Here is a 230,686-nt window from a genome sequence, read left to right on the forward strand (position 1 = left end):
GGTGGAAAAAAAGCCAAAGCTAAAATAGAGGATAATTCACCAGAGGGTGTCCTGAAATATACGATTCGTTTTACGATCAGATCAAAAATTACAGGTGAAACACGCACATTTGAACTTGATCCGAAGATCAGGGTAATTGGTAGGCAATAGCCAATTTTTCTTCAGATTCAATCAAAAGAATTTTGATTCTTTTTTCAACAAACCTCAACTCTAAATTTTTATATCATGAAAGATACCATAATCACCTTGTATGTGGATACTTGTAAAATCTGGCAGTATTCAAATAAGAAAAAAGACAAGGAGAAAGTACTTGGATGTGTGTTGATTTGTGACAATCATTATGACCCACCAGGAACGGTTGATTTCACAAGTAATATTTCCTCCAACTCCAAACTAGCATGGGTAGGTGCGGTGATAAATATTCTAAGTAATCCGGAGGATTTTGTGATCATCGACGAGATCAAACCTAAAAAAGGTAAAGACTCATTTATCAAAATTCTTGATGGTGATGCTGGAGCCGGTACAACTCACAAAGATGGCTTCGTTGGAGATCCTGGAGACTGTGACCCAGAGGAATATAAAATCAAATTTTCTGTCTACTCGGGCGGAAAACGCAAAAAATATTCAATCGATCCAAAAATAAGATTAATCAAAACGACCTAACTAGGTAATAGTTGAACTTGAAAAATCTAATTTTCCTTGCCTTATACTTTTCTTTAGCAAATCTTGCTCTTAGTCAGTCTATAGATGAATCTAGTCAGATTCGATCTAAGGCAGATAGTGTAAAGGAGCTTTTCTATGCCAGTGGTGAGGAAAATCTAGAGTATTTGGCTGACCTAATGGAATATGAGGCCAACCCTGATAGCCTGCTGAAGTATGGGGAAATCTACCTTACCAAAGCTGAAAAAGATTCCTCAGATAGTTATATTTCAAGTGCTTATTTAATGCTTGGATATGGCTACAAATTCAAAGGGGACTTATCCAAAGCCCTAGAGTCATTTTTTGAATCTTTGAAATACGCCGAAAAAACTGGGTCAATAGAGGCTCAAGGTAGATCGATCCTCACGATAGCTGACACTTATTCAGCCAGTGAAAACAGTCAAAATGCCACAATCTATTATAGAAAAAGCATTGAAATGTTAGAGCAGGAAGGAGATTCTATATCGCTTGGTTCAGCTATCTTTAATGCAGGGGATGAGTATTTAAAAATGGAAAAGCTAGACTCAGCCCTGCTTTTCATTGAGCGAGCTCAACAAATTTTTCAAGGGGTAAATTTTGAAGTTGGTGAGGCCTATTGTCTTGGTAATCTCGGGATGATTTTCGCAGAATATGGAGACAAAATAACTGCTGAAAGCCGGATCAATCAGGCCATCGAAATTCTAGAAAAGTACGAGGACTATTATCCCGTCTCAGTCTATTTGAATTATATGTCCAATATTTATCTTGAGCAAAATGACATAGAATCTGCTTTAACATATGCCCAAAGAAGTCTAGATCTTGCAGGTAAATACGGGTTAAAAGATCAAATGAGTGAGGCTAATTTATTATTGTCAGCGATCTATGAAGACTTAAATAATTCCTCCAAAGCCCTCGAATACTATAAAAAGCACATTCAATATCGTGACAGCGTAAATAATATCCAGGCTGTTCAGGAAATGGCCAACCTCCGAACAGATTACGAGGTTTCTCAAAAGCAAGCCGAAGTAGATCTTCTGGAAAGTGCTGCTACCATAGCTACACTTAGGGCAAAGCGTCAAACCTTGCTATTGTATGGAGTTTTGGTAATGCTCTTGCTGGTTGCCTTACTTGCAATTGGAACATTTAGACGCTTTAAGTTTGAAAAAGAAACCAAGAAAATAATAGAGGAAGAGAAGAATCGCTCAGAGGAACTTTTGCTCAATATCCTGCCAGAAGAAATTGCTGATGAGCTGAAGATTTTTGGAAAAGTAAAAGCACATCGTTTTAATTCAGCTACAGTTCTTTTTACTGATTTCAAGAGCTTTTCAACAATGGCAGAACAAATCTCCCCGGAACAACTGGTTGAAAGCATTGATTACTATTTCAAGGAGTTTGATGTGATTACAGACAAATATGGACTGGAAAAGATCAAAACCATAGGTGATTCATATATGTGTGCAGGTGGACTTCCTACGGAAACAGCAAGACATGCCTTTGATGTGGTAAATGCTGGTCGTGAGATGATGGAGTTCACTAAAAAGCCCAAACCAGAAGGGATTGTACAATTTGAAATGCGGATAGGTATTCATACAGGTCCGATCGTTGCCGGTATTGTAGGAGTGAAGAAGTGGCAGTACGATATTTGGGGTGATACCGTAAATATCGCTTCACGAATGGAGAGCAACTCCGAAGAGGGCAGAATCAATATCTCTGGTACCACCTATGAGATTATTAAAGAGGAATTTGAATGCGAATACAGAGGTAGTATCGATATCAAGAATCGAGGTATCTGGGAAATGTATTATTTGAAATCCTGAATTAAAAGGGTCTCAATAGGGAATAGCTCTAAATTTTCAACCTTCAAACTTCAGTCAATTTTTCAACTTTTTCACTTCATCCTTCTGCCTCTCCTAGGCATTTCTCATCTGGCCCCTCAAATTCCATTGTGATATGATTTATGAATTCATGAGCCAGTATTTTCCTGAACTTTGACTTAAGTAGGGCTTGACTATCAAGAGAATAGTTTTGATTGAGCTTAACATGGATGGTTAGGACATTATAAGCTCCATCCATAGACCAGATATGGCAATCATGTATCTCCTTCACTTCGGGAAAAGCTTCTAACTTGGCATGAATCTCCTTTATATTCACATCCTCAGGAATACCTTGAAGTAATACCAAAAGACTCTTTCGGAGATTCTTTACCACATTCCAAAGTACCCAAAGGGATATCAAAACTGAGAGCAATGGATCGATAATAGGAACATCAAAAAATTGCATCACAATAGCCCCAAATAATACGGCTACCCAACCTAATACATCTTCTAGGAGGTGGAGAGAAACCACTTTTTCATTGAGGGTTTCTCCTTTTCTCACTTTAAAAACTGCTGCTCCGTTCACGATCACACCAAGTATCGCGAGATACATCATTCCCTTGGCATCAGTGTGGCTTGGATTGAAAAGCTCTGGTATAGCATGAGTTAAAATAAGGATAGAGCCAACGATCAAAACTATGGTGTTGATTAGGGCTCCTAGGAGTGAGAAACGTCTATATCCATAAGAAAAAGTGTCTGTTCTCCCTTTTTTAGAAAGCTTCTGAAAGTACCAAGAAAGCCCGAGGCTTAGACTATCACCTAAATCATGAACCGCATCAGAAAGGATCGCTAGACTATTGGTATAGAGTCCGCCAATGATCTCAATGATGGTAAATGCTAAATTGAGAAAGAAGGCAGCCTTAATATTCCCCTCGGCGTGATGATGATGTCCATGATCGTGATGATGCCCCATAGGGTGAATGTAAAGAAAAGTGCCGAAAAATTATAGTTGCAAAAGATCGAGTGTACTCAAGAATCGAAAGGCCTTGAGAAGGCTAAATTTTCTTGATAAAAGTGGGAAAGGAGCGATGTAAACGAAGAATTGGGCATGTTTGGCTTAGTATGAAATTGATTTCCTATTGTTCCTTCATCTAGCTTAAGATAGTTCCCAAAGTTTAATACATTGGGAACTTCCTTTGTTGATCAACAAATCTTCCTTAATCACCCTCACTTAAGGAAAAACTACCGTCGCCCTTGAAATCATTAAGGTTAATGGTAACTGACCAGGTTCCTGCTACACCGAGGGAAGTTACTCCAGAAAAACTATCTGGTTCCATATCTCCGTCAAGTGCTCTATCCAGAACAATGGTCCCAACCGCATCTCTCACTATCATTTGAAATCTACCATTAGCAGATGCTGTAATGTCTGCATTATATTCGGCCGTAGGTAATCGGTTTTTGTATTCAAAAGTTTGAGTTGTACTTCCTCCATTTCCTATAAAATCACCACCAATGTCGCCGATAGGCCCTTCATTAATGAGGACATTTGCGAATAAGTTATTATCATCAAAACTGTCGCATCCAGAAATTAATGTCAAAAGAAAAAAGAATATCAACAAAAGGAGCGATTGATTTTTCATGGCGTTTAAAGTTTTACTCTTAATGAAATGGTAATGTATTGTTTTAGAAAAAGTCAACAAACCCCCTGCCAATATTTGAAATATATCTACAAAAAATCTCTTTATTAGTCCAAATAGTGTCGATCTAAAACTGCTTTGAAGGCTCGAAATTAACAAGTCAGAGTTGAAGGATTTTTGTGAAGAACAATCGGAATTCTGTAGGGTAGGGACAAAAGGGAAGGATCAACCTTCGTATCTATTTCTACTTATCCAGCTCCTCTCTTAACCGGGGCAATATATACTCCAAATGCGCTTCACAATTAATCATTGAAATTTTGACCGCAGTGGAGACAAAATATATTTTGCGGCATTCTTTGCTCAGTAACTCGTACTGATTTATGAAATCTTCGGAATGAATTTCTGGAGTGCCATTAATAAACCAATGAGCAATATCTCCAAAAAAATTTCTTACCAATTCTTCCTGCGCTGCACGTTCTAGGGAATTATCCAGGTCTTTGTACTCCCAATATTGCACTTCGTAAAGATCGATAATATCCTTCTGAAGCTCTATGGATTGGATTAGATCGATTTCTCGATTTTGGACGATTTTGTTATAGACTGACAAGTTTGGGACGAAAGAGTTGCTTGTATTTCCCACTTTTTGGAGCAAATCAAAAAACTCTTCATCGCTAATTTTGGCTTTTACTTCTTCCAGAGAATGGGTTATAAACAATTCTTGTCCAATGATGGCACTATCGATTTTTCTTCGTTTGAGCCTTACGTCTTCCAAATCGATTTCAAGGCTCTCAATTAGTGTTTTGTATAGTTCCTTCTCAGCATTTCTATCCTTTCGCTGATCATTCCAAGTATTTAGCGATAGTGCGATTAATATCCCAAGCACCACCAGCACAATTTCACCAACTGCATAAAGTAGATATTTACCGAATTTGCTTTCGGTAAGAAGTCCTTGTCTGATTTTTCTAAAAAATTTGATCATCTAATTGTAAGTTTCCTTACCGAAGGATTTTTTCCATTTTCCGTCCTTTTGCCAATTCATCCACCAACTTGTCCAAATATCTTGTTTGCCTGGTCAAGGGATAGTCAATTTCTTCAATTCTATAGCCACAAATCATTCCTGTAATCAATGAAGCATTCGGATTGAGGTTTGCCTGCTTGAAAAATTCCTCAAAAGTCACCTGATCTTCAATAAGCTTTTGAAGTTTACTTTCATCAAAGCCAGTTAGCCATTCGATGACTTGGTGTAATTCGGCTTTTGTCCGTCCTTTTTTTTCAACTTTTGTTACGTAATGCGGATACACCGATGAAAACTTCATCTTGGCTATTCTCTCATTATGCTCTTCAGTTACTTTCATTTTTGTATTGGTTAACTGGATCAAGTGTGTTGAACGAGAAATTACATAACATTTTTGGAAAATCCTTTACTGAACAACACGCTAACAACGCATGAGGAGTGCTTTAGCTAATCTCTAAAGTAACATAAACCCCGCTTTTTAAGGTAATTATGCTTCCACCCAGTTCATTTCTGGTTTGGCTTTTGTTTAGCCCAATTCGCTACTGTTTTATCCGCTCAATGGTTTTATTTTCAATAAGTTATAAGTTCAAATTATACTTACTTTTCATTGTTTACAATTAGACTTTTATGATCCAAGCAAATTAGGGCTAGCCTATTTTTGGTAAGACCTATAAATGGCGCTGAAATTTTAAAGGATATTGTTCAATCTTATGTATTGAAGCAACATGATGGTTTTTCCGTCTTTGATTTCCCCACATTCTATCATTCTCATCGCTTCTAAAATATCGAGTTCTAGGACTTCTATATTTTCCTCTTCGTGCTCAACGACCTCCATCACCTACTTTCATCTCCTTGGAGTATTCTGCGATAAAGAAATAAACAATTTCTGTTACCGAACCAGGGGAAATATAGGCCTCAAAAATCTTTCTAACATCGGTGATTTTATACCCCGTTTCTTCTTCGGTTTCTCTGCGGATACAATCTTCCGCATTGTTCTTGTCCAACAGTCCAGCACAAGCTTCGATGAGCATTCCTGTTTCATTGCCATTTACAAATGTTGGAAGTCGGAATTGGCGGGTGAGAATCACCGTTTTTTGCTCTTTGTTGGACAGCAAAATTGTCGCACCATTTCCTCGGTCGTAGGCCTCTCTGCTTTGTGTAAGTTTTGTCCCATCCTTTTTGGAGTATTCGTACGTAATCTTTCTCAGTACATACCAATTATCAGATAGGATTTCAGAGTCTATAATTTTTAATGTTGTCTATCATTTTTTAAGGTTGAATTAAAATAATTCAAAGGTCACTTTTAGTATTAGGACTTTTTCAAACCGGTTGTGAGAAAGCCATTTACATTTAACCAATGAATAAAGGCATCAAACCAGCGGTTGCTGGTACGATTGGGGTTTCCTAATCCAAAACCGTGTCCCCCGTTTTGATAAAGATGAAATTCGACTGGTATACCTGCCTTGTACCAGGAATCGATAACGCCAAACTGTCCTCTAAATAGAAAATCATCGGTAGCAATAACATTAAACATAGGAGGGGCATCCTCTGGGACTTCTATTGGTCCCATGCCTCCATAAATGGGTCCGATAAAAGCGAGCTCCATAGTTTGGGAGTTTAGTGTTGAATGCATAGTGAGACCAGCACCTGCCGAAAAGCCAATCATACCTATTCTTTCCGTATCAACTCCCCACTCCTCAGCACGTTCAATAATCATGGCATAAGCAGCCTCAGCATCCTCAAGCTGATTAGAAAGGTCAATCTGAGGAAGGCTAGCGGGCTCTTTACTTTGTGAGCTATCTGGGGAAGGAGCTATGCGTGGCCGATTCATCCAATCTGAAAAGTCGTCTAGTGATTCTGGTGTCGGGAAAAGTCTGTACTTCAACACGAATGCAGCGATTCCTTGCTCTGCCAATGCGGCTGCCACTTCCCATCCTTCATTTCCCATGGAAAGCCATCTGTAGCCACCTCCTGGAGCGACAATGATGGCAGCTCCGTTTGCTTTGCCTGGTTCTGGCAGAAAAGGGGTGAGTGTCGCTGAAGTTATGTTTCGGGCCATAGGATCACCCCATTGGCGAAACCAGCTCTCTGACGCAGGTTGGTCTTCAACACTACCTGTTCCCAACAGAATAGCATTTGGTTCAGTAGGAGCATCAAGCGGGTAGATTGTTCCATCCTGAGCCATCGCAGAGAAAGCATAAAAAAGAAAGCAAATACAAATAAATGTTTTGGTGAAGTTGGTGGGTCTGTTTAACATAATACGCTGATTTTTTGATGTTAAGTTAAAATTTGGAAGGCTATTAAAAATACATGGAAATTTTCCATTGAGTACCATGTGGCCAATAGTAATCTCAAAAAAGGTCTTAAAAATGCGGTACATGTGAGCCAGATAAATTCCTTTTGAATTCCGACCACTTGTCAACCCTATATCAGATGTAGAGGAGTTAAGAGATTGTCAAGAGTTGATCGATTGGCAAAAAAACCTTGTTTTTCAATTCTGCTATGACGAATCTACTATATTGGATTTATCTTTTTACTTGTCCCAATCTCTTAGTCATATATTCTGATAAGGAGAAGATTAATGATGACAAAGCGATCAAAAAAGTCCCAAAAAAGGCTAAATATTCATTTACTGAACCAATCAGTGCAGTTAAAGCTTTAGCTTGATTCGCTTCTGTGATGAGATAGTTGATGTATCCATTGATAAAGAAGAGCGCCGTCACTAAAAGCCATGGCCAGCCTGACCGCCTTTGAACAAAGAATAAAATCATCCCAAAGAATGCGCTTATGTATGTTGCTGTAATTCCGGCATCTTCAAAGCGATATAAAGTTTCTGGTCCAGTAATTTGATACTGGGGAACAAAACTGATTAGAGTAAAGAACAGGGCAATTCCAAAAAAGAAAAGCGTTGTGCTTACCAGTAGTTGGCCATGCAATATCCGATTCCTTCTAAATATAAATCCTAATATCAGTAGGAGACCTACTTCCAGTGCTGGGAAAATATTCTGAATCACCAGCATATCAGCCTCGCCTTGGCCAGCAGCTCTAGCCGCAGAATGAACGGATAGTAATACTAAAGTTGCGATAAGCGAGGGGCCTAGTATTAAAATGGAAGCCCCTAACTTTATATGCATTAAAAAATTTGCTTTGGCGATAAATATCAATTGAGTCATGAGGAGAAATAACCATGCAAAGGTGGTTAACACATGGATGTTTTGGTAAAATGTAGGTGCTGAATTTGGTCCAAAATAAATGTTCCAGAAGCCAGAAATACTCACCAATATAGCTATCGATAAAAAGATTGTATTGGATACGATGATTCTAGAAAAAGGCTTCAATTTTACCAAGGATTTATGGATGATTTTCGATAAAGGCTTTAGGAGGGTTGTAAAACAGCTTATTGCGTGCTCAATGCTTTTAGTTTTCTCCTTAATCGAAAAGCAATAATTGTTGGAATAAGCGCAATCAATAAACCAGTGAGCACGCCTTTCATGGTGAACTGCAAGGTCTGTGGCGTATCTATATCGTGACGGTGATTCCATATTTCAACAATCTTACCTTCATCATTAATTCTAAAAACATTTATAATTGGTAAAGTGCCGGAACCTATGGCCATTTTTCCCAATAGACTCGAAGGGCTGTAAGTAGCCTCCCAACGGGTAGCAACCAAATCCCCTTCAGCTATCTGGTAATTGATTTTAGAGTTCCATGAACCGTTTTCCCAAAAGAAGTCAGCAATATTTTTTTGTTCAATTGCAGGTTCTGTAACGCCCTTCCTTTCTCCAATATCATGCACCACATATTCATCCGCTACATAGTCTACATACTTATCGGTGTTATTCGTAAACCACAGGTCTTGATAAAAATTTCGGGCAATCTCTTTATTTCGTTCTTCTATGCTTTTAGAGAATTGTTCCTCATTTTGAGCATATAGATTAAAAGTAAATCCTAATAGGATTAGAGTTAGTATCCTTGATTTCATGATTACTAAATTTATGTTGGTTAAACGGTTAATTATTCTTGTCCAGAACCGCTAAGCAGGGTCAAATTTTTAGTTTGGTTTACACATAGTATCGGTTTAATCAAATTTTATTTTAAGCCCGTAATACGCGTTAATGAGGTATAGTATATTTGCCAATGGCGCAGCTATCATCGATTGTTTCCATGTGATCACCTCTGTGAAAACGAGTAGGAATACAATCACTTCTATACCTGATAAAATGATAGCTGTATTCTTTAACCAGGGTCTCAACAAATCATCTTTTAGGTAAAGCACAAGCAAACCGCCTAAGAAAATGAGGTTTCCAAAAATGAATGTGACAGTCGCGATTTGGTTGATCATTTCCGCCAGTTCTACAGGCGTATTTTTGTAACCACCCAACATCAATGGGTAAGTAGATAAGTTGATGAGCTGGCCTACCGTTATTAATGACCAACTTATTTTTTTGCTTTTAGCGGCAAAATAAAAAGCCCCGATAGCCACCATCGTCATCAGCAAGAATTCAGCTTTCCAGTGAATAGCATAGGCATTCCAATTTTCGTTGATGTACGCAAACCTTGCTTCTATATCTGCAGGTGCTTTGCTTGAAAGTATGATGTAAACGATGATGGTTCCATTAACAAGTAAAGAACCCAAGGACCAAAGTGCTTTAGCTAATTTCATTATTTATTCATTTAAAGATCACATGGTAAATACTTAGTTGTAATAGGTTTATAAGACCCATGGCACTGTTGGTTTCATAATTTTTGTAATTAATTCCTGATACCATTCTTGCTCACCAATAGTGATGGTGAATACCATGAGGAAAACCAATAGTAGAGATAGAATTATGGCGGGATGCGTTAATTTTTTAAGCCGATATCCGATGTAGAGAATTACAATGAGGAATGTTGAAATGCCAATGTTTAAAGTAGTTTGAAGGGTTAGCCATTCTACCTCACCTCCCGTGAAGAGAACTGGGAAAAAAATTAGCCTAGCCCATCCAGGCATTAATCCAAAGAATACGGTTGCAGTCATCCAGATAGCATGGTCATCGTGTTTCTTGGAATTTATAATTGCCATGATTACAGCAATGCCAAATCCTAAAACCTGTATTGATTCAGTAAAGGCGAGTCCGTAGAAAAAAGAGGCTGGGATAATGGGCGGAAATCCTCCTTTTGCACCAAAGTACACGTTTGTGGGTACTATGGAAAGTGCCGAGAAAACTACTGCTCCCGCGATGAAAATGCCTATTATTCCCCAAAATCGATGCTGCTTCAGTTTTCCATGCGTTGCCAAATAGGGTTGAATGATGATGAGAGCGTACCAAGCTAATGCTGAAATAGCATGCAAGTGATAAGCCCAAGGTTCTGACAACCATGTCATGAAATATTGAGGAGTAAATCCTATGATGATAACAATCCATGGGAGTAGCATCCATTTATGAGCATTCTTATATTGATCGAAAACATCAGACATCACCTAAATTTAATTTTGTACAAGGGTCTATTGGCTAAGAGGATGTGGGTTACTAGCAAGGACTATAGATTCCAAGGAATGGTTGGTTTCATTATTCTAGTCACTAGCTCTCTGTACCATTCTATATCTCCAATGGGAATTGTGAAAAGCATAATGAAAACGAATAGGATTGACAGCAGTATCGCTGGGTGTCTGAGTTTTTTTAGTTTGTAGCCAACAAAAACTACGACTAGTATAAACAAGGGAATCCCAATATTAAGGCAGGTTTGAGCATCCATCCATTGTGTTTGTTCATCGAGAAATAAAAGTGGGAACATAACAAATCTTGCCCATGCAGGCATAAACCCGAAAAACAATGATGAGATCATCCAGATAGCATGTTCATCCGACTTTTTCGAGTTTATAGCACCCATAATCACTGCCAAGCCAAAACCTAGCACCTGAATAGTTTCAGTAAAAACTAGACCATAGAAAAAAGAACTAGGGAAGAATGGTTGCCCCCCATCAACAGCGCCTATAAAGACATTTGTTGGTACGATCGAAAGAGCAGAAAAAACTACAGCACCCGCAAGGAATAACCCAATCATACCCCACTTCCGGTGTTGTTTTAATTTTCCATGAGTAGCTAGGTAAGGTTGATAAAGAAGTAAAGCAAACCACGCCATTGCAGATAGTGCATGCAAATGATAAGGCCATGGTTCTGTAGACCATGTCATGAAATATTGAGGAGTAAATGCTATGATGATAATAATCCATGGAATAGCCATCCATTTATGAGCATTCTTATATTGATCGAAAACGCTAGACATTACTTAAACTTAATTTGCTACAATTAGCGAATATTCAGTATTTACCAAATATTATAACTGTTTTAAATTAAAAATAGTAATTTTATCCTGAATAAACAGATTTTTTCATCTTTTTTGAATGCATGGGACTCCTAGGTAATAAGGAAGCTTTTGGGGATGAAAATCTTTAAAGACTTTAGCTATGAAAGATTCTCCAGCTCCTCTTGCATTTCCTTGAGTACTTTGAGCATGTGGCTGATCTTCAGCTCTTTTTCTTCAAAATCACTCATATTGATGCTGCAGCTAAACTCCCAGAGCTCAAGTACTTCCTCCAGTTTGACGGTATAGGGCGCGTAGTCCTTATTATCGGAGTGCAGTAGGAGGCTTTCCGCGTCTTTTCGATACACCCGCTTATACACGATGCCTTCCTGCGCAGTGAGCAGCACATAGGTCTTACCCTCATGGAGTTCCTGTATACTCTCCAGAAAGCGAGCAATCACAAAGGACCCATCCTTTAGCGGGAGCATGGAGTCTCCCTTGATTGGAAAGGCTCTATGCTTGCCAGAAGGCAAAAAGGGAAGACGAATTTTTTCGAGTTGTTCGATAAACTCGGGATCAGAGTAGCCATTGAGGTAGCCCGCAGAGGCCTTTGCGGATATTACCTCAATCAGATCCTTTTCTTCTCCATCCATGATGATGGGGAAAAGCACCCGCTGACTGCCTATGTCTATAAAGGACTTGTTTTTAGACAGGGAGAGGTCATGTCGCACCAAGGCGTCGATTGGCAATTGAAAATACCCGGATATCAGGATCAAGATATCAATCGATGGCTCAGATCGGCCTTCTTCATAGGAGCCTATTCTTGATCGAGTGATGCCCAATTCCTCCGCTAGCTGCTCCTGAGTAAGCCCTTTCTTTTTTCGTAAAAAACTGATGTTTGTCGCTATTCGTCGCATTTGCTACAAATATAAGCAATTAGTGATTGATTATGTAGCTAATTTTGAAATGTCGGTTATCGGTTGTCCGTGGACTGCAAACTGCGACTGCGACTGGAAACTATCGTCCGTGGACCGTCGACTGCAAGCCGCTTCGGTCTTCGGTCATCCGTCTTCAAACACCGGGCACCCAACATCAAAACAAGTCAATTATGTACCTCAATACACACTCTTATTTCAGTCTTCGGTACGGTGTCTTTTCTACAGAACAATTACTAGAGACAGCAAAGCAAAAGAAACTGAAAACGATGACTTTAACGGACATCAACAATACGAGTGCCTGTATGGATTTTCTACGGCTTGCGCCAAAGTATGACATTAAACCTGTGCTGGGAGTGGACTTCCGAAATAGCGCGACTCAGGAGTTTATTTTGCTGGCTCAAAGTGCTGAAGGCTTCGCCCAAATCAATCATTTCCTGTCTCGGCTACTCATGAAAAGTGAGCCTGTGATTCCGGCAAAAGCACCCAAATTCCCGGATACTTTCATTATTTATCCTTTCAAAAAAATACTCCAAAAAGGCTGGACACTTGGCGAAAATGAGTTGATCGGAATTACCCACCTCGAACTCAATCAACTTCGATTTTCTCCGCTAAAAGCCCAAATTCATCGCTTTGTTGTCCTGCATCCGGTTACCTTCTCGGGCAAGGTAAGCTTCAATATGCACCGACTACTCCGCTCCATCGATAAAAATATGCTGCTTAGCAAGCTACCCAAAGACGAGCAAGGGGAGGAGTGGCATCAGATGCTAAGCTTAAAGGAACTAGAGGAGAAGTTCCGGGACTTTCCAGAAATTCTTCAGAATACAGAGCTTTTGCTGGAAAGCTGCCAAATAGAACTGGATATCGATGGCTCGGTGCCCAAAAATCAGCGCTGCTATTCCGAAAACGAGAATCTGGATTTCCGTCTACTGCGCAAACTGAGCTACGATGGCATTCCATACCGCTATCCCGAAGCCACGGACAAGGTGTACCGGAGAATCGAACAAGAACTGGAAATTATCCGTCAAAAGGGCTTTGTATCCTACTTTCTTATCAACTGGAAGATTCTAAAGTATGCCCGCAGCAAAGGATACTACTATGTGGGTAGAGGCAGCGGAGCCAATAGTATCATTGCATACCTGCTCAAGATCACCAATGTAGATCCTGTGGAGCTGGATCTTTACTTTGAGCGATTTATCAATCTCTATCGCAAGAATCCGCCGGATTTTGATATTGATTTTTCCTGGACAGATCGGGACGATGTGATCGAGTACATCTTTGATCGCTTTCCACACACTGCGCTGGTGGCCGTGTACAATACCTTTCAGTACAGAGCTGCTATTCGCGAGCTCGGTAAGGTCATGGGACTACCCAAGCACGAAATCGACGTACTAACCCGTGCCAAGGGAAAATTTGATTATCACAGTCTGGATAAGCTTTCGCAGCTGGTGATTCGCTATGCTAGCTATTTGCAGGATTTTCCCAATTATTTGGGCATACATGCCGGAGGGATCATCATCTCCGAAAAGCCCATTCAGAGTTATTGCGCTACTTTTTTGCCTCCAAAAGGCTTTCCCACCGCACAAATCGATATGGTGGTGGCGGAGGATTTGGGACTGTATAAGTTTGACATACTCAGCCAACGTGGCCTGGGTAAAATCCGGGATGCGGTAAACATCGTCGAGAAAAATCAAGGGGTGAAACTGGATATCAATGACTTTCGCAGATTCAAAGAAGACGAGCGGATCAAAGACATTCTGCGAAATGCCAAAGCCATAGGCTGCTTCTATGTAGAGTCGCCTGCCATGCGCATGTTACTCAAGAAGCTCCGAGTAGATCATTACTTGGGCTTGGTGGCAGCGAGCTCCATCATCCGCCCCGGAGTGGCCAAGTCGGGTATGATGCGGGAGTATATTCTTCGCTATCGCAAACCTGAACGGAGACAAGACGCCCATCCGGTGATGCTGGACATCATGCCGGAGACTTTTGGGGTGATGGTCTATCAGGAGGATGTGATTAAAGTAGCGCATTTCTTTGCCGGCTTGGACCTGGGTGAGGCGGATATGCTCAGACGCGGCATGTCTGGAAAATTTCGATCCAAAGAAGAGTTCACCAAGGTAAAGGAGAAGTTTTTTTCCAATTGCAAGGAAAAAGGCTATTCAGACGAACTAACAGCTGAAATCTGGAGACAGACGGAGAGCTTTGCCGGCTATGCCTTTGCCAAAGGTCACTCAGCATCCTATGCCGTGGAGAGCTATCAGAGCCTCTTTTTGAAAGCTTATTACCCACTGGAGTACATGGTAGCCACGATCAATAATGGGGGAGGATTTTACAGCCGAGAACTCTACGTGCACGAAGCCCGAATGAATGGAGGGATTATCCATGCGCCCTGTGTAAATCGTAGTTGGCTGGAAACGGTGATCCGAGGAAAGGATATCTACTTGGGCTTTCACACTATACAGTCTCTAGAAAGTAATTTTGCCCAGAAAATCATCCGTGAACGCACCAAAAACGGCCCTTTCGAATCTCTAGACGATTTGATTGATCGGGTGTCGGTAACCTTGGATCAGCTGATCATCCTGATCAAAATAGATGGACTCCGAAGTATGGGAAAGGACAAGCGTAGCCTGCTTTGGGAGGCACATATGAAAATCAACGGAGTATCTTTCGAGGAGCATATGCCCTTGCTATTCAAAACTCCCGGGATGGATTTTGACTTGCCACCATTGCCCACGACGGATAGTGAGCAGGCTTTTGATCAGCTAGAACATCTGGGGTTTACGCTGGAGTCGCCCTTTGACCTGATCAAAGACCATGAACCTAGCCTGCTTTTGGCAGATGATCTGTCGAATATGATCGGGAAAATCGTGACCATAGACGGCTATCTGGTTACGATCAAAAATACCGGCACCTCCAGTGGCAAGCGAATGTACTTTGGGACCTTTTTGGATGCGCGGGGAGATTTTTTAGACACCGTACACTTTCCGCCGGTGGCAGAGCGATATCCCTTTTCCGGCCCTGGAGTGTACAAAATCACCGGAAAGGTGATGGAAGAATTTGAATGTATCAGTATAGAAGTGACGGCGATGACCCGTCTACCAATCATCGAAGACCCTAGATATGCAGCGTGATGGAAGATAAGAGATCAATAGCACACATGGACTTGGACACGTTTTTCGTGTCCTGTGAACGGCTGATAGACAGTCGGTTAGTGGGGAAGCCTGTGCTGGTCGGAGGAACTAGCGACAGAGGAGTGGTGGCGGCCTGCAGCTACGAAGCCAGACGTTTTGGGGTGCACTCGGCCATGCCTATGAAGCTGGCCAAGCAGCTTTGTCCGGAAGCGGTGGTCCTGAGAGGAAATAGCGGAATCTATACCAACTATTCCAATATGGTCACTGACATCATCAAAGAGTCTGTGCCGCTCTATGAGAAGTCCTCCGTGGACGAATTTTACATCGATCTCACAGGAATGGATCGCTTTTTTGGCTGCTATAAGCTGGTATCCGAATTGCGGGATCGCATCATCAAAGAGACTGGTTTGCCGATTTCTTTTGGCCTATCGATCAATAAAACCGTATCCAAAATTGCTACAGGAGAAGCCAAGCCAAACAATAAAATTCAGATAGAGCGGGGAATGGAAAAGGGGTTTCTCTCTCCGCTTTCTGTACGCAAAATCCCCATGGTGGGCAATAAAACCTATCAGTCGCTCTGCGACTTTGGAATGAAGCGGATCCAGAATGTGCAGCAAATGCCCGTAAAGGTGATGGAAAAGGTTTTTGGGAAAAATGGCGTGGGGATCTGGAAAAAAGCCAATGGTATAGATCTTTCTCCAGTGATCGCCTATCAAGAGCGAAAGTCCATCTCCACAGAACGGAGCTTTGACCAAGATACCACAGACGTGGTCAGGCTAAAAAGTATCATCACCGCCATGGCGGAAAACCTGATTTTCCAACTTCGGCGGGGAAATAAACTGACGGCTTGCGTCACGGTAAAAATTCGCTATTCGGATTTCACTACCTATACTCAACAGCGGAAAGTGCCCTACAGCGCTTCGGATCACCTCCTTTTGCCTGTGGTGATGGATCTGTATGACAAACTCTACAATCGTCGCCTACTGGTACGAATGGTGGGCGTTCGCTTCAGCCATCTCGTTGAGGGTGGACATCAAATCAACCTTTTCGAAGATAGACCTGAGCTCATCCAACTCTACAATGCCATGGATTATCTGCGGGATAAATTTGGTGATCGAGCTGTTTTACGGGCGTCTGGTTTCGGCGCCAAAACCATTGGTCGTTTTAATCCATTCAGCGGAGAAGCACCGCCGCTATTGGCGAATCGAAGAGAATAAAGTGAAGTCAGAAAGGTAAAGTAAGAAGGAAGAAAGAATGACTGATATTGGGAGTACTTGTTCACGGCCTTTGCGACTTTGCAGGATGCTAATAAAAAAAGGAGCCAATTTTCAAAAAAGGCTCCGTCTCTATCTGATAGTCGTAATTCTTAAAGAATCGCTTTCGCTTCGCTACTTAGAAGCTCATTCGAATCATCGGCACCGGCCTGAAGAAAAGCATTAATCTCTGCATTCCGCTCTTGTCCTTTGCCTAGCAAAACACCCAAAGCTATGGTCACTCCAATCCGTGTTCCTACCTTCTTAGCCGCCGTATTGAAAAGAGGTTCTAATTCTTCATAACTCACCTCTTCCGCTAGCTTAGCGATATCCGCTCGAGCAGCTGCAAGCTTATCTCCCGATAGATTGGTATACTTCTTTGCGATCTTTTGAATCTCGTTCAAAGCACTTCTTTGCCCTTGATTTTGATTCGTATTCTTCTGCTGATTTTGCGGTTCTACAGGCTTAGGCGCTTGCTTTGCCCAAGAGTCTCTCAAGCCAACAGTTTTATTAAATACCAAATGATCCGAAGTCGAATCGGTATCTAGGGTGAAGTAACCCAAGCGCTGAAACTGAAACTTATCATCCAAAGTAGCACCTGCCAAAAATGGCTCCAAATACGCTTCTTTGATCACACGAAGGGAATTTGGATTGATAAACTCCATAAAATCCTTGTCCTCATGGGCATCAGGTGCTTCTTCCAAAAACAATCGGTCATACTCTCGTACTTCTGCCTTTATCGCATGCGCAATGGACACCCAATGAAGCGTTCCTTTCACTCTTCGCTGACTTGCTTCAGTACCGCTACCGGATCTGGAATCTAATTCCGCGGTACAATGGATTTCTGTAATTTTTCCCGAGGCATCTTTCACCATGGATTCACCTTTGATGATGTAGGCACTTTTAAGTCGTACTTCATTTCCCAAAGTCAATCTGAAGAACTTATTTCCAGCCTCTTCTTTGAAATCCTCTCGCTCAATATACAATTCCCTAGAAAATGGCACCTCATGTGTCCCTGAATTTGGGTCCTCAGGATTATTTTCCATGGCAAGCATTTCCACTTTATCCGCAGGATAGTTGCTAATAACCAACTTTACCGGATCCAGCACACCCATGACTCGAGTAGCTGTTTTATTCAAATCTTCACGAATACAGAACTCAAGTAAGGAAACGTCAGTGACTGAATCTCTTTTGGATATCCCTGACACTTCTGAGAATTTTCGAATGGACTCTGGTGTATATCCTCTTCTTCTTAAGCCCGAGATGGTTGGCATTCTAGGATCATTCCATCCGGAAACTACCTTATCCTGAACCAGCTGAAGTAGCTTACGCTTACTCATGACAGTATAGCTCATATTTCTCCGAGCAAACTCACGTTGCTTTGGACGTAGAAGGGAAGGGTCATAGATTTGATCTAAAAACCAATCGTACAACTCCCTGTGCATTTTAAATTCAAGCGTACACAAAGAATGGGAAACTTGCTCGATGTAGTCTGACTCACCATGCGCCCAGTCATACATGGGATAAATACACCAATCATTACCTGTTCGGTGATGTGCTTTGTTTAAGATTCGATATAAAATCGGATCACGCATCAGCATGTTGGAGGAGGCCATATCGATTTTTGCCCGCAGGACATACTTTCCTGGCTCAAACTCCCCATTTTTCATCCGCTCAAAAAGGTCCAGATTCATCTCTACAGACTGATCTCGATGCGGACTGGCAACCCCTGGAGTAGTTGGTGTTCCCTTTTGCTCAGCCATAGCAGCTGCAGATTGCCCATCCACATAGGCTTTATCATTCTTGATCAATTGCACAGCCCAGTCGTAGAGTTGCTGAAAATAATCCGAAGAATAGCATTCTTCAGCCCACTGAAAGCCGAGCCAAGAAATATCGTGTTTGATGGCATCTACGTATTCCTGCTCCTCTTTAGCCGGATTAGTATCGTCAAATCGAAGATTTACCGGAGCCTTATATTTTTCACCCAGTCCAAAATTCAAACAGATCGATGCTGCATGACCAATATGCAGATATCCGTTTGGCTCCGGAGGAAAACGAAATCGTAGTTTTTCTTTGGGTAGACCTGCGGCCAAATCTTCTTCTATAATTTGCTCTAAGAAATTCAGAGACTCTGATGCTTCTTTCATGATGGAAATTTGAAAATCAAAATTAAGGCAAAATTGAGAATAATGGTCTTTTAAGTCAGGAATTCGATCTAAAGTCATTATTGAGATTTCGAACTCCTATTTCCCGCTTAATTTTTCCTATTTTAATCACATGAATAAAGCGCCAATGCAGGGATCTGAAATAAGGGATGTAATCATCGTGGGAGCAGGTATTTCCGGCATCGGAACAGCATATTGGCTAAAGGAAAAGTGTCCCCAGAAAGATGTACTCATTCTTGAAGCCCGAGATTCAATAGGCGGGACCTGGTCTCTATTCAAATATCCTGGCATTCGATCTGATTCGGACATGTTTACTTTCGGATATCGATTTAAGCCATGGAACGACCCTCAATCGCTTTCCAGTGGGGATAAGATTCTAAATTATTTGAAGCAAACAGTCGACGAAAACAAGTTAGACCGATTGATTTCTTTCAATCATAAAATGCTAAGCGCCAACTGGTCGGATGAAGAAAAATGCTGGAGCTTGGAGGTGAAATCAGCCGAAGGAATCAAAGTACTTAAAAGCCGATTTTTGAGCATCTGCACAGGATATTACAATTATCAGGAGGCTTATCGTCCCGAATTTGAAGGAGAAGGGGATTTTCAAGGAAAGATCATTTTGCCTCAATTTTGGCCTAAAGATCTAGACTTTTCTAATCAGAAAATAGCCGTTATAGGAAGTGGTGCCACAGCCATATCCCTTGTGCCTAGTCTTGCTAATCAAGGGGCTGCACAAGTGACAATGATACAGCGATCGCCCACCTATGTGATGAATCTCCCCAATCGCAATGGGCAATTTGCTTTTCTCAGTAAAATCTTGCCAAACAGTTGGGCTTACCGATTAACCCGAAGTACAAATATTCTACTATCAATGGCCTCTTTTGGGATTTCGAAGGCCTTTCCAAAGTTCATGAAGAACTTGATCATGAAGGGCGCAGCTAAGCAACTTCCTAAAGGATATCCAGTTGAAAAGCACTTTAATCCAAGTTATAATCCATGGGAACAGCGGCTATGTGTGGTTCCTGATGGGGACTTTTTCACCAGTATCAACTCAGGTCAGGCAAGCGTAGTCACAGGGACTATTTCACATTTTTCTGAAAAGGGGATACATATGAAAGATGGTGAATTCGTCGAAGCAGATCTTATTGTGATGGCCACTGGTCTTAAGATTCAATTGCTCGGAGGCGCAAAGATATCGGTGAATAATCAGCTGGCAAAAATCAGTGAATCATACATTTATAAAGGTATGATGGTAAGTAATTTACCTAACTTTGTTTATTGTTTTGGTTATACCAATGCGTCTTGGACTTTGAAGGTAGATCTCACAGCAAACTACCTTTGCAAACTTTTGAATTATATGGATCAAAATGAGCTCGAAGTGGTGACCCCGAAGCCCAAGCATCTCGAGAGTGAAGAAAATTTTCTAAACCTTAGTTCTGGATATATAACCCGGGCCGAAAAGGACCTCCCAAAGCAGGGTTCAAAACGTCCTTGGCGCGTCTATCAAAACTATCTGATGGATATGCTAGCTACTCGATTTGGTGGAGTAAATGATGAGGTATTACATTTTACCAAGAGGGGCTAAAGGAATTTTTCATATTTTCCGTTCTTGGAAAAGTTCAAATTGAGAAAACGCAAAATCTAAAAAGCCATGAATAAGTCAAATTATACAACTTTAATTGCACTTATTGTAGCCTTGGGAGGCTTACTAATGGGTTTTGATGCCTCAGTTATTTCCGGAGTGGTGAAATTTATTGAACCGGAGTTTAATCTTACCAAGCTAGAATTAGGCTGGTCAGTAAGTTCGCTGACCTTGACTGCGACAGCGGCGATGCTGATGGCTGGTCCCCTCAGTGATAAATATGGTCGAAGACTAGTTTTGAGATATGCGGCAGTTTTATATGCAGTTTCGGCGATCGCATCAGCACTTGCGCCCACCTTTTGGTTTTTAGTCGTCGCCAGAATGATCGGTGGATTTGGAGTGGGGGCTTCTTTGATTTTGGCTCCTATGTATATTGCAGAAATCGCCCCTCCGAATTTACGTGGCCGAATGGTTTCATTCAATCAATTGAATATCGTAATCGGTATTTCTTTAGCATTTTTCACCAATTACCTTATCCTAAAGTATGGGGCGTCTGGAGCCTCTTGGGCCATAAACTTGGGTCTAGATGAGTATCAGTGGAGATGGATGCTAGGTTTAGAAACACTTCCTGCGGTACTCTACTTTTTAGGTTTATTTTTTGTTCCCAGAAGTCCAAGGTGGCTGATTATGCAAGGAGAATTAGAACAAGCTATGAAAATCATGGTACAATTCACCTCTCAAGAGCAAGTGGTTAAGGATGTTACTGCAATTCGGAAAAGTATTGAATCCGAAAAGTCGAGAAAAAAACAATCTTTTGCAGAATTGATGGATCCTTCATTGAAGCTAGTTATCACCATTGGAATCGTTGTCGCTATCCTTCAGCAAATCACAGGTATTAATTCCGTGTTTTTCTATGCTCCCATGATTTTTGAGCAGTCTGGAATAGGAACGGACGCATCTTTTGTTCAAGCTATTTTGGTCGGTCTTGTCAATCTAGGTTTTACCGTTTTAGCCATCCTTTTTATTGACAAATTGGGACGCAAGCCCTTGCTGACTTTTGGTGTGGCAGGAATAGTCATTTGTATGTTTACCCTTGCTTATGGCTTTAGCTCAGCGACCTATACGCTACCTGAAGAAAAGGCAATATCCATAGTAGACGCAGAAAATCAGGTAAAGTTAAAGGCGATGTATGAGGTAACTTTTGAAGATGATGTCAGCTTTAAAAGGGCAATTGCAGAAGCTATTGGAGAGGAAAAAGCGACAGAATATGAATCTGCATTAATCACAGCATCAATTAAAATGAATCCAACTTTAATTTTGGCTGGGATTCTTGGTTTTGTTGCATCATTCGCTATTTCTATTGGTCCAGTGATGTGGGTGCTCTTTAGCGAGCTATTTCCTAATTGGATTCGAGGGATCGCAATCTCCTTTGTGGGATTAATTAATTCAGCGGTTAGCTTCCTTGTACAATTAGCTTTTCCCGTGCAACTAGAGGTTTTTGGAAGCACCACCACTTTTATGATTTACGGGGTTTTCGCATTCTTAGGGCTTATTTTCATTATTAGGAAAGTACCTGAAACTAAAGGGAAATCACTGGAAGAATTGGAAGACCTGCTGGCTTCCAAGTAATTCGCTAGAAACCTGTAGATAACAAACCACAAGCAAGCTTGTTGCATGGGTATGTCAATTAAGCCCATCAAACCCAAACCTGGCCAAGAATCCGTTTGGGACTATCCGAGACCGCCAAGACTGGAAGCATGTAGCAAGCATCTTCGAATGGTTTTTAATGGTGAAATCATATTAGACACCAATATGTCCTTTCGAATGTTGGAAACTAGCCATCCGCCAACCTACTATTTCCCAATCGAGGCAATGAAAGCGGGTGTTTTGATTCCTGCGGAAGGCACTTCATTTTGCGAATGGAAAGGTGTGGCTAATTATTATGATATTCGAGTAGGGGATAAGAAAGTCACTAAAGCTGCCTGGGGTTACTTAAATCCAAATAAATCCTATCCACAACTTAAGAACACCATCTCAGTCTACGCCCATCATATGGACGTCTGTTATGTAAATGATGAAAAAGTACAAGCTCAAGAAGGTGATTTTTATGGAGGTTGGATTACGCAGGACATTGTGGGACCATTCAAAGGCGCGCCAGGAACATGGGGTTGGTGAAAAGATTTAAGACTTAATATAATAGCTAAGCGATGGTAGATATTTAGATTCAGATTCAAGCTCAAATTGGATAGATTCTAAAGCCATTGACATAGAATTATTCTCATCTAAATTCAGTATGTGGACACCCAAAAAGGATGTCCAATACTTTCCAAGTTTCATTTTCACCAAAGAACTTCTCTCCCTTAGAGAGTCATTCCCAATCGGCGTATCCAAAAGCCTATATCAGCTATTCAACAATAATAGGGTTAGTTAGTTGTGCATTTAATTCTTTTAAATCATTTGAAATCAACTGATTTAGCTTTGCCATATGTCCCTTTAATTCATTTGAAAGCTCCTCAAACACCACATAGGCAGCATCCGTAGGCCTCGCTTGTCCATTCTCGACACTTCGCTGTAATGAGGCAAGCCTATTGTTTAGCTTAATTGGAAAGTTCAATGGATCCTGTGGACTTTGATTTTGGACTTGATAAAGATCCATTTCAATGACAGCCATTTTGTCTAGGAGTTCATCAAGTTTCTTTGCTTCTGAGCTACTTTCTTCCAAGTTCATTTTTTCAGCCTGAGTACGGATGGCCCGAATTTGAATTACAGCTTCGTTTGCTTCAGAAACTTTGTCTCGTATTTGAATCGCTAAATCAAATTGCTTTTGAAGATCTTCAGCAGTGATTCCTTCAAGGTTGGGATCCATCTCGAGTTCAAAATTGGTAGTCTTCTCAACTCCACCAGTTTTTAACCGAACCTGATATTCGCCTAAAGGTGCCAATGGGCCACGCTGAGGACGCGCAGACCAAATAATCATGCCATCAAAGACAGTAGCTCCAGGATAGCGCATGTCCCAATTGAAAGTGTTTAAGCCAGCATTTACGGGCGGGATACTTCTTCTACCTGTTTCTCCCTTCTTACCTGTGTAGGAGGTAATCAATTCACCATTTGAATCCAATAACTCAATGGTGAGTGATTCTGCTTCCTCGGGTAAGTAATATTGAATCGCTGCATTATAAATCCCTCTTATTGGGTTTGCTGGCTTGAAAAGAGTCACCTCGTTTTGCTTGCTAACTGTGGCAGCCTCCCTTAGCGGACGAATATCATCCAAGATCCAAAAGCCTCTGCCATGAGACCCTAGCACCACATCATCATTTTTCAAAACCAAATCTCGAACCGGAGTATCAGGTAAGTTCAATTGAAGGGATTGCCATTGAGCTCCATCATTAAAAGAAATATATACCCCATGTTCAGTCGCCAAATACAACAAACCAGGCTTAACCAAGTCTTCTCGAATGGCTCGCGCAAAATGGCCATCTTGAATTCCTGAAATGATCTTTGTCCAGCTTTTACCATAATCCGTCGTCTTGAAAACATAAGGCTGACGATCGTCTACTTGATATCTATTTGCTGCTAAATAAAGCGTTCCAGGATTGAATTTACCCTCATCGATGATGCTAATTCGAGAGAACTTAGGAAGATCTTTTGGTGTAATATCAACCCATTTTTTCCCCCCATCTCTGGTGATATGAACTTTGCCATCATCTGAACCGGCCCAAATGGTATTTACATCATGCACGGAAGGCGCAAGTGCAAAAACGGTTGCATAGATCTCTGGACCATTCATGTCCTTGGTTATGATTCCTCCGGTTTCTCCCAAGGTTTCAGGATCAGCATAAGTCAAATCTGGACTAATCTTTTCCCAAGTTTGTCCGTCATTCGTTGTCTTCCAGACATGCTGTGAAGTGGTATACATGATGGACGGATCCAAAGGAGAAAACATGATTGGGAAAGTCCATTGCCAACGCTCAGGAAGGGCGGAGGCAGGTTCTCCAGAGAAGAATCTCGGGTAAACTTGAATATCTCGAATCTGACCCGTTTTCCGATTATATCGAGTCAGTAAAGCCCCCTGACTGCCCGCATAAAATACATCAGGATCCGTGGGGCTCTGGGTGATCCATCCACTTTCTCCTCCTCCCACAGCATAGTGCCAGCCATGACCAGGACCTCTTCCCATCATGTGGTCCCAGCCATCCGATGGCATTGCAAGAGTACTATTATCTTGCTGAGCACCAGCTACATGGTAAGGAACATCTGAAGTTGTCATTACATGATAAAACTGAGTTGTGGGATAATCCTCTTCTGTCCAAGTCTTCCCACCATTGATGCTGACTACACCGCCTCCATCATTAGAGCTTATCATTCTCATGGGATCATTGGGGTCGATCCACAAGTCATGATTATCTCCATGGGGCACTTCAATTTCTACATCGAAGGTTTTTCCACCATCCGTAGATTTCCAAAAATCTACATTAAGACAATAGACCGTTTCCTTATCTAGTGGATCTGCATAAATTCTGGAGTAGTAGAATGCTCGTTGTCTAAGTTTTCTTTCTTCATTCACTTTTTCCCAAGTCCAACCAGCATCATCAGAGCGAAATACACCACCTTCATTTGCCTCAACAATCGCCCAAAGACGATTAGGGTCCGCAGGGGAGACAGTGATTCCTATTTTACCAATTGGGCCTTCAGGCATACCTGGGTTTTCAGTCAAATCAATCCAAGTGTCGCCACCGTCCAATGATTTAAAAAGCTTACTGTCTGGACCTCCTCCCCACATTTTCCAGGCTTTTCTATAAACTTGCCAAGTAGACGCATACAGCACGTTTGGATTGGTCCGATCTATGATTAAGTCGGCTGCACCTGCCTTATCACTGACATAAAGTACCTTTTCCCAAGTATTTCCTCCATCTTTTGAGCGGAATACTCCACGCTCCTCATTTTCACCATAAGGATGTCCTAAAGCCGCCACATAGACAATGTTTGGATTGGTAGGATGAACTCGTATTCTAGAAATAGCCTGGGTTTCTTCCAACCCCAAATTCCGCCATGTTTTTCCTCCATCGCTTGATTTATAGACTCCATCTCCTTGAGTAATACTTCCACGTAGCTGGGTTTCACCACCACCAATGTAGACGATATCAGGATTGGTCTCAGCTACTGCAACTGCACCAATACTAGAAGAAGAAATTTGTCCATCTGTCACCGGAAACCATTCATTTCCCCCATCCACAGTCTTCCAAAGTCCACCTCCTGTAGCTCCAAAATAATATTCATTTGGACGGCCTGGACTTCCTGTGGAACCAAGAGATCGACCTCCTCGATTTGGTCCGATATTCCTCCAACTGTAGCTTTCATAAAAAGTAGGATCTACCGGTGGTGCTTGCTGCTGGGCAAAAATTGATTCGGAAGAAAAGAGTAAAGGAAGGACCATAAAGAGCCCTCTCAGGGAAATAGTTTGAATTTTCATAACTAGGGATAAGGTTGGTCATTCAAAGTACGAAATCTCAACAAGTTGACAAGACAGATAAAACTCAAAATCTTATTCGCTTGGGTTTATCCTTCAACATGTTTAAAGCTAAGAGTTTTTAGTGCCCAAAACTTTTTTCTCATTTCTTATCTCCTAGTTGTAAAGCCCTGTTTTACCGATACCTGCGTTATAGGTTTATTTTACAAGACTTTTCTTTTTCAAGATTTAATTTGGAACATAAATGAAAGTTCAAAGAATAGTTTTGCAGAATACCGCAGCTAGGACTTTGAACCAAAATGAAGAATGTATTAAAATTGATAATTAAATACCTCGGATTGTCCAATTAGATGAAGATAGGGGCTTAATCACCAAGATATTTATGTATATTGAAAAAAGCGATGTTTTAGAAAGTTTCAATTCGTTACCCTAGGCTAATACTCTTATTCCTCTAAGCTATTTCTTTAGCCAGAGTGGATTCGAATAAAGAACATTATCCCATCTTACATCAATTACCACCTTATTCCATGGACTTATTCCATTGAGTTTAGCTTACTCAAGTCCATTTTTTAAGCATGTAATAGTCAGTAGCTTCTTTTGACCCATTTGTTTTGTTCACTCTCAAAAGAAGAATCAAGGTACTTTCCCTGAAAAGCATTCAGTAAAATAACTTAGGCCCAATGGTCATGATGATTAAATAGTGAAAACATTAAACACTTTATATGGAAAAAACAAGTTCCCTAGAATTACTAGAAAGGAGAAAAAAATCAGTTGCCAACGGTGTTGGCGTTTACAATACCGCCACCGTTCGAGAAGCCAAGGGTGCGATTATTATTGATGAAGATGGGAACGAACTGCTGGACTTTGCTGGCGGTATAGGTGTGGTCAATGCAGGACACTGTCCTGAACCTGTCGTCAAAGCCATTCAGGAGCAAGCGGCTAAATACATCCATACCAGCTTTAATGTTGTGACTTATGAGCCTTATATAGAACTGTGCGAGGTTCTTTGCGAGATACTACCACATGGCGACCAAACCAAGGCTATGCTAGTAAGCACTGGGGCTGAAGCTGTGGAAAATGCAATAAAGATTGCAAGGCAAGCCACAGGTAGACAGGGAATTTTGGGGTTTTCAGATGCTTATCACGGGCGAACCATGATGGCAATGACCTTAACTAGCAGAATTGATTACAAGTACAATTGTGGTCCATTTGCCCCTGAGGTGTATCGAATTCCTTTTCCAAACTTCTTTAGATATAACGAAGGGAAATCATTGGATGAATTTGTAGACTGGAAGCTAAAAAGCCTTGAGGAAAGCACAAAAAATCTTGTAGATCCTAAAAGTTTGGCAGCAATAATAATTGAGCCCATACAGGGTGAGGGCGGATTTAACTTAGTTCCTCAGAGATACTTTGAAGGTTTGCGATCTTTTTGTGATGAACATGGGATTTTGCTAATAGCTGATGAAGTACAAAGCGGGTTTGGGAGAACTGGTCATTGGGCCAGCTGGCAGCACTATAATGTACAGCCTGACCTTAGTACTTATGCTAAATCCATGGGTTCAGGACTTCCAATTGCTGCCGTTGTTGGCAAAGCAAAAATCATGGATGCAGCACAACCTGGCACTATTGGGGGCACTTACATTGGAAGCCCTATTTCTTGCGCTGCGTCTTTGGCTACCATTCAATACATGAAGGATATTGACTTGAATTCTAAAGCACTGCAGATCGGAAAAGTCATAACTCACAAGTTCGAGCAGTTGAAAAGTGAATTTACTGAGATTGGTGATGTACGAGGGCTTGGTGCCATGATTGCAATGGAATTTGTAAAAAATAAAGACCCAAGACAGCCTGACGGAGGGCTGTGTAAGCAAATTGTAAAAGATTGCGCCGTTAAGGGGCTTATTATCCTTAGTGCTGGAGCTCACAAAAATGTGATTAGAATACTTTGCCCATTGGTCATCACTGAAGAACAATTGAACAAAGGGCTTGAAATTATTGAAAGCGTAATCTATAACCTCATAAAAAAATGAAACCATTCGCAATAGCGGGAGTCCAAATGAAAGTATCAGCAATTCATTCCAATGTGGAAATGATGAAGCTGAAATTAGACATCACTATGAATCTTTACCCATGGGTAGAGATGGTGGTCTTTAGTGAATTATGTGGTTACGGTCCGCTTCTACACACAGCCCAAGAAGTTCCTGGGGAATTTGAAAAGGAAATGCAGCACATGGCAAAGAAATATGGTATTTGGTTATTGCCAGGTTCCATTTTTGAAAAAAGAGACGGATTGATTTACAATACTGCCACGGTCATCAACCCACAAGGCGAGGTGGTAAAGCGATATAGCAAAATGTTCCCTTTCTATCCTTATGAAGTAGGAGTGACCCCAGGAGAAGAGTTCTGTGTCTTCGATGTGCCTAATGTGGGTCGTTTTGGAGTTTCGATATGCTACGACATGTGGTTTCCCGAAACTATCCGTACTCTGGCCGTAATGGGAGCAGAGGTTATTTTACACCCAACCCTCACAGGTACCATTGATCGCGAGATAGAACTCTCTATTGCTCGTGCCATGGCAAGTGTCAACCAATGTTTCTTGTTTGATGTAAATGGATTGGATACAGGTGGAAGTGGCTGTTCTATCGTTTGTGGGCCTGACGGAAGAGTACTCTATCAAGCTGGAAGTACCGAGGAAATTATTCCTATTGAACTAGACATCGAACGGGTAAAACGAAGTAGGGAGCTGGGAATTTTAAGGCTGGGACAGCCATTAAAAAGCTTCAGAGACCATATTGGAAATTTCGGAATTTATAAGCCCGGCGTACCTCTTCCGTATTTAGACTCTCTTGGCCCATTGATTAAGCCAACCAAATTGGAAAAGCTCACTGAGCTTCGGAAGAAGGAAAGTGAGATTTCTCAAAACGAGCCCACTTTGGGCTATAAAGGATTAAAATAATTTTAAACTTAAAAGACTAAACAAGTTATGGGATTACCGTCCACAGGAAGGAAAAAAGTAAAAATTAAGAACTATGTAAGTTGGTTTGAAATACCAGCACTCAATCTCGATCGAGCCGTGAGTTTTTATAATCATATCTACGGAATCGAAATGAAAATTATGAATGCTGGCGGCTATTCTATGGCCCTTTTTCCTGCTGATAATGGTATAGGTGGTGCTATAGTACTGGGAGAGGGGAGTATTCCCAGCGAAACAGGAACTTTAGTCTATCTCAATGCAGGCCGTGATCTAGCACCTGTCTTGGGCAGAGTAGAAGCAGCTGGTGGTAGGATAATTATGGGTAAAACCCTGATCAGTCCTGATGATGGACACTTTGCTTTGTTCATCGATTCAGAAGGAAACAAACTTGCCCTTCATTCTAACTCTTAACCCATGACGAGCCCAAAAAAAACAGTAAGTGCACCCTATTATAGCATCGGTCAGCTTCGGCTGGATCATTGGAATGAGTTAAAATGCCAATCTGAAGAATTAGCCCTCTGTAAAAAAGGGTCTTCCAATGAAGAAAAGCAGAAGGTGAGAGTGAAAAAACTACTCGAAGATTTATCTGCGGTAGAGCAATATTTCGCTATTCCCGGCAAAGCACTAGTACAAAAGCTTGAGAGAAGTCTAGAACGCGCAGAATACATGTTTCTGGCCAAATCTATCGGCACTACAACTCGTAAACTCATAAGTGATGTATACAGTGGTAACCCCTATTTCCCAAAGGAGGATGATAGTGAAGAATTAGAACAAGATACGGTCAAGGATTTGAACATGACCTCCAAAAACTATTTCGAAGTACTATTCCTAGAGAATTTGGATAATTCAGATGAAACCGTTCTTCATGAGAAACTAAGAGAGTTACAAGACCCAAAAGATCAATTCATCTACAATGTGATCATTCAGCATTCCTTTCAAGACGCTTTGGTTGCACTTTTTTTCAATCCAAATATCCAAGCTGTAGTGATCAGATATGCTCCTCCATTCAGGTCGAGTAATATCACTGAACTTATCAAACCATACATTCAAAATTTACTCAACATAAATCTTGATGATACTCCTGAAGCGCAAATTGGGCCTATCCTGGGTAAATTGATTGCAAGGTTTAGACCAGAACTGGATGTTTATTATGTGACTGATACTGCTCTTGGAAACCTAGAAGACGCTACACTAAATACCTTTCGAAGAATTTATTATCGAAAGGAAGATTTGCAAGAATTGCACCTAGCGATAATCAGGGGAATAGCCGAGCGGTTTCATACTCCATTTTTCTCAGCATTGAAAAAATATAGTCAGCGACCGACTGGAGTTTTTCACGCTATGCCTATATCTCGTGGAAACTCCGTATTCAAATCTAAATGGATTAAAGATTTTGGAGATTTCTACGGAAGGAATTTGTTTTTAGCGGAGACCTCATCCACTACAGGAGGCATGGATTCTTTATTGCAACCAACCGGTCCGCTGAAAAAAGCTCAAGAGATGGCTGCAGATGCATATGGGGCCCAAAAGACCTTTTTTGTTACTAATGGTACCTCAACGGCAAACAAAATTGTACTGCAAGCCTTGGTGGAGCCAGGTGACCTAGTCCTTATTGATAGAGATTGTCATAAATCTCACCATTATGGTTTGGTGCTATCGGGTGCATTTCCGGTTTATCTGGACTCTTACCCAATCGAAAAATATTCAATTTACGGAGCGGTTCCTCTGGAGCAAATAGAAAAAAAGCTACTTACATTAAAGGATGCTGGTAGGTTGGATAAGGTAAAAATGCTTCTATTGACCAATTGCACCTTCGACGGAATGGTGTACAATGTGCAACGGGTCATGGAGCGAGTGTTGGCCATCAAGCCAGATATGATTTTTCTTTGGGATGAAGCCTGGTTTGCTTTTGCAAGCTTTACTTACACGTTCAAGCAGCGTACAGGCATGTTTAGTGCGAATAAACTGTATGAGAAATATCAGTCTGAAGATTATCGCAAGGCTTACAAATCACATATTAGCTCCTTGAAAGATGGAGAAACTCCGACGCTACCTGATCCTGATCAAGTTAAAATCAGAGTGTACTCCACCCAAAGTACACACAAGACCCTCTCTAGTTTTCGTCAAGGATCCATGATCCATATTTGGGATGAAGACTTTCGAAGAAAATCAGAAAACACGTTTTGGGAAGCTTACATGACTCATATGTCCACTTCACCCAACTATCAAATTCTAGCCTCTTTGGATGCTGGAAGAAGACAAGTGCAATTTGAAGGATATGAGATGGTTGAGAGGTGTGTAGAGTTGGCAATGGTGCTAAGGGCCAAGATGGTAGATAATCCATTACTGAGAAAGTACTTCGATGTACTGACGGTGAAAAACTTTATCCCCGACAAGTATCGAGAAAGTGGCTTGAATGAATATTATGATTCCTCGACGGGATGGAATCGAATGGAAGAGGCTTGGGAAAACGATGAGTTTATGCTTGATCCAACGAAGATTACCCTTTTCATTGGTCGAACGGGTATAGACGGGGACACCTTCAAAAACAAGTATTTGATGGATCAATATCATATCCAGATCAATAAAACCTCCAGAAATACTGTCCTTTTCATGACCAATATCGGGACCACACGGGGAAGCGTTGCCTATTTGACCAAGGTATTGCTTGATATTGCTAAGGAACTTGATCAAGAATTTGATTCTCTGAATGTGCGGGAAAAAGAACTCGCGGATTCCAAAATACAATCACTTACGCAGGATGTTCCACCTTTGCCGGATTTCAGTCGTTTTCATTCTTCATTTTTGGCCGTCCCAGGTGTTCCTGGTGGAAATCTCCGTGCTGCTTACTTTCTCGCCTATTACGAGGAAAATTGCGAATATATCAATCTCACAGATTGCAGGGATACGCTAGAAGAAGGTAAAGAAATCGTAGCATCTTCTTTTGTGATTCCATACCCACCAGGCTTTCCCGTACTTGTGCCAGGACAGATGGTTAGTAAAGAGATCATTCGTTTTATGCTAGCATTGGATGTCTCAGAAATCCATGGCTACAGAGCAGACCTAGGACTTCGGATTTTCCAAGACTCTGTCTTGAATAGGCAAAAAACATCCACCGCCATGGGGGCCAGAAGTCTAAAGTAATTTCATTTCTCCAGCTTTTGCCCTAAGGAGGGCAGAACACATTTTAAACATTAATTACAAAAACATAAAAATGAGTAAAGTAACTAAAGCAAAATCGACAAGTAAAACTGCCTTAAAGGGCATTTCAGATATCAGAAGATTTTTTTACAAAAATGAAGTTCCACTTTATTTTATTAGTGCCACCAATTTCAATCTACTCGGGGCAGATGAGTGGATTAAGGGCTTCAAATTTATTTGTAACATAGAGTGCTTCGATGGGCTACACCCCAATGTTTTTGCCCCAAAAGAAGAAATGCCACATGATGACTTCGAAAGTATAGAGGATATCAATAATTACTTGCTGCAGCACCCAGAGGTGAAGGCTTTTATTCATTCCAGAAAAAAGAAAGGCAAGGCAGGCAAAGCTATGTTCTTAATGTTTGATGAAAAGACGGAAAAACTAGCTAAAAAACTTGGACTTGAAGTCATTTTCCCCTCCGCAAAAATGCGTAATGACATGGACAATAAGGTTAATACTAACCGAATCGCTGAAAGAGCTGGTGTTCCTTGTGTTCCATATGTTCTTTCGAAGGTCAAAAACTATCAACACCTTCAGGAAGTGTCAAAAAAAGAACTGGGTACGGATTTAGTGATCCAGACCCCTTTTGGAGATTCTGGACATACCACTTTCTTCATTTCCAATGAAAAGGAATATTTAAAATATGCACCTGAAATTGAGCAAGAGGGTGAAGTGAAAATCATGAAGCGTATCAATTGCCGAGGTTCAGCTATTGAGGCATGTGTCACCAAAAATGGTACAATCGTGGCTCCGCTCATGACCGAATTGGTAGGTTTTAAAGAACTAACGCCTTACAAAGGGGGCTGGTGTGGTAATGAAATTTATCCCGATGCGTTTACTCCTTCCATTCGACAAAAAGCCAGGAAATACACCCAGCTATTTGGAGATCAACTGAGAAAGGATGGATACAAGGGATATTTTGAATTAGACTTCTTGATTGATCAGGATAATGGTGCAATTTATCTTGGCGAATTAAACCCAAGAGTCACTGGAGCTAGTTCCATTACAAATCACGCAGTTTTTGCTCTTGCAGATGCGCCACTTTATCTTTTCCATATCCTTGAATGGATGGACCTCGATTATGACTTCAGTGTCAAAGCTTTAAATGAGCGTTGGGGAAAACAAGAAAATATCGATGACTGGAGTCAAATGGTGGTAAAGCATACTGAGGACACGGTGGAATACATACACTCGGCCCCTAATTCCGGGATCTGGAGAATGTTTGATAATGGCCATATTCAATTTGATCGTATGGACACGCACAGAAGAGCTGTAGAATCTGAGCAGGAAGCATTTTTCCTACGAATAAGCAAGAAAGGAGATTATCTCTACGAAGGCGCTGATATGGGTATTTTGGTTTCCAGAGGAAGAATGATGACCAATGATTTTAAGCTCACAGCCAGAGCAAAAAGTTGGATCAAGGCCATCAAGGGGCAGTACCATTCCGAAATGGTGGAAGACAAACGAAATAACCTCACTTTGATCGGTAGTCTTACCAAATAGTGTGATTTAAGTGTTTTCCAGAAGTTTTTAAGTGAAGTTTCGATTTAATCCGAACTACTGATTTATATTATACAAATCAGTGAAAACTATGCAGCGTGTCTTTACCTCCATCGATGAATCCAAACAGGATTCCAAATGGAAAAATTTATTCAATCAGCGTTGGCCAGCTTACAGAGCTTGGCTTGAAAGTAATAATAGCATCTATGATTCACGAGCCGCACACGAGGCGCTCAAAAGCTATATGCCTGAAATGGTGACTATGCATGAGCGGCTTTGCCATCTCGTGAATGCTGATGAAGCTGCTTTTTGCTTTCTTTCGGGATTTCAGCCACCCGTTTACTCGAGTGCCTGCTCCCAAGCGGTTTCAGCTCGTGGTGCTGTTCAGTTGGTACGCAACTATGATTATCATCTGGACCGGTTTGAGGGAGTCTTATTGAAATCTGCCTGGAATGGAAAGCAAGTTATAGCAAGTAGTGATTGCTTGGTCGGAGTTTTGGACGGAATGAATGAGGAGGGACTTACACTTTCACTGACCTTTGGCGGACGCCATGTCGTTGGTTTTGGTTTTGGTCTACCCTTTATTCTTCGATATGTTCTAGAATTTTGTAGCGAGGTCCACGAAGCCGTGGAAGTCTTGGGAAGAGTTCCTTCCCATATGTCTTACAATGTGACATTAACGGATCAAACTGGCATTGTTAGAACTATACAGGTTTCTCCTGATAGACCATTAATCATTACTGACGCACCTTACAGCACCAATCATCAAGGTCCAATTGAATGGACTGAGCATGGGGTTTTTAGCGATACTGGTCAAAGAGCTTCACATTTGGACGACTTGCTGGCTAGAGGACTTAGCGGAGATTCTTTGGTTCGCGCCTTTATGCATCCACCGCTGTTCAAAAGTAACCATTCCAAAGGTCAGGGAACACTTTATACCGCGGTTTACAAACCAACAGAAGGTAGCATGCAGCTCTTGTGGCCAAATGCCAGCCTTAATCAATCCTTCGAATCATTTTCAGAGGTTCAAATACCTATTACTTACCAACATTCTGAAAATTCGCATGCCTAAACACGAGTTATCAGATCCAAAAATCAAAGAATACCATGGAATTTAAAAGCATCAACCCCTATAACGGACAGGAGGTAGGTCACTATACTTCTCATTCTCAATCAGAACTTACTTCCAAGCTAGACAAGGCGGGAAAAGTTTTCCATTCTTGGAGAAATGTCTCTCTTTCAGAGCGAGCCAATCTTATGATGAAAGCCGGAAAAGTTCTCAAAGATAATGTAGAAGAATATGCGAAGATGATCACCTTGGAAATGGGTAAACCCATTAAGGAGTCAAGAGCAGAAGTAAATAAATGCGCCTGGGTTTGTGAGTATTATGCAACCAATGCCGAGCAATTTTTAAAAGATGAGATTATAGAAACTGATGCTCAGAAAAGCTTGGTAAAGCATGAGCCAATTGGTTGTGTTTTCGCTGTCATGCCTTGGAATTTCCCCTTTTGGCAGGTCTTCCGATATGCAGCTCCAACCTTAATGGCAGGAAATACCGGGGTTTTAAAACATGCTGCCAACGTATTTGGATGTGCCGAAAAAATCGAAGAAGTTTTTACAAAAGCAGGATTCCCTGAAGGGGTCTTTCAAAACTTGATTGTACACCATGATCAATCTGAAAAAATAATTTCTCATCCCAGCGTCAAGGCCGTAACACTTACGGGGAGTGAAAGAGCTGGATCAGCCGTTGCAGCATTAGCAGGAAAGTATCTTAAGAAGTCCCTGCTTGAGCTGGGAGGGTCTAATGCTTTTATCGTTTGGGAGGATGCTGATCTCGATCAAGCGGTAAAAACAGCAGTTTCCGCCAGGATGATGAACTGTGGTCAAAGTTGTATTGCTGCCAAGCGATTTATCCTCATAGAAAGTATTTATGATGAGTTTGTATCAAAGTTTACCAAAGCGATTACAGAACTCAAATCTGCTGATCCCATGAACGAAGAGACGGAAATTGGGACTCTGGCTAGAAAAGATCTAGCTGATGAATTGCATGAACAAATACAAAAATCATTGGATTTAGGGGCTAAACTCATTCATGGAGGAAAACAGAAAGAATGCTATCACGAACCAACAATTCTGGGAGATGTGAAACCGGGAATGCCAGCTTTCGACGAAGAGACATTTGGGCCACTAGCTGCCATGATCAAAGCAAAGGATGAAATAGATGCCTTTAGACTTTCTGAACTTTCTGCCTATGGCCTAGGCGTGACCGTCTGCACAACGAATATCGAGAAAGCGTTAAGCATGTCAAATCAAGTCTCTGATGGAGCTTATTTTATCAATGAATTCGTGAAATCAGACCCGAGACTTCCATTTGGAGGAACAAAGAAATCAGGCTATGGCCGAGAGCTGGCCAAAGACGGAATGATGGAATTTATCAATAGGAAAACCATCTATATTAAATGAGTTCTAAATTCAATCGTGTCTTAGGGAAATGGGATATTTTCACCCTTTCTTTTGGTGCTATGATTGGTTGGGGATGGGTTGTTCTTACTAATGAATGGATTCTTACTGCTGGCGTGCTAGGGGCGATCTTAGCATTTTGCATAGGAGGATTTGTTGTCGCTTTAGTTGGACTTACGTATGCTGAATTGACGTCGGCCATGCCAAAGGTAGGAGGGGAGCACGTCTTCAGTTATCGTGGCCTCGGTCTGGATGCTTCCTTTTTTTGTACCTGGTTTATTATTCTTGGCTATGTATCTGTTTGCGCTTTTGAAGCAGTGGCTTTGCCAGTGGTTTTGGATACAATTCTACCCCTCTCGGAAGGTGAACCGATCTGGTCTTTTCAAGGCAGTCCCATATATCTAGATTGGGTGCTGATTGGAGTTTTGGGATCAGTTCTGATCGGTGTGATCAACTTTTTTGGAGTAAAATCGGCTGCTTTTATCCAAACTTTATTCACACTCTTTATTTTGATTGCTGGACTTATGCTCATATTTGGAAGCTTCTTTTCTTCCGAGCAAGCTAATGCTCCAATTGAAGTTTGGGAAACTGGAAAACTTTCATCTGGTCTGCTCGCGGTAATTGTGATGACGCCTTTTATGTTTGTGGGCTTTGACGTAATCCCACAAGCTGCTGAGGAAATTAACCTCCCCTTTAAGCAAATCGGTAAGATTTTAATCCTTTCAGTCCTTTTGGCCATTTGCTGGTATACAGCAATCATTTATAGTGTAGGTTCTACTTTGTCAACAAGAGAATTGGAAGTAAGTTCTCTGGCTCCAGCAGATGCGATGCAAAAAATCTACTCAGGAGTATGGGCCAAAAATCTTTTGATTTTGGCCGGTTTGGCAGGTATAATCACAAGTTGGAATAGCTTCTTTGTTGGCGCTACTAGGGCTATTTATGCCATGGGACATTCCGGAATGCTCCCGAAAGCTTTTGCCATTTTACACCCAAAATTCAAATCTCCAATTACTGCTATTGCCTTTGTGACGTTTACCTCGATTCTCGCCACACTTTTTGGTGAGGAGGCCATGGGCTGGCTAGTAAATGCCGGTGGACTCGGCATTGTCACTTCCTGGACTTTGGTCGCTTTATCTTTTTATAAGCTACGAAAAAAGGAACCCATGTTGCCCAGACCCTTTAAAGTTTCCTATGGAAAATGGGTGGGAGTATCCGCCTTTATTTGCAGCTTAGGTTTGTTTTATCTGTATTTGCCAGGAAATCCATCCGCCTTAAATAGCATAGAATGGACCATTGTCGCCTCATGGTTATTTATCGGCCTGCTGCTTTATTTCTGGGCTAGTAAGGTGTATTCCAGACAGGGAATGCGAGATAAAATGGATGATCACTTGAGTTGAAAAATTCAAAGAAGACTCCTTGTTTTAAATAAGTACTTAAAGAGTCAGATAAACAACCTTTAAGATTGAATTTTTCGAAAATATGAGATTCTCGATTACAATAAATTATTTTGTAAATGAGTCATTTTCCAGTATTTACCTACAATAAATACATATATTAGGTATAAATTTTTAGTATAATAGCAAAAACCAAAGTTCTTCTTTTATCCAAAGAGACAGGTTTACGAAAATTCCTTAGCCTTTGCACAAAGACAAAAACAACCCAGATAAAGAACGCTCAACTCTTCAAGTGGAGCGTAGAAATTTAATTAAAATGATACCTATAGGGGCTCTTTTACCTTGGCAGGCCCTGAATACTTTCGCTGGTGAATTAAAGAGGAGGGAGGCCGGAACTCTAGAACAAGAACTGGCAATAGATAAAGTTTATAGGGAGGCAATCGTCTATGACGGATTACTGATTCCAAGAGGTTGGAATGAGACTTCGTTTCAAGCCTTGACTCAATCAGGTTATACAGGATTTAATGCTTCCCTAGATTCCCAAAATCTTGAAGTAGCCCTGAAATCCATGGCAGAATGGACTCAAAGAATAGCGGATCATCCTGATAAACTTATTCATGCAAAAACCGCAGACGATATTCTCCAAGCAAAAAAAGAGAATAAAGTTGGGGTAATGTACGGCTTCCAAAATGCGACGATGGTAGAGAATTCGGTCGAAAATCTGGAAACCTTATACGATGCAGGGACTCGCTGGATCCAATTGACTTATAATGAGCGCAATTTGCTTGGTGATGGCTGTACCGAACGGACTAATGCAGGTTTATCAGATTTCGGTATTGCTGTGGTTGAACGAATGAACGAACTGGGAATCATAGTTGATTTGTCGCACTCAGGAAGACAAACAACAAACGATGCGATAACCTTCAGTACGGCAGGGGTTTCCTTTAATCACTCCATGTGCGAGGCCTTGTACAAAGATCATCCAAGAGCAAAAACAGATGAACAAATCCGAGCAATGGCCGAGAAAGGGGGTATGATGGGGATCATCTGCTTGGGTTATATGATTGGGCCTGATCCTGGAGGAGAAACGACACTTGAAACCTATGTTGATCACATCGAACATGCCATCAAAATAGCAGGAATTGACCATGTAGGTGTTGCAGCCGATTTTGCAATTGAAGGACTAGAAGCCAATGGAGCTACCCGAGAAAATTGGTATGTCCCTCGATTGACACGATTTAAACCTTCCTATCAAGTTCGATGGCCTCCCTGGATTCCTGAGCTAGACAAACCTGAGCGCTATTTACATGTTGCTAGACTTCTCGATAAAAGAGGTCATAGTACTGGTGCCATTGAAAAAATCCTAGGTGGCAATTGGATGCGATATTTCCAAGAAACACTGAAATCTTAAACGCCTATTTCGGGCTTTTACACCTTACATAAAACCTTCTTTTTATAAATACTTTATCATGAAACATAGCCTCATCCTTCTATTTTTTGTAATCGGATTATTTACCAGTTGTAGTAATTCCTCTCCTTCAGAAAAAACCGTTTACGATGTGGTGTTTAGAGAGAATGTGGCTGGGACTTATGAAAAATGGCAAATCTCGGAAAGTAGTTTCGGTTACTATTACACCTTTACCGATAGAGGTAGAGGCCCAAAGTACTCGGAAGAAATTTCACTGAATAAGGAAAATTTCATTTCCTCACAAAGTATCAAAGGGGTCAATTATTTAAATGTGGCCATCGAAGAGAGTTTTTCTGGTAAGGATAAAATCGGCATCAGTAAAAATTTGATGGGAACGACCGAAAGCCCATTTGATGGGAATAAACTCTACTTCAGATACGATGGCTCACCAGCAGTTTATGAAGTTTTAGCGCAGCTTTTATTAAAATCTGAAGAAGGTAAAGTTGATCTCTATCCAGAAGGCAGCGCTGAGCTAATCAAAAATATTCCCCTTAAACTTTCCAATGGTACAGCTGTACAGCTTTTGGTGATAAATGGCTTAGAACTAGATCCCACCTATATCTGGATGTTGGGAGACCAGATGATCTGCAAGATTTCTGGAAATCTCCATGTCGTGAGACAAGATTACAGTGAGCTTCGCTTGAAAATGAAGGCCTTACAAGTGGAAATTGAAGATAAAAGTTTACTTGAAGTAGCTGAGAAATTAAGTCACAAAGTAGATAAAGTGCTAGTTCAAAATGTCAACGTATTCACTGTCGAAGGCGCCTTACTTCCCAATCAAGATGTATTTGTAGAGGGCCAGACCATTAGCACGATTCAGCCGACAGGCCAGGCCTTTAGCGATTCTGAGACTATGATAATTGATGGAACGGGAAAAACATTGATGCCAGGGATGTTCGATATGCATGTCCACAACTCTAAATTCAGAGGCCTATTGTATTTAGCCGGTGGCGTCACTTCCGTAAGGGATTTGGCTAATGATAAGCAGTTGAAAAACTTAGCTGCGCAATTTGATAGCAATGAAATTATCGGTCCACGAATCGTTATTTTTTGTGGAATAATTGATGGACCTGGACCTTTTGCTAATCAACGAAATGCGATTGAAACTCTTGAAGAAGGCCTAGCAGAGATTCAAGATTACAAAGACCTTGGCTATCAGCAAATAAAGTTATATAGCTCGATCAAGCCTGAGTGGGTGCTCCCTTTGACAGAAAAAGCCCATGAACTTGGTATGCGTGTCAGTGGCCATATTCCAGCATACATGACGGCAACACAAGCGATTAATCAAGGCTATAATGAGATTCAGCATATCAATATGTTGTTTCTAAATTTCATGTCGGACACTATTGACACCCGTTCCCCATTACGATTCACCATGCCAGCACAATATGGTGCTGACCTTGATCTTCAATCTCAGGAATACTTGGATTTTGTGGAGCTCCTTAAATCCAAAAATATCCTAGTTGATCCCACAGTGGCAATTTTTGAGAATATGTTCGTATCACAACTGGGTGAATTAAGCCCCACCTATGCGCCTATGGCAAGTAGATTTCCGGTTATTGAGCAGCGGGGTTTTTATACTGGAGGGATTCCAAAAGAGGGTGAACAAGTGGCGAGGTATCAGGAAAGTTTTGACAAGATGCTTGCTGTAGTGGCTGATTTATTTCAAAAGGGAGTTGCTATTGTTCCTGGCACAGACGGCTTACCTGGATTTTTATATCACAGAGAACTTGAACTTTATGTGCAAGCTGGTATCCCAACGGCTGAAGTGTTGAAAATGGCAACTATTAAATCAGCGGAGATCACTGGGGTTTCATCAGTTGCTGGGTCTATTGAAGTAGGAAAACAAGCCGATCTTATCTTAGTGGATGGAAATCCCTTAGAAGATATCAGCGATATTCGAAAAATCGAATGGACTATGAAAGGGGATTTTCTCTTCTACAGTAAGGAGCTTTACAACTCATTGGGAGTTCAATATTACAAATAAGACTCTTTGGGGACCATTCCTCATCTTGCTTAAAAGCTCTGCCTTTTTGCCTTGAATTAAATTCAAAACACTTTCATTATGCGAAACACCCATAAACTTCTAGTACTACTTTTTGGCATTAGCTCAATTCTAGCTTGTTGTAATCAAAAGGATCAACCCGAAGCAGAATACGACCCAGAAGCAAGACTTAAAGAACTCAATATCATACTTCCCGATCCACCACAACCAGTGGCAAATTATGTGAATGGAGTACAGGCGGGTAATCTCATATTTTTGGCAGGAAAAGGCCCGAGATATGCAGATGGTACAGAAATTACCGGAAAGCTGGGACAGGATGTGAGTATTGAGCAAGGCTATGAAGGAGCCCGATTGACAGCGATCAATCAGCTGGCTGTCTTAAAAGCAATGCTAGGTGATTTAAAAAGGGTTAAGCGAATCGTAAAAGTATTAGGAATGGTTAATTCGGATCCAAATTTTATTGATCAGCCTAAAGTAATCAATGGCTTTTCAGATCTGATGGTGGAAGTGTTTGGGGAGCGAGGCAAACATGCCAGAGCTGCCGTAGGAATGGCTTCCTTGCCGCGTGGAGAAGCAGTGGAAATTGAATTAATCGTAGAGGTGTATGAATAGTTTTAAAATGTTTTCGGTCTAGATTTCTACTAAACTGAAAACCTACCATTCTATGAATAAACCTATCCAACCCAGAAGGACTAAAATACCTAAAGGAACACTTCAGCGATTAAAGCTGGATGGACTTCCTCGATGGGTGCATTTGATAGGACTAGGGGGCACAGGGATGGTGTTTGTGATCTTCTTATTCTTGTTTTTGATATTTAAGGAGACTCCCGTTTGGGATGGCTGGGTTCCAGCTGATGAACTCCTCAATCCCGAGTATGGTGAAAGAATCTATGCCGACAGCTTCTTTCGCACCCGGATGAATACGTGGTCAAATCTGGTTTATATCTGCTTTGGCTTTTATGCCATAGCGATCGCTATTCTCGATTGGAAGCGTGCCTATCCCTTGAATCGCGGTTATCTTAGCGCCACGCCTGTTCTGGGGCTTCTTTTTGGACTTGCGGGAATCTATCTTGGGCTAGGAAGTGGCTTTTTCCATGCCTCACTGACTCGCTATGGACAGCAATGCGATGTAGGGGCCATGTATGCCCTGATGATTTGTATGGTCGCTATCGCAGTGGGGAGTTGGCTGCCGAAAATCCAAATGGGACGGAATCGCAAAATCTATCCTAGCTGGCCCATTTTGACGGTTTTGGTGGTTTTTGGATCAATTTATTTTAGCTATTACAAATGGGAGTACTCATTCACGGAAATCTCAGGCTATCTCACGCTGGTACTATTTTTATTTGCCATAGTGAGTTTGATTGAGCCGGGCAAATACTTGCAAATCGGTTGGTTTATTGCTGGGGTGGTGGCAATACTTACAGGTTCCAAAATTCGTGATCTAGATATCGCCCGTCAATTCACCGGACCGGATTCCATATTTCAAGGCCATTCCATCTGGCATTTCTTGTCCTGCCTGCTGTTTGTGTTTTTGTATTTGTATTTCCGCTCGGAGGAGCGAACTCTGATCAAAAATTGACTAAATTCAGCCATGAAGGCTAAACTTATTCTCTCCTTGATTTTTCCAATTATCACTTTTTCTTTTTCGGGCTTTGCCCAAAGCGGAGATGCGATTTTAAAAAATTCAGCAAGTACCTTTTTAAACTTGCAGGATTTGTCAGCAGATATACTTTATGAAATCAAGAACCCAAATGCTTCTCAACCCATCATATCTCAAAGAGGACGATTCCTCCAAGCTCAAGAAAAGTACGTCATTCAGCTTCCAGATCAAGAAGTCTACTGTGATGGGCAGACACTTTGGATCTTAATCCCTGCTCAACCAAAAGAAAATAGCGAAGTAACCATTCTAAATGTTGACCCAGAAGAGCGGCCCATGCTTCTTGACTTTTTCTCCAAAATCTATTTATCTGAAAATACCGCGATACTCAAAGGAAATCAGGTCATTGAGGGCAGGGTGTTTGATGAAATTGACGTGTTAATAAAAGATTCAAATACGGACTTTGCCAGAGCAAATCTTTGGATTAATGAATCTACCGGATTTCCAGAGCGTATAATTATTTGGGATAAACGGCAAACATCTACGCTTTTTCAGTTCAGTAATATCCAATTAAATCAAGGGCTACCTGCAAGTACTTTTGTATTTGATACGAGCAACTTTCAAGGAGAAATTTTTGAAGAACGAGAATAGTCTTCACCCTTGGAGCTTACTCCACATCAGCTAGTTTGTGGCTCCGTTTCTCCCACACCAATATGCATAATTGCATCACCCTGATGAAGGATTGGGTTGTTGTTTAAGCCAATTATAAATCCCGAGACTGGCGCTTTAATAGGACTTTTGAATTCCCCAAAGGGGTCAGTAATAAAACCGACTACTTGGTTTTTCTTGACGAATTGCCCGCTTTTTAGTTTGGTCTGGAGCAGGCCTGAGACCTTTGCTCGAATCCAAGACGATTTTTTGATAAAGTGGGAGGGATGATTTGGAATAGGATTCAAATGTGTCATCCCTAGATGATGCATGAGTCTTAGCGCTCCATCTATCCCATTTTGGATTGCAAACTCATCAAATCTTGCCGATTCACCGCCTTCATATACAATGATTCGCTTGTCTCGCTTTCCGGCCGCCTGACGAAGTGATTTAGGTCTGTACTTTGAATGTAGAGTGAATGGAGCATGAAAGGCTTTTGCCAATACTTCATTCTGAGAATCATTCAGCATGGCACGTACCTGAGGATAGTTGGTGCGATCTGCTCCACCCGTATGAAAATCTATGCCATAGTCAATCTTAGGAATGATTTCATTCATCAAAAAATAAGCGACTCGAGCCGCCAAAGAACCATTTTTATTCCCTGGAAAAGATCGGTTAACGTCTTTTCCGTCAGGCACATATCTAGAAAAATGAATGAAACCGTAGACATTAATAATGGGAATACAAATGGTTGTTCCCTTTTTAGGCACATTAAGCCCTTTTTCTATAATTCTACGAACAATCTCCACTCCATTAATCTCATCCCCATGCAGGCCTCCGGAAAGTAAAAGTACCGGACCTTCCTCTATGGCTCGACTGATCGTGATCGAGACGTCAATACTTGAGTGGGAGGGAAGCTTGGCGATATTGACCGTCAGTGATTTGGTCTCTCCTGGTAAAATTTCCACTCCATGAATAGCAAATCGCTTTCGGGCTGGTTTCTTTATAGGATCTGACGGATTGTGTTCATCCATGTTTTTTGGATTTGGCAAGATGTAGCGTGTTTGGGAAGCTTGTGTACAGGAGCTTGAATACAAAGATTAGATCAACCTAGACAGGTTAATCCATATCATCCTCGTAATTGTCATTCTCGCCGAGATAGTCGGCATCTGCGTGATCGTCTTCGTATTGTTCTCGGACATCTTCCTTCAATACTCCATCATCATCGTAATCATCATCTTTCTCCACCAAAAGCACCGCCTTTGCTGCAGTCATTCTCACCATGTAGATTTTTTCAAATGTTTCAAAAGGTAGCGCACTGACGCGTTCTCCTTTTGCATTGGTAAAGCTGATCAAATGATCACGATACCCGTTTGGGTAGACTAATTTTATTTGTTCTTGAAGATCCGAGCTCAATTTTTCATAATCTTGGATCACACGAAGTTTTTGTTGACTCATTGATTTTTTATTTTTGTTCGAGTGGAATAAATATGCGAAAAAACTTGACCAGTGAAAAAATACCAAAGAAATTCTATTGATTTCTTTTAAAATTTTTTGTCAGCTTGAGGTCAAAGCTATCTTGTTCGATACAGCGCAAAAGCTAAACCAATTTCATTCAGTAGTCAAATGTATTTTCATTGACGATAGGATACTATTCGTTCATCTTGGAAAATACACTTATTCAAAAGCCATCTCTGACCAAATAGGGCGAGCTTGATTCTATGACTTCAAACTTTTGCTCCATCATCACATCATCCGAAGTGATCTGCACCCTATAGTTTCCAGCATTAATAAATCGTTCGTAATGGATAAAATACGGCGCATCACTGCTTACCTTTCTCACCACCAAATCCCATCTGTACTGGTTAAATCCTTGGGTCCCTTCAAGGTCTTCTCGCCAAATTTCTCGATCTGATTCATCAAAAATTGAAATCCTTATTGGTCTTGCCTGACTCAACCAGTAGGAAAAATTCGCTTTTTCCAAGGTGCGATAATCGGGTTCGCCGCTGGAGGAATTATACCAGGGCCTAGGGGTTTTCTTGATTTCAAAAAAGTGATTCGTCTCAGCCAACAGATTTTGATTGACCATTTCATAAATAGGAGCAAGGCTTATTTTGTAAATCCCTCGTCCATGGGTTCCCACTACTAAATCCTGACTTTCTAAATGAAATTCAAGATCTGCTACTGCTGTCGCTGGTAAATTTTTCCCTAGAAAGGACCAAGATAATCCACGATCCAATGAAACATAGACTCCGCGCATACTACCAGCATAAAGGATATCTTCATTCTTTGGATCCTCTCTGATCACATTCATGGGCTCATTTGGAAGTCCTGCTTTAATGGACCGCCCAGTTTTTCCAAAATCATCAGAAGTATAGACATAGGCATTCAAATCATCATAATTAATGCCCGTCATTGCCATATATACTCTTGATTTTTGGTGCTGGGATGGCGCGATGCTCCGGATGTAATTATTGGCAATTCCTGTGGAATTTTCTTCCCAAGAAGTACCACCGTCTTTTGACACCCAAAATGCCCCATGATCTGTACCTGCATACAGCAGTTCCTTATCTAGAGAAGATTGGGCTATATCGCCAGTAGCAAACGATCGCTTTTCAGGATTGGAAGAAATAGCCAGATTGGGACTTATCGCCTTCCAAGTGTCTCCGCGATCGGTACTTTTCATCATGAAATTACCTCCATGATATAAGGTCTTGCTATCATATTGAGAGAGGAAATAAGGAGTCATGTAATTAAAGACCAAGGTGTCTTTGGAATCCTTAGGAAGCCGTGGCATAATGGATACTGCCAGATCCTTGGATTTATCCAATCGCATGGCATCGCCATGTTGACGGCTGTAATAAATGATTGATTTATCCTCAGGGTCGATTTGAGTCACGCATCCATCGCCACCATCCCAAGGATCAATCCATACATACTTCCAATGGTCAGGAAATCGGGTATTTAACTCCTTAGCAGGTCCATAGACCGTAGCATCATCTTGGGTGCCCCCGTAGATCGTATAATCTTCCTGATCTATGGTAATGTCGTAAAATTCTCCAGTGGGAATGTTATTGTAATGCATCCATGTCAAGCCCTTGTCATAGCTTACATAAAAACCACCATCATTTCCCAAGGCAAGATGATTGGGATTGCTAGGGTTGATCCACAATTCGCATTGATCCAAGTGGAGCCCTTGAGCTAGGCTAGGAGTCATTCTACTCACTTGACCTCCGATATAAGAGAATGTTTTTCCGCCATCTAAACTATGGGCTAGGCGAACGCCCAAACAAAAAACCTCCTCGTCATTTTCTGGATTCACGTACACATCGGTAAAATACCATCCGATTCCAGGAAAGATTTTAAATGGTCCAGCATGGGTTTTCGTCCAGTTTAAGCCTCCATCTTCAGTTTTATATAATTCTGCGGCTTCATTTCGTGAATTATTCAGATTATCGATCAAGGCATAGGCCTTATCAGGATTTGTACTGGAAACAGTAAGACCTATTCGGCCTATCTTCGGTCCACTCGGCAAGCCATTTGTACAGTGCTCCCAAGTCGTACCACCATCTCGGCTTCGGTACACCCCACTATTTTCACCACTGATGCCAGGATATACTTCCCAAAGCGAAGCATACATAATCTGAGGATCGCTAGGGGAGATCTGGACTTCATTTGCCCCAGTAACATCATTCTTGTATAATACCTGCTCCCAAGATTTGCCTCCATCCAGGGTGCGATAAAGACCACGATTTTGATTTTTGGTCCAAAGATGACCTAGCACGGTGACAAAAACGATATCCGGATCATTGGGGTGAATTTCTATCTCAGAAATAGCCCAAGAATCATTTAGCCCAATATGGCGCCAGGTTTCTCCGGCATCATCCGAACGAAACATCCCTGTGCCGGGTAGGGTAAAGTTTCTTGGCTTCTTTAGATTTTCACCAGTTCCCAAATACAGAATATTCGGATCAGAAGGAGCTAATTCCATATCTCCAATCCCAATGGAGGACTGCTCTTCAAAGATGGATTTCCAGCTCACTCCATGATTGATGGTTTTCCATATACCTCCAGAACCAAAACCCACATACATGGTACCCGGATTAGTTTCATCCACTTGCACAATATCGGCTCGAGCGGAATTAACAGTGGGGCCTAGAGCTACCCAGTCCAATTTGAAAGGAGTTTCTTCCTTCATCTTGCGATAAGTTTCGAAGGAAGCTACCAATGGAGATTCAGGCTGCTGCGCAATAACGCCAGAGGAAAGAAAGACAAAAAATATAAAGATTAAGCTCGCTGCTTTTACGCTCGTTTTACAATTTAAATAATCAAGATATTTCATATGGAGATTCTTTGGGTAGCTTGAGTGTGATTTCAAAAGAAAAATTAGATCACTGTCAATTTACTAAGAAACTTGTTTCTTATTCTTACTAAATGGCCCAAAGTAAGTTTGTTCGTACCGCTTCTAGGAAAGTGGCACGTTTAAATTCAGTAAAAACATTATAGGCTGATTCCGCTCCTTTGGCCAAGTCTTGCTACGTATGGTAAATTGAACTTGTGACAACGCCTAAAAAATAATAGCGCAAAAATGACCTGAACTACTTTCTGTAAAACCTACTTTTGATACTCTATTTTAAGAATTTTCCATACAAAATCACCCAACTTGGTTTCAACGATTACTTCATCTCCAACCTTCTTATTAAGAAGAGATTTAGCCATAGGGGAGTCCATAGAGATATAACCTTTATTCCCGATTAACTCTTCGTAACCAACAATCCGAAGACGGTTTTGAAGACCCTTCGCCTCATTTTTAATTTCTACCCAAGCACCAAAATTCACTTTTCCTTCTTGGTTGGGGTGATAGTGAATAACTTTAAAGTCATCAATACACTTACGCAAATAGCGAAGGCGATTATCAATTTCTCGAAGACGTTTTTTGTTGTAATGGTAATCGGCGTTTTCTGAACGATCTCCCAAACTTGCAGCCCATGCAACCTTTGCGGTCACATCTGGACGCTCCACTCGCCACAACGTATCATGTTCATCCTTTAATTTTTGTAAGCCTTCGGGAGTAATCATTTGTGAGCGATTGAGTTTTGGTAAAGTTGATTCTGGGATTTTTCGCCTCATAATAAATGATCTTGTTTAGAAATTTTTCGCAAGATAATATAATGATGGATTCGCTTGCTCGAGGGGCAGAATCAATACATGTTATAAGCTACCTTCTTGCATGGCATTGTCCTCCGTTATAGCCTGTCTCTAACTTGATTCGGGCTTTTGTAATATTTTGAGATCTACGTGAGGTGATATTCCTTCTTCAAAAGAGGAAAGAAACCTTCCTTTATCCCAAATCACTTATCCTTTTTCAAGCGAATAAAATCCTGATTATCAATTAAAAACAAAAGGAATTGTGGGTAATTCTTAATACCTTATGTATCAACCAAACAACAGGATTATGGCAAAAGTAATTATTACCGCAAAAGTGGAAGATTCCAAGAAGTGGGAAGAAGGTTTTAGAACCCATGGAGAATTGTTTAAGCGCCAAACCTGCGCAAGTCCGGTGCATATTTCCATAAATGAGGGAAACGAGGTTGCACTAATTTTTGAACCATCAAACGTAGAAACATTCTTCAAAATCCTGGATACCGAAGGCCCAGCTGCAATGTCGAATGACGGTGTCATCAGAGAGACAGTGAAGATATTCGTGATGGATAATGAATTTCATCTTTGATTTATCAAAGGTTCTTAACTGTATTTAAATGAAAGACGGGCGTAATTTATAATTACGCCTTTTTTATTTCCTCACGGACTCTAACACAAGAAAAGCCAGGAAGAAGGAGTAGGGTTAATTGTTAAAGGTTTGAAGGTTAAAAATTAAATTCTCTCCATACTCGTTCTGAACCTCTCAATACTCGTTCCGAACCTCATAATAGTCGTTCCGAACCTCATAATAGTCGTTCTGAACCTCTAGATAGTCGTTCTGAACCTCGAGATAGTCGTTCTGAACCTCGAGATAGTCGTTCCGAACCTCTAAATACCCGTTCCGAACCTCGAGATAGTCGTTCCAAACCTCGAAATACTCGTTCTGAACCTCTAAATACCCGTTCTGAAGCTCAAAATACTCGTTCTGAAGCTTTAAATACCCGTTCTGAACCTCTAAATAGTCGTTCTGAAGCATTTGATTCAAAGGGAATAGGTTGAATTAGTGTTATCAAGCCAAAAAAAGATGCAAAAGCTTCGAAAGGATCAGATTGGGATATTTGGATTAGAATAAAAGTGACATAATTTATATTATGTTAAATAAACCAAAAAACCATTCAATCTAACCCTTCCATTCCTTAAGCTCGATCTCCAACTCGGATGAATCCCCTACCACTGCCAAACCAAAATTGGAAACCGAATCAAGGTAGCATACAGTGTCAATCACTTTTGATGGTTTATTCTTTTGTCGCAAGATTTCTAGCCAAGGATTTTTACTTACAGAACGAACCAAAACTTGATCCAGCGGATATGTAAGACCTTTGCCAATGAATTTGATATAGGCTTCTTTAATACACCAATGCCTGAAAAAGACATTGGCTCTGTCCAAACCTTTGGCAGCTTGTATGGCTGAGATTTCATCAGAGCCAAAAAAATGAGTTGAAATCAATTCTGCTTCAATCTCAGGGTCTAGGAATTCCAGATCTACGCCCAGTTGCCCGTCACGTGAAAATCCAATGGCTACATGATCTTTAGAATGTGAGGAATTGAAATAAAGCTTTTCTTTTGAAAAGGCGATAAATGGTTTACCCAAGCTGCTGTAACCAAAGCGTATGGATTTGGGATGAATACCAAGGTATTCTCCAGACAATTTGCGCAGCATGCTTCTACGCTTAATAAATAGATCTCTATGCTTGGGATAGATAAACTTCTCCAGACGCTGTAATTCATCTTTAGAAAGATGGCTCGGGTCCACATCTTGGATTTCGGAAAGATTTGCAGTCCAGAGCTCTACTTTCATTTTTTGCTCTTTTGATCCCAGCGACGCAAACTACGCGTGATGGCTGTATTCATCTGACTGGAATACGGTTCCCGCATCAGTTTCAAATGTGGTCCGTCTATATGCTCCCGGTCCACCAAGTTCACCAATGGATCCCAATCGTACGTATGCTTAAACTCTCTCGGAGTCGTGATCAGCAGGGCTTCACAATCGATTTTAGCGATTTTATACTTCAAGATATACTTCTTCAGTAGCCCTGTTTCCTGGATCAAAATTCCTTGATTTCCGTCCTTATTGACCTTTTTGCGCACTTTTTCGAGCAATTCTGCCGGTCTATTCCATAGATCCAGATAAGTCAAATATTTGCGGTATTCATTTTTACCAAAGGTCCTGGATTTATCAAAAAACAGCGGCGGATCAATCAAAATCAACTGTACCTCCTCTCCTGCTTCTTTGAGCTGTCTGGCGATCTCAAAAGCCACAACATTTCCAATGGAGTACGATAAAATGCGTATGGGGCCTTCAGGTTGAATAACCTTAATCTCCTCACGGCAAAGCTGGGCGATCTCCTCAATACTCTTGGGAACGTAATCTTTCACCAGTTCCGGACTAACCGAAAGCACCCCATAAATGGGATAATCTCCAGGTAAATGACGTGTAAGCTGGGCATAAACTGTCTCGTAGTAAAACTCGCTGTGAATGCAAAAAAGCGGCAATTCATCCCCTGTAGTACTGATAGGAATAATTCTTTTTAACTCTTTAGGTAAATACTTGGCTTCATTTACTTTTACCTTAGTCGCGAGTGTCCGAATGGAATCATTTAGGCTGATTTCTTCCGCGAAATCAAATCGGGCATAAAGCTTTTCTTCTACTCCTTTCCATTCGGCTGCCGCTCCCCCATTTTTCTGAAAACTATCAAGAACCCCAATTAGCTTTTGAGAAAGTCCTTGTTCCCAAATACCCAAAATTTCCAATTCAAGGGTGTTTTTTGGTCGCTCGTAAGGCTCGGTATTCAAAGAATTCACCAAGGACTCAACCGTTGAATAGCGCAAGAACTGTTCGGGAGTCACCTTAATTCCGATCTCTCGAAGTCGGGCCAGAATACGGATGCTTTGTAGGGAATTCCCTCCCAGTTCATTAAAATCCTTATTGACGGGCAAATCCTCAGGGCCAAGCACATCTGACCAAACCTGGGCGATTTGTCTTTCCAGATATGTACTTGGCAATTTGGGAAGGCTGCTGCTTTGGCTACTTTGGTTTTGAGCCTCAATACTCAGTTTCCTGAGATCTACTTTGCCATTCGGTAAAAGAGGAAATTGAGCGAGCACCAGATACTGTTCCGGTACCATGTACTTGGGCAGATTTTCCGTTAAAAAGGCTCTCAACTTATCTGAATCGACGAATTTGGAATCCTTCACTAAATAGGCCAGCACCAATTTTCGAGCTCCGGAATCAGCTACAAAAGCGATGGCGGACTTCACATCTTCGAACTTCTGAGCTAAACTTTGAATTTCATTCAATTCTACTCGATGACCTCGGATTTTTACCTGATTATCGATCCTTCCCAGGTACTCGAGCAGTCCATCTTTTTGAATCCGAACCAGATCACCTGTACGATAAAGTGTCTCCCATTCCTCTGAATAAGGATTTTTTACAAATTTTTGATCTGAATTCTCTGATTTTAAATAACCATTCACGACACCAGGACCTGCGATGCAGAGTTCTCCCGGCAAACCGATGGGCGTTAAACTTTGATCTGGCTCCAGCACATAACTCAGGGTATTGTTGGTGGCAAGCCCTATGGGAACTTTAGGGTAGTTTACTTTCGGAAGCAATTCTTGCGCAGTACACCAGACTGTGCCTTCACTGGGGCCATATTCATTGAAAAGTTGGGTGTTTTTGAGTTTTTCAAAATGCAGCCCAATCAAATCAGCGGGGCACTCCTCTCCTGCCACCAGCACCGCTTGGAGTGCAGAAAGCTCTTCCTGGCTATTTTCCAGAATGGCTTTGTGTAGCGAAGGCAGCATCAAGGTATGGCTAATCTCCTCCCGCTGAATAATCTGCCCAAGTGCGAAAGCATCCAAGGCTTCTTGATTTTGGCTAATGACCAATTTTCCTCCCGTACAAAGGGACCAAAAAATCCCCGCAATCGAACTGTCAAATGAGAACGAAGACACGAGCAAAAAAGCTGACATTGGCGCCGAATAATAGGCCTTTCTCGCTTGGTTGGAAGAGTAGAGATTTTGATGACTTACGCGAACACCCTTGGGTTTGTTGGTACTTCCAGAAGTGAAAATCAAGTAAGCATACTCTCCTATTTTATATTCTTTATTGATATGATTATCAATGCTTTGAGATAATTCATTTGAATTGATTTCAATAACTTGAATTTCAGTGCTGATTGGATTTTCTTTTGGCCAAAGGGAGCTTGTTGAAATCACAAATTCAGCTCCTGATTCCTCGATATATTGGCTGATTCGCTGTTCTGGGTAATCGGGATCCAAAGGCAGATAATATCCTCCGTATCTCAGAATCCCAACAATGCTCACCACAAAGTCCACTGATCGATTAAGATAGATTCCGATGGGCTGATTTCTATCCACATTGAGTCGATCCAGTTCATTTGCCAGTGCCTTGCTTCTTTGGTCTAATTCGGCATACGAAAGTTTCTGATCGCCACATACCAGGGCAACCTCATCACCTTTCTCTTGAAGATTTTTGAGTATTTCTGGGATTACGCTTCCTGTATAATCAGGATCAAAACCCTGATTCAAGCCATGCGTCAGAAAATCTCTTTCCTCTTCAGAAATCAAGGAATATGCGGAAATCGGAAGACTTGGATTCGCAGAAATGTGATCCAGTAAAGTAGCAAAATGTCCACTCAATCGCTCTGCAAAGGCCTCATTGAATAGATCTGTGCTAATTTCCACTCCAATTTCATATTGTCCATTCCTTACACCAAAATGGTGCAAAGTCAGGTCAAATTTGGACACATCTAAATCAAGAACGTCAAAACTGATGGTAGAAATTCCAGCTTCTTCAAATGGGTTTCCACCAGAAGAATGTCCTACAAACATTGCTTGAAAGAGTGGATTACTGCTTTGATCATATTGCCCAGATTCTTGCAGCATTTGCTCGTAAGTGGCTTTTTCAGAGGAAATGGTCTGTAAAACCTCTTTCTGGGTTTGCTTTAAGACTTGAAGAAATGTCTGGCTAGGATCAAGCTCTCCGCCAATCACTTGGGTATCGACAAAATAGCCCGCCAAATCTTTTAGCTCATCCTGCTCGCGGTTCAGTACAGGGATTCCTACATAAATCGATTGGCTTTTGGAGTATCGAGAAAGTAAGATTTGAAAAACAGTAAGAAAGAGCGAAAAAGAGGTGCTTTGCGTCTTTTGAAGCAGTTGATTCACTTTGCCCGTAAGGGTTTCAGGAAGATTAAATCGTAGAAATTGGCCTTTGTAGCTTGGAATCGCAGGACGAGAATAGTCCAAAGGCAAATCCAAAAAAGCATCTTTAACTTTAGCATTTCGGCTGATTTCTTTGCGATCCTTTGCCTGCTCATTCTGCCAAACGCTGTAATCCTGAAATTGAAGAGCTTTGGAGCTTGAATCATTTGAAATTGAACTTTGCGCAGCATAAAACTCAGCAAATCCTTTTCGAATCAAATCAATGGACCATGCGTCGATAATGATATGGTGGAAAGTAAGTCCAAGTAAAATTTTCGTACCGCTCACTTGACAAGTTGCCAAGCGAACAAGAGGGTCTGATTCTAAACGAAAAGGACGGCTTGCTTGAGCTTTGAGCCAGTCTTTGGCTTCTTTCTCCGATTTGAATGACTCTCCCTCAACCCATTCGAAATCCCTTTCTGAACGAATCTTCATTCGTGGATTTTCGCCCTCCAGAACATAATTACTGGCAAGAATGGTATGGCTAGAAATTAATTGTCTGAAGGCCTTTTTAACCTGCGCCTCATCAAAAGAATTTGAATCGAAAGTCCAAATCTCCGCATAGTTATAGACTGGACTTTTGGGATTCTTTTGGTAAACCAACCAAAGCCTTTGTTGGGTATCAGAAAGTGGATAGGAGTCCGCCAGAGGTGCTTTTGGGATACTTCCCTCCTTCTCCTCGCCTTCATTATCCCCACTGAAATTCAGCCACTGATCTAATAAATCGTCCGAATTGTCCTCCATACCCAATGGGATTAAAGGATTCCTTGTTCAAGTAACCAAGTATGCAACTTCAAGTCATATCCAAAGGCTCTTTCGATAATCCAATAGGCCGAAATAGCCATTAAGAGCAAGGAGAAGCCGACTACAATGATGTAATATAATTTTACTCGGCTCAGCACAAAAAGAACTGGAAATGCCACAAGGATAATGGCCAACTGACCTAGCTCAACCCCGATATTAAATCCAACCAGTGAGTACACAAGGTATTCTCCACCTCTGGATTGCTCAGCAAGTACTGAAGCAAAACCAAATCCATGAAATAGCCCGAAAATCAAAATAATGAGCCATTCCCGCTTATTCAAGAAGGGAACAATATTATGGAATGCCGCCATGGCGATGGAGATAGCAATAATGGACTCAACGAGTCTTGAAGGGAGATTAATCACATCCAAAGCCGCTAAACTCAGTGTCACGGAATGCGCTAGGGTGAAAATGGTAATGATTTTGACTACTGAAATCAATGCTGTTTTGAAGCTCTTTTCTGGTTCAAAATCTGTGTATTTAATCCCTAACCATCTTCCTTTAGGGTCCTGAGGACGATAAACAATCACTGAAGGAATCAATAAGGCGATCAAGAATAGAATGTGATCCAACCCAATCCAAATATGGTAAACACCAGACTTTACCATCGCCATAAAACCTGTGAAAACTGAGCCCTCTTCAATGTCCAAGGTTTGGTTTGGGGAAGAGCTGCCAAAAATCAGAGATGGAAGAGCCTCATTTGCTAATACACCTGTTTTCCAGTTTCGCTCGATGTGCAAAAGAGATTCATGTCCACTGAGTTCATTGACGAAAATTTGATCATAAACCTTCAAATCCGATGGGACAGGATTCATATTAGTCATGGAAAAATTGAAAAGAAGGAAATCATCTCCATTCAAATCCAGTAAGTCTATGTCCGTAAATACAAGGTCATGACCCCCATTTTCAGAGCTGTATTTTAAGTTTTCTAAAATGTAGCTAACCATTGCTTGAACCTCGGCGCCATTTTGATCTGGTACCACTCCAGGTCCATATTCATACCCAAAAACCTTCGTTATATCACTTTTTCTAAGCTCTACTCGACAGTCCATTTGACCCTCGTAAATACTTAAATAAATATAGTTTTGATTGGGTCTATGCGCTTCTACTTGGTGAATACTGAAGGCAAAAAATAGGACAAAAATAAAACCTGTTCTCAATAATTGGGTTAGGGTCATGGGGATTTGGTAGGGGTTAAATCTGATTCAGAACATTAGACAAGGCCATTTTGTTGGCCCCGCCACTAAGCTGGGTAAAAAAAAACAATTGCCACTTGAAATCAAAATAGTATATTGTTGATTGCTTTTAACAAGAATGAATAAAAATCAAGAGAGTACCATTATTGACAGTACCGCAGTACAGCAAATAATCAGAAAAAAAGGCTTAAACACAGTAATGGATGATCTTATTGATCGTCTTGAAAAAGCTTTATTGGATTATTCCCCCGAAGATACTCACATCCCTACTCGTTCCGGTTTCAATTATAAAAAACCTTTTTTGGGTTTAGTGGAATGGATGCCACTTATGAAAAAAGGTGAAGAGGTCATTATTAAAGTTGTGGGCTATCATCCGGAAAACCCCGACTTATTTAAAATCCCGACCATACTTTCCACCATTTCATGCTATGATGCGCATACTGGGCATTTGAATTATTTAGTAGATGGAGTTTTGCTCACTGCCTTACGAACCGGAGCATCTAGCGCCGTGGCCAGCAAGTTAATGGCGTCTAAAAATTCCAAAGTATTAGGCTTGATTGGATGTGGAGCACAGTCGGTAACTCAGGTACATGCAATTTCAAGGTTGTTTGGAATCGAAGAGATCATCATATATGACACAGATCAAAACTCCATAGCAAGCTTGAAGGATCGCCTTGCTCCTATCGATATTGCTGCCGGACCCAAGTCAGCCAGCATTGAAGAGATTTTGAATCGATCGGATATACTTTGCACCGCTACTTCCATTGCTCCAGAGGAAGGCCCACTTTTCGATACCTATCAAACCAAAGCACATCTACATATCAATGCTGTTGGAGCTGATTTTCCAGGCAAATTTGAATTACCGCTATCACTATTGGAGAAAGCTTATGTTTGCCCAGACTTTTTGGAGCAGGCCTTGATCGAAGGAGAATGTCAGCAAATGGATCCAAGTAAAATCGGTCCCACTTGGGTAGAAGTGGCGCGGAATGCGGATTTGCAAGAAAAATACCAGCTTGGACTTTCGGTCTTTGACTCTACAGGATGGGCATTGGAGGATCAAGTGGTGGCAAATCTTTTTGCGGAATATGCTAAGGAACTCGGTCTTGGAAAGGCTATGAAAATAGAGTCATTTTCTGAGGATGAAAAAAATCCATACGGTTCCCTGCACCAATTGATCCACTCCAACCAATAGGTAAACGCTAAGATTAAATCAGATTTATGATTTATGTCAAAACAATTGACTTCTATTTGAAGTAACTTGTCTAATAGTTTTCATAATCTTTTCTTTACTAAGAAATGCACAACATTCACCAAACTCTTACGGTATGATAAAAAAATTACTCTTTACCGTTTTTTTATGTTCCATACTTGCCTTATCAGTCCATGCCCAATCACTAAGAGGTCGAGTATTAGATCAGTCTAGTTCTCCATTAATTGGGGCTTACATTATCCATAGTGATTCAGAAAACCACGCCCATACAAATGGGTCTGGTTATTTTGTGTTATCTGGGGTAAATACTGGCGACGTCTTACAAGTCAGCTATGTAGGCTTTGAAACCCAGACTATTGTAGTGGAAGATTTGTCCAAGGAAGTCACTATTCGTATGAAAGAGGCAGCTATTGAGCTCGGAGAAGTGGTATTTAACCAAGAAGTGAATCCGTTGATCTCCCTTTCAAGGATAGATCTAAAGGTCAATCCAGTAAACACATCTCAAGATATCCTGAGAAAAGTACCAGGTTTATTTATCGGTCAGCACGCAGGAGGTGGAAAAGCCGAGCAGATCTTTTTGAGAGGTTTTGATATTGACCATGGCACAGATATCAACATCACCGTAGATGGAATGCCAGTGAATATGGTTTCACATGCTCACGGACAAGGTTATTCTGATCTTCACTTTTTGATACCTGAAACAGTAGAGCGTGTGGATTTTGATAAAGGTCCATACAATGCTGATAAAGGAAACTTTGCGACAGCTGGTTATGTGAATTTTCAAACCAAGCGGGCTTTAGAAAAAAGTTCTGTGTCTGTACAAGGCGGAAGCTTCAACACAGTTCGAACTGTTGGTCTTTTCAATTTGATTAACGAAAAGAAAAACAACGCCTACATCGCTGCAGAATATTTGGCAAGTGACGGACCATTCGAAGCCAGTCAGAACTTCAATCGAATCAATCTTATGGGTAAGTATGGATTGACCTTAGACGATGGAAGTGATATCAGCGTATTAGCCTCTTATTTCACCAGTAAGTGGGATGCATCTGGACAAATTCCGATTCGTGCTGTGGAAAGTGGTCAAATCACCAATTTCGGTGCTTTGGATGATACTGAAGGAGGATACACTAGTCGAACCAACATCGCCCTTAATCACACCAAGCTGATCAATGATAGACTCTTTATCAAAAACAATGTCTACTACTCAACTTATGATTTTGAGCTTTTCTCCAACTTCACATTCTTTCTAGAAGACTCTGTGAATGGAGATCAAATCCGTCAGGGAGAAACTCGTGCCCTATTTGGTGCTGAGAGCCAGCTGACCTACAGCAACGAGTTCAGTGGTGGAGAATATGCTCTTCAATTTGGTGTCGGTCTAAGAAATGATGACAGCCGTGACAATGAATTAGAAGGGACAAAAAATAGAGACAGTATTCGTTTTGTAACCCAAAGAGGTGATATCACAGAGTCGAATTATTATAGCTACGTAAACTTTGATCTCTATCTGAATAAGCTTCGAATCAATCCAGGAGTACGAGTTGATTATTTTTCCTATTTGTACCAAGATAAGTTGACACCAGAATATGATCCTCAATCGCTTACTGCTGCGGTATTCAGTCCAAAATTGAATTTCATCTACACCGTAAATGATAATGTACAGGTTTATGCTAAGTCAGGTATAGGCTTTCACTCTAATGACACTCGATTGGTTCTGGAGAGACCAAACAATGAGTCCATTCTACCACGAGCATTTGGTGCAGACTTGGGAGGTAATTTCAAATTGATGCCAAGATTGATTGTTAATGGAGCTTTGTGGTATTTGAGGCTGGAGCAGGAGTTTGTTTATGTTGGAGATGCGGGAATCGTGGAAGCTAGTGGACGTACCGCTCGTCGGGGTGTTGATTTGGGTGTGCGTTGGCAGGCAAACAACTGGATCTATTTTGATGGAGACTTTACCTATTCTTATGCAAGAAGCATTGACGATGCAGAGGGAGAAAACTTTATTCCTTTAGCTCCACGAATCACCACGACCGGTGGTTTGAGTTTCGAAAAAGATGGTTTTGCAGGTGCCTTGAGAACTAGATATTTACAGGATAGACCAGCAAATGAGGACAATAGCGTCATTGCTGAGGGATATACTGTTTTGGATTTAAATGCCAGCTATTCCTTCAATGCATTCACTATTGGATTTTTTGTCGAAAATCTACTTGACACTGACTGGAAAGAAACCCAATTTGATACTGAATCAAGAATTCGCCTAGCTGATGGAAGCTTGGAGCCTTCTCCTGTAAGTGAAATTCACTTCACACCTGGTACTCCATTCAATTTCAGAGGCTTTATCAGATTTACATTTTAGTCAAGATTTCATGGATTTTAGCTGGAGCAAGGAGCAATTAGCCCTAAAGGAAAAAGCCAAGACTTTTGCCCAAGAGCACCTAAATACGGACGTTTCTCAAAAGGAAAGAAACAACATTTTCCCAACGGAAGAATGGAAAAAGTGTGCTGATTTTGGAGTACTAGGTTGGCCTTTTCCAAAGGAATATGGTGGCTCAGGCTATGATATCATGACAGCTGTATTGATGCTCGAAGGCTTGGGCTATGGCAGCTCGGATAATGGTCTACCCTTTTCACTTAACTCCCAAATGTGGAGTACACAAGTGGCGATCGAGGCATTCGGAACCGATGATCAAAAAAAGAAATACCTAAGGAAATTAATCTCCGGGACAGTTGGTGCTTTTGGCATTACCGAGGAAGGGTCTGGATCGGACACCTATGCACTTGAAATGACCGCAGAAAAGGTGGATGGAGGCTATATCCTCAATGGGGAAAAGCATTACATCACCCTTGCCCCTATTTGTGAAATTGCCGTGGCATTTGCCACCACCAATCCAAAACTCGGACGCTGGGGAATCACAGCGTTTATTGTGGATAGAAGCATGGATGGGTTCACTGTAAGCGAGGTCAGAGACAAAGTTGGTATGCGTACCACTCCTATGGGAAACCTTTATTTTAAAGATTGCTTCGTCCCTGAAGAAAATCGCCTAGGTAAAGAGGGCTCGGGATTGAGCTTGTTTTCTTCCGCTATGGAATCAGAGCGTGGTTATATCTTTGCCAGTCAGATTGGAAGAATGGAAAAACAGCTCGAACTGACCATCAAATACGCCAATAGTCGAAAGTCTTTCGGAAAAACTATTGGAAACTTTCAAGCCATCTCACATCGCATTGCGAATATGAGATTGAGACTAGAGACATCAAAAATGCATCTGTACAAAGTGGCTTATCTAGATCAGCAAAAGCTTCCATTAATGAAAGAAGCCGCCATGGCCAAATTGTATATTAGTGAAGCTTTTGTGGAATCCAGCACTGATTTTATTCGGATCTTTGGAGCCAAAGGAGTGGTCACTGAATATGAAATAGATCGAGACCTTCGCGATGGTTTGGGTGGATTGATCTATTCAGGCACTTCCGATATTCAACGAAATATAATCGCTAAACTAGACGGAGTACAGTGAATTCAAAGAGTACCATATTAAGCGAACTTTTATCAGCCGGAGCAAAAAAGAATCCGGATAAAATTGCCTTTAAGAGTGCCTCAGGTCATATCACCTATCAAGATCTTGATCTTAAAACCAATAAGATTGCAAATTGGCTGATCGAGAATGAAGTGCAAAAGGGCGATCGAGTGGGTATACTCATTGAGAAAAATATCTACACGGCATATGGCCTCTATGGAATCCTGAAGACTGGTGCAGTGATTGTGGCATTGGATCCTGCACAGCCGGCTGAAAAGCTTAAAGCCATTATCAAGGATTGTGAAATTAAGGTGGTGTTATCTATCCCAGCTCATCAGCGTATTTTAGATCAGATTGCTAGCCCGGACTTACTCGAATTAGGATCCACTCAGGACGTCTCTTGGGAGGAAGTCTTCACTGGGTTCAGCGATGAATTACCTCAAGTGGCGATAGCGCCAAGCGATTATGCATACATTATCTACACTTCAGGTTCCACTGGAGAGCCCAAGGGAATTGTTCATACCCATGAGAGTGGTTTGGCTTATGCAAGACAATCAACCAAGCTTTATCAAGTCACAGAAAATGATGTGATCGGGAATGTGGCTTCTTTACATTTTGATCAGAGTACCTTTGGGTATTTCTCAGCAATGTATGCCTGCTGTACCACGTATGTGTTCAATTATAGCGAATTGATCATGCTGGGTAGCTTTTGCGAAGCAGTTCGCAATAATGAAATCTCCATCCTTTATTCAGTTCCGTCATTATTTATCTCACTAGTAAGAGGTGGTTTTGATCTGGATTTTCCATCCGTACGATGGATCAAATATGGAGGAGAGTCCTTCCCCCCCACTCAGGTGAAAATGTTATTGAACAAAGCTCCAAGTGCGCAAGTATCGAATGTTTATGGGCCAGCTGAAGTAAATCAATGTACCTACTATACAGTACCCAAATCTTTGGATGTCAATCGAGAAGTACCCATCGGGAAAGTTTGGGACAATACGGAGTACTTATTACTGGATGAAAATGATAAGCCCATGAAGCAGGGTAAGTCTGGGGAACTCCTGATACACTCGGTAACCATGATGTCTGGTTATTGGAACAATGATGAATTGAATAAGAAGTCTTTTTATCATCTTACGAGAGATGGCCAGAGCATTCGTTTTTATCGTACCGGAGATCAAGTCTATTTAAATGAAAATGAGGAGCTCGTCTTCGTAGGAAGAATAGACAGGCAGGTCAAAATCAGCGGTTATCGTGTAGAATTGGGAGCCGTGGAGCAGGTTTTGATCAAACTTCCTGAAATCAAAGATGCTGCGGTATTCACCACCACCTTTGATGGAGTAAAAGAACTTTGCGCAGCAATCGTTCCTCAGGGAGATTCATTAGACATGACTCAATTGAAGCGTACCTTGCTAAAGTTTTTACCCAAGCAAAGCATTCCCAAACATCTGTTTGAAGTGCCTGAAATGCCGCATTCAGACAATGGGAAAGTACATTACCGAGAACTCGAAAAGCAATTTGCTAACTGAAATATGCTAAGCCAAGCGCAAATACAAGAATATGAAAACCAGGGCTTTCTAAAATTAGAAGGTCTTGTGGGAGGTAAAGACCTCAGTGCGCTTAATACTGCACTGGATAAGTTTGAAGAAATGGATGGTCCGGAATTTTTCAGAGAGAAAAACTCAGGAAAAATTCGAACGGTTTTCGCTCCTGAACAATTTCTGCCGGAGGTCAAGTCTTTGATTGATGACTTGAAACTTCGAGAGGCGATTGCTCAGTTATTGAAGAGCGATTTTTATCTCTTTCAATCCAAATTAAATACAAAAGCCAGCCTAGAATCAGGAGTATGGACTTGGCATCAGGATTTTAAATTTTGGAAAGAAGATGGAATGCTTGAGGCTGAGGCATTGACGCTTGCCGTGATGCTGTCCGATGTGGATGTAGCAAATGGACCTATTTTAGTAATTCCTTCTTCACAAAAGGAAGGTGAGGTTCCCTCCTATCTCAATAACCCAGACGGGGTTCATGATGAGAATTTAAAGTACATGATCACTCGTGAAACCTTGGCTGAAATGGTGTCGAAATATAGACCAATCGAAGCCCTGACCGGAAAAGCCGGAGATGCCTACATTTTCAGTAGTAATGTATTGCACGCTTCTTACCAAAACATGGGAGTTATCGATCGAAAGCTCTTAATGTTTACTTTCAACCCGGTGCACAATATCCAAGAAGTACCCAACCCAAGACCAGAATATATGGTCAAAAGGACCAAAACAGTTTTAAATCCGAAATGATGACAGAGGAACTCATTCAGTATATCAGTACAGAAATTGACACTCCGGTTACGCAGGAAGAGGAGTTGCTAAGCAGTGGCTTGATCGATAGTATTACCATCATGAAGCTGATCGCCCACATCGAAGAAGTCTACGATATCAAAGTTCCCGCTCAGGATATGGTTATTGAAAATTTCAATACCGTATCTTCGATTACAGAATACATTGCGCAGCAGCGCACACAATAAATTACAGAAATTGCAATCCAGCCAGCAAGCTCAATCAACCCTCACCGGGAGCCAGCAAAGTATTTGGGCAAGTCAAAAATTTGCCCCAGAATCAACCGCAAATCATCTCCCTCATACTTTTGAACTTGAGGGAAAAATAGATCCATCAGCATTTAAAAAGGCCTTTAAAGGTCTTATTGCAACGAATGATTCCCTCCGAACCGTATTTCATGAATCGGAAGATCATGAGGTTCTTCAGCTGGTTCTTGAGGAGTTTGATTATGATCTAGAATTTCTCCAAATCAATCCCTCTGAGATTAAAGATTGGATTAATGACCGAATTCAAAAACCCATTGATCTTCATAACTGTACCTTTGATTCGGTTCTAATTCAGCTCGAAGATGAACGATTTATCTGGTACTTAAATATCCATCATATCCTGGCTGATGCCACGACCTTCAAGGTTTTGTTTGAGGAAATGGCCAAACTATATTTTGCTATTCTAGATCAAAAAGAGACTGAATTAGCTGAAAAAGGAACCTTCTCGGAATTTAGAGCCGTAGAGCTTAGCAAACGAAATGAGCAAAATATAAAGTCTGAAAACTACTGGAAAAAGAAAGGGCAAAACCCAGTGAAGCAGCCTCTGCTCTATGGTAATCCAATTGACTCTAGTATAAATTCAGCCAAACGAATTCGTTTGCCTTTCAATGAGGAACTCAAAGCTCTAATTCAAGAAAAATCTAATGCTGAAGGCTACAGATCCTTCAATCTTGAGTTGACCAAATTCACAATTTGGGCTACCCTATTTGCTGGATTTGTTTCAAGGATTTCAGGTGAATCTATTATCCGACTCGGAAGTCCATTTCCGAACCGAAATTTGGCAAAATTCAAGAATACTTCCGGGCTTCTTATGGAAGTTTTACCTTTTGATATTCAAATAGATAGTACTGATAGTTTCGCTAGTTTATTTAAGAAGGTTAGACAAGAACTTTTTGACTTTTTTAAGAACGGGCACCCTGGCGCTCAGACCTTAGAAAATTCTAGAGGAATTCATTTAATCATCAATTATATCCCGCTTTATTTTGGGGATTTTGGTAACATTCCCACAAGGACTAAATGGCTTTTTCCAGATCAATTAGACGCTGGACACGAGATCAGATTTCAGGCTTTTGATTTTAACCAAAAGGATAATCTAGACTTCTACTTCGACATTAATGAGCGCTATCTTGGGTCAGGACAAATCGAGCGGCTCCCACTCCACTTTAAAAATCTTGTTCAGGCTTGCTTGACTGATGAATCAACTCTGATTACAGATATCAAACTCGCCACTCCTAGTGAAGAAAGTGTTTTGATCGAGACAGAGAAAACTGGAATTAGTCTATCAAAATCCTTGGATGAGCAACTTGCCAATAGTTTTGAACAAAATTCAAATGAAATTGCGTTAGTTGAAAATGGGAAAAGGCTGAATTATGGAGAGCTTAATTTGCTTGTAAGGAAAGCCATTGATCATTTGTCTTCAAAGGGAATAAAGCAAGGCGATATTGTTGCAATCCATAAGCCTAGATCTATGGATTACATGGTTTCTGTTTTGGCCTGTCTTAGAATGGGAGCGGCATTTGTTTCCTTACCCATAGACTTGCCAAAGAAGCGAATTGAGCTGATTTTGGAGGATTTAGAACCAAAAATTCTGATCAGTAGAAGAACCGATATTTCAGGACAAACTCCCTGTTTGGACCTCCAAATTCAAGAATTGAATCAGATTCCTTCACCAAGCGCAAGACGAAACATCACATTGGACCCTGAAAGGCTTGCATACATTCTTTTCACTTCAGGCTCCACCGGTAAACCAAAAGGTGTTGAAATTGAGCTTCCTTCTCTCTCAAATTACATTTCGGAAGCAAAGAAAATGTACAGCACGGGAAAGCCTGTCAGCATGCCATTATTCACTTCAGTAGGCTTTGATCTGACTATTACCTCTATTTTCCTGCCTTTGGTGAGTGGTGGTAGTCTGCATATCTATCCCGAATCAGGCAGTGGTCCAGATCTTTCTATTTTGGAAGTAATCAAAAACGATCAAATCAACACCATCAAGCTCACTCCTTCTCATGCACGTCTGATTAAAGATAGAGACTTGCAGTCTTCCAAATTAAAAGTCGCCATTCTTGGGGGTGAAAATTTGGAAAGCAAACTGGCAAAGGAGCTGCAGACTAGCCTTGGTTCTAATGCATCCATCTTCAATGAGTATGGCCCAACCGAAGCCACTGTAGGTTGTATCGTTCATCGTTTCGATCCAAAGAGTACCTTGCTAAATGTACCTATTGGTCAGGCAATTAGTGGCTGTTCATATTACATACTAGACGGAAAACTCAATCCCGTTCCTCAAGGTGTTTCAGCTATGCTTTACTTAGGCGGAGCGGTTTTAGCGAAGGGATATTTCAAGAATCCAGAAAGAACTGATCAATCGTTTATTCCAAATCCTTTCGATCCGGGGCAAATAATCTACAAAACAGGCGATTTGGCAAGATTGGCTTCGAACGGCGACTTGGAATTTTTAGGACGTCAAGACGAGCAAATTAAGTTGAATGGCGTACGAATTGAATCCAGTGAGCTAGAATCGCTGATTGCAGGCTTTCCAGGAATCGAAGAAGCCCATATTGCTTTGGCGGATGCCAATGAAGATCTTTTTGAGGCGCCTGATTTTTACTGCAAGAATTGTGGACTCCCCTCCAATTATCCAGATGCGACTTTTGATGAGGAGCAAGTTTGCAGTCTGTGTAAATCTTTCGAAGACTATCAGAGAAACGTTTCTTCCTACTTTAAATCCATTGATAATCTTCGATCTGAGATTTTAGGTCTTGGTGAAGGAAGAGAGGCTCAGTATGACTGCATGATGCTTCTGAGTGGTGGAAAAGACAGCAGCTATGCGCTAGCTCGTCTTGTTGAGTTAGATATGAAGGTATTGGCCTTTACCTTGGACAATGGTTTTATTTCCGATCATGCCAAGCAAAATATCGATAATACGACCCAGCAACTCGGAGTAGATCATATTTACGGAACCACAGAGGCGATGAATGCGATCTTTAGAGATAGCATCGAGCGACATCAAAATGTTTGCAATGGCTGCTTTAAAACCGTATACACCCTAAGTACCAAATTGGCTCTAGACAAAAACATTCCTGTAATCGTCACTGGACTATCACGAGGTCAATTCTTTGAAACTAGGCTAACTGAAGAGCTTTTTGTCAAAGAAAACTTCGACCCCTCAGATATTGATAACATTATCCTTGAAGCACGAAAATCCTATCACCGAAGCAAAGATGCTGTGAGTGAATATCTCGACGTCTCCATGTTTGAAACCGATGAGGTTTTTGAGAAGGTGTCATTTGTGGACTTCTACCGCTTTAGCGATGTAAGCCTTTCTGAAATGTATGCTTATTTGGATGAAAAAATAGGCTGGAAAAGACCCACAGATACGGGACGAAGCACGAATTGTATTATCAATGATTTGGGAATTTTTGTGCACAAGAAAAAGAAAGGTTATCATAATTATGCTTTCCCCTACAGTTGGGATGTACGAGTTGGGCATAAAAAGCGTGAGGAAACCATTGATGAACTTAACGACCAACTTAGCCCTGATGAAATCAAGCAGTTGATGATAGATATTGGCTTAGAGGATCAAGAAAACACCAAAGAGATTCGGGCCTATTTTAAGGCTAACTCTAGAATAGATAAAAACCAGCTTTTGGAGTATTTGCGTGAGCATTTACCTCAAAATATGATTCCGTCCAACTTTATCCAGGTTGATGCTTTCCCGCTTACTTCAAATGGAAAGGTGGACAAAGCTTCCTTGATCAGGCGTACTCCAAACAAAGGAGAGGCAGTGAATAAGGAGCTCACGCCACCTCAAAATAAAATCGAGCAACTCGTGCATGATACCTGGTGTTCGGTATTGAAAATAGAGGCAATTGACGTCACGGACTCATTTATTCCTCTGGGCGGCAATTCTCTTTCAGCGATTCGAATTGTGTCCTTATTGAGTAACAAGTTGAATTTCCAAATAGGAGTTCAGGTCTTTTTTGAGAAAGACTCTATCCGAGAACTATCAAAGTATATCGCTTCAGAAATCAAGAAAAGAATGGGGATCAAATGATTTTACCCACATTTTTCGAAAGAAATCAATCCCAATGATCAGATAAATCAGCTCCATCAGCTGATTTTTTTTAGCTTTAGACTTTATGAAAATAAAAGTCACCACACTCGGTCTTTTCCTTGGCCCTTTGGCCTTTTTGATTTTATACTTTTTTGTGAGCTCACCGGATTTAAGCTCCGATGCGCAAACCATGCTTGCTTTGGCAGCTTGGATGGCTATTTGGTGGATTACCGAGGCTATTCCTATCGCCGCAACGGCATTTCTCCCACTAATTGTTTTGCCTTTACTCGGTATTTTACCTATCAAGACTGTATCTGCAAATTATATGCATCCCACGGTGATGCTCTATATGGGTGGATTTCTCTTGGCTACTGGCATAGAAAAATGGAACCTTCATAAGCGAATAGCATTGACCACAATTCACCTGATTGGGAGTGATTTACGGAAAATCGTTTTAGGCTTTATTTTAGCCACAGGACTACTTTCCATGTGGATTTCCAATTCGGCAACTTCCCTTATGATGTTGCCTATCGGTTTGGCTGTGGTGGCCCAATTCCGCAATCAGCTCGGAAGTGGAAATAGCGAAATTGCTTCAAGTTTGGGCAAAAACATTATGTTGGGTATCGCGTATGGTGCTTCCATTGGAGGGGTAGCCACTTTAATCGGCACACCCACAAATACCATTTTAGTGGCTGTGGTTGCGGATTTGTACGATTATTCCATAGGATTTAACGAATGGTTTGCTTTCGGACTTCCACTATCGCTTTTCCTTCTCGGAGTTTGCTGGTATTATTTGGTTCGCTTCGCAAATCCCCTGCCCAAGAACTTTAGCATAGAAAACGGAAAAGATGTAGTTCACAATCAATTGAAAGCCTTAGGCAAAATCGGCTATGAGGAAAGAACAGTGATGATTGTGTTTGGATTAGTTTGTATTGCTTGGATCACCCGAGACCTACTTATCACCCCATTTTTCCCAGAAATAAACGACACGATTATCGTCCTGATAGGAGTAATTTTACTTTTCCTCCTTCCCTCTTCCCAAGAGGATCAAAATATATTGGACTGGCAAACCGCGGAGAAAATTCCCTGGGGAATTCTGATTCTTTTTGGTGGTGGACTTGCTCTGGCTGAAGGCTTTCAGGAAACGGGACTAGCCGTATGGATCGGCGAAAGATTCACGCTTATTGAAGGTATAGGCTTTTTTGCTCTGTTGCTGATCATTGTCGCCTCTGTAAACTTTCTTACAGAAGTTACCTCCAATGTAGCTACTGCTTCTATGCTTCTACCCATTTTGGCCTCAGTTGCTCTGAAGTTGGACATTCACCCCTTTGGATTGATGGTCGGTGCTACTTTTGCCGCAAGCTGCGCCTTCATGCTCCCTGTTGCCACTCCTCCAAATGCAATTGTTTTTGGATCAGGATTTCTCAAAATGAAAGATATGGTGAAAGCAGGCTTTTGGCTGAATCTGATTTCAGTTATCCTCATTTCCATCACCGTTTATTTCATTTTGCCTAAAATGTGGGGTATCGACTTACTTGAATATCCTTTTTAGAGATTAAGGATGTAAAAATGCTTCTCATAAAGAGGCAAATTGAATTATAAATCCATTCCGTCCCGAAAATTTCCCTTTTCGTCACATTTTTTTGTGCTACAAAGGGAAAGCCCATAATCTTGGTTCATCAATGAAATCAAAAGAAATGAACCGAAGGAAGGCGTATTATTTTCTAATAATTTTGGGTGGGATTTATAACCTGTTCCAATTATGTTTTGATATACACTTTCCTTGGCTCTGAGCATTTAGCCTTGATTTCTGAATCAAAATCGAATGTAATTGAACCCAGTTTTTATGAAAAACCAACTACTAAACTTCAGAAAGATCGAATGGCAACTGATGACTTTTGTCTTTTTGGTCATCATTCTGGTGAATGTATTAGGCGGAAACATGAGCCGCATGGACTATCAGTCCGGCTTTCGCTATTTTGCTAAGGTCCTTATCCCAGCGATATTTTTCGGATCATTCTACTTAGTGCATGTGGCCGTATATCCCAATTTCCGAAAGACCGGAAAGTTTTGGCCTTTTTTGACCTATTGTGTCTTGATTTTTGTGTTTAGCATGATGGCCACAGGCCTACTTTCTTATGGCGCTGGATTTTCAGAATCTATTTTTCAGCCGTTTTTCCTCACTACTGTAGCTCTCTATTTGGGATATTTAGTGATTACTTTTTTGATGAATCAAATTTTCTTACCCCCTCGATTTCCTGATTTTCAACTATACAATACCATTCGCTTGGTATTGATGTTTTTCTTCTTGCTGATCTTCTTAATCTCTTTTAGGCTCGCAGTTTCTGAGACCAGCTTGATCATATTTCTTATGATTATTCCCGCCTCAGCAGTTTTGGTTCTTTACAATTATTACTTCGTCTACAACAACAAAAAGAAGGGTAAACTAAAACGTTCTCGAATCTTTAATTGGGGATTAAGCATTCTGATCTTACTTACTTTTTTGATCATTGCGGCATCTTCTGGAGCTGAAGAGGCTTTGTTGGTAGGAATGGCAGCTGTGGCATTTATCCAATTGTTGGTGTTCCCTCTTTCCAATATGGCGTTTGATCGATATTCTTTATTTGAAGGGCAGGTGAATGAATTGAACATACAAGTCAATCAAGGATCGGCAAATCTGAGTTTCCTTAAATCTCAAATCAATCCTCATTTCCTTTTCAATGCTCTGAATACGCTTTATGGAAGTGCTTTGGTGGAAAACGCAGAAAAGACCTCAGACGGAATTCAAAAGCTAGGTGACATGATGCGCTTTATGCTCCATGAAAATCTCCAAGATCAAATTTCCGTGAAACGAGAAATCGAGTACCTTCAAAACTACTTGAACATCCAACTCCTTCGCTTTGGAAAAGAGCCAAATTTGGACTTGGATATTCAAATTCAAGAAGATTTCTGTGAAGGTCAAATCGCACCAATGATGCTTATTCCTTTTATAGAAAATGCGTTTAAGCACGGTATCAGTACTAAAAGTAAGTCTTGGATAAAAATAAATCTCCGATGCATGAAAGGATCAATTCATCTGGATGTAGTCAATAGTGTCCATCCGAAAAAAGCAATGGAAGATCCTAAAGATGAATCTGGTGTTGGACTTGAGAATGTGCAAAAACGACTCGAATTACTTTACCCAAACAAACACAAACTGACCATCGTCGGCAACGATTCGGAGCATTTTGTCCATTTTTCTTTGCAAATTGGTTGATATGCTCAAAGCGATAGCCATAGACGATGAAAGCATGGCCTTAGAAATCATCAAGTCCCATGCTTCAAAAGTACCCTTTATTGACCTAGAAGCGGTTTTTTCGAATGCCATCGAAGGACTCGAATATCAGCGTAACCACGATGTGGATTTGGTGTTTCTAGATATCAATATGCCTGATATTTCAGGAATCGATCTTGCGTCCCTATTACCAAAAGAAACCATGGTCATCTTCACCACGGCCTATTCTGATTTTGCTGTGAAAGGTTTTGAACTGGATGCAATGGATTATTTACTCAAGCCATTTCCCTTGAGTCGATTTATGAAAGCCTGTCAAAAGGCTCAGGAATGGAAGGAATTGCAGCCCAATGACGCTTCTGATCATCTTTTTATAAAAACTAGTGAAGGGCAAATTCGAGTCAATTTCTCAGAACTTCTTTTTTGCGAAGCTGCAGGCAATTATGTCACTTTTCAATTGGACAATGAAAAGCTGATCTCACGAATGACTTTTGGAGAATTAGAACAGCTGCTTCCCTCCTCCTTTGTGCGTACACATCGGTCGTTCATAGTGAACAAAAATCGGTTGGATAAGATCGAGCGACATCAGGTGCATTTAGGAAAGCATATCGTCCCAGTTAGCGTCACTTTTTCTGGTTCGATTTTGTGATCAAACTAGACTAATTAAACCCTATCAAGTATTCATTTCTATATTCTCTCGGGGTTTTACCCAGCTGATCTTTAAACTGCTTGTTGAAATTTGAAAGGGTGAAAAATCCACATTCGAAGCAAATTTGACTGATGTTCATTTTTTCATCTTGAAGCAATTTACAAGCCTGATGAATTCGGACACTGCTCAAAAATTTGGAAAAGGTTTGATTAGCTCTGCTTTTAAAAAAACGGCTGAAGGCACTTTCTGACAGATTACAAAGCTCGGCCGCATCTTTCAGTGTAACCCGGTTTCCCAAATTCTCCATCACCAATTCATAGACTAGGCTCATTCGATCACTTTCGGATTCCTTATGTGAATTTACGTAGGTAAGACTGCTAATATGTCTCGTATCGGAGGATTTTGCCAGAAAATCTAATAACTCCAAAAGTCCGATAATGGCTGATGTACCTTCTTTATTCAAAAGGCTTTTCATGAGATTTTCTGCTTGATTACGGGTTTTCCCATTTATAGAAATTCCTACAGAAGAGTCTTTCAATATTCTGGAAATAGTGGAAAATTCCTCCAACTCAAACACTGAGTTATTCAAAAATTGATCGGAAAAATAAATGACTATTCCATGGGTTCCTGCGGGATCATTTGTTTCAAAGTAGGCTTGATCATTTCTCCAGAGATGCGGCAAGTTGGGTCCAGTTAGAACCATATCTCCTTCATCAAAACGTTCGATCGCATCCCCAATAAATCGAGTTCCGCGACCTTTCAAAACGACAAAAAGTTGATATTCAGAATGAAAATGCCAGTTTACATCAAAAAAAGGAGCCACCAACTCCTTAATTATGAAGGCTTTTCCTTCTGGAATTCTAGATTTCTGTAAGGGTTTTCTCACTAGATTTTGTCATTAGATCTTTTGAAATTATAAAATAATATCAAAATACAGTCAGTATTCGAAGGGATTCAGCTGGATTTGTTCCCTTTATTTCTTCAATATTGATTTAAAATAGATAAACCCGAAATAATGAAAAATAGCCTGAATCCCTTAAAGTATTTGATTCCTATTTTTAGCCTACTCCTCATTTTTACGAGTTGTAACCAAAGGAAATCCTATCTATCCGATACCGACCCTCGAAGAGTTGAAATATTGGTACTTGGGCACGAGAGTGAGCATCATAACTCTGAAAAACTGATGATGTACTTATCTACTCCCCTATTTCAAAAAGGTATTAACCTCACCTATACCACTGATCTTATGGATTTGAATGAAGAGACTTTGGCCAACTATGATGGCCTGATGATCTATGCAAACCACGAGACGATCAGTACTGATCAAGAAGCTGCATTAAAGGATTTTGTTCAAGGTGGAAAAGCACTGATTCCTATTCACTCTGCCTCTTTCTGTTTTCAGAACTCAGATTGGTATATATCTGCCGTGGGAGGCCAGTTTAGCACGCACGGTACCGAAGAATTCACTGCTAAAATCGTCAATCCAAGCCATCCTGCTGTTCAAGGCATTACTGAATTTGAAAGCTGGGATGAGACCTATGTGCATGCAAAAGTAAATCCAGATAAGGAAGTGCTGATGGAACGAATCGATGAAAATGGTGCTGAACCCTATACTTGGGTAAGGAATGAAGGCGATGGACGCGTATTTTACACAGCACTTGGTCACAATGAAAAGACTTGGGAAAAATCAGAATTTCAGGAATTAATCGCTCGAGGAATACTCTGGGCTGTTGGGGATAGAGTTAATGCTCAATTGGAAGCCTATCAAATTCCTTCTCCCGAATTTCGAGATGCAGTCATTCCCAATTACGAGAAAAGAGATCCAGCCCCAAGGTTTCAGCTCCCTCTTTCACCAGAAGAAAGCATGAAATTGGTACAAGTACCGGTTGGGTTTGAGATGACACTTTTTGCTTCAGAGCCTATGATTATCAATCCTATGTCAATGACTTGGGATGAATCAGGAAGGCTTTATGTGATTGAAACCACTGATTATCCGAACGAGGTTCGTAAAGAAGGCGGAAATGATAAAATCAAAATATTGGAAGATACTGATGGCGATGGCAAAGCAGATAAGTTGACCATTTTTGCTGATAATCTAAATATTCCAACTTCTATCATGGCTGTGAATGGTGGAATCTTAATCTCTATGGCTCCTGATTTTGTCTTTCTGAAAGATACAGACGGGGATGATGTGGCAGATGTGCGCGAGGTGATCATGACTGGCTGGGGCAAAAGTGATACACATGCGGGCCCTTCCAACCTGAAATATGGCTTTGATAATAAAATTTGGGGAGTCCTGGGCTATTCCGGATTTCGCGGTGAAGTTAGCGGTGTAACACATAGTTTTGGTCAGGGGGTTTATCGATTTGATCCTAATGGCGAAAATCTAGAATACCTAGGCAACACCTCCAACAATACTTGGGGTCTAGGATTTACTGAAGATTTCGAAACCTTCATTTCTACCGCCAATGGTCAACACAGTGTGTATTTTTCCATGGAAAATAAATTTGTCAGAAGACCAATTTTCCAAGGATCGGCAAATACGGTTCACGGCATCGACTCCCATTATGATATGCCACATCTTACTCCTTATTTGAGACAAGTAGACTGGCATGGAAGTTATACGGCGGCTGCTGGGCACAATTTTTACACGGCGAGAAGCTTCCCAAAAGAATATTGGAATCGAATTGCCTTTGTAGCAGAGCCCACTGGACGGGTTCTCCATAAGGCTCAAATCAATCCAGATGGGTCAGGATTCGCAGAAAAAAATGCGTTTAACATTCTAGCAAGCTCTGACGAATGGTTTTCCCCTGTACATGCCGAAGTAGGCCCAGATGGTGCGCTTTGGGTTGCTGATTGGTACAATTTCATCATTCAGCACAATCCTACTCCGAGAGGCTTTGAAAATGGAGAGGGCAATGCCTATATCAATCCGATGCGAGATCGTGAGCACGGCCGGATCTATAGACTTTCATATAAAGGAGGTGAAGACTCCAAAACTTTTGATCTTAGAAATGCGAGTTCAGATCAATTGATCGAAGCATTGAAGAGTGAAAATATGTTCTGGCGCCTTACGGCTCAAAGGCTAATTGTGGAGCGAAATGAAGTAGACTTGGTTCCTGATCTTTTTGAAATTATCAGTAGTCAAGAAAAAGACGAGATCGGGATGAATCCTCCTGCAATTCATGCGCTTTGGGCTTTGGAAGGGCTTAATCAACTGGATGGAAGCAATCCACAAGCAGAGCAAATCGTGGCTAAGGCTTTAAGACATCCAGTTCCATCAGTCAGAAAAAATGCACTTCGAGTGATTCCAAAAACTCCAGAATCACTGGATGCAATTTTGGCTTCCAATCTTTTAGACGATCCAGATTTAACCACTCGTAAAGCTGCTTTTTTGACTATTTCGGAAATGCCTTTTTCAGAAAGAGCAGCAAAAGCCTTGGTTAGTTCTGCTGAAAATTCCGAGAATGACGGCGACAAGTATTTGCCTCAAGCGGTGTTTGCGGCAGTTCTCTCCCATCCAACAGAGTTTGCCAAGCTAGATAACACTGCTGCAATCCAAGCTGATGCAGAGAATGGATTATCCCTGAAAGACAGAATCTCAAGAAGTTTGGTGGCCGAGCAATATCCACTTGATCAGAGAAATAGTATTTTATTTCCTCCAGATGTAGCTGGAAAAGAAATCAATATTCAAATGATCATTTCCAAAGGGGATAATCCCTTGGAAGGAGTCTTGATCGCACAAGGAAACAACACCAATGGCTATAGCCTCTATATCCATGAGGATGCGCTCCATTTTGCCGTGGCTCAAAATGAAAAACTGACTATCCTGAGTTCTAAGAAAGATTTGCCAGAGGAGCAGTTCACCATTGATGCTTCTTTGGTGGAAGATGGAAGTATGAGTCTTTCCATAAATGGTACTGAAATCGCCAAAGGAAGGACCGCTGGCTTATTCGAATCTCCATTAAGTCCTAATAGGGTTCGAGTTGGCCAAAATGACAGCCGAAATGTAGTTGGAAAATATGAAGGGACTTGGTGGTTTGGAGGTCGTCTTAGCAATAAGTCCTCTCTAGCACTTAAAAAACCTGGCACTCAGATCGAGATGCAGTCTGAAACGGTTGCCTCTACGAGTGCAAACGGATCAACAGTTGTAAAACTGTCTGTAATTCCTCACGAGATGAAGTTCAGCAAGTCATCCTTTACAGTTAAAGCTGGTTCTCAGGTTACCATTGATTTTGAAAATCCCGATTTTATGCAGCATAACCTGGTCATCGGACAAAAAGGGTCTATGGAAGCAATCGGTAAAGCTGCAGATGATCTCGCTCGTGATCCACGCGGTGCCGAGCAAAACTACGTTCCAAAAACCAATGATGTAATCATCGCTACTGCATTGGTTGACCCTGAGGGTAGAGAGTCACTGGTATTTGTCTCGCCAACAGAACCTGGAGAATATCCATTTGTCTGTACAGTTCCTGGACATTGGAGAATTATGAACGGAGTCATGATCGTAGAATAATTATGGCCTTGGATGTAAAATTTGCGGTAAGTACCTGGCTTTGGACCTCCCCTTTTGATCGGGATACAGTTTCACTTTTCCCAAAGATCAAGAGTTTTGGATATGACGCTGTAGAGATTCCCGTCGAAGACCCGTCTTTGATCGATATTGATTTGGTCAAAAAGGCTCTAGCTGAAAATGAGCTTGAACCAGTGATTTGTGGAGCCTTTGGTACGAGTAGAGATTTGACGCATGATGACCCAAGCTATCATCAAACCTGTTTTGAATATCTGGATTCATGTTTTGAAATAGCTTCTGAATTGGGAGCAACATTCGTTGCAGGGCCGATGTATTCTGCGGTTGGCAAAGCTAGGCTAGTTTCTCCTGAGCAACGGAAAGTTGAATGGGATCGTGCTGTGATAAACCTTCGCAAGGTATGTCGGCGTGCAAGGGTATTTGGGCTGGAAATAGCCATAGAAACCCTGAATCGCTTTGAAACAGATCTTATTAATACTGCCGCCGAATTAAGACAATTGATCCAAGATATCAACGAAGCCGAGGCCAAAGCGATTTTAGATGGCTTTCATTTGAGTATCGAAGAGCCGAATATTGAAGAAGCAATTAAATGTGTTGGGGATAAACTGATTCATGTGCAAGTCTCTGAGAATTATCGAGGAACCCCTGGTACAGGTCAGACTGATTGGAATGCATGGAGACGGGGGCTAGAGGCTGTGAATTACAAGGGTTTTGTTTCCATCGAAAGCTTTACCCCCAATGTAAAAGAACTGGCAGGTGCCGTATGTATCTGGAAACCTTTAGCCAAAAGTCAAGATAGCTTTGCGCAAGAGGGGCTAAAGTTTTTGAAAAAGTGGGCTGAGGAGTGAGAGATTAGGGATTAGAGAATAGAGATTGGAGATTAATGAATAAGTGCATTAATTCTACCAATTGGAAAGAGATCAAAATCCGACTTGGATTCGAAAGCATCAACATGAATACCAAACTCAGACCCTTCGGAAATCTAGTAAATCGTATTTAAAACCACGAACTGCGGAAATCATTTATAAAAAAACATCATGAGTAAAAAACAATTCAACATCGCCATAATCGGATTAGGGTTTGGAGCTGAGTTTATTCCGATTTATCAAAAGCATCCTTTGGCAAACATGTATGCCATCTGTCAGCGAAATGCTGCAAAGGCTAAGGAAATCGGCGAGGCCTTTGGTATAGAAAAAGTCTACAAGAACTATGAAGAGCTGCTAAAAGACCCGAATATCGATGCTGTACACATCAATACCCCAATCCAAAACCATGCAGAACAGTCCATAATGGCTCTTAAAGCTGGAAAACATGTGGCATGTACCGTACCTATGGCTACGACGGTAGAAGAATGTAGACAGATCGTAGAGTGGACTGAAAAAACAGGGTTGACTTATATGATGATGGAGACGGTGATATACAGTCGGGAATTTCTTTTTGTAAAAGAAATGTATGAGAAGGGTGAACTAGGAAAGATTCAATTTCTCAGAGCTTCCCATCAGCAGGAAATGGCCGGATGGCCGGGATACTGGGAAGGTCTCCCTCCTATGCATTATGCCACTCATTGTGTGGGACCTGTATTAGCTTTACCAAAGGCCCAAGCAGAATATGTTTCATGTTTTGGCTCAGGCACAATTGATGAAAATCTAATTCCTAAGTACGGATCGCCATTTGCGATTGAAACTTGCCATATCAAATTCAAAGATTCTGATCTTGCGGCAGAAGTGACTAGATCGCTTTTCAATACAGCCAGACAATATAGAGAGAGCTTTGATGTCTATGGGTCTAAAAAGTCTTTTGAGTGGACTTTGATCGAACACGAAGATTCAGTTATTCATACGGGTGAGGTACCCGAAAGAGTCAAAATCCCTGATTACGCACATTTACTCCCGGAAGAGATCCAGGCATTCACGACCGGAGGAGTTTATGATTCGGATGAAAATCAGCATTTATCCTTTATTCAAGGTGCAGGACATGGTGGAAGTCACCCACATTTAGTTCATGAATTCTTGATGGCTCTTTCGGATCAGCGAGCCCCATTCCCAGATGCAAGAGAGTCGGCCAATATTACTTGTGTTGGAATCTTGGCACATGAATCTGCTATGGAAGGTGGAAAAATAAAGGAGCTTCCTGCGTTTACTCTTAAAAAATAGAGAGAATCAAAAAACATTACTTAACACAATTTTTAAACGAAAATGAAAAAGCAGTGGATCGTATCCACTGCTTTTTTCTGTTTTTGGATTTCAGTATAGCTTTTTCGAAAGAGCATTTTTAAAGATAATACAAACTAGAAATTATTTAATTGAAATCTTCATCAGTAAGTTCTTGGTTGAATTTAATCGAAGTTATCTTGGTTTCTAGGGCTGTTGGGAGCATTGCGTTCTTAATGAGAAGTGTCATCGGGATCATCACACCTTCCACCTCGGTATAATCCTTAAACATTACGTCTCCTTGCACATCTGAGCTGCTTCGTAATTTCAGACCGGAAGCCACTGAGTAATACTCGGTTGTTTTGGTCCCGTTTGGAGCTGAAATAACGAGTATATTGGCCATTTCCCCTTCAATTTCTTCTGTCCCTTGTGCCTCTAGCGTATAGCCAAGTTCTTGGTAATGTAATTCAGGAAAAACAAAGGTCTGGGCCTTTAGGGAAGCAACCATTTCCTCAGGAAGTTCTTGTTCCTGACCCATGGCTATCATCTTGCCTTTGCCATTGACCAAAACGGTTTTCTGGGCTATATTTCCCATGACAGAAGTTTCCTGGAGCAAGCGACTGTTTTCTTGATCTGAGATTCCTTTAATCACCAAACTGGTACCCTGAAACTCTGCCTCCATGATCATGACAGAATTCCTGATTTTATCCACATTGGCTTTTCCTCCTACTGCTTCTATGTAATTGGCAATGATGGTCTCAGGATCATTGAATTCATAATTCTCAACAATTTTGCTGGTGAAGCTTGACACCATCAAACCCAAGCCTAAAAAGAGACTGGCAAACACATTTTTTTTCATATTTCTAATTTTAAAATTTTTTGAATATAACTAAATATTGAAATTTCTGATCCCAAAACATCTAAGCTGATCTCTTCAGATGCTAATTATTGGTAATAAAAAAAGTCAGTAAGATGTCTTACTGACTTGTAGAGCCGAAAGAAATTATAATTTATTCTTTCACACGAGCTCCCTCAAGGTTAAACATTCCGAGAAGACTCCCCGAGGTATTATCATCATCGACCTTAGACATGGAGATGTTTACGTCATAGCCTGTGATATTAAAGGCTGCATTGAGAACTCCATCTATGATATTTACAGAGGACATTTCAGATTCCACTCCAGACGGGTCTCCGATAAAATAACCTTTGGTAACCCCATCTTTGGTTTCAAATCTCATTGGAATGGTGGCATCCCCTTCAGGAGTTCCATAGATAGTCACGTTCCACTTCCCTTCAAAATACTCAGGTGAGTCTGCTTGAGCAGCAAAGCTCAAACTAGCGATAAGTAGCAATACACAAGTGAAGATGCTTTTGGTAGTTTTCATTTTTTAACAATTAAATTTTTACGCTTTGAATATGTCGAATTTTCAGAAAAAAGATTCAATCAAGGTGTGAAAATTTATTAACAAACCGTTTATCAAATCTTACGAACATCTTGGAAATTAAAAAGTTAATACCTGTGAAAACCCATTAACGAAATATTCAAACGTGTTGAACGCCAAGAAAGATGAAACAAATTTTTAGTCTAAAGAGAATTCACGTACTGAGAGGGTTCCTCGCTAGTTTATTCTATCTGATTTTTGTGCTGGTAGTAAACGGACAAACGAAAGAAGTCAGTGGGCGCTTGGTTGACTCCAACACTGAAGAGCCAGTGGGATTTGCCCAAGTGGCTTTATTTACTAATACAGATGACACCAAACCCGTAGCCTTTTCGGATACGGATGAAAATGGGGCATTTAAACTCTCAGTATCTCCCGGTCAGTATATACTCAAGGCATTTTTTATTGGATACAAGGACTTGCTTGTACCAATTGTAAAGGTTGATGCCTCAACTGATTTGGGTGAGCTTACTTTATTAAGCGAAAACCAAAACTTGGAAGAAGTGATAGTGGAGACTTCACGGTTACCAGTACGGAGTACTCTAGAAGGTCTTGTGATTACACCTGAAAATAATTTGGCAAATATTGGAGGAACACTACTAGACATTTTAAGAAATACACCTTCAATCGCTGTAAATGAAGGAGGCGGTGTCTCCATTCGAGGAAGTACCAACACAAATGTGCTGATTAATGGGCGAAATTCTTCTTTGACCCAAAACCTTGATCAGCTTCCCGCCAGCGTAGTAGAAGAAATTAAAATTATCAACAATCCTAATGCACGGTATGATGCTGAAGCAGAAGGTGGAGTCATCGATATCGTATTGAAAAAAGGTATTGAACTCGGCACACATGGAGGACTGGAGGCAACCTATGGTACTAGGAATAGAACAAATGTCGGAGGACGGATCAATCACCGCAAATTGAATTACAATATCTACGCAGGTTATAACAATAGAAATTGGAAGTCTGTAGGTGATAGAAACTCAACTCGGGTGATTTTTGAAGATAATGAGACCTTGGACCAAAGCACCAGAAGTTCTGACTTGGATATAGGAAATAATTTAAATTTTGGAGCAGATTACTATTTCGGAAACAACACGCTGAGCTATGAAGGTGTATTTCAAGCCAATGAAACTACCAATATCAACACGCTTTTTGCAGAGCAAGTAAGAGCAGGTGAAGAATTTGACTATGTAAGAAGAAACAATGAAAATGAACAAGACGACGGTTTAGATAACGCCTTGATTTTTGAGCATAATTTCAAAGAAAAAGGACATGTGTTTCGAGCCACAGCAAGTCACTCTTACCGGAATCAGTTTAAAACCCAAAATATTGAGATCTTCAACAATACGCTTGACCCCCAACCAGACAACCTCACTGGTAGAGAACGTGCATTCACAGACGAAGTTCGAAACATTACCGTAATCCAGGCTGATTACATTGAGCCCTTGGGAGAAGGAAAATTTGAAACGGGTCTAAAGTCTACAATACGCGAGTTTGATAACGATTTCATCTATCAGCGCTTTGATGAAAATAGTCAGGACTTCGTGGAGGATGCCAGTGTAAGTAATCGCTTTTTATATCAAGATCAGATTCATGCAGGCTACTTAATCTATTCGAACAGTAAACCCAAGTTTGAGTATGGTCTGGGGGTACGAGGTGAGTTCACACAAGTTGATACCTATTTATTCAACACGGACGAAGATAATCAGCAGCGATATTTCAACTTATTTCCCAGCGTTCAGGGATTGTACAATGTAAATGATATTCATGGGATTAAATTTACTTATAGCCGCAGAATAGACCGTCCTAGGGCCTGGAGATTAAACCCATTCCCAAATATTACGGATAGCCTAAATGTCCGCAGAGGCAATCCAAATTTGATTCCTGAGTTTATTAATTCTTTCGAATTTGGTCATTTGGCAAACTTCAAAAATACCAGCCTCACAACGAATCTATTTTACCGTAAAGTCAATAATCAAATCGATTTTATCACCATAGTGGAAGATGGGATCTCCTATTCCCAGCCGGACAACTTAAATTCTGCCGTGGTCTACGGTCTTGAATTTATTGGTACAAGTGAATTAAATGACTGGTACTCGCTAAATGGAGGTGTTACTCTTTCAAGGGTCATTGTGGATGCATCGAACATCGGTGAAGAATTTACAAATGACGGATTCGCTTGGAACGCAAAGCTCAATCAAGACTTTAAATTGCCATATGGTTTTAATTTCCAAGTTGCGGCAAACTATGAATCTCCTGAAATACAAGCTCAAGGAAAAACCCAAGCGGTCTATTTCATAGATACCAGCATCCAGAAAGGCTTTTTAGGAAATAAAGGGAGCATGACCCTAAGCGTTCGTGATGTATTTGACACGAGACAATACGCGGGAAATTCACTTACAAACAGTTTTTCTCAGGATTTTGTATCCAAGCAAGAAACACGAATTGTATTGCTCTCAGCGAGATATAATTTTTAAAGAGCCAAGAATATTTATTGAAAGCGCTTAAAGCAAAAAACCACTCGAAAAATCGAGTGGTTTTACTTTTAATGAGCCTCCTGTCGGGATCGTCCCGATAGCCATCGCGGACAACGACCTACTGTTCATTCTTGGAATATTTAGAAATTAATCTTTCGCCAATCGACGGGTACTGAACGAAATCATCGACATATTTTCTAGACCTATTCTTCTTAATGTGTTTTTCAATTTTCAGTGCTAACGCCCTGTCTTGACAAGGAAGGCTTTTTGTTAAAATCCAATCATCAGACATACTTGTATACGATTCTGAATAAAAATGAGAGTTATGTTCTTCAAGCCGCTTATCAAGGTCGGATGTTTGACCGACATAGTATTTATCTCTACTCGGAGAATAAATAACATAAACAAAGAAACTGGACATATGCGCTAAAAATTATGTCCACAAAAAAAGGGAAAACATTTCTGTTTTCCCTTATTAAAGAGCCTCCTGTCGGGATCGAACCAACGACCTACTGATTACAAGTCAGTTGCTCTACCAGCTGAGCTAAGGAGGCTTTTTCCTTTAACGTGGTGCAAATATAGAAGCTTCAACTATTCACTCCAAGTCCTTCATGAGGAAAAATTCTATCCCCTTAAAAATGAGTGAGATTAATTTAAAATTCTCTTAAAATCGATAGTTTCTGTTTCAACTTTTCGATCTCATCTTCTGCTTTTTGAATCTTCACATCAAACTGATCTCGTAACTTGTCCGCAGTCTTTGACGCTGCAAAAAACTCTAGATTTGTCTTCCAAAGGGTGATGCTATTCTCCAATTCAGTAATCTGCTTTCGAATACCGTGCTCCTTCTTATTGATAGTCCTATTGGCATTTGGATCCGATTGAATTCGATTCAAGTTTAGTTTGAAAAGGAAGTTTTCTCGATCAAATCCTCCAGTATCAAGTTTTTCAAGATAAACATCCACTGCATTTTTAAACTCGGCTTGAATCTCCTTCATGTTCTTTCGAGGAACAAAACCGATCTCATTAAACTTATTGACCAATTCAGTAAGAGCTTCCTCTTGCAAATCACCTGCCTCAGCCAGTTTAAGGATCTCTGCACAGACTTCCTTCTTTTGAGCTAGATTCGCCTCATATTCAGAGTTGCTTGCCTTATTGGCATTCCTTCTGTTGTCAAAGAATGTATCGCAAGCAGTCTTGAATTTTTTGTAAAGGGCATCTCTGGTCTTTTCCGGTGTAGGACCTAAAGTCTTCCATTCCTTTTGAAGTCCGATCATCACATTGGCTGTCTTCTGCCAATCTGTGCTATCCATTACTTCCTCGGCTTTAGCGATCAGTTGCTCAGCATGCTTTTGATTTTCGGCTCTGACCTCATCAAGATTTTTAAAGAATTGATTCTTATTCTGGAAAAACTGCTTAAAGCCAGCCCAAAAAGCCTTATTGATCTCTTTTCCGGATTCTCTTGGCACTGGGCCTATTTTCTCCCAAGTCTTTTGAATCTCAAGAATTTCTTTGGTCTTAGCGTTCCAATCTTTAATTCGATCTGCTGAAAACTCAGTGAAAGTTTTGAGACTTTCGATCAGTTTTTCTTTTTCTTCCTGATTTTTCAAGAAAACCTCTTTCTGACCATCATAGTATTCCTTTCGACGATCATATACTGCATCCGAAGCAGCTTTGAATCGCTGCCAAAGCGCTTCCTGATCTTCTCTCGGTACTGGTCCAAAGTGCTTATACTCTTCGTGAAGCTCGTTGAGGGCTTTAATGGCAGTATTTAAGTCAGGCTCGTCTTTTAGCGCTTCAGCTTTCTCACAAAGTCCGACTTTAGAAGCTAGATTCTTCTTTCGATCGAGTTCCTTTAATTCAAAATAGATACTTCTATTATCATAGAAGCGATCCATCAAGGCATTATAATTTGCCCAAAGGCTTCTATTCTGTGAATTTGGAACCGGCCCTATAGCTTTCCACTCTTCTTGAATCGCTTTGATGGCATTGATACTAAGAGTCGTTTCTTCGCCATCTACCAGTTCTCGTAGTTTGTCAAGAATCTCATTCTTAAGCTCCAAGTTTTTCTCTTTTTGCTTTTCCGCTTCTTTTCTGGCGGTATTGACTTTTCGTCTATGCTCAAAATAAAAGACGTCAAACATCTTGTCCTCATCCGAAGGCTGAAAATCAAAATCGTCCTCTAATCCTCCTTCTTCTTTGAATTTGGCAAGTGCTAGATCCTTTTCTTCTTGGGCTAAAGCTTGATATGCCTTTCTTATTTCATTGATCAGTCGATCTATTTTGGAAGCCGTAGGAAGCGCAACTTTTTCTTTAAGAAGAACAAGAAGTTCTGTTTTATCTAAACTTGTCAGGTCTACCCCATCATCTTCTGAATCGTCCTCATCCGTAGAATCATCCTCATCTTCGGAGTCTTCTTCTGAATCCTCCTCCTTATTTTCGGTAACCAATTCAGCACTTTCACTTTCCTCTTTTTCTTCCTTCACAGCAGCTACCGCTTCAGGCTTAACTTCAGCCGTACTTTCCTCAACTTTCTCGTCCGTAGAAGCTGTGGTTTCTACCGGAGTAGACTCTTCTATAATTTCAGGGGATTCGTCTGCAGGAGATTCTTCACTAACCTCGGCAAATGAATCAATCTTTTCTTCAGAAGCGGGCTCTGAGCTACTTTGATCTTGCTCTTCAGCCTTTTCGATAGTTGCTTCTGAGGTTTCAGAAACATTGCTTTCTTCCTCTTTGGCCTCTACCTCTCCCGAATCAGAGGATTGCTCCTCAGCTACAGTGGAAGCTTGGATTTCTTCCGATGCTTCTTCAACTGTCTCTTCTACAGATTCATTGGTACTTTCTTTCTTCTTACCCTTTGCATCCTCATTTGGAGAATTTTGGGTCACCTTACCTTCTTCAGGTAATTCATTACTTTTCTCAGACATAAAAACAGAACTATTAACTCGTCAATATGGGCAAATGTATGGATTTTGCCTAATTTAATCGTGGGTCTAATGGATAATTTGCAAGCAGCTTAAATTCCCCGCCCATATTCTTCAGCAAACTTTTCCAAAGTTCTTCAGGAGTAAAAGAAAATGATGATTCATCAATGTTTTCTTGGCACAGAATCCAGGTATCTTCAGACATTTCATCAGACAATTGACCTGCACCCCATCCGCTATATCCAATAAAAAAACGAACCACATCAATATTCATACTCCCTAGTTTCAACTTTGAAACTAACTGCTCAAAATCACCTCCCCACCATAAATGCTCTCCAATCTGTATACTTCCCTCTAGTTCTTTCTCACCCACATAAACAAAGTGTAGTGTATTTTGCTCCACAGGCCCACCGACGAACACTTCCTTATCTAAGAAGTCCAGATCATCCACGATTTCATTCAGTCTCAAGATAGAGGGCTTATTGATCACAAAGCCAAAACTACCTTCGGCATTGTGATCGCACAGCAAGACCACGGACCTCACAAAATTCTGGTCCTGCAAAAATGGCTCTGAGATCAATAGATCACCAGCCGTAGGTGTGGGAGTAAATTTCTTTTCCATTCTTTCTCTACCAATGAGGATAAAAATATATACGATAATTTTTTAAATCCCATACCCATCTTAATTTTATAATCGAAAAATAATAGCCAACAAAGCATCATGGACATCGCATCAATACGTAAAGACTACACACTTAAATCATTAGAAATCAGCGATGTAAAAGCAAGCCCTTTTGATCAATTTCATTCTTGGCTTAGGGAAGCGGTGGATTCACAAGCATTGGAAGTCAACGCGATGACCTTATCTACAATGGGCTTAGATGGGGCACCAATAGGTAGAATTGTCCTTTTGAAAGAATTGGATCATGGTTTTGTGTTTTTTACTAATTATGAGAGTCAGAAAGGACAAGAATTGGCTCAAAATCCTAAGGCTTCCTTGACATTTTTTTGGGCAGAACTAGAGCGACAAGTGAGAGTTACCGGCAGCGTTGAAAAAATTGATTCTGTACAGTCAGATGAGTATTTCTTCTCCAGACCCATAAGTTCCCAATTGGGAGCCTGGACCTCTCCACAATCCAAGGTAATCGACTCCCGTGGGGAGTTAGAATTGCGTTTGAGTGAGGTAAGCAGACGATTTGAAAATGAAAAAATCAGCAGGCCTTCATTCTGGGGTGGCTACCGATTAATTCCAAAAAGCGTTGAGTTTTGGCAAGGAAGACCCAGTAGACTTCACGACAGAATTCGGTACGATCTGAAAGAAGATGGAAATTGGAATATTTCCCGTTTAGCTCCTTAATTATTTTAAGTCAAAAATATCATCGACCCCAAGGTATCGCTCTGATGTAAAGCCTTCACCATAGGTACGCATGATCCTATGTCCAAAATCTCGACCTCTAGCTTCAATAAAAGGTAGAAAATCAGGATTGGAAATAAAGCTTTCAGGCTCTTTACTTGAAGGGTCAAAAAACTGAGACTGGAAAGCCAAAATACTCTTAATCTTTATATCCCAATAATCTGTGATATCTACGATGAAATCTGGCTCTATATAATTGTTTTGAATGTAATGGTAAACATGTTTCGGTCTCCAAGGCTCTTGACTTTGACCTTCAAAGGTGGTTTCAATCTTTCGTAATCCACTCATAAAGCATGCGTTCGTGGCCAGCTGAGATCCTTTCCCATGATCAGGGTGACGGTCGCGAATGGCATTAGCCAAGACAATTTCTGGTCGATACTTTCTAATCACCCGAATCAATTCTAGTCGATGCCATTCATCATCTTCAAAAAATACATCCTTGAATTTCATGTTTTCCCGCGCCGCCAATCCCAAAATTTCAGCAGCAGCTTCGGCTTCTTGCATTCTGACCTCAGGTGTACCTCTGGTACCCATTTCTCCTTGAGTCAAATCAACAATTCCGACTTTCTTTCCTTTTGCAATTTGCGAAGCTATGGTACCTGAACAACCTAATTCTGCATCATCAGGATGCGAAGCAATCACGAGAATATCAAGTTTTGTCATACTAGTTTTATTGAATTCGAAGATTTTGACCGACGCGAAGGATACTTCGGGTACTTAGTCCATTCAATCGGGTAAGTTGAGATACTGTCACTCCATATCTGCGAGCAATAGCCCCCAGCGTATCCCCTCTCCTCACCCGATGGTAAGCTGCAGCACGTGCCTTACTTACATACCCAAAGGTCTCAGGTGTAATCGTTAGGTACTCATTTTTGATTCTATATTCAGAAAAATCATAGACAATCTCTGGGTCTAGTGCTAACCCTTGATAGCGCAGCTCGTAATGAAGATGAGAACCTGTACTTCGTCCGGTACTTCCGCCTAGACCAACAATTTCTCCGGCACTTACTTCTTGCCCCACCTCTACCAAAATCTTGGACAAGTGCCCATAGATGGTTTCTAAACCATTTTTATGCCTTAATACCACATAATATCCAAAACCATATCTATCATATGAGCGAATCCTAACGATTCCATCAAATCCAGCATAGACCGGGTCACGCATCTGTAGGTCCAAGTCGGTTCCTAAATGCTTTCTACCCCATCGAAAACCAAACCTAGACGTGACCGGAGTCGTTTCCAAGGGCATTTTCCAATCATATCCAAAAAATGGATCATATAATCTAAGCTGTATGGTATCTTGAAAGGTTTTCAGATCAAAATCATAGATATCAATCTTCTGACTGTCCCACGAACCATAATGTTCATAGGCGGTCACCCAAATGCTATCAATAAGAATTTGTTCTGAAATTTTTGCCAAGCGGTTTGTAGGAGCCCATATCATGAAGTCTTGGGCATCATCGACAATAGATCTCTGACGGGCCATATTCACTTCATTCTTGAAGAGAATAGAGTCTGTTCGCGAGGATAATTCTCTCAGAAGCCTGTCTCTATCAAAACCACCAAGCTCAATACTCTTTCTTTCCGTTGGGACGAATTCTTCGGTCTTGTTCTTCTTAATGATTTTAGGGAAAATCTGCGCATTAGCTTTTGTGGCAAAAACTAGGGCCGACACTCCTAAGAATAAGAACAATACAAAGGACTTCATGCAAATAGATTAGGTACTTTCTTTTTCAGCAAGGAATCTTTCCGCGTCTAGGGCTGCCATACATCCAGTTCCAGCCGCTGTTACTGCCTGACGATAAATATTATCCTGGGCATCACCACAAGCGAATACACCTTCCACGTTGGTCTTTGTGGAGCCTGGAATAGTTTTAAGATAACCGGCCGAATCCATGTGTAAATAATCCTTGAAAATTCCAGTGTTTGGTTGATGCCCTATAGCAACAAAGAAGCCAGAAACTTGAATTTCTCTTTTTTCTTTGGTTTGATTATTATAAACACGAACTCCAGTCACTTCCTCCTCGCCTAGAATTTCATCTGTCTCAGTATTCCAAAGGATTTCGATTTTGGGATTGCTCATCACCCGCTTTTGCATGATTTGTGAAGCCCTCATTTCATCACGTCTCACAAGCATATAAACCTTACTACAAATATTTGAAAGGTAGGATGCTTCCTCACAAGCAGTATCTCCTGCACCCACTATCGCCACCTCTTGGCCTCGGAAGAAAAAGCCATCGCAAACCGCACAGGCTGAAACTCCCTTTCCATTTAACCTTTCTTCACTCTCAATTCCAAGCCATTTTGCCGAAGCTCCGGTGGAGATAATCACCGTTTCAGCATGAATTTGCTTTTGATCGTCTATGGTAACCAATCGAGGATTTGAATCGAAGTCAACTTGGGTAGCGAGACCATATCGGACATCAGTTCCAAATCGCTCTGCTTGCTTTCTGAAATCCTCCATCATTTGTGGACCCATCACTCCATCGGGATATCCTGGATAATTTTCCACATCATTGGTGATGGTCAACTGGCCGCCTGGCTGTCCACCAGTATAGAGTACTGGTGAGAGACCTGCTCGAGATGCATAAATGGCTGCTGTATAACCTGCTGGGCCTGAGCCTATTATTAAAACTTTAACCTTTTCAATTTCTTGATCCATTCTGAACCTTATTTGGGTTTGCAAATTTTGTGAATTATAGGGGTTTAACTGCGCTTCGGAATGTTAAAATTCCCAAAGCGACTTAGGTTAAATCTTACTTTACTTTCAAAAAAGACAAATAAAAAAGGGGGCTTTCAACCCCCTCTTTCTTTCTTATCCAAGGTAAGGTTTCAGCGTCTTACTTCTGGAAGTATGTCTCAATCGTCGGATTGCTTTTTCTTTGATCTGTCGCACACGCTCTCGAGTCAAGTTGAATTTCTCTCCAATTTCCTCTAAAGTCATGGCATGCTCTCCATTCAGTCCAAAGTAAAGGGTGATCACATCTGCCTCACGCTGCGTTAGCGTAGACAATGCTCTTTGAACTTCCTTTCGAAGCGAATCATTCATCAAGCCATCATCAGGCTTCTCATCTCCATCATTTTCCAATACATCCAGAAGGCTGTTCTCTTCACCTTGTACGAATGGCGCATCCATGGATACATGTCGACCTGAGATCTTCATCGTATCAACCACTTCATTGGCAGTAACTTCAAGTACCTCTGCAAGCTCTTCAGGCGATGGCTCGCGCTCAAACTTTTGCTCAAGTTCACTGAAAGTTTTGCTGATTTTATTTAAAGAACCTACCCTATTAAGTGGGAGTCTTACGATTCTAGACTGCTCGGCAAGTGCCTGAAGAATAGACTGACGAATCCACCATACAGCATATGAGATGAACTTAAAACCTCTGGTTTCGTCAAATCGCTGAGCTGCCTTTATCAAACCAAGGTTTCCTTCATTGATCAAATCACCTAAAGAAAGTCCTTGATTTTGGTATTGTTTGGCTACAGACACCACAAATCTTAGATTCGCTTTGGTGAGTTTTTCCAATGCTAACTGATCGCCTTCTCTGATTCTTTTTGCAAGAACCACCTCTTCGTCCGCAGTCAACAAATCCACCTTACCAATCTCTTGAAGATACTTATCAAGCGACTGACTCTCTCTGTTGGTAATCTGTTTGCTAATTTTTAGCTGCCTCATTCAGAAATATTATTTATGAAATATTAATTTATAGCTTAGTAAAGTACTAATTATTGGACTGAATATTACTTTTTGTCTTCAGCTTTTTTTTCTGGCTTAGGCAAAAGTGCTTTTCTTGAAAGCTTAAACTTGCCTGTACGCTTGTCCACGTCGATTAACTTCACTTGGATCTCTTCACCTGGCTCGAGTACACCATCCATTGTCTCTACTCGCTCCCATTTGATCTCGGAGATATGTAATAAACCATCTTTACCTGGCATAAATTCCACAAATGCTCCAAAAGGTTGAATATTTTTCACCTTTCCAGTATAAGTCTCGCCAATTTCAGGCTGAGCGACGATTGCTTTGATTCGAGCAATTGCGGCATCCATGTTTTTCTGATTGGCAGAGAATACCATGATTTTACCCTGATTGTCGATTTCTTCGATCACAATCGTGGTTTCGGTATCCTTCTGCATTTCCTGAATCACTTTTCCACCTGGTCCGATCACCGCTCCGATCAATTCTTTTGGAATCATCATCTGGAATGAACGTGGTGTATGTGGCTTCAAGTCTGTTTTTGGCGCAGCCAAAGTCTTGGTAATCTCATCCAAAATGTGAAGTCTACCTTCCTTAGCCTGATAAAGCGCTTCTTTCAAAACTGCATAATCCAAACCTTCAACTTTCAAATCCATTTGGCAAGCAGTGATCCCTTTAGAAGTACCAGTAACTTTAAAGTCCATATCCCCCAAGTGATCCTCATCACCCAAAATATCAGATAGAATAGAATACTTTCCAGTTTTGCTGTCGGAGATCATTCCCATTGCTATCCCTGTTACAGGAGCTTTGATCTGAATACCAGCGTCCATCATAGCAAGCGAACCTGCACAGACCGTGGCCATGGACGATGAACCATTTGATTCTAGGATGTCAGATACAATTCTGATCGTGTAAGGATTGTCCTCAGGCGCAGGAAGTACTTTTTTCAAAGCTCTCATGGCTAGGTTACCATGTCCCACTTCTCTTCGTCCTGGCCCTCTATTTGGCTTAACCTCACCAGTAGAGAATCCAGGGAAATTATAATGAAGATAGAACTTATTGTATCCTGAGATAGTGGCTCCATCGATCATCATTTCATCCATCTTAGTACCTAAAGTACAAGTGGTAACAGATTGAGTTTCACCTCTAGTAAATACAGCCGAACCATGAGCGGATGGCAAATAGTCAACCACTGACCAAATTGGTCTAACTTCATTCAGCTTTCTACCGTCAAGTCTTTTCTTCTCGTCAAGAGTAAGATTTCTGGCGGCTTCCTTGTGAATTTTGCCAAAATATGGTCCGATCAAACTTGCTTCAAACTCATGCTCTTCGCCTAAGCTTTCCACAAATGCGTCTTTAATTTCTTTTACTAGTGCACTTCGCTCAGATTTGTTTGGAATCTGACGGCTTACCACATCATAAAGTTTGTCATAAAGCTCGGCTCTCATTTTATCAAAAAGTGCTGGGTCAGACTTTTCGTGATTGTACTCACGCTTCACTTCTTTACCCACCTCTTTGGTTAACTCTATTTGAGCCTGACAATGGCGCTTAATCTCTTCGTGAGCAAACTGCATGGCTTCTACCATTTCGTCTTCTTGGATCTCGTCTGCTTCACCTTCTACCATCAAGATAAAATCAAGTGAACCTGCAACAATGAATTCCAAGCTTGCCTTTTCCAAAGCAATGGGGCTAGGATTGATGACTAGTTTGCCATCGATTTTAGCAACGCGAACTTCAGAGATAGGTCCATTGAAAGGAATATCTGAGACTGCCAAAGCAGCAGATGCCGCAAGGCCTGCCAATGCATCTGGAAGCACATCTTCATCAGAAGACATCAAAGTAATGGCAATCTGTGTATCTGCGTGGTAATCATCTGGGAAAATAGGTCTGATCGCACGATCTACAATTCGGCTGATCAAAATTTCGTAATCGGAAAGTCTTCCTTCTCTTTTTAAGAAACCGCCTGGGATTTTACCTGACGCGGCAAATTTCTCTTGGTAATCTACTGACATCGGTAAAAAGTCTACTCCTTCTCCGGCTTCCTTTTTGGAAACTACCGTGGCCAAAAGCATTGCTTTGCCCATCCGTACTACTACAGCTCCGTCAGCTTGTTTTGCCAGTGCACCCGTTTCTATTGTAATTTCTCTTCCATCTTCTAGGGTGATGGTCTTGGTGATTAAGTTTGGTAACATAAATGATTGTTAAATGTGTGGTTGTAAATCTAAAAATGGATTGTACTCCCCTTTAAAAAGAAAAAAGTAAGGTTCTCACAATAGAGAACCTTACCAAGGGTTTTATTTTCTAAGACCGAGCTCAGCGATAATCGCTCTGTATCGCTCAATGTCTTTCTTGTAAAGGTAATCGAGAAGACTTCTTCTCTTACCTACTAGTTTCAATAAGCCAAGTCTTGAAGAGTGATCCTTCTTGTTTGACTTAAGGTGTTCTGTGAGGTGTAGAATTCTGTGTGTAAAGAGGGCAATCTGAGACTCAGGTGATCCTGTGTCAGTTTCAGATTTTAACCGTCCATGATTCTTAAACAACTCTTGTTTTTTCTCTGGTCTTAAATACATGTTTAGCTAAATTTTATAAAACAGTGACAAAGGTAAGGCTAATCTTCAAATAATAAAAGCTCAATTCGAATTTGAACTGGACCTTTTCAGGCCATTCTTCAGCTTTTTCCATAATTCTACATAGAAATCAGGCTCAAACAGCCTAGCATCCTTTCTTGCTTGTTTTAAAAAGAAAAGTCCAAAGGGAATTAAGGCAAGATTTGAAAACCATGTGCCAAAAAATGGGTCTACTATCCCCTCTTTTGCCCACTTTTCTCCAGTGATGGTAAGCATGTAATAAAGGATAAAGAAGATGATGGAAAAAAGAACCGGTGTTCCAAGCCCTCCTTTTTTTATAATAGCTCCTAAAGGCGCGCCAATCATAAACATTACTATACAGGCAAATGCCTGAGTGTATTTTTGATACCAAGCGATTTCGTATCTACGATACTCCCGTTGGTGATTGTCCACCGTTAATGCCTTTCCGTTAAATGTGTTTTTTAGATTCCTAGAATTGTTCACTGCCATGGTCAGCGCATTGGTCATATAATTCCTCGCTTCAACCACGGAATCTAACATTGCTCTTTCCTCTGCGGTGAATGACTCCGTACGACCTGGTTTCAGCACCTTTTTGGGGATCTCTTCTGGAATAGAATCTGTTGCGGATGAATCTTGGACCGTTCGAATTTTCTTTATGCTCGCTCTGGCTTGAAGTCTTTTGGACCTGAATAGCGTATCACTCGCTGAAGGCTCAGACACCGCTATGGTTGATTCTTCCTCGGCCACCACTAAGTTACTTAAAACTTCTCCTTCAGGCGCTTTGATTATCAGATCTGGATTTTCTGCCAATCGAATACTATCTCGTCTTATGGAATCAATTTTCGCAACTTGATCAAGTGAATCATTGTAAGCCTTGAGTTTCTTGGCCTTGATACTTCTCAGCGTATCATCTTGTGCTTTGCGGTCATAGATTTCTTTAGGAGGAGTGAGCGATCGTTCTCTGGTGAAGAATGGATAGATACCCGAGGCAGTTTGGTAATTTTGATAGATCTGATCATTCACGCGGGTATCGATGGAATCTAATCCCTCTCGGATTTCGCTAATGTTTTTTATGGCTCGATTGGTTGACCAAAGATCTTCTGGCGTGCGGTCCAGTTCGAATGCATCCAAGTTAAAGATGATGGTGTTCTCAGCAAAACTCGTTCTGCTAAATTCCACCGGTTTTTCTGAAATACCTCTCATTGCCCTTGCTTCCTTGTAATTTTGCCCATTAAATAGAATGAACCGTAGATATTTCTCATCCATAAATGACTCCATAATGCCAGAGTCAGCCAGTGTGACACTTAGGTTGCCGAGGCCCTGAGAATGATCATAAATGATAATGTCTTTCAACTGCTTCTCTCCTATTTTTTCATTGACTTTAATACTGTAATTGGGAATTCCTCCATAAAACACCCCCTCCTTAATTTCCAATGCAGGGGATTTCATCCGTATATCATACAAAAGACTGAAGGTCTTCAAATTGACCTTGGGGACTACATAATTATTAGAGAGATAAGCAAAAAAGGATAATACAACCACAAAGACTCCAATGGGTAAAAGAGCTCTTAAAAGGGAAATTCCACTACTCTTTATCGCGGTGAGTTCAAAATGCTCTCCTAGATTGCCAAAAGTCATCAAAGCTGAAAGTAGAACAGCCAAAGGCAAGGCCATAGGAGAAATGCTGATCACGAAATAGCCGATGAGCTCCATGTAGATCCAAAAGCCCAGGCCCTTTCCGAAGATTTCATCGAAATACTTCAGCATGTTGACGGTCAGGAGGATAAAATCCACCACCACAAAGGTCAATAAAAATGGGCCTAAAAAAGACCCAAGGATAAGCTTATCAAGTTTCTTCATGGACTAAATACCTTGAGAAAAAATACGTGAATTTCTTAAGGCGGTTCAAAAATGGCAATAAAGTTCAATTTATCCGCCGATAGTCTCTTTTAGTTTGCCCACTAGACCATCCCAAATCGCATGCATTTCTTCTTCATCAAAGTCTTCGGTGTAATCGATGATTTTCAAGAACATCGTCTGAGTTAACTCGTTTTCCTCCAGCTTGAATTCTATGTATGCATGATCCTCTGCATTGGGATTGTCCGGATCAAAAAAATCATATTTCACATGTGAATTGAGTCGAATGGATGCCACTTTGGCGTGATGCTCTTCATTATCAAAGAAGAAAATAAAGTTTTTATCCTCATCAATCCGGACTTCATCCGCAAACCAATCTTCTAATCCACTGGCTGTACTCAAATAACTGAACAGCATTTTTTTCGAGGCATTGATTTGATAATCAGTGACAAATTTAGTTTTTACCATGACCGTAATATTTTAGTAAATGAAAAATCTTTTTTTTTCAATAAACCCTTCTTGCTTTTCACAATCCAACCACTCATATTTGCATTCCCGTTTAAAGAAACGGTCATTTCATAAGAAAATACGCAATGGAAGGCTGTATTGCCCCTCGTGTCTTTCTTAATATAGGGATTAATTTTAGAAGAAAAGCGATCCCAATTGAATTAAAGAATTCAGGATTAAAATCAGGATATAATACCCTGATAATCACTCAATAATTTTTGCAAAAAAATGGCGAGGTAGCTCAGTTGGTTAGAGCGCAGGATTCATAACCCTGAGGTCACGGGTTCAACTCCCGTCCTCGCTACAAAGGCTTTCAGAAATGGAAGCCTTTTTTATTTTAAATTAATGATCATCAGGATTCATATCCGCCTCGGCGGACACGGGTTCAACTCCCGTCCTCGCTACAAAGGCTTTCAGAAATGGAAGCCTTATTTATTTTTGTACCTATGAAAGAATTCGTCGTATATGTTCTTTATTCCTTTCCAACAGGTAAAACATACACCGGAATGACTTCTGATTTAATCACAAGGTTTCATTTTCACAATCTAAAATCAACCAAGGGATTTACCATAAGATATAGACCTTGGACTGTCATCTGGGTTGAATTTTTTAATTTTAAAACAGATGCATTGAGTCGAGAAAAAGAATTGAAATCCGGGAAAGGGCGAGAATGGATAAAAAAGGAAATACTTCCCCTCTACCTAAAATAATTGTTCAGGATTCATATCCGCCTCGGCGGACACGGGTTCAACTCCCGTCCTCGCTACAAAGGCTTTCGGAAACGGAAGCCTTTTTTTAATCAAAGAATCAGGAGGATTCATACTCTCAAGACCAAGGCGGTCACGGGCCTGCCTGTCCTCATACAGATTCAATTCCTCCCGAAATAAAACGCAAAAAAAAAGTCCTGATTTTCATCAGGACTTCCGTAAAGCAAGGTTGTGCAACCCTTACTTCACACTTTCAACAACAGCTTTGAATGCCTCTGGGTGGTTCATCGCAAGATCAGCCAAAACTTTTCTGTTTAGTTCGATCTCTGATTTGCCCAATAATCCCATCAACTTTGAATAAGACATGCCGTGCTCTCTTGCACCTGCATTGATACGCTGAATCCACAAAGCTCTGAATTCTCTCTTCTTCGCTTTACGGTCTCTGTACGCATACTGAAGTCCTTTTTCGTACTTGTTTTTGGCTACTGTCCATACATTAGAACCTCTTCCGAAGTATCCTCTGGTGGCCTTTAGCACTTTTTTTCTTCTTGCTCTTGACGCTACTGCGTTTACCGATCTTGGCATAATTTTTAAATTTTTGACACTTGGTGTTTCGAGTTATTCGAAATCTTGATTACCAAAGCATCTGGTGAATAAATAAACCTGTAATTAATTAATGATTTGCTGAAAATCAGATTCTCAACATGTCACGTACTCTACCTTCGTCAGACTCATGTACAAGACCAGTCTTGGTCAAGTTATGCTTCCGCTTCGTAGATTTTTTCGTCAGGATGTGGCTTTTGAAAGCGTGTTTCCTTTTGATTTTGCCAGTTCCCGTTAACGCGAACCGCTTCTTTGCACTTGATTTGGTTTTTACTTTTGGCATTTTGCTGTATTTATTTAGTTGAAATTATTTCTTACCTGCCTTAGGTGCGATGAAAATATTCATTCGCTTACCTTCTAGCTTGGGAAGCTGCTCTACTGCTCCATACTCTTCTAACGCTTGAGCAAACTTCAATAGCAACATCTCCCCTCTTTCTTTAAACACAATACTACGACCAACGAAATGCACATAAGCTTTCACTTTTGCTCCTTCTTTTAGGAAGTTGATGGCATGCTTTAGCTTAAAGTTAAAGTCATGGTCATCAGTATTGGGTCCAAAACGGATTTCTTTTAATACAACCTTTGAAGCATTGGCTTTAATTTCCTTCTGCTTCTTTTTTTGCTCGTACTTGAATTTGGCATAATCCAGAATCTTACAAACTGGTGGACTTACATTCGGTGAAATCTCCACCAAATCCAAATCGTTTTCCTGTGCGAGCTTAATCGCAGCTTCTGTGGTCAACACGGCATTGCCGCCTTCCACGAAATCTCCCACGAGTCTTACTTCGCGGGCCCTGATTTTCTGATTGATCTTGTAAGGTTCTTCTTGCCTTCCTCGGTACGGTTGTCTACTTCTCAAATTTTAATTGGTTGTCTTAATGAAATCGCGTGCAAATATCGTAATAATTTCTAATTAAAGAAAAGGACATTAAATATATCCTAGTTAGCCTCTGCCTAATGACTCAGAGATAATTCCCTGAAAATAAGCTATAAATTCTTCTGGAGTGTAACTTCCAAGGTCACCCTCCCCATGTTTTCGAACAGAAAGCTTTCGTTCTTCCTGTTCCTTTTCTCCTAAAATTAGCATAAATGGGACTTTCTTCACTTCTGAATCCCGAATTTTTCTACCAATTTTTTCATCCCGATTATCGATATGTCCTGCAATATCGTGCTCATCAAGCAAAGCCTTCACTTCTTCAGCGTAGTCCAAGTATCTCTCAGAAATTGGCAAAATATTGATTTGATCAGGAGAAAGCCAAAGTGGGAAATTACCAGCACAATGCTCAATCAACACCGCTACAAAACGCTCCAAAGAGCCAAATGGCGCACGGTGGATCATTACTGGTCTGTGTTTTTGATTGTCCGAACCGATATACTCCAATTCAAAACGATCTGGAAGCTGGTAATCGACCTGAATGGTACCCAACTGCCATTTTCTCCCTAAGGCATCTTTAACCATAAAGTCAAGCTTAGGTCCATAGAATGCAGCCTCACCTAGCTCAGTTACGGTGTCAAGTCCTTTTTCAGCAGCGGCCTCAATAATGGCAGATTCAGCTTTGTTCCAGGCTTCATCTCCTCCAATGTACTTTGAAGGATTCTCTGGATCTCTAAGTGAAATTTGTGCCGTATAGTCTTCAAAACCCAAGGCCTTAAACACATAAAGCACCAGATCAATCACTTTGATAAACTCTTCTTTAACCTGATCAGGCCTACAGAAAATATGCGCATCGTCTTGAGTAAAGCCTCTCACACGGGTCAATCCATGCAATTCTCCACTTTGCTCATACCGGTAAACAGTACCAAACTCCGCATAGCGGATGGGCAATTCCTTGTATGAGTGCGGCTTATGCTTATATATTTCACAGTGATGGGGACAATTCATCGGCTTAAGCAAAAACTCCTCCCCCTCATGAGGTGTCGCTATAGGCTGAAATGAATCCTTTCCGTATTTCTCATAGTGACCAGAAGTTTCATAAAGTGCTTTATGCCCGATATGAGGTGTGATCACTTGCTGATAGCCTGATTTGTCCTGTGCTTTCTTTAAAAAACTCACCAATCGCTCTCGAAGTAAGGTTCCTTTAGGAAGCCAAAGCGGCAATCCCATTCCTACTTTTTCTGAAAAGGTAAAAAGCTCAAGTTCGCGACCCAGCTTTCTATGATCACGTTTTTTAGCTTCTTCCAAAAGTGTCAAATATTCGCTCAGCTCCTTTGCCTTCGGGAAAGTGACACCATAGATTCGGGTGAGCATTTTGCTTTTTTCATCACCTCTCCAGTACGCACCAGCAATGTTGGTAAGCTTCACTGCTTTGATAAAGCCAGTATTGGGTATGTGCGGACCGCGGCAAAGATCAGTGAAATTACCCTGCTCATAAAACGTGATGGTACCATCTTCCAGTCCTTCGAGAAGGTCCAATTTATATTTATCCCCTTTCTTTTGATAATAGGAAACCGCATCTGCTTTGGAGATTTCCTTGCGGATATACTCGTTTTTCTGACGAGCAAGCTCCACCATCTTGGCTTCTATTTTCTCTAGCTCCTCACCCTCCAATTTATGATCACCAAAATCAACATCGTAATAAAAACCGGTCTCAATTGGTGGTCCAATACCGAATTTAATTCCTGGATATAAATCTTCCAAAGCCTCGGCAAGCAAGTGCGCAGAAGAATGCCAAAAGGTATTTTTCCCTTCCAAATCATTCCAAGTTAATAGCTGTAGGCTTGCATCTTCATGAATGGCCCGCGTGGCATCCCATACCTGTCCATTTACTTTGGCTCCTAGAACATTCCGAGCTAAACCCTCGCTGATACTCGCAGCAATCTGTAGTCCGGTAGTTCCTTTTTCGTACTCCTTCACTGTTCCATCAGGAAGGGTGATCTTAATTTGTTGTGACATAAAATAAAAAAGCCTTTACAAACAGGCGATTGTTTAAGCTGCAAATATGCAAAGCTAGATTCCAAAGGAAAAATGAATCTCAATATTAATAAGCTCTGTAATCGACGATTCTAGATTATATAGCGAATAAGTAACAATAAACTAACCTACAATATAATCTGGGCCGATATTTTTACCCCAAATGGTTTTGCTCCAGGATTATCCAAATAGGTCATCCGATGGAAAAAGTCAACCCTGAAAAATTTGAAGATATTTTCTATCCCATAGCCTAGCTCTAGATACGGTTTGGCAGGATCGAGCCGCCCAAATGTTTCGAGCATATTGCCATCAGGGTCTTCCGTGGGAGCATTTGCAATATTGGCATCCCGTACCGATCCGAATAGAATATTTGCATTGGCTACACCTCTCCACTTAAGCTTCTTGATCAAAGGAATTTTATTCAATAAAAACCCTTCAAAGAAATGTCTGTACCTCAGGCTGAAATATTGATCTGAAGCAAACTCGTTGAAATTCATGGTATTGAATGCCGCATTGGTATAGAAGAGGGTTTCATTCCCAAGATGGTTTCGGAGCAAAGGATAAGGTACTTCCCCGAAAATTTTTCCTGCTTCAGCTTCATACCGTGATACCCCAAGCATCCCCATATTCAGACGCTGATAGACATACAGACTTAATTTGGAGTAATCAAAATCCCCATCAAGCCATTGAAAACCTTTAGTGTAGTTTAATTCGAAAATAGGCCATCGAGACGGACCGAAGGATACTCGCTCATTATCATTGATAATGATGATCTCATCGCGACCATATCTTACCCCTACTTTGGCTTCTGTGGTATGAAATTCAGATTTATACTCCCCGGTATCTTTCTCTAAATAAAAGAAGTCATAAAGCGGATCAAATTGACTGGTGCGAAGACCTGCGGAAAGTAGAAACCCTTTGAAGATTTCTCGCTGAAACTCCAGGCGATGGTTGGTACTGAGATATGGCCGTCGAAGTGTTCCAAATCTACTTGCCGCCAAGAAAATACTATTACCCGCCAAACTCTCAATCTCCAATCCCACTTGGTCAATTTCTCGCTGTGAGGTCAAAGAAAGAGTTGTCCAACGCTCTCGATTTAGAATTCTCGTGACTGAGCCTGTAAACTTCAATCTTTCATCCTTAAGGCCATAAGCCGCATAGCCTTCCAGCAGCCATTTGTTGCTGAATTTCAAGTTAGTTCGGAAGCCCATGCCCAACCTTACGCCTTCCACATCATTGTAATTGAAAAATCCGGGCCAAGGACCCAAATCCACTTTGCCAACAGGCAAGTAACCCGTAGCAAAGAATTTCAGGCCTTCAGAGTAAAATCGAATCACTGGAATCTTACGCAGTGTATCCACCATTTGTAATACTGCTAATTCCTCTGAACTCAATGGATCTTGACGGTTGGCCTTCCAAAACTCCTCTCCCCCCGAATCGAAGTCTGGTCGAAGTACTACAGCTTGGTTAAAAAAAGAAGTCTGCTGAGGATCGTTCAGTTTAACGCTATCTGCGGAGGTGTAGAACTTTGCCAATAACCCTGCCGTATTTGGCGTCACTTGACCTATTTTAATCTGTACTCTAGTCTTGGAAGGAATTAATGGTCCTGAAGCGGTTGGCTGCAGGACTTGTTGGATTTTGATCCGCTCAATAAAATTCAAATTAGCTTCCTTGTTGATCGTTAAATCCACCTGCTTGAGCGCATATGTTTTGGTATTGATCCAGATCGTACCAGAGAAAGCCAAGTCTTGCTCCCGCAAAGGGTACACCTGCAGCAAATACGCTGAATCGCCTTCAATCAGCACAGAATCCAATAAATCGTAATCGTAAAATCCTTTCCAGCCATCTGCAATCGGCGATACAAATTCCTTTTCCAGAATGTTAAGCCAATTTTTATAAAAATTATATTCCTGAAAAGCAGATCCGGTGATCTGGGAGGTGGTGGATCCATCCGTGATCCCAACTCCTGTCACTTTTGACTTTTCTACAATCTCTTTCTTAAGCTCTGGATTATTTCTGAAATAAAACTTCGATAAAGTCTCAGAAAAGAATATCGGCAAAATCTTTTCCCCCTCATCGTTGGTGAGCTGTTTGATGGAGTCCAAGACATTGGTTACTTTTTGCACAGCCTTCCGCTGTGTAAAAGACTCTGAAACCTGGTCAATGTCGATTTCTATTTTTGTGTAGTTTTTGGTTTCATATGCCTCCAGATTCCGCTTATCAAACTCTTTTTTCTTAGCGACTGCTCTTCTTATGATTTCAAAAGCAGGATTTTCCCCCGCCTCAAAAACAAAAGCTTCTAATTCAAAATCCGATGGCCTGAGCTGAAAATTGATGGTTTGCTCCCTTGCATCTGTTAAGGGCTTTGTTTGACTGAAATACCCCAAATAGCTGACTTGGAGACTATCAGCAGACACATTGCTTTCGATAATAAAATTTCCCTCAAAATCTGTGGATTTCCCCACAGAAGTACCTTTGAGCAAGACAGAGGCAAAGGGAATGGGGTCACCAGTTTCGGCATCAGTCACTTTTCCTTTGACAATTCGCTGAGCAGAGACCTGAAATGAGCCAATAAAAATTAAAATGAAAAAAAGGAGTCGCATCATTGATTTAAGCTGGATTGGGCAAATCCGTTTCAAAATTAGCTGAATATGGCAAGTAAATCGGATCTGATTAAATAAAGTTCTCTTTTGACTATTAAAAGCTCTTAAAAAACTGACCCGTTTTGAAAATTAGGCTTTTATATTTGTTTGAAATTTACACCTATGACATTTGATATAGCAATAGTGGGTGGAGGTATTGTTGGGCTGGCTACAGCACTTAAAATCCAGCAAAAATCCCCAAAATTGAAAGTAGTAATCTTGGAGAAGGAAGCCCAACTTGCCAAGCATCAAACCGGTAACAATAGCGGAGTAATCCACTCAGGATTATACTATAAACCCGGTTCACTCAAAGCGACCAATTGTCTTCAGGGCTACAAAGAATTGGTGCAATTTTGCGAAGAAGAAAGCATTCCTTTCGAGCTCACGGGAAAGGTCGTGGTGGCCACTAGAGAAGAGCAAAAGCCTCTACTTAATAATTTGCTGGAGCGTGGCCTTCAAAATGGACTTACCGGTACCCGAGCTATCACACTTGAGGAGCTAAAAGAGTACGAGCCCCATTGCGCCGGGGTAGCGGCCATTCATGTACCACAAACTGGAATTGTGGATTATTACGAAGTGGCTTTGGCCTATGGCCGAAAGTTTATTCAACATGGAGGACAGATTTTTTATAATCATAAAGTACTTAAAATCAATAGGAATGGTAATCTAAATGTAATCATTACTTCAGATAAGGTTGTAGAAGCAAAATTGGTAGTAAACTGCGCTGGTCTGTACTCAGACAAGGTCGCTCAAATGACCAGCCAAAAGGATGTTCAGGTAAAAATCATTCCGTTCCGTGGGGAATATTATAAGCTGAAAAAGGAGAAGGAGTACCTGGTTAAAAATTTGATTTACCCTGTTCCGGATCCAAATTTTCCGTTTTTGGGAGTGCACTTTACTCGAATGAAAAAAGGAGGTGTAGAAGCTGGACCCAATGCAGTGTTAGCCTTCAAAAGAGAAGGATACAAAAAGTCTCAAGTTGATTTGGGTGAATTAGGAGAAACCCTAGCTTGGCCTGGTTTCCAAAAAGTAGCTGCAAAATATTGGCAGACAGGATTTGGAGAACTATACCGCTCCTTTTCGAAAGCTGCATTTACCAAAGCTCTCCAGGAATTAATTCCTGAAATTCAACAATCTGATCTGGAAGATGGAGGTGCGGGCGTTCGAGCTCAAGCTTGCGATCGTACAGGAGGATTATTGGATGACTTTGCAATTGAGGAGACTAAAACAGCTATTAATGTGTTGAATGCCCCATCGCCTGCTGCCACAAGCTCTTTGGCAATTGGTGGTACCATAGCAGACATGGTCGTCTCTCGATTTGATTAATGATCGACCTGAGTAATGACGCTATCTGGAAAATACCGATCTGCCAAGGCAATCATTTCATCTCCTCTGACAAGATCTGCGGCTGTTAATTCCGATGTATGTTGGTGACCACTTGCGCCTAAGAGCTCCACTACGGCATGAACAGTGTTCTTGTGGTAATTGTATACACGCTCAGCCTTATCAGTAACCACAAGTCCTTTTTCTAGGCTTTTTCGCTGCGTGGCCACTCCAGTTGGACAATCATTGGAATTGCATCTCAAGGCCTGAATACAGCCCAAACTAAACATAAAGCCTCTGGCCGCATTGCAGATATCAGCCCCGATTGCGATATTCCTTACTATGGAAAAGGCGCTAATCGCCTTTCCTGCGGCGATGACTTTGATTTGATCCCGAATCCCAAACTTTTCCAATGTACTTCTGACGAAAATCAATGCCGGCAAAAGAGGAATACCTACGCTATCGGAAAACTCTAAAGGAGCGGCACCTGTACCCCCTTCGGCCCCATCTATTGTGATAAAGTCAGGAAATGAATTTCGCTTCATCATGGCCTTACAGATCGACAGAAACTCCTCTGTCCTTCCGATACAAAGCTTGAAGCCTACCGGCTTTCCTCCTGACAATTCTCTCAATTGACTTACAAAGTCAATCAACCCTTCTTCATTATGAAAAGCACTATGAGCTGGTGGAGAGAGAATGGTCTCCCCTGCCTTAACTCCTCTGATTTCAGCGATTTCAGGAGTATTTTTTACACCAGGAAGAACTCCTCCATGACCAGGCTTTGCTCCCTGTGAAAGTTTAATTTCGATCATTTTGACCTCGGGCCAATTGGCTTTCTCTTGGAAGGCCTCTGGAGAAAAATTACCATGTTCATCCCTACAACCAAAGTAGCCTGTTCCGATCTGCCAAACTAAATCTCCCCCATTTCTATGATAATGTGAAATCCCGCCTTCTCCGGTGTTATGATAAAAATTTCCTTTTGCAGCACCTTTATTTAATGCCATGATTGCTCTTGAGGATAGGGAACCAAAGCTCATCGCTGAAATATTGTAAATAGATGCTGAATAGGGTTGTAAACAGTCCTTCCCGCCGATCATCACTCTAGGATCCTTATCCTTTGGCACGACAGCATAGATGGAGTGCCGTAGTGCCATGTAATCCGATTCACCTATATCTCGCTGTGTACCAAACGGATGAGTATCATTCACACTTTTGGCCCGCCGATAAGCCAATGCTCTGGTGTTTCTATCGAAGGGTTTTCCATCCGTATTGCTTTCAATAAAATATTGCTGGATCTCAGGACTAATAGATTCAAGTAAATATCTAAAATGACCTACAAGAGGGAAATTCCTAAGGATTGCGTGCTTTCTTTGAAAGACGTCATAAACGCCAATAAAAAAGAGTAAAAGAAGCAACCAAAGCACAAAACGACCCAAATCAAAATTCATGAATTGGAAGTACCACATCAAAAAAATCGTGATTAGACCAAGGAGAAAGAGTCCCCCAAAAAAGAACTTGCGCATAGATGAGACAAATGGTGATTAGGCTTCAATATACTAAAAGCCATAAGCAATCACCCCAACAAAAACTCTCGAAACCGGTATTCCGCCCAAGTAAATTCATCATCCCGCAAAACAAAACCAGTATGACCACCCCTTTTTGGCATTTCTAGAATAATTTCTTCCTTGGTTCTAGCCAATTTCTCAGGATAGCATTCCGGACCCAACAAGGGATCATTCAAGGCATTTATCACCAAGGTAGGAATGGCGATATCAGGCATCCATTGATCAGCAGAAACGGACTGGTAGAAATCATTTGCATCAGCGAAGCCATGAAGTTTTGCGGTAAACGCTGTGTCAAAGGTGTCAAAATCATTCACACGCTCCAGTAACTCCAAATCGACTAAATCGGGAAATTGCTCTCCTTTCCTTCGCATTTTCTCTTTGAGTTTTCCAAGAAACCGCTTTTTGTAAAACACATTTCGCTTCTCTTTCAAAGTCGCGGCACTACTTGGTAGATTAACCGGGGTGGAGTATACGGCGGCCTTTTTGATTTGGTTAGGAAGATTTGCTCCCTTTTCACCGAGATATTTGAGAGTTTGAGCTCCTCCCATGCTGATGCCAGTCAGATAGATAGTCTCATATTTCTGCGTAGCCAAAACGTGCTCTACAGTCGTATTGAGGTCATAGCTCGCTCCATGATGATACAAGATGGGTTGAAGATTCATTTCCCCACCACAGCTCCTATTGTTCCAAACCAAAACGTCCACTTGATTTTTGTTAAAAAGCTTTACTAATCCACGAACATAATGACGTTCTGAATCTCCTTCAAGACCATGAGAAATGATAAGTAGGGTATTGCTCCCAACCTTTGCCCAATCTAGATTAAGGAAATCCTGATCTGGTGTAGGGATTTTTTCTCGAGTATAGACGACGTGCTCAACATTCCTAAAAAGGCTCGGCACTATGGTTTCCAAATGCCCGTTAAAAAGATAAAATGGTGGTTTTCGGTACGTGGAAGGAATAACTGGCATGGAAATGAGAGTTTCCTACAAAAGTAAATAAAGTAAGTGCCTGAAAAAAAACTACTATTCCAGCGAATGAAGCTGGGCTATTGCTTTCTCCAGCTGCCCAGATACCTGCTTGGCATGGGCATTAAAGCTTGGACCGAAGCCCTCGCTTTCTAAAATTACCTTTCCTTCATTTAGAAATTCGATCAAATCATCAAAACCAAAAAGCATTAATGTTGGCTTAACCTTATGACGAACTTGTTGGATGATCATTTCATTACTTTGGATCATTCCCTCTTCATATTTCTGCTTTAACTCTTCCATACCAGATTTAATAGCTCGGGTCAATTGGCTCTTAAAGTCTTGGTCACCATCCGCCATTTCGTCAATTTTGGATAATAGGTTAGGGTAATGTTGATTCATAGGCGCTTTTACGATGACTTTGCGGACTTACCTGCAAGGAAACCTGTAGACCATGCTGCCTGGAAATTAAACCCTCCAGTAATACCATCTATATCTAGGACTTCTCCTGCAAAAAAAAGATTTAAGTGAATTTTGCTTTCCATGTTTGCTGAATCTACTTCATTCAAATCTACACCACCTGAGGTGACGAATTCTTCTTTAAATGTAGTTTTACCGTTCAAGGGCAAATTATAACAAAAAAGATTCTGAACGAGCTTGTTAACTTGCTTTTTTGACAAATGAAAGTTTTGTTCTCCTTCTGTTATACCTGACCTCCAACATAAATGCGACCAAAAGCGGCTTGGTATACCAAACAAAGGATGCTTTGCAAGCTGCTGTTGGGGATGCTTGTTTATATAGTTCAATAAATGAGCCAAAAAGTCATTTTCTCCAAATTCTGCGACCCAATTGATAATCGCTTCAGCCTTATACTCCCTTTCAAATAACCATTTAGCACCGAAAGCTGAAAGCTTTAATACAGCGGGGCCACTCACTCCCCAATGGGTAATTAAGACAGGTCCTCGATAGTTTAATTTTGATCCTGCCAGCTTCACATGTCCATCTGGGAAAGAAATTCCCTTCAGCTCCCGAATCAGTTCTCCCGGTGTGTTGAAAGTAAATAGAGATGGAATGGGGTCCAGAATTTTATGTCCGAGCTGAGATAAAAATTCAAATCCTGAGAGCTTTGGGTGACCTCCCGTGCAAATAATTAAGCGATCAAAATGAAGATGACTGTTATTCACATTAAGTTCAAAGCCTTCTAGTTCAGATTTTTTGATTTCTGAGACTCCCGAATTCAAATGGATTTGCACTCGCGACTTTTGCGCCTCTTTGGTCAAAGCATTGATGATACTTTGCGAATCATCCGAAACTGGAAAAACCCGACCATCAGATTCTATTTTTAAAGGCACTCCTTTACTCTCAAACCAATCCATGGTGTCTTGAGAAGTGAACTTTGGAAAAACCTTTTTGAGGAATTTTTCACCTCTTGGATAATTTTTCACATGGCTTGAAACCGGCAAGGGCCTATGCGTAACATTGCAGCGACCGCCTCCGGAAATTTTCACTTTAGAAAGTAGCTTCGAACTCTTCTCAAATAAGTGGACATCAGTATGTATATCAGCTGCATGAATTGCAGAAAAAAAGCCAGCAGCTCCTCCACCAATTACAGCAATTTTTAATTTATTACTCACAGATTATCAATTAGTTAAGATCATCTTCTTTTACCAGTAAATGACCCCAAAATACCGCGAGTTAATTCTCGGAAAATGGTTCGTCCTAATTGTCTTACCATGGTATTTTTACTCAACTCTTCAATGAGGGATTCATCTTCTTTGGTACGTCTTGCAGTGCCAAGGTTGGGCTTAGGAAGACTGGCTTTTTCCTGCTCCTGCTCGATTTTCTCCATCTTCTTTTCCAGCATTTCAAAGGCACTTTCGCGATCGACATCCTCATTGTATTTGCCTACCAAATCTGAAGATGCCACCAAGGAATTGATTTCATTATTGGTCAAAATATCCATACGAGTGATGGGAGCTCTCACGAGCGTATGAGCTAGAGGAGTAGGAATGCCTTTCTCATTCAAGGCCGTAACCAAAGCCTCTCCTATTCCCATGGAAGTCAAAATTTTGGAAGTCTCATAAAATTCAGAATCCGGATAGTTTTCTGCGGTTTTGGAAATTGCTTTTCGGTCTTTAGCGGTAAACGCTCTCAAGGCATGTTGTATTTTTAAACCGAGCTGACCAAGAATATTCTCAGGTACATCCGTTGGGGTCTGGGTACAGAAATAAACTCCCACTCCCTTTGAGCGAATTAGCTTTACGATCGCTTCAATCTTTTCTAAAAGGTCCTTTGATGCATTATCAAAGACCAAATGAGCCTCATCTATAAATAGGCAAAGTTTAGGCTTGTCATCGTCTCCTTGCTCAGGGAAAGTCTCATAAATTTCAGAAAGCAGACTCAGCATAAAGGTAGAAAAGAGCTTAGGTCTGGATTGAATATCAGTGAGTCTGATGATGGAAATCACTCCTCTTCCATATTTCTGACGGCAGAAATCCTCAACTTCAAAGGACTTTTCCCCAAAAAACTTCTCAGCGCCTTGTTGCTCTAGCTCAATGATCTTTCGCATGATGGTACTAACAGAAGCAGAAGAAACGCTTCCAAATTCCTTCGTGATTACTTCTTTTCCCTCATTCGTCACAAACTGAAGCATCCGCTTCAAGTCCTTCAGATTCAAAAGAGGCAGATGATGCAAGTCACAGTATCTAAAAATCAGAGCTATGACACCTCGCTGGGTATCGTTCAAATCCAAAATCTGACTGATCAATACCGGGCCAAATTCAGAAATGGTAGCTTTGAGTCTTACTCCTTTTTCATTGGAAATGGACATCAACTCCACTGGAAGGCCCATAGGGTCATAGTCCACACCAATGACTTTGGATCGATTGAGAATAAAATCATTCGCCTCACCAGGCTGAGCCAAGCCAGAAAGATCCCCTTTTAGATCCATCAACACAGATGGTACACCTTTAAGCGAAAGCTGCTCAGCCAGCACCTGAAGTGTTTTGGTTTTACCAGTACCCGTAGCACCTGCAATCAAGCCGTGACGATTTAAGGTTTTGAGCGGAAGTTTAATCTGCGCTCCTGATACTGGATTACCATCAAGTATACCCGTACCTAAGATTAAAAAGTCCTTTTTATACACTTGACCATCAGTCAAGACTTTTTTAAATTTTTCTACCTTTTCCATTTATGAAGATTTGAAAACAAGCTACAAAAAAACCTTTAAGCCGATGGCAAAAAGGTTCTTTTGGGTATTCAAATTAAGAATTTTAGTACGTTACCACAGGCTCAAGCTCCTTAGCGGAGTCAATGTAACCCGCGACTTGAGATTCAGAAGGTACTGCTCTAGTCAATCCTTTTTCTGCCTGAGTTTTAACCAATGCTGCGTGTAAATTAGCTGCATTTCGATTTCTCAACTCCTTAACGGTATCTACTCCTGCAGCTTTCAATAGCTCAGCAAATTGGCTTCCAACTCCTTTGATTCTAAACAAATCTGCCATATTTACCCAGTCCAGGATCTTGCCTTCAGCAATGCCAGAAGCCTCGGCAATGCCTTTTCTTCCAGTTTTGGTAGCTCCTTTTTCTAAAAGTCCTTCAACAGTGGTAACACCAGCTGCAGCCAATTTTTCTTTGAAAGCTGGGCCAATGCTTTCGATCATCGTGATTGTTTGTGCCATAAAATTTATTTGTTTTACTAAATGATTCGCCTGATTTACCATTAAAACAAGCAGGCCTAAAATAAAGACAAAATTTAATTTCTAAAATCCTTTTCTAGAATAAGAATGGAAAATACGAGATTTGTATAAATTAACTTTTGAGCTCAACCACTTTTAAGTTTCTTGCTGGTTGAATAAATAATTTTGAATTCTGTGGATAAAATCTTGAAGAAAAACACGCTTGTAGTCCTATTGGTGCTTACTGCTATTTTCACTGGCAAAGTCCAAGCTCAAGTACTTCCAAATTTGGGACAAACGGATAAATGGATGACAGGTGCAATTGCGGCAATGGAGAGACAGGACTTCGTTACAGCGAATAATATTTTTCGAAATCTGATTGATTCTGGGCTTCCGCTGCCGGAAGAGATGCCCTATTTTTTCGCGGAGACGCTTTACCACTTAGACCAATTTGATAACAGCGCAAACTTTCTCAACAAATACCTTGAGCTCACCGGCTTCACGGGAGAAAATTATGACGGAGCCAAAGAATTAAAAGAAAAGCTCTCTGAGCCTCTCAAATCCATTCAAATGTGCCAGCTCTGTGATCGTCGTGGATATAGATACAAGGCTTGCTTCACTTGTGATGGCAATAAGGAAATCGAACAGGATTGCGACTATTGCAAGGCAAAAGGAGTGGTGGGATGTAGCCGATGCGGCGGGACAGGGATGATCACCAAAAAGAACATTTTCAACATCGTTGAGTACTTTGAATGTGAGCGATGTGCTGCAAACGGAAGACTCACTTGCCCTGTATGTCAAGGCACCAAAAAGGAAGTCAGCGCTTGTAGGACTTGCGGAGGTTCAGGCCGATTGGCCTCAGATGCCATTTGCGACCATACGGAAGAAGTACATGATCACGATGTAGTTCCTGAAAATTGATAAGTAAAAAGCCAGATTCAAATCTGGCTTTTTGTTTATTTACAATACTTATTTGAAGCTTCTTGCGCTCCTGGATATTCAAGAGCTAATGCGAGTTGGAAGTCTTCGCATGCAGAGCCTATTCGTCCCGTCGCAATTTTCAATAAACCACGATTGTAATAAGCTTGGCCAAAATCTTTATCAATTTGAATGGCCTGCCCATAAGAAGCAAGCGCCTCTTTAGTATCTCCAAGTTGATGCTGTGCCCTGGCTTTCATAAAAGAAGCCATGGCAGGAGCTCCTGGAATTTCGGCGGCTTTGTTCGCATAAAGCAATGCAGCATTATACTTCTTTTGCTTGTGATTCAGATTAGCCAAGGATAGCAATACCTGAAAGTTATTCGGATCCAAGGTTAAAGCTTTATCAAAATCGGATTTTGCTTCCTCATACTTTTTCATTTCCTCAAAAGCACGACCTCTATTGTAAAGGATCCTCACGTCATTGGGTGAAAATTCAAGTTTTTGACTGTAGGCTTCAATTGCTTGTTCAAATTGACCTTTTGCAAAAAACTGATCTCCTGGCGACACTTCTGGCTTACAGGCCAAAACCAAAGAGATCATCGTAATGATCATGCTGACCTGAAATAATTTTTTCATTCTTTACTAATTTTAGACTACGACATTATTCTCGCGCAGCGCATCATTAAGGGAAGTTTTGAGGTCGGTGGAAGCTTTTCGCTTGCCAATGATCAAAGCACAAGGCACTTGATATTTACCGGCAGCAAACTCTTTCTCCAAACTTCCAGGAATCACAACCGATCTCTCGGGCACAATTCCACGATATTCTTTAGGAGCAGATCCGGTCACGTCTATGATTTTTGAGCTTGCGGTCAAGGTAACGCCAGCACCAATAACGGCCTCACGCTCTACTTTCACGCCTTCCACAATAATGGCCCTAGAGCCGATAAACGCACCGTCTTCGATAATCACTGGAGCAGCCTGAACCGGCTCCAAAACTCCGCCAATCCCTACTCCACCACTGAGGTGAACATTCTTTCCTATTTGCGCGCAAGAACCAACGGTCGCCCAGGTATCAACCATCGTGCCACTGTCCACATAAGCTCCGATATTAACATAACTTGGCATCATCACTACTCCTCTAGCGAGAAAAGAGCCATATCGAGCTATAGCGTGAGGTACCACGCGTACTCCCTGCTTGGCATAGTTTGATTTGAGAGCAATTTTGTCGTGAAACTCAAAAGGACCCACTTCTATGGTCTTCATTTGCTGAATGGGGAAATAAAGAATCACTGCCTTTTTCACCCAGTCATTCACCTGCCATCCACCTGACTCCAAAGGCTCAGCCACACGGATTTTACCAAGATCTAATTCATCAATGGTGTCCTTGATAGCAATTTGAATTTCTTTTTCCTGTAAAAGCTCTCTGTTTTCCCAAGCTTTTTCAATGATGGTTTTCAGTTCCATTTTTTTAGTTAGTTTCGTTTATGCCCGATGCAGTTTCACCCCCAAGAATCGTAATCGCATCCACCTTAAAACCGGTGCACGATACCCGGGCTTGGGAAAAATTTGGGCTTTCGCTGCGTGAAACAAATAAATACGAGATAAACATCATAGGTTTTTCAACCAAAAAGATTGAAATATCTCATAAAGTAAAATTCCACTCCTCTCAAGCCGTTCCCAATAGCCTCATTAGTCGCATCAAAGCGCAATTGATATTTCGGAAATTACTCTTGGAAATACGGCCTCAGCTAGTCATCTGTTGTACGTTTGAATACCTGCCCATAGTCCAACAACTCAAAGACAAGATTGGTTTTCGACTGATCTATGACGTTCAGGAAAACTATATCCTCAACCTTTCTTTACGGAAAAATAGTCCTGATTGGAAGATCAAACTTTGGGAAAAAGTGATCAAACTGGCAGAAGAAAGTAAAGCAATAGATCATTATATCCTTGCGGAAAAATGCTACCAAAGTCAGTTCCACGATCGAAAGCCAGCACTCGTTTTAGAGAATAAATTCGTGGGTGAAATCAAGACTATTTTGCCTAAAAAACCAGAAGAAAAATATGGTTATCACTTTGTGATTTCCGGCACCCTGGCTGAGTCATTTGGAACCCTGAATGGGATAGAATTTTTCAAAGCAGTCGTGAAAGAATATCCATTTTCGAGGCTTACAATTATTGGGCAAACTACCGTCCCGGAATTTGAAAAAGTGCTTTTAAAACAAGTCGAAAATCAACCTCAAATAGACTTGAAAATCGACTCAATCCCAGTCCCACATTCAGAAATAATTGAGGCCATTCAAAGCGCAGATTTCCTCCTCTGCCCTTATGAAATTCACGCCGCTTTTGAAGGAAAAATCCCTTCCAAATTTTTCGAAGGCCAGGCATTGGGAATCCCAATTCTTTATCCAAAGAATGAAACTTGGAAAAGCTTTTTCAAAGAAAGTGCAGGAGGTTTCTCAATAGATTTTTACAAACCTCAGGAATACCTGTCTCAATTTCGACTGGCCTTGGACCAGGTCTATTTTTTAAATCCCAATCAGCTTGAAGTGAATTGGGAGTCGGATAAACCTGGCTTTCTAAAGCTGGTCGAAGGTCTAATCCAAGCTTAAGGTTATCCACGTTCAGGGCTAATACTTATCCACCTACCCTCTCTAGTTTACACTCGTTTCACCCTTTTGGAAACTGAGTAAAATCAACCTGAATAAGCCTCGATTGTGATTTTTTGATTTTACAACAAATTTAAATTGAGTTTATTATGAATATTTTTAGGTTAAAAAATAAATTATTTTAGACTAACCTAAATCAACATCCACGGATGAAAATGAGTTATCAACAGTCGATTTAGCTTCTATTGAAAATATATTTAGCTATATCTAAAATATAATCCTAACTTTGTCTAAACGGAAATTCAAACATGACCCTGACTAACTCAGAAGAGAATTACTTGAAAGCGATATACCACCTTTCCGATGGCGGTAAGAAGGGAGTATCAACCAATGACCTGGCCTCAGAAATGAAAACAAAACCAGCATCGGTGAGTGATATGCTTCGCAAACTTGGAGAGAAAAAAGTTATCAACTATCGTAAATATTACGGGCTCCAAATCACGGATGAGGGAAAAAAATACGCCCTACAAACCATCCGAAAACATAGACTTTGGGAGGTGTTTTTGGTGGACAAATTAAGGTTCAGTTGGGACGAAGTTCACGAGGTAGCAGAGCAGCTAGAACATGTCCGCTCCCCCCTACTCATTCAGCGACTTGATGAGTTTCTAAACTTCCCGAAATTCGACCCTCATGGTGACCCAATTCCAGATGAGTTTGGAGATGTAAAAGCCCGGCCTCGGATCGCTTTGAGTGAAATGGAAATTGGTCAAAATGGACAGATCGTTGCAGTCAAAGATAGCTCTGCAGCCTTCCTCAGATATTTAGACAAAGTGGGCGCTTACATAGGCGCTAGAATCAGACTTTTGGACAAAGTAGAATTTGACGGATCAGTAGAAATAGCAGTCGAACAGAAGAAGCTTTTTATGTCAAAAGATGTAGCATCAAATATCCTGATCGTAGTCTCATGAAAAGAGCTTGGATTATAGCATTCTTATTCATTCTGGGGTCTTGCCGCTTTGACTCTCCAGAGCAAAGAAGCAAACCACAAATCGTGGTGACCACAAGTATCCTCGCAGATGGGGTTCAAAATATTGTTGGAGATTTAGCCACCGTGGTTCCATTAATGCCCGCTGGTGTAGACCCACATTTGTATAAGGCATCTGTGCGTGACTTGGACCTACTCCAAAATGCGGATTTGATTATCTACCATGGCTTGTTTCTCGAAGGTAAAATGACCGAAATTTTTGAGAAACTAGCTACCCAAAAGAAAATTATCAATGCATCCGAAGGTCTGGACAGCAAAAAGCTAATTCGAAGTGGACCTGAAGCACACAGCGTAGATCCACATATTTGGTTTGATGTGTCCCTTTGGAGTGAATCCATGGATTATACTGCCAAAGAGCTAATGCTTTGGCGTCCTGATTGGACGGGAGAATTGAAAAAGAATTCTGGGGCTTTTCAAGCAGAACTCGATTTGCTGAATAAAGAAATTATAGAAAAGGCTACCCTACTTCGGAAAACAAATCAAGCTTTGATTACCGCTCATGATGCTTTCGGCTATTTTGGCGAAGCCTATCAGCTAGAGGTTAAAGGACTTCAAGGACTTTCCACCCTAAGCGAACCAGGGCTTCGTGATCTGACCGGCTTGGTCTCATTTATTGTAGAGCGTGATATCAAAGCCGTTTTTGCGGAGCAAACCATCTCCCCAAAAGCGATTGAAGCCGTAGTGGCCGGCTGTGCCAATCAAAACCATCCCATTAAACTTGCTGGACCACTTTATACCGATAGCCTTGATGCTGTAGGAACTCCTGCTGGCACCTATATTGGGATGGTCCGCGCCAATATCAATATGATCTTTAACAACCTCAACTCATGATAGTACAAGCCGAATCTCCCATTTTAGAAGTTCATGATTTGATTGTGAGTTATGAGCAAAGCCCGGTGTTGTGGAATGTGGACTTAACGCTTCCACAAGGTCAATTAATTGGAATTCTCGGCCCAAATGGCGCCGGAAAATCAACTTTGATCAAAGCTATAATGGGCTTGGTCAATCCTACTGGTGGTTTTGTCAAGATCTTCGACAAATCATTAGAAGAAGTCAGATCAAGAATTAGCTATGTTCCCCAGCGTGAATCTGTGGATTGGAATTTTCCTGCCTCAGTTTTGGACGTGGTGATGATGGGTACTTATGGAAAACTTGGATTGTTTAGACGCCCTGGGAAAAAGGAAAAGGAAATAGCACTTGCCAGCTTGGATAAGGTTGGGATGAGCGCATTTATCAATCGACAAATCTCCGAGCTTTCTGGAGGGCAGCAGCAGCGTGTTTTTTTGGCGAGAGCCTTGGCTCAGGATGCAGACTTGTATTTGATGGATGAACCTTTTGCAGGAGTGGATATGGCTACCGAGACGGCCATTTTTGAGCTATTGAAGCAAATGACCCAAGAAGGTAAAACCGTGATCGTGGTGCATCATGATATTTATTCTGCCATGAATTACTTCAATTGGATCATCATGTTGAATCTCCACTTAGTCGCATCAGGCCCCAAGGAAATAGTGGTGACCGAAGAGCTTCTCAGAAAAACCTATGGCGGAAAATTGAATCTACTTTCCAAGGTTTCTGAACTAGTCAGAAAGCAAAGCTTCAACCCTTTAAAGAGCTAGGCCTTATGGAAAACTTTACCTACTTCTTTACCTTCCAAGATCCGAGTATTTTTTATGTGGTGATCGGCATTACCCTACTGGGTTTGGGTTCGGCCTATGTAGGTACTTATAGTTTTTTGGACAAAAAAGCCCTGCTTGGCGATGCCATTTCACATGCCGTGCTTCCAGGGATTTGTCTCGGGTTTATTTTAGCAGGAGAAAAAAATCCGCTCTTTATCGTAGGTGGAGCATTTGTTTCAGGCGCGCTTGCTACTTTTCTCACAAGTTGGCTTAAGCGGAACACAAAGCTGTCTGAAGACGCTATCATAGCCTCTATTCTTTCTATTTTCTTTGGATTTGGCATCGTCCTTCTTACAGTTATCCAAAAGTCAGGAAATCCCGAAATGGCTGGTTTAAATCATTTCATCTTTGGGAATGCTATTGCCATACTGGAGGAAGATCTCTGGATTTATGGTGGTCTTGCGATCATGATCATAGTTGCACTGACACTTTTTCAAAAAGAATTTAGCCTACTCGTTTTCAATGCAGACTACGGTCGGTCCATCGGATATCCCATGGGCATGATCAGGCTAGTTTTTAATGTGCTAATGATACTTTCTGTTGTGATCGGAATTCAAGCCATTGGAGTAGTCTTGATGGCTGCTCTTTTGATTACTCCAGGTGCTGCAGCTAGATTCTGGACAGATAATCTTTCCAAGCTTCTGATTCTTTCTGGCTTCTTTGCAGTGATCTCAGGAATCGCAGGTACCTATGTTTCTTTCGTCATTCCCCAGATGCCGACTGGCCCTTGGGTGGTGGTCTGCTTGTCATTGATTGCCTTTTTATCTTTTCTTTTTGCTCCCAAAAAAGGGACCATTTCCAGGTACTTTTCCAGAAACAAGTACTTGAAAAAAACCCAAAACGAGCACGTACTTAAGGCCCTTTACAAAGCGAAAGAACTCAACCGAGATCCGTTGACTATAGAAAATATCTATGAGCTCTACCCCTTCCAAAAGAAGGAAACAGAGCAATCAATTAATTATTTATTCAAAAATGGTTTACTGATTAAAAATCAGGATATTATAAGACTATCAGACTATGGTATTTCTGAAGCTCAGCGTGTTGTTCGTCTGCATAGACTTTGGGAAACTTACCTTACCGAGTACATGAATATAGCACCGGATCACGTGCACGATTCGGCCGAAAAACTAGAGCATATTATCACACCTGAACTGGAAGCTATGCTGGAGAAACGATTGAACTTTCCGCAGGTCGATCCGCATCAGGAAAACATCCCCCGAGACAATTATGAGCTTTGATCAAAACGCATTTCTAATCATCCTCACAGGATCGCTTATCGCAATTTCTTGTGGATTGCTCGGCGTGTTTATGATGCTGCGCAAAATGTCCATGACTGGAGATGCCATTTCTCATGCAGTATTGCCGGGCATTGTTATTGGATTCTTTGTATCCGGAAGTCAGCGTGGCTTGGAAGTGATCATAGGTGCTGGAATATTAGGGATTATTGCAACGCTTATCATTGATTGGCTTCGCAAAAAAGCTAGAGTGCAACTAGATGCTTCCATAGGTATCACCTTTACCCTACTCTTTGCCATCGGAATTATTCTAATCAATCTCCTGGCATACAAGGTCGATTTAGACCAAGAATGCGTGCTTTATGGTGAGATAGCCTATTTACCTATCGATCTTTGGATCACAGGATCAGGGACAAACCTAGGCCCAAGAATCACTTATTTAGCATTGCTAAACTTTGTTTTGGTTGGAGGCTTTATCTATCTATTCTTCAAAGAATTGACCCTAACCAGCTTCGATGAAGGCTTCGGCACTGTGATGGGTTTACCTTCCAAATCAATCAACCTTGCACTCATGAGCATGGTGTCCTATACCACGGTGAGTAGCTTTGAGGCCGTCGGTGCCATTTTGGTGGTTGCGCTTTTGGTAGTGCCTCCCGCTACGGCTTTTCTTTGGACGAAGGAACTGATGAAACTCATTAAGCTTACTTCCATTCTCGGGATAGTTATTTCCATTTTAGGTTACTATTTGGCCTATTTATTCGATAGTTCTATAGCTGGAATGATGGTGACTGTCGCTGGGGTATTATTTTTGCTGAGTGCTGTAGTGAAAGCAAAAGGAAGAACCGCGGTTTCTGGAACTTCGATTGCAAATCCTTAGTTTATCACATTAATGAAGGACATGACAAAAATTGGATCGTTGATTTTATTTTTCTTGATCGTATCGGGGTCAGTGATGGCTCAAGAGAAGATTGAATGGCTAAAGTTTGAAGAGGCTGTCGCCAAAAATCAAGAAAGCCCCAAAATGATTTTGGTGGACGTCTACACGGATTGGTGTGGCTGGTGCAAGAAGATGGACAATGACACGTTTACAGATTCCACTGTGATCTCCTATATCAATGAAGAGTTTTATGCGGTCAAATTGAACGCAGAAGATACCAAGCGGACGTTTGATTTTATGGGAAAAGAGTATTCCGAGGCAGCTATGGCCCAAGCCATGCGGGTTCGCTCCTATCCTAATTTTGTCCTAATCGACCCTACTCTACAGAACATTACCCAGATACCAGGCTATCGTGGACCAGCAGATTTTTTGGAAGCCTTGGACTACATGGCAAAAAATGGATTTAGAGGAAAATGAGTTTTTCCCTAGCTGATCGTCAAGACACCATTGTGGCATTGGCCACTCCGCAAGGAATCGGAGCTATTGCTGTAATCAGACTTTCTGGATCCAGAGCGATAGAGATTGTAAATGAGGTCTTTTTTGGCAAAGATCTTAGCAAACAGGAATCCCACACCATTCACTTTGGCACCATTAGGGATGAAGACAAAATCATTGATGAGGTTTTGGTATCGCTTTTTATTGCTCCAAAATCCTTTACCAAGGAAAACGTCGTAGAAATCTCCACCCATGGCTCTTCCTATATCATCAATCGAGTACTCAAGCTTTTCCTAAAAAAAGGCGCACGCCTTGCCAAACCAGGAGAATTCACCCAGCGGGCTTTCTTAAACGGACAATTTGATCTCGCTCAAGCTGAGGCAGTAGCCGATCTAATCCATGCGGACTCCGAGTCTAGCCACGAAGCAGCCTTGAATCAGATGCGCGGAGGATTTAGTTCGGAGATTCAAGAACTACGGCAAAAACTGATTCACTTCGCTTCAATGATCGAATTGGAGTTGGATTTTGGAGAGGAAGATGTGGAATTTGCTAGCAGAACGGAGCTGCAAGAACTTGTAGAGCGACTCATGCGAGTGGTCGAAGAACTGATCTTGAGTTTTGATCTGGGCAATGTGATCAAAAACGGCGTTCCCACCGTCATTGCAGGGAAACCCAATGCTGGAAAGTCTACTCTACTGAACGCCCTTCTGAAAGAAGAAAAGGCCATCGTTTCCGATATCGCAGGTACTACCCGTGATTTTATCGAAGATGAAATCAATATTAATGGAGTCATTTTCAGATTTATAGACACGGCCGGTTTAAGAGAAACTACTGATACTATCGAGGCCATTGGGGTCAGCCGAACTCAGGAAAAAATGAAGACGGCTTCTTTGATTTTATATCTGTTTGACCTCGGAGATACCGATCTGATCGAAATCAACCGAGATGTCAATAAGCTCGAAAATCTAGGAGTTCCCTTTATCAAAGTGGCAAACAAGCTCGATATGGCAAATCCTGAATTGCTCGCAGAACTGAAAGCCAAGCATCCGGATACACTCTTTATCTCCGCCAAAAACCAGGAGCATCTAGAAGATCTCAAAGCCAAGCTCATGGAATTGGTAAATTTGGATAAATTCAAAACCGGCAACACTGTGGTGACCAATATTCGACACTACGACAGCTTGATCAAAACGCGGGATTCACTGCTAGACATAATTCACGGCATCGAAACCGAAGTCACCAATGACTTTGTCGCTATGGATATCCGTCGCTCCTTGCACTTTCTTGGTGAAATCACAGGTGAAATCACTACAGATGATCTGCTGGCGAACATTTTTTCGAAGTTTTGTATCGGAAAGTAACCAGAACAAACTAAGCAATAACCAAGCATACATAAAACATTAATTTAGCCCTATTTTAGGGCTTTTTTTACGCTCTAACCACTCATTTTCCTTTGTATTGCTATTGGTTTATTTTGTACCCTTTTGTACCTTTATTGTACCTTGAGGTAATGAGGTACAAATTTTAGGGATTTAGCCCTCTTTATTTTGCGCTTAATTGCACTTAAATACACTTAACGAAACTTAAAGCTACTTAATGAGCAGTAATATTGAGGTACAACGGATTTGCCAGTATTGTGAAAAGGAATTTACAGCCCGTACAACGGTAACAAAACACTGTTCGGACAAATGCAGTAAAGCCGCTTACAAAGCCCGTAAACGTAATGAAAAGATTAAGCAGTCAAATGCTGAAACCACACGGACAAAAACCAAACATATTGAGAAATTAAAAACCAAGGAGTTTTTGAATGTTAGAGAAGTTGCCCAATTATTAAACTGTTCCATTCGCTCGGCATACTACTTCATTGAAAGCGGTACTATTTCAGCCGTAAACTTAGGGCAAAGAATGACAAGGGTAAAGCGTTCAGAGATTGACAAACTATTTAACAAGACGTAAAAAAAAGTTTTTTCAGCCGTTCACATTTTTCACGGTTTTCACTAGTAGCATAAAAGACAATGGCAACAAAAGTAAGTTTAAGACAAAAGAAAATAAGCAAGGGGCGCAATAGCCTTTATTTGGACTTTTACCCACCTATACCCCACCCCGAAACAGGCGAACCCACACGCAGGGAGTTTTTAGGGATTTACATTTTTGAAAAGCCTAAATCAGCTATTGATAAACATCATAATATTGAGACCTTAAAAATAGGGGAAAGCATACGTCAAAAGCGTGAAAACTTCTTAAACAAGCCTGAAATTTATAGCCAGTATGAAAAAGAACAGCTACGCAAAAAGGAATTAGCTGAACAATGTTTTGTTGAATACTTCACAAAATTAGCCAACAAACGGAAAAATAGTAACCATGATAATTGGGTTTCAGCACTCAATTATCTTGAAGCCTTTACTAATGGCAGTTTAAAGTTTGGCGACCTCAACCCTAAGATTTTAGAGGATTTCAAAGAATACCTACTTACCACCAAAAGCAAAAGGAGTAATAAAACAACTCTTTCACAAAATTCAGCCCTTTCGTATTTTAACAAGGTAAAAGCCGCACTAAGACAAGCCTATAAAGACGGAATTTTGCCGTTTGATTTAAACGCCAATGTAAAAGCCATAAAAGCTGAAGAAACAAGAAGAGAATACTTGACTATTGAAGAACTCAATAGACTCGTAAAAACCCCCTGCAACAATGATTTACTGAAACGTGCAGCCTTATTTTCGGCACTCACAGGATTGCGGTTTTCTGATATTCAAAAGATGACTTGGGGCGAGCTGGAATACATAAACGGGCAGGGCTATTTCCTTAATTTCACCCAAAAGAAAACTAAAGGTGTTGAAGTTTTGCCGATTTCAGAACAGGCATACAGCTTTATAAATGGAACAGAAAACCCAAAAGAAATGCCGCAGGATAAACTCGTATTTGAAGGGCTTAAATATTCAGCCTATAACAACAAACACTTGTTTCAATGGATTGGGGCTTCAGGAATAACAAAGGACATTACCTTTCATTGTTTCAGACATACGTTTGCAACATTACAAGCCTTTGAAAATACAAACCCTGTTACTGTTCAAAAAATGTTGGGGCACAAAGACTTAAAAACCACCATGATTTATTACCACATAGCCGATAAGTCAAAACGTGATGCAGTCAATAAAATTAAACTTGACTTAACGTAAAAATTCTTAAGTCGATACTTCAAAAAAGAGAACATTTATCAAAAACAAATCATAAAACTATGAATGATAAAATCGAAAAACTACGCGAAGCAAGATACCTGATAGAAAATAGGGGTCTAACAGACATGAGTGAAAAAGAGCTTTTAATGACAATCGCAGAAAGTTCAATGGCAACTCGGAAAATGTTAAAGAACTGGACAAATTTCATTGTCGGCATCAACATAGCTGGGCTGATATTAGCAATCCTCTATTTCTCTCAACTCTAACATCTTTTTTTCATAAACGTGGATTTATGTAAAAGTAAAACCAAAAAAAGATTGAGTTTTAATCGTTAAAAGCTTTCTGCATAAAAGACAAATGAATTACCTAGAAATTATTTTAAAAGGTTATTCTGATAAGAATACCAAACAGTTTTTCAAAAAGTATTTATACAGGGAATTTAAAAAAGCTGAAAAAGAACAATTCTTTGAAGCTGACGAGTTCTTTAATGGTTGTCTTAAGGTTGTTAAGGGGCTAGAAAACCAATTAGAAGAACATATTTCTAAGCGGAGGTATGACTTGCATTTGTTGCTTTCACATGCAGAAAACGGAACGCTTAAGTATGGAGATTTAAAAGAAGGGGAAACCATTTCGCAAAAACGACTTGAAACAATAAAGTACTGCACCGAAGAATTACAAAAAGACACACCCGACGGAGTACAAAACAATGTTAATTTATTCTCCTTGACCCAAGGTCGCTTTACGGGTTGTCTATCCCAAATTGACATACTACTACTTAAGGGGCACATACTTTCGGCATATTCAAAAGCAAAAGAAGAAACTGCAGCAATACTACCTAAACAAAAAAAGCCTGAACCAATACCCATTAAATACACGGCTTATCATCATGTTTTAACCTACTTAATCGAATGTAACGCAAATGGCGAAAGTTTCCCTATTGGTCATAAAAAGGAGCTAGAAAGGATAGGAAACCAAAGAATGGGAACAGGAAAAGGAAATAGATTTTATAAAGTATTCAATGAGATTGTTCAAAAAGACTTAAATTCATCAAAAAGTCTTATTGAAATTGGAGGTGAAAATTGGCGGACTATTGTTAAAACCCTTTCAAATGAACCTGAAATCATTGAAGAATACCTACAAAGTAAAAAGCTATGATTAAGGGCGAACATAGAGCGTCGCCCCAATAAGCCCCGAAAAACGCCCCCTGATTTTTAGTGCATAATTTAAAACATAAAGATTATGCACAATTTAGTATTCAGTCCTATCGACCCCGAAAAGCTAATAAGCGATATTTCGGAGCGAGTTACCGCAAACATTCTTAAAGCGGTAAAGATTAGCCAATCAAGCACAGATCAACCTGAACACCTTTTAACTATTCAGGAAGCTGCAGAATTTCTAAACCTTACAGTACCTACCATTTATAGCAAAGTAAGTAAGAATGAGCTGCCAGTTATGAAACGCTCAAAGCGTTTGTATTTCAGTAGTATCGAACTTATTGACTACCTCAAAGAGGGGCGCAAAAAGTCGAATGCTGAAATTGAGCAGGAAGCAGAAGCGTATCTATCGAACAATAAAAAAGGGTTGAAGTAATGGCAAGCACTAACAACAACCCTTTGCATAAAAGACAAGGGCAATATACGAAAAGAGAATACGCCAAAAAACTTTTTGACATACTATACAAAAAGCCATTAAGCAGGCGTATGGCGGCCACCAAAATGGGATTTCCAGACCAAACGTACATGGTTACTCAACTTGTTTATGACTGGATTGAACAGGGTAAAGCCCAAGTAATTGGAGCAATAAAATGCAACCGTTCAGGACGATTTGTTGGAGCAATCACAACGAACCCCGATCTATTTAAGGCAAAAAATGACAACCAATTAACCCTGTTTTAAAAATGAAAGCAATAAAGATAAGCCCACAGTTTGAGGACTTACAGCAACCTGAAACGTTTACAAACCATATTCAGGACTTGCAAAAGGAACTGGAAATAAAAAAGCAGAACAAAGGTTTATTCAAAGTAAAGACTGCCAATGAATGGTTGGAACTTGCAAAAACAAGTCCTATTCCTGAAATGCTATTTGGCGAATTTTGGCACGAAGGCGAAATAAGTATTTTGTTTTCAGATAGTAATTTAGGCAAGTCCATTTTGTCCGTACAGATTGCAGACAGCATAAGCAAGGGGCAACAAATACCAGGCTTTAGACTGGAAGCAAAGAAACAACCTGTTTTATACTTTGATTTTGAACTTTCAGCCAAACAATTTGAAGTGAGGTATTCAATAAAAAATGAAGCCCAAAAGGTATTTGAACATCATTACTCCTTTGATGACAATTTCAAACGGATTGAAATAAACCCCGATGCCGAAGTACCAATAGAGAAAAGTTTTGAGGAATACCTCAATCAATCATTAGAACAAAGCATAATTGAAACAGAGGCTAAAATCTTAATTATTGACAATATTACGTACCTCAAAAATGAAACAGAGCGTTCTAAAGATGCATTGCCCTTAATGAAATACTTGAAGGCGTTAAAAAGCAAATACGAACTTTCAATATTAGCACTTGCACACACCCCAAAACGTGATTTAAGCCGACCAATTACACAAAATGATTTAGGTGGTAGTAAAATGCTCTATAATTTTATAGATAGTTGTTTTGCTATTGGGCAAAGTAATACGGATAAAAATTTGCGGTACATAAAGCAGATTAAAGCCCGAAATACAGCAATGATTTACGATACTGAAAACGTAATAGTTTGTCTAATTGATAAGCCGTATAATTTCCTTGCATTTGAATTTATAGATTTTGGAGCAGAACGGGAACACCTGAAACAGCTAACAGAAAAAGACCAACAAAGTAAGGTTTCGGAAGCATTGGAATTAAAAAAACAAGGACTTTCGAACGTACAAATTGCCAAACAGTTTGGAGTTTCAGAGGGCGCAATACGCAAATGGATTAAAAAAGGGGCTGAAAATGAATAGTTTAGAAAACAACCTCGTACCACTCGTACTGGGTACGAACAGTACGAACAGTACGATTGCACACCGATACGGTTTAGAAAAAAGCAGCAAAAAACACTATTGCCCCAACTGTAATAAAAAGACGTTTGTACTGTACATTGACTCAGAAACAGGCGACTATTTACCCAAACAGTACGGACGTTGCGACCGTGAAAGCAAGTGTGGTTATTTCCTTAACCCATACAAAGACGGTTTTGCTAAAGCTATTTGGGAGCAGAAACAGGGCAATAAAACAGCCTGGAAGCCACAGCAACCAGAACGGATAAAGAAGCCCGTAAACAAGCTCAAAAGGGCGTTTATTCCTTTTGAGGTGTTCAGCCTTACCCGTGGAGGTTATGAACAAAACACATTCATTCAAAACCTACTTTCAAGTGTTCCTTTTCCTTTTGAAGTGCAGGACGTTGAAAAGGTTGTTTCTTTGTACCATTTAGGAACAGTACAAAACGGCTACCGAAAAGGGGCAAATACTTTTCCTTTTATTGATGTTCAGGGCAATGTAAGAGCCATTCAGGTAAAGCAATTTGACGTACAGAACCACACCACAGGCACGGACTTTTTACACTCTATAATTGAGAAACACCACACCCGAAACAATAAGCCGTTGCCTAAATGGTTGGAAGCCTATAATAAGAACGAAACAAAGATTTCCTGTTTGTTTGGCGAACACCTTTTAAGCAAATACCCATACAACCCCATTGCGTTGGTTGAAGCTCCAAAAACGGCTATTTACGGCACTTTGTATTTTGGTTTCCCTGAACAACCTACAAATTTACTTTGGTTGGCAGTTTACAACTTGAGCAGCTTAAACCTCCACAAATGCCAGGGGTTGAAAGGCAGGAATGTTTTATTATTCCCTGACTTATCTAAAGACGGCAAAGCCTTTGAATTATGGAGCAGCAAGGCAAAAGAAATGCAAAAGCATTTTCAGGGTACTTATTTTCACGTTTCGGGTTTGCTGGAACAATTTGCCCCGAAGCAGGACAAAGCACAAGGCAAAGACATTGCAGACTTTCTTATAAAACAGGATTGGCGATTATTTAGAAAACAAGTCACTAAAGACAAGTCAAAGCCAAAGCCTCAACCCAAAGAAACCCCACCCCGTGAAAAAAGTGAAAAACGTGAAGCCCTGAAAGAAACTTTTTTTTCGCAGCCTGAAACCTTGGCAAAAGTGGAGGTCTTCAAACCTGAATTTTCGGAAACCATAAAAAGGGAAATACCCCGAAACTGGAGCAAAGAAATTACAGAACTAGAAAACTACTTTTCAAGCATTGAACTGCCAACCCAACCCATAAAGCTGAACAAATGCAGTACAATAAATGATTGCCCTCTATTAATTGAAAGTCACTTTACTGCCGTGAAAGTAAACAAGGGCAAACGAACTTATTTACCTTACCTGAACAGATTGAAAGAACTGAAACAAGCACTTGACTTAAATTCAAAGCGATATGAAATCAGATGAACAAATACTAACAAACTCCTTACGTAATTCTTTAAAAACAATTCTTCAAGCGGAAATAGAGCACCTACCAAGAAGCCTTGAAAAATTAGAGCCTAAAGAACGCCTAAACTTCCTTTGCAAGCTAATGCCCTTTGTTTTTCCTAGAGTAAATTCTATACACTCCAAAGATGGTGAGCCGTTTAGTTTTGAATAACTAAAACTTTTAAATGATTTGAGAAATGAGATTCAAAAATAATTTGACTAAAAAACTTTCTTCGAATATTATTCAATAATATAAAATCACTCAATCCTAATACCATTCTTATAGATTTGTTCACTAACCAATTCACCGCTTTCGGTATACTCTTTCAATACTCCATTCAACTCACCAGCCTCAAACTCAGCCTCCCTAAATAACTCACCAGATTCGTAATAACGTTTCCATAAACCATCAGCTAAACCATTTTTTAAGGCACCTTCTTTTTCCAGCTTTCCTGAATTGTAATAGATTTTACTCATTCCCTCACTCTTTTCAGACTTATAAGTTTCTTCTGAAGCCATCATACCGTTTTGCTCCCAATATGTTTTTATTATTTCTACAAAATTATCCTTGAAACGCATCTCTTTGCTCAATTGCCCGGAATCGTAGAAAATTTTTCTTGTTACAATTTTTCCATATTTAAAGAGCACTTCGGACAGAAGTGTACCATCCTCTCTGTACATTTTCCATACTCCTTCTCTTTTCCCATAATTGGAACTTCCCTCCTCCATCATTTGTCCATTTTCATAATAAACAATCACTTTTCCATTTATTTTCCCATCACTGTAATTTATATTTACTGCTAACTGGCCGTTGATGTGATAATTCTTCCACCTTCCTTCCTCTTTCCCATCCCGATAACTCCCCTCTGTTTCCAGTTGGCCATTTTCGTAATAGTATTTGGAAGTCCCTTCCCTGTTCCCATTTTCATAACACTCCTCCATCTTCAATTGTCCATTATCCCAATAATAGACCGCATTTCCATTTATTTTTCCATCTTCGAAAACAGCCTCGAATAGCAACTGACCATCTTCATTGTACCGTTTCCATACTCCTTCTTCTTTCCCATCCTGATAACTCCCCTCCTCTTTCAATACCCCAAATTCGAAGTATTTTTTCCACATCCCTTGTTTTTCTCCTTGATTGAGACTTCCCTCTGATTCTAAATAGCCATTTTCATAGTAATATTTCCATACTCCTTCCTCTTTCCCATCCCGATAACTCCCCTCCTCTTTCAATACCCCAAATTCGAAGTGTTTTTTCCACATCCCTTGTTTTTCTCCTTGATTGAGACTTCCCTCTGATTCTAAATAGCCATTTTCATAGTAATATTTCCATACTCCTTCCTCTTTCCCATCCCGATAACTCCCCTCCCTCTTTAACTGACCTGTTGCGTAATAGAACTTCCATATTCCTTTTGCTTTTCCATTCTCATACCTCCCGTTTTTAGCAAGTTGACCGTTCCTGTGATAAACCTTTATTCCATCAATTAATTCACCGTTAAATGATGCCTCGGTTTCCAACTTTCCGTCTCCGTAATAATATCTATGGATCATACCTTTTAATTTTTACTATTAAAATCATTTGGTAATCGAAAAAGTATCTAAAACTTAAACATAAACCTAGCTTCACCATAATTTAAGCCGTAAAGGAAAATAACCCACCTGATTATTTGTTTAAATTTTTAGTATTTAAACTCCTTAAAATCATTTACCTAAATTAGCTAAAGTTCTCAAATAATTTAGGTTTCCTAACTATGTCCAGATATTCTAATTTACCAACCCTATACGATGAGGCTTTACAGATTAATATTTCGAAGCTGAAAGAATGGGGCTATTTAATACCCAACAATTGGAAGGCAAGCACTTTAAATTGGAGTAGGAACGGAAACCAAACTGCAAGCATTTCAATAGGTGTTTCAACTCTTGAAGGGAATGAATACTTACACCTGAAATACAACTTCAGGGATGAGCCTAGAGATTACAAAGTTCGATTGGTAAAGAAACCAACCAATCTTGGAATTGGTGAAATGTGGTTTTTCCGGTGCCCCTCCACGGGGAAGCTTTGCAGAAAACTTTATTCAATCGAAGGGTATTTTTATCATAGGGAAGCGTTCAAGGGATGTTTCTATGAGGCACAGATTCAAAGTAAATACGCTCGATTTATTGACAAGAATTTCAGGGCTTACTTCAAAGTGGATTCCCTATACGAGCAGGTCTGTAAGAAGCACCTGAAAAAGACTTATGCAGGAAAGCCAACCAAAAAGTATTCAAAACTTTTAAATCAAATTGAAAAAGCAGAGTTCGTAATTAAGAATGAAGCACGGCTATTCCTATTTTGAAGTTTGCGTTAATTGATTGGTATTCGTATTTTTTGTTTTTAGAAGCGTAAAGACTCAAACCAATTGATTTTATGAAAAAAGTATTTTTTTTTATTGTCTTATTAACCTTGATTTTTGAGATACATGCCCAATCATTCGATACCTTAAAACTGCCAAAAAAAGTTACTGCCATTTACAAGGATACCCCTTTGAGAGAGAATCCAGACGTTAATGATGAGATTATTAAAAAAATTCCTTCAGGGGCTTCTCTAGATGTAATAGGTTATTCGGATGCATACTTGAAGGTCAAATATGAATCAATTGAAGGTTTTGTTAATTACAAAATAGTTAGATCCTACTCAACCGAGTACGGGAATTTCAGGAAGTATGCAGAGAAAATTGAAAGTGACAGAAAAAGAGAGGAAAACCGTAAAGCTGATTTAGAGAAAGACCGCCAAATGATTGAAAAGTACGGTCAGTCAGTAGGAACAAAAATCAACGAAGGAAAAATTTGGGTTGGTATGACTGAGGAAATGTTATTAGACAGCTGGGGTAAGCCAGAGGATATTAATATCACGCAAACCACCTATTCGATAAGAAAACAATTTGTCTACGGGCTAGGAAGGTATGTTTATGTAGTTAACGGGAAAGTTGATGCATGGCAAAACTGATCCTTACGAGATTAGGGAGGGCATATTTCAATCCTTAAAGCATTTGATGGATAAACCGTTGTGGTTACAAGCGTTTGTATGCGTGCAAAACTCAGGCACAAAAATTCGACCCTTTTAGTCCCATTTAAATTAATGTATGGGAAAATAATTTTTACATATTAATAACCTTTGCTGCCAATTAGGCCAAAAGTCCCTCAATAAGACCTATTCGAGAAAGCTGACCATATATTATTTGCAGATAATGGCACAAATACAAATAGCTGAAAGCATAGCATTACACCAATTTGAACAAGTCATTTATATTTGAAACAAATCATTGACATGAAACAGTTAACTCTTTTTACAGTCTTATTACTCTTTAGTTTCCTCTCTTATGGTCAAAAGGTAGCAGATACATACCCCTTCGATATGCAGTCCATACCCGAAAGCATTCAAATAATTGATGGCTTTATGGGTATCCAACAAATCATTGAAGCAGAAGATCAAAGTCAAGACGAACTTTACCAATTACTATCCAGATGGATTGCTCAAAACTACAAACGCGGTGACTATGTGACCGATCTTGATAGCAAAACATCCATTATTGTGAAAGGAAATAACACAATGATGGTTGAATACGTCCAATTCTCTAAAAGTAGTGGAATGTCAAAAGTTAGTGAAAAGATTACCAACGATCACACAATTACATTTGACATAAAGGATAGCAGAATTCGGGTGACTGTCATCCCTAACGACATGAAGCTATATTTCATGAATTTCAATCCAAATACATTTGCACAGTATGAGGATTACGTTGAAGGTAATGCGCAGGTCTTTTACAATAATGCATTGGCATTTGACCCTTTTACAAAGTACAAACGCAAAGAACTTAAAAGTTACAACTTCAGTTTTGCTTATCTGCAAGCATTCGACAGATGGGTGCAAAGCAAATTGATTTCTATTGAAAAGGCAATAACCAATAAACCAAATGATGACTGGTAATCGTAGATTGAAATAAATATGGGATTCGTAAAGGCTTATGCTAAGGACTTAAAAAAATACTTTTTCTTACCCCTGTAGTTCAAAGTGCAAATTTGTAGCAAATAAATCGGATACAAAGAAAATTATAATTATTTGCGCCCTATTTGTACCCTATTTGTACCCTATTTGTACCTATCAATCATAACTATTTGATTATCAATATTAATTACTTTCTGTATCGGGAAGTAAAAAAAGGGATCAAATTGCTTTGACCCCTTTCTCACCTTTTATTACTCACACTATTAAAAAATAGTTTCTTGAGTCCTTAGGACTCTATACTTCTTTGCCTTTCAGCATTTTGTTCCAATACAAATAAGGCAAACCGTACTTTTTCAGCATCCACAGTCTCCAATGCTCCTTGCTGCTGTCAAATACCAGCATTTGCTTCAGTTTGGGATCTGGGATAAAATTCTGATCGTAGTCAAACTCCGCCAAGACCATTTTACCATAGCCTGTGACTAGCGGACAGGATGAATATCCATTGTATGACATGGTTCCCATATGCTTGGTCTTCTTCAGCTTGAGAATATTATCCACTACGATGGGTGATTGCTTTCGGATAGCAGCTCCAGTTTTTGCGGTGGGTAATCCTGCCACATCCCCTAACCCAAAAATATTCGGGTATTTTTTATGTTGGAGGGTGTGCTTGTCTACATCTAGCCAGCCGGCCTCATTCACCAAACTTGACTCTCGAATAAATTTAGGAGCAGCTTGAGGTGGAGCCAAATGAAGCATGTCATAGGGGATTTCTATAAATGAGTCCCCAGACTTTTTCTCATCGATTGGGTTATTCTCATTCAGTGCAATCTCTTCATTCTTATTCACCCACTTGAAAGTGACAATATTCTTTTCCGAATCGATTTTAACGGGAGAATAAAATGGTCTAAAGTGAATCCCATAGCGATGGATCACTTTAGTCAAGGTATCAGCCACACATTTTACCCCAAAAATTACTGTTCCTGGTGTCGCAAAGATCACATTGGCATCAATTTGATTCTTTTTGAAGTAGTCAGCTGCCAAATAGGCAATTTTCTGGGGAGCTCCCCCACATTTGATAGGTGTACTAGGCTGGGTGAAAACAGCATTTCCACCTTTAAAATTTTTCAATACTTCCCAAGTATGCTCAGGATCGGTGTAGTTGCTACATACATTTCCTTTATCCAGAGCTTCTTCCAGTCCTTCGATCATGGATGGCTCCATCACCAATCCAGGGCACACCACCAAATAATCATAAGTGATACTTCCATTTGCCTTGGTGTCTAAGGTATTTTTATCTGGATGAAAAGCTGTCGCAAAATCCTTGATCCAGTCTACGCCATCAGGAATTACATCCGCCATGGGCTTTCCAGTCTTATCGTAATCGTATGTTCCTGCCCCCACCAAAGTCCAAGCTGCCTGATAATAATGCATGTCAGCAGGATCGATGAGGCCGATTTTTAGGGATTTGTCTTTTTGTAAAAGATTAGCTGCGGTCATAATTCCTGCAGTACCGCCGCCAACAATTAGAATTTCATAGTGTGAGTTCATGGACTAGGTGTTTAAAGTTTATTCAAGTAACAATTTTGGCATTTTCCATTCGGTAACAATTGTTACATAATAGGTACAAAGCTGATTTTGATCATGTTTTAACATTTGATGAATCCCTTCAAAAGGTGGATTTCCGGGGATGGTAAACCTTGAAAATCTTCAATAATACTCTTGATTCAGTCCATTTTCATGGAAAAAATTCAACCACCAAATTTCTTTGACCTCTAAATTTTGCTTTACATATATTCGAAAAAGCGTTTCATTGGCAAAGTGCTATTAATGCCAAATATTTATTGGATTTAACATGCAATTACTTTAATTTTCAAAAGGATATTTTGATTAATAAGCCTGAAAGGAAATATAAAAAGTTGAGTCTTAGTAAACCCTTAAAAATTTTCTTGCTATGAAAATCGCATTAATAGGTGGCACCAGTCTGTCCAACACACTTGGTAAAAAGTATATGGATATTGGACTATCTGTAGTTTTTGGGGTGGGGACTGATTTCGATACGGATTCCCCTGATTGGAAGGTGATCAATAGATGTTTCAATAAAATTTGTCCTTATGAATCAGCTATGATTCAGGCTGAGATCATTCTTTTTTGTTGTCCAAACGAGGAGTTCAATGAGGCTCTAAAAGCTTTAAAGAAGGTTGATTTACTTGACAAGATATTGGTCGATTGTACCAATAACCAATATCAGGACAAGCTAAAGTGCTCGAACGTTAATCGGATTATGAAAGCTGCTCCGGGAATACCCGTTTTTAAAGCGTTTAATAACTTAGGAATCGATTATCCTCTCTCCGACTCTTTGGGTGTGATCAAAGAAGTTTATTTCTGTGGTGAAAACGTTCCTGAAAAAATCAGGGTGAAAAGATTAATTGAATTGATTGGATTTAAGGCAATAGACGCTGGTCAATTGGAAAATGCAACACTTTTGGAAGCTTTCTATCATTTGGGAAAGCAAATTTCAGGTCTGGGTGCAGACTCTAATTATCAATTTAAACTGGTGTCCCTCTGAGAAAAGTCAAAAAGATTGAGAAGCTTTTTGATGTAGCTTTTGAGAAAATCTAGTTAGATTTACTCCTAAACCTCAAGTATCACCAAACCCAATTAACTTGAAAACCCTAGTTATTGACATCGGAGGATCGAATGTCAAAATTTTGGCCACAGGCCAAGAAAAAAGAATCAAAATACCTTCTGGAAACGATTTTTCGCCCGAGCACATGATCCCACTTATTAAGGAAAATGCCTCTCATTGGGAATATGATCGCATCGCAATGGGCTTTCCAGGAAAAGTGAAAGACAATCAGATTTTAAGCGAACCCGTAAATCTCGGACATGGCTGGGAAACTTTTGATTTCGAAGCTGCCTTTGGCTGTCCTATCAAAATCATCAATGACGCTGCAATGCAGGCTCTGGGAAGTTATAATGGCGGAAAGCTCCTTTTTCTTGGACTTGGAACAGGCTTGGGTACGGCAATGGTGATTAAAAATACCATCATCCCAATCGAAGGAGGTCATCTTCCTTATCGTAAATCCACTTTTGAAAACTACGTGGGTAAAGTCTACTATGCAGAAAAAGGCCACGATAAGTGGGAAAAGCATGTATTCAAAACTGTGGAGATTTTATCCGATGCACTCCAGCCTGACGACATTGTGCTCGGCGGTGGAAATTCTAAGATTCTCACCAAAATCCCCAAGGGTTGCCGACTGGGAACCAATCTAAATGCATTTGGAGGAGGCTTTAGACTCTGGGAAGAAGATTTCATTTATTAAGTTTTTGATTAATGGGAGTGAATTATTTCACTCCTATTTTACTTTCGTTTCCTAGTAAAAGGTCCTTCCCTTTATTCACTCAATAATTCTCATTAACCCTATGCTTCAGCTCATTTCTAATGCTTTTTCTCATTCTAAAAAAACTGCAATTGTAGATCAGTTTGGCACCTACACCTACAAGCAACTACTTTCAAAAAGCGAGCAGATCGCAAGTTTTCTATTGAATGGAAGACAAGATTTAGAAGAGGCTCGAGTAGCATTTATGGTGTCTCCGGGATTTGATTACGTGGCTACGCAGTGGGGAATTTGGCGAGCAGGTGGGATTGCAGTTCCACTTTGCATCTCCTACCCTTTTCCTTCACTGAAATATGTGCTGGATGATACGGGAGCAAAAAAGGTAATACTTGGAAAGGAGTATCAGGAGGTACTCGCTCCACTTCAAAAAGAAGAAAACATCGATTTAATATCCATTGCTGCCTTTAATAAAGATGCAAACTTTCAGGCCTTGCCAGAATTAGACGCAGCTCGTGGAGCAATGATTCTTTACACTTCCGGTACCACCAGTCTACCGAAAGGTGTACTCAGCACCCATGCAAACATTGAGTCCCAAATCAGCACACTTGTAAAAGCTTGGCAGTGGTCATCGACAGATTACACGCTCGGACTGCTTCCGCTACATCATGTTCATGGAATTATTAATGTGCTTTCTTGTGCGCTTTGGGCCGGAGGCACGGTACAGTTTCTCCATCCTTTTGATGCGGATCAGGTTTTCAAAATCTTCGCTGAAGGCAAGGTCAATGTGTTTATGGCCGTGCCAACGATTTATTTCAAATTGATCTCAGCATACGAAAGCTATTCCCCAAAAAGGCAAAAGCAAATCAGCGAAACTCTTTCGACATTCAGATTGATGGTCTCTGGTTCAGCGGCACTGCCAGTTTCAGTTATGGAGAAATGGAAAGAAATTTCTGGACACTATTTGCTGGAACGATACGGGATGACCGAAATCGGAATGGCCATCAGTAATCCCTATTCTGGTGAAAGGAAGGCTGGACACATCGGCTTTGCCTTGCCTAGTGTTGAGGTTCGTTTGGTAAATGAAAATGATGAACCAATAAATCCTGGAGAATCTGGAGAAATTCAGATCAAAGGACCCTCGGTTTTCAAGGAATATTGGGGTAAGCCCGAAGCTACGCAAAAAGCCTTCACCGCTGATGGCTGGTTTCGAACAGGAGATGTCGCCATTCAGGAGAACGGCTATTATCGAATTTTGGGTAGAGATTCCATCGACATTATTAAATCCGGAGGCTATAAGATTTCTGCATTAGAGATTGAAGAAGTCATTCGAACATTTCCTAAAATAAAAGATTGTGCTGTGGTGGGTATCCCTGATGAAGAATGGGGTGAGCTTGTGGTCGCGGGCCTAGTGGCTGCGACTGACTTTGATTCAAAATCTTTAATGGATTGGTTGAAAACCAAAATACCCGCATATAAAGTCCCTCGGAAATACTTGGTAATCGAGGATTTACCTAGAAATGCAATGGGTAAGGTGACCAAAAATGAATTAAAAAAACGATTCTGATATGATCTACGGAATAGCTATTCTGGCTTTTTCTTTTCTCCTAGGCCAATGGATGGGCGTCCTGCTCGGACATTGGATTGGAATAGACTCCAATGTAGGTGGAGTGGGTTTTGCCATGATTATTCTGATTCTGACCAAGGAAGGCTTTCAGCGAAAGGGCTGGTTTAAACCCGAGTTGGAATACGGAGTCGACTTTTGGGGAAAGCTGTACATCCCTGTGGTTGTTGCCATGGCTGCTAGCCTAAATGTCAAAGCGGCCATTACCAGTGGAAGCCTAGCTATTGCTGCTGGCGCCATTCCTGTGTTTATCTGCTTTGCCGTTTTTCCTTACTTGAATAAAGCCCTGAAAACATCCTAAAATGTCAGAATTAATTCAGGTTATTGATTCATATGGGCTTATTGTTGCCTTTTTGGTGGTAGGTCTCGTAATGTATTTCTCTGAGATCATTTCCAAGAAAATCTTCCGCTCCAAGATCCCTGGCTCGGCGATCGCTATTTTTGCAGGTCTGGTTTTGGGGTATATCGGAGGTGTATTTGGTGGTGGGGAAAAAGGCCTTTCTGACATTCCCGTTTTCAAAGGTGTTGGTTTTATGGGAGGCGGGATGTTCCGGGATTTTACCATAGTCGCCACTGCTATTTCTGCGAGCTTTTTCCTAATTAAAAAATCAGGGTTAGCTGGAATGATTTCCTTGTTTTTGGGATTGATCATCTTTTTCATTGTCGGTGTAAGTCTAGGTTGGGCTTGGGGATTCCGTGATCCGGTGACTTTAACCACTATTGGAGCTGGAGCTTGTACTTACATCATCGGCCCAATCACTGGCGCCGCTTTGGGTGCTAGTTCGGATATTATCGCGCTTAGCATTGGCATCGGTGTGGTGAAAACCATTACTGTAACCATCTTCACTCCAATTTTGGCAAAAAGGATAGGGCTTAACTCTGAAGGATCGGCTATGAGCTATGGAGGACTAATGGGCACTACAAGCGGTGTGGCAGCAGGCCTGGCAGCCACAGACCCAAAGCTAGTTCCCTATGGAGCTGTGACGGCTACTTTCTACTCAGGACTTGGATGCCTGATTTGTCCTTCGGTTTTCTACCTGATTTTGGATTGGCTGGTGTAAAAGTCTGTCTAAGGTAAATCAGCCATTTTTTAGACCCTATTAACGTGAATTCAAAGACAGTAGCGACAGGCAATTATACCTTTGAATTATCCATTCTTACTTTTCAATCCAAAAAGTGGTCTAATGACGGACCAGCGACGAATGGCTACCTCATAAATTACCCAGGTTAGCCCAAATGTCCCGATGGACATGATAGAAAATTTCGTCAGAAAGCTCAAATCCACATGCATCAGGTAATAGCCTAAGACTATAATAATGGTCTGATGAAGAATATAAAAGGGATAAACGGCCTCATTGGCATACTTCAGTGCCTTACTCGGGGTATTGAGGTAAGCTGAAGCATAGCCAAAGAGCACTAAAATCCAAGCCCATAGGTTAACAACTTTCAAACCTGCCTCGATAAAGTGAATAAGGGTGGAATCCTCAAAAACTATCCTGAGGCCTATTAAAAGTGAGAAAGCTAGAAGTCCAAGGTAGAGATAGCTTCTTCGAGCCGCTTGTACCGTTGGCCAAAAAACGTCCTGAACTGAGATGAGCAAAAAGCCATAAAAAAAGAGGGTACAATAGTTTATCAAATTAAACCAATCCCCAAGAAGCGCATGGGTAGAAGGAAAAAAGGGTTCGACCAAAGACTCCCATAAATAAAGCGGAATCACCATCCAAAAAAGGCCAAAGGGAGCGGAAGAAATTTTTCGACTCAATTTCAATAATCCTGCATCAGGGTGATTTCTCAGGTAAATAAATGCGGGAATCAAAACCAATGAAAAGAGCAAGAGATACGGCAAAAACCAGAGATGATGCCACGAAAAATTTCCTTCTGGATATATTCCAATAAAGGCCTCAGTTGGCCAATAATCAAAATATCCACCACTAAATTGACCCTTGTCCAATCGCTCCAAATACACTTGTGGTGGAACGATAAAAAGAATTCCACTCACCAGTGGAATGAAGAGTCTCACGATCCTTTCCTTAGCAAATACTCCCCCATTTCGTTTTGACAAAGCATAAAAAGTACCCATCCCTGAGATTACAAAGAGTATAGGCAATCGCCACTGATTTAGAAAAAGCATGGGCCAACGAAGATTTGGATAGATTACTTCGTTTTTAATGTGCCAACCCCAAGGGACAAAAAACATCCCTACATGGTAGAAAATCAACAATCCGAAAACAATCACCCGCAACCAATCTAAATCGTATCTGCGCATAAAATTTTTGATAGGGAATAAGCTTTGCACAAATTAGAAAAAATGTACCAAAAGATAGCCTTGGGTTTTTTACTGTAAAATCGCGTCTGTATAAGTCGAATATTATCACCCTTAGAGTCTGGTATCCAGTGGTTTATTCGCACTTTCGAGGCTTTTAAGTAAACAAGATCAAAGCTCATAGTAGTCCTATTTTCTCAATATTCTTCCTTGATTTTGGCTTTTTGATATTCAATGTATTGGCTCAATTGACCTTGTTGTAAAAGGGATTGCCAAAGCAGAAATAAATTGGCATCTTATGTCTCAACCTCGGAACTTTTACCCAAAAACCATGAAAAATCAACGCCGTAATTTCCTTAAAAAAGCAACTGGCAGTTTGGCTTTAGCTTCTACAGGACTTGGATTTTCGTATCAAGCTTCAGCAAAATCTTTGACATTAAATCCCCAAATCAAGACTTCTGCGAATGATAAAATACGAATTGGATTAATTGGAGCAGGAATCATAGGGCATTACGATACGGATACAGCACTGCTGGTAGAAGGAGTGGAATTAGCGGCTGCATGCGATCTCTACACTGGTCGAATTGCCTATGCACATGAAAAATGGGGAAAGGACTTGTTTACCACACGAGATTATCGAGAGCTTCTGGCAAGACCCGATATAGATGCCGTATTGATCTGTACGCCAGATCACTGGCACCAGCGCATTGCCATCGATGCCATGAAAGCGGGAAAGCATGTGTATTGCGAAAAACCCATGGTTCAACGCATTGAAGATGGTCAAGCGATCATTGATACTCAAAAATCCACTGGCAAGGTCTTTCAAGTGGGCAGTCAACGCGCTAGTTCGGTGGCTGTACTCGAAGCCAAAAAAGTACTTCAATCTGGGATGATTGGAGATTTGACTTTTGCTTCAGCCTATTGCGATCGCAGCACATCTAATGGTGCCTGGAATTATTCCATCCCAAGAGATGCCAGTCCTGATACGGTGGATTGGGATGAATTTTTGGGTTATGCCCCAAAAATCCCATTTGATGCCACACGGTTTTTCCGATGGAGAAACTACAGCGATTATGGGACGGGAGCAGCTGGAGACTTGATTGTTCATCTTTTGACCACCGTTCATACAATTACCGACTCTCACGGACCGAATAAAATCTTCAGCGCAGGAGACCTGAAATATTGGAAAGACGGTCGCGATGCTTACGATGTGATTAATGCCCTGATGACTTACCCCAAAAATGATCGACATGATTCCTTTCAAGTTACGACACGGGTCAATCTATGTGATGGCGAAGGCAAGGGTGAATTTGGACTAAAGCTAGTCGGTACAGAGGGAGTGATTACGATTGGTTGGAATGACTTTACTGTCCAAACACTCAAGCGAAGTGCCGCTCCGGGATATGGCGGATACGACAGCTTTACTAGCTTTTCGAAGGAGGAAAAAGTAGAGTTTGAAAAATGGTACAAGGCCACTTATGGTGATGAAAATGGTGGTGGATTCACGCGCGGCGAGCCTATGGAATTTGAAGCTCCACAAGGCTATGACGATCGCTTAGACCATATGAAAGTGTTTTTCAATGGAATCCGTGAAAATGGAGCCATCCTTGAAGACGCTTCCTTCGGCCTTCGTGCAGCAGCCCCTTCCCTAGCCTGTAATTTGAGCATAGCCCAAGAAAAACCTATTCTTTGGGATCCAGAGGGGATGAGATTGATCTAATGTCTCAATAGTTTTGGGATTTTTCGTAATGCTGCCAATAGGTGGAGTTCAATGCGTAAATGTTGATGTGGATGGTCAACAGACCACAGACAACAGTCCACAACATTTCAAGCTATAGATTTATTTTTCACTGGTAAGAAAGTCGATATTCATATTCCATTTCACTAAAACGAAACCAATTCCTGATTTTTGGAATTATTCTAACTGATGAGCACTGAAGTAACCATTAAAAACATGGTATGCCCTCGCTGCATAGCCGCTGTTTCCGATATTCTTGACGAGATCAAGCTGAATGGACAAGTAGCGCTCGGAAGGGTGATTCTTGAAAAGGCTCCGAGTTCAGAGCAAAAAGAGAAACTAGCCGAATTACTTCAAAGTCGTGGCTTTGAGTTATTGGAACCTGGAAAATCCTCCCTGATTTCAAAAATAAAAACCCTAATTATAAACTTGGTTCATCATCAAGAAAATCAGCTTCATGAAAATCTTTCCTCCTACCTCTCCGAACAACTCAATCAAGAATACACGGGATTGAGCAAACTTTTTTCCTCGGTGGAGGGTATGACCATCGAGCGATTTTATACCCTGCAACGAATAGAAAAAGTTAAAGAGTACCTTTTTTATGACGAGATGAGCCTTTCCGAAATCGCATTTCGCATGGGCTATAGTTCCGCTGCCTATCTCAGTGCCCAGTTCAAAAAAGAAACCGGTATGACGCCAAGCGAATTCAAGAAAAATGGAAAAGGCAAAAGGAAAGGGTTAGATGGGATCTAAATGACTTTATCGATGGCCAAGGTAGATTTTACAACTATACATTTTTTGGCAAATACAGCACTGACTAGAATTTAGGACAAAAAAGTAAGCGCGAGCTTTTTTTGAATTAAACTTACATAAGACGCAAATACTTGATGGAATCGGGAAGATTTGGACAATAAATGTGTAGAAACAAACAAATTATCCCCCATTAAAAAAAACAGCGTTCTCCGTAAATGGAAAGAACGCTGTTTAGATCAATACTACTTTTTGGAAAGAAGTCTGCCACTAACAGGCTCTAGATCATACATGACGAATGTTTCGATAATACTCTCCATATCCTCGTTTTCTCCATGATCCTCTTTCCCTTGGTCGGTTGCAAGAAAATTGTAAAGCGTTTCTTTTTTGTCATAAGTTGACCATACGATTACTGTGTTTCTTTCCTTATCCACACTTACTTGATAAGCTATAAGGCCGTCAGACTTTTTGTCCATTTTCATGGTTGGAGCTTTCGCAATTCGAATCAATTCCTCCAATTTCCCGGGTTTTGCAGTCGATACTGATACAAATGTGTACGTTGGATTATTCATAATCATTGTTCTTTTGATTTTTTATTATGTTTATGATACAAATATAGCCATTTATTTCATTTACATTGTTTTTGATGTACATTTGTTCAAACTCGAACTAACCTGATAAAATGGATTACACCTTACTTAAAAAAATAATCGAGCTTGTAGAAATATATCAAGAAGGGCACTCCTCGCAAAAAGTGGAGGACTTTACGATTTGGCTGAACAATACCCTTTTTTCAGCTAATAGCGGAGACGAGCATTCAACCCATGATGAATTGGTTCTAGCTTTTAAATTGATGTTTTTGAATAAAGAATTGAAAAAACAGACCAAAAGCATTTTGTTAAAATCGGCTATTTCTTCCATTGATGAATACAGCTTTTTGCTGCATTTGGACTATCAAGAAAGCTTCAGAAAAATGGAGATTGTAGAAATGCACAACCTTGAGGCGCCGACAGGTATAGAGATCATCAAACGACTTCTCAAGAATAAGCTAATTGAGGAGTTCCCAGACAATGAAGATAAAAGAGCGAAGAGGATTAAGATAACGAATAAGGGGAAAGCGGAATTGAAGACAATTAAACCGAAAATCGACCTGATTTTCAGCAAGTTTTCAGAACCGCTAAAATTGAATGAGCGAATTCAATTTAGTGGAATCCTAGATAAGCTTATAAAATAAAGTATTGAATACGCCAGGATAATAAAACTTCTACTGCATACCCTTCGGGACCAAGAGCCTAACCAAACCACCCCTAGCTCTCCAGCATAGAATTGAATTTGACTACTTCCGTCCAAATCCACACCAATCCAAAAAAACAGCCTTTATAAACCAACCGCATTTTGGCGAATACGGCAGGAACTCCTATTTTGAGTCAGAGCAATGGAATTGATCGCTTATTTTTTCAATGAAAATCATAAAACCAAACAGAAAAGTTTGTAATCAGAGCCCTGGCTACTCTCCTATTCACAGCATCTGAGGCTTCATCTTAACCAACCCTTCCCATGATAAAATTCTTTCGAAAAATTAGACAAGATTTACTTTCAGGAGGACAGACTGGAAAATACCTCAAATATGCCATTGGAGAGATTGTACTCGTGGTGATAGGGATTTTAATTGCACTTCAAATCAATACTTGGAACGAAGAGCAGAAAGCCAATAAGTTGGAAAATGTATATCTACAACGACTCAAAAAAGACCTTGTCGCAGATACCTTATACCTAACAAAAAGACTTCGTTATGTAAAAGAGGAGAGGACAAAAATCTACAACTTCATTCATGAGATTTACAATACTCAAACTACAGAAGAAGAGTTCAAGCGCTTATTTTCAATGCAGAGCTTCGATGCCGAAAACCTGGTGATGCAAACCAGCACCTTTGAAGAGTTAAAGAGTACAGGACTTATAGATATTATCCAAAATGAGAGCATTAAAATCGCAATGATCGATCTCTACCGAGAGTATGTTGTTTCTGCCGAACACTTTAATGAGATTAATTATTTTACGGCAAACTCCCATTTCGCGAAATCAGCACATGTTGCCAGTAAATATTTTAATCCTGATTTGTACGATGAAAAAGGATTGTTTGAAGGCACTGATTGGACATTTATTAATGACCCCAGTTCTGAAAATTTCAAATTACTTGAAAACACCCAAGGAGGCTATTTCATAAAATATGGCTTCTTTATTGGCCACTTTGAAAATTTAATATCAAAATCAAAGTCGCTAATTGGTCAGCTCAATGAAGAACTGATAGAAAGAAAAAAGTAAAGTCTAAAATTCATTGATAACAGATTCCATAAACGGAATTGATGCAAAAGAATCTAGCTATCGGTAATGCCGAATTGTCCCACGGGTGAATCACAGCAAAGAACCTTAGCCAAATCCTTAAAATTGAGCGAAATGAAATATGCAATTCTATTAATCCTGGCCTATTCGAGTATTGCCTTGTGTAGCGCTCAGAAATTGAGAAACGAATTCACCTATGCACCAAGCACTGAATTTGGTGAACAAATTGTATTTCAAAACACAAAGGACACGACTGTTAATCGATATGAAAAAGCGGTTATCAATGGTTTTGACTCTAAAGTGCCCTTTTATCACTACATCAACAGCGAGAACACCAACAAATTCGTCCTTCTTTTACACGGTCTTGGTGGTTCAAAGGAAAACTGGGTAAAACCAACGTCGGATGGGAAGCTGGTAGATTCTCTCGTATCGCTCGGTTATAATGTAATTATTCCAGATGCTAAGTATCATGGCGAAAGAAGTTACGAATTCAATTTTAGGCCAGCAGGCACACTTCCGCCCGAGTTGTCTAGAAGTCAGCAGGACGCAGAAAGTCTATGTGAACTTTATTCAAGTACCATCAAAGATTTACGCATCCTAATGGATTACCTTGAAAACCGATATACTGGTGAGAAGCTTCAGTTCGATTTGATTGGATACAGTATGGGAGGCGCATTCTCATTGCTATTGAATGCGGTTGACCCAAGGATCAATAGCGTGGCATCCTGTGTTCCACCCTTAAATCGTCCCATAAAAGAAATAAAAGGCTTCGCTTGGCCAAATGAAATTGCTGAAAAGCTGAAAGATATAAGTTCCATGTATTACGCTGATGTTCAGAGATCACCCGTAATTCTTTTGATGGGAAGAACGGATTATTTCACTACCGTGACGGAGGTGAATCAGTTCTTTGATGGAATGCATATTACGGATAAGAAGCTCAAATTTTATGAGGCTGGACACAGCCTTCCCCCTGTTTATATCAATGATGTGATTGAATGGATTACTTCACACAATAAAAATTAAAAGACCGGCTATCTTGTGCAGCTATCCACTCCGTAATAACCAACCCTTCCCATGTTAAAAATCTTTCGAAAAATTAGACAAGACTTACTTTCAGAAGGTAAAACTGCAAAATACCTCAAATATGCCATTGGAGAGATTGTACTCGTAGTGATAGGGATTTTAATTGCATTACAGATTAACAATTGGAATGAATCTCGAAAAGAGCGTCGAATAGAATCAAATATTTTGAATGAAATTCTTGTAAATCTTGAAGATGACCTAGAAAACCTCGACTTGAAAATTGAAGAAACATCTACATTTCTTACCCATAGTTCAAAGGTTTTGGAGCATCTGCAAAACCAAACACCGATCACAGATTCCTTACAGTACCATTATTCGGCTTTAATAGGTCATGGGAATTTTGAACCTACCCTCATAGCCTATGAAAATTTAAGCAACATCGGAATTGATATAATTCAGAATAAGGAATTACGACAAGCAATTTCAGAATTATACAGTATTAAGTATTATGCAATCGTTGAAGACAGAAGAACAGTTGTCCGAAGATTTCAAGAGAATCAAGTTCTGTTGATACAAAATAAAATAAAGATCTATGAAAATTACAGGAAAGCAGAACCGATAAATCTTGAAGAATTGAGAAATGACATACCTTTTCAGAACATGTTAACTACCAACATATGGATTTTAAATTGGGTAATAGGCCGATACGAAAAAGGAAAAGAAGAAATTAAAATCGTACAAGGTCAGATTAGAAAAGAATTAGAAAAATAAGGAAACATCCACATGTCCCTAATTACTTGGCCTCAAAACCTTTCAAAATCAGCTCTAAACCTACCTCCCACTCACCTGAACTCTGGCTACTCTCCTATTTACAGCATCTGAGGCTTCATCTTAACCAATCCTTCCTATGATAAAATTCTTTCGAAAAATTAGGCAAGACTTACTGTCAGAAGGTAAAACCGGGAAATACCTGAAATATGCCATTGGAGAGATTGTACTTGTCGTCATAGGGATTTTAATAGCACTTCAGATCAACAATTGGAATGAATCTAGAAGACAATCTATCGCTGAAAAGGAATTTATAACAAGCTTAGAAAATGACTTAAAACAAGACAAGGCTTTTATTGAGAGCGTAATAAAACTCAACGAACCAAGAATAGAAGCTTATGAAACGCTAAATAGAGACTTACTCAAGGTTTACAATACGGACAATAATTTTTTAGATTCTTTATTCAGAGTGTATTTTACAAGTCAACGTACATTTTATCCCATTAATGGCTCATACGAATCAGCAATTTCTGGGAATCAAATCACTGTTTTTCGCAATAAGGAATTGGTACAAAAAGTAGTGAAATTGTACAACACAACTTATGACAGACTCATTGATAATGGTAGGATTTTGGACGAAAGATGGGCTGATCTAAGCAAGAAATATAGCTATGAAAGGCGCACAGGTACATTTCGTGAAATGAAACCTGAACAGTTGATCGAATTTCTAGACGATGTATATCATCATTTTAAACAAATGGAATGGTATCTAGAACAATTAGAACTAGCTACAGAAGAAATAGATACTATAATTACAGTTAACTAATGAAAGCACGCTCATGGCACTACTTATTTGGCCCCAAAACCTTTCAAAATCAGCTCTAAACCTACCTCCCACTCACCTGAACTCTGGCTACTCTCCTATTTACAGCATCTGAGGCTTTATTCTAACCAACCCTTCCCATGATAAAATTCTTTAGAAAAATCAGACAAAATTTACTTTCAGAGGGAAAAACTGAAAAGTATTTGAAATATGCTGTTGGAGAAATAATACTTGTGGTTATCGGAATTTTGATTGCGTTATCCATCAATAATTGGAATGAAAATATCAAGAAAGTGGAGCAGGAAAAAGTTTACTACTGTAAGATTAAAGAAGATTTACAAACCGATATAAAGAATATTCAAAGAGGCATTAAATCTTTGGATGAGAGAATAGTTTCTGCTAAAAAGGTACTAATAAACTTGTATCAGAAAGTTGATGACAAATCCATTCTATTGGAAGGGTTTATTCCAGCTGTAAGATCTTACGATTTTATACCTAGTAAATCTGCAATTCTAGATATAACGTCTTCAGGTAAATTAGAAAATTTTAGCAACTCTAAACTGAAAACATCTATTCTACAGCATTATTCGGATTTAGAATATTTAATGAATGTTTTACAACAAAACCAAAAAGGGTTCAGTGCCCTGAGTTTTAAATATGAGGACTTTAGTGCGTTTGGCTACCATCAAATCCCCTTATATAAAGATAATTATGGAGAAGAACTATTAAGTCTTATGCCAAATGTTAATTGGCAAAAGGATACGGAAAACATTCTCTTTAAGCAATTTCAAGATCACATTAATATGTCGGTAATCATTAGTGCTCGAGAAAAAGAACTATTGAAGCAAATACTCTCTAGTACCGTAAAATTGGAAACAGAATTAGAGTCAAATTGTAATAATTCAACCAAATAAAGACCTAATACCCAAATGATAAAATTCTTTCGAAAAATTAGGCAGAAACTGCTCTCTGAAAATAAATTCAGCAAGTATCTGATTTATGCGATTGGGGAGATCATTCTGGTAGTCATAGGAATCTTGATCGCGCTGCAGATCAACAATGACAATCAGGAAAAACTAAATCGAAATTATGAGGTGACCATGCTGAGGGAAATTCAAGATGCTCTTGAAGAAGACATCAAAAATATGGAAGGTGGACTAGAGAATATAGCCGAGGTAAAAAAAAGCGTCTTCAAATTAGCCTCGATTCGTAGCGATCCTTCTTACCCTCAAGATTCATTGGCTTATCATTTTAGTGAAGTGAGAAGAGGCGGTATTACCATTGCAGTGAATTATAGTCCCTATGAATCGATCAAATCAACAGGCTTGGATAAAATCTCAAATTCCGACCTCCGAAACAGCATTACCAATTTGTATGAGGTACAATTAAAAGGGGTAGAATTTTGGGTGAATGATTTTATTAGAAGACAATTGTACAAGAGAGGTGATTTGGTGGCAACATTGTTTGAAAAAGAAGTGAGGCCAGATTCCATCAAGGGTATAGAAGTAGAATACTTGATCAATGAAGAGGTGATGCAAAAGGATGAATTTGATGATTTCATGATTCTATCCGGTGGATTTATCCCCATTGCCGAGAGATATATCAGCGTCGCTATTAGAAATATGAAATCTCAAGTCAAAGAAATCGAGCTAGAACTGAGCAAATAACCAAAAAAAACACTTTTTTAAACTAAATACTTTTTGGCAAATTCAGAACGAACTCCTATTTTCAAACAGCAAAAAGAAAGCGCCAGCGCATTTTTTGAATTAAACGCACAAAAGGTGCATATACTTGACCAAATCGGTTAAATATATGTACCAAAAGTACGTCAATAAACAAGTTAGGTAGCATTAAAATCACCATGATAAAAATCGTAAACCACAGCAAAAAAGTATTAGATATAGCCTCTAAAAATGGGTGGAGTGTTGGTGCTCGTTATACGAATTTAAGGGACATTAAAACTTTTAAAAATATAGCCTTTATAGACATCGACTGGAAAAATTACAACTTTAAAAAGCATTTAGCCACTGTTAAAGAAATTAGACCAACAATGACTGTAGCAAGAGATATTGAAAACATAGATGACTTAAAAAGTATTTTGGAAGAAGCTCAAATTCTTGAGCAATATTGTGAATACGTGATTGTTGTACCAAAAGCAATCGAGTTGGTTAATCAGATTGATATGATTCCGGAAAGGTATATTCTTGGGTATAGCGTACCTTCTAAATATGGAAAAACTGAAATACCCCCAGAATCTTTTGGAAATAGAAAAGTTCATTTATTAGGTGGTCGACCAGATGTTCAGCGAAATTTGGCAACTATTATGAATGTAGTAAGTGCTGATTGTAATAGATTTACTTTAGATGCAGGATTTGGTGATTATTTTGTTGGCGACAAATTTATCCCACATTCAAAGGGTGGATATGAGAACTGTATAAATGATAGTATATTGAACATAAACAAAATTTGGGATGGATACAATGGACAGAAGGGATGAATTTCTTTTAAAAATGTACGAACAAATGTTCAATGATATTGACAGACATCATAAGATAGTTTGGCAAGTTATTGGTGTATTAATTGGTTCCTTTGCAGTAGTAGCATTGGCTGAAAAAGAGTTAATTCCTATAGATATTGCCGTTGCGGTTGTGATTCTTATTTCACTTTGGGTAATTGCCCATGTTTATGATTCAAATTATTGGTATAACAGGAATCTTGTTATCATTTCAAACATAGAAAGACAATTTTTGAAGAAAGAAGACCTTAAAGAAATTCAATACTACTTTGGTGAGCACCGAGATAAAAATGCGGTTCAAACCTCTCTCAAAATTCAGCTTTATGTAGGTTGGGGTCTTGTTGTGCTTTTTTTGTCTTATCATTTCATCACGGAAATTTATCCGGGATTTTTTATCAGTTGGGCAGATGCTTCATTTGACTGGATGAAAATGATGCCCTATATCGTTCTTATTGTGTTCTACTTAAAACTAGTAAAGTGGATAAAAAAGAAAAGGGAAAATGACTATGAAGAATTTGTGGCAAACTCACCAGGAATTGAAATAGACACCAGTTCAATTAATTACGGAGGAGGTCATCCTATCTCTAAAAAATAAACGCTACCTAACAATGTGTATAGTGCATAGCACCCTTCGGGATGCTACGACACCATACACGAAACGTTACCAGTAACCGTATGACAGACAACACAGCGACATATTATGTTTATGTTTACATAGACCCGAGAAACTTTGAAGAGTTCTATTACGGCAAAGGAACGGGAAGTAGAAAGTCTGCTCATCTCTCTGACGACAGCGACACAGAAAAAGCAAAACGCATTAAAACGATTAAAAAGGAAGGACTTGAACCAATTATAAAAGTAATTGCGAAAGGGTTAACAGAAAAAGAAGCGTTTTTAGTTGAGAAAACTTTAATCTGGAAACTTGGTAGAAACTTGACAAATCTTTCTTCGGGACATTTTGCCGACAAATTCAGACCTCACGACACTTTTCATCAAGACCTTTCCGGCTTTGACTTTAACAACGGACTTTATTATGTAAATGTTGGTGAAGGACCCAATAGGTGTTGGGCTGACTGCAAAAAATTCGGCTTTCTATCGGCTGGACAAGATAAAAAATGGAGCGACCCTATAAGAACATTAGAACTAGGTGACATTGTGGTTGCTTACTTAAAAAATCACGGCTACGTTGGTATTGGACGAGTGACTGAAAAGGCAATTAGAGTAAATGATTTCAAAATTGACGGAAAAACATTGAGACAATTTGAAGTCAAAGAGCCGAATATATTTGACAACTGCGACAATGATAAATCAGAGTTTCTTGTAAAAGTTGATTGGATAAAGGCAGTTGACAGTAAACAAGCAAAATGGAAAAGCAAATTCGGACTTTTTACAAGCCAACTTATCAAAGCTTCATTGCAAGGACAGCACACGACAAGACTATATTTAGAAACTGAATTTGACATAAAGTTCAAAGACTTATTATTAACTGAATGACAGCGAACAAAAAAAGAACGGCTACTGGTAACATAAGTTTGGTATCATGCGGGGTGACGTGCTTACATTCAAGTTCAGTTTTTCAATTGGGCTTTAGTGCTGGCTTGACAGTTTTGTGCTTCGAAATCCACTTTTTCGCCAAGCGCCAAACCGCTAGCGGCAAGCGAAAAACAAATAATTGGAATCATGAAAACAATTAGCCTAATCCTCATCACAATGATTTCGCTTCAAAGCTTTGGACAGTCATCTTCAGAGAATAGAAATTTGGAATTTGATTCTTTAGACCTTCAAATTTTGATTAGAGCTGACTCTATCTTATCAGATGAAACGAAATGGAATAAGCAGGATGACAGAAAATGTGACGATGACATAGCAAACGAAAAATATAGCCTCTTTTGTTCTCTCTACAAGGCTTCAATAGATATTACAGGTGAGTATGAACACCGAAGATCGTCTTTACAGTTAGTAAGATTTACATTGGAGAAATATGAAAACGGAAGGGTAATAAATCATAGACTAATGGACTGGAATAATCATCCAGATACAAGCTTTGAAGAAATTAAAAAAGTATTAAGGGAATCTATAGATGAGATAAAAACAATAAATAAAGCTGCCGCTAACGGCGGGTAAAATTAATAGCTAGTTTAAGCTTGCTTACGAAAACCTCCCCTCAAAGCATAGATTGTATCTACCCTTTCCAATTTTTCCAGCAGCCTCAAACCCCCAAAATCTTATAAATCTCTTCCAAAATCCTGTAAGGCTTTTTTGTGTAAAATTGGTCAACTTTGTATCCTCGGAGACTCGCTATGGACACAAAGACCACAAATCCAGATATAATCTATAAGGAAACCTTTCCGGTAACCGGCATGACCTGTGCCGCCTGTGCTTCGAGCGTAGAGACGATCTTGCAGTACACCGATGGGGTAAAATCCGCATCGGTAAACTATGCCACCCAAACCGTAAAGGTGGAATTTGATGCCAGCACCAGTCCAGACAAGCTAAATCAGGCTCTGACCGATATCGGCTATGGACTGATCATTACCGATCAGAATGCTTCGGAAGTAAGTCAGGCGGCTCAAGAGGAAGAATATTTGGCCACCAAGACGCGCTTGTACTGGTCAGCTGGGCTAACCCTTCCTGTGGTGATCCTTGGAATGTTTTTTATGGATTGGGAACCGGGAAAATGGATTTCCCTCCTACTCACTCTTCCTGTGTTATTCTACTTTGGAGCACCATTTTTTGTAGGAGCGTGGAAGCAAGCCAAGCATCGCAAAGCCAATATGGATACGCTGGTGGCCCTGAGTACCGGGATCGCTTTTCTTTTTAGCCTTGCCAATACGGTTTATCCTGAGTTTTGGACCACACGGGGCATTATGCCGCATGTGTACTACGAAGCTGCTACGGTCATTATCACCTTTATTACCCTGGGAAAAGTACTGGAAGCACGCGCCAAATCGAGTACCAGTTCGGCGCTGAAAAAATTGATAGGCCTTCAGCCCAAAAGCCTCAAGGCAAAAATCGATGGAGTCGAACAAGAAATTCCCATCAGCGAAGTAGTCCAAGGCTATGAGATCATTATCCGTCCAGGAGAGAAAATCCCGGTGGACGGAAAAGTGATTTCTGGAAGTTCCTTTGTGGACGAAAGCATGATCTCGGGTGAACCCATCCCTATCGAGAAATCAAGCGGAGCCAAAGTCTACGCCGGCACGGTCAATCAAAAAGGCAGTTTTAGCTTTATCGCAGAAAAAATCGGTAGTGAGACCCTCCTATCGCAGATTATTCAGCGGGTGCAGGAAGCTCAAGGCAGTAAGGCTCCTGTGCAAAAACTGGTAGATAAAATCGCTGGAATCTTTGTTCCTGTGGTGATCAGTATTTCCATTTTGACATTTGCCACTTGGATGATTGTAGACGGTGAAGATGCCTTTACCCATGCCCTACTGACGTCTATTGCGGTTTTGGTGATTGCCTGTCCTTGCGCCTTGGGATTGGCTACGCCTACTGCCATTATGGTGGGCGTTGGAAAAGGAGCTGAAAACAATATTCTCATCAAAGACGCCGAAAGTCTAGAACTCGCTCATCGCGTGAATGCTGTCATTTTGGACAAAACCGGGACGATTACGGAAGGGAAGCCAACCGTTGGTAGAATTGAATGGACTGGAGAAAGTAAACGGTCCACGGAGGACGTTCGACCGTCGACCGTGGACTATCGCTCCATACTTCTAGCTCTTGAGAGCAAATCAGAGCATCCGCTTGCAGAGGCGGTTGTTAAAAGTCTTCATAAACTTAATATCAGCCCTGCATCCATTCAGAATTTCCAAAGCATTACCGGAAAAGGCGTACAAGCTAAATCATCTACTGGAGAGACCTACTTGGTGGGGAATCAAAAGCTTTTGGATGAACAGCAAATTAAGCTGGATCCTGAAAGCTATGAATTAGCTGAAAAATGGCGTCAGGAAGCTAAAACCGTTGTTTTCTTCGCCAATGAAGAAGAGGTTTTGGCTGTTATTTCCATCGCAGACCAAATCAAAGAAAGCTCCAAAGCAGCCATCCAGAACCTACAATCTCAGGGAATTGATGTGTACATGCTCACAGGGGACAATCAGCACACTGCCAAAGCTGTAGCTGATGCCGTAGGTTTGAAACACTTCAAAGCTGAGGTGATGCCTTCCGATAAATCTGATTTTGTAAAAACCCTACAATCCCAAGGAAAGACCGTTGCCATGGTGGGTGATGGAATCAACGATTCGGAAGCTTTGGCTCAAGCCGATGTCAGCATCGCCATGGGGCACGGTTCGGATATAGCCATGGATGTGGCCAAGATGACCATCATCTCCTCAGATCTTCAGGCCATCCCAAAAGCCTTCCACTTATCAAAATTGACAGTAAACGGCATCCGACAAAACCTCTTTTGGGCTTTTATTTACAATCTGATCGGAATTCCTATCGCTGCGGGAATTCTTTACCCCATCAATGGGTTTTTACTTGACCCCATGATCGCCGGAGCCGCTATGGCCTTTAGTTCGGTTTCGGTGGTATTGAATAGCTTGCGTCTGAAAAGCAGAAAACTCTAAAGAATTTCCAACTAACTCTAGCCCCTTACACATTCTTACGAATCAACAATCTTCAAAATGAAAACGTTAAAATTTAAAACCAACATCAACTGCGGCAATTGCCTCTCCAAAGTAAGTCCTAAACTGAATGAGCAAACTGGAATAGAATCCTGGGAGGTAGACTTGACTGACCCGGATAGAACCTTGACCGTGGTCACAGAAGACTTAGAACCTGAAGCGATTAAAAAGGCTGTATTGAAGGCAGGTTTTCTAGCCAACCCCAAGTAATTATTCATTAATAATCAATTACTTACAGTACAAATTTGAACATCCAGAATTTTATTCCGTATTTTTGACTCAATGAAAGCGAGTATTTCCATTCTTTTAGCCCTCTTGGTTTTCTTCTCATCCGTTGGGATGGCGAAGACGACGCATTTTTGTATGGGTATGGAAATGAAATCGGAAATCGGTTTTGGAAAAAAACATGTGGACTGTGGCATGAATATGCCCATGGACCACAGTGAAAATGATTCAGACAATCATCAAGACTCCAAATCCTGCTGCGAAAATATCACTACTCAGCTTCAGGTAGACGATGAAATTCAATTGAAAAAAGTGGATTTTGACTTATCCTTAAACTTTGCCGTCGCTTTAGTTCAGGTTTTTGTTTTTGGGATTGATTCTGATTCTTTCGAAGGAGATCAATTCCCCACCTCTTCCCCTCCCCTGATAGAACAGGACCTTCAGGTGCTGTATCAGTCTTTCTTGATTTAAATCGCTGGTTGCAGGAAGCCCTGCATGCATTCCATGTGCCAAAAGTCTTTGGCATCCATTCTTGCATTTAACCATTGATTTATGCTCAATCGACTTATCAAGTATTTCTTAGAAAACAAACTGGTAACGGTTCTTTTCCTTTTGCTGATTATTGGCTGGGGAATTGTTACTGCTCCTTTCAACTGGCAAATTGATTTTCTGCCTAGGGATCCCGTCCCTGTGGATGCCATTCCTGACATTGGAGAAAACCAACAAATCGTCTTTACGGAGTGGATGGGTAGATCTCCCCAAGATGTGGAAGATCAAATCACCTATCCCCTCACCACTTCTCTTTTGGGTCTTCCGGGAGTAAAAAGTGTGCGATCAAGCTCTGCATTCGGCTTTTCCAGTATCTATATCATCTTCGAAGAAGATATTGAATTTTACTGGAGTCGATCGCGGGTTTTAGAAAAGCTCAATTCCCTTCCAGCCGGACTTTTACCGGATGATGTCCAACCGAAACTTGGACCAGATGCCACGGCTCTGGGTCAGGTATTTTGGTACACCCTAGAAGGAAGGGATGAGGACGGTAATCCTACGGGAGGCTGGGATTTGCACGAGCTTAGAACCATCCAGGATTATTATGTACGCTATGCCCTTACGGCCGTAGAAGGCGTCGCAGAAGTGGCATCAGTCGGCGGGTACGTCAAGGAATATCAAGTAGATGTAGACCCAGGAGCTTTAAAAGCCAATGGGGTGACCTTGATGGATGTCATGGAAGCTGTGAGAAAATCCAATCTGGATGTATCAGCAAATACCATCGAAGTCAATCGGGTTGATTATTTCATCCGAGGCCTAGGCTATGTAGAGGAATTGGAAGATCTAGACAAGGCCGTTGTCAAAGTCACTAACAATGTTCCAATCCGTATTCAGGATGTAGCTCGAGTGAATATTGGGCCACAGCCCAGAAATATGTCTGGCATCTTGGACAAAAGTGGAGCTGAAGCTGTGGGTGGAGTCGTAATCGCCCGATATGGTGATAATCCTCTAAAAGTCATCGAAGGTGTGAAGGGAGAAATTGAAAAGCTTTCTCAAGGCCTACCTACCAAAACATTAGCTGACGGCACAGTTTCCAAGGTCACCTTAGTGCCTTTCTACGATAGGACAGGCTTGATATACGAGACCTTAGGGACACTTTACGAAGCCATCAATCTTCAAATTCTAGTCACAATCCTGGTGATCATCGTGATGGTGTATAACCTCCGAGCTTCACTCCTGATTTCAGCCTTGCTCCCCATGGCGGTATTGATGTGTTTCATTTTCATGAAATACTTTGGCATCGATGCCAATATTGTTGCCCTATCGGGAATTGCTATTGCCATCGGAACCATGGTGGATTTGGGGATTATTCTAAATGAAAATATTCTGAGGCATCTGGAAACTGCCCCAAAAGGCCAATCCAAACTCAAGACCGTTTATCTGGCTACTTCCGAAGTCTCTGGAGCCATTATCACAGCCGTTAGTACAACCATTATCAGTTTTCTTCCAGTATTTACGCTCCAGGCGGCGGAAGGGAAACTCTTTGGTCCTTTGGCTTATACCAAGACTTTCGCCTTGGTTTCAGCGGTAATTTTCACACTACTGATCATGCCTGCTTTCTCCCACTGGGCTTTTTCCATGAAGGAGATCAAAGGGAAGTTGGGTAGAATTCTGAATTTTTCGCTTCTGCTTCTAGGTCCTGTTGTTGCCTTTACTATGTGGGCTTGGGGCGGCTGGTTGCTGTTTGCTTTTGGCGCACTCAATGTTCTAGCAGATCAATTTCCTGAAAAAGTACAGCCTAAGAAAAATTTCGCAACCATTTCCATCACACTGCTCTTCGTCACTTGGCTTTTGACTGGGCTTTGGATGCCATTGGGTGTTTCTGTGAGTAAGCTGCTGAATTTTGGATTTATAGCCTTTCTGCTGGCTTTGGTTCTAGGTGGATTTTCGGGTTTTATTCGAATCTATCCTAAGATTCTAGTATGGTGTCTTGCGAATAAGGGCAAATTTATCCTTTCCCCTATCCTAGTGATCCTTCTAGGAACTAGCGCTTGGTTAGGATTTAATCGAGTATTTGGATTTATACCAAGAAGCTTTGATGTCATTGGGGTCAATATCCGAACTACCGGACTCTGGTCAGGTTTGAGTCATTCATTTCCCGGAATGGGCAAAGAATTTATGCCTTCACTGAATGAGGGTTCATTTCTACTCATGCCGACTACCATGCCTCATGCAGGAATTCAGGAGAACAAAGAAGTCCTTCAGCAACTCGATATGTTGGTCACAGCAATTCCTGAGGTGGATTTGGTCGTGGGAAAAGCCGGACGGGCAGAGACAGCAATTGACCCTGCTCCTATCAATATGTTTGAAAATACCATCAATTATAAAAGCGAATATGCCACTGATTTGGACGGAAATAGACTTCGCTTTAAACTAAAAGATGGAAAATATGAGCTAAAAGACGGTTCTCTATTTGATCCGGAAACGATGACTCCCAATCAAATTCGGGTAGAAGATTTGGTGCCTGATGAGGATGGCGAATACTTCCGTCAATGGAGGAAACACATTCAGTCGCCAGATGATATCTGGGAAGAAATCGTTTCAGTCATTCAAATCCCAGGCGTGACCTCTTCGCCAAAACTTCAGCCCATCGAAACCCGCTTGGTGATGCTTCAAACTGGAATGAGAGCACCAATGGGGATTAAGGTATATGGACCTGATCTTCAAACTATTGAGGACTTTGGTCTCCAATTGGAAAAATATCTCAAAGATGTCCCTTCGGTAAAAAAAGAAGCTGTTTTCGCAGATCGAATCGTGGGAAAACCTTACCTGGAATTGGACATCAATAGAGATGAAATATCCAGATATGGAATGAATGTCGTGGATGTTCAAGACTTTATAGAAACCGCCATTGGAGGCATGAAGCTAAGCACCACGGTGGAAGGCCGCGAAAGATTTCCAATCCGTGTGCGCTATGCACGGGAGTTCCGCGACGATCCTTATGCCATTGAGAATCTTCAAATCCCGACTCCTTTGGGCAATTACATCCCATTGAGCCAAGTTGCAGAGATTTCTTATAGACCGGGACCCGATATGATCCGGGGGGAAAACAGCTTCTTGGTAGGATATGTCCTCTTAGACAAAATGGACGGTTTTGCTGAAGTCACCGTAGTAGAGCAGGCACAAGACTACATCCAATCAAAGATCGATTCAGGTGAACTGAAAGTGCCAAATGGAGTTCGATATGCTTTTTCTGGCACTTACGAAAACCAAGTCAGAGCTGAGAAAAGGTTGGGAATTGTGGTTCCGCTCTGTCTCATCCTGATTTTCTTGATTTTGTATTTCCAATTTAGATCGGTATCCACTTCCCTTTTCGTATTTGTGGGGATAGGAATGGCATTCTCTGGCGCTTTCCTCATGCTTTGGCTATATGGGCAGGATTGGTTTATGAACTTCTCCTTCTTCGGAACCAATCTCCGTGATCTATTCCAAATGAAAATCTACAATCTCAGTGTGGCCGTTTGGGTAGGATTTATAGCCTTATTCGGTATTGCTACGGATGATGGGGTAGTCGTCGCTTCTTATCTAGATCAAAGCTTTAAAGCCAATCAGCCTAAATCTGTGAAAGAAATTCGAGAGGCGGTTTTGGAAGCAGGTAAGCGAAGAGTTCTTCCATGTATGATGACTACTGCGACGACTTTATTGGCATTGGTACCAGTCCTGACTTCTACAGGGCGAGGTTCGGATATCATGATCCCAATGGCTATTCCATCTGTTGGTGGGATGGTTTTGGAGATTACCACTGTATTTATTGTCCCCACTTTGTATTGCTGGTGGGCTGAAAGAAAATTGAAAAACAATTCCGAAGTATTCACTGAGGAGTTTAACACATCAAGCCATGAATAATAGAATCTTCACGAAATTTGAATTTCAGGGTAAAAATCTCGGGATTCAGATTTTCAATTTGAAATTCCTGACTGTCGTAATTCTCCTTCCTTTGATTTTGACATCAGGAATGACGAAGGCTCAAACCCTTGACGACTATCTAATTCAAGCTGCAGAAAATAATCCAGGCTTGAGGGCTTCCTATGCACGATATGAAGCTGCGATGGAACGGATAAATCAACCCGGATTACCCGATCCAGAACTACAGGCAGGATTTTTCTTTCGACCCATGGAACGCTTTATGGGAAACCAGCAAGCTGACCTGCGATTAATGCAAATGTTTCCTTGGTTTGGAACGATCTCTACCCAAAAGGAAGAAGCCAATTATATGGCTCAGGCTCAATATCAGCTCTTTTTAGAAGATAAAAATCAGTTGATGTACCAAGTGAAATCAACCTGGTACGAGATGATTCGACTGAACGAGGAAGTTAGAATTTCTAAAGAGAACCTAGAATTTCTTAATAAATACGAACGGCTTGCATTGATTAAATATCAGTCAGCAAGTGGAGGTGCATCAAGTGGTTCCATTCCACAAATGTCTGGATCGGAAAGAAGTATGACTTCCAGTTCCTCAGCAGAAGCGTCTGGAATGAGCGGAATGGGAAAAAATCAAAGTTTAGCAGCTAATTCGACGAGTTTATCCAATTCAGGAAGCATGAATTCCGGAGGTATGTCCAATTCTGGTTCATCCATGAGCGATATTCTTCAGATTCGCATTTCAATACGAGAATTGGAAAATACTATCGAACAGCAAGTTGCTGATTTGGAACCTCTACACATCAGATTTAACCAATTGCTTAATCGAGAGATTGGAACAGAAATCTCACTTCCTCCGGGTTTTGAACCTCTAGAATTGGATGCGGAAAAAATGATTGTTTTAGACAGCATTCAAGCCAATAACCCCATGTTGGCAATGTATGACTCAGAATATGCTGCCTATGAACAACAGGCCAAAATGGCTAAGCTTGACGGAAGACCAATGCTAGGTGCAGGCGTTAATTATATGCCATTTACTTCCCGCGAGGAAAACGGGATGGTAATGGGCGGACGAGATATGGTTATGCCGATGGTTAGCCTCTCACTTCCCATTTATCGCAAAAAGATCAATTCTAGAATCAAGGAAGTAGAATTGCTTCAAGAGGCGACAATTTTAGAAAAGGAACAAACGAGAAATCTATTGGCTGTAGAATGGGCAAATGCCTATCGAGATTGGGAAAATGCAGAGCGAAAAATCAGACTCTACAGCGAGCAAAGGGATTTGACCAATCAAAAGCTCAATTTATTAATCACCTCCTATTCGGGTGATGGAGAAGATTTTGAAGAACTCCTCAGGGCTCAGCAGCAACTGCTGAATTATCAGTTACAAGAGATCAATGCCATCAATTGGCAATATCAAAGCCTAGCTAAACTGGAGATGCTTTCCTCCTCTTCAATTCCCCTTAATTAATGAATTCCATGAAAAAGATATTTGAAAATAAAGTGATCCTCATTGTTAGCACCTTACTTCTTGGTGGAATACTCGGGTGGATTATAAAGCCAGGGGCTGAAAGCTCCGAGGCCAGTCACGAGCATTTATCCGTATTTGGAGAAGATACGCTTTGGACTTGCTCCATGCATCCTCAAATCAAATTGGGAGAACCAGGTTCTTGCCCTTTGTGTGGGATGGATTTGATTCCAGCCACTCAAATGACCTCGGGGTCCGGTAATCCTATGGTTTATGAAATGACTCCTGAAGCGGTGGCTTTAGCACAAATCCATACAACCAAAGTCGGCGGAAGCAATGCCTCAGGTGAGCTTTTCTTGACAGGAAAAATTCAAGCCGATGAACGCGAGAATGCATCTGTAACGGCAAAATTTCCAGGAAGGATAGAGAAACTCTTTGTCACCTTCACAGGTGAAAGAGTTCAAGCAGGGCAAAAATTGGCAACTATTTACTCTCCTGAGTTACTTTCAGCCCAACGAGAATTGATAGAAGCAAGCAAGAGCAAAAATGACTTTCCCGAGCTCTATCAAGCCTCAAAAGAAAAACTTAGACTTTGGAAACTAAATGAAAGCCAAATTCTAGCGATTGAGCAAGGAGGCACTGTGAAAGATCAGATCGATATTCTGGCGGATCAAAGCGGTGTGGTCACCCAGCGGAATATATCCGTAGGAGACTATGTCAATACAGGCCAAGTATTATTCAATGTGGTCAACCTGAACAAACTTTGGGTTTTATTGGATGCTTATGAAGCAGATTTGAATTCTATCAAACTGGGAGATCCTATAAATTTTTCTGTTTCAGGTCTATCTGGCGAAACTTTCCAAGCCAAAGTATCATTTATTGATCCGCTTTTGGACCCCAACACCAGAGCAGCGTCGATACGAGTAGAAATAAGCAATTCAGGACAAAAATTAAAACCAGAAATGTTTGTCACGGCCAAAATCAAAACTCAAAACAAAGGGTCTGAAAGTGGCATCAGTGTCCCGAGAACGGCTGTCCTTTGGTCTGGGAAGCGCTCAGTGGTTTATGTGAAAGTGGCTGGTGAAAGGCCTTCCTTTGAAATGCGAGAAGTCACTTTGGGCAGTAGATCGGGAGAAAATTATCAAATTGAATCTGGACTGCAATCTGGAGAAGAGGTCGTTACTAATGGGGTTTTTGCCATCGATGCTGCTGCTCAGCTGTCAGGTCAATACAGCATGATGAACCGACCTGAAACCAAATCAATTGAAGTAGCTCCTGAATTTAGAGCACAAATCACAATAGTTGCAGATGCATATTTCGAAGTGAAAAATGCTTTGGTTAAGGATGACCTGGAAGGAACCAAAAAAGTGATAAGCAATCTAAATGAAAGTCTTGCTCAAGTAAATATGTCTTTGGTATCAGATAAAGCTCATGACTCCTGGATGGCTCAATTGGCTGGACTGAAAGACGCCAGTGCAAAGATTTCTTCTTCTTCAAACCTTGATGAATCCAGAAAGTATTTTTCAATGCTTTCTTTCCATATTCTAGAAATGACAGAAACATTCGGGATTAATAAAGATGCTGTTTACCAAGATTACTGTCCCATGGCATTTGGAGATCAAGGAGCCTATTGGTTGAGCGAAAGAAAAGACATTACCAACCCGTATTTTGGTGCTTCGATGCTTACATGTGGGGAAGTAAAACAGACATATCTCAAAGGCCAGCCCGTGATGAATCTTTCTGACTCAGCTCCTAGCCCGGCCCCAACTCACCAACATTAATTAAACTAAACCTTTATATTCTAAATATGAAAAAATCTCTAATCATCGCCCTTACCCTATGTTTTGCAATATTCTCCTGTGGAGAAAAAACTGAAAATCAGGAAGGTCAAGAGATGCAGAATGAAGCAAAACAAGAGACTGTATCAACTCCTACGGCATCTTCAACCTCTGTTTCAACGACTGACATGATTGATGCCTACCTTTCGGTAAAGGACGCGTTAGTAGCTGATGACCAGGCTACAGCTGCAGCTGAAAGTCAGACATTAGTGAATGCGATTCGAGAATTTGATGCTGAGGCTGATCTAGAAGATCTAAAGGCTCAAGTATTGACAGAAGCTGAAAAATTGGTATCAGGTGATATCGCTAGTCAACGCGAAAGCTTTCAAGCCTTAAGTGTGGGGATGAAAGAAATCTTAAAAGTAGTCGGCACAGATAGAACAATCTATCAGCAGTATTGCCCCATGTATAAGAACAACACAGGCGGTATGTGGCTTAGTGCATCTGAAGACATCAAAAACCCACTTTTTGGAAGTTCCATGTTGACTTGCGGCAAAGTTGAAGAAACCTTGGCCATGAATTGATTTCAAATTGAAAGCGAATTCTATTTTTAGGTTCGCTTTCTTAATTACCTCATATATGAAGCTAAAAATATCACTGTTCGCACTCTTTCTATGTCTGATTTCTTGGTCTTCTTTTGGACAAGAAAAGCTATTGGAACCATTAAAAGTCTCTGAAATCCGAGGTATAAATGTCTTTGGCAAGCCAGTGGACAATCAAACCCGATGCGTGCATTGGCATTCAGAATTGGACATCATTGCCATCAAATTCAAATGTTGCGATAAGTATTACCCTTGCTTTTCCTGCCATGAAGAAGAAGCAGATCATGATCATAAAGTCTGGCCAAAGGAAGAATTTGATCAAAAAGCGATTCTTTGCGGGGTTTGTGGGAATGAACTAGGCATTCAAGAATACATGAATTCTAATAATACTTGTCCTCATTGTAAATCCAATTTCAATCCTGGATGTAGCAAACACTATCATTTGTATTTCGAGACAAAAACCCACAATGAGAAAAAATAATCAATACTACATTAGACGAACCCACCGATTTTTAGGTGTTTTTATTGGGATACAATTTTTGTTGTGGACCGTTTCTGGGATTTACTTCTCTTGGACAGACATTGATGAGATCCATGGTGATCACTTTAGGGAAGTGATTGCACCGGTTACCTTCGATCAGCCGCTTTTTTCACCTTCTGAGTTGAATTTTGATCAAGGTATTTATTCTCTTGAACTAAGGTCAATAGCTGGGGAGCCGTTTTATTGGGTGAATGAAAACTTTCTATTTGATGCAAAAAATGGTGTAATCCGGGAAGCTATTACTGAATCAGAAGCGATAGAAATCGCTAAAATGCATATTGTTTCAGATATTCCTGTGCGAGAAGCCATTTTAATTGAGCAAGTGGATTCGCATCATGAAATTCGTGATAGAGCCATGCCTGTTTGGCAAGTGCAGTTTGATCACCCCGAAAATCTTGTTGCCTATGTCGACTATAAGAATGGAAATTTTGAACGAGTAAGACATAGAAGTTGGCGATGGTTTGATGCACTTTGGATGTTTCACACCATGGACTATGCTGGTCGAGATAATTTTAACAATTGGCTCTTGAGGGGCTTTTCCTTATTCGGACTTGCCACCATTTTAAGCGGCTTTACCTTATTTTTTGTCACTCAGAAAAAAAGGTTGTAAAAATTCGAGTGAATGAACGTTAGCCAATCTGCTATTGGATACTCAATCTAACTCCGAGAAATGCCCTAATTCCCTGATTGGAGGCAAACATATAGGTGGGGTCAAAAGTCAGAGCATTCGGATTTGATGGTGTAGGGATCACCGATCCATCCGGTGCGAAATCCACTCCCCGATCAAAAGGATCAAAAGCTCTGGCAATGGAATTGGCTGGAGGCGTAAAATTCAAAAGGTTCTTCACCCCTCCATAGATTTCCCATTTGTCTCCAAGGGTCTTGGTGAGTTGGATATTCTGTATGCTAAACCATGGAGAAAATTCAGGTCTATCATCCAATGCACCCAATAAAGGCAAACGCATGGGGCTATAGACATTTCCCGTATAATCAACCGTAAGACCGAGGTCTGAGAAATTGTACCCTATCGTCCACACACCAGAAAAACGCTCGGTAAGCAATTGTCTAGTGCTGACCCCCTCCTCTTCAATGCTGACGTCCATCAAGGTCACTCCTCCCATGACTTTAAAGCCATTGGCCCAAACTGCATCTACATTCATCGAAACGCCCTTAGATGTCGCAGTTCCGTCCAGATTGTCGTAGATGATTTGATTGGGGTTGGTTTCATAATCTGGGATGATTCGATTGGTGAAATGGGTGTAAAACGCTGACGCATCCAATCCGATAAAAGTACCTCCATCGGTGTAGATTTTTCGAACTAGGTTTGCATTGGCATTCCAGCTAGTTTCCGGATCTAGTTCCTCCGCAAAAACCACTTCTCTGGCACCTGTAAGCGCAGCATGATCTTCGGTAAAGACATTTGCCACACGGAAGCCATTACCTGCTGATAAACGCAAAACCGTGTTTTTATCCGCAGATGAAAGCTTGTAATTCACACGGGGCGAAAAAATGGAACCATGCACAGAATTGTAATCCAATCGACCACCTAGAAGGACGGTGGAGGAACTGCTTAATTTGATTTCATCCTGCACAAACAACCCTGGCAAATGGGTCACAGAAGGTTCATTTGTTCCCTTTTCACTAAATGTGGCCGGTGTATTATCGTCGTAATAAGTATAGCGATAGGCAAGTCCTGTCAATAAATTATGTTTGCCTAAGCTTTTTGCCCAAGTCAACTGTCCAAAACCAATGATCTGATCTGCCAAATATTCGGTATCTCCATAGACTGAGTTTTGATTGTGGCCATTGGCGGAAAACATAAAATTCAGGTTTTCTGAGCTTTTGATCTGGTAGGTCCCGAAAGTCTCCCAGCGACTGGTGTAGATACTCTCACCGTAGATTACATCTCCTCCTCGATATTCTGGGGTCCAATTCAATTCTCCACCCCAGCGATCCTCGTACACGTATCGCGCCGCTACATTAAAAACCCTACCCTGAGGACGCTTGATGTCTAGTTTTTGAAAAATGGAGATTCGTTCAGATAAGGTTAGGTCAGTGAATCCATCCTCATTATTGTCTATGGGATTGCCATAGTAAAATGCATTGATACCAGTGAGCGACTGCACATTTTCCCCAAAATTGCTTCGAAATCCTAAATCTAAATTGGTCTCTCCCCAGCCAGTCACAAAAGCATCCGCAAAAACCTGAGGAGCTTTAAACGGTGTTTTAGTAATCACATTAATCAAACCTCCAACGGCTTCCGATCCATATAATGTGGATGCAGGGCCTTTGACCACTTCAATGCGATCGATCAAACCCTGAGGAATTCCGGTGAGTCCGTATACCGTGGCCAAACCGCTGACAATGGGCATCCCATCAATCAATATCATGGTATATGGACCTTCAAGCCCATTAATATGAATATCACCAGTGTTGCAAACATTGCAATTGACCTGTGGTCGTACTCCATTTACATTTTGAAGGGATTCGAACAATGAGGGCGTAGGATTGGCTTTAAAAAATGTCTTACTGTATACCTCCACCGGCACAGGGCTATCTAGCTTGGATACCTCCTGCATAGTACCTGAAACCACCACTTCATCCAAACTGGTGTCTAATTGTTTCAGGTCAAAAACGAGCTCAGATTCAGAATCCAAGCTGACATCAACTGATTGTTGAACACTCCCAAAACCCATCAATGAAGCCTGTATCGTGTATTTTCCTGGTTTAGGAACCGTTAATGTAAACCTACCTTCCTGATCAGTGACGGCTCCTATTGAAGCATCTTTAATCCATACATTGGCATATTCAAGTCCAACACCACCAGACAAGACTTTTCCAGTAATCCTTTGACTTTGGCTAAAGGAAGCGAATGAGATGAATAAACTTATGAAAAGAAGAATGGACCTTTTCATCATGATCTAAATTGAATTAGTATTACAAAAGTATAAAGTTAGACTACGCTAACAAAATTGTTATTGAAAAAAAATTAACATATTTGAATCTGCAAACTCTAAAAAATGGCATCTCAAACAGAAGAGAATTATTTAAAAACCCTTTTTAACCTTGCACAGGAAAGTGGACAGGTAAATATCTCAGAATTAGCAAGTAGGCTAGCAGTGAGTAAACCTACGGTTAATAGTATGGTGAAAACCATGCAGAAAAACGGTTGGGTGGATTATGAAAAATACAAGCCAGTGACCTTGACCGAAAAGGGCAAAAAGGCTGCAGCCCTTGTCATTCGAAAGCATCGACTGACAGAAATGTTTTTAGTAAATGAGATGAAATTTGGTTGGGAAGAAGTTCATGAGATCGCCGAACAAATGGAACATATTCATGCCCCTAAATTTTTTGAGCGAATGGATGAAATGCTCGGATTCCCGACAATCGATCCTCACGGCTCCCCCATTCCTGATAAATCAGGACGGGTTCAAGAAATCAACTATCTCAGCCTTGTGGAATGCAAACCTGGTCAGACTGTTATTTTGGCGGGTCTTACCAACAGCTCCTCAGATTTTCTGGAGTTCCTTAATGGTCGACAGCTTCGCCTAGGCCTAGAACTCAAAATCCTATCAAAGGAAGCTTATGACCATTCTTTAGTGGTTTCTTATGAAAATCACGAATCTGAAACTTTGAGTGAAAAAGTATGCCAGAAGCTTTTGGTCAAGGTTATGTAATTCTTGAATTCAACTTGCCAAAATTTAAGCCTATGGTCTCTTTATTTAATAAGGATCATTATTCCAATATTTTCCGCTAATTTGAATTCAACCCTGTTTAACAAATCTTTCGCCATGAATTCAAAACGTAACCTTTCCTCTCCTCTCACTTTTCTAAAGGCAATCTGTCTTGGTTTCCTTTTTACATGCCTTCTTTCATGCAATCAATCCAAAGGTACGCTTGAGTCTGACTTTGAAGGTTGGGAAATTTTCGGTGCTGCAGATTGGACCATTGAGGAGGGAATACTTCATGGCACAGTGAATGATACGGTAGGCTTCGTGATGAGCAAAGCGGCGTATTCTAGTTTCCGACTTACGGTAGAGTTCAAACCCAATAGTAGTATCAATTCAGGGATTTATTTGCGCTGCCAAAACAAAGAAATCAGCTTCGTGGATTGTTATGAATTCAATATCTGGGATTTACATCCCAATCAAGACTTTCGCACAGGTGCTGTCGTTAACATTGCTCCACCCTTGAATTATGTAGAAACTATAGATCAATGGAATACTTATGAGATCGAATTGAAAGACAATAAGCTGAAAGCCTGGGTGAACGGGGTTCAAACGGTGGATCTTGAGGATCCCAGCTTAAAGGAAGGTTTTATTGCGTTACAAGCCATGGGGAGTGGAGAAGTGAGTTTTAGAAAGTTGAAAATCCAAGATTTATCCAAAAAGTAATCTAATGTCCTTAAAGAAAACTCGAAAAAGGTTTCTTTTCATTCTTTTCCTTACCTGTCTTCACTTCCCCACTTTAGGTCAAGGTTTTTCTTATGGCACTTCCTCGGAAGAAGCACTCATCGCCTATCATCAAGGTTGGCAAAGAATACTAGACTTAGGAGAGTGGACCTTGGCAGAAGAGTCTTTCCGAAATGCTGTTGAAAATGATCCTGATTTTTTGTTGGGCTGGAGTCAAGTGGGAAGAATCTCCAATGAACCAGAGGAGCGAATGGAAATCTACCAAATGCTAGAAGAAAAGAAGGATGAAGCGGAAGGTTTTGAACGGGAATTACTGGAGGTCTATTTGGGCAGCTTGAAAATCATAGACTATAGAGATAGAGGATTGGGTATAAAGCCAGAGATGGTCAGCGAATTCCGAGATAAACTATTTTCAACGTCCCAGTCCTTTTTGCAAATTTATCCCGAAGAAATTTACATCGAGGCAGAATATATGGAAGCGATCCATGGTATCTATGGGGCTAAAGCCACTTTGGACTCCATGGCAAATCGGCAGATTTTCGACAAGAGTGCTTTCTTTAAAAGTTATCAAGCACTGTGCTTTTCAGAACTGTGCCAAAGTAAAGAAGCAATGCTGGCACTTGATGAGCTCTCAGAATTATTGGGAACTGAAGATAGTCCGGCTTTTTATTACACTAAGGGGCGTATTTTGTATGATCAAGAAAAGTACTCAGAAGCGAAAAAATCGATTAATAAATGCCTTGAATTGGACCAGAAGCATACTTTGGCTAGACGAATGGAAACGCTTCTCAATGATTATTGAGTTATCTCTTCCAGCCTCGATTTGCCTTTTTTTCAGCATTGATCTTTTTGGATTTTAGTCGCTTTTCTATGGCTCCTTTTTTAGGCTTTGTTGCCTTTCGGATTTTCTTTTTCACAAAAGCGCTCCGGAGTAATTCCTGAAATTTTCGGATTGCAATCTCCTTATTTTGGAGCTGAGACCGCTTTTCTTGCACAGTGACTTGCAAGACGCCTTCATCCGTAATTTTGTTTTTGAGTTTGGAAAGTACGATCTCTTTTTCAGCTTCATTTAGGAGTTCAGAAGCCTTGATGTCAAAATTCAACTGAACCTTTGTCTCGACTTTATTTACATTTTGCCCGCCCGGTCCTCCACTTCTTGAAGTGATGAATTTCAATTCGTTCAAAAACTCTCCCTTGCGCACTCGCTCATTGATGGAATTCTCCATTTCAAAATATTCTATTCCGCTGTCATTATCATTCTTGTTCAAAAATCATTAAATTATTTTCGATAAACCACTTTTGCCTAAACTCATGAAGAAAAGACGCGAATTTTTAAAAACCTCCCTACTCGGTGCAGCTGGACTTGCAGTAGCTCCGGCATGGCTGCATGGGGCTCCGAATATCATTAAATCTTACAACCAAAATGGTTCGATCATTAATGGAGTGAAAATCGGTTGTATTACGTACTCCTTTCGACAGATGAAGGATCAAAGTGCTGAAGCTATCCTAGGATATATCAATCAGGCGGGAATCAGCGCTGTTGAACTTATGGGTGACCCAGCTGAGGAGTTTGTAGGTAAAATCCCTATCGGCTTCAACAGAATGGATTTATTTATGCTTATGGGTAAAGAAAGAAATGAAACCATAACTGATGACGAGAAAAAGGACCTTGAGGAAATGAGAGCCAAAATTGACTCTTATAATAAAGAAGTCGCAACTTGGAGAGAACAGGCGGACATTTCAAAATTTGAAGAGTTGAGGAAAATGTATGAGGCATCAGGCGTGGAGATTTATGCTTTTAAGCCAAGTACTTTTGGAAAGCTGAACACGGATGGTGAGATCGCTTACGGAATGAAAGCAGCAAAGGCTTTAGGTGCTAGCCATGTTACCTTGGAGCATCCATCAGACGATCAGCATACCATGAAACTAGGTAAGATGGCTGAAGAAATCGGTATCTCTGTTGCCTATCATGGACATGAGCAGGAAACCTTTACATTTTGGGATACCGCCTTGGAGCAAAGCCCTGCCAATGCCCTAAATCTTGACGTGGGACATTACATTGCTGCGGGGAATACGGATTTAATGCCATTGATCGAAAAGCAACACTCAAGGATCAAAAGCATCCATGTAAAGGATCGAAAAAACCCTGAAAATGGTAAGGACAACGTGATCTGGGGACAAGGGAATACACCCATCGCCGAAATACTCAATACTATGAAGGCAAATCAATACGACTTTCCTGCAACTATTGAATTGGAGTACAAGATCCCATCTGGATCAAATCCTATTTTGGAAGTTCAGAAATGCCTAGATTTTTGCGCAAATGCACTGAACGCATAAGCATCCAGACAAAAAGAAAAAGGCGATCCAATTATGGATCGCCTTTTTTTATTGAACCTTACTTCGTCCCATTTGATGTAGATTCAACCAAGCTGAGCTGTGACAATTGATTGGTGAGTGTTTTACCACCCTTTATTCCAAAATCCAAAGTTCGGATAGGGAATGGAATTGTAATACCTTCTTGATCAAATGATTTCTTCAAGGATAAGATGGCTTCATTTCGCCCTGGAATAAAATCCTTTTGTTCTTCTGAATATTGTACCCAAATATTCAGCGTGAAATTTATAGAACTGTCGCCAAAGCCTGTCCAAAAAATACTCGGTTCCTCAGATTTCAGCCGATGAGGTAAGTCTTGCATAGCCTCTAGGGCTACTCGCTGAACATGCTCCAGATCTTCCCCATAACTCACCCCACAGTCAATCTGCACTCGTCTCTTCTTATTTTCTGAATAATTGATAAAATACTCTTGAAAAAGCAATCGATTCGGGACATGAACAACTAGACCATTGAAAGATTGGATTTTGGTTACTCGAAGATTAATATCCACCACGGTACCTTGATGCCCATCTTTTGATTCAATCACATCTCCAATTTTATAAGGCTGATTGAAAGTGATAAAGATTCCTGACATAAAATTGGCAGCAGTGTCTTGAAAAGCAAAACCTAAAGCCAAACCAGCTATTCCCAGTCCAGCCAAAATGGATGAAACAGTTTTGCTTAGGTCCATGACAGATAAGGCCATCATGATTCCCAAAACCAAAATACCCAAGAAAAACAGTTGACTCAAAAAACGACTGATAGTCTCATTGGTACCGAGACGGATCATGTATTTTTGAGAAAGTGACTTTACTGATCTACCTATAAAAACAGTGGCCAAAATCACTAAAATGGCCAAAATCAAGTTTGGTAAAAGGCTGATTCCAGCGGAAAACCAAGTCGATAATTTATCTGTGATTTGGTTGAAAATTGTTGAGGTATCTATTCCTAATAGTTCTTCCATTTATTTTTTGTCTTTTACCGTTGACAGTAGAAAATTTATGCCAGACCTTAAAACACTGGCCACATAGCCCTAGTCCTCGTTTTCACGTATGAGTCATCATGCTTAAAAGAGATTGACTTCGCAGATTGGGGAGATTATTCCTCATAGTTTTTTACCGTCTAAAAGTGTTTGGGTTGTGATCAGTCTTTGTTCACAGGCACATCGGAATATTGGCAAAAAAAAGCCGCAGATTTCTCTGCGGCTCCATCAATCTAATGTGTGGAATTATTTCAAATACTTGGTAAACATCCACATTCTTTTCTCCAGCTCACCCACAAAATTGGTGAGTAAATCTTCTGTTGCGATATCACCAGCTTCTCCAGCGGCCATCGCTATTTTTCGATGTGACTGTACTAGTGATCCTAGACCATCTACTACATTTCTCACAGACTCTTCTGCATCTTCCACATCGGTCACCTCATTCAAGATTGAATTTTTCAGGTATTCGGAATAGGAATGCAATGGCTTGAAACCTATGGTTACGATTCGCTCAGCTAGCTCATCTATATTTTGGTAGACCATGGTATAGAGCTCTTCAAACTGCTCGTGCAGGGTGAAAAAGTCATTACCCTTAATATTCCAATGGAATCCTCTCAAGTTTTGATAAAAGATATGGTAGTCAGAAAGGAGATTATTCAAATCATGTGTCACATCGCCCATCATCTGACTGTCCAAGTTTAGATGGTTACTTAAAGTCGCTTTATTCTTTTCTAAAGTTGTCATTATGATTTTAAAAATTTTTGGTTCGCCTTATAAGGTCCAATTCGTATGCCATGGAGCCTCTGCTAAAGGTTCTTTGGTAAAGCTGCCCTAAACCCAAGGATTATTTGACCAAAATGCTCCTTTGAAAAATAAAATCTATTCTCAAAAAAAAATAGAGAAAACTAGCGTAGAAAGTTTTCCCCAAATCGGCAATTTATTGCACATGAATTAGTAGCGATTAAGCCGCAGATTTAAATATCGTATTCCTTCATTTTGTTAAATAAGGTTTTTCGATCTATTCCTAGTTTCTTGGCAGCTTTAGTACGATTGTACTTTACTTCCGCTAACACTTTACGCAAAACTTTAGCTTCGGCTTCTGCCGCGGCTAGCTTAAGGTCATCCGGCATTTCTTCAGCCTTTTCCTCCTCAGTCCTGTCGAAATTAAATTTTTCAGCGAATACTATCTCCTGTGGTAAGGAGCTCAAAGTAATTTCATCACCTTCAGCGAGCAAAACTGCCCTCCGGATTACATTTCTCATTTCCCGAAGATTTCCAGGCCATGAATATTCCAAAAATGTTTTGATCACCTTATCTCGAAATCCTTCCACCTCTTTTCCCAATTCCTCATTGGCTAATTTCAAAAAATGTTGTGCAAAGTCCTCAATATCAGGTTTCCGCTCGCGCAAGGCTGGTACCGTTAGGCTGAATTCATTGAATCTATGGTACAAATCCTCTCTAAATTTACCCTCCTTAACTGCCAGCCTAAGATCCTCATTAGAAGCTACTATTATTCTTACATCGATGGCTTTATCCACTGTGCCTCCTACCCTTCGGAGCTTCTTTTCTTGTACCAGTCGCAATAGCCCAACTTGCACATCGTAAGGCAGATTGACTATCTCATCCAAAAAAATAGTGCCTCCATCTGCCAATTCAAACTGACCAGGTTTCGCTGCATTGGCTCCTGTAAACGCTCCCTTTTCATGCCCCCAAAGCTCCGAACCAGCCAATTCTTTGGACAATGCCCCGCAGTCAATGGCGATAAAAGGCTGATCTGCACGCTTGCTTTCAGTGTGAATACTCCTAGCAATGTTTTCTTTCCCCGCTCCGCTTTCTCCGTATATGATCACCGAAAGATCAGTCGGAGCCACTAAGCTCACCTCTTTGTATAACTTTTTGGATTTTGGGCCTTTGCCTTTTAGGAATCGGGAATTGGATTTGCCTGATTTTTTTTTGGACACTGGTTTTGACTTATTCTTACTTGTCTCAGTTACGGATGCATTTTCATCCATAGCCCGATCAATGAGGTTTACTAATTCATCTGGGATCAATGGCTTAGTGACATAGTCAAAAGCTCCATTTTTAATCACTTCTACAGCGATTTTGACATCTGCATAACCCGTAATTATGGCAACTTTGGTTTTTGGGGAAATGGATTTGACCTGCTTAAGCACATCTCTTCCTTCCATCTTTCTCAATTTGAAATCACAAAAAATTAGATCAAAAGCTTGGCTTTTGACCTTATCTAATCCTTCCTGACCAGAAAGAGTTGTTTCTACTTCGTGACCTTTTTTGGTAAGGAATCTTTTTAAAAGTTGACAGATATCTAGGTTATCATCGATGACAAGAATTTTGGCCATAAGGTTACAAGTAAGTTTGAACGATTTGGTTCAATTGCTGGATATTAAAAGGTTTACTCAAAAATTCTTTGGCACCTAGACTAATCGCCTTTTGCCTTGCTTCATCATGATCAAAAGCGCTCATTACTACAAATTTTGATTCTTGGCTTTGTTCCAGAATATTCTTCAAAGCTGTGAGCCCATTCCCATCAGGAAGGTTAACATCTAAAAAAACGAGTTCAGGCTTTTCAAGACTGACTGCCTTTTTTCCCTCAAGCAAGGTCCCTGCCATAAAAACCTCAAATCCATTTTTCATTAGAAATCTACTTAGCGCATTTCTAATTTCTGCCTCATCATCAATCACCAATATTTTGGAACCTCCACTATGCATCCTTTCGAGTTTTACATTTTAATTTATACCTAAAAAAAAAAGGCACCAATTCTATGGTACCTTTTTATCAAAAAACTTCAAGCACCAACCGACCCGAGCAAGGATTTCCCTTTCGCTAGGCCCTTATCTTTGGCCTTTACAATCCTCTTTTTGAGCGCTTTTGCCTCAGTTTGAATCTCGTCTAGGGCTCGTTCTGTCTTAGTCTTCTGGGCTTTCTTAAGCGATCCTTTACTCAATAAAACAGTAGCTGCTACCGCTCCAGCAGCTAGGCCGGAGATCAATGTTATTTTTTTCTTTGTCATTTTCATAAGTCTTGAATTATAGGTTTTCGATTTCTTTAATTATGGCTTCCTTAGTCTTTCCCAGTTTTTTCTGGAGTCTTCCCATAATTTCATCTTCCTGTCCATCTAGAATGGTCCCATCATCTTTGATCAGTTCGCCATACTTCTGCTTCAATTTTGCTTTTGTTATTTCTAAATTTCCTTCAATTGTTCGATTATCCATTGCTTGTAGTTTTAAGGTGAAATAATTGACCCGAGTAATTTTCCAAATTGGAACATTCGAGTCTTCGCCCTTAGGTGTTCAATACATATGCCTCAATTTAAATAGAATTTTAAATGACTGTTTATCAGTGAATTGTATTGTTTTTAAAAAAAGTATTGGAATAGAGTTTAAAAATTTTCGGGAAATTTTTTCCCCATTTTTGGGAAAACAAAAACATAACTGGCCTTAATGAAGCTTTTGCACGCACTCAGTTATTATTAACTTAAAAATTAAACACGCCAAGAATGCCACAATCTTCCATTCAAGTACTCTATTTGAATCATCTTCCAGAAGACTTTGATTACATCCAAGACCTCGTTAGTGGAATTACTGAGTCCAAAATTGTCCTCACAGGTGCTCAATCAATGAAAGATGTTCAAACCATGAATTTGAACGATATCGATTTATTTTTTGTGGATTCGATGTTTCGGACAAATTCCGATAAAAACCTCATCCAAGAATTAAAAACCCTCGCTCCAAAAGCAGCAATCATACTTCTTCAAGACAAAAAGCTAGTGGATTATAACTTCGAAGCCATCAAATTGGAAGTTTCAGACTATCTCGTCAAAGGCACATTTGACAGTTTGGATTTAGAATCAAAAATCCTTTATGCCATTCGCGATTCCCAAATGATTGCGAAGCTCAATCAAGAAGTAGAAAAATTCAGCTCTATTTTTAAAAAGGCCGCAGACCCTTTTCTTATGATTGATTCCTCAGGGAAGATTCTAGAGGCCAACCCAAAGTTTGAAGAAAAATTTGGTATAAGTGCACATGATCCAAACTATGAAAGTCATTATTTCATGGATTTAATCTTAGACCAAGAAAACATTCAAGACTTTACCCAAAAGCTCGGATCAATTGTAGAAGCTTATGATTTTGATTATAAGCTCAAAGGGGCAAATGGCATAGCCTTCAATAGCTTAACAAGTATCGCTCTGCATTCCCCATCCACATACCAAGTCATGATCAAGGACCTAACTGCGATCAAAGCCAAAGAAGCGGAGTCTTTTACCCTAAAGAAATTTGCATCTACTGGGCGAATCGCACGATTATTAGCTCATGAGGTCAAAAATCCGCTGACTACCATCATGCTTTCTTGTGATCAACTCCGACTAGAGTTACCCCAGGATGTTCTTGATGAATCAGGAGATCTTTTTGAAATAATCCTCCGAAACTGTAACCGTATCAACGACCTCGTCAGCCAATTGCTCACCAGTACCCGATTTGCCTCTTTGGATCTCAAAAATCAAAATATCAATACCCTCCTTGATGAAGTTTTGGAGGAAATCGGAGATCGTATCGAACTCAAAGGAATCGAAGTTCAGACCATTTACGATCCTTTTATTGACACACTCAAACTCGATGGAGAAAAAATAAAGATCGCTTTTACCAACCTGATAGTAAATGCGATTGAAGCAATGGAAGAAGGATCTGGTCAACTGCTTGTACAAACAAGTCAGGATAAAGAAGGCTGTAAGGTTGAAATCCAAGACAGTGGAAAGGGAATCTCAAAGGAAAATATGGATCGCCTCTTCGAACCCTACTTCACAAATAAGGAAAATGGAAGTGGGCTAGGCTTAACCAATGTGCAAAACATCATCTTGAGCCATGGAGGCTCAATTCAAGTCGAAAGTGAGGAAGGAAAGGGTACTAGCTTTTACATTTACCTAAAGTCCGCTCCTATTGAAAGTATCACAGAATAGCGCTCAGACCCTGTAATCTTTTTGCTGCTTCCTCTAGTTCGGAATCTTCCTTTGCAAAGCAGAAACGTAAAATCTTATGATCTTTGGCATCCGAATAAAAACTAGAAACTGGGATGCAGGCTACTTTAAGTTCACGTGTTACCTTTTTTGCTAAATCCATATCAGACATATCTGTGAGATGTGCATAGCTGACTTGCTGAAAAAAGCTTCCCTGAGTGGGTATAAATTGAAAATCTGTTTGGCTTAAACCCTCTAAAAATAAGTCGCGCTTTTTCTGATAAAAGCTTGGCAGTTCAAGATACGGATTGGGATCTTCCAAGTAAGCCGCTAGAGCATGCTGAGCAGGTCTGACAGTGGTAAAAGTTACGTATTGATGAATCTTACGAAATTCAATTGTCAACTCCGGTACAGCAATACAATACCCTATTTTCCAGCCTGTTATATGAAATGTTTTCCCGAAGGATCCACAAACAAAAGTACGAGAACGAAGCACGGGGTGAGTAAGTAGAGAATGATGTTTTCGTCCATCAAAAACGATATGCTCATACACTTCATCGCTCACAACGTAGATTCCAAACTCAAGGACCAATTCTGCTAATTGGTCAAGATCATTTTTGGTCCAAACGTATCCGCTGGGATTATGCGGAGTATTTACAATGATCAGCTTGGTTTTAGAATTGATCCTTGATCGTATCAAATCCCAATCAGGCGCAAAGTCTTCAGGGCTAAGTTCTACATGGACAGGAATGCCTCCATTCAGCAGAATAGCCGGATCATAACTATCAAAGGCTGGCTCAAGAACAATTACCTCGTCGCCTCTTTTTACTACAGCAGTCACAGCCGAAAAAACGGCTTGAGTGGCACCTGAGACGATGGTCCACTCCTTGTCTGGGTGGGTATTCACCCCATAGCATTTGGCTGTTTTCTCAACCATTGCGTGGCGAAGCTCTGGCACACCCATCATGGGAGCATATTGATTATTGCCATTCTGAGTAAAGTGGGCTATCAATTCCAAAAGCTTCGGATCAGGAGAAAAACCGGGAAATCCCTGAGAAAGATTAATTGCCTCCGCTTCAGCGGCAATCCGGTTCATGGTAGTAAAAATCGTTTCTCCTATGGAAGGTAGCTTTGAAATCACAGGCTTTGGCTATTATTTGGTTTGATTAAATATAGAAGATCAAGTCTGCCCAACAAACTGAACCTCTCCCAAAGGATTATTCTTCGCAATTTTTTATCTTAAAATTCGAAACTCTCCTGGCTATGAAATTCCTCAAACTAATCTGCATTTGCCTCCTCTTTCCTTTTTTCGGATTTGGTCAGAACCCAATTAAACTACTTCCGGAAAACCCTCATTATTTCAAGTACGAGGGCAAACCATTGGCTCTAATTACTTCAGCCGAGCATTATGGCGCTTTGTTAAATGCTGATTTTGACTTTGCTAAATACCTGAATACGCTCCATGAAGACGGAATGAATTATACCCGAATTTTCATGGGAAGCTATTTTGAAATACCCGGAACCAGTTTCGGAATCAAAAATAACACCTTGGCCCCCGAGCCCGGTAAAGTATTAACCCCATGGAAAACTGTCAATGAAAATGGAAGAATTAAATACGATTGGAGCATCTACAATCCCGCATATTTTCAGCGCCTTAAAGACTTTATGACCTTAGCTCAAAAGCAGGATATAATCGTCGAAATCACCTTTTTCTCTTCCATTTATCGAGACGAACATTGGGATATCAGCCCAGAAAATCCTGCCAATCGAATTAATGCTGAAAGTGAATCTTTAGACAGAAAGCTGGCTCATACCAAAGAAAATGGTGAACTATTGGCTTTGCAAAAGGGATATGTTCAAAAGCTTGTTCGAGAGCTAAATGACTACGACAATTTCTTTTTCGAAATACAAAATGAACCCTGGTCAGATCGTGGGGTAAAAGTCCTTAACCTAATGAACAAATATGTGACAAATGGACCGAATTGGATGGAGGAAGTGGAATATGCAGATCAACTTTCCCTAGACTGGCAAAATGAAATGATCGAAACCATTGTCGCTACGGAGGCTGACCTTCCGAAAAAACACCTCATCGCCCAAAACTTCACCAATTTCAAAGCGCCACTTTTTGATGTTTCTCCTCATGTTTCCATTGTAAATTTTCACTACAACTGGCCCGAATCAGTCGACTGGAATTATCATCTCAACCGTGTCATCGGCTTTGATGAATCTGGCTTCGCAGGAAACGACGATTGGGTCTATCGAAGACAAGCATGGGCTTTTATGATGTCAGGAGGTGGGCTTTTTAATCATTTAGACTATTCTTTTTTCGTAGGAAAAGAAGATGGGACCGGAATCAATGAGGCGCCTGGCGGTGGTAGTTCTACTTTCCGAAAGGAAATGAACACACTTTCTGAATTTATCCATTCACTAAATCTACCAGCAGTCAAGCCAGCAGCCTATCGGATGATTTCTTCACCTGGGTTAATTGGTTTTACTCTAGATGATGGAGCGGGAGGTTTGGCAGCTTATGTAATCGAAGCGGGTAAACCTATGAGTTCTGTGGAGTTTGAAATCGAACCGGGAGAGTATGAGGTCATATTGCTTGATCCAATTTCAGGTGAGCGAAAGGTTGTAAACACCTACCAAATTAAAGCCTCAAGGCTGGTTTTGGGATTGAATTTAACCCAAGGGGAAACAGTTATCCACATTAGAAAAAAGTAAAGTGATAGAATTTGAAGCGAAAATAGAGAAGTTCGATTTCAATCACTGGCAGCATCATGTGCATTTCCCGGAACATTTTCTGGTAGAAATAGAAAGTGAGAATAAAGGACGTATCATCGCATGGTTTGATGGTTTGGGCCCATATCACTTAGCGGTATTCAAAGCCAAGACGCATCCCTATATTCTGGTCAATCAACAAATCCGAAACAAACTCAAGAAAGATGCTGGTGATTTAATTTCAGTAAAGGTGGAGATTGATCACAGCGAATTTGGCCATGATGTTCCAGAAAAATTTTCCGTTTTACTAGACCAAGACGAAGAGGCAGCAGAGTATTTTAATTCCCTCACCAAAGGAAAACAAAGAAGCTTGATTTATATCGTAACCAAGGTGAAAAATCCAGAAAGCCGAATGAAAAAGTCCCTTGCCATTATGCATCATTTGAGATTAAGCAAGGGAGCTTTGGATTACAAGCAACTGAACGAACTGATCAAGTATTATAATAATCTTTAAGAGAGGAAGTGTGACCTAGTATTCAAAAGATCTGAACCTAAGAATCGTTCTAGCAAGCGAAGCTTTCGAAAAAAGTGGCATCTGACCAACCTTTTTTTTGTCCAAGCCTAGCTCCCCACTTTCCCTCTCTCTTAGGCTATTTTACTTCTTCTTTGCCTTAGGTTTCGGCGGTTCTGCATGCTTGTTTTTTGCTTTTCTAGGACGACTGGCACCGTATGTTCCTCGGTTAATCTTCCCTTTTTTGGTTTTCATGTCTCCTTTTCCCATAACTTATTAGTAGAATTGGTGAACACTAAATTTAAAAAATCATCAAATTGATGTCAATTCAATGGCAATGCATTTATGATAGAAATTAATTGTGATTTAGGAGAAGGGATTCCAAATGAAGCTGATGTCTATCCTTTCATCGATGCTGCCAGTATCGCTTGCGGAGGGCATTTTGGGGATTACTCCAGCATCAAAGAAAGCCTTTCGCTTGCTAAAGAAGCCGGCGTGAAAGTAGGTGCACATCCCTCCTATCCAGATCAAAAAAATTTTGGAAGAAAGTCAATGCAAATCGAGATAGGAGAGCTTTTGAAAAGTTTAACCGAGCAAATCGACCTCTTTCTCAAAGTCGCTGATGAATTGGAAATGAGCATGGATCACATCAAATTTCATGGCGCCTTATACAACGACGCAGCAGCAAATGAATCCTTGGCAAAGGCGCTCATGGATTTTGTCTCAAAGGAATATCCCCGAACCTGCATCTTTGTCCCTCCTCACTCGCAAACAGAGAAACTGGCTATATTAAATCACATTCCTCACCGAGTTGAAATTTTTGGAGATCGAAGCTATAGATCGGATTACTCGCTTGTCCCTAGGAAAGAGAAAAACGCTTTGCTCACCAAAGTATCCGACATTGAAGCACACCTTTCGACTATTCTAGAAAAGAGTGAAATCAATCTTCAATCTGGAGAAAAAATAAAAGTAAAGGCAGATACCCTTTGCTTCCATGGAGATAACCCCGGTCTACCCGACTTTTTATCACTGATACGATCTAAGTTTTGGAAGTGAAACCGAAAATAAACCATATAAGTCCACACCTTTCAGAAATTCTTTGGGAGGAACCAATCTCGGATACACTTCTGGAGAAAAGGGTAAGCCTCTTCGAATTAATTAAGAATGAACTTCATCCTGAAATCATTGACATAAGGACAGGATATAACTCAATAGTCGTGCAGTGGAAGGACAAGGTTCAAAGGGAACGCTTGGAGGAGCTTTCAGGAAAAGTCGGAGTTCTCAATCCACAAGAATTTAACACCTGGGAAATTCCTGTATGCTATGGCGGGCATTTTGGAAAGGATTTAGGGCCTTTTGCCATGTCCAAATCCATGAGTGAAGAGGAAGTCATTCAGCTTCACTCTGAACAAACCTACCGGATCCACTTTTTCGGATTTTTACCCGGATTCATGTATTTGCACGGCTTAAATCGAAAGCTGAGCAGTCCAAGAAAGTCAGTCCCTGCTCGCAGCGTACCTGCAGGATCTATTGCAATTGGAGGAGATCAGACTGGTATTTATCCATCTTCAAGCCCGGGCGGCTGGCACCTAATTGGACAAACTCCTCTCCTATTTTTCCAACCCAAAAATCCTAAACCAGTCTGGGCGAATGTGGGTGATTGGATTCGTTTCAAGTCGGTAAATGAGCAAGAGTTTGACGATCTAGTCCAAAACTCAAGTCCACCCCAAGCGATATGATCAAGGATATTGGTATAATACGAATTCTCAAAACCGGGCCAAGTTCCAAAATCAGAGATTTGGGTAGAATGGGGTATTCTGCTTGGGGTGTACCTTGCGCCGAACCAGCGGATCGAAAGGCTTTTATTTGGAACAATCATCTCCTCAGAAATCAAAAAAACGATGCGCAATTAGAAATCAATCAACCTGGCTTTGAGGTGCAATTTTCTGAGCCTACAGTCATTTGCTTCGCTGGAGCAAAGGCAGAAATCAAAATAAATAATCAATTAAGCAGCTCTTTCGGTATCCAACAAATTGCTGCAAATGACATACTTCATGTGGGTAAATTCTCGATTGGCTCAGTGCTTTACGTTGGAATTCGAGGAGGTTTTCAAAGCGAAATCGTTATGGGTTCTCGGAGTATGTTTGCTTCTGTAACGTCCAAAGCACATATCGATAAAGGTGATGAGGTAAACTTTTTCACCAATATGACCGCCAGACTAAGTTCTAGTTATGCCCGAGCAACCTATGATACCGATTATCTGACCACAGAAATAATCTCTGTATACCCAGGACCGGAATGGCATTTGTTAAGCTCAGCGCAAAAGCAGTTCCTTCAATCTTCTAAATTTCATGTTTCTCAGATGAAAAACACCATGGCAGTACAATTGGAGGAATTACTTCCAAATAAGCTTTCAGAAATGCTGACTTCCCCTGTGTTTCCAGGTACGGTTCAGCTGACTCCTGGCGGAAAGTTAATTTGTCTAATGCAAGATGCACAGGTGACGGGAGGATATCCGAGGGTGCTGCAACTAGATACATCTGAATGGAATATTTTGGCTCAAAAAAAGCCTGGAAGCACTTTTTCCTTTAAAATTATTTAATCTAGAACGTTCTCAATCCCAAGGGAAAGGGATGCCAATAAAAAAAATATTCCACTGAAAATTGAAGGTAAGCATTCGGACACTTATCTTAAGAATTCTTTAAACCACGAATTTTATGGACTCAGCTTTAAAAGCTCAAATCGAAAAGCAGGGTATGAACCCTGAACTTGTTGCACAGCAGATCAATAATTTCAAAAACGGATTTCCCTTTTTGACTCTGACGGCGCCGGCCACCCCAAGTGATGGAATCATGGTGCTCAGTGACTTTGAGCTAGAGCGATTGATGGAGGAATATCCAGCCAATGCTGCAGGAATAGAAGTGGTTAAATTCGTTCCGGCGTCAGGCGCTGCCTCTCGGATGTTCAAAGATTTGTTTTCATTTCTGGATGGTGATGGGGACATCTCTAAGAGTTCTTTTGTCCAGAAATTCATGAATAATATTGAAAAATTCGCCTTTTACGATGATTTGAATACTGTGCTTCAAGATCAGGGTTCTTCAATTAATCAAGCCCTGGACAGCAAAGATTATAAATCCATTTTGGCTGCATTGCTTGATGAAAGCGGACTTGGGTATGGTAGTCTTCCAAAGGGTCTTTTGAGATTTCACTCGTACCCAGATCAGCGTCGAACACCAGCACATGAACATATGGTTGAGGGAATCCAGTATGCCGTGGGTATAGGTAATGTGGTTAAAATACATTTTACCGTATCTCCTGAGCACGAAGAAAAATTCAAAGCTGAGATTGCCAAAATCAAAGAGCCTCTCGAAGCTGCCCATGGATTAAAATTTGAAATCAGCTACTCTCAGCAGAAAAAGACAACGGATACCATTGCTGTGAATACTGATAATAGTCCTTTCACAGAAGAAGATGGGAGTATACTTTTCCGACCAGCAGGTCATGGAGCTCTATTAGAGAATTTAAATGACATATCGGCGGACCTCATTTTTATCAAAAACATCGATAATGTGGTGCCTGATCGTCTGAAGCCTGAAACCAAGCGATATAAAATGGCCATTGGTGGACTTCTTTTAGAGATTCAGGCTAAGGTCTTTGCTGCACTTCGCAGTTTGGATTCTGGTATTTCCGAGGAAAGTATCCAAAGCGCAAAAGATGTTTTTTCCTCAGTCCTTGGGGCTAAACTTCCAGCAGATTTCAAATCAAGAAGCCTGTCAGATCAAGCAGAATTCTTGCGTACAAAACTAGATCGACCTATCCGGGTCTGCGGCATGGTGAGAAACACCGGTGAGCCAGGAGGAGGACCTTTTTGGGTTCTTGAGGAGGATGGGTCGCAGTCACTCCAAATCTTGGAAACAGCTCAGATCAATTTGGATGACCCAAAGTCAAAAGAATATTTCTCAGCTGCTACACATTTTAATCCAGTTGATTTGGTTTGTGCCACCAGAAATTATAAAGGTGAAGCCTTTGATTTACTTCAATATCGAGATATGAAAACGGGCTTTATCACAGAAAAATCGAAAAATGGACGAGATCTGAAAGCCTTGGAGCTACCCGGTTTGTGGAATGGTGCTATGTCAGATTGGAACACCATATTTGTAGAGGTACCGTTGATTACTTTTAATCCCGTAAAAACGGTAAATGATTTGCTCCGAGAGGAGCATCAATAGAAATCACTAAGTCTAAAATCAGAAATTTGAAATCTTCAGATTTCTGATTTTAGCTTTCTACCTTTTTCCCTTCATACATATCATAGCGAAGAAGACGACAGTCGATCGTTCCATTCCAAAACTCGATTCGTCGACTTGCTTTGAGTCCAACTTTTTTGGCGAGAGCCATATTGCCTGTAAAAATATAGCCTCTATAGCCTGCACACTTTTGCTTAAGGAAGTCCCCCATGCGCTTGTAAGTCTCTTGAAGTTCATCGTCTAGGCCCAATCGATCTCCATATTCAGGATTAAACATAATGACCCCTCTTGGCTTTTCAGGAATCTCTGTTTCGGCAAAGTCACAAACCTGAAAATCGATCATATGATCCACTCCAGCGGTGATTGCATTTTCTTTGGCAAAAGAAATCGCTTGAAGCGAAATATCGGAGGCCACAATCACCAATTCAGGTATCTCCCGGATTTTATTTTCTAGTTTAGTTTTTTTGGCCTGAAAGGCCGAATCTTCATATCCTAAAATATGCTGAAAAGCATAGTGATCGCGGTATAAGCCAGGATAGCGATTTGTTGCCATCAGTGCTGCCTCGATAGCCAAAGTGCCTGACCCACACATAGGATTGATAAAAGGTACACGGGTATTCCATTCCGTGGCATAGATAGTCGCCGCAGCGAGAGCTTCCATCATTGGCGCCTTTCCTGGGATCTTTCTGTAGCCATGCTTGCCCAAGGTTTCTCCGGAAGTATTGAGGTAAATGGTCGCTTGGGTTTCTTTCCAATACAGTTGAAAAACCAAGCCAGAAAAATCAGATCCGGAGTCGGGGCGTCTTCCTTTTAGATCACGAAATCGATCCACAATTGCATCTTTGACCTTTACATTTACGATCAAAGGGGTGGTCACGCTTTCATTATCTACTACCGAATTGACGGAAAAGTATCCATCCACATCCAAATATTCCTCCCAAGCAATCGCTTTGATTTTCCGATAGATGTCTGAAGCATTTTGCAGATAAAATGATTTTATCTCATACAACACGTGAGAAGCCGTGCGAAGATGAAGGTTTAAATCCATGCATTCTTCCATGCTTGCCTGGATTTCGAGACCGGTTCGGATGACACGATCCGGGATAAAACCCAGTTCACGAACCTCTTTTTCAAGGTATTGGACCGATCGGTCCTTGCAGGTAATGAAAACTTTGGCTTTCTGATTGAAATCGAGCATGCGCAAAAGTAAGAACATCCCGCAAACTTTCCGCTCCTCCAACCGGACCTGCCATTGTGGGATTTTTTTGAAAAAGTCGAAATCGATTGCGTATCTTAAAGTTCAGCCAAGTTGAAGATCCATGATTTTTTATGGAGATTTAAATCAAATCAAAGTTTATTGTATGAAAAGCACCCTTCGTTTATTTCTCATTACTCTTATCACGCTCACCCTTGTTTATTGCTCTCCGCCTGACCAAAAAGAATCTTCGGACGAAGGTTGGGTAGAGCTATTTAATGGCGAAAATTTAGATGGCTGGAAGGCTGTTGCCGGGCAGGCCACCTTTGAAGTTGTGGACGGTGTGATCGTAGGAAAAGCCGTTGCTGATTCCCCTAATACTTTTTTGATCACTGAAAAGGAGTATGGAGATTTTATCCTCGAGTTGGAGTTGAAAATAGAGCATTTGTCTAGCAACTCAGGAATTATGGCCCGAGGACAATTTGATCCGGCAGCCAGAGATGGCAATGGTCTAGTCTTCGGCTATCAGATCGAAGCAGACCCAAGTGAGCGTGCTTGGTCGGCCGGCATTTATGATGAAGCCCGAAGAGGCTGGCTCTATCCCTTAGATTTAAACCCAGTCGCCAAGTCCGCATTCAAAATGGGTGAATTTAATAAGTACCGCATAGAAGCCATTGGAGATGAAATCAAAACATGGCTTAATGGTGTGGAAGTAGCTTACGTGGTCGACGACATGGATAGTCAAGGTTTTATCGGTCTTCAGGTTCATAGTATAGGAAATCCCGAGGATGCCGGCCGGGAAACATCCTTCAGGAATATCCGAATCAAAACCGAAAATCTAGATCCTATGCCTTTTTCAAAGGACATCTTCGTGGTGAATAATCGCTTGAATGACCTAACAGATTACGAAGTAACCAAAGGCTGGAGATTGCTCTTCAATGGCCAAGATTCTGAAGGCTGGATAGGCGCATACAAAGAAACTTTTCCTGATTTTGGCTGGTCTGTGACAGATGGTGTTTTGACTATTGCAGCTTCCGATGGAGCTGAGTCCACCAATGCTGGCGATATTGTGACAGAAGAGCTCTTTAGTGCTTTTGACCTTGCTTTTGATTTTAAATTGACTGAAGGGGCGAATAGTGGAGTAAAGTATTTTGTCACCCTTTCAGAAGGAAACGAAGGTTCGGCGATCGGACTTGAATTCCAAGTTTTAGACGATGAGCGCCATCCAGACGCCAAAATGGGACGTGATGGAAACAGAACCCTAGCATCACTTTATGATCTAATTAAAGCGGACAAGCAGCCTAGGTTTGTAAAACCTCCTGGGGAATGGAACAAGGGCCGTGTAGTGGTCTACCCAGACAATCGAGTAGAACATTATCTCAACGGTGTTAAAGTCGTGGAATATGTCCGAGGCTCTCAAGAATATAGAGATCTAGTAGCAATCAGTAAGTATAAAATCTGGGAGAACTTTGGAGAGGCTCCCGAGGGACACATTTTACTCCAAGATCATGGAGATGAGGTGAGTTTCAAAAACATAAAAATCAAAACATTAAACTAAGACCCAAAATGAAGAACAATCCACGCAGAGACTTTATCAAAAAATCAGCAGCAGCCAGCCTTGGTTTTTCAGCCTTAGGTTCAATGGCTTTTTCCGCAAAATCCTATGGAAATATCATTGGTGCCAATGATCGTCTGAATGTTGCTATTGCAGGTTTGGGTCGAAGACTCGGAGCTTTTTATGAGCCAATTGGACTCAAATCCAGTAATGTAAACCTGCTTTACCTCTGTGATGCCATGCAATCCCAAATGCCAAAAGCGGCTAAGAATTTCGAAAACTACATTGACTACGAACCACAGCTAGAGCAGAATATCATGAAGGTCCTTGAGGATCCAGATGTTGATGTCCTCATCAATGCTACTCCAGATCATTGGCATGCTCCCGGTACTTGGCTAGCCTTAGAAAGAGGTAAGCATGTCTATGTAGAGAAGCCTTGCTCCCACAATCCTCGTGAAGGGGAATTATTGATAGCACTCCAGAAAAAGTATAATAAGGTTGTTCAAATGGGAAATCAACAGCGCTCTGCTCCTGAAAGCCGCGAAATCATAGCAGCAATTCACGCAGGAGAGATAGGAGAAGCATACAAGGCTACTGCATTTTATAGCAATGGTCGAGGCCCTGTGCCTAATCAAACTCAAACTGCCCCACCAGATGGACTGGATTGGGAGATTTTTCAAGGTCCAGCTCCACGGAGAGCATATACTGACGATACCTGGAATTACAACTGGCATTGGTATGGATGGGATTATGGTACAGCTGAAACTGGAAATAATGCCACTCACGAACTAGACGTAGCCAGATGGGCGCTTCAAGTGGATTATCCTAGCATGGTGGAAGTAGAAGCCGCTAAGAGACATTTTAAAGATGACGGCTGGGAAATGTATGACACAATGGAAGCCCAATTCAGATTTGAAAATGGTTCGGTCATTGAATGGGATGGGAAAAGCAGGAATAGCTACAATACTTACGGATCAGATCGGGGCACCATTATTTATGGTACCGACGGAACCGTTTTCGTAAACCGGAGTGGATATAAGCATTTTGATCGAGCTGGTAAGCTTATCAAAGACAGCCAGAGCGCTTCCAATGAAGCAGGTACCCAGCTTGGCGGCGGTGGTGATATGAGTACCACCCATGTGGTCAATTTCTTCAATGCTGTTCGTGGTATAGAAAAACAAAACTCAAATATCGAAGAAGGTGCAGTCTCTACCCTACTCTGTCATCTAGCCAATATTTCTTACCGAACTGGTGAATCTCTGGTTTGCGATCCTAAAAATGGTCATATCACGAATTCCAAAAAGGCAATGGCCCTTTGGAGCAGGACCTATGAGAAAGGTTGGGAGCCGCCTAAGGTTTGATTAGGAAGTCCAATTCAAAATTCTGCACATGACTAATCCTATTCTTAGCCCGAATTTCCTACTTCAATCTGATTTTGCAAGGAAGTTATACGACGAGTATGCAGCTCATTTACCCATTATAGATTATCACAATCATCTTCCTCCCGCGGATATTTGTTCGAACAAATCCTTTGACAATCTAACCCATATTTGGCTTGCAGGAGATCATTACAAATGGAGAGCGATGCGCACCCTGGGTATTTCCGAAGAGTACATTACGGGAAGTGCTTCAGATGAGCAAAAGTTTACAAAATGGGGAAAAACGGTCCCCTACACGATGCGCAACCCACTATTCCACTGGACGCACCTAGAGCTTAAGAACTATTTTGGAATACAAGCATTACTTACAGAAGCTAATGCGAAGGAGATCTACCAACACTGTAATACCATGTTGGCTATGCCTGAGTTTACGACAGTAGGATTACTTTCTCGAATGAAAGTGGAAACAGTCTGCACCACGGATGATCCAGTTGACAATCTGAGTAATCATTTAGCTTTTAGCAAGCAAGGAAAAGCAGTGGGAATGTATCCGGCTTTTAGACCAGATAAAGCCTATGCAACCGAAGAACCTGAAAATTATTTGCCCTATTTAGAGCGATTAGGTGAAGCCGCAGGGGTCGCAATCCATTCATTTGATACATTAATGGAAGCGCTCAGTTCAAGGATTGACTTTTTTCATGAGCACGGTTGCAGACTTTCAGATCATGGATTAGAACGGTTAGTTTGGTTTGCCAAAGGCAGCCACGATCCTGAAAAACTTTTCAGAAAAATCCAAAATGAGCAGAAATTAACTCCAGATGAAAGCGATTACTTCCGCTATCATATTTTAGTGGAGCTTTGCAAAATGTATCATAAAAAAGGCTGGGTACAGCAGTTTCATCTCGGGGCTTTGAGGAACACGAATTCAAGAGCATTTAGAAACCTCGGTCCTGACACAGGGTTTGATTCCATTGGTGATTTTGATCAGGCTCTAGGCTTGTCAAAATTTTTAAATGAATTGGACTCCACAGATCAGCTTAGCAAAACTATCCTCTACAATCTTAATCCGCGTGACAACGAAGTTTTTGCCACCATGACGGGAAATTTCAACGATGGCTCGGTAAAAGGTAAAATTCAGTATGGATCTGGATGGTGGTATTTGGATCAAAAAGATAGCATGGAAAATCAAATGAATGTGCTCTCGAACATGGGCCTCCTAAGTTGTTTTGTAGGAATGCTTACCGATTCAAGGAGCTTTTTGTCCTTTCCAAGGCACGAATACTTCCGAAGGATTCTCTGCAACTTGATTGGTAAAGACGTAGCTGACGGCTTACTTCCTTGGGATGAGAAATGGCTAGGTCAGATGGTGTCCGACATCTGCTATTACAATGCAAAAAATTACTTTGACTTCGACCCCAAGAATATCAAATTCGCATGACATACTCTTTATTTTCACTAGCTGGTAAAACAATTGCCTTTTCGGGTGCCACAGGAGTTTTAGGCTCAGAGATGTGTCGACATTTGGCTAGAGCTGGCGCAAAAGTCATTCTAATCGGACGCACGCCACAAAAGCTTGACAACTTATATGAAATCATAAAAGATGAGGGAGGAAAAGCCTCTACCTATTCCTGCGATGTGACGGAGGAAACCCAAGTGAATCTCCTTGGAAGTCAAATAGAAATCAATGAAGGTCGAGTGGATATCCTTATCAATGCTGCCGGAGGTAATCAACCAGGAGCCGTAATCACACCTGCACAAAATTTACTTGATCTGGATACAGAGGCATTAAGAAAAGTCATTGATCTCAACTATATGGGAACAGTACTTCCTATCAAAGCCCTTCTCCCCATCTTCCTTCGTCAAGGCCATGGAAATATTATCAATATCAGTTCCATGGCAGCATCTAGGCCGATGACTCGAGTGATGGGCTATGCCTCAGCCAAAGCTGGAATTGACAATCTCACCAAATTCCTAGCTGTAGAATTTGCCAAAAAGCATGGTCCTGATTTTCGAGTGAATGCTTTAGCCCCTGGCTTTTTCCTCACCGAGCAAAACAGAAATCTCTTGACGGAAAAAGATGGCTCACTCACCGAAAGAGGCCAGCAAATCATTGCTCATACACCCATGAATAGATTTGGCAACCCTGAAGACCTTTTGGGGGCCATTCATTGGCTTTGCAGCGATGCATCAAAATTTGTGACTGGTACCATTGTGGAAGTGGATGGAGGATTTAGCGCCTATTCGGGAGTTTGAGTAAATTGACTTATAAAATCGAGAGATATGAACCCAAAAATGGAGCAAACCATGCGTTGGTATGGGCCAAATGACCCAGTAAGCCTTCGAGACATAAGACAAGCCGGAGCAACAGGAATAGTGACCGCTTTGCACCACATACCTAATGGATCTGTATGGACAATTGAGGAAATTCAACTTCGGAAAAAAGCAATTGAAGAAGCTGGACTCACTTGGTCCGTCGTGGAATCAGTCCCCGTACATGAGGAGATCAAAACCCGCTCAGGTAGATTTGAGGAATACATTGCCAATTATCAGCAGACCATCCGAAATCTAGCCCAAGAGGGGATTTTTACGGTTTGTTATAATTTTATGCCTATTCTCGATTGGACGAGAACGGACTTAGCTAGAGAGTTACCTAATGGGGCTAAGGCACTTTTTTATGAAAAAAAGGCTGTTCAAGCCTTTGATTTATTCATCCTAGAGCGACCTGCAGCCTTTGATGAATACTCGTCAGAAGAAATAGAAGAAGTAAAAGAATACTTTGAAAAGCTATCGGATGCAAAGCATCAGCTTATCATTGATAATATTTTGAAAGGTCTTCCCGGATCGGAAATTGGATACACCTTAGATGAATTCCGTTCTATGCTTCGCACCTACGACGGAATAGACCGAAAAGGACTAGAAGAGCACTTGCGCTTGTTCTTGGATGCCGTGGTACCCGTGGCAGAGGAAAATGGCGTTTGCCTCACCATTCATCCGGATGATCCTCCTTTTTCTCTTTATGGCTTACCTAGAGTAATGAGCACAGCCGATGACGTAAGACGCATTCTTCGTGATAATCCTAGCCCGAGCAATGGTATATGCTTTTGTACGGGAAGCTTTGGTGTGCGTCCTGATAATGATCTTCCAGCGATGGTTCGAGAATTTGGAGACCATATTAATTTCATTCATTTGCGCAGTACGAAGCGAGATGAACAGGGAAACTTCTTTGAAGACAATCATCTCGAAGGAAATGTGCCCATGGTTGAGGTGATTTCTGAAATTTTGGACGTTCAACAAAAACGAAACAAATCCATTCCCATGCGACCAGACCATGGGCACCAAATGTTAGACGATCTAAATAAAGTGACCAACCCAGGTTATTCAGCCATTGGCCGTCTGAAAGGGTTGGCTGAAATCCGAGGAGTGGAAGCAGCTCTCATTCACATCAAAGAGTAATGACGGAAAAAGAAAAGATGCTTGCTGGTCAGCTTTATCAGGCCGGAGATCCAGTTTTAACGGCAGAACGTTTGAAAGTGAGACAATTAATCAAAAAACTAAATGATTCGGATCCTACTGATGAATCCTTAAGAAGAAGGTTGCACAAAGAAATCTTTGGTAAAGTCGGCAATAATTTTTGGGTCGAGCCACCATTTTACTGCGACTATGGCTACAATATTGAAGTCGGTGACGATGTATTTTTTAATTTCAATTGTGTAATCTTGGATGTTTGCAAGGTCAAACTAGGCGACCGAGTCTTCGTTGCTCCCAATGTACAATTTTACCCAGCCACGCATCCTTTGGAGGCTAAGCCTCGGGGAGAAATGTGGGAATACGGAAAAGAAATAACTATAGGAAATGACGTGTGGATTGGAGGTTCTGCAGTAATTTGTCCCGGAGTAAAGATCGAAGATCGTGCGGTGATTGCCGCTGGAGCAATAGTCACCAAAGATGTTCCTTCAGATGTGGTCGTAGGAGGAAATCCAGCCAGAATTATTAAAAAAATTAAGCAAGAAAGCTAAAACCAATGTCCCAATTCTATTCGCACAGAGATCTAGAATTTCAACTCTTCGAAAACCTGGATCTTCAACAGTTGACGCAATATCCCTTTTTCGCTGATCATTCATCCGACACCTTCAAAATGGTCCTCGATGCAGCCAAAGAAATTGCAATACGGAGCTTGCGCCCATTACTGACCGAAATGGACCGAAAGGAGCCTGTTTTAGAAAATGGGAAAATTAAAATTCATCCGGGGATGAAGGCCATAGTAAAGCAATTTGGAGAGGATGGCTGGATTAATGCCACTTTCCCATATGATGAAGGAGGACAGCAATTGCCATGGACCGTACATTTGGCGGCAGGATATATTTTGCAAGCTGCAAATTACTCTGCTAGCGTATTCCCATTTTTGACTACGGGAGCGGCAAACCTCATTCGTACTTTTGGTACCTTAGAACAAACTGCGCGATTTACTCCAAAAATGTATGCAGGAGATTGGCAAGGCACCATGGCCTTGACGGAGCCAGATGCAGGTAGTTCACTTTCTGACCTCACTACCTCAGCCACCCCAACAGAAGATCCGGAAATCTATAAAATCAAAGGTCAAAAGATCTATATATCCTGTGGAGATCATGACGCCTGCGACAATATTATCAATCTACTTCTAGCTAGAATAGAGGGTGCACCAGCTGGTACAAAAGGAATTTCCTTATTCATCGTGCCCCAAAAAAATCCAGAAACAGGAGAATCAAATGATGTCCTGACGGAAGGTCTTTATCACAAAATGGGCTACAAGGGTGCTCCTATCGCTCACTTGATGTTGGGATCGAATGACAACTGCATGGGCTATCTGGTTGGCGAAGCTAATCAAGGCTTGAAGTACATGTTTCAGATGATGAATGAAGCCAGACTTGGAGTAGGCATGAATGCCGTGGCCATCGCGACGGCAGCTTATCAGGCTTCTTTGGCCTATGCCAAAGAAAGACCTCAAGGACGGAAAATCAATGAGAAGGATTTAAGAAAGCCTCAAGTTCCCATCATTGAACATGCAGACGTAAAACGGATGCTTCTTTTCCAAAAAAGCATCACTGAGGGAGCTCTGGCTCTTCTTCTCTACTGTAGCTGGCTCTCAGATCAAATCAGTCAGGAGCAGGATTTAGATAAGAAAAAAGGGCTGGAAAGCCTGCTCGATTTACTGACTCCCATTGCAAAAAGCTACCCTTCAGAAATGGGGTTGCAGACAACCTCCGCCGCTGTTCAGGTGCTTGGTGGTGCTGGCTATACCACCGATTTTCCAGTGGAACAATATTATCGAGAAGCGCGAATTCACCCTATTCATGAAGGAACAACAGGAATTCATGGAATAGACCTTTTGGGAAGAAAAGTGGTGATTAATGATGGTTTAGGGTGGAAAACACTCATGGGAGAAATTCAAAAAGATCTCCAAAGGGCAAAATCCATAGAATCCCTTTCGGAAATGATTTCAACATTCCAAATGCACCTCAAGGTATCAAATGAATGCCTGATAAAGCAAATTGCCAAAATGAAACAAGGACCAGAAGTCTTTCTGGCTGATGCAACACTTTTCTTGGAATTATGCGGTCATTTGACCGTAGGCTGGATGTGGATTAGACAAGCTATTACTGCCCAAAGTAAAACTGAAAGTGAAGGAAAATCTGATTTTTATAAAGGCAAACTCAACACTGCGCAATACTTTATGGAGTATGAAATCGTGAAAATTCAGAGTCTGGTCACGCGTTTGTCATCAAATGAATTTCCCACTATCAAGATGACGGCAGAACAGTTCTGACTTTTAAAAAAGTAAATAATCGAATTTGAGTTAAGTTAAGACGTAGAATTCAATTATCGAGCTTATTCTGCATTTCATCTGTTGCAATCTTTCAATTATCGAAAGGAGATACCTGAGAAGTAAAACATTTACCTATTTTTGAGCATCAAAAGTATTCACATAGATCAATTTTAATGAAACGAGTTTTAGTAAGTGGTGGTGGAGGATTTTTAGGGAGCCACCTTTGTGATAGATTATTGAAAGAAGGAAATGAAGTCCTTTGTGTAGATAACTTCTTCACAGGAAATAGAAGAAATATCCATCACCTTCTGGACAATAAGAATTTTGAGCTGCTCAGACATGATGTCACTCATCCCCTTTTTGTGGAAGTAGATGAAATCTATAACCTTGCATGTCCGGCTTCGCCAATTCATTACCAATTTGACCCAGTACAGACTACAAAGACATCTGTGATTGGGGCTATGAATATGCTTGGGCTAGCTAAGCGATTGAAAATTAAAATTTTACAAGCAAGTACTTCGGAAATATACGGTGATCCTGAAGTCCACCCGCAGCCGGAATCTTACCGAGGGAATGTCAATACCTTGGGGCCAAGAGCCTGCTACGATGAGGGAAAGCGATGTGCAGAAACTCTATTTTTTGATTACCACAGACAACATAATGTAGCCATTAAGGTCATGCGTATTTTCAATACCTATGGACCTAGAATGCACCCAAATGACGGACGTGTGGTGAGTAATTTTATTGTTCAAGCACTCAAAAATCAAGATATCACCATCTATGGTAATGGAGAGCAAACGCGCTCTTTCTGCTATGTGGACGATAATATCGAAGGCATGTATCGGTTGATGAATAGTAGAGATGGATTTACGGGCCCTGTGAATATTGGTAATCCTGGAGAATTCACCATGCTGGAGCTCGCCAGTCTTATTATCGAACTGACTGGAAGCAAAAGTAAATTGATCCATATGCCACTGCCAGAAGACGATCCTCTTCAAAGAAAACCGGTAATCGACCTGGCTAAAAAGGAGTTAGACTGGGAGCCCAAGGTTAATCTCAGAGAGGGTCTGGAAAAAACCATTGCCTATTTCGAAACTGTGATATAACCAAAAAAGCCACCCAAGGGTGGCTTTTTTGATTACTGAGTTTTTTTAGATCACTCGTTTTTCAATATATGCAGAGTTGAGTAAGGTCAGCGCACCCATGTATTTGAGATCAAAAGGGATCAAATCTCCAACTTTGTAACCCTGTTTGTTTTCACCTAGATCGATCACAAGCATGTCACTACTCGCGCCTACGAACTCAAAGTCCTTATCTTCAGGAATCAAATAGTCCGCATTAATATCCAACAAGCCAAGATCAAGAATAGCACGGAGTGAAGTTTTTCCATAATCACTTTCATCAATCTCAAATTTATCACCACTTGGATTTGCTTCCAAAGAGCCAATGGGCACGGTAGGCTTTTTCGTGATTTCAATGATTTCCGCGTATAAGCGCAACACATCGGGCTCCATGCCTTCAAAAATATTCTGATTCACTAGATCAGTACCAAAATAGAGGGTCTCTCCCACTCTGAAGTGATTAATGCCCTTTGGCAGCTGGTGAATCTTCAATAATGGAATAACCACTGAAGTGCCACCCGTAACCCAAGGTATTTTACGATTGAATTTGGCCTCAATCAGCTGCTCATAGAGTGAGAGCTGGATGAATTTATCGTGACTTGGCATTACCCCGTGAAGGCAGTTTAAATTAGATCCAATTCCTGTCACTGTGATATTTGGCAGATCAAATACGGATCCATAAAAATCCATCAGGCTTTCACCCATTACTCCTTCTCTCAAATCTCCCAACTCGATCATAATTATCACCTTATGCATCTTTCCTTGTCGCTCTGCTTCTTCAGACAGGAGCTTGATGGTGCTGAACTCACTATTAAAGCTCACATCAGCATACTTCACGATATCCTCTATCGCGCGCTTTGCCGGAGGCTTGATGTAAACGGTCTGAACTTCAGGAGCGATCTGCTTAATTTTCTTCAGATTACTGATTCGGGCATCGCAAACTTCCTTAATGCCCAAATCGAGGACCTCTTTCAAGTAAGGCTCATATCCGCAAAGCATTTTGGTTACAATCGCCCACTCGATTCCATTGTCCTTAAACAACGCATCTAGGTAATCGTAATTCGTTTTTAATTTTTTCCTATCCAGTGTTATGTAAGCCATAATAGTCTTTTGTTAATCAATTACCGATCTAGGGATATCTCTGGGAAGCCGAGTCAATAACTCATAATTGAGCTGATCGCTAAAATCTCCAAAGGAGGACACCGAAATACTCAAATCGCCCTGATTGCCTATCAGCACTACTTCATCCCCTTTTTCCACATTATCCAAGGGTGTCACATCAAGCAACATCAAATTCATGTTGACCGTTCCGATTACGGAAACACGGTTGCCTCTGACTAGTGCTCTTCCCGTATTACTAAGTGAGCGACTAAAGCCATGACCGTATCCCACTGGTACGGTGGCTACCTTGATCTCAGAGGCAGCGAGGTAGCTCATTCCATAGCCGACGTACTCTCCTTGTTTCACCGTTTTCACATTCATCACTCGGCTCTTCCAACTGATCACCCGTCGCAGTGGATCCTCGTTATCCATACCCTTGGGCTTTATTTTTTCAATATAGGTCTCCGTAGAGGGCCAAAAGCCATATTGCATAATCCCAATCCTTACGAGATCAAATCTAGACTTAGGAAAACGAACTGCTCCAGCACTGCAGGCGGCATGCAAGATTTCAGATTCTATACCGCTCTTATTGAAAAGCTTTACAGATTTTTTGAAGCGCTGGTACTGGGTTTTCACTCTGAAAAAATTCGCGAAACTCTCTGCGCCCGCGTAATGTGTACAAAACCCTTTGACCAAAAGGGCATCTGGATTTGCTTGAATCAATCGAATCACTTGATCAAACTCATCCTTTCCAAAACCCGTCCGATTCATCCCCGTCTCCAACTCGACATGTATCAGGGCTTTCACTTTCAGCTTTTTGGCAATCCGAATAGCATTTTCTAGTCTCTGCTGGTCAAACACGAAAAATTCTATTCCATGCTCAATAGCCCACTCCAATTCCTCATCTTCCACCATTCCCATCACCATAATGTTTCCCTGACCCTCTATGGCCCGATGAACCAAAAATGCCTCCTGAGCATCAAAAGTGGAGAAATGTTTTGCTCCCAATTCTAGCGCCAAAGGCAGATAGGTGCTGATTCCGTGACCATAGGCATTTCCCTTCACTACATGTGAAATAGTGGTGTTTGCACCGACTAATTCTCTGAGATAGGCGAAGTTGTTTTCTGCAGCACTGCGGCTTAATTCTATATAGCTCGTTCCCCTCATTGACTTTTATCTAAAACTAATTTAACTAGTTGATCAAACATTCTGATTCCTGTTTCAATCAATTCATCGGGAAAATCATAATCCGGATTATGCAATGCAGGACAATTTTCTCCCCCTCCTATTCCAAACATGGCACCAGGGAATTTCTCGGTAAAAAGACCAAAGTCTTCACCAAAACGGAAGGGATTTTCAATTTCCTTAAAGTCCAATTCTTGTCCTGCTGCAGCTTCCTTTACCAAAGCAAAAGCTTTAGGGTCATTTGTATTGGCGTGAAACTCTTCCAAATACTCATGCTCTAAGTCAAGTTTATGGTTCTTAGTTATGGATTGAACCTCAGTCAATAAATTTTGATCAAAATTTTCCATCACCTCGTTGCTCCAAGATCGCAAAGTAAAATGTACCTCAGCGTATCCTGCAGATACCCCATATGCTTTTTCACCAAGGTGAACATGAATCAAAGAGGCTAAAGCAAAATCTTTTCTTGAGATGTCTTTTTGGGAAATTTTTTCCACAGCTTGAATGACCTCGGCAACTGCCAAACCGGGATTTATTCCATTCTCAGGTTCTGCTGCATGTGAGGTCTTACCACTGAATTTGAAAATCACACTTTTTACCGCTGCGGTAAAGCTGGACGGACGGCAGATCACCTGATGAAGCGGAAATCCCGGAAGATTATGCAATGCAAAAGCAAAATCTGGTTTAAAATCAAAATTTGGATCATGCAAAACCTGACTTGCCCCTTGCCCTGTCTCTTCAGCTGGCTGAAAAAGCAAACAGACCTCTCCGCTTGAAATGGGACTTTGTGAAAGCTTCCTGGCCAATCCTAGTAAAATGGTCGCATGTCCATCGTGTCCGCACTTATGAGAAATGCCGGGCATATTAGACTTATGATCAAAAGTATTGATCTCAGTGATCGGCAAGGCATCAATATCCGCACGGATAAGAATCCGTTTACCAGGGTTTTTAGATTTAAAAAAAACCGCTAGCCCAGTATCACCAACACTCTTAATATCATGACAATCAATCGATTCAAGCTCATTTTTCAGAAACCGTTGCGTTTCAAACTCCCGACCAGAAAGCTCAGGATTCGAATGCAAAAATCGTCTGATTTCAATTAATTCAGAATCAATCATTTTAAAGGGAAGAGTATGGTTCGAGACGAAAGTTTACTTGTATGAAATGGGACTACGAATTCTTAAACCGCATCTCTAGGTACTTGTTGGTAAAGCCCAAACGCTCGTATAACTTTTTGGCTGGATTATCTGGCTCCACATGTAAAGCTATATCTCCTGTACACTTGGACTGAACATCCTCTATCAACTTCCTACCTACTCCTTGCCCTCGGGTACTCGGGTGTACCGCGATATAAACCAAAATATTCTCTGGAATAAACCCTCCCATACCGGTATCATTCACCACCACAACTCCCTTGATATCATTTTCTTCGTGAGCCACCGTGATACTTCCTCCTTTTTCAAAAACATAGGTAAGGCATTTCATAATATCTTCTCGGGCATCTCCGTATTGATCCAGATTTTCAAACAAGAAATCAGCAATTCTATCCTTTGTAAATACCTGGTCTGGCCCGTCTTTTCCTTCTATTCTTGTGATCAGCATAATTCTATTTTCTATTTGAAATAATCAGATATGTAAGTAATGACATTAAAATACCAAAAATATTAGGGTCCACGTCAAAAGGCATTTGAAGAATGGACTCCTTCTTTAATATTTCCAATACAATGGTAACGCTACCTCCAACCAGCATAGAAGCTAAGGCGGCATTAGGATTCTTTTTCTTGAAAAATAACCCAGCAATCAGGGGCACAAACAAGCCCGAGACCATAAATGAATAAGAAAGCAGCATGAGCTCCAGGACGTTGGTCATTAAAGTTGCTAACAATAAGGCAAAGGTTCCGATTAGAAGCGTCGCAAGCTGCGAATAGCGCAGAAGCTTTTTCTCTGGAATTTTGAAAATATTAGACATAATGTCCGTCACAATATTTCCGCTGGCCGCCATCAGGCAACTATCCGCAGTACTCATTATCGCAGAAAAATAAGCCGACATCATCAAACCCATAAGCCCTACCGGCAAAACAGTTCGAAGTAGAACTGGAAGTCCCATTTCCGCATCCATATCTGAAGCGCTCAGGTAGCCTAAGCTCTCAAAAAGCCCTTGCTGCACAGCGACACGCGCAAAAAGCCCTAGCAAAACTCCCATAAAAGCCATAATTGGCCATTCAAAAAGACCTGCGATAAACCAGGCTTTTTTAGCAGTTTTTTCATCCCGACTAGCATAGATTCGCTGGTAAAGTGTCATACCAATAAACCATATAGGGATAATGGTCACTGCCCAATTTAGCAATTGCTGCCACTCCACATTCCAAATGTCCATGAAGGATGGATCTAATGTATTGACAATACCATCCCAACCTCCTACGGCACTGTACCCAAGGGGAATTCCTATAAATACCAAACCTCCCATCAGTAAAAGCCACTGGACCGTATCGGTATAGATCACTGCTTTTAACCCACCAAAAACCGTGTAAACCACTGCAGTAACTCCCATTAAAAGAAGAGCTTGATTTAAATCCAAACTAGGAAAGGTCGCTATAGCCAACTTTGCTCCAGCGAGAATCTGTGCGCTAGTAAAACCAATGTATCCAACGGCTGATATTATCCCGGCAAGTAAAGCAACTCGCTTGTCAAAGAGGTGCAGAAAAATCTCAGGAAAAGTGAAAAGTTTATGTTGATTGAGCAGCTTGAACACCCTTGGGATCAAAATCACAGCACTTAACCATGCTCCCACCAAACCGGTAAATAACATCCAACTCCCTGCTAATCCGATAGCAAAACCTAAGCCACCTAAGCCAATGGAGAATCCACCTCCCACATCTGTTGCCACTACACTCAGGCCAATGTGAAGACTACTCATCCCCCTTCCTCCGACATAGTAGTCGTCGACATTTTGATTTTTACCCATGAAGTAAAAACCGACCCCAAGCATGGCTATGAGGTAAAAAATAAATATGGATAGATCTATTGGGTGGATCAAAACGCCAACAAAGGTGGGCATAATATGATGGAATTAAAAATTGACGCTACTTTAAAATGTGTCAAATTTTTAATTTTGAGAGGTTTTTGAGTGGTTGAGCTCGTTTTATCGTCCGGACAAACTAATAAGTAACTTATGAGATCAATAAAGGCTTTTCGTCTGTCTTGTTTTCATTTCTAGGCTTTTGTGTATCTTGAATATCCCAACACTAATCTAATCCACACTATGAAAAATCAAATGACATTACTGCTTTTTGCAGTAGTCCTAATGACTGGCTGTATTAACCGCTCAGACCGCTCCTCGGACAATTTTATTACAGAAGAAGTCGATATTGGAAATATCACTGCCCTCTCGATTAATGGGATCATTGACCTGAGACTACAGCAAGGAGATGCTCCTGCCATGGAAATCAAAGGCGAGCAAGATGCCATCGACGGAGTCAAGATCAATACTTCCGGCAATCGCCTCGAAATCACCTATGAGGCTGAATCGGGGCTTTTTCTCAATGTAAAAACACCTAGAATCACTCTAACCCTTACAGACTTGACCGAATTGGAATTTGACGGTGTAGGGAACTTTGTAATGGATGAAGATTTTACAATCGATGCCATTAAAATCAGAGGAAGCGGGATTGGAAATATCCAACTTGGCATGGATGCCAAAAGTATAGATGCACGATTTGACATGATGGGAAATGTGAAGCTGTCTGGCTCTGCAGATTCGATGATTTTAAGAAATGATGGCGTGGGTCAGATCGATGCAGGTCAGTTGATCGTACAAAATCTGGATTTAACTTCATCGGGAATTGGAAGAATCGATGTGCACTGCGAAAACGAGCTTTCAATCTCGGTGAATGGAATAGGCTCGGTGAGTTACTCTGGTAATCCAACCATTCTAAAGAAGGAAGTCAATGGGATTGGCAAAGTGACTGAAAAATAGGCTTTTAAACTCACTCCTAAAGATTGCAAGAGAATCCAGTGCCTTTCCAAATAATAGTGGATTCGTCCAAAATTGCAGGATTAATACCAGCGTCAGCAGAAAGGAAACCTAAACTTTCTCCGTCACAAGCATAGACCACTGGAATATTAAAGCAATTAGGACAACAGTCTTGCACAACAAAAACATCTTGACCATCAAGCTGAGTATGTGAAATATAGTAATATACCCCGTAATAGCTTTCATCAATTTCATTTGTAAAGAGACTAAGCCAATCTAGGCTTGCCACGGGATCAGTCACTCCACAGATTAAACGAGGCTGTTCCTCCTCTTTGCAGGCCGAAAAAATCAGACAGAAAAACAAGATCAGAAAGCAGGTGTTCTTCATTTTGTGAGTTATTGATTATTGCATAATCACCCATTAATTCTTGACTGAATTAACTAGGATTAGAAAATACATAATTTGAGTAAATTCTTTTTATTTCCCTAAAAATGAATGAATTAAAAACTCAAGACAAACCAAAAATCGGTCTAGGTGGAGGTTGCCACTGGTGTACGGAGGCGGTTTTTCAAGAATTAAAGGGTGTATTTGCAGTTAGCCAAGGCTGGATCTGTTCTAATGAGGCAAATCAAAATCCATCAGAAGCAATCACCCTTTATTTTGATCCAGAAGTGATTTCGCTGGAGATTCTCATGAAAATTCATTTGATGACGCATGCCAGCACGTCGGATCATTCCATGCGAGGCAAATATCGATCTGCAGTGTATTTCACCTCAGAAGCCCAAAAGCAGGAAATCCTCAATATACTCTCTAAGCTACAGTTGGAATTTGATCAGCCCTTAATCACTCAGTGCCTTCCCTTGATCGACTTTAAATTAAACGAAGAGTCTTTTTTGAATTATTATCAAAAACAACCCGACGCTCCATTCTGCCAGACCTACATTTCACCAAAGCTTGCTTTGCTTCGCAAAGAATTTCGAGCAAATGTGCTTTAATAAGTAAAATTGACAACAGTATAGGAATTATTACCTACTCCCAGCTCTATGCATTTTCGGAAGTTTGAAAAGCAATTCTAAAAAAGTCAATCAATCGGCATTCATTCCGCCGTAAATCAGGAGCAAATGAACATCTTTGAAACATTCAAAAACCTCTTTGGCTCCACACCTATTTCCGATACTCCCGAAGGATTCTGCCCAAATTGTTGGGGAAGGCAGAAGTATCAAGGCGCCTTTTATAATGCCATAAAGAATGAAGAAATTACCACTAAAAATGTGGACCAGAAGAAAGGCTGGATTGAAGGCTATGTGGAAAGAAATCTCACTGGAATTAAACTTGTAAGCACTGACGGTGGTTTACTTTGTAATTATTGTCATACCAAATATTCCCCAACTGAATAATAGTACTTATGCTCAACTGGAACGAAATAATCAAATACACCAATCACGGAAATCCCACCCCACCCAGAAAAGTGGAAAAGACAGATGCTGAATGGAAGGAGCTTCTAACTCCAGAAGAATACCACGTCACACGTCAAAAAGGAACCGAGCGCGCGCATAGCTCCGATATGTGTAGCCTTTTTGAGCCGGGAATCTATGCATGTAAATGCTGTAAAACTCCTCTGTTTGATGCCAATGAAAAATTCGAGAGTGGGACGGGTTGGCCCTCATTTACTCAGCCGCTCGAGTTAGACCGGGTCGCATATCATAAGGACACGAGCTTTGGAATGATCCGTGTCGAGGCACTTTGCAATATCTGTGACGCACATCTTGGACATATTTTTCCAGACGGTCCTGCACCAAGTGGATTGCGCTACTGCGTAAATGCGCTCTCCCTTGAAAAGGTTTCTGAATAAAAATAAATCAAGCCCAGAAAAATTTCTTGGCTTTTTTATGAGTTTTAATTTTTTGATAATCAGGTGATTTGATTTATCTTCCTAGATCATCACTTGTATTATGCGATATCTATTATTTGTGCCTTTTTGGTGCTTCAGCCTATTTGCCATCAGTGCCTATGGACAGCGAGAAAACCCCAATATTATTCTAATCATCACAGATGATCAAGGCTATGGGGACTTTGGCTTTACGGGAAATACACTGGTAAAAACCCCAACATTAGACGCCCTTGTCGCACGGAGTATCGAATTCACCAATTACTATGTCTCTCCCGTTTGTGCACCCACAAGAGCCAGTTTGATGACAGGTCGCTATTCGTTGCGCACAGGAATACGAGACACATACAATGGCGGCGCTATAATGGCTGGAAGTGAATTGACCCTAGCCGAGCTTCTAAAGCAAAGGAATTACAAAACAGGGATCTTCGGCAAATGGCACCTTGGAGATAGCTATCCAAGCCGACCAATGGACCAAGGCTTCGACGAATCACTCATTCATCTTTCAGGTGGGATGGGTCAAGTCGGAGATTTTACCACCTATTTTCAGGGCGATCGAAGCTATTTTGATCCTGTGCTTTGGCACAATGGAAAACAAGAAAAATATACGGGCTACTGCTCGGATATATTTGCTGAGCAGGCTATAGATTTTATTTCAAGTACTGAGGATCAGCCCTTTTTCCTCTATTTATCCTTTAATGCCCCTCATACACCTTTACAAGTCCCAGAAAGCTACTATGAAAAGTATCGAAATATTGACCCAAGCGATGTATTGACTGCTGTGAATACGCATAACATTCTGATGAGTGACAAGGATAAAGAAGATGCTCGTCGAGTCTATGCCATGGTTACCAACATTGATGACAACCTCAAGAAGCTTTTTTATCAACTCGAAGAAAAAGGCATTGCAGATGACACCATGGTGATTTTTATGACGGACAATGGTCCTCAGCAAGCCAGATTTGTTGGAGATATGCGGGGAAGAAAAGGGTCTGTGTATCGTGGTGGAGTTCGTGTACCACTTTTGGTTCATTATCCAAAAGCCTTTGGCCAAAGCAGAAAAATTGACGAAACGGCAGCGCATCTAGACATTCTACCCACGATTGCGGATTTGTTGGATCTTCCCTTACCTATGGACCGAAAGATTGATGGGGAAAGCTTGATTCCTTTATTGAAGGCTGAGAAAGGTAAACTTGAGCCTCGTTCATTATTCTTCTATTGGGACCGTAAATATCCTACCCTATATCAAAATATGGCCATTCAAAAAGGTGACTTTAGACTAGTAGCACATGCCGATTTTGATGCAAACCTTGAAGATTTTGAGTTTTTCAATTTCCGAAAGGACCAAAGCGAAAAAGATAATATCACTTCTGAAAACCTTGGGCTAGTCGAAGGGCTCAAGGCCGAAATGGATGAAATTTATACTGAACTCATCCAGTCCGAAAATATCATGAACCAGGCCTTTATTCATGTGGGCACAGCATTTGAAAATCCCGTTTACCTAAATCGGAATGATGCCGGCGGCGATCGAGGAATTTGGGCTCAGGAGGAAATTTTTGGCAAGTGGTATGTCAAAACTGAAAAGGCTAAATACAATCTCCGGTTCAAATTCATCAAAGCTGTTCCTGCAAAAGGGAAATTGATATTAGAGCTAGGGTCAGTAGTTTACCAGCAAAGTCAATTGGAAGCCACCGACTGGATTGAAATGAAAAATGTGGAAATTCCCGCATTTGAAGGTGATTTAATCCCTTTCTATCAAGCAGAAGGCAAGAGAATTTTTCCCTTTTGGGTAGAAGTTGAACGAATGAATTAAAGCACTTTTATAAAAAATCGAGCATTAAAATAATCTTCCTATTTTAGCTCATGCAAAAAATTGATCCTTGCCCATCCTGTGAATCTCCCTATGGGTATGAAATGGATGGATCATTGGTTTGTCCGGAATGCGGATTTCAATGGTCTCCCAATGGAGATGAAAATCAAAACTTTGAATCCAGAGAAATTCGAGATGCAAATGGCGCACTGCTTAATGATGGTGATTCAGTTTTAGTAATCAAAGACTTGCCAGTAAAGGGAGCACCAAAACCTATTAAAGCCGGGACCAAAGTCAAAAACATACGTTTGGTGGAGGGAGATCATGATATTGATTGTAAAATCCCCGGTTTTGGAGCTATGTCCCTCAAATCTGAATTCGTGAAAAAGATCTTATGAATTCAAACATCGAACTCGATTCCATCCGGCTTAATTTTTCCCCAAATGACCTGCTTCTGCTAAATTTAGCCTTGGCCTTGATCATGTATGGAGTTGCTTTGGATTTGCGTTTTTCGGATTTCAAGTATTTATTCAAAAACCCTAAAGGCTTTTTTCTTGGGGTATTTTCTCAATTTTTGCTGTTACCATTTTTGACTTGGGTCCTAATCTGGATCATCGCTCCTCCACCTTCAGTTGCTTTGGGTATGTTTCTGGTGGCCTCCTGTCCAGGAGGCAATGTTTCCAATTTCCTCAGTAATCTGGCCGGTGGAAACACGGCTCTTTCGGTCAGTTTAACTGGATTTTCAAGCTCAATTTCCATTATCACTACACCTTTGAATTTTGCACTATGGGCGGGCCTTTATCCACCTACTGCCAATTTACTTCGGGAAATAAGTTTGGATTATGGAGAAGTATTCACCACCGTGGCACTTATTTTAGGAGTACCTTTAATACTCGGGATTTTGACCCGACAATACGCTCCTCAGCTTGCAACCAAGGCTTCAAAAATCCTAAAACCACTCAGCATCTTAATTTTTTCGGCATTTGTAGTCATTGCCTTTTTGGGAAACCTAGACCTTTTCCTTCAGTTTATCTCCTTGATTTTTCTTTGGGTATTGCTACATAATCTGGTTGCTTTGGGAGCAGGATTTTTCACCGGGAAAATCTTCAAAATGCCACTGGCTGATGTAAAGTCTTTGACTATCGAGACTGGAATTCAAAACTCAGGTTTGGGACTTGTCTTGATCTTCACTTATTTTGACGGTCTAGGAGGCATGGCTATCATTACAGCCTGGTGGGGAATTTGGCATCTGATATCAGGAATGGGCATCGCATCACTTTGGAAAAAAGTAAAATGAAGGATTTTTTTAATTATGTCTTAAGGTTTTTAGTCCGTGTGGCTTTACACCTCTACTACAAAAAAATCTATGTTGAAGGCTCTGAAAATATCCCGAAAAATGTCCCTGTTATTTTGGTTGCAAATCACCAAAATGCACTAATTGACCCCCTCCTTCTTGCCACTCATACGCGGCTGAATCCTTACTTTTTAACCCGTGCATCGGTATTCAAAAAGGCCATGGTGGCCAAACTTTTGAATTTCATTCGGATGCTACCAGTATATCGGGTACGAGATGGTTTTTCTTCGATCCAGAAAAACGAACAGACTTTTGATCAAACATTTGAAGTACTCAAAAACAATGGAACGGTGATCATTTTTGCTGAAGGCAGCCATAGCCTAGAGCGAAATTTGAGGCCTTTGAGCAAAGGATTTACCCGAATGGCTTTTGGGTTGAAAGACCGATACCCGAACCTCACTCCTGTTATTTTACCGGTGGGAATTAATTTTAGTGCACATCGAAGGTCTGGAAGTCTTGTCCGCATCATTTTTGGCAATCCCATACCGGCAGATATGCCAAACTCAAAATCTGGTCTTTTGACTAAATCCGTTCAAGAATCTCTAAGAGAATTGATCGTAGAAATTCCAACAGAAAATTATGATCAAAACCTGCAGGAATTGTTGGATCAACAAGTTGATTTAAGTACTCCCAAAGAAGTAGAGAATTACTACGAAACTGGGGTGGTCACCAATCCTGTTCGCTCTGTGAATACCATGGCAAATCGACTGATGAAGATTTACCACTTTCCGCTTTTTCTTTTATGGCTTTGGATCAAACCTAAAGTGGAAGACACAGTATTTTATTCGACATTCAAGTTTCTAATTGGCTTCTGCTTTGCCTTATTGTGGTATGCGGTACTTATTGTTCTATCCCTGTACAGTCCCTTAGGATCTTGGGGCTTGGCCATTTTATTTTTAGGCTGGGTTAGTCTTTGGACAAACCAAAACAACCAGGAATAAGTGATTTAAGGGAGATGAAATCAGGTTGAATTTTTTACCTTTGCACAACCAATAACCCAAAAATAACTGAAGATGAACCAAGACTTCTTACCCATTAACGGGACAGATTACGTCGAGCTGTATGTGGGCAACGCAAAGCAATCCGCACTTTATTATCAATATGCATTTGGCTATGAACTGATTGCTTATCAGGGGCCTGAGACAGGAGTCAAAGACAGAGCGTCCTATGTTCTGAAGCAAGACAAAATCAGACTAGTATTGACCTCTCCATTATTTGAGGATCATGAAATCACTCGACATATTGCAAAGCACGGCGATGGAGTGAAAGTATTAGCTTTATGGGTGGATGATGCTGAAAAATCATGGGAAGAAACCACAAAGAGAGGCGCTGTCTCCTTTGCAGAGCCTAAAGTCATGCGAGATGCACATGGTGAGGTTAAAACTGCTTCCATCCGAACTTACGGTGAGACAATCCACACATTCGTAGAGCGAAAGAATTATTCAGGAATCTTCTTACCTGGATTTGTTGAGCGAAAAAGCACATATAAAGCCAAATCAATTGGACTCAAATATATCGATCACTGCGTAGGAAACGTCGAGCTTGGCGAAATGAACCGCTGGGTAGAATTCTATGAAAAAGTGATGGGATTCAGTCTTCTGGTAACATTTGACGACGCGGATATCTCAACTGAATACACCGCTCTGATGTCAAAAGTGGTTTCCAACGGCAATGGATACATCAAATTCCCAATCAACGAACCTGCAGAAGGAAAGAAGAAATCTCAGATCGAAGAGTATTTGGACTTCTATAATGGACCAGGCGTTCAGCACATGGCTATTGCCACGGACGATATTATCGGTACTGTGACTGAGCTTCGCAAAAGAGGTGTTGAATTCCTGGAGGTTCCGAGCACTTATTATGATGACTTGCTGGACCGAGTGGGTAAAATCGATGAGGATTTGCAACCACTAAAAGACCTGAATATCCTGGTAGATCGTGATGACGAGGGGTACCTTCTTCAAATCTTTACAAAGCCAGTACAAGATCGTCCAACACTCTTTTTTGAGATCATTCAGCGAAAAGGAGCAAAATCATTTGGAAAAGGAAACTTCAAAGCCCTGTTTGAAGCAATAGAAAGAGAGCAAGAATTGCGAGGAAATCTCTAATTTGAAGCCGGTATTTTTCATACCGGCTTTTTTTATCCTTAAAAAATATAACTCATGAAAAAGATCTTTGGATTGATCGGGACTACGGTTAAGGGTGGAATTTTCTTCTTACTACCCTTGGCTCTAATTTTTGTGCTTTTAGGAAAAGTTCTTGAAATCCTTGAACCACTGTCTGCGAGCGTACAGGAAGTATTGGATCCAGGAGAGCGCTATGAAAATTTCCCATATCTATTTTCCATTTTGACCCTTATACTAGTCTGCTTCGCAGCAGGATGGATAGCCAAATTAGGTGCGGGACAAAAAATGATACGGCTCATCGAGGATAATGTTCTTTCATTATTCCCTGGTTACAGCTTGATGAAATCAACGCTTGAAGCAAGAGCTGGAGTAAGCGGGGAAAGCAATTTCCCTGTGGTATTGGTTCCCATCGATGGTTTGATGTTTGGCTTTCATGTGGACACCTTGGACAATGGGGATTTTGTTGTTTTCATTCCTGGGGCTCCGTCAGCTTGGGAAGGAAATGTGGTGATTTTCCCTGAAAATCAAGTCACTAACACTGATTATAAGCAGGACGTGATCATCGACATTATGCGGCAGCTAGGTACCAATACCAATTCAACCCTACTGAAATCCCTGGCAAAAAATAAAGCTAAATAGAGTACAAAATCAGTTTATTCAATCACTACTCTTCTCTATAAAGTAGCAAGTGAAGGTTCCGTAAAAAATCCATTGGCATCTTGACTACCTTCCTATCATAGGTGATCAGTCCATTGGTTTCGATTTCAACATCGGTAGTTTGAGTGTAGATCGCAGCCGAGAGTCCCATTCCTTTGTATTTGAGTACAGTTTTCAGAAGTGCTGCATAGCGCTCTTTGAGTTCTGTTTCAGTGGTAAACCGCTGATAGCCCCAATTATCTGTATCCTGCCATGTGTGCCCTTCCAGAGGAAGACCAAGGCCTCCATATTCTCCAAGAACCATTGCTTTACCTTTCCCAAAAAGTGCCGGATCAGGCATCACAGGATCTGGATAATTGTGTAAATCCAAAATATCCCCAACTACTGAAAATCCATCCATTACAAAATTTCCACCACTTGCCGAGTTGATGAGTCTTGTTGGGTCTATCTCCCTTGTCATTTCTACGATTTCTCGTGTATCAAACTGTCCCCAGGCTTCATTGAATGGCACCCAAACAACGATAGAAGGGAAAAACTTAAACTGATCCATAATTTCTTTCCACTCCTCCCGAAAAATCGCTTTGCTTTCCTCGGTGCGCTCTTTCACCACATTTTCCCTAATAATTCCTGGTCTTACCTCCCATCTATTCCCCAAATCACCACTTGGCATATCTTGCCACACCAGTATTCCCAAACGATCCGCATGATAATACCAGCGTGCCGGCTCCACTTTTGCATGCTTGCGAATCATGTTGAAGCCCATCTCCTTTGTTTTTTCTATATCAAAGATTAAAGCAGCGTCATTTGGCGCTGTGTATAAACCATCTGGCCACCAGCCCTGATCCAAGGGACCAAATTGAAACAAAGCTTCCCCATTTAGCATCAATCGCTGAAAGCCATCTTGGTCCTCAGCCATCCGAATATCACGATATGCAGTATAGGATGTCACTTCATCCAAGACCTTTTTCCCATCCATCAGCTGCACGGTCACATCGTAAAGAAAAGGTTCGTCTGGACTCCAAGCTTTCGGGTTGGATATTGGAATCTGAATCCTTTCTCCCAAGTTTGAAGTGACGGAAGCGATAGGTTCTTCACCATCAGAAAGCGTGATTTTTACCATAAGGTTTGATGAGGAGTTTTGAGCTTCTACATCGAAAACTAAGCTCTTTTCTTCCCAAAGCGTGTTTGGGTTAACTTTTTGAATGTACTGCATTGGCACTTTTTCTAGCCATACCGTCTGCCAAATCCCGGTAACAGGAGTATACCAAATTCCCCTTGGTTCCTTGACTTGCTTGCCTCGTGGCTGAGGTCCATCGTCGCTTGGGTCCCATACACGTACATTTATTTTTTGCTCTGGCCCTTCAACCAAAAGCCCTGTGATATCAAATGAGAAATCATCAAATCCACCTCGGTGAATACCTGCCTTTTGTCCATTAACCCAAACTTCTGCCTCCCAGTCAACTCCGCCAAAATGAAGAAGAACTCGCTCATTTTTCTTATTTCCATCCCATTGAAATACTTTTTCGTACCAAAGCACCTTTTCTGAGCCTACGGTCTTTTGAACGCCAGATAAATAGGACTCGACCGGAAAAGGAACCAGAATATCACCATCAAAATCAGCAGGTAAACTTTCTCCTCGGTCTTCGATTGCGTATTTCCAGGTTCCATTTAGGCTTTGCCATTGGCTTCTCACGAGTTGCGGCCGGGGATATTCAGGGTGAGGATTTTCTCTGGAAACTTGGTCAGTCCAGGGTGTTTTGAGCCTTGCTTCTTGGGCAAAACCTTCGAAGACTAGTGCAAAAAACAAAAGTGTAATCAGCTTTTTCATGATGTTCTAGTTAAAGTCGAACCACAGAACAATCGGATATCCTTCATCCTGAGGCCTTGCAAAAGATGCTCCCTGTTGAGATTGAGGCCCCATTTCTTCTGCCTGATGAAATTTGGTACCGATCGCTGGAATGGAATATAGGAAAGATATATCTGAGTCTGGAAAGGGAGGCTTTACACCAGCTGTAGCGTCCTCTGGATAGGTTGGTTTGAAAAGATTGAAAAATAAGCCAGGTGTCTCGGATCGTACAATTACATCTGGACCATCCAATTGAAGTCGCAAGGCATAAAGATTAGCATGATAGCCCTTAAACTCGGGATATTCCAATTTATCAAAGCTATATCCAGTCTGGGTATCATTGTATGCTTTTTCCCAAATCCCGAATTCAACTCCCTTTCTTCTATTTTGCCAAACTCGATAAGGTCCATCCCCGATCCACTTCACCCCTTTTACCTTTAGCTCATTCACATCAAATCCAATTCCTAAGTAGTCTATTTCATCAAATCGAGAATGTGGAGCTGTCGCAGACATCTTTATTCGTCCATCTGCAAAAACAGTCCATTCCAATCTTTTAGGATAGGGATTAAACTCAAATATCACCGTAACAGAGCCATTGGAGTTCCAATCATACGATGATTTGATTTTCTGACTATCAATACCTTCGATGGTTTGAGCGGATTGTGCAAAAGAAAGTAGGCTATCATTCAGCCAGATTTCTCGTAGATATTGCCCGCGCATATCAAAAACAAAACGTCGCTCCCCAGCTTCAAGAGAAAGTAATCCATCTTTCTCTTCAAGTTTCAAAGGGCTTCGTGCGATCCTCCGATATTCTCCGAGCACCTTGTCAGTCATTTCCTGAGGTCGGCGGATGGGGTTAGACCAAGTGTAAAGCTCTTCGCCATGGATTCCTAAGACCTTTAGATTCAAATAATCACCCCTTTCCCATCTATCTGGAAGTGGCAGCTCCACAAGCCTAGTTTCGCCTGGAAGAGCGTCAGGGAGTACAATTTCACCACTGTAGAGCGTTGATGGTTGTCCCCATCGGTCAAGCTTCTTAACTTCCCATACCAGTTGACTCTGGTTCAAATTAGCGAATTGATAGAGATTTTGGATTTGAATGATCCCATCAAATTCTGGTGTTAGAGCAAAAGGTAAAACCTGAACGGGTGACCAAATTTCCTTGATGGTAAAAAAGCTCCCCTCCTTTTGTCCCAAAGGACCAAGAATACCGTCTGGAGCATGATTTCCATCCGAATCATAAATTCCTCCTTTATCTTCTCGATACAAAGCCTCATCTTTAAAAACCCAAAGAAACCCTCCTGCCCCAAGTGGATTATGGGTATAATCATTCCAGAAATCTTCGAGTCCTGCTCCCAGCCCTCCATCATGCAATCCATGCAAAACCTCAGTGGGCATAAAAATATCGCTTCCATTAGACAAGCGTTGAATTCCTTCCTTGTAGCTAGGATAATGATGCGTATCCACGTCATTTTTCAAAAGCCAAGGATACAACACAGGTCTATCCTGAATATCAAAAGCATGAAATCCAGCTTCGTTAAAAAAGTCCCAACCGCCTTCATTTCCATTGTTCCAAATCACAACACTCGGATGATTGGCATCTTTGAGCACGAGTTCTTTGACCAGCTTTGGCCCCACGATCGTATCATAGCCATCCTGCCAGCCAGTTAATTCATCCAAAACATATAGGCCAAGGGAATCACACAATTCCAAAAAACGAGCATCAGGCTGATAGTGAGACATTCGCACCGCATTCATATTCATCTCCTTCATCAGGAAAATGTCCTCTAAATGATTGGCCTCGCTCAGTGCCCTTCCTGTTTTAGGATGAAATGAATGTCGGTTTACGCCTTTGAAGATTGTTTTTGTGCCATTGATGTAGATTCCATCCTGTGGGCGTAATTCAACCGTTCGGAAACCAAATCGTTCGGTTTGGGAAAATAGCACATCATCGGCAAGTCTAATGCTATACTCCGCTAGGTATAAATTTGGAGTTTCTGGACTCCACTGTTTTGCATTTGTAAAAGCTTTCTCGACCCATAGACTATCCCCAGAAACAGAGACGGTCTCTTCTCCTAGCAACTGCTTTGTTTTTGCATCCCGAATCTTCCAATCTATCTCCAAGCCATCAGAAATAGCTCCATTTAGGACTATAAGGGATCTAAATTTTCCATTTGCTTTAGCATCAATCGCAATTCGCTCAAAATGATTTTGAGGGAAAATTTCCAAATAAACCGGTCGATAAATTCCTCCGAAAATCCAGAAATCAGCTTCACGCTCTGCCTTGTTTACAGATGTGTTGCTCGACCTCTTGGCCACAGCCACTTCAAGTATATTTTCCTGCCCTGGCTTGATCAGTTCGGTAATGTCGTATCCAAAGGATTGGAAGCCACCTTGATGCGTCTCTCCTGCCGATTCCCCATTGATTTTGACCTTTGTATCAGTCATGGCCCCTTCGAAAACAATCCGGACTACATGGTCCTTGACAGATTTTGGGAGGGTGAAAGTCAACCGATATTCTCCTGTCTCTTTTCCCAAAGGGATGTCAGGATTCCTATGGTCGTGTCCGTAATTAATCGTTCCAAACCCCTGCATTTCCCAGTTGGAAGGAACAGCGATTTTGGTCCATTCGCCAGCCCGCCTACCATCAGATACTTTAAAATCCCAGCTCTTGGTTTTAGAGGCATCAACCCCACTCAAGTAAATTCGGCGGTACTTCGAATGCTCTTGAGCTTTTGAAATAAAAGTGCAACTAAGAAAGAGAGAAACTAGAAGAATTGATCTCCGAAGGAAGGTCTGAGGCATGTCAGCTAAATTAGAAATCTTTTCGGGTTCCCGAAACAGCATATTCCAACTCTACTGATAAAATAGGGAATGCGAATCCTAGCAATTTTTCACAATTTCGATATCTTAGTTCTTTTAATCACAAATGAATACTAATGAGCGCAATTGACCCAAAAGTAGCCGAAAAAGCCAAAAAATGGCTGGATGGCAATATTGACCAAACCACCAAAGACAACATCAAGAAATTAATGGATTCCAACCCCACAGAATTGGTGGATTCATTTTACAAAGATCTGGAGTTTGGAACAGGAGGACTAAGAGGCCTTATGGGTGTGGGCACCAACCGAATGAATGTATATACGGTTGGAATGGCTACTCAAGGACTTGCAAATTATCTGTTGCAATGCTTCCCAAATGAGAAAATAAGCGTTGCCATCACACATGACAGCAGAATCAATAACACACTCTTTGCTACGGCCACGGCAGATGTTCTGACCGCAAATGGAATCCATGTGTACTATTTCCGCGAAATGCGCCCCACTCCTATGCTTTCTTTCGCAGTGAGACACTTCGAGTGTAAAAGTGGTGTGATGATCACTGCTTCGCATAATCCAAAGGAATACAATGGCTATAAGGCCTACTGGGACGATGGAGCTCAGGTGGTTGCCCCTCATGACAAGAACATCATCGATGAAGTGAATAAGATCACCTCTTTCGATATGGTGAAATGGGACCAAAATGATGAGCTTTTCCATTTCATCGAGGAGGACTTTGATAGCATTTATATGGACTTGGTAAAGGGCTTGAGTTTGTCTCCTGAGGCAAATAAAGCCCACAAAGATATGCCTATCGTTTTCTCTCCTATCCATGGTGCATCGGGTAAAATGGTGCCCGCGGCTTTGAAGGCTTTTGGGTTTGAGAATGTGCATATCGTGAAAGAACAAGCCGAACCGGATGGTACTTTTCCAACCGTAATCTATCCCAATCCTGAAGAAGCGGAAGCTTTAAATATGTCTGTGGAGCTTGGAAAGAAGGTAAATGCCGAACTTATTCTGGCTTGTGATCCAGATGGAGATCGCTATGCAGCTGTTGTGCCAAATGAAAAGGGTGAATTTGAATTGCTGAATGGGAATCAAACTGGGACTCTACTTTCATACTACCTCTTGAGCAAATGGAGGGAAGCTGGAAAGCTCAACGGCAAGCAATTCATGGTCAATACCATTGTGACCACAGAGCTAATCAATCGAATCGCTGAAGGATTTGAGGTGAAATGCTTCAACGTATTAACCGGCTTCAAAAATATAGCGGCCATTATTCGGGATTTGGAAGGCAAGGAAACCTTTATTGGAGGCGGTGAGGAATCTTACGGATATCTAGTAGGTGATTTTGTCAGAGACAAAGATGGTGTAAGTGCTTGCGCAATGGTGGCTGAGGCCATCGCCTACTACAAAACACAAGGAAAAAGTGTCTTTGACGTGTTAGCAGAGGTTTACTCAAAATTTGGCTTTTACAAAGAATCACTCATCTCTGTGACTAAAAAAGGGAAAGATGGCGCTGAGCAGATTCAAGCCTTGATGAACGGATTCAGAACCAATCCTCCGGCTGAGATGAATGGAATTCCGGTAGAAAAAATCTTGGATGTTAAGGCCGGTACTTTAAAAAATTTGGTCACAGGACAAACCGAAAAGCTTGACTTGGATTCTTCGAATGTCATGCAGTTTTATCTTAAAGACGGTAGTAAAATTTCTGCAAGGCCATCTGGCACCGAGCCCAAGATTAAGTACTATTTTTCGGTAAACGCTCCATTGGAGAATACCAAAGATTACCGAAAAGTAGAACAGGAATTAGTAGATCGAATGGAAGGATTGAAAAGCTATTTCAGTTGATCCCAAATTTTCAAAAAACAAGGTCTGTTGCGTTGAGTGACAGACCTTTTTTATTTACGCTCCCAAAGTACATCTGCGAAATAATCTTCGGAATCGGCAAAAGCTTCTTTAATCTTGAAGCCAGAGCGTTTAGCGAGTTTTTTAATCTCTGAGATACTATACTTTTTGCTTATTTCTGTAAAAATCGGCTCAAAGGCATCAAATTTAAAGCTTTGATTCAGAGACTCGATGAATACATTTTGAGCCTTCATTGACACCAAATGGCTCCGACATTCACCATCTACAGGATTGTAGCTTGGCCAATGCATGAATTGGTCTAAGTCGAAATTAGCCCCTAACTCTCGGTTCATCCGCCGAAGTAAATTGATGTTAAACTCCTTGGTGATTCCAGCATGATCATGATAGGCGTCTAGGATGGTTTGAGGATTCTTTTTCAAATCGAAACCTAAAAGGACCTCGTCCCCTCTCTCGGTTCCAAGTCTTAGATGATCCAAAACATCATGGGCTTCTTCGAGAGGAAAATTGCCAATATTTCCACCTAGAAATAAAATAAGCGTTGGATTACCATTTGCCCATTGTCGCTTCAAGAGTGAGCCCCGATAAGTATCTTCAATCGCACTAACTTTCAGGTCCGGCATTTCTTGCCTCAGACTCTCCTTTAACTCAACCAAAACAGATCCCGAAAAATCAATTGGAAAATACTCAAAAGAAACCCCTTTCTCGACTAGATATCGCAGAAGAATTTTGGTTTTCAGTCCATCTCCCGCTCCCAATTCCACCAAGTTAAACGGCCTGTTGAAATCTAATATGTTAGCTAGAATTTTGGCGTGTTGATTCTCTAGAATTTCGAATTCCTTTCGAGTGAGATAGTATTCAGGCATATCCATGATTTGCTGAAAAAGCTTATCTCCTTTGGCATCATAAAAATATTTGGAAGGAAGCGATTTAGGTTCGGCACTAAGGCCAAGTAGTACATCCTGAGCAAAATTACCCAAGTCGAGATTTTTTGCAGACATAGATTAAAGTGTTTTGGCAAGACGGATACCCATAAATTGCCAGCGGTAATGTGGATGAAAAAAGTTTCGATAAGTGGGTCTAGAATGTCCTTCGGAAGTAGCCACTGAGCCACCTCGCAGCACCATTTGGTTGATCATAAACTTCCCATTGTACTCTCCAAGTGCTCCCGGTGCAGTGGCAAATCCGGGATATGGAAGATAGGCCGAATTGGTCCACTCCCATCGCTCTCCCCATTCAAATTGACCGGAAGCAATTTCCCACTCAAATTCAGTTGGCAAGCGCAATCCTCGCCAGGCTGCATAGGCTGATGCTTCATAGAAATTTACATGACTCACCGGAGCATTGGGTTTTAGGTTTTGTCGCCCCGCTAAGGTGTAATAAGTCCATTCCTGACCTTGCTTCTCCCAATATAGCGGCGCCTTTATATGATTTGCATTTACCCAAGCCCAACCTTCATCATGCCAGTAGTTAGAGTTTTGATAGCCTCCAGCCTCCATAAACTCTAAATATTCCTCATTTGTCACCAGGCTCGAAAATATCTCGAAATCCTGCAAGTAGACCTTATGTCTTCCTAACTCATTATCAAAACAAAAACCATTTCCTTCATAGCCTATTTCGTAGATTCCTGAATCAATTTTTAACCAATCCCCTTTTAAAGTATTTTTATATTCTTTAATATCTATGACACTTATATCCAGTGGATTAAACCATAAATTATACTTCAGGTCAGTCAACAAAAGCTCCTGATGTTGTTGCTCATGATTATAACCTAAAATCACCAGGTCTATCAATTCTGAGTCTGACTTATCGAGCAATTTGATCATCGCGGCATCCACATAATCACGGTAAGCTTTTACCTCTTCCACAGAGGGTCTAGTCATTAGACCACGCTGATTTCGTGCAGTTCGAGCACCGTGGGCATTGTAATAAGAATTAAAGAGAAAATTAAACTGCGGATGCGCAACCTTGTACTCCAAATCGTAGGGAACCAAAATAAACTGCTCAAAAAACCAGGTGGTGTGTGCTAGATGCCACTTAGGAGGACTAACTTCCTCTGAAGCCTGTAGACTGTAATCCTCAGTAATTAAATCCTTGCAAAGTAAAGTTGAATGGTTCCTAACTTTTCGGTACCGATCCGCAATCGTCATAAATTCTAAAAAAGGTTTTCCGAAGATATAATTTTCTACATTGTTTGCCTGAAATTCTTTAGAGAAAACCGCCCCACTTGGGGTAAATACTCTAGTTCCATTCTATGTCAAATCTCATTTTTTAATTTTCTTGAGCAGAATAGCCTAATTCTTGTTTATTTCGTAACCAAATCCCACACCATGCAAATTCAGACTCAGGTTTCCCTTAAATCCTTAAACACCTTCGGAATTGATCAAAAAGCGTCATTTTTCACCGAAGCGTGCTCCGTTGAGGAGGTTCGGGAAGCCATGATTTGGGCGAAAGACCAGGACAAGGAGGTTTTTATCCTAGGGGGCGGAAGTAACATTCTACTTACCCAAGATCTGGACTGTTTGGTACTTGCCATGAAGATAAAAGGGATTGAGGTCATTGATGAAACCGATGAGCACTTTTTTATAGAGGTGGGCGCTGGGGAAAACTGGCATGAATTCGTGCTAAAGTCTATAGAAATGGGCTGGAATGGATTGGAAAATCTTTCTTTGATTCCTGGAACTGTGGGTGCCTCTCCCATGCAAAACATTGGTGCTTATGGAGTCGAAATCAAAGAAGTCTTTCATTCATTGAAAGCACTGAATCGCAAGACGCTAAAGCTCGAGACTTTTGATTCGGAAACATGTGAATTTGGGTATAGAGAGAGTATTTTCAAAAATAAAGTCAAGGGCAAATACATCATTTGCTCAGTTGTATTTCGACTTTCAAAAACCCCTCAATTCAATGTGGACTATGGGATCATCAAAGAAACCCTTCAACAGCAAGGTATAGACCAGCTTACTCCACGATCGATAAGCAATGCAGTAATTGAAATCCGCCAATCCAAGTTACCTGACCCGAAACAAATCGGCAACGCTGGCTCTTTTTTCAAAAACCCAACTATTTCTACTGAGCAATTTGAATCTTTGAAAGCTGAGAATCCTGGCATTCCAGGGTATCCCTTACCCGATGGAGTAAAAGTTCCAGCAGCTTGGCTGATTGAGCAATCTGGCTGGAAAGGAAAGCGATTTGGCGATATTGGCGTACACGAGAAGCAACCACTCGTTCTGGTAAATTATGGGAATGGTGATGGAAATGCCATCAAGGAGCTGGCTCAGAAAGTGCAAGCATCCGTGAAGGCGAAGTTCGGAGTAGAACTCACTCCGGAGGTCAATTTCATCTAGATCAACTGGTCATTGACCGTTATCTCTTGTTCGTATTTTTCTACCTCCACCCCGAATTTTTCTAAGAAATCTACACCTTCATCCCTTCCGATTCCTTTGTATTCAGCATAGGAATAGAGGAAAACGACTTTTTTGATCCCCATGGAATAAATGATACGAGCACAGGCAAGACATGGTGCTAAAGTCACGTAAAGCGTTGATCCTTCCACAGAAGTGTTGTTCTTCACTGCATACAGAATGGCATTCTGCTCTGCGTGTAAGGCCAATGAACAGCTTCCCTTACTATCTCGTGCACATCCGCTTTCAGGAAACTCTATATCACAATTATGAGTGCCTGCTGGTGGACCATTGTATCCAATAGAAATAATTCGTGTCTCTTTGGTCAACACCGCCCCCACGTGCTTTTTGATACAGTGCGAACGCTTGGCAAGATTTACTGCCAATTCCATAAAAATATTGTCGAAATCTGGTCTAATCATGAATTCTCCTTTGGCCAAAATTACTATTAGATTTTAAAGGATTAAGGGAAACAACAAATTAAATCCATCATTTCTACGTTTTATGAAATGTGTTAACTTTAAGCACCTTCGATCGTTTGATTAATGGTTTATCCCCAAAATATGACTTATACCAAATTTCAATCAATCAGTATCTACCTTCTTTTGGCCTTGGTTTTCACAGGGTGTAGTGCAATAGATATTTTCAAAGAAAACAGTGAGATTGCCCCGACGAGAAACTATGAATCATTTGTAATAGTAAATCAGGAAATAGGAATGAGAGGCTTTTCTTCTCAATACATTGATCAAAATGTACAGATCCGACTTCAAGAAAATCTGGAGAAATATGGAATGATCTATGAAAAAAACACCCCAGATGTGGTTATTCGCTACACTTCCAATGAAGATTCCCGGTCCAAAGAAATCCTGCCAAATCCTTATCCGACCCGTTTTTGGGGCAGTCGAATTTATGATCCGTGGATGTGGAATCCCTACAATCCTATGATGAATGACAATAGAATCCGAATCGATAATTACGAACTCGTACAAGTAATTGTAGACTTTATCGACCCTACTCAGGATAAATTTCTTATGACACTGACTGGCGTTACAGAAGTAAGTAGCGAAAAAACAAAGGAGAAGAAAGTACTCAAAACTGTGGATAAGATTGTGGAACGATTCATGACAGAAATTAACTCTAACCCAAAACAACCCTAGCAATGGAAACCAGATACACTAGTCTAAAAGATTTTTATCCCTATTACTTAGAAGAACACCAGAATCCAACCTGTCGGAGGCTTCATTTTATAGGAACGGGTTTACTCTTCCTGATCCTTGGGGTGGCTATTTATTTTAGCAATTACTGGCTACTGTTTTTGATACCTGTCGTGGGATATGGTTTTGCCTGGGTTGGCCATTTTTTCTATGAAAAGAATAAGCCAGCCACTTTTCAATACCCATTTTACAGTTTGGCTTCCGATTTCATTCTATTTTTTGACTTATTAAAGGGAAAAGAGAGATTTGACCCTAATAAATAGAATTTTTTAAAGAGTTCACCGTAAAAGAGTTTGATATAAAAAAATTAGTTTTTACTTTTGTATGGTATTTATTGTATTTCAAAAACTCTTTTTTGCATTTAATGTTAACCGTGGTTCTCATAGACGATGATCCAATCAGCACTTTCGTAACTGAAAAGTTGATTGAGAAGAATGTGCAAGAGCCAGTACGTTTTTTTAAATTTTCTGATCCTAGGAAAGCACTAATTGAACTGCGGAAAATTCGTCCCAATTTTCTTTTTTTAGATCTCAACATGCCTGAAATGGATGGTTGGAGTTTTTTAGATTCTCTGAATGGTGAATCAAAGGATACAAATATTTACATACTGAGCAGTTCTGTGGATGAAAGAGATATTAATCGAGCAGCATCCTATAAGATGGTCAAAGATTACCTCGCCAAGCCCTTGGTTAAGACTTCGATTTCATCCATCTTCCATTAAGTTTTAAGAAAAATCAAGAAGTTTTTTCAAACTTGCTTTGTCCTTTCTAGTTTAGTAGTCAAAGGAATTACTTATGGCAAAAGCAACAATTGAAATTATTTCTGCGCTTGAGAAAACAGCAAAGAAATTAGAGGCGGGGGCCTCCTATCAGTGGGGTCACATGGGAGCTTGCAATTGCGGGAATCTCGCACAGGAATTAACCAAACTTAGCAAAGGCGAAATCCATCGATATGCCATGCAAAGGCATGGAGATTGGGCAGAACAGATCCTAGAATTCTGTCCAACAAGTGGGTATCCTATGGATTTGATGATCTCCAAAATGCTAGATTTTGGGTTTAGTCTTACCGATCTCCAAAAGTTAGAGACACTTTCAGATCATGAAATTCTAAATAGAATGCCAAAGGATCGACGAGACAAAATCAATAAAAATGCTAAGGAGGATGTGATCTATTACATGAAAACCTGGGCATTAAAACTCAGAGATGAGTGGGTGGAAGCCCACCCTGAGATTGATCTGGAAAAAGACCTAGCAGCAATAAAAAAAGAAGAGATCATCTTTTGATCTTGGTTATTTCCCGACTTGACTTTATCTTCGGGCATCCTTAGAAAAAGAAACAAAATATGGTATTACTAGACGTCTTCAGTTCACCTATCGCGGGCGGTGCCCAAGTTTTCCTACTTATCGTTTGTGTTTTGGTTGGCCTTGGTGCCGGTCTTTCAGCGATAGATGCCCGTTCTACATTTTCCGGAAAGAAGAAATCGGACCATTAAGAGATATTAGATATCAAAGCAAAAGGAAGCCACATGGCTTCCTTTTTTTTATTATGAGGATTTCTCCAAAAAGTCCTTTACCACCTGCTTCAAGTTTTGAGCCGCCAAGCTTTTAAAATCAGGTCGCCTGAAATCCAAATCCGGCAATTGTATATACGTTTGAAAACCTGCTGAGCTTCCTTCCCTACCAGAAGAAATCAGTGCTCCCACTTTATCTTTTGCGTCCATGATTTTTTTCAATTCATAAGCCCCTTTTCCGCTGTTGGACTGCGAGTCGTACCTTCCTTCTCCTGTAATAATGAAATCCGCCTTGGCTACCTTCTCGGTAATCTTGATTTGCCCAAAATAGAAAGGCGCTCCCTTTTCAAGTGCCGTGTCAAAGAAAAATGAAAGACCAAATGCTATTCCCCCAGCCGCCCCAAAGCCCTTTTGGTCTTGCACTACTTTCTTTGTTTTCAAAGAAAGTAGGGAAATCATGTTCATGGCCTTGGCTTCAAGCTTCGCGAAATCATCAGAATTAATACCCTTTTGCGGCCCAAAAACAGGAATAGCACCCTTTTGTCCAAAAAATGTATTGTCTACATCGCAAAGACAGAAAAACTTGATTTTTGGCAGGGGCTTATTCAGCTGTATATGGCGAACTTTCCCCAAAACATCTGGAGAAAAGGGAATGATAGCTCTACCCTTTTCATTCAAAAAAGTAACTCCTAAGGCCTGCAAAATTCCTAGACCAAGATCAACCGTTGCAGAACCTCCTAACCCAAGAACGATGGTTTGCGCACCTTGCTGAATAGCGTGCACTATAAGCTTTCCAGTACCAAAAGTAGATGTGACTTGCGCATCAATTTCATTACTTTTTAGTAAGCCAACTCCAGAAACTGTAGACACATCCACAAAGGCAGTAGCCGTCTCTTTCTCAAATCCATAAAACCCCATAATGGGCCTACCCAATGGATCAAAAGTTTCGATATTGATTTTTTTAAGATCTAGTAGTTCGGTGAGTAACTCACAAGTTCCATCTCCCCCATCAGCTATCGGACAGAGCTCAATCGAAGTATTAGGACGAACTTTCTGAATCACACCCGCAATTATATGAGCCACTTCCATGGCTTTAAGAGTACCCTTGAATGCATTGGGTGCGATGAGTACTCTGTCCCCCATTATTTCGCCTTCATTCGTTGAAAATAATCCTTCGAGGCAGCTTTTACTTTTGGAGCAAGGAAAAATGTGGAAACCATAGTAGGAATGGCCATCACTGCGTACATTCCATCCACCAAACTAATTACCACATCAAGCGAAGTTACGGCTCCGGCCACGATTGTAACCAAATAGAAATAATTGTAATAATCGGCTCTTTTGGCTCCAAATAGATAATTAAAACATTTGTGTCCATAGTAGCTGTATGTGAACATCGTGGAAAGCGCAAATACCAAAACGGCTACCATCAAAAGATATCTACCATAGGAAGGTAATGCCTGATCAAAAGCCGCCAAGGTCAAACGTACGCCATCAGATTCTGTGGTTTGCCATACCCCAGTCACCATAATCACGAGTGCGGTCAAAGTACATACAACGATAGTGTCAATAAAAGGGCCAAGCATGGCGATTAATCCCTCTCGGATCGGCTCGTTATTTTTAGAGGCTCCATGGACCATTGGCGCAGTTCCAATGCCTGCTTCATTTGAGAAAGCCGCGCGTCTTGCTCCTGTGATAATCACAGCTCCTACTACACCTCCAGCGGCAGCTTTGCCTGTAAATGCATCGGTGATTATAGTCATCAACATTTCTGGTATTTCTCCGAGATAGTTGAAGAGAATGATTAGGACAGTTATAAAATAAAGAACCACCATAAAGGGAACCAGCTTTGACGCGACTGTAGCAATACGCTTAATACCCCCCAAAATCACAATAGCGACTACAGCCATCATACTAATCCCGATAATCCATCGAGTTTTATCCCCCTCATCGAGTCCATTGGGCTCCAGCATAACTGTTCGGATCACAGCAGTTAATTGATTCGCTTGAAAAATCGCCAACAAACCAATAACACCGGCGATGCAAAAGATATAAGACAGAAACTTCCACTTTTTACCCAACCCTTCCTCTATCACGTACATTGGGCCACCTTGAACCTCACCCGAGCTATCTTTGCCCTTGAACATGATAGCAAGCGAACAGGTGTAGAACTTGGTAGCCATACCAACAAATGCAGAGATCCACATCCAAAAAATCGCACCCGGTCCACCCATAGTGATCGCGATGGCTACTCCCGAGATGTTCCCTAGGCCCACTGTGGCTGCGATGGCTGAAGAGAGAGCCTGAAAAGAAGTGATTTGCCCTGGTATATTTGAGTCATCATATTTTCCTCGAAGCAAGGAGATGGCATGTCCGATTTTAGTAAATGGGATAAAACCGGAATGAACCAAAAGAATTATTCCGCCACCCATCAATAAAATAAGCATGGGCGTACCCCATATCCAGTTGGCAAAAGAAATAATCAAGTCTCCCATGAGTAATAGGTTGAGGTTAGGGTGAAAATCAAAAGATGAGTATAGCCCCTATTTCTTCAATATCAAAGACAGAAGAAATAAACTATAATGTAGAGTGAAGGAGGTGGCTAAAGATTACCAATTCACCTTTGGAGATTTATAATAATTGATTCCTTGCATCTCCCAGCGCTTTGAAGCATTTGCAAGTCGACCTTCAAAATTTTCCCAATTACGCTGATTTGAAGGTGTCCAGGCTACTTCGGCAGTTGCATATATTCGTGGAAAAATCATGTATTGAATATCAGCACGATTGGTAATGGTTTCAGTCCAAAGTGGGGTCTCAACTCCAATGATATCCTCTGCAGTAATTCCATCAACATAGTTGGCAGGATCCCAATTGTAAGCATCATCTATTTCGATATAGGCAGCCCAGTGTAGCCCGAGTTGAGTAGTGGAATCATACTGCATGTCCATATAAGTTTTTTTAGCCGGAGACATCAGCACTTTATTCCCTTGTTTATTGGCTAAAACCGCATTGTCCTCGTCGCCCCAAAACTGTGCAATATTTCCTGGCAACAAGGATGCAGTTGCCACTTCATCCCAACCGATGCTCACTTTTCCATATTTCTGTACAATTTCCTGAGCCCTATTCACAAACTTGATATAGTCATCCTTATCAGTTACGTGTGATTCGTCTCCACCTATATGGAAATATGGACCTGGCGTCATTTCGACAATTTCTCGAACGACATCATCGACAAACTGATAGGTCAAATCTAAGTCGGTGGCAAAAGTTGAAAACCCAACTTCAATTCCTGTGTAGAGCTCAGCAGGTTCTGGATTCACCTTAGGCTTATCGTAATCCAAGGGCACAATAGTCAAAGAATCCAGAATGCCATTGGCAGGATTCACGCCCGGATTCAACTCAGCATATGAGGCCAAAGCTGCATTGGTGTGACCAGGCATATCGATTTCAGGAACCACCGTAATGTATCGCTGCGCGGCATAGGCAACAATCTCCTTGTATTCCTCCTGGGTGTAAAAACCACCCTCTCCACCGCCAACTTCAGTGCTCCCGCCTATTTCAGTGAGTTTGGGCCAAGACTTAATTTCAATTCTCCAGCCTTGATCATCGGATAAATGCAAATGGAGATAATTATACTTCAAACCTGCCATTACATCGATATAATGCTTCACATCTTCTACATCAAAAAAGTGTCTGGCTACATCAAGCATAGATCCCCGATATCCATACTCCGGCTGGTCATTAATAGATCCTGCAGGAATGGTAATAGCAGAACTTACGGGGCGTTGAACTGCTATTTCATCAGGTAAAAGCTGAAGGAAGCTCTGAATTCCAAAAAACAACCCTGGCTCGCCGTCAGAACTAATCACGATCTCCTCATTTGAAATTGATAAATTATAAGCCTCTAATTGATCTCCTTGGGTTTTTCTTAGTATCAAATTTCCCCCTTCAGTAGATGTTGAAATCTCCGAGCCTAATACTCCCCCGATCTTATCTGCTAGATATTCTCCCATCCAGTCCATCCCTTCACCTCTACCTTCGATCAAAATGGTGGTAGAAGCATCCACGATGAATGAGCCTTTTGCAGATTTAACTTCCCTAGGAAGAGGAATAATATTTTGGTCATTCAGAGTTTCTTGTTCTTGACTACAAGAAAAAGAGAGAAATAAAGCAATAAGTAAAAAGGGTGATAGGTATCTCATAGTTTAGGATTTTGTCAAACTTAATCTAAATTTTTAAAAAAGTTTTGGCGTAGGTTATTTTTCTGTGTAACGATGATCATTTTTTGGATGGGCTAGGTAAATTCAGCAAGGAATTAAATTTCAAATTAACCAGAGTCCAAGTAGTGATTAATCTTTCATTTTTAATAATTTGAAAGTCAATTAACCCTTTATTCAAACCCATTAATACCTGATCATGAGTAAAAACAATAGACGGAAATTTTTAAAGACATCAGCCGCGGCGATAGCTGGATTTTATATTGTGCCAAGGAATGTTCTTGGAGGACCAGGTTTCATCGCACCAAGTGATAAATTAAGAGTGGCAAGTATAGGTGTCGGAGGAATGGGAGCTGGTGATGTTCGTGGCGTTTTCGGTAGCGGAAAGGCGGATATTGTAGCGCTATGCGATGTGGATGATAGCCGTGCAGCTGACTCTGTCAAAAAATTCAACAAGGCATCCTACTACAAGGACTTCCGGGTAATGCTGGAAAAGGAAGAAAACAACATTGATGCAGTGACTGTATCCACTCCCGATCATATGCATGCCGTACAAGCTATGATGGCAATGAAAATGGGAAAACACGTGTATGTTCAGAAGCCCCTTTCACATGATATTTACGAGGCTCGGATGCTCACAGAAGCCGCTGAAAAATATAAAGTGGTAACTCAAATGGGGAATCAGGGTTCTTCAGGAGATGGTGTGCGTAAAATGGTGGAATGGTATCAAGCTGGCTTGATCGGTGAGGCAACCAAAGTCTATTCTTGGACCAACAGGCCTGTTTGGCCACAAGGAATTCCTTGGCCAGAAACACCAATGGATCCTCCAGCTGATTTAGATTGGGATCTTTGGCTGGGTACAGCCCCTAAGAAAGACTACGTAGGAAATCTCGTCCCCTTTAATTGGAGAGGCTGGTGGGATTATGGAACTGGAGCCCTTGGCGACATGGCCTGTCACATCATGGAGCCTCCTTTCAGAGTTTTAGGACTAGGGTACCCTAAATCCGCAGAATGTAGTGTTGGATCGGTCTATGTAGGAGAATTCCAGCGAGGATATTTCCCCGATAGTTGTCCTCCCTCCTCTCACATCACCTTGCGTTTTGATCGCCCTGGAAAAGAGGATTTAGAGTTTCACTGGATGGATGGAGGAATTCAGCCCACTAGACCTGAAGAACTAGAGCCAAATGAGCAAATGGGCGATGGTGGCAACGGAGTAATTATTGAAGGCACTAAAGGCAAAATGATGTGCTCCACTTACGGAATAAATCCTCAGCTACTGCCAACATCCAAAACCAAAGACATTAAGGTTCCAGAAACTCTCTACAGAGTCCCAAATGGAGATAGAGGACATTATAATAATTGGGTGGAAGCATGTATAGCCGGACATGGATCAGAAGAATTCAACAAGCTTAGCTCTCCTTTTTCAGTGGCAGGTCCATTGACAGAATCAGTTTTGATGGGTAATCTGGCAATTCGAAGCTACGATTACAGCCCTAGGAAAAATGAATTCCCAGGCCGAGGGATCAAACTGGTTTGGGATGGTCCAAATATGAAAGTCACTAATTTTGATCCTGCAAATCAATTCGTCAGGAGAGAATATCGTGGTGATTATTCACTATAAACCAAGAAAAAGGTCAGGAAAAACTCCTGACCTTTTTTATTGAACTTCAAGTTCAACTCTTCTATTCTTTTGCCGACCGGCCTCCGTTGCATTGGAGGCTACAGGCCTAGTTCCTCCCCAGCCGGAGATCCGCATCCGCTCAAAAGGCACGCCAAGGGATACCATGTAGTCACGTACTGCTTTTGCACGATCAAGAGACAATGCTTTATTCAAACTAGGATCACCATAACTGTCTGTATGGCCATGAATCCGTACCACGACCTCTTCATTTTCGAGAAGGAAGGTGCTGATTTCCTTTAAGGCTAATTCGGTTTCAACCCCCTCAAATTCAGAAGTACCTCTTTGGAATGACACCTTTTCAAGCTTAATACTACTTCCCTTGGTTACTTTCACGAGAAGTGCCATATTCGGTTGTTCTTGATTCAGTGCTATGACGGGCATGATTTGGGGGAAATATCCATTACTTAAAACCTTCACTTCATCTACCCCCTTTTTAATCAAATCCGATAGAAACAAGGTGTCTTTACCGGCGAATGTGACAGGATTTTTCTTGGATAAAAATTCTAATTCAAAATCCACTTTTACTTTCTCCACTGCATCCACGGCAATCCATTCCAGTGGCTTTTGCTCCAGTTTTACAGAATCAATGAATAGACCCACCTCTGGTTTTCCCACGGCGATCAGCGGAGAAATAGGCTTTATTTTTTCCTCCGTTAGGTATACTTCATCAGATTGTTCGATGGCAGGTGCATAGACATTACGACTGATACTTCTGCGCAAAGCTGGAGTAAAATCCGTGGGTAATTCCAATTCTTCTTCTTGGGCGAAAGTCAATAAGTCCGAGAATCCATTACTATTTTGGCTCGAAGACCAAACCACCTGATTAGACCCCACAAAGGCCACAGCCATTTCCGAACCAGGAGAATTGAGTTTTTCCCAATTCACAGGATTACTCCAATCTTGCCAAGTATCGCCCATTTTTTTGGTGATATAAATATCCTTCCCACGTGCTCCAGGCTGATTATTTGTAGAGTAATAGAGCAACATAGTCTTTGAATCATAAAAAGGACTCACCTCTTGACCAAATGTATTGATAACTATTCCCAGATTTTGAGGCTCGGACCAAGTAATACCCGAAACTAATTCAAAAACATATAGATCTTCGTTTCCAAGCGAATTAGGACCATTTCCCGAAAGAAATATGTATTTCCCATCGACCACATTTCCACTAACAACACCTTTAAAATCATTGATCTGTGGCACCTCAATTCTTCTACGGTAATTCCAATCTTTCCCAAATTTGGCGTACTCGTGAATTCCCGCATTTCCCTCTTGATCTTCGTGAAAAACCAAAAGTGTCAATACATTCTGTAAGCCAAGGGCTACATCAAAACCTGAAGTACTCAAATCCGCTCGATGAATGGCCTCAGACCATTCGTTTTCTCCAGTTTTCTGAACCATCCAGATGTCTCCTGGATCAGTATTTCCTCCCACATTCTCGATATGAAAGGCTCTAGTAAAAAGTAAAGTATTGTTCCCCACCCAAACCGGATTGATGTCATTCTGAGTGGAGTTTGCTCCTGACAACGATACGGTCTCCTGAGCAAGTACTGAGTGAGATAAAAGAAAGGCAAGTAGCCAAACACTACCTGCCAACTTTATGTGATTCTTTGTATTCAACATTTTATTTTCCAAGGACTATCGCAAACACCAATGGTGCGACAATCGTGGCGTCAGATTCAATGATATACTTGGGTGTATTTACGCCTAGTTTACCCCAAGTAATTTTTTCGTTTGGTACAGCTCCAGAATACGATCCATATGAAGTCGTAGAGTCTGAGATTTGGCAGAAGTATCCCCATAATGGAATGCTATCGCGCTGCAAATCTTGATGAAGCATAGGAACTACACAAATAGGAAAATCTCCGGCGATCCCACCACCTATTTGAAAGAAACCTACCGTGCTATCTTCTTTTGCATTTTCAGTGTACCAATCCGCCAGATACATCATGTATTGAATACCGCTTTTTACGGTGTGTACATTCTTTACATCTCCAGCTATACAATGACCTGCAAACATGTTGCCAAGGGTAGAATCCTCCCATCCCGGAACGATGATCGGAAGATTTTTCTTTGCTGCCTCGAGTAGCCAGCTATTTTTTGGATCTATTTGATATGATTTTTCAAGCTTTCCAGAGAGTAAAATTTTGTAGAAAAATTCATGCGGAAAATAAGCCTCCCCTTTTTGATCGGCAGCCATCCATTCCTCCAAAATCACGTCTTCGATTCTTCGCATAGCTTCCATTTCTGGAATACAAGTATCCGTGACCCGATTCATATGGCGCTCCAATAAATCCTGTTCCTGTTCTGGAGATAGATCCCGATAGTTTGGAATTCGCTCATAGTAATCATGAGCCACTAGGTTAAATACGTCTTCCTCAAGATTGGCACCTGTGCATGTAATGATTTGTACTTTATCTTCACGGATCATCTCGGCCAGTGAGATTCCCAACTCTGCAGTAGACATTGCTCCTGCTAGGGTAACCATCATTTTACCCCCTTCGTCCAAATGCGTTTTATATCCTTCAGCTGCGTCGATCAATGCAGCTGCATTGAAGTGTCTGTAATTGTGCTTAAGAAATTCAGTGATTTTCATGTAAAAGTGATTTTTGCTCGAAATTACCCATTTTTTTTCACAAAAAAACCCGGCTAGCCGGGTCTTTAATTCCTGTTTGGCTGAATTACTTAACCGAATCAGTTGGTGTGGTATTGTAAGCCTTATTTAATCCTTCGATTACTTGGTCTGTGACATCGATCGCGTCATTTGCATACCAAACTGCCCCACCTCTAGTATAGCTCAATACCATGGTGTAACCGTTTTCTTCAGCAAAGCCTTTCATGTAGGTTTGAATTTTTTCGTACACGTCATTGTAAAGACCTGCCTCATCAGCAGAAAGCTCCTGCATCAAGTTGTTTCGGTAGGTCATTAGATTTTGCTCCTTTTTCACCAATTCCTCTTCCTTAGCTCTTGCCTGATTCATGGTCATAGAAGCCGCAGATTGTTGAAAATTCGCTACTTCCTGCTCAAAACCTCTTGCTCTACTTTGAAGCTCTCCTTCGAATCGCTTGCCTTTCTCGGTGATTTCTTCAGATTTGGTCTTGAAGTATTCATATTTATTAATCACACTGTCAGTTTTGACAAAAGCCAACTTCATTTCTGAAACTGACATTACTTCTGATTCTCCCCCTTCGGTGGTAGTTGGTGCGGTTTGATTACATGCAAAGAATAATCCTGCGGATAATGCAAGAATTCCTAAGGTGTTTAATGTTTTTTTCACTTCTGCTGATCTTTATGATAAGGGCGCAAATATAAATAAAGAATTGAATCTTCCAGTATATGCAAGGCGAAGCAACAATTAAATTGAGTTAAACTAAAAAAATATATCCTGAGCTAACCGATAAACCTGGGCATGCGCTTCAATAATATCCCTAATTTGAGGGGAATATCCACCTCCCATGCAGCACATTATCGGAATCCCGGAAGACTTGGCCAGATTCAGAACTAGCGAGTCCCTATTCCTAATCCCTTGAAGGGAAAGCCCCAATCTCCCTAACTTATCCGAGGCTAAAGGATCAACTCCGCATTGGTAAATGATGAAATCAGGAGAAAAACCTTTAAGAATGAAGTCTATATTTCTTTCCAAAAGATCTAAGTACTCCTCATCTCTAGTATGATCTGCTAAGGCAATGTCTAAATCTGATTTCTCCTTATGCATGGGATAATTTGATTTGCCATGCATACTAAAAGTGAAAACATCAGGATTATTTTGACAAAGTACAGCGGTACCATTTCCTTGATGAACATCCAGATCTACTACTAAAATTTTGTTGGCAAGTCCTTTCGCTTGAAGATAATTGGCAGAAACGACAATGTCATTAAGAAGGCAAAATCCCTCTCCATGTCCGGCATATGCATGATGGGTCCCCCCTGCAATATTCATCGCGATACCATATTCCAGCGCAAATTCGCAAGCCTTTACTGATCCATCTAGTATGTTGATCTCCCTCCGGACCAATTGTTCACTGAGAGGAAATCCAGTTTTCCGTTCCTCTTTTCGACTTAATGAAAGGGTCTTGAGTTTTTCGAGATATGAGAAGTCATGTGCTGTCAGAATCCATTTGTCATCTAAAAAATCGGGCTCAAAGAAATTATTTTCCGTGACGGTCCCTTCATACAACAATTGCTCAGGGAGCAGGGCATACTTTTCCATCGGGAATCGATGACCTTCCGGTAAAGGATGAGAATACAACTGTGACCAGGCTATTTTGAGCATAAAAAAACGCTTGATTTAAACCAAGCGTATATTTTTTTGTTTGAAAAACCTTAATCCTCGAAGTCTTCCTCTTCAGACTGAAAGGAATAGGCTGTTTCATCCAGCTCTAAGGTATCATCATTAAACTCTTTGATGAACCTAGAGATCACACTATCAGAAATACTATCCACATTCAAAGCAGCATCTAGGCCAAGCCCAAAATCGTGATTGGTGTCAATGTCCACAAACTCCTGAACTTTTACTCGCTCGTCGTCTTCAATATCCATGATGATTTCGGTGATAAACCAACCGATCTCCTCCTGCTCACTATTGAGAGGCATCATATTTCCATTTTCATCCTCCTCATATTTTATTCCGTTGAAATTTGGGAATTTCTTGGCCGCCTCATGCTCTGCAAGTTCATAGACTTCAGAGGAATGGTGTAATCTCAGGGTGTACAAGGCCGCATCATAAATGACTTCTTTCCCTTCGTACATTCCTACAAAATAGAAGTTGACAAACTCGTCCGAATTTTCGTCATCCGGGATAATTTTGTAGGTACTGTTATTTTTCTGGAGCTCAGACTTTAGGTCCTCTATTGCTTTAGGATCAAATCCTGGGTTTTGGGTAGACATATTCTTATTGATTATTCAAAAAAAGGTGTTCATAATTTCGCATATCTCTCTCTAATTATTGGAGAAAGTAAAGTATTTCATCAAAACCAACAAAACTTCTTTTGATAAATATGCATTAATTTTAATTATCCATACTAAAAAAGTTATTTATGCATTACTGATCAACAGGATCAAGGGAATTTCCGAAAAGACTATTTAAAATACTCAGTACCAGTGCAAAGAGTAATGCCCACCAAAATCCGTTTACCACAAAGCCCTCGATAAGCCAATCACAAGCCAAGATTACCAAGGCATTCACTACCAACAGAAACAACCCAAATGTGATGACCGTTAGCGGAAGGGTGAGAATAATGAATAAAGGTTTCAGAGACATATTGATTAAAATAATCACCGCGGCTAAAATAAAACCTGTCACTACTCCATCGAGATGAATACCGGGGAGTAAAAACTCAGCAATAATCACTGAAATCCCGCCAAGAAGAATTTTAACCAAATAGGTACTTGCCTTAGATTGCATTTGCATGATTTATATCACAATTGTGTTTTTTTCAGATGTAAATTAAGCATAAAGTGACAAGTTTGCTTGAGTATGTCTGATTCAAACAAGGAAACTACAGCCCTGTACCTTATATTTGTTTATCAATTTAAAATTTACCCACGTGATCATTATTATTTTCTTCCTTCTTCACTGGTATTTCTCCCTTTTCTGCCAGAGTTTCTTCCTTCATCGCTATGCGGCGCATCAAATGTTTGTCATGAACAAGTATTGGGAGCGTTTCTTTTACGTTTTCACCTGGATGTGGCAGGGTAGTTCCTATTTGTCTCCAAGAGCCTATGCCATTCTTCATAGAATGCACCACGCTTACAGTGATACACCAAAAGACCCTCATAGTCCTCATCACACAGAAAACCTCTTTACCATGATGTGGAAGACTAAAAATATTTACAATGAATATTTCTCTTTCAGATTAAAGCCTGAAGAAAGGTTTTCAAAGGACATTCCTGATTGGAATAAATTTGATCGATTTGCAGACCAGATGGGCGTAAGAGTAGCATGGGGATTACTTTACGTTTTAATTTATGTCCTTTGTATCTCAGTTTTTGAATTTGCAGGTACGCACTGGTGGATGTATTTTCTGCTTCCTATCCATTTCTTAATGGGACCTGTACATGGTGCAATTGTCAATTGGAGTGGCCACAAATATGGATATGCAAATTTTGACAACAATGACAAATCAAAAAACAGTCTATTATTAGACGTTTTGATGTTGGGTGAGTTATTCCAAAACAATCATCATAAGCTTCCTAACCGACCAAATTTTGCGGTAAAATGGTACGAGTTTGACCCCACTTATCCGGTGGTAAAACTGTTACATGCCACTGGTATTATAAAACTCAGGACCGTCTAAAATTCCATTATCCTAAAACCTCTTTTAAAAAGAGGTTTTATTTTGCCTAATAATCAAGGTGTTAGAAAAAATGTTTAATGGAATTAAACAAATGGGTTCATTTAGTTTTGAAAAAAGAAACTAAACCCATAATTTGGTTTGAATTTAACTTAACACCTTATTTATGAAACCATTAACTAGAGCAGAAGAAGAAGTAATGCAAATCCTATGGCAGATCGA

General features: G+C 40.8%; 210 protein-coding genes and 2 tRNA genes (2 of these 212 only partly in view). 126 read left to right on the top strand and 86 right to left on the bottom strand.

From position 1 onward, the window contains the following. The 3 genes from ACFOSV_RS13320 to ACFOSV_RS13330 form a co-directional block, all read left to right on the top strand. Positions 1–150: the 3' end of a hypothetical protein gene (locus ACFOSV_RS13320; RefSeq protein WP_377906510.1), read on the top strand. The gene continues 345 nt to the left of window position 1, outside the view; only the last 150 of its 495 coding nucleotides appear in the window; its start codon lies beyond the left edge, outside the window; its stop codon occupies positions 148–150. A 75-nt stretch (positions 151–225) separates the two neighbouring features. Beyond that, entirely contained in the window at positions 226–663 is a 438-nt protein-coding gene (locus ACFOSV_RS13325) for a hypothetical protein (protein WP_377906511.1), read from the top strand. A gap of 17 nt (positions 664–680) precedes the next feature. After that, the gene (locus ACFOSV_RS13330; RefSeq protein ID WP_377906512.1) at positions 681–2,495 is read left to right on the top strand and encodes an adenylate/guanylate cyclase domain-containing protein; all 1,815 of its coding nucleotides are present in this window, start codon (positions 681–683) and stop codon (positions 2,493–2,495) included. A 76-nt stretch (positions 2,496–2,571) separates the two neighbouring features. Here ACFOSV_RS13330 and ACFOSV_RS13335 read toward each other — a convergent pair whose 3' ends face one another. From ACFOSV_RS13335 to ACFOSV_RS13395, 13 genes are all read right to left on the bottom strand, one after another. Further along, the gene (locus tag ACFOSV_RS13335) at positions 2,572–3,465 is read right to left on the bottom strand and encodes a cation diffusion facilitator family transporter (protein WP_377906513.1); all 894 of its coding nucleotides are present in this window, start codon (positions 3,463–3,465) and stop codon (positions 2,572–2,574) included. A 244-nt stretch (positions 3,466–3,709) separates the two neighbouring features. Then, a complete protein-coding gene (locus ACFOSV_RS13340) occupies positions 3,710–4,132 on the bottom strand; it encodes a hypothetical protein (RefSeq protein WP_377906514.1) in 423 nt (140 codons plus the stop codon). Positions 4,133–4,373: 241 nt separating this feature from the next. Next, positions 4,374–5,108, bottom strand: a complete 735-nt coding sequence (locus tag ACFOSV_RS13345) for a DUF6090 family protein (protein ID WP_377906515.1) — start codon at positions 5,106–5,108, stop codon at positions 4,374–4,376. 16 nt (positions 5,109–5,124) lie between these two features. Beyond that, positions 5,125–5,484 carry a DUF2200 domain-containing protein gene (locus ACFOSV_RS13350; protein WP_377906516.1) on the bottom strand — a complete coding sequence of 120 codons (360 nt, stop codon included), beginning with the start codon at positions 5,482–5,484 and terminating at the stop codon, positions 5,125–5,127. Positions 5,485–5,832: 348 nt separating this feature from the next. Continuing rightward, on the bottom strand, positions 5,833–5,979 hold the full coding sequence (locus tag ACFOSV_RS13355; RefSeq protein ID WP_377906517.1) for a hypothetical protein: 147 nt from the start codon (positions 5,977–5,979) through the stop codon (positions 5,833–5,835). After that, entirely contained in the window at positions 5,966–6,391 is a 426-nt protein-coding gene (locus ACFOSV_RS13360; RefSeq protein WP_377907309.1) for an NUDIX domain-containing protein, read from the bottom strand. Before ACFOSV_RS13360 ends, ACFOSV_RS13355 begins: the two co-directional genes overlap by 14 nt. A 62-nt stretch (positions 6,392–6,453) precedes the next feature. After that, positions 6,454–7,329 (bottom strand): alpha/beta hydrolase, encoded by an 876-nt coding sequence (locus tag ACFOSV_RS13365; RefSeq protein WP_377907310.1) that lies wholly within the window; start codon positions 7,327–7,329, stop codon positions 6,454–6,456. Between the two features lie 340 nt (positions 7,330–7,669). Further along, positions 7,670–8,491, bottom strand: coding sequence for a hypothetical protein (locus tag ACFOSV_RS13370; protein ID WP_377906518.1), 822 nt, complete (start codon positions 8,489–8,491; stop codon positions 7,670–7,672). Between the two features lie 50 nt (positions 8,492–8,541). Further along, positions 8,542–9,126, bottom strand: coding sequence for a nuclear transport factor 2 family protein (locus tag ACFOSV_RS13375; protein WP_377906519.1), 585 nt, complete (start codon positions 9,124–9,126; stop codon positions 8,542–8,544). Positions 9,127–9,222: 96 nt separating this feature from the next. After that, positions 9,223–9,807: a hypothetical protein gene (locus ACFOSV_RS13380; RefSeq protein ID WP_377906520.1), complete on the bottom strand. Its 585-nt coding sequence runs from the start codon at positions 9,805–9,807 to the stop codon at positions 9,223–9,225. Between the two features lie 48 nt (positions 9,808–9,855). After that, the gene (locus ACFOSV_RS13385) at positions 9,856–10,602 is read right to left on the bottom strand and encodes a hypothetical protein (protein ID WP_377906521.1); all 747 of its coding nucleotides are present in this window, start codon (positions 10,600–10,602) and stop codon (positions 9,856–9,858) included. Positions 10,603–10,664: 62 nt separating this feature from the next. Further along, the gene (locus ACFOSV_RS13390) at positions 10,665–11,411 is read right to left on the bottom strand and encodes a hypothetical protein (RefSeq protein ID WP_377906522.1); all 747 of its coding nucleotides are present in this window, start codon (positions 11,409–11,411) and stop codon (positions 10,665–10,667) included. A gap of 179 nt (positions 11,412–11,590) precedes the next feature. Beyond that, positions 11,591–12,346: an XRE family transcriptional regulator gene (locus tag ACFOSV_RS13395; protein WP_377906523.1), complete on the bottom strand. Its 756-nt coding sequence runs from the start codon at positions 12,344–12,346 to the stop codon at positions 11,591–11,593. Positions 12,347–12,537: 191 nt separating this feature from the next. Between ACFOSV_RS13395 and ACFOSV_RS13400 the strand changes: the two genes are divergently transcribed. Further along, positions 12,538–15,495, top strand: a complete 2,958-nt coding sequence (locus tag ACFOSV_RS13400; protein ID WP_377906525.1) for a DNA polymerase III subunit alpha — start codon at positions 12,538–12,540, stop codon at positions 15,493–15,495. After that, on the top strand, positions 15,495–16,712 hold the full coding sequence (dinB, locus tag ACFOSV_RS13405; RefSeq protein WP_377906526.1) for a DNA polymerase IV: 1,218 nt from the start codon (positions 15,495–15,497) through the stop codon (positions 16,710–16,712). Before ACFOSV_RS13400 ends, dinB begins: the two co-directional genes overlap by 1 nt. Before the next feature lie 149 nt (positions 16,713–16,861). On the opposite strand, the gene ACFOSV_RS13410 is transcribed toward dinB, so the two are convergent. After that, entirely contained in the window at positions 16,862–18,895 is a 2,034-nt protein-coding gene (locus ACFOSV_RS13410) for a glutamine--tRNA ligase/YqeY domain fusion protein (RefSeq protein WP_377906527.1), read from the bottom strand. Positions 18,896–19,025: 130 nt separating this feature from the next. Here ACFOSV_RS13410 and ACFOSV_RS13415 point away from each other — a divergent pair, with 130 nt between their 5' ends. The 3 genes from ACFOSV_RS13415 to ACFOSV_RS13425 all read left to right on the top strand — a co-directional run bounded on the left by ACFOSV_RS13415 (position 19,026) and on the right by ACFOSV_RS13425 (position 22,670). Then, complete coding sequence (locus ACFOSV_RS13415) at positions 19,026–20,498, top strand: flavin-containing monooxygenase (protein ID WP_377906528.1); 1,473 nt, start codon at positions 19,026–19,028, stop codon at positions 20,496–20,498. A 66-nt stretch (positions 20,499–20,564) separates the two neighbouring features. Continuing rightward, positions 20,565–22,124 carry a sugar porter family MFS transporter gene (locus tag ACFOSV_RS13420; RefSeq protein WP_377906529.1) on the top strand — a complete coding sequence of 520 codons (1,560 nt, stop codon included), beginning with the start codon at positions 20,565–20,567 and terminating at the stop codon, positions 22,122–22,124. A gap of 51 nt (positions 22,125–22,175) precedes the next feature. Beyond that, the gene (locus ACFOSV_RS13425) at positions 22,176–22,670 is read left to right on the top strand and encodes a DUF427 domain-containing protein (protein WP_377906530.1); all 495 of its coding nucleotides are present in this window, start codon (positions 22,176–22,178) and stop codon (positions 22,668–22,670) included. A 229-nt stretch (positions 22,671–22,899) separates the two neighbouring features. Here the strand turns inward: ACFOSV_RS13425 and ACFOSV_RS13430 are convergent, their stop codons facing one another. Beyond that, positions 22,900–25,965 (bottom strand): VPS10 domain-containing protein, encoded by a 3,066-nt coding sequence (locus ACFOSV_RS13430; protein ID WP_377906531.1) that lies wholly within the window; start codon positions 25,963–25,965, stop codon positions 22,900–22,902. Between the two features lie 719 nt (positions 25,966–26,684). Here ACFOSV_RS13430 and ACFOSV_RS13435 point away from each other — a divergent pair. The 13 genes from ACFOSV_RS13435 to ACFOSV_RS13495 all read left to right on the top strand — a co-directional run bounded on the left by ACFOSV_RS13435 (position 26,685) and on the right by ACFOSV_RS13495 (position 43,213). Beyond that, on the top strand, positions 26,685–27,992 hold the full coding sequence (locus tag ACFOSV_RS13435) for an aspartate aminotransferase family protein (RefSeq protein ID WP_377906532.1): 1,308 nt from the start codon (positions 26,685–26,687) through the stop codon (positions 27,990–27,992). Continuing rightward, on the top strand, positions 27,989–28,918 hold the full coding sequence (locus tag ACFOSV_RS13440) for a carbon-nitrogen hydrolase family protein (RefSeq protein ID WP_377906533.1): 930 nt from the start codon (positions 27,989–27,991) through the stop codon (positions 28,916–28,918). The genes ACFOSV_RS13435 and ACFOSV_RS13440 overlap by 4 nt, the downstream gene beginning before the upstream one ends. A 27-nt stretch (positions 28,919–28,945) precedes the next feature. Further along, positions 28,946–29,347, top strand: a complete 402-nt coding sequence (locus ACFOSV_RS13445; RefSeq protein WP_377906534.1) for a VOC family protein — start codon at positions 28,946–28,948, stop codon at positions 29,345–29,347. Between the two features lie 3 nt (positions 29,348–29,350). After that, positions 29,351–32,080 (top strand): aminotransferase class I/II-fold pyridoxal phosphate-dependent enzyme, encoded by a 2,730-nt coding sequence (locus ACFOSV_RS13450; RefSeq protein WP_377906535.1) that lies wholly within the window; start codon positions 29,351–29,353, stop codon positions 32,078–32,080. A 70-nt stretch (positions 32,081–32,150) separates the two neighbouring features. After that, complete coding sequence (locus ACFOSV_RS13455; RefSeq protein WP_377906536.1) at positions 32,151–33,641, top strand: biotin carboxylase; 1,491 nt, start codon at positions 32,151–32,153, stop codon at positions 33,639–33,641. An 88-nt stretch (positions 33,642–33,729) separates the two neighbouring features. Beyond that, positions 33,730–34,710, top strand: a complete 981-nt coding sequence (locus ACFOSV_RS13460) for a C45 family autoproteolytic acyltransferase/hydolase (protein WP_377906537.1) — start codon at positions 33,730–33,732, stop codon at positions 34,708–34,710. Between the two features lie 35 nt (positions 34,711–34,745). Beyond that, positions 34,746–36,101, top strand: coding sequence for an NAD-dependent succinate-semialdehyde dehydrogenase (locus tag ACFOSV_RS13465; protein ID WP_377906538.1), 1,356 nt, complete (start codon positions 34,746–34,748; stop codon positions 36,099–36,101). Beyond that, positions 36,098–37,495 carry an APC family permease gene (locus ACFOSV_RS13470; RefSeq protein WP_377906539.1) on the top strand — a complete coding sequence of 466 codons (1,398 nt, stop codon included), beginning with the start codon at positions 36,098–36,100 and terminating at the stop codon, positions 37,493–37,495. Before ACFOSV_RS13465 ends, ACFOSV_RS13470 begins: the two co-directional genes overlap by 4 nt. Before the next feature lie 241 nt (positions 37,496–37,736). Then, positions 37,737–38,903, top strand: coding sequence for a dipeptidase (locus tag ACFOSV_RS13475; RefSeq protein WP_377906540.1), 1,167 nt, complete (start codon positions 37,737–37,739; stop codon positions 38,901–38,903). 58 nt (positions 38,904–38,961) lie between these two features. After that, positions 38,962–40,947, top strand: coding sequence for an amidohydrolase family protein (locus tag ACFOSV_RS13480; protein WP_377906541.1), 1,986 nt, complete (start codon positions 38,962–38,964; stop codon positions 40,945–40,947). A 78-nt stretch (positions 40,948–41,025) separates the two neighbouring features. Then, on the top strand, positions 41,026–41,577 hold the full coding sequence (locus ACFOSV_RS13485) for a RidA family protein (RefSeq protein ID WP_377906542.1): 552 nt from the start codon (positions 41,026–41,028) through the stop codon (positions 41,575–41,577). Positions 41,578–41,629: 52 nt separating this feature from the next. Then, complete coding sequence (locus ACFOSV_RS13490; protein WP_377906543.1) at positions 41,630–42,544, top strand: hypothetical protein; 915 nt, start codon at positions 41,630–41,632, stop codon at positions 42,542–42,544. A gap of 12 nt (positions 42,545–42,556) precedes the next feature. Next, positions 42,557–43,213: a LolA family protein gene (locus ACFOSV_RS13495; RefSeq protein WP_377906544.1), complete on the top strand. Its 657-nt coding sequence runs from the start codon at positions 42,557–42,559 to the stop codon at positions 43,211–43,213. A 26-nt stretch (positions 43,214–43,239) separates the two neighbouring features. On the opposite strand, the gene ACFOSV_RS13500 is transcribed toward ACFOSV_RS13495, so the two are convergent. The 4 genes from ACFOSV_RS13500 to greB all read right to left on the bottom strand — a co-directional run bounded on the left by ACFOSV_RS13500 (position 43,240) and on the right by greB (position 48,340). Continuing rightward, positions 43,240–44,244 (bottom strand): succinylglutamate desuccinylase/aspartoacylase family protein, encoded by a 1,005-nt coding sequence (locus tag ACFOSV_RS13500; RefSeq protein ID WP_377906545.1) that lies wholly within the window; start codon positions 44,242–44,244, stop codon positions 43,240–43,242. A gap of 85 nt (positions 44,245–44,329) precedes the next feature. Continuing rightward, positions 44,330–44,668 (bottom strand): hypothetical protein, encoded by a 339-nt coding sequence (locus tag ACFOSV_RS13505; RefSeq protein WP_377906546.1) that lies wholly within the window; start codon positions 44,666–44,668, stop codon positions 44,330–44,332. A 223-nt stretch (positions 44,669–44,891) separates the two neighbouring features. Then, the gene (locus ACFOSV_RS13510) at positions 44,892–47,552 is read right to left on the bottom strand and encodes a WD40/YVTN/BNR-like repeat-containing protein (protein ID WP_377906547.1); all 2,661 of its coding nucleotides are present in this window, start codon (positions 47,550–47,552) and stop codon (positions 44,892–44,894) included. A gap of 272 nt (positions 47,553–47,824) precedes the next feature. Next, positions 47,825–48,340, bottom strand: a complete 516-nt coding sequence (greB, locus tag ACFOSV_RS13515) for a transcription elongation factor GreB (RefSeq protein WP_377906548.1) — start codon at positions 48,338–48,340, stop codon at positions 47,825–47,827. Positions 48,341–48,665: 325 nt separating this feature from the next. On the opposite strand from greB, the gene ACFOSV_RS13520 reads away from it, so the two are divergent. Continuing rightward, positions 48,666–48,941, top strand: a complete 276-nt coding sequence (locus ACFOSV_RS13520) for a hypothetical protein (RefSeq protein WP_377906549.1) — start codon at positions 48,666–48,668, stop codon at positions 48,939–48,941. Between the two features lie 174 nt (positions 48,942–49,115). Here the strand turns inward: ACFOSV_RS13520 and ACFOSV_RS13525 are convergent, their stop codons facing one another. The 4 genes from ACFOSV_RS13525 to ACFOSV_RS13540 all read right to left on the bottom strand — a co-directional run bounded on the left by ACFOSV_RS13525 (position 49,116) and on the right by ACFOSV_RS13540 (position 55,620). Further along, on the bottom strand, positions 49,116–49,388 hold the full coding sequence (locus tag ACFOSV_RS13525; protein WP_377906550.1) for a hypothetical protein: 273 nt from the start codon (positions 49,386–49,388) through the stop codon (positions 49,116–49,118). Between the two features lie 144 nt (positions 49,389–49,532). Then, on the bottom strand, positions 49,533–50,210 hold the full coding sequence (locus ACFOSV_RS13530; RefSeq protein WP_377906551.1) for a 4'-phosphopantetheinyl transferase family protein: 678 nt from the start codon (positions 50,208–50,210) through the stop codon (positions 49,533–49,535). Next, positions 50,207–54,382 carry a non-ribosomal peptide synthetase gene (locus ACFOSV_RS13535; RefSeq protein ID WP_377906552.1) on the bottom strand — a complete coding sequence of 1,392 codons (4,176 nt, stop codon included), beginning with the start codon at positions 54,380–54,382 and terminating at the stop codon, positions 50,207–50,209. Before ACFOSV_RS13535 ends, ACFOSV_RS13530 begins: the two co-directional genes overlap by 4 nt. 11 nt (positions 54,383–54,393) lie before the next feature. Next, complete coding sequence (locus tag ACFOSV_RS13540) at positions 54,394–55,620, bottom strand: HupE/UreJ family protein (protein ID WP_377906553.1); 1,227 nt, start codon at positions 55,618–55,620, stop codon at positions 54,394–54,396. Between the two features lie 136 nt (positions 55,621–55,756). On the opposite strand from ACFOSV_RS13540, the gene ACFOSV_RS13545 reads away from it, so the two are divergent. The 10 genes from ACFOSV_RS13545 (at position 55,757) to ACFOSV_RS13590 (ending at position 70,930) form a co-directional block, all read left to right on the top strand. After that, positions 55,757–56,830, top strand: a complete 1,074-nt coding sequence (locus ACFOSV_RS13545; RefSeq protein WP_377906554.1) for an ornithine cyclodeaminase family protein — start codon at positions 55,757–55,759, stop codon at positions 56,828–56,830. 133 nt (positions 56,831–56,963) lie between these two features. Next, positions 56,964–59,204, top strand: coding sequence for a TonB-dependent receptor (locus ACFOSV_RS13550; RefSeq protein WP_377906555.1), 2,241 nt, complete (start codon positions 56,964–56,966; stop codon positions 59,202–59,204). A gap of 10 nt (positions 59,205–59,214) precedes the next feature. Next, on the top strand, positions 59,215–60,360 hold the full coding sequence (locus tag ACFOSV_RS13555; RefSeq protein ID WP_377906556.1) for an acyl-CoA dehydrogenase family protein: 1,146 nt from the start codon (positions 59,215–59,217) through the stop codon (positions 60,358–60,360). Beyond that, positions 60,357–61,889, top strand: coding sequence for an amino acid adenylation domain-containing protein (locus tag ACFOSV_RS13560; protein WP_377906557.1), 1,533 nt, complete (start codon positions 60,357–60,359; stop codon positions 61,887–61,889). Before ACFOSV_RS13555 ends, ACFOSV_RS13560 begins: the two co-directional genes overlap by 4 nt. Positions 61,890–61,892: 3 nt before the next feature. Next, a complete protein-coding gene (locus tag ACFOSV_RS13565) occupies positions 61,893–62,654 on the top strand; it encodes a phytanoyl-CoA dioxygenase family protein (RefSeq protein ID WP_377906559.1) in 762 nt (253 codons plus the stop codon). Then, positions 62,651–62,881 (top strand): acyl carrier protein, encoded by a 231-nt coding sequence (locus ACFOSV_RS13570; RefSeq protein ID WP_377906560.1) that lies wholly within the window; start codon positions 62,651–62,653, stop codon positions 62,879–62,881. The genes ACFOSV_RS13565 and ACFOSV_RS13570 overlap by 4 nt, the downstream gene beginning before the upstream one ends. 10 nt (positions 62,882–62,891) lie before the next feature. Further along, positions 62,892–67,010: an amino acid adenylation domain-containing protein gene (locus ACFOSV_RS13575; protein WP_377906561.1), complete on the top strand. Its 4,119-nt coding sequence runs from the start codon at positions 62,892–62,894 to the stop codon at positions 67,008–67,010. Positions 67,011–67,095: 85 nt separating this feature from the next. Further along, positions 67,096–68,562, top strand: coding sequence for an SLC13 family permease (locus tag ACFOSV_RS13580; protein ID WP_377906562.1), 1,467 nt, complete (start codon positions 67,096–67,098; stop codon positions 68,560–68,562). Positions 68,563–68,856: 294 nt separating this feature from the next. After that, the gene (locus ACFOSV_RS13585) at positions 68,857–70,266 is read left to right on the top strand and encodes a sensor histidine kinase (protein WP_377906563.1); all 1,410 of its coding nucleotides are present in this window, start codon (positions 68,857–68,859) and stop codon (positions 70,264–70,266) included. A 1-nt stretch (position 70,267) separates the two neighbouring features. Further along, the gene (locus ACFOSV_RS13590; protein WP_377906564.1) at positions 70,268–70,930 is read left to right on the top strand and encodes a LytR/AlgR family response regulator transcription factor; all 663 of its coding nucleotides are present in this window, start codon (positions 70,268–70,270) and stop codon (positions 70,928–70,930) included. A gap of 10 nt (positions 70,931–70,940) precedes the next feature. On the opposite strand, the gene ACFOSV_RS13595 is transcribed toward ACFOSV_RS13590, so the two are convergent. Then, complete coding sequence (locus ACFOSV_RS13595) at positions 70,941–71,816, bottom strand: AraC family transcriptional regulator (protein WP_377906565.1); 876 nt, start codon at positions 71,814–71,816, stop codon at positions 70,941–70,943. A gap of 129 nt (positions 71,817–71,945) precedes the next feature. On the opposite strand from ACFOSV_RS13595, the gene ACFOSV_RS13600 reads away from it, so the two are divergent. The 3 genes from ACFOSV_RS13600 to ACFOSV_RS13610 all read left to right on the top strand — a co-directional run bounded on the left by ACFOSV_RS13600 (position 71,946) and on the right by ACFOSV_RS13610 (position 77,614). Beyond that, positions 71,946–75,446 (top strand): PVC-type heme-binding CxxCH protein, encoded by a 3,501-nt coding sequence (locus ACFOSV_RS13600; RefSeq protein ID WP_377906566.1) that lies wholly within the window; start codon positions 71,946–71,948, stop codon positions 75,444–75,446. 2 nt (positions 75,447–75,448) lie between these two features. Then, on the top strand, positions 75,449–76,309 hold the full coding sequence (locus ACFOSV_RS13605) for a sugar phosphate isomerase/epimerase family protein (protein WP_377906567.1): 861 nt from the start codon (positions 75,449–75,451) through the stop codon (positions 76,307–76,309). 189 nt (positions 76,310–76,498) lie between these two features. Then, entirely contained in the window at positions 76,499–77,614 is a 1,116-nt protein-coding gene (locus tag ACFOSV_RS13610; protein WP_377906568.1) for a Gfo/Idh/MocA family protein, read from the top strand. A 145-nt stretch (positions 77,615–77,759) separates the two neighbouring features. Here the strand turns inward: ACFOSV_RS13610 and ACFOSV_RS13615 are convergent, their stop codons facing one another. Both ACFOSV_RS13615 and ACFOSV_RS13620 read right to left on the bottom strand, forming a co-directional pair. Continuing rightward, entirely contained in the window at positions 77,760–78,470 is a 711-nt protein-coding gene (locus tag ACFOSV_RS13615; RefSeq protein ID WP_377906569.1) for a peptidase, M16 family protein, read from the bottom strand. Positions 78,471–78,621: 151 nt separating this feature from the next. After that, positions 78,622–78,996 (bottom strand): hypothetical protein, encoded by a 375-nt coding sequence (locus ACFOSV_RS13620; protein ID WP_377906570.1) that lies wholly within the window; start codon positions 78,994–78,996, stop codon positions 78,622–78,624. A 182-nt stretch (positions 78,997–79,178) separates the two neighbouring features. Here ACFOSV_RS13620 and ACFOSV_RS13625 point away from each other — a divergent pair, with 182 nt between their 5' ends. Then, positions 79,179–81,530 carry a TonB-dependent receptor domain-containing protein gene (locus tag ACFOSV_RS13625; protein WP_377906571.1) on the top strand — a complete coding sequence of 784 codons (2,352 nt, stop codon included), beginning with the start codon at positions 79,179–79,181 and terminating at the stop codon, positions 81,528–81,530. A gap of 118 nt (positions 81,531–81,648) precedes the next feature. Here ACFOSV_RS13625 and ACFOSV_RS13630 read toward each other — a convergent pair whose 3' ends face one another. From ACFOSV_RS13630 to ACFOSV_RS13645, 4 genes are all read right to left on the bottom strand, one after another. Further along, positions 81,649–81,951 (bottom strand): GIY-YIG nuclease family protein, encoded by a 303-nt coding sequence (locus ACFOSV_RS13630; RefSeq protein WP_377906572.1) that lies wholly within the window; start codon positions 81,949–81,951, stop codon positions 81,649–81,651. 60 nt (positions 81,952–82,011) lie between these two features. Further along, positions 82,012–82,084, bottom strand: a tRNA-Thr gene (locus tag ACFOSV_RS13635). 99 nt (positions 82,085–82,183) lie between these two features. Continuing rightward, entirely contained in the window at positions 82,184–84,454 is a 2,271-nt protein-coding gene (locus ACFOSV_RS13640) for a DUF349 domain-containing protein (RefSeq protein WP_377906573.1), read from the bottom strand. Positions 84,455–84,503: 49 nt separating this feature from the next. Then, on the bottom strand, positions 84,504–85,073 hold the full coding sequence (locus tag ACFOSV_RS13645) for a YqgE/AlgH family protein (RefSeq protein ID WP_377906574.1): 570 nt from the start codon (positions 85,071–85,073) through the stop codon (positions 84,504–84,506). A gap of 99 nt (positions 85,074–85,172) precedes the next feature. Between ACFOSV_RS13645 and pdxH the strand changes: the two genes are divergently transcribed. Next, entirely contained in the window at positions 85,173–85,808 is a 636-nt protein-coding gene (gene pdxH, locus ACFOSV_RS13650; RefSeq protein WP_377906575.1) for a pyridoxamine 5'-phosphate oxidase, read from the top strand. On the opposite strand, the gene bshB1 is transcribed toward pdxH, so the two are convergent. From bshB1 to ACFOSV_RS13690, 8 genes are all read right to left on the bottom strand, one after another. Beyond that, the gene (gene bshB1 / locus ACFOSV_RS13655; RefSeq protein ID WP_377906576.1) at positions 85,809–86,528 is read right to left on the bottom strand and encodes a bacillithiol biosynthesis deacetylase BshB1; all 720 of its coding nucleotides are present in this window, start codon (positions 86,526–86,528) and stop codon (positions 85,809–85,811) included. It abuts the gene before it with no gap. A gap of 7 nt (positions 86,529–86,535) precedes the next feature. Continuing rightward, positions 86,536–87,573 (bottom strand): peptidoglycan DD-metalloendopeptidase family protein, encoded by a 1,038-nt coding sequence (locus ACFOSV_RS13660; RefSeq protein WP_377906577.1) that lies wholly within the window; start codon positions 87,571–87,573, stop codon positions 86,536–86,538. A 9-nt stretch (positions 87,574–87,582) separates the two neighbouring features. Further along, entirely contained in the window at positions 87,583–88,527 is a 945-nt protein-coding gene (trxB, locus tag ACFOSV_RS13665; RefSeq protein ID WP_377906578.1) for a thioredoxin-disulfide reductase, read from the bottom strand. Positions 88,528–88,680: 153 nt separating this feature from the next. Continuing rightward, positions 88,681–89,544 carry a sigma-70 family RNA polymerase sigma factor gene (locus ACFOSV_RS13670; protein ID WP_057936313.1) on the bottom strand — a complete coding sequence of 288 codons (864 nt, stop codon included), beginning with the start codon at positions 89,542–89,544 and terminating at the stop codon, positions 88,681–88,683. 65 nt (positions 89,545–89,609) lie between these two features. Beyond that, entirely contained in the window at positions 89,610–91,754 is a 2,145-nt protein-coding gene (gene pnp, locus ACFOSV_RS13675) for a polyribonucleotide nucleotidyltransferase (RefSeq protein WP_377906579.1), read from the bottom strand. Positions 91,755–91,856: 102 nt separating this feature from the next. Beyond that, the gene (rpsO, locus tag ACFOSV_RS13680; protein WP_377906580.1) at positions 91,857–92,132 is read right to left on the bottom strand and encodes a 30S ribosomal protein S15; all 276 of its coding nucleotides are present in this window, start codon (positions 92,130–92,132) and stop codon (positions 91,857–91,859) included. Positions 92,133–92,192: 60 nt separating this feature from the next. Next, a complete protein-coding gene (locus ACFOSV_RS13685) occupies positions 92,193–94,010 on the bottom strand; it encodes an LptF/LptG family permease (protein ID WP_377906581.1) in 1,818 nt (605 codons plus the stop codon). A gap of 69 nt (positions 94,011–94,079) precedes the next feature. Next, complete coding sequence (locus ACFOSV_RS13690; protein WP_377906582.1) at positions 94,080–94,475, bottom strand: START-like domain-containing protein; 396 nt, start codon at positions 94,473–94,475, stop codon at positions 94,080–94,082. Positions 94,476–94,744: 269 nt separating this feature from the next. Here ACFOSV_RS13690 and ACFOSV_RS13695 point away from each other — a divergent pair. Both ACFOSV_RS13695 and ACFOSV_RS13700 read left to right on the top strand, forming a co-directional pair. Then, a tRNA-Met gene (locus ACFOSV_RS13695) sits at positions 94,745–94,818 on the top strand. A 142-nt stretch (positions 94,819–94,960) separates the two neighbouring features. Then, a complete protein-coding gene (locus ACFOSV_RS13700) occupies positions 94,961–95,224 on the top strand; it encodes a GIY-YIG nuclease family protein (protein WP_377907311.1) in 264 nt (87 codons plus the stop codon). 237 nt (positions 95,225–95,461) lie between these two features. On the opposite strand, the gene rplT is transcribed toward ACFOSV_RS13700, so the two are convergent. The 5 genes from rplT to ACFOSV_RS13725 all read right to left on the bottom strand — a co-directional run bounded on the left by rplT (position 95,462) and on the right by ACFOSV_RS13725 (position 101,341). Then, positions 95,462–95,806, bottom strand: coding sequence for a 50S ribosomal protein L20 (gene rplT / locus ACFOSV_RS13705; RefSeq protein ID WP_377906583.1), 345 nt, complete (start codon positions 95,804–95,806; stop codon positions 95,462–95,464). Positions 95,807–95,912: 106 nt separating this feature from the next. Next, positions 95,913–96,107, bottom strand: coding sequence for a 50S ribosomal protein L35 (gene rpmI / locus ACFOSV_RS13710; protein ID WP_091691841.1), 195 nt, complete (start codon positions 96,105–96,107; stop codon positions 95,913–95,915). 24 nt (positions 96,108–96,131) lie between these two features. Further along, positions 96,132–96,683 carry a translation initiation factor IF-3 gene (gene infC / locus ACFOSV_RS13715; RefSeq protein WP_377906584.1) on the bottom strand — a complete coding sequence of 184 codons (552 nt, stop codon included), beginning with the start codon at positions 96,681–96,683 and terminating at the stop codon, positions 96,132–96,134. Positions 96,684–96,767: 84 nt separating this feature from the next. Then, entirely contained in the window at positions 96,768–98,717 is a 1,950-nt protein-coding gene (thrS, locus tag ACFOSV_RS13720) for a threonine--tRNA ligase (protein ID WP_377906585.1), read from the bottom strand. 146 nt (positions 98,718–98,863) lie between these two features. Continuing rightward, a complete protein-coding gene (locus ACFOSV_RS13725; RefSeq protein WP_377906586.1) occupies positions 98,864–101,341 on the bottom strand; it encodes a DUF5686 and carboxypeptidase-like regulatory domain-containing protein in 2,478 nt (825 codons plus the stop codon). Between the two features lie 159 nt (positions 101,342–101,500). Between ACFOSV_RS13725 and lhgO the strand changes: the two genes are divergently transcribed. Further along, on the top strand, positions 101,501–102,703 hold the full coding sequence (gene lhgO, locus ACFOSV_RS13730; RefSeq protein WP_377906587.1) for an L-2-hydroxyglutarate oxidase: 1,203 nt from the start codon (positions 101,501–101,503) through the stop codon (positions 102,701–102,703). Here the strand turns inward: lhgO and ACFOSV_RS13735 are convergent. The 6 genes from ACFOSV_RS13735 to ACFOSV_RS13760 all read right to left on the bottom strand — a co-directional run bounded on the left by ACFOSV_RS13735 (position 102,700) and on the right by ACFOSV_RS13760 (position 108,910). Continuing rightward, a complete protein-coding gene (locus ACFOSV_RS13735; protein ID WP_377906588.1) occupies positions 102,700–104,223 on the bottom strand; it encodes an FMN-binding glutamate synthase family protein in 1,524 nt (507 codons plus the stop codon). The two genes, lhgO and ACFOSV_RS13735, sit on opposite strands and share 4 nt — an antisense overlap. A gap of 50 nt (positions 104,224–104,273) precedes the next feature. After that, a complete protein-coding gene (locus ACFOSV_RS13740) occupies positions 104,274–105,233 on the bottom strand; it encodes a YheT family hydrolase (RefSeq protein WP_377906589.1) in 960 nt (319 codons plus the stop codon). A 54-nt stretch (positions 105,234–105,287) separates the two neighbouring features. After that, positions 105,288–105,632 (bottom strand): hypothetical protein, encoded by a 345-nt coding sequence (locus tag ACFOSV_RS13745; protein WP_377906590.1) that lies wholly within the window; start codon positions 105,630–105,632, stop codon positions 105,288–105,290. 8 nt (positions 105,633–105,640) lie between these two features. Continuing rightward, on the bottom strand, positions 105,641–106,864 hold the full coding sequence (locus ACFOSV_RS13750) for a BaiN/RdsA family NAD(P)/FAD-dependent oxidoreductase (RefSeq protein WP_377906591.1): 1,224 nt from the start codon (positions 106,862–106,864) through the stop codon (positions 105,641–105,643). 20 nt (positions 106,865–106,884) lie between these two features. Further along, a complete protein-coding gene (locus ACFOSV_RS13755; protein ID WP_377906592.1) occupies positions 106,885–108,420 on the bottom strand; it encodes a helicase HerA-like domain-containing protein in 1,536 nt (511 codons plus the stop codon). 82 nt (positions 108,421–108,502) lie between these two features. Further along, on the bottom strand, positions 108,503–108,910 hold the full coding sequence (locus ACFOSV_RS13760) for a DUF4332 domain-containing protein (protein ID WP_377906593.1): 408 nt from the start codon (positions 108,908–108,910) through the stop codon (positions 108,503–108,505). 192 nt (positions 108,911–109,102) lie between these two features. Between ACFOSV_RS13760 and ACFOSV_RS13765 the strand changes: the two genes are divergently transcribed. Further along, the gene (locus tag ACFOSV_RS13765) at positions 109,103–109,828 is read left to right on the top strand and encodes a molecular chaperone DnaJ (RefSeq protein ID WP_377906594.1); all 726 of its coding nucleotides are present in this window, start codon (positions 109,103–109,105) and stop codon (positions 109,826–109,828) included. Positions 109,829–109,863: 35 nt separating this feature from the next. Here ACFOSV_RS13765 and ACFOSV_RS13770 read toward each other — a convergent pair whose 3' ends face one another. Beyond that, complete coding sequence (locus ACFOSV_RS13770) at positions 109,864–110,463, bottom strand: tetratricopeptide repeat protein (protein WP_377906595.1); 600 nt, start codon at positions 110,461–110,463, stop codon at positions 109,864–109,866. Positions 110,464–110,475: 12 nt separating this feature from the next. After that, positions 110,476–111,291: a 2,3,4,5-tetrahydropyridine-2,6-dicarboxylate N-succinyltransferase gene (locus ACFOSV_RS13775; protein ID WP_377906596.1), complete on the bottom strand. Its 816-nt coding sequence runs from the start codon at positions 111,289–111,291 to the stop codon at positions 110,476–110,478. A 20-nt stretch (positions 111,292–111,311) separates the two neighbouring features. On the opposite strand from ACFOSV_RS13775, the gene ACFOSV_RS13780 reads away from it, so the two are divergent. The 16 genes from ACFOSV_RS13780 to ACFOSV_RS13855 all read left to right on the top strand — a co-directional run bounded on the left by ACFOSV_RS13780 (position 111,312) and on the right by ACFOSV_RS13855 (position 125,421). Next, positions 111,312–112,439, top strand: coding sequence for a hypothetical protein (locus ACFOSV_RS13780; protein WP_377906597.1), 1,128 nt, complete (start codon positions 111,312–111,314; stop codon positions 112,437–112,439). A gap of 305 nt (positions 112,440–112,744) precedes the next feature. Next, positions 112,745–113,404, top strand: coding sequence for a metal-dependent transcriptional regulator (locus ACFOSV_RS13785; protein ID WP_377906598.1), 660 nt, complete (start codon positions 112,745–112,747; stop codon positions 113,402–113,404). Then, entirely contained in the window at positions 113,401–114,312 is a 912-nt protein-coding gene (locus ACFOSV_RS13790; protein ID WP_377906599.1) for a metal ABC transporter solute-binding protein, Zn/Mn family, read from the top strand. The genes ACFOSV_RS13785 and ACFOSV_RS13790 overlap by 4 nt, the downstream gene beginning before the upstream one ends. Beyond that, entirely contained in the window at positions 114,309–115,097 is a 789-nt protein-coding gene (locus ACFOSV_RS13795; protein WP_377906600.1) for a metal ABC transporter ATP-binding protein, read from the top strand. Before ACFOSV_RS13790 ends, ACFOSV_RS13795 begins: the two co-directional genes overlap by 4 nt. Before the next feature lie 5 nt (positions 115,098–115,102). Continuing rightward, positions 115,103–116,395, top strand: coding sequence for a metal ABC transporter permease (locus tag ACFOSV_RS13800; protein ID WP_377906601.1), 1,293 nt, complete (start codon positions 115,103–115,105; stop codon positions 116,393–116,395). Continuing rightward, entirely contained in the window at positions 116,385–117,269 is an 885-nt protein-coding gene (locus ACFOSV_RS13805; RefSeq protein ID WP_377906602.1) for a metal ABC transporter permease, read from the top strand. The genes ACFOSV_RS13800 and ACFOSV_RS13805 overlap by 11 nt, the downstream gene beginning before the upstream one ends. Positions 117,270–117,290: 21 nt before the next feature. Further along, complete coding sequence (locus ACFOSV_RS13810; RefSeq protein ID WP_377906603.1) at positions 117,291–117,746, top strand: thioredoxin family protein; 456 nt, start codon at positions 117,291–117,293, stop codon at positions 117,744–117,746. Beyond that, complete coding sequence (mnmE, locus tag ACFOSV_RS13815) at positions 117,743–119,125, top strand: tRNA uridine-5-carboxymethylaminomethyl(34) synthesis GTPase MnmE (RefSeq protein WP_377906604.1); 1,383 nt, start codon at positions 117,743–117,745, stop codon at positions 119,123–119,125. Before ACFOSV_RS13810 ends, mnmE begins: the two co-directional genes overlap by 4 nt. Before the next feature lie 235 nt (positions 119,126–119,360). Next, entirely contained in the window at positions 119,361–119,720 is a 360-nt protein-coding gene (locus tag ACFOSV_RS13820; RefSeq protein ID WP_377906605.1) for a helix-turn-helix transcriptional regulator, read from the top strand. 59 nt (positions 119,721–119,779) lie between these two features. Then, positions 119,780–120,940 carry a tyrosine-type recombinase/integrase gene (locus ACFOSV_RS13825; RefSeq protein ID WP_377906606.1) on the top strand — a complete coding sequence of 387 codons (1,161 nt, stop codon included), beginning with the start codon at positions 119,780–119,782 and terminating at the stop codon, positions 120,938–120,940. Positions 120,941–120,999: 59 nt separating this feature from the next. Beyond that, on the top strand, positions 121,000–121,206 hold the full coding sequence (locus ACFOSV_RS13830) for a hypothetical protein (RefSeq protein WP_377906607.1): 207 nt from the start codon (positions 121,000–121,002) through the stop codon (positions 121,204–121,206). A gap of 91 nt (positions 121,207–121,297) precedes the next feature. Then, positions 121,298–122,095 carry a hypothetical protein gene (locus tag ACFOSV_RS13835; protein WP_377906608.1) on the top strand — a complete coding sequence of 266 codons (798 nt, stop codon included), beginning with the start codon at positions 121,298–121,300 and terminating at the stop codon, positions 122,093–122,095. 84 nt (positions 122,096–122,179) lie between these two features. Continuing rightward, positions 122,180–122,530 (top strand): helix-turn-helix domain-containing protein, encoded by a 351-nt coding sequence (locus tag ACFOSV_RS13840; RefSeq protein ID WP_377906609.1) that lies wholly within the window; start codon positions 122,180–122,182, stop codon positions 122,528–122,530. Further along, complete coding sequence (locus ACFOSV_RS13845) at positions 122,530–122,835, top strand: hypothetical protein (RefSeq protein ID WP_377906610.1); 306 nt, start codon at positions 122,530–122,532, stop codon at positions 122,833–122,835. Before ACFOSV_RS13840 ends, ACFOSV_RS13845 begins: the two co-directional genes overlap by 1 nt. A 2-nt stretch (positions 122,836–122,837) precedes the next feature. Next, the gene (locus ACFOSV_RS13850) at positions 122,838–123,923 is read left to right on the top strand and encodes an AAA family ATPase (protein WP_377906611.1); all 1,086 of its coding nucleotides are present in this window, start codon (positions 122,838–122,840) and stop codon (positions 123,921–123,923) included. Beyond that, positions 123,916–125,421, top strand: a complete 1,506-nt coding sequence (locus ACFOSV_RS13855; RefSeq protein WP_377906612.1) for a DUF6965 family protein — start codon at positions 123,916–123,918, stop codon at positions 125,419–125,421. The genes ACFOSV_RS13850 and ACFOSV_RS13855 overlap by 8 nt, the downstream gene beginning before the upstream one ends. 279 nt (positions 125,422–125,700) lie before the next feature. Here ACFOSV_RS13855 and ACFOSV_RS13860 read toward each other — a convergent pair whose 3' ends face one another. Then, positions 125,701–126,996, bottom strand: coding sequence for a toxin-antitoxin system YwqK family antitoxin (locus tag ACFOSV_RS13860; protein ID WP_377906613.1), 1,296 nt, complete (start codon positions 126,994–126,996; stop codon positions 125,701–125,703). 200 nt (positions 126,997–127,196) lie between these two features. On the opposite strand from ACFOSV_RS13860, the gene ACFOSV_RS13865 reads away from it, so the two are divergent. The 3 genes from ACFOSV_RS13865 (at position 127,197) to ACFOSV_RS13875 (ending at position 129,412) form a co-directional block, all read left to right on the top strand. Beyond that, complete coding sequence (locus ACFOSV_RS13865; RefSeq protein WP_377906614.1) at positions 127,197–127,781, top strand: hypothetical protein; 585 nt, start codon at positions 127,197–127,199, stop codon at positions 127,779–127,781. A gap of 71 nt (positions 127,782–127,852) precedes the next feature. Further along, positions 127,853–128,431 (top strand): hypothetical protein, encoded by a 579-nt coding sequence (locus ACFOSV_RS13870; RefSeq protein ID WP_377906615.1) that lies wholly within the window; start codon positions 127,853–127,855, stop codon positions 128,429–128,431. A gap of 321 nt (positions 128,432–128,752) precedes the next feature. Further along, positions 128,753–129,412, top strand: a complete 660-nt coding sequence (locus ACFOSV_RS13875; protein WP_377906616.1) for a DUF4468 domain-containing protein — start codon at positions 128,753–128,755, stop codon at positions 129,410–129,412. Between the two features lie 312 nt (positions 129,413–129,724). Here ACFOSV_RS13875 and ACFOSV_RS13880 read toward each other — a convergent pair whose 3' ends face one another. Then, positions 129,725–130,978 carry an NAD(P)/FAD-dependent oxidoreductase gene (locus ACFOSV_RS13880; protein WP_377906617.1) on the bottom strand — a complete coding sequence of 418 codons (1,254 nt, stop codon included), beginning with the start codon at positions 130,976–130,978 and terminating at the stop codon, positions 129,725–129,727. A gap of 403 nt (positions 130,979–131,381) precedes the next feature. Here ACFOSV_RS13880 and ACFOSV_RS13885 point away from each other — a divergent pair, with 403 nt between their 5' ends. From ACFOSV_RS13885 to madM, 5 genes are all read left to right on the top strand, one after another. Next, positions 131,382–131,996, top strand: a complete 615-nt coding sequence (locus ACFOSV_RS13885; RefSeq protein ID WP_377906618.1) for an NAD(P)-binding domain-containing protein — start codon at positions 131,382–131,384, stop codon at positions 131,994–131,996. A gap of 97 nt (positions 131,997–132,093) precedes the next feature. Further along, on the top strand, positions 132,094–132,753 hold the full coding sequence (locus tag ACFOSV_RS13890; protein WP_377906619.1) for an ROK family protein: 660 nt from the start codon (positions 132,094–132,096) through the stop codon (positions 132,751–132,753). Between the two features lie 100 nt (positions 132,754–132,853). Continuing rightward, positions 132,854–134,332 carry an acyl-CoA synthetase gene (locus tag ACFOSV_RS13895; RefSeq protein WP_377906620.1) on the top strand — a complete coding sequence of 493 codons (1,479 nt, stop codon included), beginning with the start codon at positions 132,854–132,856 and terminating at the stop codon, positions 134,330–134,332. 1 nt (position 134,333) lies between these two features. Beyond that, complete coding sequence (gene madL, locus ACFOSV_RS13900) at positions 134,334–134,690, top strand: malonate transporter subunit MadL (RefSeq protein ID WP_377906621.1); 357 nt, start codon at positions 134,334–134,336, stop codon at positions 134,688–134,690. 1 nt (position 134,691) lies between these two features. Next, positions 134,692–135,450: a malonate transporter subunit MadM gene (gene madM, locus ACFOSV_RS13905; protein WP_377906622.1), complete on the top strand. Its 759-nt coding sequence runs from the start codon at positions 134,692–134,694 to the stop codon at positions 135,448–135,450. Positions 135,451–135,536: 86 nt separating this feature from the next. On the opposite strand, the gene ACFOSV_RS13910 is transcribed toward madM, so the two are convergent. Beyond that, positions 135,537–136,655 carry an acyltransferase family protein gene (locus ACFOSV_RS13910; protein ID WP_377906623.1) on the bottom strand — a complete coding sequence of 373 codons (1,119 nt, stop codon included), beginning with the start codon at positions 136,653–136,655 and terminating at the stop codon, positions 135,537–135,539. 328 nt (positions 136,656–136,983) lie between these two features. Here ACFOSV_RS13910 and ACFOSV_RS13915 point away from each other — a divergent pair, with 328 nt between their 5' ends. Both ACFOSV_RS13915 and ACFOSV_RS13920 read left to right on the top strand, forming a co-directional pair. Further along, positions 136,984–138,372, top strand: a complete 1,389-nt coding sequence (locus ACFOSV_RS13915; protein ID WP_377906624.1) for a Gfo/Idh/MocA family oxidoreductase — start codon at positions 136,984–136,986, stop codon at positions 138,370–138,372. Positions 138,373–138,579: 207 nt separating this feature from the next. Continuing rightward, positions 138,580–139,143, top strand: coding sequence for a helix-turn-helix domain-containing protein (locus ACFOSV_RS13920; RefSeq protein ID WP_377906625.1), 564 nt, complete (start codon positions 138,580–138,582; stop codon positions 139,141–139,143). A 242-nt stretch (positions 139,144–139,385) separates the two neighbouring features. Here the strand turns inward: ACFOSV_RS13920 and ACFOSV_RS13925 are convergent, their stop codons facing one another. Next, a complete protein-coding gene (locus tag ACFOSV_RS13925; RefSeq protein ID WP_377906626.1) occupies positions 139,386–139,712 on the bottom strand; it encodes a hypothetical protein in 327 nt (108 codons plus the stop codon). A 110-nt stretch (positions 139,713–139,822) separates the two neighbouring features. On the opposite strand from ACFOSV_RS13925, the gene ACFOSV_RS13930 reads away from it, so the two are divergent. From ACFOSV_RS13930 to ACFOSV_RS14025, 20 genes are all read left to right on the top strand, one after another. Further along, the gene (locus ACFOSV_RS13930; RefSeq protein ID WP_377906627.1) at positions 139,823–140,374 is read left to right on the top strand and encodes a MarR family winged helix-turn-helix transcriptional regulator; all 552 of its coding nucleotides are present in this window, start codon (positions 139,823–139,825) and stop codon (positions 140,372–140,374) included. Between the two features lie 323 nt (positions 140,375–140,697). Further along, positions 140,698–141,462 carry a DUF6090 family protein gene (locus tag ACFOSV_RS13935; protein ID WP_377906628.1) on the top strand — a complete coding sequence of 255 codons (765 nt, stop codon included), beginning with the start codon at positions 140,698–140,700 and terminating at the stop codon, positions 141,460–141,462. A 132-nt stretch (positions 141,463–141,594) separates the two neighbouring features. Continuing rightward, positions 141,595–142,503: an alpha/beta hydrolase gene (locus ACFOSV_RS13940; protein ID WP_377906629.1), complete on the top strand. Its 909-nt coding sequence runs from the start codon at positions 141,595–141,597 to the stop codon at positions 142,501–142,503. A 51-nt stretch (positions 142,504–142,554) separates the two neighbouring features. After that, entirely contained in the window at positions 142,555–143,274 is a 720-nt protein-coding gene (locus ACFOSV_RS13945) for a DUF6090 family protein (RefSeq protein WP_377906630.1), read from the top strand. A gap of 136 nt (positions 143,275–143,410) precedes the next feature. Continuing rightward, a complete protein-coding gene (locus tag ACFOSV_RS13950) occupies positions 143,411–144,097 on the top strand; it encodes a DUF6090 family protein (RefSeq protein WP_377906631.1) in 687 nt (228 codons plus the stop codon). Between the two features lie 137 nt (positions 144,098–144,234). Further along, positions 144,235–145,008, top strand: coding sequence for a DUF6090 family protein (locus ACFOSV_RS13955; protein WP_377906632.1), 774 nt, complete (start codon positions 144,235–144,237; stop codon positions 145,006–145,008). 15 nt (positions 145,009–145,023) lie between these two features. After that, complete coding sequence (locus ACFOSV_RS13960) at positions 145,024–145,761, top strand: DUF6090 family protein (protein ID WP_377906633.1); 738 nt, start codon at positions 145,024–145,026, stop codon at positions 145,759–145,761. A 194-nt stretch (positions 145,762–145,955) separates the two neighbouring features. Further along, positions 145,956–146,591, top strand: a complete 636-nt coding sequence (locus ACFOSV_RS13965; protein ID WP_377906634.1) for a DUF6610 family protein — start codon at positions 145,956–145,958, stop codon at positions 146,589–146,591. Then, positions 146,566–147,204: a hypothetical protein gene (locus ACFOSV_RS13970; RefSeq protein ID WP_377906635.1), complete on the top strand. Its 639-nt coding sequence runs from the start codon at positions 146,566–146,568 to the stop codon at positions 147,202–147,204. Before ACFOSV_RS13965 ends, ACFOSV_RS13970 begins: the two co-directional genes overlap by 26 nt. Positions 147,205–147,284: 80 nt before the next feature. Continuing rightward, complete coding sequence (locus ACFOSV_RS13975) at positions 147,285–148,103, top strand: LEM-3-like GIY-YIG domain-containing protein (protein ID WP_377906636.1); 819 nt, start codon at positions 147,285–147,287, stop codon at positions 148,101–148,103. A gap of 186 nt (positions 148,104–148,289) precedes the next feature. Continuing rightward, positions 148,290–148,733, top strand: coding sequence for a DUF6197 family protein (locus ACFOSV_RS13980; protein ID WP_377906637.1), 444 nt, complete (start codon positions 148,290–148,292; stop codon positions 148,731–148,733). A gap of 176 nt (positions 148,734–148,909) precedes the next feature. Next, entirely contained in the window at positions 148,910–151,174 is a 2,265-nt protein-coding gene (locus ACFOSV_RS13985; protein ID WP_377906638.1) for a heavy metal translocating P-type ATPase, read from the top strand. Positions 151,175–151,231: 57 nt separating this feature from the next. Then, positions 151,232–151,441: a heavy-metal-associated domain-containing protein gene (locus ACFOSV_RS13990; protein WP_377906639.1), complete on the top strand. Its 210-nt coding sequence runs from the start codon at positions 151,232–151,234 to the stop codon at positions 151,439–151,441. A 72-nt stretch (positions 151,442–151,513) separates the two neighbouring features. Next, positions 151,514–151,927, top strand: a complete 414-nt coding sequence (locus ACFOSV_RS13995) for an HYC_CC_PP family protein (RefSeq protein ID WP_377906640.1) — start codon at positions 151,514–151,516, stop codon at positions 151,925–151,927. Positions 151,928–152,008: 81 nt separating this feature from the next. Further along, positions 152,009–155,851, top strand: a complete 3,843-nt coding sequence (locus ACFOSV_RS14000) for an efflux RND transporter permease subunit (RefSeq protein ID WP_377906641.1) — start codon at positions 152,009–152,011, stop codon at positions 155,849–155,851. Further along, positions 155,844–157,337 (top strand): TolC family protein, encoded by a 1,494-nt coding sequence (locus tag ACFOSV_RS14005; RefSeq protein WP_377906643.1) that lies wholly within the window; start codon positions 155,844–155,846, stop codon positions 157,335–157,337. Before ACFOSV_RS14000 ends, ACFOSV_RS14005 begins: the two co-directional genes overlap by 8 nt. Positions 157,338–157,345: 8 nt before the next feature. Beyond that, positions 157,346–159,115: an efflux RND transporter periplasmic adaptor subunit gene (locus ACFOSV_RS14010; RefSeq protein WP_377906644.1), complete on the top strand. Its 1,770-nt coding sequence runs from the start codon at positions 157,346–157,348 to the stop codon at positions 159,113–159,115. Between the two features lie 26 nt (positions 159,116–159,141). Continuing rightward, positions 159,142–159,696: a DUF3347 domain-containing protein gene (locus tag ACFOSV_RS14015; protein ID WP_377906645.1), complete on the top strand. Its 555-nt coding sequence runs from the start codon at positions 159,142–159,144 to the stop codon at positions 159,694–159,696. Positions 159,697–159,751: 55 nt separating this feature from the next. Continuing rightward, positions 159,752–160,195 carry a CHY zinc finger protein gene (locus tag ACFOSV_RS14020; RefSeq protein ID WP_377906646.1) on the top strand — a complete coding sequence of 148 codons (444 nt, stop codon included), beginning with the start codon at positions 159,752–159,754 and terminating at the stop codon, positions 160,193–160,195. Continuing rightward, on the top strand, positions 160,182–160,865 hold the full coding sequence (locus ACFOSV_RS14025) for a hypothetical protein (RefSeq protein ID WP_377906647.1): 684 nt from the start codon (positions 160,182–160,184) through the stop codon (positions 160,863–160,865). The genes ACFOSV_RS14020 and ACFOSV_RS14025 overlap by 14 nt, the downstream gene beginning before the upstream one ends. 31 nt (positions 160,866–160,896) lie before the next feature. Here ACFOSV_RS14025 and ACFOSV_RS14030 read toward each other — a convergent pair whose 3' ends face one another. Beyond that, entirely contained in the window at positions 160,897–163,170 is a 2,274-nt protein-coding gene (locus ACFOSV_RS14030; protein ID WP_377907312.1) for a TonB-dependent receptor, read from the bottom strand. Positions 163,171–163,275: 105 nt separating this feature from the next. On the opposite strand from ACFOSV_RS14030, the gene ACFOSV_RS14035 reads away from it, so the two are divergent. The 3 genes from ACFOSV_RS14035 (at position 163,276) to ACFOSV_RS14045 (ending at position 165,469) form a co-directional block, all read left to right on the top strand. Continuing rightward, positions 163,276–163,932: a metal-dependent transcriptional regulator gene (locus ACFOSV_RS14035; protein ID WP_377906648.1), complete on the top strand. Its 657-nt coding sequence runs from the start codon at positions 163,276–163,278 to the stop codon at positions 163,930–163,932. Between the two features lie 114 nt (positions 163,933–164,046). Next, positions 164,047–164,649: a 3-keto-disaccharide hydrolase gene (locus ACFOSV_RS14040; protein WP_377906649.1), complete on the top strand. Its 603-nt coding sequence runs from the start codon at positions 164,047–164,049 to the stop codon at positions 164,647–164,649. 4 nt (positions 164,650–164,653) lie between these two features. Beyond that, complete coding sequence (locus tag ACFOSV_RS14045) at positions 164,654–165,469, top strand: tetratricopeptide repeat protein (RefSeq protein WP_377906651.1); 816 nt, start codon at positions 164,654–164,656, stop codon at positions 165,467–165,469. Between the two features lies 1 nt (position 165,470). Here the strand turns inward: ACFOSV_RS14045 and arfB are convergent, their stop codons facing one another. Beyond that, positions 165,471–165,893, bottom strand: coding sequence for an alternative ribosome rescue aminoacyl-tRNA hydrolase ArfB (arfB, locus tag ACFOSV_RS14050; protein ID WP_377906652.1), 423 nt, complete (start codon positions 165,891–165,893; stop codon positions 165,471–165,473). An 85-nt stretch (positions 165,894–165,978) separates the two neighbouring features. Here arfB and ACFOSV_RS14055 point away from each other — a divergent pair, with 85 nt between their 5' ends. Next, positions 165,979–167,007: a sugar phosphate isomerase/epimerase family protein gene (locus ACFOSV_RS14055; protein WP_377906653.1), complete on the top strand. Its 1,029-nt coding sequence runs from the start codon at positions 165,979–165,981 to the stop codon at positions 167,005–167,007. Between the two features lie 58 nt (positions 167,008–167,065). Here ACFOSV_RS14055 and ACFOSV_RS14060 read toward each other — a convergent pair whose 3' ends face one another. The 6 genes from ACFOSV_RS14060 to ACFOSV_RS14085 all read right to left on the bottom strand — a co-directional run bounded on the left by ACFOSV_RS14060 (position 167,066) and on the right by ACFOSV_RS14085 (position 171,259). Beyond that, on the bottom strand, positions 167,066–168,007 hold the full coding sequence (locus ACFOSV_RS14060) for a mechanosensitive ion channel family protein (protein WP_377906654.1): 942 nt from the start codon (positions 168,005–168,007) through the stop codon (positions 167,066–167,068). A 264-nt stretch (positions 168,008–168,271) separates the two neighbouring features. Further along, on the bottom strand, positions 168,272–168,769 hold the full coding sequence (locus tag ACFOSV_RS14065; RefSeq protein ID WP_377906655.1) for a Dps family protein: 498 nt from the start codon (positions 168,767–168,769) through the stop codon (positions 168,272–168,274). Positions 168,770–168,999: 230 nt separating this feature from the next. Beyond that, positions 169,000–170,385, bottom strand: coding sequence for a sigma-54-dependent transcriptional regulator (locus ACFOSV_RS14070; RefSeq protein ID WP_377906656.1), 1,386 nt, complete (start codon positions 170,383–170,385; stop codon positions 169,000–169,002). Positions 170,386–170,389: 4 nt separating this feature from the next. After that, complete coding sequence (locus tag ACFOSV_RS14075; protein ID WP_377906657.1) at positions 170,390–170,755, bottom strand: response regulator; 366 nt, start codon at positions 170,753–170,755, stop codon at positions 170,390–170,392. A 77-nt stretch (positions 170,756–170,832) separates the two neighbouring features. Further along, the gene (locus tag ACFOSV_RS14080) at positions 170,833–171,057 is read right to left on the bottom strand and encodes a hypothetical protein (RefSeq protein ID WP_377906658.1); all 225 of its coding nucleotides are present in this window, start codon (positions 171,055–171,057) and stop codon (positions 170,833–170,835) included. A gap of 16 nt (positions 171,058–171,073) precedes the next feature. Further along, complete coding sequence (locus tag ACFOSV_RS14085; RefSeq protein ID WP_377906659.1) at positions 171,074–171,259, bottom strand: general stress protein CsbD; 186 nt, start codon at positions 171,257–171,259, stop codon at positions 171,074–171,076. A gap of 284 nt (positions 171,260–171,543) precedes the next feature. On the opposite strand from ACFOSV_RS14085, the gene ACFOSV_RS14090 reads away from it, so the two are divergent. Further along, the gene (locus ACFOSV_RS14090; protein ID WP_377906660.1) at positions 171,544–173,001 is read left to right on the top strand and encodes a two-component system sensor histidine kinase NtrB; all 1,458 of its coding nucleotides are present in this window, start codon (positions 171,544–171,546) and stop codon (positions 172,999–173,001) included. On the opposite strand, the gene ACFOSV_RS14095 is transcribed toward ACFOSV_RS14090, so the two are convergent. Further along, positions 172,991–174,139 carry a methionine aminotransferase gene (locus ACFOSV_RS14095; RefSeq protein WP_377906661.1) on the bottom strand — a complete coding sequence of 383 codons (1,149 nt, stop codon included), beginning with the start codon at positions 174,137–174,139 and terminating at the stop codon, positions 172,991–172,993. The genes ACFOSV_RS14090 and ACFOSV_RS14095 overlap by 11 nt on opposite strands. Before the next feature lie 122 nt (positions 174,140–174,261). On the opposite strand from ACFOSV_RS14095, the gene ACFOSV_RS14100 reads away from it, so the two are divergent. After that, the gene (locus tag ACFOSV_RS14100) at positions 174,262–175,719 is read left to right on the top strand and encodes a hypothetical protein (protein WP_377906663.1); all 1,458 of its coding nucleotides are present in this window, start codon (positions 174,262–174,264) and stop codon (positions 175,717–175,719) included. A gap of 1 nt (position 175,720) precedes the next feature. Beyond that, complete coding sequence (locus tag ACFOSV_RS14105) at positions 175,721–176,230, top strand: YdeI/OmpD-associated family protein (protein WP_377906664.1); 510 nt, start codon at positions 175,721–175,723, stop codon at positions 176,228–176,230. A gap of 141 nt (positions 176,231–176,371) precedes the next feature. On the opposite strand, the gene ACFOSV_RS14110 is transcribed toward ACFOSV_RS14105, so the two are convergent. Then, positions 176,372–176,497: a 30S ribosomal protein THX gene (locus ACFOSV_RS14110; protein WP_377906665.1), complete on the bottom strand. Its 126-nt coding sequence runs from the start codon at positions 176,495–176,497 to the stop codon at positions 176,372–176,374. Positions 176,498–176,572: 75 nt separating this feature from the next. Between ACFOSV_RS14110 and ACFOSV_RS14115 the strand changes: the two genes are divergently transcribed. From ACFOSV_RS14115 to ACFOSV_RS14130, 4 genes are all read left to right on the top strand, one after another. Continuing rightward, positions 176,573–177,283, top strand: coding sequence for a LamB/YcsF family protein (locus ACFOSV_RS14115; protein WP_377906666.1), 711 nt, complete (start codon positions 176,573–176,575; stop codon positions 177,281–177,283). After that, the gene (gene pxpB / locus ACFOSV_RS14120; RefSeq protein WP_377906667.1) at positions 177,280–177,966 is read left to right on the top strand and encodes a 5-oxoprolinase subunit PxpB; all 687 of its coding nucleotides are present in this window, start codon (positions 177,280–177,282) and stop codon (positions 177,964–177,966) included. The genes ACFOSV_RS14115 and pxpB overlap by 4 nt, the downstream gene beginning before the upstream one ends. Further along, positions 177,963–178,829 (top strand): 5-oxoprolinase subunit C family protein, encoded by an 867-nt coding sequence (locus ACFOSV_RS14125; protein ID WP_377906668.1) that lies wholly within the window; start codon positions 177,963–177,965, stop codon positions 178,827–178,829. Before pxpB ends, ACFOSV_RS14125 begins: the two co-directional genes overlap by 4 nt. 115 nt (positions 178,830–178,944) lie before the next feature. Next, a complete protein-coding gene (locus ACFOSV_RS14130) occupies positions 178,945–180,456 on the top strand; it encodes a DUF4301 family protein (protein WP_377906669.1) in 1,512 nt (503 codons plus the stop codon). 49 nt (positions 180,457–180,505) lie between these two features. Here ACFOSV_RS14130 and ACFOSV_RS14135 read toward each other — a convergent pair whose 3' ends face one another. Then, entirely contained in the window at positions 180,506–181,672 is a 1,167-nt protein-coding gene (locus tag ACFOSV_RS14135; RefSeq protein ID WP_377907313.1) for a THUMP domain-containing class I SAM-dependent RNA methyltransferase, read from the bottom strand. A 163-nt stretch (positions 181,673–181,835) separates the two neighbouring features. On the opposite strand from ACFOSV_RS14135, the gene ACFOSV_RS14140 reads away from it, so the two are divergent. The 8 genes from ACFOSV_RS14140 (at position 181,836) to ACFOSV_RS14175 (ending at position 191,512) form a co-directional block, all read left to right on the top strand. Then, positions 181,836–183,227: a 3-keto-disaccharide hydrolase gene (locus ACFOSV_RS14140; protein WP_377906670.1), complete on the top strand. Its 1,392-nt coding sequence runs from the start codon at positions 181,836–181,838 to the stop codon at positions 183,225–183,227. Positions 183,228–183,235: 8 nt separating this feature from the next. Further along, on the top strand, positions 183,236–184,585 hold the full coding sequence (locus ACFOSV_RS14145; RefSeq protein ID WP_377906671.1) for a Gfo/Idh/MocA family protein: 1,350 nt from the start codon (positions 183,236–183,238) through the stop codon (positions 184,583–184,585). 28 nt (positions 184,586–184,613) lie between these two features. Next, positions 184,614–186,041 carry a glucuronate isomerase gene (gene uxaC / locus ACFOSV_RS14150; RefSeq protein WP_377906672.1) on the top strand — a complete coding sequence of 476 codons (1,428 nt, stop codon included), beginning with the start codon at positions 184,614–184,616 and terminating at the stop codon, positions 186,039–186,041. Then, positions 186,038–186,856, top strand: a complete 819-nt coding sequence (locus tag ACFOSV_RS14155) for an SDR family oxidoreductase (protein WP_377906673.1) — start codon at positions 186,038–186,040, stop codon at positions 186,854–186,856. The genes uxaC and ACFOSV_RS14155 overlap by 4 nt, the downstream gene beginning before the upstream one ends. A gap of 27 nt (positions 186,857–186,883) precedes the next feature. Continuing rightward, a complete protein-coding gene (gene uxuA, locus ACFOSV_RS14160; protein WP_377906674.1) occupies positions 186,884–188,056 on the top strand; it encodes a mannonate dehydratase in 1,173 nt (390 codons plus the stop codon). Then, positions 188,056–188,619, top strand: a complete 564-nt coding sequence (locus tag ACFOSV_RS14165) for a sugar O-acetyltransferase (RefSeq protein ID WP_377906675.1) — start codon at positions 188,056–188,058, stop codon at positions 188,617–188,619. The genes uxuA and ACFOSV_RS14165 overlap by 1 nt, the downstream gene beginning before the upstream one ends. Before the next feature lie 5 nt (positions 188,620–188,624). Beyond that, a complete protein-coding gene (locus ACFOSV_RS14170) occupies positions 188,625–190,406 on the top strand; it encodes an acyl-CoA dehydrogenase (protein WP_377906676.1) in 1,782 nt (593 codons plus the stop codon). 173 nt (positions 190,407–190,579) lie between these two features. Then, on the top strand, positions 190,580–191,512 hold the full coding sequence (locus ACFOSV_RS14175; protein ID WP_377906678.1) for a UDP-glucuronic acid decarboxylase family protein: 933 nt from the start codon (positions 190,580–190,582) through the stop codon (positions 191,510–191,512). Between the two features lie 45 nt (positions 191,513–191,557). On the opposite strand, the gene ACFOSV_RS14180 is transcribed toward ACFOSV_RS14175, so the two are convergent. The 5 genes from ACFOSV_RS14180 to ACFOSV_RS14200 are packed head-to-tail and all read right to left on the bottom strand — an operon-like array spanning position 191,558 to position 196,868. Further along, positions 191,558–192,628 carry an alanine racemase gene (locus ACFOSV_RS14180; RefSeq protein WP_377906679.1) on the bottom strand — a complete coding sequence of 357 codons (1,071 nt, stop codon included), beginning with the start codon at positions 192,626–192,628 and terminating at the stop codon, positions 191,558–191,560. 12 nt (positions 192,629–192,640) lie between these two features. Continuing rightward, positions 192,641–193,795, bottom strand: a complete 1,155-nt coding sequence (alr, locus tag ACFOSV_RS14185; RefSeq protein WP_377906680.1) for an alanine racemase — start codon at positions 193,793–193,795, stop codon at positions 192,641–192,643. Further along, complete coding sequence (locus ACFOSV_RS14190; RefSeq protein ID WP_377906681.1) at positions 193,792–194,928, bottom strand: amidohydrolase; 1,137 nt, start codon at positions 194,926–194,928, stop codon at positions 193,792–193,794. The genes alr and ACFOSV_RS14190 overlap by 4 nt, the downstream gene beginning before the upstream one ends. Positions 194,929–194,980: 52 nt before the next feature. Next, positions 194,981–195,412 carry a GNAT family N-acetyltransferase gene (locus ACFOSV_RS14195; protein WP_377906682.1) on the bottom strand — a complete coding sequence of 144 codons (432 nt, stop codon included), beginning with the start codon at positions 195,410–195,412 and terminating at the stop codon, positions 194,981–194,983. 4 nt (positions 195,413–195,416) lie between these two features. After that, positions 195,417–196,868, bottom strand: coding sequence for a sodium:solute symporter family protein (locus tag ACFOSV_RS14200; RefSeq protein ID WP_377906683.1), 1,452 nt, complete (start codon positions 196,866–196,868; stop codon positions 195,417–195,419). A 204-nt stretch (positions 196,869–197,072) separates the two neighbouring features. Here ACFOSV_RS14200 and ACFOSV_RS14205 point away from each other — a divergent pair, with 204 nt between their 5' ends. Then, a complete protein-coding gene (locus tag ACFOSV_RS14205) occupies positions 197,073–197,786 on the top strand; it encodes a GIN domain-containing protein (protein ID WP_377906684.1) in 714 nt (237 codons plus the stop codon). A 16-nt stretch (positions 197,787–197,802) separates the two neighbouring features. Here the strand turns inward: ACFOSV_RS14205 and ACFOSV_RS14210 are convergent, their stop codons facing one another. Further along, complete coding sequence (locus tag ACFOSV_RS14210) at positions 197,803–198,171, bottom strand: hypothetical protein (RefSeq protein WP_377906685.1); 369 nt, start codon at positions 198,169–198,171, stop codon at positions 197,803–197,805. 104 nt (positions 198,172–198,275) lie between these two features. On the opposite strand from ACFOSV_RS14210, the gene ACFOSV_RS14215 reads away from it, so the two are divergent. The 9 genes from ACFOSV_RS14215 to ACFOSV_RS14255 all read left to right on the top strand — a co-directional run bounded on the left by ACFOSV_RS14215 (position 198,276) and on the right by ACFOSV_RS14255 (position 205,601). Continuing rightward, the gene (locus ACFOSV_RS14215) at positions 198,276–198,779 is read left to right on the top strand and encodes a peptide-methionine (S)-S-oxide reductase (protein WP_377906686.1); all 504 of its coding nucleotides are present in this window, start codon (positions 198,276–198,278) and stop codon (positions 198,777–198,779) included. Between the two features lie 126 nt (positions 198,780–198,905). Next, positions 198,906–199,181: a hypothetical protein gene (locus ACFOSV_RS14220; protein ID WP_377906687.1), complete on the top strand. Its 276-nt coding sequence runs from the start codon at positions 198,906–198,908 to the stop codon at positions 199,179–199,181. Positions 199,182–199,189: 8 nt separating this feature from the next. Continuing rightward, positions 199,190–199,636, top strand: a complete 447-nt coding sequence (gene msrB, locus ACFOSV_RS14225) for a peptide-methionine (R)-S-oxide reductase MsrB (RefSeq protein ID WP_377906688.1) — start codon at positions 199,190–199,192, stop codon at positions 199,634–199,636. A 100-nt stretch (positions 199,637–199,736) separates the two neighbouring features. After that, on the top strand, positions 199,737–201,485 hold the full coding sequence (locus ACFOSV_RS14230; protein ID WP_377906689.1) for an arylsulfatase: 1,749 nt from the start codon (positions 199,737–199,739) through the stop codon (positions 201,483–201,485). A gap of 50 nt (positions 201,486–201,535) precedes the next feature. Then, on the top strand, positions 201,536–201,880 hold the full coding sequence (locus ACFOSV_RS14235; RefSeq protein WP_377906690.1) for a zinc ribbon domain-containing protein YjdM: 345 nt from the start codon (positions 201,536–201,538) through the stop codon (positions 201,878–201,880). Then, on the top strand, positions 201,877–202,779 hold the full coding sequence (locus tag ACFOSV_RS14240; protein WP_377906691.1) for a bile acid:sodium symporter family protein: 903 nt from the start codon (positions 201,877–201,879) through the stop codon (positions 202,777–202,779). The genes ACFOSV_RS14235 and ACFOSV_RS14240 overlap by 4 nt, the downstream gene beginning before the upstream one ends. Beyond that, on the top strand, positions 202,776–203,777 hold the full coding sequence (locus ACFOSV_RS14245; protein WP_377906692.1) for a 1-acyl-sn-glycerol-3-phosphate acyltransferase: 1,002 nt from the start codon (positions 202,776–202,778) through the stop codon (positions 203,775–203,777). Before ACFOSV_RS14240 ends, ACFOSV_RS14245 begins: the two co-directional genes overlap by 4 nt. 72 nt (positions 203,778–203,849) lie before the next feature. Then, positions 203,850–204,944: a 4-hydroxyphenylpyruvate dioxygenase gene (gene hppD, locus ACFOSV_RS14250; protein WP_377906693.1), complete on the top strand. Its 1,095-nt coding sequence runs from the start codon at positions 203,850–203,852 to the stop codon at positions 204,942–204,944. Positions 204,945–204,998: 54 nt separating this feature from the next. After that, the gene (locus tag ACFOSV_RS14255) at positions 204,999–205,601 is read left to right on the top strand and encodes a hypothetical protein (protein ID WP_377906694.1); all 603 of its coding nucleotides are present in this window, start codon (positions 204,999–205,001) and stop codon (positions 205,599–205,601) included. Positions 205,602–205,626: 25 nt separating this feature from the next. Here the strand turns inward: ACFOSV_RS14255 and ACFOSV_RS14260 are convergent, their stop codons facing one another. Both ACFOSV_RS14260 and ACFOSV_RS14265 read right to left on the bottom strand, forming a co-directional pair. Further along, positions 205,627–207,447: a glycoside hydrolase family 2 protein gene (locus ACFOSV_RS14260; protein ID WP_377906695.1), complete on the bottom strand. Its 1,821-nt coding sequence runs from the start codon at positions 207,445–207,447 to the stop codon at positions 205,627–205,629. 6 nt (positions 207,448–207,453) lie between these two features. Continuing rightward, positions 207,454–210,270, bottom strand: a complete 2,817-nt coding sequence (locus ACFOSV_RS14265) for a glycoside hydrolase family 2 protein (RefSeq protein WP_377906696.1) — start codon at positions 210,268–210,270, stop codon at positions 207,454–207,456. A 134-nt stretch (positions 210,271–210,404) separates the two neighbouring features. Between ACFOSV_RS14265 and ACFOSV_RS14270 the strand changes: the two genes are divergently transcribed. Continuing rightward, entirely contained in the window at positions 210,405–212,135 is a 1,731-nt protein-coding gene (locus ACFOSV_RS14270) for a phospho-sugar mutase (protein ID WP_377906697.1), read from the top strand. A gap of 50 nt (positions 212,136–212,185) precedes the next feature. On the opposite strand, the gene egtD is transcribed toward ACFOSV_RS14270, so the two are convergent. Further along, entirely contained in the window at positions 212,186–213,151 is a 966-nt protein-coding gene (gene egtD / locus ACFOSV_RS14275) for an L-histidine N(alpha)-methyltransferase (protein WP_377906699.1), read from the bottom strand. Between the two features lie 3 nt (positions 213,152–213,154). Then, positions 213,155–214,300 (bottom strand): ergothioneine biosynthesis protein EgtB, encoded by a 1,146-nt coding sequence (egtB, locus tag ACFOSV_RS14280; protein WP_377906700.1) that lies wholly within the window; start codon positions 214,298–214,300, stop codon positions 213,155–213,157. Between the two features lie 180 nt (positions 214,301–214,480). Between egtB and murB the strand changes: the two genes are divergently transcribed. Continuing rightward, entirely contained in the window at positions 214,481–215,494 is a 1,014-nt protein-coding gene (gene murB / locus ACFOSV_RS14285) for a UDP-N-acetylmuramate dehydrogenase (RefSeq protein WP_377906701.1), read from the top strand. Here the strand turns inward: murB and ACFOSV_RS14290 are convergent. Continuing rightward, the gene (locus ACFOSV_RS14290) at positions 215,491–215,973 is read right to left on the bottom strand and encodes a deoxycytidylate deaminase (RefSeq protein WP_377906702.1); all 483 of its coding nucleotides are present in this window, start codon (positions 215,971–215,973) and stop codon (positions 215,491–215,493) included. The genes murB and ACFOSV_RS14290 overlap by 4 nt on opposite strands. A gap of 141 nt (positions 215,974–216,114) precedes the next feature. Between ACFOSV_RS14290 and ACFOSV_RS14295 the strand changes: the two genes are divergently transcribed. From ACFOSV_RS14295 to ACFOSV_RS14315, 5 genes are all read left to right on the top strand, one after another. After that, positions 216,115–216,708 (top strand): DUF4136 domain-containing protein, encoded by a 594-nt coding sequence (locus tag ACFOSV_RS14295; RefSeq protein ID WP_377906703.1) that lies wholly within the window; start codon positions 216,115–216,117, stop codon positions 216,706–216,708. A 2-nt stretch (positions 216,709–216,710) separates the two neighbouring features. Then, complete coding sequence (locus tag ACFOSV_RS14300; RefSeq protein ID WP_377906704.1) at positions 216,711–217,028, top strand: Mpo1-like protein; 318 nt, start codon at positions 216,711–216,713, stop codon at positions 217,026–217,028. Between the two features lie 101 nt (positions 217,029–217,129). Next, complete coding sequence (locus ACFOSV_RS14305) at positions 217,130–217,486, top strand: response regulator (RefSeq protein ID WP_377906705.1); 357 nt, start codon at positions 217,130–217,132, stop codon at positions 217,484–217,486. A gap of 73 nt (positions 217,487–217,559) precedes the next feature. Continuing rightward, positions 217,560–218,048 (top strand): hypothetical protein, encoded by a 489-nt coding sequence (locus ACFOSV_RS14310; RefSeq protein WP_377906706.1) that lies wholly within the window; start codon positions 217,560–217,562, stop codon positions 218,046–218,048. A gap of 59 nt (positions 218,049–218,107) precedes the next feature. Continuing rightward, entirely contained in the window at positions 218,108–218,257 is a 150-nt protein-coding gene (locus ACFOSV_RS14315; protein WP_377906707.1) for a hypothetical protein, read from the top strand. A 51-nt stretch (positions 218,258–218,308) separates the two neighbouring features. Here the strand turns inward: ACFOSV_RS14315 and ACFOSV_RS14320 are convergent, their stop codons facing one another. From ACFOSV_RS14320 to ACFOSV_RS14330, 3 genes are all read right to left on the bottom strand, one after another. Further along, the gene (locus tag ACFOSV_RS14320; RefSeq protein ID WP_377906708.1) at positions 218,309–219,418 is read right to left on the bottom strand and encodes a glycerate kinase; all 1,110 of its coding nucleotides are present in this window, start codon (positions 219,416–219,418) and stop codon (positions 218,309–218,311) included. Further along, complete coding sequence (locus ACFOSV_RS14325) at positions 219,418–220,767, bottom strand: alanine/glycine:cation symporter family protein (protein WP_377906709.1); 1,350 nt, start codon at positions 220,765–220,767, stop codon at positions 219,418–219,420. Before ACFOSV_RS14325 ends, ACFOSV_RS14320 begins: the two co-directional genes overlap by 1 nt. 114 nt (positions 220,768–220,881) lie before the next feature. After that, positions 220,882–222,474 carry a family 20 glycosylhydrolase gene (locus tag ACFOSV_RS14330; protein WP_377906710.1) on the bottom strand — a complete coding sequence of 531 codons (1,593 nt, stop codon included), beginning with the start codon at positions 222,472–222,474 and terminating at the stop codon, positions 220,882–220,884. 214 nt (positions 222,475–222,688) lie between these two features. Between ACFOSV_RS14330 and ACFOSV_RS14335 the strand changes: the two genes are divergently transcribed. Continuing rightward, positions 222,689–224,110, top strand: a complete 1,422-nt coding sequence (locus ACFOSV_RS14335; protein ID WP_377906711.1) for a Gfo/Idh/MocA family protein — start codon at positions 222,689–222,691, stop codon at positions 224,108–224,110. A 36-nt stretch (positions 224,111–224,146) separates the two neighbouring features. On the opposite strand, the gene ACFOSV_RS14340 is transcribed toward ACFOSV_RS14335, so the two are convergent. The 6 genes from ACFOSV_RS14340 to ACFOSV_RS14365 all read right to left on the bottom strand — a co-directional run bounded on the left by ACFOSV_RS14340 (position 224,147) and on the right by ACFOSV_RS14365 (position 229,575). Further along, on the bottom strand, positions 224,147–225,793 hold the full coding sequence (locus ACFOSV_RS14340) for an OmpA family protein (RefSeq protein WP_377906712.1): 1,647 nt from the start codon (positions 225,791–225,793) through the stop codon (positions 224,147–224,149). A gap of 1 nt (position 225,794) precedes the next feature. Next, on the bottom strand, positions 225,795–226,766 hold the full coding sequence (locus tag ACFOSV_RS14345; protein WP_377906713.1) for a deoxyhypusine synthase family protein: 972 nt from the start codon (positions 226,764–226,766) through the stop codon (positions 225,795–225,797). Between the two features lie 85 nt (positions 226,767–226,851). Next, positions 226,852–227,448 (bottom strand): OmpH family outer membrane protein, encoded by a 597-nt coding sequence (locus ACFOSV_RS14350; RefSeq protein WP_377906714.1) that lies wholly within the window; start codon positions 227,446–227,448, stop codon positions 226,852–226,854. Between the two features lie 93 nt (positions 227,449–227,541). Further along, entirely contained in the window at positions 227,542–228,444 is a 903-nt protein-coding gene (locus ACFOSV_RS14355) for a histone deacetylase family protein (RefSeq protein WP_377906715.1), read from the bottom strand. A 50-nt stretch (positions 228,445–228,494) separates the two neighbouring features. Further along, positions 228,495–229,058 carry a hypothetical protein gene (locus ACFOSV_RS14360; protein WP_377906716.1) on the bottom strand — a complete coding sequence of 188 codons (564 nt, stop codon included), beginning with the start codon at positions 229,056–229,058 and terminating at the stop codon, positions 228,495–228,497. 154 nt (positions 229,059–229,212) lie between these two features. Then, entirely contained in the window at positions 229,213–229,575 is a 363-nt protein-coding gene (locus ACFOSV_RS14365; RefSeq protein WP_377906717.1) for a phage holin family protein, read from the bottom strand. Between the two features lie 142 nt (positions 229,576–229,717). On the opposite strand from ACFOSV_RS14365, the gene ACFOSV_RS14370 reads away from it, so the two are divergent. After that, complete coding sequence (locus ACFOSV_RS14370) at positions 229,718–230,467, top strand: acyl-CoA desaturase (protein ID WP_377906718.1); 750 nt, start codon at positions 229,718–229,720, stop codon at positions 230,465–230,467. Between the two features lie 163 nt (positions 230,468–230,630). Next, positions 230,631–230,686, top strand: the 5' portion of a protein-coding gene (locus ACFOSV_RS14375; protein ID WP_377906719.1) for a BlaI/MecI/CopY family transcriptional regulator. 274 nt of this gene lie beyond the right edge of the window; only the first 56 of its 330 coding nucleotides appear in the window; it begins with the start codon at positions 230,631–230,633; the stop codon falls past the right edge of the window.

It is taken from the genome of Algoriphagus namhaensis, assembly GCF_042649705.1.
Lineage (GTDB): Bacteria > Bacteroidota > Bacteroidia > Cytophagales > Cyclobacteriaceae > Algoriphagus > Algoriphagus namhaensis.

Bases quoted from the DNA above. Each gene is read 5' to 3' on its own strand.
- ACFOSV_RS13325 (WP_377906511.1), top strand. From the start codon at position 226: ATGAAAGATACCATAATCACCTTGTATGTGGATACTTGTAAAATCTGG.
- ACFOSV_RS13335 (WP_377906513.1), bottom strand. From the start codon at position 3,465: ATGGGGCATCATCACGATCATGGACATCATCATCACGCCGAGGGGAAT.
- ACFOSV_RS13340 (WP_377906514.1), bottom strand. From the start codon at position 4,132: ATGAAAAATCAATCGCTCCTTTTGTTGATATTCTTTTTTCTTTTGACA.
- ACFOSV_RS13345 (WP_377906515.1), bottom strand. From the start codon at position 5,108: ATGATCAAATTTTTTAGAAAAATCAGACAAGGACTTCTTACCGAAAGC.
- ACFOSV_RS13350 (WP_377906516.1), bottom strand. From the start codon at position 5,484: ATGAAAGTAACTGAAGAGCATAATGAGAGAATAGCCAAGATGAAGTTT.
- ACFOSV_RS13355 (WP_377906517.1), bottom strand. From the start codon at position 5,979: ATGGAGGTCGTTGAGCACGAAGAGGAAAATATAGAAGTCCTAGAACTC.
- ACFOSV_RS13365 (WP_377907310.1), bottom strand. From the start codon at position 7,329: ATGGCTCAGGATGGAACAATCTACCCGCTTGATGCTCCTACTGAACCA.
- ACFOSV_RS13375 (WP_377906519.1), bottom strand. From the start codon at position 9,126: ATGAAATCAAGGATACTAACTCTAATCCTATTAGGATTTACTTTTAAT.
- ACFOSV_RS13380 (WP_377906520.1), bottom strand. From the start codon at position 9,807: ATGAAATTAGCTAAAGCACTTTGGTCCTTGGGTTCTTTACTTGTTAAT.
- ACFOSV_RS13385 (WP_377906521.1), bottom strand. From the start codon at position 10,602: ATGTCTGATGTTTTCGATCAATATAAGAATGCTCATAAATGGATGCTA.
- ACFOSV_RS13390 (WP_377906522.1), bottom strand. From the start codon at position 11,411: ATGTCTAGCGTTTTCGATCAATATAAGAATGCTCATAAATGGATGGCT.
- ACFOSV_RS13395 (WP_377906523.1), bottom strand. From the start codon at position 12,346: ATGCGACGAATAGCGACAAACATCAGTTTTTTACGAAAAAAGAAAGGG.
- ACFOSV_RS13400 (WP_377906525.1), top strand. From the start codon at position 12,538: ATGTACCTCAATACACACTCTTATTTCAGTCTTCGGTACGGTGTCTTT.
- dinB (WP_377906526.1), top strand. From the start codon at position 15,495: ATGGAAGATAAGAGATCAATAGCACACATGGACTTGGACACGTTTTTC.
- ACFOSV_RS13410 (WP_377906527.1), bottom strand. From the start codon at position 18,895: ATGAAAGAAGCATCAGAGTCTCTGAATTTCTTAGAGCAAATTATAGAA.
- ACFOSV_RS13415 (WP_377906528.1), top strand. From the start codon at position 19,026: ATGAATAAAGCGCCAATGCAGGGATCTGAAATAAGGGATGTAATCATC.
- ACFOSV_RS13420 (WP_377906529.1), top strand. From the start codon at position 20,565: ATGAATAAGTCAAATTATACAACTTTAATTGCACTTATTGTAGCCTTG.
- ACFOSV_RS13425 (WP_377906530.1), top strand. From the start codon at position 22,176: ATGTCAATTAAGCCCATCAAACCCAAACCTGGCCAAGAATCCGTTTGG.
- ACFOSV_RS13430 (WP_377906531.1), bottom strand. From the start codon at position 25,965: ATGAAAATTCAAACTATTTCCCTGAGAGGGCTCTTTATGGTCCTTCCT.
- ACFOSV_RS13435 (WP_377906532.1), top strand. From the start codon at position 26,685: ATGGAAAAAACAAGTTCCCTAGAATTACTAGAAAGGAGAAAAAAATCA.
- ACFOSV_RS13440 (WP_377906533.1), top strand. From the start codon at position 27,989: ATGAAACCATTCGCAATAGCGGGAGTCCAAATGAAAGTATCAGCAATT.
- ACFOSV_RS13445 (WP_377906534.1), top strand. From the start codon at position 28,946: ATGGGATTACCGTCCACAGGAAGGAAAAAAGTAAAAATTAAGAACTAT.
- ACFOSV_RS13450 (WP_377906535.1), top strand. From the start codon at position 29,351: ATGACGAGCCCAAAAAAAACAGTAAGTGCACCCTATTATAGCATCGGT.
- ACFOSV_RS13455 (WP_377906536.1), top strand. From the start codon at position 32,151: ATGAGTAAAGTAACTAAAGCAAAATCGACAAGTAAAACTGCCTTAAAG.
- ACFOSV_RS13460 (WP_377906537.1), top strand. From the start codon at position 33,730: ATGCAGCGTGTCTTTACCTCCATCGATGAATCCAAACAGGATTCCAAA.
- ACFOSV_RS13465 (WP_377906538.1), top strand. From the start codon at position 34,746: ATGGAATTTAAAAGCATCAACCCCTATAACGGACAGGAGGTAGGTCAC.
- ACFOSV_RS13470 (WP_377906539.1), top strand. From the start codon at position 36,098: ATGAGTTCTAAATTCAATCGTGTCTTAGGGAAATGGGATATTTTCACC.
- ACFOSV_RS13480 (WP_377906541.1), top strand. From the start codon at position 38,962: ATGAAACATAGCCTCATCCTTCTATTTTTTGTAATCGGATTATTTACC.
- ACFOSV_RS13485 (WP_377906542.1), top strand. From the start codon at position 41,026: ATGCGAAACACCCATAAACTTCTAGTACTACTTTTTGGCATTAGCTCA.
- ACFOSV_RS13490 (WP_377906543.1), top strand. From the start codon at position 41,630: ATGAATAAACCTATCCAACCCAGAAGGACTAAAATACCTAAAGGAACA.
- ACFOSV_RS13495 (WP_377906544.1), top strand. From the start codon at position 42,557: ATGAAGGCTAAACTTATTCTCTCCTTGATTTTTCCAATTATCACTTTT.
- ACFOSV_RS13500 (WP_377906545.1), bottom strand. From the start codon at position 44,244: ATGGATGAACACAATCCGTCAGATCCTATAAAGAAACCAGCCCGAAAG.
- ACFOSV_RS13505 (WP_377906546.1), bottom strand. From the start codon at position 44,668: ATGAGTCAACAAAAACTTCGTGTGATCCAAGATTATGAAAAATTGAGC.
- ACFOSV_RS13510 (WP_377906547.1), bottom strand. From the start codon at position 47,552: ATGAAATATCTTGATTATTTAAATTGTAAAACGAGCGTAAAAGCAGCG.
- greB (WP_377906548.1), bottom strand. From the start codon at position 48,340: ATGAGGCGAAAAATCCCAGAATCAACTTTACCAAAACTCAATCGCTCA.
- ACFOSV_RS13520 (WP_377906549.1), top strand. From the start codon at position 48,666: ATGGCAAAAGTAATTATTACCGCAAAAGTGGAAGATTCCAAGAAGTGG.
- ACFOSV_RS13525 (WP_377906550.1), bottom strand. From the start codon at position 49,388: ATGCTTCAGAACGACTATTTAGAGGTTCAGAACGGGTATTTAAAGCTT.
- ACFOSV_RS13530 (WP_377906551.1), bottom strand. From the start codon at position 50,210: ATGAAAGTAGAGCTCTGGACTGCAAATCTTTCCGAAATCCAAGATGTG.
- ACFOSV_RS13535 (WP_377906552.1), bottom strand. From the start codon at position 54,382: ATGGAGGACAATTCGGACGATTTATTAGATCAGTGGCTGAATTTCAGT.
- ACFOSV_RS13540 (WP_377906553.1), bottom strand. From the start codon at position 55,620: ATGACCCTAACCCAATTATTGAGAACAGGTTTTATTTTTGTCCTATTT.
- ACFOSV_RS13545 (WP_377906554.1), top strand. From the start codon at position 55,757: ATGAATAAAAATCAAGAGAGTACCATTATTGACAGTACCGCAGTACAG.
- ACFOSV_RS13550 (WP_377906555.1), top strand. From the start codon at position 56,964: ATGATAAAAAAATTACTCTTTACCGTTTTTTTATGTTCCATACTTGCC.
- ACFOSV_RS13555 (WP_377906556.1), top strand. From the start codon at position 59,215: ATGGATTTTAGCTGGAGCAAGGAGCAATTAGCCCTAAAGGAAAAAGCC.
- ACFOSV_RS13565 (WP_377906559.1), top strand. From the start codon at position 61,893: ATGCTAAGCCAAGCGCAAATACAAGAATATGAAAACCAGGGCTTTCTA.
- ACFOSV_RS13570 (WP_377906560.1), top strand. From the start codon at position 62,651: ATGATGACAGAGGAACTCATTCAGTATATCAGTACAGAAATTGACACT.
- ACFOSV_RS13580 (WP_377906562.1), top strand. From the start codon at position 67,096: ATGAAAATAAAAGTCACCACACTCGGTCTTTTCCTTGGCCCTTTGGCC.
- ACFOSV_RS13585 (WP_377906563.1), top strand. From the start codon at position 68,857: ATGAAAAACCAACTACTAAACTTCAGAAAGATCGAATGGCAACTGATG.
- ACFOSV_RS13590 (WP_377906564.1), top strand. From the start codon at position 70,268: ATGCTCAAAGCGATAGCCATAGACGATGAAAGCATGGCCTTAGAAATC.
- ACFOSV_RS13600 (WP_377906566.1), top strand. From the start codon at position 71,946: ATGAAAAATAGCCTGAATCCCTTAAAGTATTTGATTCCTATTTTTAGC.
- ACFOSV_RS13605 (WP_377906567.1), top strand. From the start codon at position 75,449: ATGGCCTTGGATGTAAAATTTGCGGTAAGTACCTGGCTTTGGACCTCC.
- ACFOSV_RS13610 (WP_377906568.1), top strand. From the start codon at position 76,499: ATGAGTAAAAAACAATTCAACATCGCCATAATCGGATTAGGGTTTGGA.
- ACFOSV_RS13615 (WP_377906569.1), bottom strand. From the start codon at position 78,470: ATGAAAAAAAATGTGTTTGCCAGTCTCTTTTTAGGCTTGGGTTTGATG.
- ACFOSV_RS13620 (WP_377906570.1), bottom strand. From the start codon at position 78,996: ATGAAAACTACCAAAAGCATCTTCACTTGTGTATTGCTACTTATCGCT.
- ACFOSV_RS13625 (WP_377906571.1), top strand. From the start codon at position 79,179: ATGAAACAAATTTTTAGTCTAAAGAGAATTCACGTACTGAGAGGGTTC.
- ACFOSV_RS13630 (WP_377906572.1), bottom strand. From the start codon at position 81,951: ATGTCCAGTTTCTTTGTTTATGTTATTTATTCTCCGAGTAGAGATAAA.
- ACFOSV_RS13640 (WP_377906573.1), bottom strand. From the start codon at position 84,454: ATGTCTGAGAAAAGTAATGAATTACCTGAAGAAGGTAAGGTGACCCAA.
- ACFOSV_RS13645 (WP_377906574.1), bottom strand. From the start codon at position 85,073: ATGGAAAAGAAATTTACTCCCACACCTACGGCTGGTGATCTATTGATC.
- pdxH (WP_377906575.1), top strand. From the start codon at position 85,173: ATGGACATCGCATCAATACGTAAAGACTACACACTTAAATCATTAGAA.
- bshB1 (WP_377906576.1), bottom strand. From the start codon at position 86,528: ATGACAAAACTTGATATTCTCGTGATTGCTTCGCATCCTGATGATGCA.
- ACFOSV_RS13660 (WP_377906577.1), bottom strand. From the start codon at position 87,573: ATGAAGTCCTTTGTATTGTTCTTATTCTTAGGAGTGTCGGCCCTAGTT.
- trxB (WP_377906578.1), bottom strand. From the start codon at position 88,527: ATGGATCAAGAAATTGAAAAGGTTAAAGTTTTAATAATAGGCTCAGGC.
- ACFOSV_RS13670 (WP_057936313.1), bottom strand. From the start codon at position 89,544: ATGAGGCAGCTAAAAATTAGCAAACAGATTACCAACAGAGAGAGTCAG.
- pnp (WP_377906579.1), bottom strand. From the start codon at position 91,754: ATGTTACCAAACTTAATCACCAAGACCATCACCCTAGAAGATGGAAGA.
- rpsO (WP_377906580.1), bottom strand. From the start codon at position 92,132: ATGTATTTAAGACCAGAGAAAAAACAAGAGTTGTTTAAGAATCATGGA.
- ACFOSV_RS13685 (WP_377906581.1), bottom strand. From the start codon at position 94,010: ATGAAGAAACTTGATAAGCTTATCCTTGGGTCTTTTTTAGGCCCATTT.
- ACFOSV_RS13690 (WP_377906582.1), bottom strand. From the start codon at position 94,475: ATGGTAAAAACTAAATTTGTCACTGATTATCAAATCAATGCCTCGAAA.
- ACFOSV_RS13700 (WP_377907311.1), top strand. From the start codon at position 94,961: ATGAAAGAATTCGTCGTATATGTTCTTTATTCCTTTCCAACAGGTAAA.
- rplT (WP_377906583.1), bottom strand. From the start codon at position 95,806: ATGCCAAGATCGGTAAACGCAGTAGCGTCAAGAGCAAGAAGAAAAAAA.
- rpmI (WP_091691841.1), bottom strand. From the start codon at position 96,107: ATGCCAAAAGTAAAAACCAAATCAAGTGCAAAGAAGCGGTTCGCGTTA.
- thrS (WP_377906585.1), bottom strand. From the start codon at position 98,717: ATGTCACAACAAATTAAGATCACCCTTCCTGATGGAACAGTGAAGGAG.
- ACFOSV_RS13725 (WP_377906586.1), bottom strand. From the start codon at position 101,341: ATGATGCGACTCCTTTTTTTCATTTTAATTTTTATTGGCTCATTTCAG.
- lhgO (WP_377906587.1), top strand. From the start codon at position 101,501: ATGACATTTGATATAGCAATAGTGGGTGGAGGTATTGTTGGGCTGGCT.
- ACFOSV_RS13735 (WP_377906588.1), bottom strand. From the start codon at position 104,223: ATGCGCAAGTTCTTTTTTGGGGGACTCTTTCTCCTTGGTCTAATCACG.
- ACFOSV_RS13740 (WP_377906589.1), bottom strand. From the start codon at position 105,233: ATGCCAGTTATTCCTTCCACGTACCGAAAACCACCATTTTATCTTTTT.
- ACFOSV_RS13745 (WP_377906590.1), bottom strand. From the start codon at position 105,632: ATGAATCAACATTACCCTAACCTATTATCCAAAATTGACGAAATGGCG.
- ACFOSV_RS13755 (WP_377906592.1), bottom strand. From the start codon at position 108,420: ATGGAAAAGGTAGAAAAATTTAAAAAAGTCTTGACTGATGGTCAAGTG.
- ACFOSV_RS13760 (WP_377906593.1), bottom strand. From the start codon at position 108,910: ATGGCACAAACAATCACGATGATCGAAAGCATTGGCCCAGCTTTCAAA.
- ACFOSV_RS13770 (WP_377906595.1), bottom strand. From the start codon at position 110,463: ATGAAAAAATTATTTCAGGTCAGCATGATCATTACGATGATCTCTTTG.
- ACFOSV_RS13775 (WP_377906596.1), bottom strand. From the start codon at position 111,291: ATGGAACTGAAAACCATCATTGAAAAAGCTTGGGAAAACAGAGAGCTT.
- ACFOSV_RS13780 (WP_377906597.1), top strand. From the start codon at position 111,312: ATGCCCGATGCAGTTTCACCCCCAAGAATCGTAATCGCATCCACCTTA.
- ACFOSV_RS13785 (WP_377906598.1), top strand. From the start codon at position 112,745: ATGACCCTGACTAACTCAGAAGAGAATTACTTGAAAGCGATATACCAC.
- ACFOSV_RS13790 (WP_377906599.1), top strand. From the start codon at position 113,401: ATGAAAAGAGCTTGGATTATAGCATTCTTATTCATTCTGGGGTCTTGC.
- ACFOSV_RS13795 (WP_377906600.1), top strand. From the start codon at position 114,309: ATGATAGTACAAGCCGAATCTCCCATTTTAGAAGTTCATGATTTGATT.
- ACFOSV_RS13800 (WP_377906601.1), top strand. From the start codon at position 115,103: ATGGAAAACTTTACCTACTTCTTTACCTTCCAAGATCCGAGTATTTTT.
- ACFOSV_RS13805 (WP_377906602.1), top strand. From the start codon at position 116,385: ATGAGCTTTGATCAAAACGCATTTCTAATCATCCTCACAGGATCGCTT.
- ACFOSV_RS13810 (WP_377906603.1), top strand. From the start codon at position 117,291: ATGACAAAAATTGGATCGTTGATTTTATTTTTCTTGATCGTATCGGGG.
- mnmE (WP_377906604.1), top strand. From the start codon at position 117,743: ATGAGTTTTTCCCTAGCTGATCGTCAAGACACCATTGTGGCATTGGCC.
- ACFOSV_RS13820 (WP_377906605.1), top strand. From the start codon at position 119,361: ATGAGCAGTAATATTGAGGTACAACGGATTTGCCAGTATTGTGAAAAG.
- ACFOSV_RS13825 (WP_377906606.1), top strand. From the start codon at position 119,780: ATGGCAACAAAAGTAAGTTTAAGACAAAAGAAAATAAGCAAGGGGCGC.
- ACFOSV_RS13830 (WP_377906607.1), top strand. From the start codon at position 121,000: ATGAATGATAAAATCGAAAAACTACGCGAAGCAAGATACCTGATAGAA.
- ACFOSV_RS13835 (WP_377906608.1), top strand. From the start codon at position 121,298: ATGAATTACCTAGAAATTATTTTAAAAGGTTATTCTGATAAGAATACC.
- ACFOSV_RS13840 (WP_377906609.1), top strand. From the start codon at position 122,180: ATGCACAATTTAGTATTCAGTCCTATCGACCCCGAAAAGCTAATAAGC.
- ACFOSV_RS13845 (WP_377906610.1), top strand. From the start codon at position 122,530: ATGGCAAGCACTAACAACAACCCTTTGCATAAAAGACAAGGGCAATAT.
- ACFOSV_RS13850 (WP_377906611.1), top strand. From the start codon at position 122,838: ATGAAAGCAATAAAGATAAGCCCACAGTTTGAGGACTTACAGCAACCT.
- ACFOSV_RS13855 (WP_377906612.1), top strand. From the start codon at position 123,916: ATGAATAGTTTAGAAAACAACCTCGTACCACTCGTACTGGGTACGAAC.
- ACFOSV_RS13860 (WP_377906613.1), bottom strand. From the start codon at position 126,996: ATGATCCATAGATATTATTACGGAGACGGAAAGTTGGAAACCGAGGCA.
- ACFOSV_RS13865 (WP_377906614.1), top strand. From the start codon at position 127,197: ATGTCCAGATATTCTAATTTACCAACCCTATACGATGAGGCTTTACAG.
- ACFOSV_RS13870 (WP_377906615.1), top strand. From the start codon at position 127,853: ATGAAAAAAGTATTTTTTTTTATTGTCTTATTAACCTTGATTTTTGAG.
- ACFOSV_RS13875 (WP_377906616.1), top strand. From the start codon at position 128,753: ATGAAACAGTTAACTCTTTTTACAGTCTTATTACTCTTTAGTTTCCTC.
- ACFOSV_RS13880 (WP_377906617.1), bottom strand. From the start codon at position 130,978: ATGAACTCACACTATGAAATTCTAATTGTTGGCGGCGGTACTGCAGGA.
- ACFOSV_RS13885 (WP_377906618.1), top strand. From the start codon at position 131,382: ATGAAAATCGCATTAATAGGTGGCACCAGTCTGTCCAACACACTTGGT.
- ACFOSV_RS13895 (WP_377906620.1), top strand. From the start codon at position 132,854: ATGCTTCAGCTCATTTCTAATGCTTTTTCTCATTCTAAAAAAACTGCA.
- madL (WP_377906621.1), top strand. From the start codon at position 134,334: ATGATCTACGGAATAGCTATTCTGGCTTTTTCTTTTCTCCTAGGCCAA.
- madM (WP_377906622.1), top strand. From the start codon at position 134,692: ATGTCAGAATTAATTCAGGTTATTGATTCATATGGGCTTATTGTTGCC.
- ACFOSV_RS13910 (WP_377906623.1), bottom strand. From the start codon at position 136,655: ATGCGCAGATACGATTTAGATTGGTTGCGGGTGATTGTTTTCGGATTG.
- ACFOSV_RS13915 (WP_377906624.1), top strand. From the start codon at position 136,984: ATGAAAAATCAACGCCGTAATTTCCTTAAAAAAGCAACTGGCAGTTTG.
- ACFOSV_RS13920 (WP_377906625.1), top strand. From the start codon at position 138,580: ATGAGCACTGAAGTAACCATTAAAAACATGGTATGCCCTCGCTGCATA.
- ACFOSV_RS13925 (WP_377906626.1), bottom strand. From the start codon at position 139,712: ATGAATAATCCAACGTACACATTTGTATCAGTATCGACTGCAAAACCC.
- ACFOSV_RS13930 (WP_377906627.1), top strand. From the start codon at position 139,823: ATGGATTACACCTTACTTAAAAAAATAATCGAGCTTGTAGAAATATAT.
- ACFOSV_RS13935 (WP_377906628.1), top strand. From the start codon at position 140,698: ATGATAAAATTCTTTCGAAAAATTAGACAAGATTTACTTTCAGGAGGA.
- ACFOSV_RS13940 (WP_377906629.1), top strand. From the start codon at position 141,595: ATGAAATATGCAATTCTATTAATCCTGGCCTATTCGAGTATTGCCTTG.
- ACFOSV_RS13945 (WP_377906630.1), top strand. From the start codon at position 142,555: ATGTTAAAAATCTTTCGAAAAATTAGACAAGACTTACTTTCAGAAGGT.
- ACFOSV_RS13950 (WP_377906631.1), top strand. From the start codon at position 143,411: ATGATAAAATTCTTTCGAAAAATTAGGCAAGACTTACTGTCAGAAGGT.
- ACFOSV_RS13955 (WP_377906632.1), top strand. From the start codon at position 144,235: ATGATAAAATTCTTTAGAAAAATCAGACAAAATTTACTTTCAGAGGGA.
- ACFOSV_RS13960 (WP_377906633.1), top strand. From the start codon at position 145,024: ATGATAAAATTCTTTCGAAAAATTAGGCAGAAACTGCTCTCTGAAAAT.
- ACFOSV_RS13965 (WP_377906634.1), top strand. From the start codon at position 145,956: ATGATAAAAATCGTAAACCACAGCAAAAAAGTATTAGATATAGCCTCT.
- ACFOSV_RS13970 (WP_377906635.1), top strand. From the start codon at position 146,566: ATGGATACAATGGACAGAAGGGATGAATTTCTTTTAAAAATGTACGAA.
- ACFOSV_RS13975 (WP_377906636.1), top strand. From the start codon at position 147,285: ATGACAGACAACACAGCGACATATTATGTTTATGTTTACATAGACCCG.
- ACFOSV_RS13980 (WP_377906637.1), top strand. From the start codon at position 148,290: ATGAAAACAATTAGCCTAATCCTCATCACAATGATTTCGCTTCAAAGC.
- ACFOSV_RS13985 (WP_377906638.1), top strand. From the start codon at position 148,910: ATGGACACAAAGACCACAAATCCAGATATAATCTATAAGGAAACCTTT.
- ACFOSV_RS13990 (WP_377906639.1), top strand. From the start codon at position 151,232: ATGAAAACGTTAAAATTTAAAACCAACATCAACTGCGGCAATTGCCTC.
- ACFOSV_RS13995 (WP_377906640.1), top strand. From the start codon at position 151,514: ATGAAAGCGAGTATTTCCATTCTTTTAGCCCTCTTGGTTTTCTTCTCA.
- ACFOSV_RS14000 (WP_377906641.1), top strand. From the start codon at position 152,009: ATGCTCAATCGACTTATCAAGTATTTCTTAGAAAACAAACTGGTAACG.
- ACFOSV_RS14005 (WP_377906643.1), top strand. From the start codon at position 155,844: ATGAATAATAGAATCTTCACGAAATTTGAATTTCAGGGTAAAAATCTC.
- ACFOSV_RS14010 (WP_377906644.1), top strand. From the start codon at position 157,346: ATGAAAAAGATATTTGAAAATAAAGTGATCCTCATTGTTAGCACCTTA.
- ACFOSV_RS14015 (WP_377906645.1), top strand. From the start codon at position 159,142: ATGAAAAAATCTCTAATCATCGCCCTTACCCTATGTTTTGCAATATTC.
- ACFOSV_RS14020 (WP_377906646.1), top strand. From the start codon at position 159,752: ATGAAGCTAAAAATATCACTGTTCGCACTCTTTCTATGTCTGATTTCT.
- ACFOSV_RS14025 (WP_377906647.1), top strand. From the start codon at position 160,182: ATGAGAAAAAATAATCAATACTACATTAGACGAACCCACCGATTTTTA.
- ACFOSV_RS14030 (WP_377907312.1), bottom strand. From the start codon at position 163,170: ATGAAAAGGTCCATTCTTCTTTTCATAAGTTTATTCATCTCATTCGCT.
- ACFOSV_RS14035 (WP_377906648.1), top strand. From the start codon at position 163,276: ATGGCATCTCAAACAGAAGAGAATTATTTAAAAACCCTTTTTAACCTT.
- ACFOSV_RS14040 (WP_377906649.1), top strand. From the start codon at position 164,047: ATGAATTCAAAACGTAACCTTTCCTCTCCTCTCACTTTTCTAAAGGCA.
- ACFOSV_RS14045 (WP_377906651.1), top strand. From the start codon at position 164,654: ATGTCCTTAAAGAAAACTCGAAAAAGGTTTCTTTTCATTCTTTTCCTT.
- arfB (WP_377906652.1), bottom strand. From the start codon at position 165,893: ATGGAGAATTCCATCAATGAGCGAGTGCGCAAGGGAGAGTTTTTGAAC.
- ACFOSV_RS14055 (WP_377906653.1), top strand. From the start codon at position 165,979: ATGAAGAAAAGACGCGAATTTTTAAAAACCTCCCTACTCGGTGCAGCT.
- ACFOSV_RS14060 (WP_377906654.1), bottom strand. From the start codon at position 168,007: ATGGAAGAACTATTAGGAATAGATACCTCAACAATTTTCAACCAAATC.
- ACFOSV_RS14065 (WP_377906655.1), bottom strand. From the start codon at position 168,769: ATGACAACTTTAGAAAAGAATAAAGCGACTTTAAGTAACCATCTAAAC.
- ACFOSV_RS14070 (WP_377906656.1), bottom strand. From the start codon at position 170,385: ATGGCCAAAATTCTTGTCATCGATGATAACCTAGATATCTGTCAACTT.
- ACFOSV_RS14075 (WP_377906657.1), bottom strand. From the start codon at position 170,755: ATGCATAGTGGAGGTTCCAAAATATTGGTGATTGATGATGAGGCAGAA.
- ACFOSV_RS14080 (WP_377906658.1), bottom strand. From the start codon at position 171,057: ATGACAAAGAAAAAAATAACATTGATCTCCGGCCTAGCTGCTGGAGCG.
- ACFOSV_RS14085 (WP_377906659.1), bottom strand. From the start codon at position 171,259: ATGGATAATCGAACAATTGAAGGAAATTTAGAAATAACAAAAGCAAAA.
- ACFOSV_RS14090 (WP_377906660.1), top strand. From the start codon at position 171,544: ATGCCACAATCTTCCATTCAAGTACTCTATTTGAATCATCTTCCAGAA.
- ACFOSV_RS14100 (WP_377906663.1), top strand. From the start codon at position 174,262: ATGAAATTCCTCAAACTAATCTGCATTTGCCTCCTCTTTCCTTTTTTC.
- ACFOSV_RS14110 (WP_377906665.1), bottom strand. From the start codon at position 176,497: ATGGGAAAAGGAGACATGAAAACCAAAAAAGGGAAGATTAACCGAGGA.
- ACFOSV_RS14115 (WP_377906666.1), top strand. From the start codon at position 176,573: ATGATAGAAATTAATTGTGATTTAGGAGAAGGGATTCCAAATGAAGCT.
- ACFOSV_RS14125 (WP_377906668.1), top strand. From the start codon at position 177,963: ATGATCAAGGATATTGGTATAATACGAATTCTCAAAACCGGGCCAAGT.
- ACFOSV_RS14130 (WP_377906669.1), top strand. From the start codon at position 178,945: ATGGACTCAGCTTTAAAAGCTCAAATCGAAAAGCAGGGTATGAACCCT.
- ACFOSV_RS14135 (WP_377907313.1), bottom strand. From the start codon at position 181,672: ATGCTCGATTTCAATCAGAAAGCCAAAGTTTTCATTACCTGCAAGGAC.
- ACFOSV_RS14140 (WP_377906670.1), top strand. From the start codon at position 181,836: ATGAAAAGCACCCTTCGTTTATTTCTCATTACTCTTATCACGCTCACC.
- ACFOSV_RS14145 (WP_377906671.1), top strand. From the start codon at position 183,236: ATGAAGAACAATCCACGCAGAGACTTTATCAAAAAATCAGCAGCAGCC.
- uxaC (WP_377906672.1), top strand. From the start codon at position 184,614: ATGACTAATCCTATTCTTAGCCCGAATTTCCTACTTCAATCTGATTTT.
- ACFOSV_RS14155 (WP_377906673.1), top strand. From the start codon at position 186,038: ATGACATACTCTTTATTTTCACTAGCTGGTAAAACAATTGCCTTTTCG.
- uxuA (WP_377906674.1), top strand. From the start codon at position 186,884: ATGAACCCAAAAATGGAGCAAACCATGCGTTGGTATGGGCCAAATGAC.
- ACFOSV_RS14165 (WP_377906675.1), top strand. From the start codon at position 188,056: ATGACGGAAAAAGAAAAGATGCTTGCTGGTCAGCTTTATCAGGCCGGA.
- ACFOSV_RS14170 (WP_377906676.1), top strand. From the start codon at position 188,625: ATGTCCCAATTCTATTCGCACAGAGATCTAGAATTTCAACTCTTCGAA.
- ACFOSV_RS14175 (WP_377906678.1), top strand. From the start codon at position 190,580: ATGAAACGAGTTTTAGTAAGTGGTGGTGGAGGATTTTTAGGGAGCCAC.
- ACFOSV_RS14180 (WP_377906679.1), bottom strand. From the start codon at position 192,628: ATGGCTTACATAACACTGGATAGGAAAAAATTAAAAACGAATTACGAT.
- alr (WP_377906680.1), bottom strand. From the start codon at position 193,795: ATGAGGGGAACGAGCTATATAGAATTAAGCCGCAGTGCTGCAGAAAAC.
- ACFOSV_RS14190 (WP_377906681.1), bottom strand. From the start codon at position 194,928: ATGATTGATTCTGAATTAATTGAAATCAGACGATTTTTGCATTCGAAT.
- ACFOSV_RS14195 (WP_377906682.1), bottom strand. From the start codon at position 195,412: ATGCTGATCACAAGAATAGAAGGAAAAGACGGGCCAGACCAGGTATTT.
- ACFOSV_RS14200 (WP_377906683.1), bottom strand. From the start codon at position 196,868: ATGCCCACCTTTGTTGGCGTTTTGATCCACCCAATAGATCTATCCATA.
- ACFOSV_RS14205 (WP_377906684.1), top strand. From the start codon at position 197,073: ATGAAAAATCAAATGACATTACTGCTTTTTGCAGTAGTCCTAATGACT.
- ACFOSV_RS14210 (WP_377906685.1), bottom strand. From the start codon at position 198,171: ATGAAGAACACCTGCTTTCTGATCTTGTTTTTCTGTCTGATTTTTTCG.
- ACFOSV_RS14215 (WP_377906686.1), top strand. From the start codon at position 198,276: ATGAATGAATTAAAAACTCAAGACAAACCAAAAATCGGTCTAGGTGGA.
- ACFOSV_RS14220 (WP_377906687.1), top strand. From the start codon at position 198,906: ATGAACATCTTTGAAACATTCAAAAACCTCTTTGGCTCCACACCTATT.
- msrB (WP_377906688.1), top strand. From the start codon at position 199,190: ATGCTCAACTGGAACGAAATAATCAAATACACCAATCACGGAAATCCC.
- ACFOSV_RS14230 (WP_377906689.1), top strand. From the start codon at position 199,737: ATGCGATATCTATTATTTGTGCCTTTTTGGTGCTTCAGCCTATTTGCC.
- ACFOSV_RS14235 (WP_377906690.1), top strand. From the start codon at position 201,536: ATGCAAAAAATTGATCCTTGCCCATCCTGTGAATCTCCCTATGGGTAT.
- ACFOSV_RS14240 (WP_377906691.1), top strand. From the start codon at position 201,877: ATGAATTCAAACATCGAACTCGATTCCATCCGGCTTAATTTTTCCCCA.
- ACFOSV_RS14245 (WP_377906692.1), top strand. From the start codon at position 202,776: ATGAAGGATTTTTTTAATTATGTCTTAAGGTTTTTAGTCCGTGTGGCT.
- hppD (WP_377906693.1), top strand. From the start codon at position 203,850: ATGAACCAAGACTTCTTACCCATTAACGGGACAGATTACGTCGAGCTG.
- ACFOSV_RS14255 (WP_377906694.1), top strand. From the start codon at position 204,999: ATGAAAAAGATCTTTGGATTGATCGGGACTACGGTTAAGGGTGGAATT.
- ACFOSV_RS14260 (WP_377906695.1), bottom strand. From the start codon at position 207,447: ATGAAAAAGCTGATTACACTTTTGTTTTTTGCACTAGTCTTCGAAGGT.
- ACFOSV_RS14265 (WP_377906696.1), bottom strand. From the start codon at position 210,270: ATGCCTCAGACCTTCCTTCGGAGATCAATTCTTCTAGTTTCTCTCTTT.
- ACFOSV_RS14270 (WP_377906697.1), top strand. From the start codon at position 210,405: ATGAGCGCAATTGACCCAAAAGTAGCCGAAAAAGCCAAAAAATGGCTG.
- egtD (WP_377906699.1), bottom strand. From the start codon at position 213,151: ATGTCTGCAAAAAATCTCGACTTGGGTAATTTTGCTCAGGATGTACTA.
- egtB (WP_377906700.1), bottom strand. From the start codon at position 214,300: ATGACGATTGCGGATCGGTACCGAAAAGTTAGGAACCATTCAACTTTA.
- murB (WP_377906701.1), top strand. From the start codon at position 214,481: ATGCAAATTCAGACTCAGGTTTCCCTTAAATCCTTAAACACCTTCGGA.
- ACFOSV_RS14290 (WP_377906702.1), bottom strand. From the start codon at position 215,973: ATGATTAGACCAGATTTCGACAATATTTTTATGGAATTGGCAGTAAAT.
- ACFOSV_RS14295 (WP_377906703.1), top strand. From the start codon at position 216,115: ATGACTTATACCAAATTTCAATCAATCAGTATCTACCTTCTTTTGGCC.
- ACFOSV_RS14300 (WP_377906704.1), top strand. From the start codon at position 216,711: ATGGAAACCAGATACACTAGTCTAAAAGATTTTTATCCCTATTACTTA.
- ACFOSV_RS14305 (WP_377906705.1), top strand. From the start codon at position 217,130: ATGTTAACCGTGGTTCTCATAGACGATGATCCAATCAGCACTTTCGTA.
- ACFOSV_RS14310 (WP_377906706.1), top strand. From the start codon at position 217,560: ATGGCAAAAGCAACAATTGAAATTATTTCTGCGCTTGAGAAAACAGCA.
- ACFOSV_RS14315 (WP_377906707.1), top strand. From the start codon at position 218,108: ATGGTATTACTAGACGTCTTCAGTTCACCTATCGCGGGCGGTGCCCAA.
- ACFOSV_RS14320 (WP_377906708.1), bottom strand. From the start codon at position 219,418: ATGGGGGACAGAGTACTCATCGCACCCAATGCATTCAAGGGTACTCTT.
- ACFOSV_RS14325 (WP_377906709.1), bottom strand. From the start codon at position 220,767: ATGGGAGACTTGATTATTTCTTTTGCCAACTGGATATGGGGTACGCCC.
- ACFOSV_RS14330 (WP_377906710.1), bottom strand. From the start codon at position 222,474: ATGAGATACCTATCACCCTTTTTACTTATTGCTTTATTTCTCTCTTTT.
- ACFOSV_RS14335 (WP_377906711.1), top strand. From the start codon at position 222,689: ATGAGTAAAAACAATAGACGGAAATTTTTAAAGACATCAGCCGCGGCG.
- ACFOSV_RS14340 (WP_377906712.1), bottom strand. From the start codon at position 225,793: ATGTTGAATACAAAGAATCACATAAAGTTGGCAGGTAGTGTTTGGCTA.
- ACFOSV_RS14345 (WP_377906713.1), bottom strand. From the start codon at position 226,766: ATGAAAATCACTGAATTTCTTAAGCACAATTACAGACACTTCAATGCA.
- ACFOSV_RS14355 (WP_377906715.1), bottom strand. From the start codon at position 228,444: ATGCTCAAAATAGCCTGGTCACAGTTGTATTCTCATCCTTTACCGGAA.
- ACFOSV_RS14360 (WP_377906716.1), bottom strand. From the start codon at position 229,058: ATGTCTACCCAAAACCCAGGATTTGATCCTAAAGCAATAGAGGACCTA.
- ACFOSV_RS14365 (WP_377906717.1), bottom strand. From the start codon at position 229,575: ATGCAATCTAAGGCAAGTACCTATTTGGTTAAAATTCTTCTTGGCGGG.